The sequence below is a fragment of the Streptomyces sp. NPDC037100 genome, assembly GCF_055606225.1.
The window spans coordinates 57,188-282,759 of the sequence record NZ_JBVJSX010000011.1; the positions used below are offsets into that span (position 1 = coordinate 57,188).

Sequence of the window (225,572 nt, forward strand, 5' to 3'; positions counted from 1 at the left end):
CGTAGCCCCCGCGCGCATCGCGTGCGGGGGCTTCGTGCTGGGCGCGGGCCCCTCCGGGCTTCCCTTCGAACCGGCTTTCGAAGGGGCGAAATTCAGCCACGTGTAGACGTCACAGAGTGGGCACACATTACTCGCGCGTAATGTTTGCACTGTGAACGCACGGGAGTTGGGTCCGATTTGATCGTGGACGGTCAAAATGCGGGGGCGTGCGAAGCGCTGTCTACGCGCGTCTAGAACTCACCCTTGTGTGCTCCCCGCCGTCCTCGGAATAGTGGGCGCTCGTCAACGAAGCCTTCCGGCTCGTGAGGTCCCCACAACCTCTCGTGCCGACCCCCCACAGGAGGACGAAAGTTGAAGCACCGACGCATACCCAAGCGGCGTGCAGCCGTGGCAGGTGCGGGCATCACCGCGCTGGTCGCCGCGGGAGTGACGTTCCAGACCGCGAACGCCAGTGAGACCCCTGAGGCCTCCGCACCCCGGACCCTGTCGGTCACCGCGGCCGGAAAGCTCGCCTCCTCGCTGACCGAGGATCTGGGCGGCGACGCGGCCGGGACGTACTACGACACCAAGAGCAAGAGCCTCGTGGTGAACGTGCTCGACGAGAGTGCCGCGCATGCCGTCGAGAAGGCCGGCGCCAAGGCGAGAGTCGTGGCGAACTCCCTCGCCGAACTCAAGAGCGCCCGCAGCACGCTGAAGCAGGACGCGACGATCCCCGGTACCGCCTGGGTCACCGACCCGACGACGAACAAGGTCGTCGTGACCGCCGACCGCACGGTCTCCAAGGCCGAGTGGGCGACGCTGACGAAGGTCGTGGACGGGCTCGGGGCGAAGGCCGAACTCAAGCGGTCCAAGGGGGAGTACAAGCCCTTCATCGCCGGTGGCGACGCGATCACCGGGGGCAGCGGGCGCTGCTCGCTCGGCTTCAACGTGGTCAAGGGCGGCGAACCGTTCTTCCTGACCGCCGGTCACTGCACCGAGGGCATCTCCACCTGGTCGGACTCCAGCGGCAAGGAGCTCGGCACCAACGCGGACTCCAGCTTCCCGGACAACGACTACGGGCTGGTCAAGTACACCGCAGAGGTTGACCACCCGAGTGAGGTGAACCTGTACAACGGGTCCACCCAGAAGATCTCGGGCGCCGCTGAGGCGACTGTCGGCATGGCGGTCACCCGGAGCGGGTCGACCACGCAGGTGCACGACGGCAAGGTCACGGGGCTGGACGCCACCGTGAACTACGGCAACGGCGACATCGTGAACGGGCTGATCCAGACCGACGTGTGCGCGGAGCCGGGTGACAGTGGCGGGTCGCTGTTCTCGGGTGACAAGGCGGTCGGGCTCACGTCCGGCGGCAGCGGTGACTGCACCTCGGGCGGGGAGACGTTCTTCCAGCCGGTGACCGAGGCGCTGTCGGCGACCGGGACGCAGATCGGCTGATACGTGAGCGTGTGAAGTCCCGCCCCTTGTGCGAGGGGCGGGACTTTCGCCTGTCGTTTCGTCGTGTGCGGCTTCCGTTCGGCGTCGCGTGCCGTTTCGTCGTGTGCGGCTTCTACTGTGCTGCCTTCGCGCGCTTTCGTACTGCCGCCGCCGCCATGGTGATCGCGGTTCCCGCCACTGCCCACGCCGCCAGTACGAGGAGGGGGCCGGTCATCGCGTGGTTGTCGAAGTAGGCGATGGAGCGCGTCGACCAGGTGCCGGCGCCGGGCGGCAGGGCCGGGCCGATCGCCTTCCAGAAGGCGGGGAGGAGGGGCGGGGGCAGGGCGCCGCCCGCGCTGGGGTTGCCGAGGACGACCACCAGCAGGATGACCAGGCCGATGCCGATCGTGCCGAAGACGCCCTGGAGGGCGAGGGTGGCCGCGCCCACGGCGAAGATGATCAGGGCGCCCAGACCCCAGAGGGCCGCGGCGCTGCCCGGCAGGGCGTCCAGGATCGGGCCGGTGATGAGGGCTCCGCCGAGACCGCCGATGATCGCGACCAGGGCCATGACCGCAAGGCGGATCGCGGCGCGGGTGGGGTTGGAGGGTTTGGCCCCGGCGCTGATGGCGAGGGCCGCGGCGCCCAGGTAGCCGCCGACGCACCAGCCGATCACCAGGTAGAAGGACGAGAGCCCGTTGGGGTCGTGGGGCGCGGACGGGATCACGTCGATGGTCCGGAGGGTGCGCCGCTCGGACTTCTCCAGGGTGGTGACGAGGGCCGTCAGCGTGGTGGAGAGGACCCTGCCGCCGCCGGAGGCGACCAGGAGGGTGTCGGTGCCGCCCCGGGGGTCGATGATCAGGGCCGCGTCGATGTCGCGGTGGGCGAGCTGGGTACGGGCCGCTGCCGCGTTCGGCAGTGCGCGGGGGTCCAGGGGGGAGCCGGGGAGCTGTTCCAGTCGGCCGACCGCCTGGCCGGCTGCGGCCTGCGGGGCGACCACGCCGAAGGGCACGTCCTTGGGCTTCGGGTCGTGCAGTGCTCCCACGTACGAGGCGATGAACAGCAGCTGGAGCGCGATCACGCCGACGATGAGCAGGGTGGCCCGCGGCGTGACGGCGTCTCGCACCTCGGCGAGGAACGAGCTGTGCGGCATGCCTCCACGGTCGGGGGGTTCGGGGTGTTTCCGCAGGTGGGGCGGGGCCGAACGGATGTCGCACATACATTCGAGGATGGGGGTATGGTGGGGGTGAGGTAGCTGGGAACAGATGTTCGAGAGCTGGTGTGGCTCACGAGTGCGGGAGGTGCGTGTGCCGGGGTTCACGCATCTGCACACCGTCTCCGGATTCTCGTTGCGTTATGGAGCCTCGCACCCGGAGCGGCTGGCCGAGTGTGCCTCCGAGCGGGGCATGGACGCCCTCGCGCTGACCGATCGCGACACGCTTGCCGGCGCGGTCCGGTTCTCGAAGGCCTGCGGGAAGGCAGGGGTCCGGCCGCTGTTCGGGGTCGATCTGGCGGTGGGGAGTGCGGAGCCCGGGGCCGAGTGGCGGGGGCGGCGCCGGACCCCGGTGCGGGGCGGTGCCTTTGTCGATGAGTCGGCCCCTCGCGTGACCTTTCTCGCCCGGGACGGTGCCCGAGGGTGGGGGGAGCTGTGCCGGCTCGTCTCGGCTGCCCATGAGGGGGAGGGGACGCCCCTGCTGCCCTGGGAGCGCAATCATGCCCAGGGTGTGACCGTGCTGCTCGGGCCCGCGTCGGACGTCGGGCGTGCCCTGGCCGCGGGGCGGCCCGACCGTGCGGCGCGGCTGCTCGCGCCCTGGCGGGACGCCTACGGAGACGACTTGCGGCTGGAGGCCGTCTGGCACGGCCGGAAGGGCACCGGCCCCGGGTCGCTGCGGCTGGCCGCCCGTACCGTCGGGTTCGCCGCCGAGCAGCGGATCCGGCCCGTACTCACCAACGCCGTACGGTACGCCGACCCGGGTCTCGGGCCGGTCGCCGACGTGCTGGACGCCGCCCGGCGCCTGGTGCCCGTCGACCCGGCCAAGGGGCTGGACTCCGGCGAGGCCTGGCTCAAGGGCGCCGGGGACATGGCCGGGGTGGCGGAGCGGATCATGGAGGCCGCGGGGTTCCGGCGGGAGACCGCTCACCGGCTGGTGGAGCAGACGCAGGCCACGGCCACCGAGTGCCTGGTCGATCCCGAGGGCGATCTCGGGATCGGTACCGTCCACTTTCCCGAGCCGCATCTGGTCGGCGCCGGGCGCCGCACCGCCCAGCGGACGCTGGCCTCGCGGGCGGCGGCCGGGATGGTGCTGCGCGGGTACGACCGGCGGCGGGAGTACTGGGAGCGGATGCACCACGAGCTGGACATCATCGCGCACCACGGCTTCGCCTCCTACTTCCTGACCGTCGCCCAGGTCGTGGACGACGTGCGGAAGATGGGTGTCCGGGTCGCCGCCCGGGGGTCCGGGGCCGGGTCGCTCGTCAATCACCTGCTCGGTATCGCGCACGCCGATCCGATCGAGCACCGGCTGCTGATGGAGCGGTTCCTGTCGAAGGAGCGGGTCGTGCTGCCCGACATCGACATCGACGTGGAGTCCGCGCGCCGGCTGGAGGTCTACCGCGCGATCATCGACCGGTTCGGCACCGAGCGGGTCGCGACGGTCGCGATGCCGGAGACGTACCGCGTACGGCACGCCATCCGCGATGTGGGTGCCGCCCTGTCCATGGACCCGGCCGAGATCGACCGGGTCGCCAAGTCCTTTCCCCATATCCGCGCGCGGGACGCCCGCGCCGCGCTGGAGGAGCTGCCCGAGCTGCGGGCCCTGGCGGGGGAGAAGGAGAAGTACGGGAGGATGTGGGAACTGGTCGAGGCGCTGGACGCCCTGCCGCGCGGGGTGGCCATGCATCCGTGCGGGGTGCTGCTGTCGGACGCCTCGCTGCTCGCGCGTACGCCGGTCATGCCGACCAGCGGCGAGGGCTTTCCGATGTCGCAGTTCGACAAGGACGACGTCGAGGACCTCGGGCTGCTGAAGCTGGACGTGCTGGGCGTGCGGATGCAGTCGGCCATGGCGCACGCGGTGGAGGAAGTGGAGCGGGCGACGGGGGACAGAATCGATCTGGACGGGCTGGCGCCGGGGGACCCGGAGACGTACCGGCTGATCCAGTCCACCGAGACCCTCGGGTGCTTCCAGATCGAGTCGCCCGGGCAGCGGGATCTGGTCGGGCGGCTCCAGCCGGCCGGCTTCCACGACCTCGTCGTCGACATCTCGCTGTTCCGGCCCGGGCCGGTCGCCGCCGACATGGTGCGGCCGTTCATCGAGGCGCGGCACGGGCGGGCGCCGATCCGGTATCCGCACCCGGACCTGGAGGAGCCGCTGAGGGAGACCTACGGGGTCGTCGTCTTCCACGAGCAGATCATCGACATCGTCGACATCATGACCGGCTGCGGGCGCGGCGAGGCCGACCGGGTGCGGCGTGGGCTGTCGGACGCGGAGTCGCAGGCGCGGATCAAGGTGTGGTTCGCCCAGCACGCGGCGGCGAACGGCTATGACGCGGAAACGATTCGGCGGACCTGGGAGATCGTCGAGGCCTTCGGGTCGTACGGCTTCTGCAAGGCGCACGCGGTCGCCTTCGCCGTGCCGACCTACCAGTCGGCGTGGCTGAAAACGCATCATCCGGCTGCTTTTTACGCCGGGCTGCTCACGCACGATCCCGGGATGTATCCGAAGCGGCTGCTGCTGGCGGACGCGCGGCGCCGGGGAGTGCCCGTGCTGCCGTTGGATGTGAACGCGTCGGGAGTCGCACACCGTATCGAACTGGTGTCCGGTAAGTGGGGGCTGCGGCTGGCTCTCTCCGATGTGCACGGCATCAGCGAGGCCGAGGCGGCGCGGATCGCCGAGGGCCGGCCGTACGCCTCGCTGGTCGACTTCTGGGAGCGGGGCCGGCCCAGCCGTCCGGTGGCCCAGCGGCTTGCACAGGTGGGAGCACTGGACGCGTTCGGAGCCAACCGCCGTGATCTGCAACTGCATCTGACCGAGCTGCACCGGGGTGCCCGGGGCTCTGGCGGAGGCCAGTTGCCGTTGGCCGGGGGGCGGAAGACCGCACCGGCCGGGCTGCCCGACCTCACCCCCTCGGAGCGGCTCAGCGCCGAGCTCGGCGTGCTGTCCATGGACGCCTCACGCAATCTGATGGACGATCACCGGCAGTTCCTCGACGAGCTCGGCGTGGTGTCGGCGCGGCGGCTGCGCGAGGCACGGCACGGGGAGACCGTGCTGGTCGCGGGCGCCAAGGCGGCCACGCAGACGCCGCCGATCCGGTCCGGCAAGCGCGTCATCTTCTCCACCCTGGACGACGGCACCGGCCTGGTAGACCTCGCCTTCTTCGACGACTCCCACGACGCCTGCGCCCACACCGTCTTCCACTCCTGGCTGCTGCTGGTGCGCGGGGTGGTGCAGCGTCGAGGTCCGCGCAGCCTCAGCGTGGTGGGAGCCACCGCCTGGAACCTCGCGGACCTGCTGGAAGTGCGCCGGGAGGAGGGGCTGGAGGGGGTCGCGGCCCGGCTGGCCGGCCCCGGCCCCGGCGGGTCCGGCGAAGGCGGTACCGGCGAGGAGGATTCCGGCGGCGACGGTTCCGGCGGCGACGGTGAGGGCGCCGCGCGGCGGCGGCTCGCCGGGTCGGACGGCGTGCCCGCGCCGACCGGTTCCGCGGCCAGGGATCCGATGGAGCAGCGGAAGATCCGTATGTCCACGGGGTACGAGATGCACCCCTGGGCCGATCTGCGTCCGGCGGGCGAAGAGCCCGCGAACACAAGGAAGTTGTGGCACCAGAGTCCGGGGAGTGCGGGATGACCATCCTCTGCGTACGTTTCCAGCCGCCTCCGACGAGTGAGGCGGATCTGCCCCATCTGCTCGGGATGCTCGAGGAGTTCACCCCTGTCGTCCAGGCCCTGCCACCGGACGGGGCGCTGGCCGACCTGCGCGGCGCCGAGCGGTACTTCGGGCGGGACGCCGTCGAACTGGCCTCGGTGATCCGGGTGCGGTCGCTCGCCCTCCACGGCGTCGACTGCGTGATCGGAGCCGGACCCGGGCCGATGCTGGCCCGGATGGCGCTGCGTGAGGCCGCGCCCGGGGTGACGTGTGCGGTGCCCGACGAGCCGGACGCCATCGCGGAGTTCCTCGCGGACAAGCCCGTCGCCGCGCTGCCCGGTGTGGGCGCCGCGACCGCCCGCACGCTGGGCGACTACGGGCTCGACACCCTCGGCCGGGTCGCCGCCGCACCGCTGTCCACGCTGCAGCGGCTGATCGGTGCGAAGGCCGGCCGCGAGCTGCGCGAGCGGGCGAACGGCCTCGACCGTGGCCGGGTCGTACCGAACGCCGTCTCCCGGTCCCTGGCGACGGAACGCCCCTTCGGGCGCGACGAACTGGACCCGGACCGGCACCGCCGGGCGCTGCTGTCGGCCGCCGAGGAGATCGGCGCCCGGCTGCGCGCCCTGGAGAAGGTCTGCCGCACGCTCACCCTCACCGTGCGCTACGCCGACCGGTCCGCCACGACCCGCAGCCGCACCCTGACCGAACCGACCGCGCACTCCCCGGAGCTGACCAGGGCCGCCTACGGGATGTACGAGGCGCTCGGGCTGCAGCGGGCCCGGGTGCGGGCGATCGCCCTGCGTGCCGAGGGGCTCGACCCCGCCGACCAGGCCTCCCACCAGCTGACCTTCGACCCGGTGGACGAGAAGGTCCGCCGTATCGAGGAGGTCGCGGACCTGGCGCGGGCGAAGTTCGGGCCGCGGGCGGTGATGCCCGGGGGACTAGGGGGTGTCCGCCGCGGGGGACGGGCGGCGTAGACCCTTCCGTATGACGTCGGCCTTCCGTGTGACGTCAGTTCGCCCAGGGCGGCACGATGCGGGTGCCGTCGGCCAGCCGTGCCTCCAGGCCGATGGAGGTGGTGACCCAGGAGTACGCGGTCCGGTCGGTCGGGTTCTCGACGGTCAGGGTGGCGCCGGGGTTGACGATCACCGTGTCGCCCGCGGCGATCCGCTCGGTGCGGCCGTCGAGGGTGATCAGCAGTTCGCCGTCGAGCAGATGGAAGATCTCCTCCCGGCTGACCGTGTGCGTGGGTGCCTTGAGACCGGCCGGGATCTCACCGCGCCAGGCGCACAGCTCTTTGCTGCCGCTGCCCGGGGTGGCGTACGAGACGAAACGGGCGCCGTGGATCTCGTGGATGACGGCTTCGGATGATCGGACGAAGGGCATGAGGCCTCCAGTTGGTCAAGCTGCTTGACTATATGGTCAAGCAGCTTGACCAATGCGTCAAGGGTGTTTCAATGCATGCGTGCAGAACTCCGAGGCCATGGCCCTGTCCGCCGCCCTGCTCGCCGTCGCCGGCGGGCTCACGCAACGCATCAATGAGGGCGTGCTCGCCCGCGGCTTCGAGGGAGTGCGGCCCGCGCACGGCTTCGCCTTCGCCCGGCTCGCCCCGGACGGCGCGACGGTCACCGACCTCGCCGCGCACCTCGGGGTGACCAAGCAGGCCGCGAGCCAGCTCGTCGACGAGCTGGCTCGCAAGGGGTACGCCGAACGGCGGCCGCATCCCGAGGACGCGCGGGCGCGCCTGGTCGTGCTGACCGAGCGGGGGTGGGGGTGTACGCGCGCCGCGGAGGAGGCGGCCGCGGAGGCCGTTCGGGAGTGGGGGGACCTGCTGGGGGAGCGGGAGGTGCGGTCGCTGGGGCGGCAGTTGCTGCGGATCGCTCCGCAGGGGCCCATCAGGCCCGCCTGGTGAGGGGGTTTCAGTCGGGGCCGGGCGTGCCGGTTATCGCTGCAAGTTTTTACTGACGCGTAACTTCCCACTTTGACTACTCGCCCGTAACTTGACGAGTGAACAGCATCCTCGTGATCCGGATCACAGGGCCCAGTGCCGTCGCACCCCCCTTGACCCGCAAGGAGATCACCTGATGCTGCCCTGGAAACGAGTGCTCAGACCCCTGGCCGCGCTGCTGCTGACCGCCGCGGCCGTCACCGTCCCCGCCACCGCCGCCGAGGCCGCCGGCACCCCGAGCTCCGGCTGGAACGACTACTCCTGCAAGCCGTCCGCCGCCCACCCCCGCCCCGTCGTTCTCGTCCACGGCACCCTCGGGAACTCCGTCGACAACTGGCTGGGCCTCGCCCCCTATCTGAAGGTCCGCGGCTACTGCGTCTTCTCCCTCGACTACGGCCAGTTGGAGGGAGTCCCCTTCTTCCACGGCCTCGGGTCCGTCGAGAAGTCCGCCGGGCAGCTGAAGGACTTCGTGGACAAGGTGCTCGCGGCCACCGGAGCCGCCGAGACCGACGTGGTCGGGCACTCGCAGGGCGGCATGATGCCTCGCTACTACCTGAAGTTCCTCGGCGGAGCCGCCGAGGTGAACGCCCTGGTCGGCATCGCGCCCAGCAACCACGGCACCGACCTGAACGGCTTCACCCGCCTGCTGCCGTACTTCCCGGGCGCGGCGGACCTGCTGTCGAAGAACACCCCCGCCCTCGCCGACCAGGTCACCGGCTCCGCCTTCCTCGCCAAGCTCAACGCGGGCGGCGACACCGTGCCCGGCGTGCGCTACACCGTCATCGCCACCCGGTACGACGAGGTGGTCACGCCGTGGCGCAGCCAGTACCTGAGCGGACCGGACGTGCGCAACGTCCTGCTCCAGGACCTGTGCCCCGTCGACCTGTCCGAGCATGTTGCCGTCGGCCTGCTCGACCGGGTCGTCTTCCACGAGGTGGCCAACGCCCTCGATCCGGGCCGGGCCACCCCCACCACCTGCGCATCGGCCTTCGAATGACACGTGTCACTCGTTGACACGTGTCAGAGAAACGTTTCGAGGCCTGTCCGGCCTGAGCCGCCGGACAGGCCCCGGGTCGTGGGGCGGTGGGGGTCAGCGGCCGTGCCGGCCGCCGCTCACCGTCCGGCGCCGGGCCGAGAGGAACAGGGCCGAGGTGCCCAGTGCCAGCGCCGCCGCACCACCGATCGCGACGTACGGGGTGGTGCTGTCACCGCCGGTCTCGGCGAGGTTCTCCGTGGCTCCGGCCGCCTTCGGCCGGTTGGGCGCGGGCGCCGCCGCCTTCGGGCGGTCCGGCGTGCTCTCCATCGGGGCCGCGGCCGGCTCAGCCGAGGTGCCGGCATCGTCGTCGCCGTGCCCGTGGTGCTCGATGGTCGACTTGTCGTTGCCGTCCTCGATCTGCTTCTCGCTGGGAGCGGAGGCGGACGGGGCCGCGCCGCCCGCCGCGCCGCCACTGCCGCCGAAGCTGACGTCCGAACAGGAGTAGAACGCCTCCGGGCTGTCCGACCGCTGCCAGACCGCGTACAGCAGGTGCTTGCCGGAGCGCTGGGGCAGCTTGCCGGAGAACGTGTAGAAACCGCCGGTGGCGACCGGGTCGGTGGACGTCGCGACCGGGTTCGCGAGGTCCAGGTCCTTCCAGGCGAGCGGCTTGGCCGGGTCGTAGCCGGGCTTGGTGAGGTACACCTTGAACGTGCCCTTGTGCGGCGCCGTCACGCGGTACTTGAACGTGTGCGAGCCGCTGCGGACGGCGGTCGCGGGCCAGTCGGCGCGGGGGAGGTCGAGCCCCTTGAACTCCGCGTTGTTCGCGCTGCAGAGCTTGCCGTCCGGTATGAGCTGCTGATGCCGGCCGCCCGCGTCTCCGATGCGGATGCCGTTCCAGTCGTAGAGGGCCTGGGTGCCGCCCGCCGCGACCGCCGCCTTGCACGCGGCCGACTTCGGGCTCTCGGGGCCCTCGGCGTAGCACTGCGAGACCCGGCTGACCGGGTCGCCCATCGAACCGTGCGCGGCGGCCGGTGCGGCGGTCAGCGCGGTCAGGGCGAGCGGGAGGCTGCCGAGGGCGGCGACGGAGGCGACCTTGCGGCGTGCGGGCATGCGGGAACTCCTCGAAACGGTGCATGGGGCAGGTCCGGGCCGACGTGGGCCGGAATCCCGTGGGGTGCTCCGAAGCTAGCCCCTGAAAACCGTGAAATCGCCTGCTGAGGGCGGGTGGAGGAGATCCTTATGGCCCGCTTAAGGGAGTGTTCGGACTGGCATCAGGTAGGTACCGTCGCGGAATGGCAGACGAGGAGATCCGACCGGCCCGTGCCACCGACGTCGCGGTCGTCGCCGAGGTGGTCGACGCGGCCTTCCGCCCCTACATCGAGCGCATCGGGCTGGTGCCCCAGCCCATGCAGGAGGACCACGCGGCGAACGTGGCCACCGGCAAGGTGTTCGTGACGGGCGATCCGGTGACCGGGCTCGTCGTGGTCGAGGCGTTCGACGACCACCTCTTCCTCGACACCATCGCCGTCCACCCCACCGCGCACGGCAGAGGGGTGGGGCGGCGACTGCTCCGGTTCGTGGACGCACACGCGCGTACCCTCGGCCTGCCCGAGGTCAGGCTCTACACGAACGCGCTGATGTGGGAGAACCAGCGGATCTATCCGAAGTACGGCTACGAAGTCGTGGGGCGCCGCGTGGACGGCCCCTACGACCGCGTCCACTACCGCAAGCGGCTGTTCTGAGGCGTGCGTCTCACGACCGGCACCGGCCGCTCAGGCGTCCGGCCACCAGGTGCGTGCGATGTCCTTGCGGACCTCCGGGCGCCCGGCGGGACGCTCGTCGGCCTCCTCGCGGACCCGGCGGACGTCCGACTTCTTCAGGGGCTTCTGCACGGTCACACGGCGCATGGCTGCCTCCTTGAGGGGCTACCGGGTTCCGCGTTCTCACGGAGGTAGACCTTTCGGGGGAGGGTTACTCATCGCTCCTGGTCTGTCAGTGGCGGCAGTCACGATTCGATTGTCAGTGGCGGGTGTCACTCTGGGGCCCATGACGAACGTGGACTGGGACGCCGAGGCCGCCTCCTTCGACGAGGAGCCGGACCACGGCCTGCGCGACCCCGAGGTGCGCCGTGCCTGGGCCGGCCGGCTGCGCGAGTGGCTGCCGGGGCGCGCGGGCGACGTACTCGACCTCGGCTGCGGCACCGGCAGCCTGTCACTCCTCGCATCCGAACAGGGGCACCGCGTGACGGGCGTGGACCTTTCCCTGGCGATGGTGACGCTCGCCCGGGAAAAACTCGCCGGGCGCGACGCCGCGTTCCTCGTCGGTGACGCCGCGGCACCGCCGGTCGGGGAGCAGCGCTTCGACGCCGTGCTCGTGCGGCACGTCCTGTGGGCCCTGCCCGACCCCGCCCGCGCCCTCAGGCACTGGCGCGGGCTGCTGCGGCCGGGTGGGCGACTGGTGCTGGTCGAGGGCGTGTGGGGGAGCGTCGAGCCGGTCGGCATACCCGCCGAGCGGCTCACCGGCCTGCTCGCCCCGATCGCCGGACGGGTGAGCGTGCAGCGGCTCTCGGACGATCCGCTGCTGTGGGGCGGCCCGGTGGCGGACGAGCGGTACGCGGTGGTCGCGGTGACCGGCGACTCAGGCCAGGAGGGCCGCGAAGCCGCCGCCGCGGGCCAGTGACTCCAGTTCGTCGAGCGCGGCCAGCGCGGCGGACGCCGCCTCCGGGTCCGACTCGCCGAGGCCGCTCTCGGCGAACTCGTCCTCGTCCAGGCGCCGTACGTCCGTGCCGTCCGCGGAGCGCCACAGGTCGAGGTCGAGATCCTCCACCACCAGCTCCGGACCGGAGCGCCGGGCGGGACGGGTGACGTCGCAGTACCAGCCCTTCAGCGCGCCCGTGGCGGAGCGGACCTCCTTCACCGCGTACCACCGGTCGCGCCAGTAGTACTCCGTGAAGACGTCCCCGGGCTCGAAGCGGACGAAGCCGAAGTCGCGGACGCCGGAGCCCGCCCACGCGGCGCGGACCGCCACGCGCGTGCCGTCGTCCGCCAGCAGCTCGCCGCTGTAACGGATCTTCGTGCGACCCGCCTTGACGAGCACGACGTCCAGTTGCGGGGACCGGTCAGCCGAGTTCGCGGACATAACGCACTTCCTTCGCGCAGATCTCGTAGCCGAACCACTTGTTGATGGCGATCATCGGCTCGTTCCCCGTGTCGTTGCCGGTGAACGCCTCCGTGCACCCCGCCGCGCGGGCGCGATGCAGCGAGTCGTTCTTGGCGAGCTTCGCCAGGCCCCGGCCGCGGAACTCCCGGGCGGTGCCGGTCATCGCGGTGGCATAGCGGGAGTCGCCGTCCGTGTGGGCCACGCTGAAGGCGGCGGGTCGGCCGTCGACGAGCGCGACGGTGGTCAGGTCGCGGTTCAGCAGAGGGTGCTTCCAGTGTTCCTCGAGCCAGGCCTCGTAGTCCGTGAACTCCACATCGATGTCGCTCGGTTCGTCGGACGACGTCTCCGCGTCCAGTTCGAACACCGGGCGCGGGTCGTCCGCGAAGTCGGCGGCCGTGCGCAGCTCGACGCCGGACGGTGGCTCCTGCCGGGGCGGGAGCGTGCCACCGGCCAGGTCCAGGCGCAGGAAGAAGGCGGAGCGGCTGGCCCGGAAGCCGTGCCGCTCGGCGAAGGCGCGGTTGTCCGGCTCGTCCAGGACCCAGGCGAACAGCTTCGTGACGCCCAGGCGTCCCAGGCGCTCCTCCGCCGTACGCAGCAGCAGCGAACCGGCGCCGCGGTTCCTGCGGTCGGGGCGTACATAGATGTTGGCCGAGCCCTGGCCGGGTTCCGGGCTGTCGTGGGCGACGCTGACCTGGGCGGTGCCGATGATCTCGCCGTCCTCCTCGGCGATGAGCTGCCCGAAACGGGCGTCCGGGTGGACGTGCGTCAGGGTGTGCACCACCGACTCGGGGGTGGACAACATGTAGGGCAGGGCGAGGCGGCGCGTGTCGGAGAATCCCTCGGCATCGGCTCGGACGTCGGGACGCAGGTCGCGCACGATCACGGTCATGAGGGCGCACGCTACGCGTGGAGCCGTCCGGGGTGCCTCTCATTTTCCGCCGGGTGCGCGACAATCGGCCTGTGACCTTGAAGATCGACATCGACGACAGCGCCCCGCCCTACGAGCAGGTGCGGGCGCGGATCTCCGAGCAGGCGCGGTCCGGTGCGCTGCCCGTGGGCTACCGGCTGCCGACCGTGCGGGGGCTGGCCGAGTCGCTGGGCCTCGCCGCGAACACGGTCGCCAAGGCGTACCGGGCGCTGGAGGCGGACGGGGTGATCGAGACGCGGGGCCGCAACGGCACGTTCGTCGCCGCGGCCGGATCGGCCGCGGATCGCGAGCTGGCCTCGGCCGCACAGGCCTATGTGGAGCGGGCCAGGCGACTCGGGCTGGGCGAGGAGGTCGCGCTCGCCGCGGTCCGGGACGCCCTGCGGGCGGCTTCTTCGGGCAGCGCACCTGGAGCCTGATTCGCACGTGCTGGGCGAGGAGGTCGCGCTCGCCGCGGTCCGGGACGCCCTGCGGGCGGCTTCTTCGGGCAGCGCACCTGGAGCCTGATCCGCACGACAGGCCGGTCCCGGGTGCGCGGCGAGGGCTGCGTGAGTCCGTCGTCACGCTCGCGCCCCGCGAGTACCTAGCGGGTGTCCTGACCCGACGGCTGCGTCAGTCGCTCCGGGGTCCGTGTGATGTCCAGCCCCGCCGACCTTCCCGCCCGTGCGAACGCCATCGCGTCCTCCACCGCCGCGCCGCCCGGGTCGTTGTTGAAGTACGCGTAGACGTCCTCGCCGTCGGTCCAGGTCGTGGCGATGCGGTCGAGCCAGGTGGCCAGCGAGCGCCGGCCGTAGCGCGGCCAGGGCTTGGCGCGGCCCTGGTGGAAGCGGACGTAACCCCAGTCGGTGGTGCGCCACAGCGGCGTCGCCGGGCGGGCCAGCATGTCGGCCCAGCACAGGGCGGCGCGCCGGGACGTAAGGACGCGGCGGACCTCCGGCGTCCACCAGGAGTCGTGACGCGGCTCGACCGCGACCCGGGTCGAGGCCGGGAAGCAGGCCAGGCACGCGTCCAGCAGGCCCGGGTCGGCGCGCAGCGTGGGCGGGAGCTGAAGCAGGACCGGGCCGAGGCGGTCGCCGAGGCCCGCCGCGTGACTCATCAGCCGGTGCACCGGCTCCTCGGGCTCCTTGAGCCGCTTGATGTGGGTCAGATAGCGACTCGCCTTGACCGCGACGACGAAGTCACCGGGCACCCGCCGCCGCCAGTCCTCGAACGTCTCCCGGGACGGCAGCCGGTAGAAGGCGTTGTTGATCTCGACGGTGGCGAAGTGCCCCGTGTACTCCTCCAGCCAGAGCCGCATCGGCAGCCCGGACGGATACAGGAGGCCCCGCCAGTCCTTGTACTGCCACCCGGACGTGCCGACGAACAGGGTCATATCCCTATCAAAGCACCAGGTGTCTTCGAGGGCGGCAGAGGCGGCCCGGTCCTCCAGGCCCTAGGTATCGGTGCGCGTGTGGAAGCGGTAGAACAGCAGCAGGAAGACGGCTGCCGTGACCAGCACCGACGTGATGACCACGGGACGGACGTCGTCGCCGGTCTGGCTGTAGAGGAAGCCCAGTGCGGCGCCGGCGAACGCGGCCCGGAGCAGGGCGTGCAGGGCGTGCAGGTCGCGTCGGAGGCGCCGGGTCGCCTGGACCACGGCGATGCAGAGGGCCATGAAGGCGAGTGCGCTCCACACACCCGACGCCACGTCCGGCCCGGTGATCGGACCGCCGTGACGCCGGTTCACCGCGACCCAGTTGCCGTAGACGACACCGAGCACGACGGGCGGGACCCATCGCGCGACGCGGTGGGCGGGTTCGCTGAACACGGTGGGCGCCGGGTGCGCCATCAGAGCCTCCCTGGTCCATGCGGAGCTCGGCGTCGCTCCGCCGCACACCTTGGCACGCCTGGTTAACAGGCAGGTGAGAGGCGGTTGTGACCGGAACCGGCGGGTGGTCCCGCTACAGGTACAGCCCCGCCTCCACGCCCCCGCGCGGCTCCGGCAGGGCCGTCGGGGACGTGCCCCGGCGCAGCGCGTACAGCTCCGCCAGCGTCGCGCCCTCGCGGCCGATGCCGTCCTCCTGGCCCAGCCAGTTCACCGCCTCCGACCGGGTCAGCGGGCCGACCTCGATCCGGGCGAGGCAGCGGCCGGGGCGGACCACGGCCGGGTGCAGGCGCTCCAGGTCCTCGTTGGTCGTGACACCCACCAGGACGTTGCGGCCCTGGCCGAGCAGGCCGTCCGTCAGGTTCAGCAGCCTCGACAGGGCCTGGCCCGCCGTGTGCTTGGCCTCGCCGCGGATCAGCTCGTCGCAGTCCTCCAGGAGCAGCAGCCGCCAGCGGCCCTTGCCCGTCGCGTCCTCCTCGCCGATGGCGATGTCCATGAGATAGCCGACGTCGGAGAAGAGCCGCTCGGGGTCCAGGACGCAGTCCACCTGGCACCAGTCGCGCCAGGACCGGGCCAGGGTGCGCAGCGCCGAGGTCTTGCCGGTTCCCGGCGGGCCGTGCAGCAGGAGCAGCCGGCCCGCGATGTCCTCGGGGGTCGTCTTCATCAGGCGGTCCATGGCGTCCGCCACCGGTGCGGTGTAGTTGGGCCGGACCTCGTCCCAGGTGCCCGCGGCGATCTGGCGGGTGGTGCGGTGCGGGCCCCGGCGCGGGGAGACGTACCAGAAGCCCATCGTGACGTTCTCCGGCTGCGGTTCGGGTTCGTCCGCGGCGCCGTCCGTGGCCTGGTCGAGGATCTTCTTCGCGAGCTCCTCACCGGTCGCCGTCACCGTGACGTCGGCGCCCCGGTTCCAGCGGGAGACCAGCAGCGTCCAGCCGTCGCCCTCGGCGAGGGTCGCGCTGCGGTCGTCGTCCCGGGCCACGCGCAGCACCCGGGCACCCGGTGGCATCAGTGTCGCCCCGGACCGCACGCGGTCGATGTTCACGGCGTGGGAGTACGGCTGCTCACCCGTCGCGAAGCGGCCGAGGAACAGCGCGTCGACGACGTCGGACGGGGAGTCGGAGTCGTCGACGTTGAGCCGGATCGGCAGCGCCTCGTGCGGGTTTCCAGACATGCCGCCATGATCCGGCACGGGGCCGCCGCGTGCACCCGGTTTCCGCGTGCACGCGGCATGTCGGCCCTGTGCGGGTCAGGCCCCGGCGCCGCAGACCAGCCGGCGCGCCCGCCGGGCCCTGCGGACCACGGCGTACCCCTTGGTCAGGGCACGGTCCGCGGCGAACGTACGGGCGATCGCGCGCCCTTCGATCATCCGCTCGAACTCCTCGATGCCCGTGCTGCGGCGCACCGTCACCCGCCGCAGCGCGTACGGCCCCTGCGCGCGCCGCGCGAGGCCGTTGCCGACGGCGAGGGCCTGGTCCCAGCCCGTCTCGCGCACCGCCTGCCGGACCCGGCGGCTGGAGTAGCCGTAGGGATAGGCGAACGAGGCGGGTGCGGAACCCAGTTGGTCCGAGACGATCTCCTTGCAGTGGATCAGCTCGAACCGCAGGGTGGCGTCGGAGACCTGGTCGAGCTGCGGGTGGCTGTGGCTGTGCCCGCCGATCTCGACACCGGTGGCCGCGAGTTCGCGGACCTGGTCCCAGTCCAGCATGGTGTCCAGGCCGCCGCCGGTGTCGTACGGCCCCCTGAGCCACCCGGTCGAGACGAACAGGGTGGCCGGGAAGCCGTGCTTGGCCAGGGCGGGGAGGGCGTGCCGGTGCACGCCCTCGTAGCCGTCGTCGAAGGTGATGAGGATCGGCCGCTCGGGCAGCGCGCGGCCGGAGCGCCAGCACTGCGCCAGTCCGGCCGTGGTGAGCGGACTGAGCCCCCGGTCGGCGAGCACCGCCATCTGCTCGGCGAACGCCTCCGGGGTCACGGACAGGGCGCGCGTCTCCTCGTTCGGGTCGGTCGCGACCGCGTGGTACATGAGGATCGGGACGCGGGCGTCACTCACGGGCCGTCACCTTCACCTCGGGCACCTGGAACGTGGTCCCGCCCCGGCGTGCCCGGACGCCGCCGACGACGTAACCGCCCGCCGCCGTCAGCACCCCGGCCACGATCGCGCCGGCTCGTCCCGCACCGCCCGACCGGGCCAGCAGGGCGTCCCGCAGGCCCCGGGCCACCCCGGCGGGCAGGACCCGCGTGGCGTACCGGCGCTCCGACTCCAGGCCCTTCTCCGCCCCGACGCTCCGCGCCACCAGGGCCTTGGACAGGCCTTCGGCGTAGGCGCGGCTGCGGAAGTAGCGGAAGTGCTCGCGGACCTCGGGCACCCGGTGGTGGATCACCGCCCGGTCGTCGATCAGCAGGACCGCGTCGGGCCGGGCCCGGGACAGACGGATGCACAGTTCCGTCTCCTCGCAGCCCAGCGGGCGTTTGTCGCCGTCCCTGCCGATTCCGGTGGCGAAACCGCCCGCCGCGTCGAAGGCGCTGCGCCGGAACGAGGCGTTGCCGCCGAGCACGTTGCGCACCCGCACCCGGCCGCGCGGCAGACCTCGGTAGGTGCAGCCCACCACCCAGTCGAACTCCTCCGGGAACCAGTCGGGCCGCCGCCCGGACGCCCAGACCGGCTCCGTGCGCCCGCCGACCGCCATCACCCGCGGGTCGGTGTACGCCTCGGCGAAGTGCCGCAGCCAGTGGCGCTCGGCGACGGCGTCGTCGTCGAGGAAGGCCACGACCTCGCCCCGGGCCGCGGCGATGCCGGTGTTGCGGCCGGCGGACAGGCCGCGGGGGCCCGCGTTGGCGAGCACCCGCACCACAGCACCGTCGGAGGTCTCCTTGTACTCCTTGGCCAGACGCTCCCGGAGCGTCTCGTTGTGATCGACGACCAGCAGCGTCTCCAGGGCCGGCCGTGACTGCGCGCGGACCGAGGAGACCGCAGCGAGGATGTCCTCCCAGCGGTCCTCGGTGTACGCGCAGATCACGACGGAGATGCCGGGACCGCTCAAGACACCTCTCCCCGCATCGCGGCCGGCATCGACGACCGGGGCGAACGGCGGCGCAGCGCACGTCGGTTGGAGCGCTCCCGCAGGATCACCTTCAGCACGCGCAGTCCGTCGCGCACGGCCCGCAGATTGCTCACGCCGTGGATGCGCAGGTACTCGTGGCTCGGGATCTCCTGCACCTTGAGCCCGGCCTTGACGACCCGGATGTTCATCAGGGTCTCGACCTCGAAGCCGGTGCAGTCGAGGTCGATCTTGTCGAGGCAGTGCCGCCAGAACGCGTTGTAGCCGTAGCACAGGTCGGTGTAGCGGGCGCCGAACTTGCGGTTGACGGCCGTGCACAGCGCCCAGTTGCCCATCTTGCGGATGAAGGTCATGTCGTCGGTGCCGCCGCCGTTGGCGAAGCGGGAGCCCTTGGCGAAGTCCGCGCCGGAGACCAGGGCGGAGACGTAGCTGAGGATCTCCCCGCCGTCCGCCGAGCCGTCCGCGTCGACCATCACGATGATGTCGCCGGTGCAGGCCTGGAACCCGGTGATCAGGGCGTCGCCCTTGCCCTTGCCGCGCTGCTCGACGACCTTCACCTCGGGCCACAGCTCGCGGGCCACCTCGACGGTGTTGTCGGTGGAGTTGCCGTCGACCAGGACCACTTCGTGTATCCAGTCGGGCAGGGTCTTGAAGACGTACGGAAGGTTCTCCGCCTCGTTCATGGCCGGGATCACCACGCTCACCGGCGGCGCGATGGCCAGGTGCGAGGAGACGGGCCGGTACTTGGAGGCGGTCGGCGGACGCTGCTGCGTCACGGCCGGCTGCAGAACTGAGCTCATGAGTCTGGTCCCTCTCGTCCGGTGGACCGCCCCCCCAGGGCAGTCCGGATCCAGTCCGGTTCGAAAGGGGGGTTCTCACCCGAGGCACGCCGAGATGGCGAGGCATGCCGGGATGAAGCTCCGGCACGCCGGGTGAGCTGGCAAAGCTGGCCGGCCGCAAGAACGGCAGCCGACCGCGCGGCACGGCCCGGAGACCCTTGCGGTCACCGAGCACGGCACCCCCCTACCGCGCCCCGCGCCGGTTCGTCGCGGTCCTTGAGCCCTCCCCTAGAGCCGCGTACTGACGGACCGATGCGGGTGAGATGTATGACGGTATTGACGATTGAACCCGTATGGCAAGACCTGGAACGGCCTCTCACGTTTTTGTTGGTTTGGTCGTTGCGAGGGACCGTTCCTGCGGCGCAAGTTGCACGTTCCCGTCTCATAAACATGCGTTCCCCGGAGGCGATCAGGGCCTCCGGGGAACGTGTGTTCAAGTGCGGGTGCGGGTGCGGGTGCGGACGTCGGTCACGGGACGATCTGCAGCAGGCGGTTCGGCGAACCGGATCCCGCGCTGGTGACCTTTCCGGTGACGGCGCCGTTCACCAGGGCCGTCGCGACCTGGGCCGGGGTCGACGAGGTGTGGCCCGCCAGGTAGACCGCCGCCGCGCCAGCGACGTGCGGGGTCGCCATCGAGGTGCCGGAGATGGTGTTGGTCGCGGTGTCACTGGTGTGCCAGCCGGCCGTGATCGACGAGCCGGGCGCGAAGATGTCCAGCGCGGAGCCGTAGTTGGAGTAGCTCGCCTTGGCGTCCGTGCTGGTGGTGGCTCCGACCGTGATCGCCTCGGCGACCCGGGCCGGGGAGGACGAGGAGGCGGAGGTGCTGCTGTTGCCCGCGGCGACGGCGTATGTGACGCCGCCGGCTATGGAGTTGCGGACCGCCGTGTCCAGGGTCGCGGAGGCGCCGCCGCCGAGCGACATGTTGGCGACCGAGGGGCCCGAGTGGTTCTTCGTCACCCAGTCGATGCCGGCGATCACGCCGGCCGTGGTGCCGGAGCCGCTGTTGTTCAGCACGCGCACACCCACGATCTTCGCCTTCTTGGCCACGCCGTAGGTGGATCCGGCGATCGTGGTGGCCACATGGGTGCCGTGGCCGTTGCCGTCGGAGGCGTTGTTGTCGCCGTCGACGGCGTCGTAGCCGTGGGAGGCACGGCCGCTGATCTGCTGGTGGGTGATGCGCACACCGGTGTCGATCACATAGACCGTCACGCCGCTGCCCGCGCTGTCCGGGTAGGTGTAGGTGCCGGACAGCGGCAGCGAGGCCTGGTCGATGCGGTCCAGGCCCCACGGGGCGTTGGTCTGGGTGGCGGCGAGCGTGACGCGCTGGTTCTGCTCGACGGAGGCCACCGCGGGGTCGGCGGCGAGCCGCCGGGCCTCGGTGGCGGAGAGGGTGGCGGACCAGCCGTTCAGCGCCTTGCCGAACGTCTTGTCGACCGAGCCGCCGTACTCCTTCACCAGGTCCTTGCCCGCGGCCGAGGACGCCTTCAGGCCCGCGCTCTTCTTGAGCGTGACGAGGTAGCTGTCCTTGATCGCGGTCGGGGAGCCCGCGGCGAGCACCCGGCCCTCGGCGGGTGCGGCCTGGGCGGGAAGGGTGGTGAGCCCACCCACGAGGGCGGCGGTCGCCAGTGAGGTGAGTGCGGCGAACCCGAGTCTCTTGCTACGCAGTTGTGCCATTACGAGGGATTCCTCCTCTAGGCGGCGCGCGCCTGGGTGGGACGCGCGTCATGTGGGGGGTGTGCGCGTGTTCGCGCACACGGGCCGGGGAGCGTCGCGTTCCGCTCCCGGCCGGAGTAAAGCGTCGACCAACTACCGGCGTAGAACAAGAGAGTTGAGCATCAGTCAACAAATCTGTCATGAGCACGTAACAAGAGAGGGTCGACGTGTGACGCGAGCCGTGGTGAATGCGCCAAACATCCGGGGAGAGGCCGAAAAGGCTTGGCATGGACACTTCCTGTCAACACGCGTAGCTGCTACGACGGTTATGGCAGAGATCCTGCTAAAGGGAGGTTCCATGAGACGTTCCCGACTTGTCGTCCTCGTGAGCTCGCTCCTCCTCGCCGTCGGCACAGCCCTCACCGGGGCGGCGACGGCGCAGGCGTCCTCACTCGACGCCGCCGGCGGCTATGTGGCCCTCGGTGACTCCTACTCCTCCGGGGTCGGAGCCGGCAGCTACATCGGCTCCAGCGGCGAATGCAAACGCAGCACCAAGGCCTACCCCTACCTCTGGGCGGCCGCCCACTCACCCTCGAGCTTCGACTTCACCGCCTGCTCGGGCGCCCGAACGGGTGACGTTCTGGCGAGTCAGCTCACTCCGCTCAGCGCCTCCACCGCCCTCGTCTCGATCAGCGTCGGGGGCAACGACGCCGGCTTCGCCGACGTCATGACGACCTGTGTGACCCAGTCCGACAGCGCCTGCGTCTCCCGCATCAACACCGCCCGGGCGTACGTCGACTCCACGCTGCCCGGCAAGCTCGACAGCGTGTACTCGGCGATCAGCTCCAAGGCACCCGCCGCCCGGGTCGTCGTCCTCGGCTACCCCCGCTTCTACAAGCTCGGCACCACCTGTCTCGGTCTGTCCGAGACCAAGCGCAAGGCCATCAACGACGCCTCCGACCACCTCAACACCGCCGTCGCCAAGCGCGCCGCGGACCACGGCTTCGCCTTCGGCGACGTCCGCGCCACCTTCACCGGCCACGAGATCTGCTCCGGCGACTCCTGGCTGCACAGCGTCAGCTGGCTCAACATCGGCGACTCGTACCACCCGAAGGCTCCCGGCCAGTCGGGCGGTTACCTGCCCGTGCTCAACAGCAACGACTGACCGATCAGCCCGAGTCCGAGCCCGAGTCCGAGCCCGATCCCGGGTTCGAGTCCGATCCCGGGTTCGAACCCGTTTGCGCGTCCGGATCCGTGTCGGAAGGAGAAGGGGAGGCCCCGCCCGTCGGGGTCTCCGTCTCGCACGTCACCGAGAACGGCACCGACTCGGACGTCTCCCGCACCGGCTCCCGCACTTCGACGCTGATCTCGTTCTCGAACGTCCCGGTCTCCTCCCGCGTCGTCACCCGCACCGTGTCCCGCTTCGAACGGCCGCCGCCCTCCGTGAACGACAGCGTCTTCCAGCCCCCGTCGAGCACCTGGCCGTCCTGCGTCACCCAGCGGTAGCTGACCTCGGCCGGGAGCCGCCCCACCGTGAGCGTCGCCGTGAACTCGGGCGCCTGGGCGTTCGGCGGCGGACACGGGCCCGAGTAGTCCGTGCGCCGGCCCTCCAGGGCGACCCGCACCGACTGCGGGGGCGGACTGCTCTCCCTCGTCCTGCTCGGCGTCGGCGACGGGCTGGACTTCTCGGTCGCGGTGTTGCGCGGCGGGCTCTTGGTCGCGGTGGGCGTATTGTCCCCGGCCCCCTGGTCGTTGCCGCCGGAACCGTCCCCGTCGTTGAGCAGCGCGTACGTCAGCCCGCCCACGGCGAGGGCCAGTGCGATGACGCCCGCGACCAGCACCCGGCCGGCCCGGCGGTCCCGGTCCTGGCCGGTGGCCGTCGTGGTGGTGCCCGCACCGGATGCCGCAGCCTGCCCCGGGTAGGGCATCGGCGGCGTCGGCGCGGGCTCGGGGTGGCCCACGACCGTCGGCGGGAACGGAACCGCCCGCGTGGTGTCCGCACGCGGCGAACCACCCGCGGCGACGACCCGCAGATCCTCCTCGGCCCGCTCGGGCGGCAGCCGCTGTTCGGGATCCTTGCGCAGCAGCCCCTCGATCACCGGGGCCAGCGGACCGGCCCGGTACGGCGGCGGCAGCTCCTCGTCGACGATCGCCCGCAGCGTGCTCAGCGGGGTGTCGTGACGGAAGGGGGAGTGACCCTCGACCGCCGCGTACAGCAGCACGCCGAGCGACCACAGGTCGGACTCAGGGCCCGGCGTACGGCCGAGCGCCCGCTCCGGGGCGAGGAACTCGGGCGAGCCGATGACCTCGCCGGTCATGGTCAGTGCCGAGCTGCCCTCGACCATGGCGATCCCGAAGTCGGTGAGCACGATCCGGCCGTCGTTCGAGATCAGCACGTTGGCCGGCTTCACGTCGCGGTGCAGCACCCCGGCCTCGTGCGCGGACCGCAGCGCGGCCAGCACCTCGGCGCCGATGTGCGCGGCACGCTGGGGCGTCATCGGGCCCTCGGCGTCCAGGACCTCGGCGAGGGAGAGGCCGCGGACCAGTTCCATGACGATCCACGGGCGGCCGTCGTCCGTCGCCACGTCATACACCGTCACCACGTTGCGGTTGGCGACCCGGGCCGCCGCCCACGCCTCCCGCTCCAGCCGCGCGTACATCCGCTGTACGTCGTCGCCCGCCAGTCCGGACGGGGCACGGACCTCCTTGACGGCGACCTCGCGGTGCAGCACCTCGTCGCGGGCGCGCCACACCGTCCCCATGCCGCCCTCGCCGAGCGGTGCGAGGAGCCGGTAGCGGCCCGCGATCACACGTTCATGGCCCGGTTCTTCGAACACGGCGCCCCCATTCGCAGCCGGGCGAAATCTCCATGGGGTGTGTCTTCCCCACGCGGTCTGATTTCCTCACGACGTCCGCTTTTCTCCGGACATCCGATGCCTCACGAACGTAACTCAGCCGAGTGCGGATGCCGCCCCCTTGAACACCAGTCCGGCCCCGAGGACCAGCACGGCGAAGGCCGAACCGAGCGGGGCGGTCCGGCGCACCAGGGCCGCCATCGGGCCCGTCGACCAGCGCGGGCGCCGGTCCAGGAGCCGGGTCATGCCGCTGCCCGCCTTGACGACCGCGTACCCGGCGGCCGTGAGGGTGAGGGCCAGCCCGACGCCGTAGGCGACGACGAGCAGCAGGCCGAACCAGGCCTGCCCGAGCGCGGCGGCGCCGACCAGCACCACGACGGCGGACGGGCTGGGCACGAGGCCGCCCGCGAAGCCCATGAGGATCGTGCCGCGGAGGGTGGGGGCGACGGGGTGGGAGTGGGTGAAGCCGCCGTGGGTGTGCTCGACCGTGTGGGGGTGGGAGTGAGGGTGGGCGTGATCGTGCGGGTGGTCGTGGTCGTGGTCGTGGTCGTGGTGGTGATCCTTGTGGTCGTGCGCGTGACCGTGGTGGTCGCCGTCGTGGTCGTGGGTGTGGCTTCCGTGGTCGTGATGGCCGTGATGATGGGCGTGCGGGGGGTGGGTGTGCGCGCGGTTGCGCAGGGCGCGGCGGACCAGGCTCGCGCCCGCCAGGGTCACCAGCAGGCCGCTGGCGACACCGAGCCAGGCGATCACGGAGGGCGCCGCCGCCGAACCGGCCGTCACCAGCAGGCCCAGGGCGACCACGCCGAGGGTGTGCGTGACGGTCACCGAGGCTGCCATGGGCAGGACGTCCCTCATCCGGGCCTGACCGCCCCGGGCCGCAGCCGTCGCGGCCATGATGGTCTTGCCGTGGCCCGGGGCGAGCGCGTGCATCGCACCGAGGACGACGGCGATGAGGAGGGCCAGCGCGGCGAAGCCGGCGGTGAGGTCCTGCCGGGCCACCAGGTCGTCCAGGGCACGTGTCCAGCGGTCGGCGCCGCGCGGGAGCACGGATGCCGCGGGCGCGTCCGACTCCTCGTCCGCCAGGGCGGCGCCGCCGGGGCGCACCCGCAGGGCGGCCGACGCGGTGTCGGCCGGGGAGGACAGCAACTCCTCCGGGTAGCTGGTGAGTTCGTCCGAGATCGACTTCTCCGGCACGTCCGACGCGGCGAGCGTCATACGGTCGCCCCGTGCCGTGATCTCCCGCCAGCCCGGGCCGCTGGAGGCACCCGCGCCGCGGAAGCCGAGGGACACGGTCTTCCCGCCCGACGGGAGGGGCGCGGTCAGCTCGCACTCCACCCGGAGGGTGTCGAGTCCCGCCTGCCCGGGCCGGACGCGCGCGTTGCTGCGCTCGGCCGTGAGGGCCACCCCGCGGCCGTCGACGGTCGCGCGGCTGTCCTCGGCGGCCGTGGCGCACCGCTGGCGGGCCCACATGGCGATGCCCAGCCGCTCGATGTCCGGCCCCGCCTGGGTCGCCGGGATCTCCGCGAGGTCCTCCACGTGGTGGACGCGCAGTTCACCTGGGGCGGCGACCAGGCCGTCGTAGCGGTTGACGGTGAAGTTGCCCAGCGGGTGGGCGCTCGCCGTGGCGGCGGGCAGCAGGGTGAGCGCGCAGGCGGCCGTGAGGACGGCGGCACCGGACGCGAACAGCCGGCGCAGGGTCACCGGTTCCCCTCCAGGTCCTCGAGTGCGGTACGGGCCTCGCGCACGCCGAGCGGCGAGAAGCCGGGGTTCAGGTCCAGCGCGGCCTTCAGATGCGTGCGGGCCTCGCGGTCGTCGCCGGTGGCGCGCTCGATGACACCGCGGTGATAGAGGAAGACGGCGTTGCGGTAGCCGGTGGCGGTGGCCCGGCGGGCGTACGGCAGGGCCTCCTCGTCGCGGCCGTTGACGTGCAGGGCCCAGGCGAGGGCGTCGGCGGTGTGCACGCTGTGCCGGCGCTCCCATTCGGCGCGGGCGGCGCGCAGGGCCTCCTTCTTGTCGCCGTGGTCGGCGGCGGCCATGGCCGTGTCGAGGTCGGCGTTGACCCCGCCCGCGCGGGCGAGGGCCGTCCAGGCGTCGACGAGGGCGTACTGGTCGCCGGCCTTCGCCCGGTCGCCGTCGGCGCCGCGGTCCTCGTACAGCTCGCCGAGGGCGACGAGCGGGCCGGGCAGCGGGAAGCGGGCGACGACCTGCTCCAGCCCCTTGACGGCGGCCGCCCGGTCGCCGCTCGCGGCCTGGGCGCGGGCGCGGCCCTCCAGGGCGGGCAGGTACGCGTCGTCGGCGGCGAGGGCACGGGCGTAGTGGCCGAGGGCTGTCTTGTACTCGCCCTGGTTCCAGGCGAGCTGCCCGAGGGCAGTGGCGACGTAGGCGACGTCGGCGGGCGCGTGGGCCGAGCCCAGGGCGCGCTCCAGTACCTCACGCGCCGTGCGGACGTCGCCGCGCAGCTCGTGCACGTACGCGTACCGCGTGAAGACCGGGATGCCGGGGCGCCTGTCGTCGGCGGTGTCGGCGGCCTTCGCGGCGTCGTCGTACCGTCCGAGTTCGACGAGGGCGTCGATACGGGTGCACAGGGCGCGTTCGTTGTAGGGGTTCTGCTTCAGCGCCCGGCCGGCGTAGGTCAGGGCGCCGGGGAAGTCGTGCCGGGCGGCGGCGAGGGCGGCGTGGCCCGCCAGGGCCTGGTCGTTGCCCGGTTCCAGTTCGAGGGACCGCTTCAGGGCGCGCTCGGCCTGCGGATACCGGGAGGGGTCGCCGTTCGTGCGGGCCTGCTCGACGTAGGCGACCCCGAGGGTGGCCCAACTGCCGAAGTCCCTCGGCTGGGCCCGCAGGTGCTTCTGCAGGGACGCGATCCCCGCGTCGAGATCCCCGCGCGCGAGGTCGCCGGGCGACAACGCCCCGGCCGCCGACACGGCGTCGACACCGGTCCCACGGTCCTGCACACCCCCGAACGTGATGGCCCCGCCGGTCACCGCGACCGCCAGCAGCACCGCACACCCCGCAACGTGCAGACCCCGCCACCGCCGTCCCCCGTCGGCGGCCCGCCGCATCGCGGCGACCCGCTGACCGGCGTCGTCCCCGCCGGTCGGAGGGTGGGTGTGCGCCTGGTGCTCGGTGCCGGCCTCCGGGCCGGAGTGGCCCTCGGCGGGGTGAACCCCGACCGTGCCGCTGCCGCTGCCGCTGCCGCTGCCGTCGCCGCTGCCGTCGCCGGCGAGCGCCGAGAGGCCGGCCCGGTCTCCGCCGCAGGACCCGGCCGGATCCCCGGCGTCGCTGGTTTCCGTGCGGGTGGGGATTGTTCGGGTCCCAGCGTCGCGGGTGGGGATTGTTCGGGTCCCAGCGTCGCTGGTTTCCGTGCGGGTGGGGATCGTTCGGGTGCGGGTGTCGCGGGTGGGGATTGTTCGGGTCCCAGCGTCGCTGGTTTCCGTGCGGGTGGGGATCGTTCGGGTGCGGGTGTCGCTGGTTTCCGTGGGGGTGGGGTCCGTTCGGGTCCCGGCTTCGCCGGTTTCCGTGCCCGCGGTGGGCGGCCGGTCCTGGCCGGCCTCGGCCGCCTCGCCCCGTGCCCCGGTCGTCTCCGTCCCGGCAGCCGCACCACCCTCCCGATCCCCGGTGATCTCGGGCTCCGGTGCCGTCGACGGCGCGCGGTCGTCCTCGCGCCCCTCCGGTGTGCTGTCGGTCGTACGCGGAGGCATGACCTCTCCTCGGTCGGGTGTGCTGGTGCGGAAGTCGGCGGCGCGGCCCGCGCCGTGGGGGATGTGGAACGGGCCGCGCCGGTCGGTGGGAGCGGAGCGGGTCAGTACGCCCGGTTCCGCATGCGGCGCCACCACATCAGGGCCGCGCCGATCAGGACGATGCCGCCCGCCCCGGCCCCCGCGGAGGCGGCCATCAGACCCATGTCGTCCGAACCCTGCGCGCCGGCCGGCTGGAGCGCGTCGCCCAGCTGGCTGCGGACGTCGTTGCCGCCGTCCACGCCCTTGGCGAGCGGGCCGCGCGAACCCTCCGTCGGCAGAGCCACGTACGGGAAGGCCTTCTCGAACTTCTTGTCGTTCTTGTCGACCGCGTCACCGAGGTCGTTCTTCGCACCGAGCAGCTCACCCTCGACGACCTGGAGCGACGCGTCGATCACGTCGTCGGTGAGGCGACGGCCGTTCGGGAAGCCCGCGTTGTCACCGTCCAGGACGCCGAGCCGCTTGGGCTTGGCGGCCGGCTTGATGGACGTGTTGAGCCGCAGCTGCTCCGACGGCGTCACGTGCGGCGGCTGGTTGAGGTCCTTGACGCCCTTGAGGAAGACGTCGACCAGGTCGTTGCGCGGCTCGGCGGGTGCCGGGATCTTGTAGATCGCCTCGATGAGCTTCGGCAGCTCCGGGTTGGTGACGTTCTTCAGGAACTGGGCGTCGTCCCGCGGCGTGGACGCGTTGAACGTGTCCTTGTCCTTGATCGGGTTGACGACCTCGTTGACCAGCGGGTTGCCCAGGCGCGAGACCTGCGAGAAGTAGCCCTTGGCGTTCTTGCGCTGCGTCGTCGACCAGATGCCGACGACCGGCTGCTCGTGCGACTCGGTGATGAAGCTGTTCGGGACCTGCAGGGCGATCGAGTTGACGTTGTAGCCCTTGAGGGTGTCGTTGCCGACCTCGGAGAGGTTCCCGCCGTACAGCAGGTCGAAGACGCGCAGGTCCAGGAAGAACGGGTCGTCGGCCTGCCCGGCGAACGTCTGGGCGCCACCGGCGAGTTTGTGGACGGCCTGCTTGCGCAGGGTGTTGTAGTCCGGCATCGACGCCTTGCCGACATTGGACGGAGCCACCGGCACGTCGTCGGCGACCTTGGTCTTCGACACGGCCTTCAGGCGCTTCAGCTTGATCAGCTCGAGGTCGTACGTCTGTGTGATGTTGAGGTCGGGGTCGTCGAGGCTCTCGACCGGGCCCGTGTTGTACAGGAACGTCTTGTCGTTCTTCACATGAGTCTTGAACGTGTACCGGAAGAGCAGGTCCTCCTGCGCGTCACCGTTGCTGTCGATGCGCAGGTCGTACTGGGCGTCCTCGGCGAACGGGAAGAAGTTGGGCCCGCCGGCCGGTTCCTCGAAGGGAATCCAGTTCGCGACGATGGTCGTCGTGTCCGGCTTGTCCGGGCTGACGAACGCGTACACGTCGGTGTTGTCGTACTGCGGGGTCCCCGAGATCAGCGGGGCCTCGCGGTGGCTGGAGGCAGAGGCCTCCTCGGGTGCCAGCGCGGTCACACCGGCGGCTGCGAGCCCGCCGGCGGCCAGCGCGCCACAGATCACGGTCGCGATGCTCGCGCGTCCCGCACCGGTCCTGGAGATAGGTGTCATGCCGTCCGTCCTCCGTGCCAACTTGCCTGACACACGCCATTCGGAGCGGTCGGCGAAGCGGATTGGTCGAATCTCAAACGTTCTTACGGAGCATCGGGAAAGTTGTTTCATCGCCGGGCGACCCGCGTTTTCGGCACGCTGATCCGTAACCCCGTCCGGAGGTGTGTGTGTTGCGAGTGCCTCGTGTGAGAGGACAGGCCCGGTGCGGCCTCGGAGAGGGGGACCGAGTGGAGGCGGACGAGCTGCTGCTGCTCGTGGCAGGTGGGGACCAGAAGGCCTTCGAGGACCTGTACGGACTGGTGTCCGGCCCGGTGTTCGGGCTCGTACGGCGTGTGGTGCGGGACCCCGCCCAGTCGGAGGAGGTGGCTCAGGAAGTGCTGCTCGAACTGTGGCGGTCCGCGGCGAGGTTCGACCCGGACCGGGGCAGCGCCATGTCGTGGATCCTCACCCTCGCCCACCGCCGCGCCGTCGACCGGGTCCGCAGTGCCCGGGCGGCCGGGGAACGCGAGCAGCGCGAGGCGCTGCGCGCGAACCAGCCCGCCTTCGACCAGGTCACCGAGGAGGTCGAGGCCGGACTCGAACGGGAATGGGTGCGCCGCTGCCTCGACCGGCTCACCGTCCTGCAGCGCCAGTCGGTCACCCTCGCCTACTACGAGGGCTACACGTACCGTGAGGTGGCCGAGCAGCTCTCCCTGCCGCTGGGCACCGTCAAGACCCGGATGCGGGACGGACTGACCCGTATGCGCGAGTGCCTGGGAGGTGTGGCATGAGCCTCTTCCGCCGCGAGGACCTGCACTCGCTCGCCGCGCCCTACGCGCTCGACGCCCTGGAGCCCCCGGAGCGGGTCCGCTTCCAGAAGCATCTCAGGGAGTGCGAACGCTGCGCCGCCGAGGTGCGCGCCCTGACCGAGGACGCCGTGCGGCTCGCCTGGTCCACGACCGCCCCGCCCCCCGCCGCGATGCGTGACCGGGTCATGCTGGCCGTGCGGACCACTCCGCAGGACCCGGCACCGCAGGGGACGGCGGCGCGCGAGCCGGCACGGGCGCGGGCGACGCAGCTGCCCCCGCACGTGTGGGGCGCCCAGCCGCCGCCGCGACAGCGGCAACGGCGCCGGATCCCGCTGTTCGTGCCCTTCGCGACGGTCACCGCCGCCGCGGCCCTCGTCGTCGCCTCGCTGTTCGCCGTGCAGGCGAACCGGACCCAGGACCGGCTGACCGCCGAGCAAGATCGGTCACGTGAGATCGCCCACGTTCTGGCGGCTCCGGACGCCCGTGCGGGCAGAGGCCGGGACGTGCGGGGCCGCACCCTCGGAGTGATCGCTTCCGCCACGGAGGGGAGTGCGGTGGTCACCCTCGGCGGATACGGCGCCCCCTCGGGCGGCCGCGTGCACCAGTTGTGGCTCATGCGCCCGGGCACGCCCCCACGCTCCCTCGGCCTCTTCGACGGCGACACGCCCCTGGTCGCAACGGGTTTGGGCACCTCCGCGACGTCACTGGCCGTGACCGTCGAGCCCGCCGGGGGGTCGCCGCAGCCCACTACCCAGCCGATCGTCCAACTCGCCCTGAAATCTGTTGGATTCGGAGAGTAATCGGAGATACATCGTCAACCCCCTTACGGGGAAGGTGAATCCTGTGACCGCGATACACGAGTGCCCGGACGGGGCGATAGGGTTAACCTGCCCGGGCCGGGTGGACTCGTACGGGTGGGGAGTGACATGGAACAGATAACAGTGCGCAGCAGGGCCAGGGTCCCTGCGATCACCTGCGGGAGCAGCGCGACCAGTTCGCGCCTCGACCGCCACCTCTCGGTGCTGGGCGGCCCCGCCGTCCCTCAACGGGAGACGGTCGAGGCGACCTCGCTGATGCGGGAACTGACCGCGCGTCAGCCGCACGACCGCAGTGGCAGGGGTGCGCGCGTGCGTCGCGTCTCGCTCTTCGCGCCGCTGCGCCGACTGCGCCGCTCCCTGTTCGGCAGCAGGTAGGGGTCCGCGCTCGGGCGGTCACACCGTCTCCGGCGCCGGCGCTGCGACACCCGTCGTCCGTCATCCCCGCGGCACGCAGCGGCGCCAGGTGTGGTCCCGAGCGCGGCACGCCCCCTGTCGGTGCCTCATCCCCGCCCGGCAGTGACCGGGGGCGACGTCCGCGGCGACCGCCGCCCGGTCACTGCTCCCCGTGCGCGTACCGGCGCACGGCCGGCGGCACGAACACCCCGAGCAGTACGACGCACCACAGGACGGACCCCGCGACGGGATGGGCCACCGGCCAGGCCGCCCCCTCGGGTACGGGCGCGTTGCCGAAGAGGTCCCGCAGGGCCGTCGCCACCGCGCTGATCGGATTCCACTCGGCGACCGTCCGCAGCCAGCCCGGCAGTCCGCTGGTCGGGATGTACGCGCTGGACAGCAGCGGCAGCAGGAATGTCGCCCCGCCCAGCTGACCGGCCGCCTCCTCGTTGCGGGTGAGCAGGCCGAGGTAGATCCCCGCCCAGGTGCAGGCGAAGCGGAACAGCATCAGCAGCGCGAGCGCCCCCATCGCTTCGAGCAGGCTCCCCTCGACACGCCAGCCGACCGCGAGGCCCACCAGAAGGAACGGCACCGTCCCGAGGGCGGTGGCCACCAGATCCGCGGCTGCCTGCCCCAGCGGTACGGCCGCCCGGCTCATCGGAAGCGTACGGAAGCGGTTCGTCACGCCCCGGTGCGTGTCCTGGGCCGCCTGGAACATGCCGGCCATGATCCCGCCCGAGGCGGTCGCCACCAGCAGGCCCGGCACGAGGAACGACCGGTAGGTCTCGCCCGGAACCGCCAGCGCGCTGCCGAAGACGTAGCCGAAGAACAGCAGCATGCTGATCGGCATGGTCTGGGTGAGGATCAGCAGGCCCGGGTTGTTCCGCAGTCGCAGCAGCTGGCGGCCCAGCATCGCGGTCCCGTCGTACGCCAGCATGCTCATGCGGCACGCTCCTTCTCGTCGGTCGTCTCGGTCGTCTCGGTCGCCTCGGTCGTCCTGGGCGGCGCAGTCTCCGTCAGGCGCAGGAACACGTCGTCGAGGGTCGGCGGGCGCAGGCTCACGTCGAGCAGCGGCACGCCCGCCGTGTCCAGGGCGCGCACCAGCAGCGGGATCGTGAGTGTCGGGTCCTTGCTGACCGCGCCGACGGCGTTGCGCTCGTGGTCGAACGACGGCTGCGCGCCCGTCAGCCGGTCGAGGACGGCCGCCGCCCTCGCAAGGGTGTCCGCATCCGGCACGACGACCTCGGCGTGCGCCCCGACCAGCGACTTGAGCTGTGCCGGAGACCCGGTGTGCGTGACCCGGCCCCGGTCCACCAGGGCGATGTCGTCGGCCAGTTGGTCGGCCTCCTCCAGGTACTGCGTGGTGAGCAGCACCGTCGTGCCCTCGGCGGCCAGGTCGCGCACCACGTCCCGGATGAGGGTGCGGCTGACCGGGTCGAGGCCGGTGGTCGGCTCGTCCAGGAACAGCACGTCGGGGCGGCGGATCAGGCTCGCCGCGAGGTCCAGGCGGCGGCGCATGCCACCGGAGTAGGTGGACGCGGGGCGGTCGGCGGCCTCGGTCAGACCGAAGCGGTCGAGGAGCACCGCGGTCCGTCCCGCCGGTCCGCGCACCCGGTACAGCCGGCCGAACAGCTGAAGGTTCTGGCGTCCGGTGAGGTCCCCGTCGATCGAGGTGTCCTGCCCGGTGACGCTGATCCTGTTGCGCACGGCGGCGGCCTCGCGGACGAGGTCGTGTCCCGCGACCCGGGCGGAGCCGGCGTCCGGCCGCAGCAGCGTGGTCAACAGCCGTACCGCCGTCGTCTTCCCCGCCCCGTTCGGCCCGAGGATCCCGCAGACCGTTCCCTCGGGGACCGCGAGGTCCAGCCCGCGCAGGGCGCGGACCTCCCCGAATCGCTTCTCCAGACCTTCACTAAGTACAGCGTACGTAGAAGTCATGGTAGGACCATAGCGCACTACGTACGCTGTACGTAACTAGGATGGTGGCCGAGGTGATGATCGATGGCGGGCCGAGCGGCCGTACCCGAAGTGATCTGGGCGCGCCCCGAGCGCACCGGCCGTGGGCCGAAACCGGCGTTCACCCGCGCCGACATCGCGGCGGCCGCCGTGCGGATCGCCGACGCGGAGGGGCTGGACGGGGTCACCATGCGGCATGTCGCCGCGGAACTGGGCTGCGGCACGATGTCGCTGTACAACTACGTCCCCCGCAAGGAGGACTTGTACGAGCTGATGATCGACGCCATCGGTGCCGAGCACGAGATGTTCGAGCCCACGGGCGACTGGCGCGCCGACATGCTGCGCAACGCCGAGGAGACGCGCGCCATCATGCACCGCCACACCTGGGTGCCGCGCCTGATGCCGGGGGTCTTCGGCTTCAGCCCCAACACCCTGCGCTACCTGGAGCACTGCCTGGCCTGCCTCGAACCGCTCGACGTGCCGGCCGGTACGAAGACGGAGCTGGTCGCGCTGCTCAACGGCGTCGTGACGACGTACACCGGGAACGACATCGCGACCGCCGAACGCACCCGGTCCATGCCGTGGACGGCCGAGGAGGAGAACGCCGTCCGCATGGCCTACCTGGGCAGCCAGATCGCCACCGGCGCGTATCCGCGGCTGACCGCGGCCTTCACGGAGCAGAGCGGGCCGGTCGATCTGGAGGCGGTGTTCCGGCGGGCCCTCGAACGCGTCCTGGACGCCTTCGACCCGGAGCTGCGCTGAGGGGTGTCCCCCGGGGCGGTGCTAGAGCAGCGCCAGTTGCCCCTCGGGACCCTCCTCGGGCCCCTCCAGCACCGACGCCGGGCGGCGGGCCCCGCTCGGCACCGGCAGGACGCCCGCCTCGCGCAACTCCGTCGCCGTGACCGGGTCGCGGACCTCCGGTCCCTCCAGCGGGCGCAGCTCGGCCAGCAGCGCGAGGACGGTGATCAGCTCCAGCAGCTCCGACGTCCAGGTCTGGGGCCAGGTGGCGGGACGGATCGCCGCCAGCGTGCCCGGCTCGGGGGCGGCGACGCGGGTGGCGAACCACTCCTGCAGGACGCGCACCCCGCCCACCTCGAAGTCCCAGGCCTCCGGAGGGACCGGGGAGATACGGCCCTCGTCCAGGAACAAGGCCTCCTCGTCCCGGTCGTAGCGCAGCGCCACCGGCCGGGAGGGCAGCGGGGCACGCACGTAGGGGCGGCGGCCGCCGGGGAGCTTCGGGCGATCGCCGTCGCGGCGCATCAGCCACAGCAGCCGGTGACCCAGCTCGAGGCCCCGCTCCCACGCGCCGGCGTCCCCGGTGAGCGGAACGGTGAGATCCGGGCGGGCCGTGGCCGTGATCCAGGCGAGTACGTCCAGCGGCGTCGGGGTGCCGCCCAGGCGGGTGCCGAGGTAATCCAGCAGGCCCGGGGCCAGATTGGGCTCGCGGCCGCCCGGGCGCCGGAAGAGCGGACGGATCCGGCCGGGGCGCACCAGCGGGAGCAGCGAGGTGGCGAGCAGGGGCGGGTCGGCCTCGGGCGTCTCCAGCACGAAGACCTGCGGCTCGTCCGCCACCCGCCACAGCTCGGGGCGGGCCGCGTCGATCAGCCGCTGGTCGGGGATGAGCCACTGCTCGTCGTAGGGCGCGAGCAGGACGCGCACCGGCTCCGGGCAGGGCCCCGAGGCGCGCACCAGTTTCTCGGTGCCGCTGCCGGCCAGGCCGGGCAACTGGCCGACCGCCGTGTGCAGCGTGCGCGAGCGGGTCGGCTCGAACAGGGCCTCGCGGTCCGGCCCCTCGGCCTTCACCAAGGCGTCCCAGCGGGCCTTCAGGGACGCCGTGTCCGGCGCCGCCGGCCAGCCCCGGCCGAGCCGCGGCGGTGCGACGGACCACGGCATGAGGTCCGCCAGCAGCGGAGCGTCGTCGTGCGTCACGCAGGGCATCGTACGACGTGTCCCGCGCCCCGAAGGAGCGCGGGGAACGGCGCGGCCGGCCCCCGCCGGCGCGCGGACGGACGGGGCGCTTCCAGTGGAGCGCTCACGTGGCGTCCAGGGTCACCGTGAAGGAGAAACGATCCCCGCGGTAGTGGATGACGGCCACGTCCAGGGGCCGCCCGGCGGCGTCGTAGGTCACTCCGGTGTAGTGCAGGATCGGGCTCAGCAGGGGGACTTGGAGCAGTTTCGAGGTCTCCGGGTCGGCCAGCCGCGCCTCCACCGTGTCCGTGATGCGGCTGATGTCCGCCCCCACCACGTCCCGCAGCACCTTGGTCATGGGCCACCGGACGAGGTCGTCCAGGTCGATCCGCGCGGCCAGTTCGGGGCGGACGTAGTTGCGGGCGTGATTCGTCGGCTCGCCGGTCTTCTCGTCGCTGCGCAGGCGGTGGTACGTCGACACCTCCCGCACATCCGGGAAGAACTCGGCGAGTTCGCCCGGCACGGGCGCGCTGCCGTGGTCCAGCAGTTCGGACGTCATGCCGGACTGCTGGGCCACGATCGCGTCCACCGAGCCGAGCAGGCGCACCGGGGAACCCCGGCGCGCGTGCGGCTCGATGAACGTGCCCCGCCGGCGGTGGCGCGTGATCAGTCCCTCGTCCTCCAGCTCCTTCAGCGCCTGCCGCATGGTCAGCACGCTCACGCCGTAGTGCCCGGCCAGCTGCTCCTCGGTGGGCAGCCGCAGAGGGTCCTGCGGCGAGCGGCCGAGGATCGAGGCGCGCAGCGACTGCGACACCTGGTACCAGAGCGGCAGCTTGCGGTTCAGGACGATCGAGTCCGGGGCGAAGGAGGTCACGAGCCATCCGTACCGGTAAGAAATGATCAGTGCAAGGGGGCTTCTGACGGATCTCCGCAGGGTCGGAAGTGCCGCTCCAGGCCCTGCCAGACGTCGTCGTAGCGCTGCTGGAGGTGCTCCGCGCGGGCCGCGTGCGGGGTGAGGGTGAGCGGCCAGCGCGTCTCGAACATGAACGCCAGGCCGTCGTCGATCTTCTGCGGCTTCAGCTCGGCGGCGCTCGCCCGGTCGAAGGTCTCCCGGTCCGGGCCGTGCGCCGACATCATGTTGTGCAGCGACCCGCCGCCCGGCACGAAGCCCTCCGCCTTCGCGTCGTACGCACCCTCGATGAGGCCCATGTACTCGCTCATCACGTTCCGGTGGAAGTACGGCGGCCGGAACGTGTCCTCGCCCACCAGCCAGCGCGGCGCGAACACCACGAAGTCGACACCGGCCAGGCCCGGGGTGTCCGACGGGGACGTGAGCACCGTGAAGATCGACGGGTCCGGGTGGTCGTAGGTGAGGGTGCCGAGCACATTGAAGCGGCGCAGGTCGTAGACGTACGGCACGTGGTTGCCGTGCCAGGCGACGACGTCGAGGGGGGAGTGGTCGTAGGTGGCGGTCCACAGGTTGCCGCAGAACTTGTTCACCACCTCCACCGGGCCCTCGACGTCCTCGTAGGCGGCGACGGGTGCGCGGAAGTCCCGGGGGTTGGCGAGCCCGTTGGCGCCGATCGGCCCCAGGTCGGGGAGGCGGAAGGGCGCGCCGTAGTTCTCGCACACATAGCCGCGGGAGGCCGGGCTCGGCCCGCCGTCGGACGCCGTGTCCAAGAGCTCCACACGGAAGCGGACCCCACGCGGGATGAGCGCGACATGTCCCGGCTCCACATGGAGCAGACCGAACTCGGTGTGCAGCAGCAGCCCGCCGCGCTCCGGGACGATCAGCAGTTCGCCGTCGGCGTCGCTGAACACCCGGTCCATCGAGGCGTTGGCGGTGTAGAGGTGCACGGCGACGCCGGTGCGCTGGGTGGCGTCGCCGTTGCCGCCCAGGGTCCACAGGCCCGCCAGGAAGTCGGTCTCGGGCGCCGGGTCGGGCAGCGGGTTCCAGCGCAGCCGGTTGGGATCGGGCACGGTCTGGGTGAAGGGGGCGGTGCGGACCGTCCCGTTGTGGGTCCGGGTGAACGCCGGGTGCGCGGCCGACGGGCGGATCCGGTACAGCCACGAGCGGCGGTTGTGGGCCCGCGGCTCGGTGAACGCCGTACCGCTCAGCTGCTCCGCGTACAGTCCGAGCGGGGCTCGCTGGGGCGAGTTGCGGCCCTCGGGCAGTGCGCCCGGGACGGCCTCCGAGCTGTGCTCGTTGCCGAAGCCGGAGAGGTAGGCCAGCCCTTCGGCGGTCTTCCGCGCTCCCCCGTGCTCGAACGCGCTCGCGCGGGTGGTGCCCCCATCGCCCATGATCGCTGCTCCCTTGCGGTCTGATTCCTATGCCACACCGTAGGATTGCGGTTTCCCCGACGCAAGAGGGGCGCGCGCCCTCCTCTTCGCGGATGACCGGAACCCGACTTGAGAATGATCCGCAGGGGCGGACGTGTGTTCTACGCTCCCGAACATGTCGTGGACACGGAGACTTTGCGCCGCGCTCGCGGGCTGTGTCCTCCTCCTGGCCGGGTCCGCGGGCTGCGGCACCGGTGACGCCCGGGAGGGCGGTGTGTCGTCCGCACCGATCGGCCAGATCCTGGAGGGCCGGGACCAGGACGGGCAGCCCCTGCGTGAAGTGGCACCCGAGGGCGCCCCCGACGTGGGGGTCGAGGTGCAGCCCGACGCGGCCGGCGGCTGGGACGTACGCCTCACCGTGCGCAACTTCCGCTTCTCACCGGCCGGTGCGGCAGCCCGTGCGGTGGCCGGGCGCGGTCTCGCGCACCTCTTCGTCGACGGCCGCCCCGTGACCCGGCTGCGCACCTCCACCTACCGGCTGGACGCCCGCCTCGTGCCGCGCGGCACGCACCACGTCACGGCTCGTCTCCACGCCGACGACGGCACCGTGTGGGCGGTGGACGGCAAGCCCGTGGAGAGCACGGCAGACATCACCGCGTCGGAGCCGGGCCCGGGGGTGACGCCGGATGCCGCCTCCCGGCGCAAGGCCCGGACCCCGGGCGCGGACGCCGGGGGCCGAGGTGCACCGGACCTCGGGCGGGGTGCCTCCGAGGTCCAAGGTGCACCGGACCGAGGCCGGGGTGCATCCGAGGTCCAAGGTGTACCGGACCGAGGCCGGGGTGCGTCCGGGGACCGAGGTTCACCGGATCGCGGTCGAGGGGCATCATGAAGCCCGTGCCCCACGCGACATCGCTCCGACGTGCGCCCGTGCAGCGGCGCAGTGCCGAACGCCTGACCAGGATCCTCGACTCCTGCGCCGACCTCCTCGACGAGGTGGGCTACGACGCCCTGAGCACCCGTGCCGTCGCCCAGCGGGCCTCGGTCCCGATCGGCTCGGTCTACCGCTTCTTCGGCAACAAGCGCCAGATGGTCGATGCCCTCGCCCAGCGCAACCTCGAGCGGTACTCCGAGCGCGTCACGCAGCGTCTGCGGGACGCCGGCGAGGACGGGGACTGGCGCACGGCCATGGACGTCGTGCTCGACGAGTACCTGGACATGAAGCGCACCGCGCCCGGCTTCTCCCTCGTCGACTTCGGCAACCAGATCCCGGTCGGCGCCCGCCAGGCCGAACCCAACCACCGCGTCGCCGACCGCCTCACCGAACTCCTCTCCGGCTATCTCGACCGCGAACCCGACGACGATCTGCGGCGCGTCTTCCTCATAGCGGTCGAGACCGCGGACACCCTCGTGCACCTGGCGTTCCGGGTCGCACCGGAGGGGGACCAGCGGATCATCGGCGAGGCACGGGAGATGCTGCGGGCCTATCTCGCCCGGGTGCTGGACTGAAGCCGGTCCCGCCAGGACCTCCCCGCCGTTCATACCGGTCGGTATGCTCGGGCGCGTCAGTGCGTCACCGTAGCCGCCGCCCCGGGAGGACCCGTGTCCCGCACCGCCCTGCGTATCTGCCCCCTGTGCGAGGCCACCTGCGGCCTGACCCTCACCATCGAGGGCACGCGCGTCACCCACGCCCGAGGTGACCGCGACGACGTGTTCAGCCGGGGCTTCATCTGCCCCAAGGGCGCCTCCTTCGGGGCGGTCGACTCCGACCCCGACCGGCTGCGCACGCCGCTCGTGCGTCGGGACGGGGAACTGCGCGAGGCCACCTGGGAGGAGGCCTTCGACGCCGTCGCGGCGGGTGTCCGGCCCGTCGTGGAGCGACACGGCCCGCACTCCGTCGGGGTCGTGCTCGGCAACCCCAACGTGCACACCATGGCCGGCGCCCTCTACCCGGCCGTCCTGCTCGCCGGGCTCGGCACCCACAGCGTCTTCACCGCCTCCACGGTCGACCAGATGCCCAAGCACGTCTCCAGCGGCCTCCTCTTCGGCGACGCGAACGCCATCCCGGTGCCCGACCTCGACCACACCGACCATCTGCTCCTGATCGGCGCCAACCCGCTGGAGTCCAACGGCAGTCTGTGCACCGCCGCCGACTTCCCGGGCAAACTCAAGGCGCTCAAGGCCCGGGGCGGCACCCTCGTCGTGATCGACCCGCGGCGCACCCGCACCGCCAAGCTCGCCGACCTTCACGTCGCCGTCCGGCCCGGCACCGACGCGCTGCTGCTGGCGGCGATGGCACGGGTGCTCTTCGACGAGGGTCTCGTCGACCCGACGCCGCACGTGCAGGGCATCGAGGAACTGGCCCGCGAACTGGCGGAGTTCACCCCCGAAGCCGTCGCCGAGGCCTGTGACGTCGAGGCCGGCGTCATCCGCACACTCGCCCGCGACCTGGCCGCCGCCCCCACCGCCGCCGTCTACGGCCGCATCGGCAGCTGCACCGTCCCGCACGGCACCCTCGCCAGCTGGCTCGTCGACGTCCTGAACATCCTCACCGGCAATCTCGACCGGCCCGGCGGCGCGCTCTTCCCGCAGGCCGCCACCGACAAGACCCCGCGCCCCGCCGGACCCGGCCGCGGCTTCGCCCTAGGACGCTGGCACTCCCGGGTGAGCCGCCACCCCGAGGCGAAGGCCGAGCTCCCCCTGTCGGCCCTCGCGGAGGAGATCGACACCGCCACCGAGGAGGGCGAGCCGGTGCGCGCGCTGATCTCCGTGGCCGCCAACCCCGTGCTGTCCGCGCCCGACGGCGACCGGCTCGACAAGGCGCTCGACTCGCTCGACTTCATGGTCAGCGTCGACCCGTACCTCAACGAGACCTCGCGCCACGCCGATGTGATCCTGCCCCCGCCCCCGCCCTCCCAGAGCCCCCACCACGACTTCGCCTTCAACACCCTCGCCGTGCGCAACCAGGTCCGCTACACCCGCCCGGCGGTCCCCCTGGAGCCCGGCCGCATGGCCGAGACGGAGATCCTGGCCCGGCTGATCCTGGCCGTGACCGGTATGCACGGGGCTGATCCCGCCGCGGTCGACCAGATGGTCATCGACCAGACCCTCGGCAAGGCGGTCCAGGAACCGCACTCGCCCGTATACGGCAGCGACCCGCGCGAGCTCGCCGGCCGGCTCACCGGCGACACCGGCCCGGAGCGCCGGCTCGACATGATGCTGCGCCTCGGCCCCTACGGCGACGGCTTCGGCGCCCGGCCGGACGGACTCAGCCTGGAGAAGCTGCTCGCGCACCCGCACGGCATCGACCTCGGCCCGCTGCGCCCCCGTCTGCCGCAGCCCCTGAAGACCCGCAGCGGCCAGGTGGAGCTGCTCCCCGGCCCGATCGTGGGCGACCTGCCCCGGCTGCGCGCCGCCCTGGCCGAACGCCCCGAAGGACTCGTCCTGGTCGGCCGGCGCCATCTGCGTTCGAACAACAGCTGGATGCACAACGTGCCCTCCCTCACCGGCGGCTCCAACCGCTGCACCCTGCACCTCCACCCCGAGGACGCCGAGCGGCTGGGCGTCCAGGACGGGGCCGCCGTGCGCGTGAAGGGCGCCGGGGGAGAGGTCGTCGCACCCGCCGAGGTCACGGACAGCGTCCGCCGGGGCGTGGTGAGCCTGCCGCACGGCTGGGGTCACGACCGTCCCGGCACCCGCCTCGGCCACGCCTCCAAGGACCCCGGCGTCAACGTCAACCAGCTCCTCGACGGCCGCCTTCTGGACCCGCTGTCGGGCAACGCGGTCCTCAACGGCGTGCCCGTCGAGGTCACCCCCGAGAGCCCCGCCGAATGTGCTCCGGTGACCGAAAAGCTCACCGCTCTGACCTGAGCAAAGCTGTGACCAGCAGTTTTGCGCTTATTGCTCGCACGTCAACGTCTTGTTAACGCTGCTTGACGGGACCTAACGTCTCGGGAACCGCCGGCCCTGGTGGGATGTTCAAGGGCGAACGTTAGGTATCCACTCATGCTGACCATCCTCGGCTTCGCCATGATCGCGACCTTCCTGGTCCTGATCATGATGAAGAAGATGTCGCCGATCGCGGCGCTCGTGCTGATTCCCGCGCTCTTCTGCGTGTTCGTCGGCAAGGGCCCCAAGCTCGGTGACTACGTCCTCGACGGCGTGACCGACCTCGCCCCCACCGCGGCGATGCTCATGTTCGCGATCGTCTACTTCGGCGTGATGATCGACGTCGGTCTCTTCGACCCGATCGTCCGCGGAATCCTCAAATTCTGTAAAGCCGACCCGATGCGGATCGTCGTCGGCACCGCCGTGCTCGCCGCCATCGTGTCGCTGGACGGCGACGGCTCGACCACCTTCATGATCACCGTCTCGGCGATGTACCCGCTGTACAAGCGCCTGAAGATGAGCCTGGTCGTGATGACCGGTGTCGCCGCGATGGCCAACGGCGTGATGAACACCCTCCCCTGGGGCGGCCCGACCGCCCGCGCCGCGACCGCGCTGAAGGTCGACGCCAGTGACATCTTCGTCCCGATGATCCCGGCGCTCCTGGTCGGCCTGCTCTTCGTCTTCATCCTGTCCTACGTGCTCGGCGTGCGTGAGCGCCGGCGGCTCGGCGTGCTGACGCTGGACGAGGTGCTGGAGGAGGAGAAGGAGGCCGAGACGGTCCTCGTCGGCTCCGGTGCCTCCGGCGACGGCAAGGTCTCGATGCGCAAGGTCGGCACGGGCGCCGCGGGCTCCGGCACGGACGCCCCCGCGGGCGCCACGGGCTCCGGCACGGACGCCCCCGCGGGCGCCACGGGCTCCGCCGCCTCCGGTGACGACGGCGCCTTCCAGGGCCTCGACCCGAACCGGCCCACTCTGCGCCCCAAGCTGTACTGGTTCAACGCGCTGCTCACGGTCGGCCTGCTCACCGCCATGATCATGGAGTGGCTGCCGATCCCGGTGCTGTTCCTGATCGGTGCCGCGCTCGTCCTCTCCGTGAACTTCCCGCACATCCCCGACCAGAAGGCCCGCCTGGCCGCCCACGCCGACAACGTCCTGAACGTCTCCGGCATGGTCTTCGCCGCCGCCGTCTTCACCGGCGTCCTGCAGGGCACCGGCATGGTCGACCACATGGCCAAGTGGATGGTGGACGTCATCCCCGGCAGCATGGGCCCGCACATGGCCCTCGTCACCGGCATCCTGAGCCTGCCGCTCACCTACTTCATGTCGAACGACGGCTTCTACTTCGGTGTCCTGCCCGTCCTCGCCGAGGCGGGTGCCGCGCACGGGGTCAGCCCGCTGGAGATGGCCCGCGCCTCGCTGGTCGGCCAGCCGCTGCACATGTCCAGCCCGCTCGTCCCGGCCGTCTACGTCCTGGTCGGCATGGCCAAGGTCGAGTTCGGCGACCACACCAGGTTCGTCGTGAAGTGGGCCGCCCTCACCTGCCTGGTCATCCTCGGCGCGGGCATGCTGTTCGGGATCATCTGAACCACCACATGGAGGACGTCAACGTGAGGCCCGGTGGGAACCGCGGCTGGCTGCTCCGCCTCGTCATCGCCTTCGCCTTCGCGCAGGGGGCGGTGTCGATGGCCCGGCCCGCCGTCTCCTACCGGGCCCTCGCGTTGGGCGCGGACGAGCGCGCTGTCGGTGTCATCGCCGGTGTGTACGCGCTGCTGCCCCTGTTCGCCGCCGTGCCCCTGGGCCGCCGCACGGACCACGGCCGCTGCGCGCCCCTGCTGCCGGTCGGCGTGGTGCTCATAGCCGGCGGCTGCGCCCTCAGCGGCGTGGCGGGCTCCCTGTGGACGATGGCCTTGTGGAGCGGGGTGATGGGCCTCGGGCACCTGTGCTTCGTCATCGGCTCCCAGTCCCTGGTCGCCCGCCAGTCCGCGCCGCACGAACAGGACCGCAACTTCGGCCACTTCACCATCGGCGCCGCCCTCGGCCAGCTGGTCGGCCCGGTCGCCGCGGGCGCGCTGATCGGCGGTGAGGACATGGCGGGCAGCAGCGCGCTCGCCCTGATCGTGGCGGGCGCGACCGCGGCGGTCGCGTTCACCTCGCTGTGGCGCATCGAACATCGCCGTACGGCGTCCCCGTCCGGCGCGGACAAGGGGGCCCGGGTCCCGGTCCGCGGCATCCTGCGCACCCGTGGGGTGCCTGCGGGCATTCTCATCAGCCTGGCCGTGCTGTCCGCGACCGACATCCTGACCGCCTACCTGCCGGTGGTCGGCGAGCACCGGGGCATCGCGCCGTCCGTGATCGGCATCCTGCTGAGTCTGCGCGCCGCGGCGACGATCGCCTGCCGCCTGGTGCTGACGCCCCTGCTGCGGCTCCTCGGCCGGCCCCTGCTGCTGACGCTCACCTGTCTGCTGGCGGCCCTGCTGTGCGCGGGCATCGCCGTGCCGGTGCCGGTGTGGGCGCTCGGGCTGCTGCTGGTCGCGCTCGGCTTCTGCCTCGGGGTCGGTCAGCCGCTGTCCATGACGACGGTCGTCCAGGCGGCCCCCGACGACGCCCGTTCCACGGCCCTGGCCCTGCGCCTGACCGGCAACCGGCTCGGCCAGGTCGCCGCGCCCGCCGCGGCCGGGCTGATCGCCGGAGTCGCGGGTGTGGCGGCGCCGTTCGTGATGCTCGGGGTGCTGTTGCTGCTGTCCGCCGGGGTCGCCGTGCGGTCGCCGCGGGAGCCGGATGAGCGGGGTGAAGCGCCGGACGGGGCCGATGAGCCGGAGAAGTCGGGTGGTGAGGGCCGTGGGGGGCGGAGGTCTCTCGGGCGCGGGGCGACGCTGCGCCGGAAGAGCGATATCTGACGCGTCGTAGGGCGGTGCTGCGGCCTTTTCGGCGGTGAGGTGACAGAGAGTCAGGTGACGAGGCGTTTGTATGTAAATCATCTGACTTGGAGGCATGTTCATGCCCGTCGTACCCCTCGCGCGCCGCGCCGGCACCCGCACCGCCGTCATCGCCGCCCTCACCCTCGCAGGGACCACCCTGAGCGGGATGTCCGCCGTCGCCGCTCCCATCCCGGGGGACAACGGAGACGTCAAGATCCACGCCAGCACGACGGCCGCGGTCAATCAGCGCAACGACCCGAAGGTCTGCGACTTCTACCTCGCCGCGTTCAACTTCGACGCGGGTGAGCAGATCAACTGGACCATCCAGACCCAGCCCGAGGTCCCGGGCGGCGCCACGCGCACGGGCAGCTTCGTCGCCGACCCGACCGGCATGGGCCGCACCGAGGCCGTCGATCTGCCCAACGGGCAGTACAAGCTGACGTGGCTCACCGACCAGGCCCACGGCGCCGGCAAGTTCAAGGTGTTCAAGGTCGACTGCCCCACCTCCAAGCCGACGACGCCGGTCGGCGGCCCGCCCGCGGGCGGTGGCGGCATCGCCCGCGGAGAGGCCTTCACGCCGGTCACCGGCGCGGCCGCGGTCGGCCTGGCCGCCGTCGCCGGGACGGTCTGGTTCCGGCTCCGTCGCCGCTCCGATGGCGCCGCGTAGGCCGGGTTCCGCGGATGGTTCCGCCCGGCCGGGCCGGGACGGGGGCGCGCTCGGGTCCGACACCGGGGCGGTGAGGCGGCGGGGAGGCGGTTCCGGTTCCGGCGCCGCCTCGGCGGTTCGGCGTGGGGCTGGTTCCGGTTCCGGCGATGTGCCGTGGGTTCGGCGTGGGGCCGGTTCCGGTTCCGGCGCCGTGCCGTCGGGGCGGCGTAGGGGCGGCACCGGGTCCGGAGCGGCTCCAGGGGGCCGGCGCGGCACCACAGGCCCCGGAGCCCGGCCCGGCTCAGGGCCTGCCGACGCTCCGGTCGTTCGGCGCAGGGGCGAGGCGGGCCCCGGTCGAGTGCCGTCGGGGCGGCGCGGGACCGGCCATGACGATGTCCGAGAGCTTCGGCGCGGGGCCGGACGTGCTGCGGTCCCGGTGGTCCGGCGTGCTTCCGGCTCGGGCAGCGGCGCCGTCCCGGCGAGGCGGTACGCGGCACCCGGCGGCGTGCCCGGGGGGTGGCCCGGGCGCTCGCGCAGGCCCTGGTACCGGACACGTGCCTACCGGCTGACGCGGACGATCGTGATGGCCGTCTCGCTGCTGGTGGTGGCCGGGGTCTGCTGGGACCGGGGGGAAGAGCCCGGCGCGACGACGGTCACGGCCGCGCCGCCGGACTTCACCACGGCCGCCCACCCGGCCGGCCCCGGCACGGCCGACCGGCCGTCGGGCACGGGCAGGGGTACTGGCACAGGCACAGGCCCGGGCACGAGTGACCGCCCGGCCGGCGCCGACAAGGGCACGGCCGCCCTGCCGGGTCCCACCCCCACGGGCAACGCCGCCCTGCCGGGCACCTCCGGCACGGGCAAGACCGCCGCGCCCGGCGCCCCCGGAGCCGCTGCCCTCCCGGCCGGCCCCGCCAACCTCGACCCCGGTCCCCGCACCGGCCCGGCCGAGGCTCCCGCATCCGCCAGGACACCGGCTCGCACCCCCGGCTCCCGCACGCCGGGCCCCACCCCCTCCGGAGTCCGCAGCCCCGGCCCCGCCACCCCCGGGAGCCGCGCCCCAGGGGCCGGTGCCCCAGGGCTCCGCGGAGCCAAGCCCGCCACGCCCCCCGGCCGACCCGCGGGCACCACCCAGCGTCGCGCTCCCGAGCCCGCCGCACCCGCCCTCCGGAAGCCCCACCCGCCGGCAGGCCTGCACCCCCTGCCCCGTTCCCGGGCCACTCGTCTCCTCATCCCCTACCTCGGCCTCGACGCCCCGGTCATGGACCTGGGCCTCGACCGCGACCGTCGCCTCACCGCCCCGCCGGACGACGACCCCAAGCTCGTCGGCTGGTACCGGCCCGGCGCCTCGCCCGGCGAGCGGGGCACCGCCGTGGCCGTCGGGCATCTGGACACCGACAGCGGCCCCGCCGTCTTCGCGGGGCTGGCCGAGCTGAAGCGGGGCCGGATCATCAAGGCCCGGCGCGCCGATGGGCGGACGGCCGTCTACACGGTCGACAGGATCAAGTCGTACGAGAAGGCGCACTTCCCGAGCCAGGAGGTGTACGGCGCCCGGGGCCGCCCCGAGCTGCGGCTGATCACCTGCGGCGGCAGTTACGACCGCAGGAAGGGCTACTCCGGGAACCTGGTCGTCTTCGCCCATCTCACCGGCATCCGCTGATCCGGTCCGGTCCGGCTGACGGCCGGGCCGGGCCGCCCGCCTTCTCACCAGATGGACCGAAGCCCCCGATCTCGCCCGATGTCTTCCCCCGACCGCGTACATTCCGTTAACTTCCGTGACTCACAGCCCCGTACGACCCGCACGGGGCTTCCGACCGCGGAGCACCATCGCCCTGATGACCTCTCGGGGGCCCCTCATGACACGCGCCATCTCCCTGCACGACGTGAGCAAGGCCTACCCGCGGGGTCCCCGTGTGGTGGACCGGCTGACGCTGGACATCGCGCCCGGCGAGTTCCTCGTGCTGCTCGGCCCGTCCGGCTGCGGCAAGTCGACCGTGCTCCGAATGATCGCCGGGCTGGAGGAGATCGACGAGGGCCGGCTGCTGCTCGACGGCCAGTACGCCAACGACCTGCCGCCGTCCGGCCGGGACATGGCGATGGTCTTCCAGAACTTCGCCCTCTACCCGAACATGACCTCCCGCGACAACATCTGCTTCCCGCTGCGCATCGAGTCCCCGGGTGCGGACCATCGCCCCCGGGTGGACGCCACCGCCCGCATGCTGGGCATCGAGGACCTCCTGGACCGTCTGCCCGGGCAGCTGTCCGGCGGTGAGCGCCAGCGGGTCGCGATGGGCCGGGCCATCTCCCGCCACCCCTCCGCCTTCCTGATGGACGAGCCGCTGTCCAACCTCGACGCCAAGCTCCGCACCCGTCTGCGGGCCGAGATCTCCCGGCTCACCCAGGAGCTGGGCGTCACCACGATCTACGTCACCCACGACCAGGCCGAGGCCATGTCGCTCGGCGACCGGGTCGCGGTGCTGCGCGGCGGTGTGCTGCAGCAGGTCGACAGCCCCCGCGTGGTCTACGCGCTGCCCGGCAACGTCTTCGTCGCCGCGTTCATCGGCACCCCGCGCATCAACCTGCTGCGCGGCCTGGTGCGCGCCCCGCTCGACGGGGCGATGACCATCAGCCTGGGCAAGCAGTTCCTGCGCCTGCCGGAGCCGCTCTCCCTCGACCACCAACTCTTGCGCGTCCAGCAGGGCCGCGAGGTCATCGTCGGCCTGCGCTCGGAGGCCGTCCGGATCGCCAACCACAGCGCTGCCCGCCCCGGCGAGGTGCCGATCACCGGCCTGGTCGAGCACGTGGAGTTCCAGGGGCACGAGATCCTCGTCCACTTCGACACCGGCTCCAGCCCGGCCGTCGTCCCCGAACTGGAGGCCGCGCGCCCCCGCCCCGGCCGCCCCGCCCGGCGGCGCCGCGACGGCTCGGTCCTCACGCGGCTGCGGGAGCGGTCCGGAGCCGGACGGGCCGGACCCGTGATCGCCCTGGACCGTCCCGAGGACGCACAGCGGACCGTGACCGCCGACGCCCGCCTGCCCGGGGACCTGATCGTCCGTACCACCCCGGACCTGGCGCTGCGTCACGGCATGCAGGTGCCGCTCCTCGTGGACCTCGCCCACCTCTTCGTCTTCGACCGGCACGGCGACCGCATCTGCCCGCATCCGGCGCGGCTGCCCGACCTGGGGGAGTGAGGAGCCGCACCTTCGGGCGGGACCCGCGCCGTGCTGTGATGGCCCTGCGGCATCCGGGTCCCGGCACCCCGGGACGTCTGGCGCGAGAAAACTATCGCCGCTAGTTTATGTGTCGGACGACGACGCCCCGCCCCGGAGGAAGCGCGATGAAGGCACACGACGGCATGTACATCGACGGCGCCTGGCGCCCCGCCGCCGGCCAGGACGTGATCGAGGTCGTGAACCCCGTCGACGGGCAGGTCATCGGCACCGTCCCCGCGGGCACCGCCGAGGACGTCGACACCGCCGTACGGGCCGCCCGCGCCGCTCTCCCCGGCTGGGCGGCCACCCCGCCGGCCGAGCGGGCGGTGCGGCTCTCCGCCCTCCGGGACGTGCTCGTGGCCCGCGCCGACGAGATCGCCGAGACGGTCACGGCCGAACTCGGCTCGCCCCTGAAGTTCTCGCAGGCCGTCCACGCGGGCGTGCCGATCGCGGTGGCGGGCTCGTACGCGGAGCTGGCGGCGACGTACGCCTTCGAGGAGAGGACCGGCAACTCGGTCGTGCACCACGAGCCGGTCGGTGTCGTGGCCGCGATCACGCCCTGGAACTACCCCCTGCACCAGATCGTCGCCAAGGTCGCCCCGGCCCTCGCGGCGGGTTGCACCGTCGTGGTGAAGCCCGCCGAGGACACCCCGCTGGTGGCCCGGCTCTTCGCCGACGCCGTGCACGAGGCGGGCATCCCGGCGGGCGTCTTCAACCTGGTCACCGGCCTCGGCCCGGTCGCCGGCCAGGCCCTCGCCGAGCATCCCGGTGTCGACCTGGTGTCCTTCACCGGCTCCACCGCCGTCGGCCGGCAGATCGCCGCGATCGCCGCCGGGCAGGTCAAGAAGGTCGCCCTCGAACTGGGCGGCAAGTCGGCCAACGTCATCCTCCCGAGCGCCGACCTGGCCAAGGCGGTCAACGTCGGGGTCGCCAACGTCATGTCCAACTCCGGCCAGACGTGCAGCGCCTGGACGCGGATGCTGGTCCACCGCGACCAGTACGACGAGGCGGTCGAGCTCGCCGCCGCTGCCGCCGCCAAGTACGGCGACCGCATCGGCCCGGTCGTCAACGCCAAGCAGCAGGACCGGGTACGCGGTTACATCGAGAAGGGCGTCGCGGAGGGCGCCCGCCTGGTCGCCGGCGGCCCCGAAGCCCCGCGCGAGGAGGGCTACTTCGTCAGCCCGACCGTCTTCGCCGACGTCACCGAGGACATGACCGTCGCACAGGAGGAGATCTTCGGCCCGGTCCTGTCGATCCTGAGGTACGAGGACGAGGAGGACGCCCTGCGGATCGCCAACGGCACCGTGTACGGCTTGGCCGGCGCCGTCTGGGCCGGTGACGAGGCCGAGGCGGTGGCCTTCGCGCGCCGGATGGAGACCGGCCAGGTCGACATCAACGGCGGCCGCTTCAACCCCCTCGCCCCCTTCGGCGGCTACAAGCAGTCCGGCGTGGGCCGCGAACTCGGCGTGCACGGCCTGGCCGAGTACCTCCAGACCAAGTCCCTTCAGTTCTAGCCCAGGGGAGTCCCTTCCGTCATGGCTGTCCGCGCCGCCGTCCTGCCCGCCGTCGGCTCCCCGCTGGAGATCACCGGCATCGACCTGCCCGACCCCGGCCCCGGCCAGGTCCGGGTCCGGCTCGCCGCCGCCGGGGTCTGCCACTCCGACCTGTCCCTCGCCGACGGCACCATGCGCGTGCCCGTCCCGGCCGTCCTCGGGCACGAGGGCGCCGGCACGGTCGTCGCCGTCGGCGAGGGGGTCGGCCATGTCTCGCCCGGCGACGGTGTCGTCCTCAACTGGGCCCCGTCCTGCGGCGCCTGTCACGCCTGCTCGCTCGGCGAGGTGTGGCTGTGCGCCAACGCCCTCAGCGGCGCGGCCGACGTCTACGCCCGCACCACCGAGGGCACCGACCTCCACCCCGGCCTGAACGTCGCCGCGTTCGCCGAGGAGACGGTCGTCTCCGCGTCCTGCGTCCTGCCGGTCCCGGACGGCGTCCCGCTGACCGACGCGGCCCTCCTCGGCTGCGCCGTCCTCACCGGCTACGGCGCCGTCCACCACGCGGCCCGGGTCCGGCCGGGCGAGACGGTCGCGGTGTTCGGCGTCGGGGGAGTGGGGCTCGCCGCCCTCCAGGCGGCCCGGATCGCGGGCGCGTCGAAGATCGTCGCGGTGGACGTGTCCGCCGAGAAGGAGGAGCTGGCCCGGACGGCCGGTGCCACCGACTACGTCGTCGCCTCCGACACCACCGCCCGCGAGATCCGCGGCCTCACCGGCAAGCAGGGCGTCGACGTCGCCGTGGAGTGCGCGGGCCGCGCGGTCAGCATCCGCACGGCCTGGGACTCCACCCGCCGCGGCGGCCGCACCACGGTCGTCGGCATCGGCGGCAAGGACCAGCAGGTCACCTTCAACGCCCTGGAGATCTTCCACTGGGGCCGCACCCTCTCCGGCTGCGTCTACGGCAACTCCGACCCGGCCAAAGACCTCCCGGTCCTGGCCGAGCACATCCGGGCGGGCCGCCTCGACCTGAGCGCGCTGGTCACGGAACGCATCTCCCTGGACGGCATCCCGTCGGCCTTCGAGAACATGCTGGCGGGCAAGGGCGGCCGGGCCCTGGTCGTCTTCTAGCCCCGGCTCTCCGCTGCCCCGGCCTCCTCGCGAGGCCGGGGCCTTCGGCGTGCCCGGGCCCGCGATCGATGCCAAGTGCAGGTAAAAGTCCTGGTGCACGACCCGTTGACGTCCATACCGTCCGGTCAGTACGTTCCCCGGAACTCGAGCCACCCCCCGTTCCGTCCCCCGCACCCCCCGGAGTGTGCACCACATGGACACGGCACCTTCCGCTCAGCCCGTCACCACCACGCCCGCCGTCGGCAACCGACGCCGGGTGGCCACCGCGGCGGCGCTCGCCTCGGCCGTCGAGTGGTACGACTACTTCGTCTTCGGCATCGCCGCCGCCCTCGTGCTCGGCGATCTCTACTTCCCCGCCGGCAGCGCCACGGCGGGCGTTCTCGCCTCGTTCGCGACCTTCGCCGTCGGCTTCCTCGCCCGGCCCATCGGCGGCGTCGTCGCCGGCCACCTCGGCGACAAGCGGGGCCGCAAGCCGATGCTGGTCCTCGCCCTCGCCCTGATGGGCGTGTCCACGACCGCCATCGGCCTGCTGCCGACGTACGAGACGATCGGCGTGGCCGCCCCGATCCTGCTCGTCCTGTTCCGGGTCGCGCAGGGCGTCGCCGTCGGCGCCCAGTGGGGCGGCGCGATGCTCCTGGCCACCGAGTACGCCCCGGAGGGCAAGCGCGGTGTCTACGGCAGTGTCGTCCAGCTCGGCGTCCCCATCGGCGTGGTCACCGCCAACACCGTCTTCCTGCTGGCCGGCGCGCTCACCAGCGACTCGGCGTTCGCGGCCTGGGGCTGGCGGGTGCCGTTCCTGGTCGGCCTGCTGGTCCTCGCCCTGGCCTGGTACATCCACACACGCGTCGAGGAGACCCCGGCGTTCCGGGAGGCCGAACGGGCGCTCGCCGAGAAGGAGAAGTCCGAGCAGAGCTCGCCGCTGCGCACGATCCTGCGCGGTCACCTGGGCACGGTGTTCCTGGCCGGCGGCTCCTTCGCCGTGAACACCGCCACCTTCTACATCCTCATCACGGGCGTCCTGGACTACACGACCCGGGAACTGGACATGAAGAAGGGCCCGGTGCTCATGGTCTCGCTCTGTGTCAGCCTCACCCAGCTCGTGCTGATCCCGGCCGCCGCAGCCCTCTCCGACCGCGTGGGCCGCATCCGCATCTACGCCTTCGGAGCGGTCGGCATCGCCCTGTGGGCAGTGCCGCTCTTCCTGCTGATCGACACCGGCTCGCTGCTGTGGCTCGCGGTCGGCACGTTCGTCGCGAGCTGTTTCCTGAGCATCATGTACGGCCCCCAGGCCGCCCTGTTCGCGGAGCTGTTCACGCCCGAGATGCGCTACACCGGCGCCTCCCTCGGCTACCAGATCGCGGCCGTGGCGGGCGGCGGGCTCGCGCCCTTCGTGATGGTGCTGCTGCTGGAGGCGACCGGCACCTCGATGGCCGTGTCCGGCTACATCGTCGTGCTCTCGGTGATCGCCCTGGTGTCGATCAAGATCCTCGCGGACCGGGCGCGCGCGGCCGAAGCGCAGGCCGCGCCGGAGACGAAGGCCCAGCCGGAGACGCAGGCCGAGTCAGCGGGCTGAGTCCGGGGCCTCCTCGGGCAGTGGCTCCGGAACCGCTCCCGGGACCACTGTCCGGGCCGCCGCACGCGACCGCGACCGGGACACCGCCACGCCCGCCAGGCACAGCACACCGCCGACCAGCGTGAGCAGCCCCGGCACCTCCCCGAGGAACAGCCAGGACATCAGCACGACCAGTGCGGGTGCCGCGTACGTCGTCGCGCCCATCCGGCTCGCGGTCGTCCGGGACAGGGCGTACGCCCAGGTCGTGAAGGCGAGGGCGGTCGGGAAGACGCCCAGATAGACCATGTTGAGCGTCGCGGCGGCGGGCGCCGCGGCGGCCTCGTGCACGAGCTGCCCGGCGAACGGCAGGCACAGCACCGCGCCGACCAGGCACCCGAACGTCGTCACCTGCAACGGGCTCGCCGTGCCCAGCGCCGGCTTCTGCGCCACGACGCCGGCTGCGTACGTGATCGCCGCCAGCAGGCACAGCACCACCCCGAGCACCGAGGAACCACCCTCGCCCGACATCGACAGGCCCACCGTCACGGCACCGGCGAACGACACGGCCATCCCGGCCAGCAGCCGCGGCGGCATCGGGTCACCGAGCAGCCGGGCACCGAGCAGCGCGATGAGGATCGGCCCGGTGTTCACGACCAGGGCGGCCGTTCCCGCGTCGACCTGCTGCTCGCCCCAGTTCAGGACGACCATGTAGCAGCCGAACCACAGCACGCCCGATATCGCGATCCCGCGCCAGGCGGAGCGCGGCGGCAGCCCCTCCCGCCGCAGCAGGCAGATCACTCCCAGCGTCAGCGCCCCGGCCAGCAACCGCCCGAGCGCAAGGGCGCCCGGTGAATAGGCGTCACCCGCGCTGCGGATCGAGACGAAGGCCGAGGCCCACAGCACGACGGTCACCGCGGCCGCACCGGCGGCCGGCAGCTCCGCGCGGCGGGCGGGGAGGGGGGAGTCGATCATCGTGCCTCCGAGGCTAGGGGGAGCGGAAGGGCGAACGCTCGCGGTTTTCGGGCCGGGTGTTCAGGGCTGTCCGGCGGGGGGGTGTCGGCAGGTCCGGGCCGGCTTCGGGGCTCAGCGCAGCGCCGTCGCCGCCACGCCCAGCAGGTCGAAGAGGGCCCGTTCGCCGGCCGCCGTCACCTTCACGGCCCGCTCGGAGCCGATGCGCACGCACCACCCCGCGTCCAGGGCGTGCCGGCACAGCGCCGCGCCCGCGACGCCCGCGAGGTGAGGACGGCGTTCGGTCCAGTCGAGACAGGCCCGGGCCAGAGGACGCCGGCTCCGCCGCTCCAGGCCGATCCCGGCCGAGGCGAACCACGCCAGCCCCGCGTCGGTGAGCGCGAACCCCGTTTCCTGCTCCAGCAGGCCGCGCGCCGTCAGCGCGTCGGTGACCGCGATGCCGAGCCGCCCGGCGAGATGGTCGTAGCAGGTACGGCCCCGGGCCATCGCCGAGCCGGCGCTGGACTCCCGCAGATTCCGCGGCCGTACGGCCGTGCCCGGCGAGACCTGGGCGGCCAGGTCCTCCACCAGCTGGGCGACCCGCGCGTCGGCCAGCCGGACGTACCGGTGCCGGCCCTGCCGCTCCTCGGCGAGCAGTCCGCCCGCGACGAGCCGGCCCAGGTGCTCGCTCAGCGTCGACGCGGCCACGCCCGCGTGCCGTGCCAGCTCGCTCGCGGTCCAGGCCCGTCCGTCGAGCAGCGCCAGCAGGCACGCGGCCCGGGTCTCGTCCGCGAACAGCGCGGCGAGCCGGGCCAGGGCCGTCGCCTGCGGGTCCCTCGTGGTCATGCCCCCAGCATGGAACACGGACAGTTCGGCCGGCGCCGAAGTGTCCGTGGCGTGGCCCTACGCCGTGCGCCGCACCTGCTCGTACTGCTGCGCCAGCCCGTCCAGCAGGGCCGTCAGACCGGTCTCGAAGGCCCTCTCGTCGATCTTCTCCTGCTGTTCGGCCAGGAGGTGGGCCTGCTGGAGATGGGGGTAGTCGGCGGGGTCGTAGGCGCTCGCGTCGTCCACGAAGCCCCCGGCGAAGGAGCCGAGGGCGGAGCCCATCACGAAGTACCGCATCAGCGCGCCGATGGAGGTGGCCTGTGCCGGCGGCCAGCCCGCGGCGACCATGGCGCCGTAGACGGCGTCCGCGAGGCGCAGTCCGGCGGGGCGGCGGCCCGGGCCGCGGGCCAGCACCGGGACGATGTTCGGGTGGTCGCGCAGCGCGGCCCGGTAGGAGAGGGCCCAGTCGTGCAGTGCGGTCCGCCAGTCCCGGCCGTCCTGGAACATCGACAGGTCCACCTGGCCGCTCACCGAGTCGGCGACCGCCTCCAGGATCTCGTCCTTGGTGCGGAAGTGGTTGTACAGCGAGGGCCCGCTGACGCCCAGTTCGGCGGCGAGCCGCCGTGTGGAGACGGCGGCCAGCCCTTCCGCGTCCACGAGCGCACGGGCCGTCTCGATGATCCGGTCGGTGCTGAGCAGGGGCTTGCGCGGTCGGGCCATGGCGCACATAGTAGGGCTGCACCGAGAAACTAGCAGTGCTAATTTAAATCTACACTTACGGCCTTCAGTGGAGTGACCTGTGGTGAACCTGGAGCTCAGCGAGGAGCAGAGCGCCGTCCGGCAGCTCGCGCGGGAGTTCGTGGAGCGCGAGATCACCCCGTACGTCGTCGCCTGGGACCGTGCCGAGGAGGTCGACCGGGCAATCGTCAAGAAGCTGGGCGAGGTCGGCTTCCTGGGTCTGACGATCGACGAGGAGTACGGCGGCTCCGGCGGTGACCACCTCGCGTACTGCCTGGTCACGGAGGAGCTGGGCCGGGGCGACTCGTCCGTGCGCGGCATCGTCTCCGTCTCCCTCGGACTCGTCGCCAAGACCGTCGCCGCCTTCGGGAGCGAAGAGCAGAAGCGGCGCTGGCTGCCCGGACTGACCTCCGGCGCGGCGGTCGGCTGCTTCGGCCTCACCGAACCGGGCACGGGTTCGGACGCGGGCAACCTCACGACCCGGGCGGTGCGGGACGGCGACGACTACGTCCTCAACGGCACCAAGATGTTCATCACCAACGGCACCTGGGCCGACGTCGTCCTGCTCTTCGCCCGCTCCACGGACGCCCCCGGCCACAAGGGCGTCTCCGCCTTCCTCGTCCCCACCGACACGCCCGGCCTGACCCGCCGCAGCATCCACGGCAAGCTCGGGCTGCGCGGCCAGGCCACGGCCGAACTCGTCCTGGAGGACGTGCGCGTACCCGTCTCCGCCCTGCTGGGGGAGGAGGGCAGGGGCTTCTCGATCGCCATGTCGGCCCTCGCCAAGGGCCGGATGTCGGTCGCCGCGGGCTGCGTGGGCATAGCCCAGGCCGCCCTGGACGCGGCCGTGCGGTACGCGGGGGAGCGCGAGCAGTTCGGCAGGACCATCGCCCACCACCAGCTCGTCCAGGAGTTGCTCAGCGACATCGCCCTGGACGTCGACGCGGCCCGGCTGCTGACCTGGCGGGTCGCCGACCTGATCGACCGGGGGCGGCCGTTCGCCGTGGAGTCGTCCAAGGCCAAGCTGTTCGCCTCGGAGGCCGCCGTCCGCGCCGCGAACAACGCGCTCCAGGTCTTCGGCGGCTACGGCTACATCGACGAGTACCCGGTGGGCAAGCTGCTGCGGGACGCCCGGGTGATGACCCTCTACGAGGGCACGAGCCAGATACAGAAGCTGGTCATCGGACGGGCGCTGACGGGCGTCTCGGCGTTCTGAGCATGTCGAGGCGGGCTGGGGCTGCCGTTCGACCCGCTCGCGGCCAGTGGCAGAGTGAGCCGGATGATCGGACGCCTGTACGCCGTTGTCATCGACTGTCCCGACCCGGATGAACTCGCCGGTTTCTACGAGAAGCTGCTGTCGCTCTCACGGCAGGCGGACACCGGCGACTTCGTCGTGCTCCAGGACACGGCGGGCGCCCCGGTGGTCGCCTTCCAGCGGGTGGACGGCTTTCGCGCGCCTCGGTGGACGGATTCCGCGCGGCCTCAGCAAATGCACCTCGACGTGATGGTCACGGACCTCGATACCGCTGAGGCCCAGGTGCTCGCCCTCGGCGCGACGCTGCTGGATGGCTCGGACAAGCCGATCGGTTACCGCGTCTACCAGGACCCCGTCGGCCATCCCTTCTGCCTGATCACTCCCGAGGGAGCCTGACCCTTGTGTCTGCGGGGCATCCTCCACACGCACGTAGCCCATGCCCCCGGATCGGTGGCCGCCCTCTGGTGCGCGGGCGTGGTCGACCAGCAGGGAAGGCTTGGCGTGCCGTCCGCGGAAGGGGGGCATGGCTTCCCTCCTCGTCCCGAGGAAGCAGTTGTGGCTGTGCGCCCTGTGCTGTGGAGCCCCAGCCGCTGGCCCTACCGGTCGGCTCCGGGGTCCGATGAGGCGCAGGGCGACCCGTCCCTTGCCGGGCACGCGGGCGGCGGAGACGGGTGGGCGCGCTCATATTGCTCGTGCCAGGCAGTCATCGCGAAGATCAGGGCTATCGCCGCGATGAGCAGTTGGACGGCTCCTGCGTAGGGGTGTGCCGAGCGCAGGAAGACCACGGCGACCAAGAGCACGCCCAGTGCGAACCCGCCGAGCCAGAGGACCGGTGTCCAATCCATCGTGGGTGCCACAGTCTGCTCATCCGCGCGGCCCCATCCCCGGATGCCCAACATCAGCCCCAGCAGGACGGCGACCGGGACTTCGATGAGCAGCACGATCAGACTGATGCAGCCACCCGCGAACCCGTCGCCTCGCGAAACTGAAGGCTCGCCGGGCCGGCAATCCGTCGTCGGCGGGTGCGGATTCGGCTCGAAGCTCATGGCCATACGTTCGAAGGCCATGCCGTTCGCTGCACTGCGGTTCACCGGGTCGCAACCGAGTCGTGTCCGAGCCGAACACCACCTGCTGTCACAAGCTGAGTATGCGTCTGAGTACCTCGGCGGATGTGGCGCGGGCCACGTCCGCCGATGCTTTCCCCCATGAGTGACACACCGGGCAAACAGCAGAACACGGCCGCCTTCTACGGCCAGGCCGTCGCCTCCTTCGCCGTCGCCATGGCGGCCACGGCCATCGGCATCTACCAGTTGAGCGCCGACGCCTGGGTGCGGGCCTTCCTCGCCATCGCCGTCCTGTACCTGGTCACGTCATCCTTCACCCTGGCCAAGGTGATCCGGGACCGGCAGGAGGGGGCGGCTCCCTCGTACACCCCCTTCGAAAAGCGCTGAGCGGCCACACTAAGCGCTCGCTCACCTTCGGCGGTATGGTGTTGCTCCTGCCAGTGGAGAGGGGCGAGCGATGAGTACGGCCAAGGAGACGGCCGGCGGCGAGGCGCAGGCGTGGGGCGAGGTCACGCCCGACGCGGCGCGGCGGCTGCTGGTCGCCGCGGTGGAGGCCTTCGCCGAGCGTGGCTACCACGCCACGACGACCCGGGACATCGCGGGCCGCGCCGGGATGAGCCCGGCCGCGCTCTACATCCACTACAAGACCAAGGAAGAACTGCTGCACCGCATCAGCAGGATCGGGCACGAGAAGGCCCTGGAGATCCTGCGGGTGGCGTCCCGGCGGGAGGGCACCCCCACCGAGCGGCTCGCCGACGCGGTCAGCTCCTTCGTGCGCTGGCACGCCGGCGGCCGTACCACCGCCCGCGTCGTGCAGTACGAACTCGACTCGCTGGGGCCCGACGCCCGCGCCGAGATCCTCGCGCTGCGCCGCAAGGTCGACGGCGAGGTGCGCGGGATCATCGAGGAGGGCGTGCGGTCGGGCGAGTTCGACGTCATCGACGTGCACGGCACGACACTGGCCGTGCTGTCCCTCTGCATCGACGTGGCGCGGTGGTTCAGCGTCGGCGGGCCCCGGACGCCGGAGGAGGTCGGCGAGTTGTACGCCGACCTCGTGCTGCGGATGGTCGGAGCCCAGGGCCCGACGGCCTGAGGGTCGCCTTGCCCCGGTCTCAGAAGTAGTAGCGCGCCACCGACTCGGCGACGCAGACCGGCTTGTCGCCGCCCTCGCGCTCCACGCTGAAGGCGACGGCCACCTGGACGCCGCCGGGTACCTCGTCGACGGCACTGATCGTCGCGGTGGCGCGCAGCCGGGAGCCCACGGGGACCGGGGCGGGGAAACGCACCTTGTTCGTGCCGTAGTTGACGCCCATCTTCACGCCCTCGACGGCGATCAGCTGCGGCCCGAAGAGGGGCAGCAGGGACAGGGTCAGGTAGCCGTGCGCGATGGTGGTGCCGAACGGGCCCGCGGCGGCCTTCTCCGCGTCGACGTGGATCCACTGGTGGTCACCGGTGGCCTCCGCGAAGAGGTCGATCCGCTTCTGGTCGATGTCGAGCCAGTCGGTGTACCCCAGTTGTTCGCCCACCGCCGACTTCAGGTCGTCGACGGACGTGAAGATCCTCGGCTCTGCCATGTCTTCCAGGCCTCTCATGTGCGGGGAGTCTGCGCGCTCATATATCTAAGCGACTGCTTAGCATGGTCGGCCGCGGTGACTGTGTCAACGGACTCGGTAGGGTTCGCGGGGTGCACCGGATTCCAGAGAAGATCCACGAGCTCACGGTCGGCCAGCTCGCCGCGCGCAGCGGCGCCGCCGTCTCCGCCCTGCACTTCTACGAGTCCAAGGGCCTGATCAGCAGCCGCCGGACCGCGGGCAACCAGCGCCGCTACTCCCGCGACACGCTGCGCCGGGTCGCGTTCATCAGGGCCGCGCAGCGGGTCGGCATCCCCCTGGCCACGATCCGCGAGGCGCTCGCGGAGCTCCCCGAGGAGCGCACGCCCACCCGGGAGGACTGGGCCCACCTGTCCGAGACCTGGCGCACCGAACTGGAAGAGCGCATCAAGCAGCTGAACCGCCTGCGGGATCACCTCGCCGACTGCATCGGCTGCGGCTGCCTCTCCCTCGACACCTGCGTCCTGTCCAACCCGGACGACGCCTTCGGCGAACGGCTCACGGGGTCCCGCCTGATGGTCGACCGGGGCGGTCGGGGATAGCCGCTGTCCCGGCTTGCCCCGTGCCCCGTCAGGCGGACTTGCCCAGTGTCCCGTCAGGCGGAAGGGCGCCCTGCGGCGTGAGGGAGTCGCTGCTCATGTGCCGGGCCGACACGCGCGGTTCGACCCCCGGCTCGGTCCCTTGCCCCGTCCGGTCGGAGGCGGGCCCTGCGGCGTGAGGGAGCCGCTGCTCATGTGCCGGGCCGACACCCCCGCTTCGGCCCCCGGCTCGCCCCGTACTCCGTCAGTCCGGCCGCGATCAACTGCCCGTTGGACCGGGCTCGTCGGCCGTCCGGCAGGACGAGGACGTCCTCCAGCCCGACCCGCGTGGCCAGGCCCAGCCGGCCCGCGAGGCGCAGCACCGGCCAGGCGCCCCCGTCCTCGCCGTGCAACAGGACCGGGCGTCCGTGCGCGGCACCGAGGGCGGACAGCAGCGCCCGTGCGGCGCAGACGGCGCCCGGCGGGTCCGTCTCCGTCACCTCCGCCAGAACCCTCAGCACCCTCGGCCCGAGCGGCGAGGCGGCGAACCGCTCCGCCCCGTCGGTCCCGGACCAGATCCCGGCCTCCACGCCCACCCCGAGCTCCATGAGCAGTGCGGCCGTCTCCTCCGCCCCCGGCTCGTGCCAGTTGACCGAGGCGTGGTCGGGCAGCACGGTCCAGCCGCGTATGCGCTCCAGCCGGGCGGCGGGGTCGGGCTCCGCCCACGCGCCCGTGGTCACACCGACCGGCACCGGCACCCGCGCCCGGATCGCCGACAGCGTCGTGGCGAGCACCCGCGGCGACAGCGTGTCCCGCCCGCAGGGCGTCTTGGGATGGACGTGGAGGTCCGTCGCCCCGGCGGCCACGGCCCCGGCGGCCGAGTCGGCCATCGACTCGGGTGTCAGCGGCACGGCCGCACCGTCAGCGGCCGTCCGCGAACCGTTCAGGCACACCTGCATCATGCCGTCGATGGTGCCAGTCACCACCGACAGTGGGGGTGCGGCATCCCCGGCGCACCCCCCGCGCACCCGCATCCGTCAAGCCGGCACCAACAACCTCGTCCGCCTGGCGCAGGCCAGGGCCTCGGGCGTGAGCACGGGACGCGGCACCAGGATTCCGCAGTCCGCGCAGACCGGACCGGACGAGGGTTCGTGGTCCAGGTCGTACCTCCAGAAGAGCTGCTCGCCGCCGCACACCGGGCACGCCGAGCCCGGCTCGCGCTCCAGCGCGGCGATCAGCCGGCGCAGCACCTCGGCCAGCGGTTCACGGGGATGGACCGCCGGGTCGTCGCACCACGCCACGCCGAAACCGCCCCAGGTCAGCCGGTGCCAGTCGTCCACACTGCCCGGCCTGCGCAGTCCGTCGTGCTTCTCCTTCCTGCGGCGCTCGGCGAACTCGACCTCGTAGGCCAGCCAGACCGCCCGCGCCTCCTCCAGCTCGTCCAGTGCGGCCACGAGCCGCACCGGATCGGGGGAGCGGTCTTCCGGACCGAACCCCGCCCGGGAGCAGAGATGGTCCCAGGTCGCCCTGTGCCCGTAAGGGGCGAACCTCTCAAGGCACTTACGCAGCGAATAGCGCCGCAGGGCCAGATCGCACCGCGGATCGCGGACCTGTCTCGCCAGACTCCGGAAACCGGCCATCGTCCTGCACCTCCGTCACACCTGCACCTGTAATCCGGTCACTTCGGCGTCGTCGTACGGACGTCGCCGAATAGACGTATCGACAAGCGAATCGGCTCCATCCGATTTCAAATGGCCTCCATAAGCGGCCCGAAGAGGCTCGCCAGTCGACTGCCGTGATCCATGTGTCTGTTGTGCTGACTTCGAAAAGTGACGCTTGTTCATCTTCAAGCCGGGGGATACCGGCGGTAACATCCGGCCCACCCCCGTCGGGAGGAGCCCCCATGCCACGGCGTGCCCCACGCACCGTTCTCGACAGAATGAGAACTCCCAGCGGAATCCCCGGGTTCCTGAAGACAGCATCGGTATGCACCCTGATCGCAGGTCTCTTGTCGCCGCTTGCCCCGGCTGCCGCATCGGAAACAGTGACCGCGCAGGCCATCGCCGCGGCGAACGACCACTGCGGCAACCAGTGTTCGGACATCCTCCCGCCCGGCCAGAACGGCAACGCCACCCTCGCCCAGATCCTCCTCAACCAGGCCTTCGGCACCCGGCCCGAGCACGCCGAGGACCAGATGGGCCCTTACGCCAACCTCGCCAAGGGCTACCCGTCCCTCACCAACGACAAGATCAACACCTTCTTCAACGACGCCTCCTTCGGGGTCCCCGCCGACCAGGTCGCCTCCACCGTCCGACCCGCCGGACGCAGTGACGTGACGATCGTCCGGGACAAGAAGACCGGTGTGCCGCACATCACCGGTACCACCCGATACGGCACGGAGTTCGGCGCCGGATATGCGGCAGCCCAGGACCGGCTGTGGCTGATGGACGTCTTCCGGCACGTCGGTCGCGGTCAGCTGACCTCCTTCGCGGGCGGTGCGCCCTCCAATCAGGGCCTGGAACAGCAGTTCTGGCGGCACGCCCCGTACAGCGAGGCCGATCTGCAGGCGCAGATCGACAACGCCGTCGCCACCAACGGCGAGCGCGGGCGACAGGCCCTCGCCGACGTCAAGGCCTACATCGACGGCATCAACTCCTACATCGACGCCTCCGACAGCGGGCGCACCTTCCCCGGTGAGTACGTACTCACCGGGCACAAGGACTCAGTCACCAATGCCGGCACGATCGAGCACTTCAAGATCACCGACCTGGTCGCGCTGGCCTCCGTCATCGGCGCGCTGTTCGGCTCGGGCGGAGGCGGCGAGGTGAACAACGCCCTCTCGCTCATGGCCGCCCAGGAGAAGTACGGCGTCACCGAGGGCACCAAGGTCTGGGAGTCCTTCCGGATGCGCAACGACCCGGAGGCCGTCCTCACCCAGCACGACGGCAGCTTCCCCTACGGCACCAAGCCGGCCGACCCGCAGGGCGCCGCCCTGCCCGACGCCGGCTCGGTGGAGCCCGAGCCGCTCGTGTACGACCGCACCGGCAGCGCCGCGACGGCCGCCGCGACCGGCGCGTCCGGCACAGCGGCGAAGGACGCCCGGTCGTCCGCCAGGCGCGGCATGTCCAACGCCCTCGTGGTCAGCGGCAAGCACACGGCCAGTGGCCACCCCGTCGCCGTGTTCGGCCCGCAGACCGGCTACTTCGCCCCCCAGCTCCTCCTGCTCCAGGAGATCCAGGGCCCGGGCATCAGCGCCCGCGGCGCCTCCTTCGCCGGCCTGAGCATGTACGTCGAACTCGGCCGCGGCCAGGACTACGCCTGGAGCGCCACGACCTCCGGCCAGGACATCATCGACTCCTACGCGGTCGAGCTGTGCCAGGACGACTACCACTACCTGTACCGCGGCACCTGCACGCCGATGGAGAAGATCGAGCAGAAGAACGCCTGGAAGCCCACGGTCGCCGACGGCACCGCGGCCGGCTCGTACACCATGCGTGTCTGGCGCACGAAGTACGGACCCGTCGAGTACCGCGCGACGGTCGGCGGCAAGAAGGTCGCCTACACCACGCTGCGCTCGTCCTTCCTGCACGAGGCCGACTCCATCATCGGCTTCCAGATGCTGAACGACCCGGACCACGTCAAGGGCCCGGACTCCTTCCAGAAGGCCGTCCAGCACATCAACTACACCTTCAACTGGTTCTACGCCGACTCCGCGCACACCGCGTACTACAACAGCGGCGACAACCCGGTGCGCGCGGCCGGCGTCGACTCCGAGTTCCCGGCGTGGGCCCGGCCGGCCTACGAGTGGCGCGGCTGGGACCCGGCGACCAACACGGCCGACTACACCCCGCCGGCCGCCCACCCGAACTCCGTCGATCAGGACTACTACGTCTCCTGGAACAACAAGCAGGCCAGGGACTACACGACCGCGCCCTGGGGCAACGGCTCGGTGCACCGCGGCAACCTCCTGGAGGACCGGGTGAAGAGGCTGGTCCAGCAGGGCGGGGTGACCCGTGCGACCCTGGTGAAGGCCATGGCCGACGCCGGACTGGCCGACCTCCGGGCCGAGAACGTCCTGCCCGAGCTCCTGAAGGTCGTCACGAGCTCACCCGTCACCGACCCGGCCGCCGCGGCCGCCGTGAGCAAACTCCAGGCCTGGGCCGCCGCGGGCGGCAAGCGCACGGAGACCGCGGCCGGCTCCAAGAAGTACGCCGACGCCGACGCGATCCGCATCCTGGACGCCTGGTGGCCGCTCCTGGTCAAGGCCGAGTTCGAACCGGGCCTCGGCAGTGAGCTGTACGAAGCCGTCACGGCCAACCTCCCCGTCGACGAGTCCCCTTCGGCGGCACACGGCCCGACCGGCTCGCACGCGGGGAGCTCCTTCCAGTACGGCTGGTGGAGCTACGTCGACAAGGACGTCCGCGCGGTGCTCGGTGAGCAGGTGAAGGGGCCGCTCGCGAGGAAGTACTGCGGCGGCGGCAGCCTCGGTGCCTGCCGCGACACCCTCGTCAGCACCCTGAAGGAGGCGGCAGGCAGGACCGCGGCCCAGGTCTACCCCGGCGACGACGTGTGCTCGGCCGGCGACCAGTGGTGCGCCGACTCGATCAGCCACCGCACCCTCGGCGGCATCAAGCACGGCAAGATCAGCTGGCAGAACCGGCCGACCTACCAGCAGGTCGTGGAGTTCACCTCACACCGGTGAGGCACCGTCCTGGCAGCGGGTCAGCGAACGCGGCCCGCCGCCAGGACCAGCCGGGCCAGCTCCGCGTGCAGGATGTCACTGTGCGCACCGGCCGGCGGCCCACCCCGTCTGACCACGGCCGCCGCGTCGACGTTCACGCACCCCGTGGCCGGCAGCCGCGACTCCAGGGCTTCGGCGAGGGTGTACGCGCGCGTGCCCGGCACCGCCTGCACCCCGTCGTGACCCATCGCGCCCCACTTGGCGCCCAGGGCCCGCCCCAGGGCCGACTCGGCGGCCGACCGGCTGTCGCCCGCCATCCGCGAGGCCAGCGGGTACATCGTGCCCAGGGCCGCGTCATGCCGGGAGTGGCAGCACACCAAGGGCCCGTCGACACGGTTCTGCTGCCCTTGGAGCACCCCTCCGGCCCGGGCGTCGTGCGGCAGCCGGGCCGCGAACGCGTAGTGCGAGAAAGCCCCTTGGAGCAGCGTCACCGACTTCACCGTGCGCACGCCCTCGGGAAGTCCCCGCAGCGCGAACGACACCAGCCGCGCGCCGAAGCTGTGCCCGACCAGGTGCACCCGCACATGCGGGGCGGCCTTCGCGAGCTGCCCGACGACCCGGCCGAGCCCCCGCTCACCGACGGTCCCCGCGCGCCGCTTCATCGCGTAGTACGTCGCCTGCCGCAGCAGTTCGTGCGCACCGTCCCAGGGGTTGGGGAACCTGAACCCCCGCGGTGACCCGGACGCCTCGAACTCCGTCAGCGCCCGTGCGAACTCCTCGCAGGCCGCCGCCGAGGATCCGGCGAACATCTCCGGCTCGCTCTGCGGCACGCCCTCCGCGACCGTGTCCGCCGCGAACAGCGCCTGCGGCCCCGGCGCCACCACCTCCACCAGCGTCCGCACCAGCCGCCCGAACTCCTCCAGTTCGGCCTCCTCCGGCGGCTGCTGCTCCAGCAGCCGGGCGATCTGGTCGACCAGGATCGCCCGGCCCGGGAAGGTCTCCAGCAGCGCGTGCCGGGTGTCCTTGTCCAGCACCGGGCGCCCCGGCGGATCGGCCGCCACGGCCCGCGGGAAGTCCGGGATCGGCTCGTCGGCGAACCGCATCGCCGGCCACAGCACCCCGACGTACCCGATCCGCGCCGCCGGGGCCAGCCGCGGTACGGGCGCGAAGAAGCGGTCGCACAGGCGGGTCGCCCCGGAGCGGTCGTTGTTCCAGCCGTGCGCGAAGACGATCAGATCGCGCACGCCCCGCTCGGTCACCCCGGCGAGGAGCCGGTCGCGAAGGCGGCTCTCCGGGTCCCCGTCCGCGTCGAAGACCAGCTCCCAATAAGGAGCCACACTCATCGCCGGATCCGCCATGACAGGCCCCCTAGCCCCCGGTGACGCCACGATGTGGCGCATCGTCCCGCCAACGGGGGAGCTTGGCCATACGTCACGGGCGCATTCGGGCTCAGCGGTAGAGCAGGTACTTGCGCCGCGTCCTGCGGAAGGCCGCCAGGTCCTCCTGCCACCCGGCCACCACTTCGTCGGTGTGCGCACCCGCGTCGATCATCGTCCGCACCCGCGCGGAGCCGGTGAGCTTGTCGATCCAGTGGTCCGGGCGCCAGGCGAAACCGCTCCAGACCTGCTTGGCGGTGACGAGCAGGGCGATCCCCGTGCGGACCGGATCGAAGGCGGCCCGGTCGTGCACATGGACCTGCACACCGCCGATCGTCTTCCCCTGGAACTTCGAGAAGGTGGGCGCGAAGTACGCCTCCCTGAACCGCACGCCGGGCAGGGCGAGTTCGTTCGCCGCTGCCGCCCAGCGCCGGTCGACGCCCTCCGCGCCCAGCAGCTCGAACGGCCGGGTCGTGCCCCGGCCCTCCGACAGGTTGGTGCCCTCGAACAGGCATGTTCCCGAGTACACCAGGGCCGTCTCCGGCGTCGGCATGTTCGGACTGGGCGGCACCCAGGGCAGCCCGGAGGCGTCGTAGAACTCCGAGCGCTTCCAGCCCGACATCGTCACGGTCCGAAGCGGCACGGGCTCGGTCAGGAACTCCTCGTTGAACAGCCGCGCCAGTTCGGCGACGGTCATCCCGTGGGCCTGGGCGATGGGCTGCCGCCCGACGAACGTGGCGAATTCCCTGTGCAGCACCGGTCCCGACGCGGCCCGCCCCGTCACCGGGTTCGGCCGGTCCAGCACCACGAACCGCTTTCCGGCGAGCTGGGCGGCCTCCATGCAGTCGTAGAGGGTCCAGATGTACGTGTAGAAGCGGGCGCCGACGTCCTGGATGTCGAAGACGACCGTGTCGACGCCGGACGCGGTGAAGACGTCGGCGAGGGGCCGGCCGCTCTTGAGATAGGTGTCGTAGACGGGCAGGCCGGTCGCCGGGTCGTCGTAGCGGCCCTCGGAGCCGCCGGCCTGGGCGGTGCCGCGAAAGCCGTGCTCCGGGCCGAACACGGCCGTGAGATCGATCCGGTCGTCGGCGTGCATGACGTCGACGATGTGGCGGGCGTCGCCGGTGATGCCGGTGGGATTGGTGACGATGCCGACCTGCTGGCCGTCGAGCAGGGTGTAGCCGTCGTGGGCGAGCCGTTCGAAGCCGGTGCGCAGTCGCCCGCGGCGCCGGGCGGCGGACGCGGTGGATGTGGCTGATACGGCAGCCGCCGTGGCGGTGGTGATGACGGCTCGTCTGGAAGGGCGCATGCGGTGACCTCCTTGAGCGGGGACGGTCGGCATGGGCACGGTATGCGCTCCCGCGGGCCGTGGGGAGGCCGTGGGCTGCCCGTGGCTTGTCGCGCAGTGCCCCGCGCCTCTTTCAGTGGCGTTTCCGGCAGCCCTTCCCTGCTACATACCGACCGGTTAGTATGACGCCATTGCAGAGCCGCGACGACAGGAGACCGATGGTGGGAGCCTTTCAAGACGCCGGAGTGGTTGTCACGGGGGCCGGCGGCGGAATCGGGGCAGCGCTGGCCCGGCGGTTCGCCTCCGAAGGAGCCCGGGTCGTCGTCAACGACCTGGACGCCGAGCGGGCCGAGCGGATCGCGGACGAAGTCGGTGGCATCGCCGTGCCCGGTGACGCCTCCGCGATCGTCGGGGACGCCCGGGACGCACTCGGCGGCACCGTCGACGTCTACTGCGCCAACGCCGGTGTCGCCTTCGAGGGCGGGGCCGCCGACGGGCCGCTGGACGAGATGGCCTGGGCCGCCTCCTGGGACGTGAACGTGATGGCGCACGTCCGCGCCGCTCACGCGCTGCTGCCCGGCTGGCTGGCGCGCGGCAGCGGACGGTTCGTCTCCACCGTGTCCGCCGCCGGGCTGCTCACCATGATCGGGGCCGCACCCTACGCCGTCACCAAGCACGGCGCCCTCGCCTTCGCCGAGTGGCTGTCGCTGACGTACCGGCACCAGGGTGTGAAGGTCCACGCCATCTGCCCCCAAGGCGTGCGCACCGACATGCTCGCCGCCACGGGCAGTGCGGGCGACCTCGTGCTCCAGCCGACCGCGATCGAGCCGGAAACCGTGGCGGACGCGCTGCTGAAGGGCATCGAGGAGGACAGGTTCCTGATCCTGCCGCACCCTGAGGTCGCCGCCTACCATCAGGCCCGAGCCGGCGACCCCGACCGGTGGCTGTCCGGCATGAACCGCATCCAGCAGCAGTGGGAGGAGGCCCGGTGACCGGCTCGCGTTACGCCGCCAAGCCCTGGCTCGCCCTGCTCAGCGACGCCCAGAAGGGCGCGATCAGCCCCGCGGACTCCCTCGTGCACGCCCTGCGCCGGGCCGTGGCCGAGACACCCGGGAGCGACTTCCTGGCCTACTTCGACGGCCGGCTGACCTACCGGGAGGTCGACGAGCTCAGCGACTCCGTCGCCGGGCACCTCGCGGCGCGCGGTCTGCGGCGCGGCGACCGGGTCGCGGTGCTGCTGCAGAACTCCCCGCACTTTGTGCTCGCCCTGCTGGGCGCGTGGAAGGCGGGCGCGGTCGTCGTGCCGGTCAACCCGATGTACAAGTCGGGTGAGGTGGCGCATGTCCTGCGGGACGGCGAGGTCGCCGCGCTGATCTGTTCGGACCGGGCCTGGGAGTCGTATCTGCGCGAGACGGCGTCGGACTCGCCCGTGCGGATCGTGCTCACCGGATGCGAGCTGGACTTCCAGAGCCGCGGCGACGCGCGCGTGCTGACCTTCGAGCGCCTGCCGCAGGCCCCGGACGCCGACGACCTGGTGACCGTGGCGCGGGCCGGCCACAAGGCGCCCGAGGATCGTGATCCCGGCCCCTCGGACATCGCGCTGATCAGCTACACCTCGGGAACGAGCGGCACACCCAAGGGCGCCACCAACACGCACGGCAACATCATGTACAACGCGGAGCGGCAGCGCACCGGCCTCGGACTGCCGGAGCGGCCCGTCTACTTCGCGCTGGCGCCGCTGTTCCACATCACCGGCATGGTGTGCCAGTTCGGTGCCTGTCTGACCAGCGGCGGCACGCTCGTGCTGGCCTACCGCTTCGAGTCGGGCGTGGTGCTGGACGCCTTCGCCGAGCACCGTCCGCATTACACCGTGGGGCCGTCCACGGCTTTCATGGCGCTGGCCGCCCACCCCTCCGTCACCCCCGACCACTTCTCCTCCTTCCGGGTGATCTCCTCCGGCGGTGCCCCGCTGCCGCCCGCGCTGGTCGAGAAGTTCCGGGCCGGGTTCGGGCCGTACATTCGCAACGGCTACGGGCTGACCGAGTGCACCGCGCCCTGCGCCTCGGTGCCGCCCGGCCTGGAGGCGCCCGTCGACCCGGTGTCCGGGACCCTCGCCGTCGGACTGCCCGGCCCCGACACGGTCGTGCGGATCGTCGACGACGCCGGCGAGGAGGTGCCCTTCGGTGAGCAGGGCGAGATCGTCGTCAGCGGCCCGCAGGTCGTGCCCGGCTACTGGCGCCGCCCCGACGCCACCGCCGCCACGTTCCCCGGCGCCGAACTGCGCACGGGCGACATCGGCTTCATGGACGAACAGGGCTGGCTCTACGTCGTCGACCGCAAGAAGGACATGATCAACGCGTCCGGCTTCAAGGTGTGGCCGCGCGAGGTCGAGGACGTCCTCTACACACACCCGGCGGTGCGCGAGGCCGCCGTCGTCGGGGTGCCCGACGGGTATCGCGGGGAGACCGTCAAGGCCTACATCAGCCTGCGGCCGGACGCCGACACGGACCCGGATGCACTCGCCGCCTACTGCAAGGAGAGACTGGCCGCCTACAAATATCCGCGCCAGGTGGAGATCCTGCCGGACTTGCCGAAGACGGCCAGTGGGAAGATCCTCCGGCGGGAACTGCGTTCCCGTACGCAAGGCAACTGACAGCAGAACGGAAAGGCAGGTGGCGGCAGTGCCCAGGACCACGGACTCGGACGGCACGCCCGTGCCTCAGCGGCTCCTGGCCGCCGCCACCCGGCTCTTCGCCGAGCAGGGCTACGACCGCACCTCGGTGCAGGAGATCGTCGAGGCGGCCGGCGTCACCAAGGGAGCCCTGTACCACTACTTCGGCTCCAAGGACGACCTGCTGCACGAGGTGTACGCGCGCGTGCTGCGCATCCAGCAGGAGCGGCTGGACGCCGTGGCCGGCGCCGACGAGCCGGTCGAGAAGCGGCTGCGGGCCGCAGCCGCGGACGTCGTGGTGACGACCATCGAGAACCTCGACGACGCGATGATCTTCTGGCGCTCGATGCACCACCTCAGCCCCGAGAAGAACAAGCAGGTCCGCTCCGAGCGGCGCCGCTACCACGAGCGCTTCCGCGCGCTCGTCGAGGAGGGCCAGAAGTCCGGCGTCTTCTCCGTGGCGACCCCGGCGGACCTGGTGGTCGACTACCACTTCGGCTCGGTCCACCATCTGTCCACGTGGTACCGCCCCGACGGTCCCCTCACGCCCCAGCAGGTCGCCGACCACCTGGCCGATCTGCTGCTGCGCGCCCTGCGCCCGTAGCAGCCGCCCCGCCTCCCGTTCAGGAGCGGCCGCGGCGGCTCTCCGCGGGCTCGGCCTGCTGGGGGGTCGTCAGGTACTCGTAGGTGCCGGTGAGTTCGAGCAGGCGCCGCAGCGCCGGGCCGACATTGTCGAGGTGGAAGGCGATGCCGTCCCGGCAGGCGGAGCGGTGGACCTGCAGCAGGGTCGACAGCCCCGTGGAGTCGACCAGCCCCAGCTCCCGGCAGTCCAGGTGCAGCTCCCCGACCTCCCCGCCGTCGTCGAGAGCCGTCCGCACCCGCTGGAGCAGCTCCGTGCAGGAGTCGTGGTCCAGATCGCCGGTGAGAGCCAGCCGCACGGTGTGCCGGCCGGTGCCGAAAGAGGGGGTCACGAGTTCGTCCAGCGTCTCGGGGTCAGGGGCGGGGGGCGAGCGCGCTGCGCCCGGCGTCGAGCAGCCGGCAGGCGCGGGGGAAGTCGTGCAGCTGCTCCTGGAGCAGGTCCAGGCACGCCGTCAGCGAGCGCGCCGGGACGTCGCGGGCGCTGAGCACCTCGGCGGTCCAGACCAGGAAGCCGCCGAAGACGTCGTCGGCGTCCACGTACAGGGCGGCCGTCAGGAAGCTGACGATGTGGGCGATGTCCTCGGCGGTGCGCTCACGCTGCTCGTCGCTGTAGTCCCGCATCGCGGGGAAGCGCTGTTCGAGGGACCGGAAGGTGTCGCGCACCAGGCGGCTGGAGGACTTCGCGACCAGTGTGTACTCCTGGTCGCGCAGATGCGGCAGGTCATCGGTCGCCTGGTGGACGGGCGTCGGCCGGCTCAGGGGCCCGGCCGCGAGCCGGTCCGCGGCCGCACGTGCGTCGGGTGCCCAGGCGTCGGCTCCCAGCAGACGGGCGTAGCGGCCGTCGGCACCGAAGGCGGGGCCACCGGCCATGACCGGCGAGCCGGCCGCCTGGACGGCGGTGATGGCGCTGTGCGCAAGAGGCAGCCGGGTGGGCAGCGAGCCCGACAGGCACACCGCGTCCGGGCCGGTGCGGTGGATGTGACTGATCAGGTGGGCGGTGGGGACCTGCGCCCCGAGGTAGTCCACGTGCCAGCCGCGCAGCCGCAGCGTCTCGGACACCAGGCGCGCGGGCAGGGCGTGCCACTCCTGGTCCACGCAGGCCACCGTGACGCGGCCCCGGCTGTTCGCCGGACGCCGGGCCGGCAGGACGGCGATGACACGGTCGTTGATGGCGGTGGCGGCATGCTCGTCGGCCACGCTCATACGGTTGGCCGCCCATTCGACGCCGACCTTGTGTTGGACGGCGCCGATGACGTCCAGCAGCACCGACTCGGGCTCCAGCCCGTCGGCCAGGGCGTCGGTGACGACGTCGACGGCCGCGTACTCGTCCGCCGCCCGGGCGGCGGCCCACAGCTTGTCCGCCCACGGAGCGGATCCGCCGCCGGGCGGTGAGGAGAGACGGCCGCCCACACCGTGGCGACCCGGTCTGCCACCGTGTTCGGCGATGTGCCCGGTCATGCGGTGTACCTGCCCCGGGTCGCCCCGTCCACCGCGCTGAGGTGGGCACCGCGTGGCGCGGTGATGGCCAGGACGGCGATGTCGTCGTGGCGTCCGTCGCCGATCCACTGCGAGGTGACCATCTGCACGCGCTCCACGACCGCCTCCGCGGGCATGCCGGCGCATTCGGCCGCGGCGCGCCTGAGGCGCTGGTCGCCGAACATGGTGTCGCCCAGCGGACCGCCCCTGGCCTCGGTGACGCCGTCGGTGAACAGCAGGCAGGTTTCCCCCGGCGCGAGGCGGACCCGCGCGGTGCGGGAGGTGATGGTCGGCAGGACGCCGATCAGGGTGCCGCCCGTGTCGGCCTCCTCCACGGTGCCGTCCCGCCGGATGATCAGCGGCGCGGGATGCCCGGCCGACGTGAGCCGCAGCACCACCTCGCGCTCCTCCCGGCGGACCGAGGCCATCACCAGGGTGGCGAAACGGGTGTGGTGGCTGGTCCGCATGGCGTTGTTCACCAGACGCAGCATCCGGGCGTGGTCGTCGGCCATGGGCAGCAGAGCGTGCAGGGCGTTGCGGATCTTGCCGGTGAGCACCGCGGCTTCCAGCCCCTTGCCGGCCACGTCGCCCAGCACCACGAGGGTCTCGGGGGAGTCCTCGGCGGGCGGGTGGACGTCGTAGAAGTCGCCGCCGATGCGCTCCGTGTCCTTGCTGGCCCGGTAGCCGCCCGCGAACTCCACGCCCTCCGTCTGCCGCAGGGTGGGCGGCAGGAGTTCCCGCAGGAGGGTGTCGGAGATCGAGTTCTGTTCCGCGTAGAGGCGGGCGGCCGACATCGCCGCGCCGGCCCGGGCGGCGAACAGCCCGGCCAGCGACTCCTCCGCCTCGGTGAACGCGGTCTGTTGCGCCCGGCGCAGCAGGACCAGCGCCCCGGCCGGTACGCCGAGTCCCGGAAGCGGTGTGATCACCAGTGAGCCGACCTCGCCGAACCCCGGCGGGATCAGCCAGTCCGGGGCCGTCGCGGGGTCGATCCACCGCGAGGGAACCGGAGGGAAGCCCCGCAGCGCCTCGGCGAGGCCCGGCACGGTGTCCGGCGCCTCGGACACCGTGCTGCGGATGAGCTCGCCCCGGTGGTCACAGGAGACCACCGGCAGTGTCGTGGCGGCGGTGGGCGCGATGACCAGGGCGGCATCGGCCAGGTGTTCGGTGGCGAGGCGGGCCGTCACCTCCATGCACCGTTCGAGGTTCAGCGAGGCCAGCAGGGCGGTCGAGGCCTCCGTCAGGAACCGCGTGCGTGCGCGCTCGGCCGCCAGCTCTCCCACCGCCGAGCGGTAGGCGGTCTCGTCCATCAGCCACCAGGCCGTGCCGCCGCCCGCCAGGCGGGACGGATGCGCCGAGAAGACCCGGTCGCCCACCTCACCGCCGACGGGGGCCCGCCCGGTGCGGTCGGCGGTGACGAGCCAGGCCGGGGAGGACAGGGGCTGCCCGACGCGGGCGGCGGGCAGCAGAGCACGGGCCGCGTCGTTGAGTTCCGCGATGTGCCCCTCAGCGTCCAGGACCACCACCGGGCAGGGGGCGGAGGCGGCGCTCACCGTGCTCACCGCGCCGGTGCGGGGCCTGGCCGGGGAAGAAGTCATGTACGGGGTCCCTACGCGTGACCCACACCTCACTCTGCGAAGACGGACGAGGACTGTCTCGGTGCACCGTCCCGCAGTCCGGTGTGTGGTGCAACCACCGGCCTCGCCCAGGATGCGGCGAAGGGCGAGCGCGGGGCGGGAAACCGCGCGAAACGTCCGCCCTACCCAAACGGCCGTTCACGAGACCGTGCGAAGTTTCACACCTCGACCACAACCGGCATGGCCCTCCGCCCGTGAGGAGCGAGCGGTGCGGCGGGGGCGGGCCCCGCCGCCCGCAGCGTCACACGTACCGCTTCAGCTCCCGCCGCGCCAGTGACCGCTGGTGCACCTCGTCCGGCCCGTCCGCGATCATCAGCGTCCGCGCCCCCGCGTACAGCTCCGCCAGCGGGAAGTCCTGGCTCACCCCGCCGGCACCGTGCAGCTGGATCGCCCGGTCGAGGATGTCCACCACCGCCCGCGGCGTGGCGATCTTGATGGACTGGATCTCGGTGTGCGCACCGCGATTGCCCACCGTGTCCATCAGCCACGCGGTCTTCAGCACCAGCAGCCGCAGCTGCTCCACCGTCACCCGCGCGTCCGCGATCCAGTTGTGGACCACGCCCTGCTGAGCCAGCGACTTCCCGAACGCGGTCCGGGACACGGCCCGGCGGCACATCAGCTCGATGGCCCGCTCCGCCATGCCGATCAGCCGCATGCAGTGGTGGATCCGCCCCGGCCCGAGCCGCGCCTGCGCGATGGCGAAACCGCCGCCCTCCTCACCGATCAGGTTCGACACCGGCACGCGCGCCCGGTCGAAGATCACCTCGGCGTGACCGCCGTGGTAGTGGTCCTCGTACCCGAACACCTGCATGGCCCGCTTGATGGTGACGCCCGGGGTGTCGCGCGGCACCAGCACCATCGACTGCTGGCGGCGGATGTCCTCCCCGTCCGGGTCGGTCTTGCCCATCACGATGAAGATCTTGCAGTCGGGGTGCATCGCCCCGGAGATGTACCACTTGCGCCCGGTGATGACGTACTCGTCGCCGTCGCGCTCGATGTGCGTGGTGATGTTGGTGGCGTCCGAGGAGGCCACGTCCGGCTCGGTCATCGCGAACGCCGAGCGGATCTCGCCGGCCAGCAGCGGCTCCAGCCACTGCTTCTGCTGCTGCTCGTCACCGAACTGGGTGAGCACCTCCATGTTCCCGGTGTCGGGCGCCGCGCAGTTCGTCACCGTCGGCGCCAGTTGCGGGGAGCGGCCCATGATCTCGGCGAGCGGCGCGTACTGGAGGTTGGTGAGCCCGGCCCCGTACTCGGAGTCCGGCAGGAAGAGGTTCCACAGGCCCTGCCTGCGGGCCTCGGCCTTCAGCTCCTCCACCACCGGCACGGTCTCCCACGGGGAGGCGAGCCGCTCGCGCTGCTCGTGGGCGACCGCCTCGGCGGGATAGACGTACTCGTCCATGAAGGCGAGGAGCTTGGCGCGCAGCTCTTCGGTGCGCGCGTCATAAGCGAAGTCCATGTGGATCAGCCCTCCTGGAGGCCTTCGTGGAGCGTGGTCAGTCCGTGCCGGACGAAGACGGGGACGAGGTCGCCGATGCGGTCGAAACCGCGCCCGACCGTCTGGCCCAGCGTGTAGCGGTAGTGGATGCCCTCGAGGATCACGGCGAGCTTGAACCAGGCGAAGGCCGTGTACCAGGAGACCGCGGAGACGTCGCGCCCCGAGCGCGCGGCGTACCGCTCGATCAGTTCCGACGGCGCCGGGTGCCCGGGCGCCTCGGCCGTCGTGGAGACGGGGGACTCGGGCATGCCGAGCGGCATGCTGTACATGACCAGCAGGCCGAGGTCGGTGAGCGGGTCGCCCAGCGTCGACATCTCCCAGTCGAGGATCGCCCTGATCTGGTCGTCCTCGCCGATCAGCACGTTGTCGAGCCGGTAGTCGCCGTGCACGACGGCCGGGGCGGGGGAGTGGGGCAGCTCGCGCCCGAGGGCGGCGTGCAGCTCGTCGATGCCGTCCAGGTCCCGGTTGCGCGACGCGTCCAGCTGCTTGCCCCAGCGCCGCAGCTGCCGGTCCAGGAAGCCCTCGGGCCGGCCGAAGTCCGCCAGACCCACCTCGCCCGGGTCGACGGCGTGCAGCTCCACCAGCGTGTCGACCAGGTTCAGCACCGCACCCCGGGTCCGCTCCGGCCCGAGCGGGACGAGCTGGTCGGCGGTGCGGTACGGGGTGCCGTCGACGAACTCCATGACGTAGAACGGCGACCCGAGCACCTCCTCGTCCTCGCACAGCAGCACCGGCCGCGGAACCGGCACGGCGGTCGGGTGCAGCGCGCTGATCACCCGGTGCTCGCGCTTCATGTCGTGCGCGGTGGCCAGGACGTGGCCGAGCGGGGGCCGTCTCACGACCCAGCGGGACGCGCCGTCGGAGACCGCGTAGGTGAGGTTCGACCGTCCGCCCTCGATCAGCCGGCCGGACAGCGGACCGGTCACCAGGCCGGGCCGCTCGCGGTCGAGCAGGTCGCGCAACCGTTCGAGATCCAGTCCGGGCGGATGGTCGGGGCTCATGCGTCGCTCCTAGCGGGCAGGTGAACAGTTCCCGACTCATGATGCCGACCGGTCGGTATGTCGTCCAGAGCGGGACCGAAACGTGATCGGAGCCACGATAGGCCGACGGCTCCCCCCGTGCGGCGGCCGGGGAGGTCTCAGCCGGTTCGTTCAGGCCATCCGGCTTGCGTGCCGCCCGGCGAGCCCGGAAGGTCGGAGCCATGAAGGCCATCAGCTACTCACGGTACGGCGGTCCCGAGGTGCTGGCGTTCGGGGAGGTGCGCGATCCCAAGGTCGGCCCGGACGCGGTGCTGGTCAAGGTGCGGGCGGCGTCCGTGAACCCCGTCGACTGGAAGGCCCGCGAGGGATATCTCGACGGGCTCCTCGCCCCGGTCTTCCCGGTGGTGCCCGGCTGGGACGTCTCGGGCGTCGTCGTGCGGCCGGGTGTGGCCGTCTCGGAGTTCGGCGTCGGGGACGAGGTCATCGGGTACGTGCGCGAGGACTTCCTCTCCCGCGGCACCTTCGCCGAGTACGTGGCCGCGCCCCTGCGTGCCCTCGCGCGCAAGCCGCGCAACCTCTCCTTCGAGGAGGCCGCCGGGCTGCCGCTGGTCGGGCTCACCGCCTACCAGGTGCTGGTCAAGGTGCTCCAGGTGAAGCGGGGCGAGACGGTGCTCGTGCATGCCGCGGCCGGCGGCGTCGGCTCGATCGCCGTCCAGCTCGGCGTCCACCTCGGCGCCCGGGTGATCGGTACGGCGAGCGAGTCCAACCACGACTTCGTGCGGGGCCTGGGCGGGGAGCCGGTGGCGTACGGCGAGGGCCTGGGCGAGCGGGTGCGCGGACTGGCCCCGGAGGGCGTGGACGCGGCGTTCGACACCGTCGGCGGCGACGCCCTGAAGGTGTCGGCGAACCTGCTGGCGCCCGAGGGCCGCCTGGTGTCGATCGCCGACAACGACGTGGTGACCTACGGCGGCCGCTACTACTTCGTCCGCCCCGACGCCCAGGATCTCCAGCGTGTGGCCGACCTGGCCGAGCAGGGCGTCGTCAGCGTTCACGTCGACGAGACGTTCCCCCTGGAGCGGGCCGCCGATGCGCACCGGCTGAACCAGGAGGGCCGCACCCGCGGCAAGATCGTCGTGACGGTGGACTGGGAGAGCGAGGAGGAGTGAGGGCCTGAACCTCGGGGTGCTTCACAGGACGAGGGCCGCGCCGCACACCGCCATCGCCACCGTGCACAGCACCGCGGCCGTCGCGTGCCGGGGCGCGAACGCCGCGGGGTTCGCGGCGGTCGCGAGAGCGCGGATACGCCGGTGGGCGACGTTGAGCAGGCCCAGCCAGAGCACACAGCACACGGCGCAGGCGACGATCCCGCCCGCGGAGGCCCCGCCGTGCAGCACCGTCTTCACCGCGAGCACGGCGACCACGGTGCCCGACAGCGTCGTGCGCCGCCACGCGAGCCGGGTCCGCTCGGGCTGCAGTCCGGGATCACGGTCGGGGTCCCGCTGCCGGGCGGCCGGCGCGCTCACCCTTCCCACCCCACCAGCACCACCACGACCATGGCGACGGCGACGACCGCGACGACCAGGCTCAGCAGCGCCGGGAACCGGGACACCGGCAGATCCTCACCCCGGCGCATGGCCCGCTCGCAGCGCACCCAGTGGTTGACCGCCCGCAGGGAGCACAGCACCCCGGCGGCCAGCAACGCGAGCGCCAGCCCGACCCGCCATCCCCAGCGCAGGTCGGGCAGGAACTGGTCCACGGCGAAACCGCCGCCGATCAGTGCGAGTGCGGTGCGCAGCCAGGCGAGGAAGGTGCGTTCGTTCGCCAGCGAGAACCGGTAGTCGGGTGTCTCGCCGTCCTCCCTGACCTCCGCGGGCGCGAACCACAACCGGACGTTCCGTACGAACTCGATCACGTGCGCGACCCTACCCGGGAGCCCCGGCCGGCCCGCTCGAGCCGGCCGACCGGAACGCCTTGAGCCGCTCGTACGCCGCGAGCCCGTCCGGCACCCACTCCCAGTCGGCCAGGCGCCGCTCGACCTCGGCCTCGGGCAGGAAGTCGTGCCAGGCCACCTCCTCGACCTGCGGCTGCACGGGGAGCTCGCAGCGGACCTCGTAGACCGCCGACCACCAGGTCCGGCCGGAGCCGTTGTCGTACAGGAACGTGAAGAGGTGCCGGGGCTGCGGCAGGCCCGTCACGCCGAGTTCCTCCTCGGCCTCCCGCAGGGCCGCCGCGTCGTAGGACTCGCCGGCGCCGACGACTCCGCCGACGAACATGTCGTGCAGGGAGGGGAAGACCAGCTTGGCCGGGGTGCGCCGGTGCACGAAGATCCGGCCCTCGGCGTCCCGGGCCTGGACGAAGACGCAACGGTGGCGCAGACCCAGGGCGTAGGCCTCGCCGCGCGGGGACTGTCCGATGACCTGGTCGTTCTCGTCGACGATGTCGAGGATCTCGTCAGCAGCGCTCATGCCCTCATCCAAGCAGGGCGTCGAAGGCCGGCGGGGCAAGGGCCCTCAGGGTGAGGCCGGGCTCACCGCCGGTGTGTTCACACGGGCCCGTTCCGGTGCCCCGTGCGGCATCGCCGGATGCATGCCCAGCAGCACGATCCCGGCGACGACGGCCAGCAGGCCCCCGGCCTCCCAGCTCAGGGCCACCGCGTCGGTGCGCAGCCGGTCGCCCAGGAAGCCGACGCCGCAGACGATTCCGGCGAGCGGCTGGGCCGCGGTCAGGGCGGGCAGCGACGTGCGCAGGGACGCGGTCTCGAACGCGCTCTGCACGAGGACCAGCCCCGTGACCCCGAGCGCGAGCACCGCGTACGGCTCCCAGCCGGTGAGCAACTGCGCGAAGCCGCCGTCGGAGACCTTCTGTCCGCTGACCCTGGTCAGCGCGTCCTGCACGCCGTACAGCAGCCCGGCGGCCAGGGCCAGCAGCGCCGGACCCGAGCTCAGCCGGGACCGCTTGCCGCGCGTCGTGAGCAGCAGGGCGAGCCCGATCATGATTCCGATGATCAGCCACTGCCGCACCGGATCGGCGGTCGCCGCCCCGCCCTCCGGCCGGCCCGCAACGATGAACGCGGTCACGCCGCCGGCCAGCAGGAAGAGGCCCGTCCACCCCTGGCGGCCCAGCGGCTGCCGGCTCTGCTTGCGGGAGAGCGCCAGCGCGAAGAGCAGGTTCGTCGCCAGCAGCGGTTCCACCAGTGACAGCTCGCCCTGCCCCAGTGCGGCGGCGCCCAGGCCCATGCCGACCACCATCAGCGCGATGCCGCCGAGCCAGCGGGGCACCTTCATGAGGTCGAGCAGCAGCCGGAAGGAGAGGAAATCGCTCAGCGGGGCCCGCTGGGCCGCGTTCTGCTGGAGGACGAAGCCGAAGCCGAGACAGCAGGCGGCACCCAGGGCGAGCGCCAGGACAAGAACCGACACGCGGTGTACCTCGATCGTCAGGTCGGGTCACGGTTGCGTAGGGGCCGACTGTACCGGCCGACTCCACCCGGCGCGCCCGTACGTCATGCCATCGTCGGGGGCGGCGACAGCCCACGCTATGACGTACGTCACAAAGGACGTAACGGGAAAAACGGATGCGGGTCACCCATGCCCCTCCGCCCTCTCGGATCGCAAAATCCTCACAAGTAACGGCAGTTGACGCGTGTAACGCCCCGGCGGCCCTTGACGACGACCATTGGCTCGGGGTTTGCTGTGCGTGATCAGTCCATGGCGATGCGCACATGCGCGCCCCCTTTGCCGCCGTGAGCCGAAACACCAGAAGAGCGCGTGAGGAAGTTCCGCGGTGTCCCCACCCCCGCCTCCCCTCGGCCGTGGCCGCAGACGTGCGGCGCAGGCCTTCGACGAGGCCCTCGACGACGCCGATCTCGTGGGCGCGCGCGCCGCACTGGCGCAGGGCCGCTGGCAGAACGCCCGTTCCCTGCTGGTGCACACCGGGGACGACTGGGACCGGCGCGGCCACCGCGTCACCGTTCTCGCCCGGGAGTCCTCCTGCGCCGCGTGGGCCCGGGAGTGGCTGCTCGCCGAGCCCGAGTCCGCCGACGCCACCGTGCTGCTCGCCCTCGCCCAGGTCCGGCGCGCGCTGCACGGCAAGGGTGAACCCGACCGCGCCCGTGAGGCGTGCCGGGCCGCCGCGGCCCGGGCCCCCGCCGACCCCACCCCCTGGCTGGGCCTGCTGATGCTGGAGTGCGCGGTCGGGAGCGACGAGGACGCCGTCCGCAGCTTCGAGGCGGTCCGGGGCCGGTACACCGACCACCACCACGCCCACCATCTGATGGTCGCCCGGCTCGCATCCCGCCGCACCGAGGCCGGCCCGGACCCGCTGCACGAGGTCTACGACTTCGCCAACTGGGCCGCCGAACAGGCACCCGCCGATTCCCCGCTCGCGATCCTGCCGGTCATCGCGCACGCCGAGCGCTACCGGGTGCTGGCCGGCGCCGGACACGAACCCGCCGACCCGGCCGCCTCCGGCCACTGGACGGGCCGCCGCGCCCGGCAGGTCATGAAGGCGGCCTTCGACTGGTGGCTGGAGTGGGAGCTGGAGGGGCACCCGCGGCGGCTGATCGACCTGAACTTCCTCGCCCACGCCAAGTTCTGCGAGGGACGGGGGGCCGAGGCCGCCGCCCTCTTCCACCGGATCGGCCGGCACGCCACACCGGCTCCCTGGTCGTACCCCGACCGCGACCCCCACACCGCTTTCGCCGCCGCCCGCGCCGCCGCGCTCGGCACGGCCTGACCCCCCTGACCCGACAAGTGAGGACGCTCCCCCGATGACCACCGACAGTTCGAGAACGAGCCCCTCCGCCCCCGGCGGCATCAGTACGTTCAAGGGGCAGGAGCGTGCCCTGCGGGCCGACCGGCTCGGCACCGGGGGACTGCTGCTCTCCGTCCTCGCGGCGACCGCCCCGCTCATGGTCGTCGCGGGTGTCATGCCCACCACATTCGCGGTGATGGGCATCGTCGGCCAGCCGCTGCTCTTCGTCGTCCTCGGCGTCGTCCTGATCCTGTTCAGCGTCGGATACGCCGAGATGAGCCGCCACGTCCACAACGCGGGCGCCTTCTACGCCTATATCCGCCGGGGTCTCGGCGCCACCGCCGGCGCCGGCGCCGCCCTGGTGGCCCTCGTCGCCTACAACGCGCTCCAAGTCGGCATCTACGGCATCTTCGGCTTCGAGGTCTCCGGGCTCCTCGCCACCTACGCCGACGTGCAGATCGCCTGGTGGATACCGGCGCTCGTGGCCGCGCTCGCCGTCGGGCTGCTGGGCTGGCTCAAGATCGACGTCAACGCCCGAGTGCTCGGCGTGCTGCTGGTCATCGAGGTGCTCCTGGTCGTCGTCTTCGACGTGGCCGCCCTCGCCGACCCCGGGAAGGAGGGCCTGTCGCTGCACGCCTTCAACCCCGACACCCTCACCGGCGCCGGTGTCGGCACCGCCCTGTGCTTCTGCATCGCCGCGTTCCTCGGCTTCGAGCAGGCACCGGTCTACGCCGAGGAGACCAGCCGCCCGCACGTCCTGGTGCCGCGCGTGATGTTCCTCGCCGTCGGCGGGGTCGCCGTCTTCTTCGCCCTCAGCAGCTGGGCCCTCACCGTCGCCACCGGCCCCGCCGCCATCGTCGGCACAGCCCAGAAGCAGAGCGCCGGGCTGCTGTTCTTCCTCACCGAGTCCCGCCTCGGCGGCACCTTCACGGACGTCCTGCACGTCCTGTTCGTCACCGGCATGTTCGCCGCGCTGCTCAGCTTCCACAACGTCGTCGCCCGCTACGCCTTCGCCATGGGCCGCGAGGGCCTGCTGCCCGCCGCCTTCGGCCGCACCAGCGGCAACAGCGGCGCCCCCGGCACCGGCTCGCTGCTCCAGACCGTCGTGGCCGTGGTGGTCGTGGCCGCCTTCGCGATCGCCGACGACAAGCCGGCCGGCGACCCGACCGCACCCGTCCTGCAGCTTTTCACCTGGTTCGGCAACATCGGCGCCCTCGGCGTGATCGTGCTGATGGCGGCAGCGTCCCTGTCGGTCGTCGTCTTCTTCGTCCGCCGCGGCGCCGCCGGTGCCCAGGCCTGGCGGCTGGCCACGTCCGCGCTGGCGGGCATCGCCCTGCTGGTGATCGCCGGCTACACGGTGAAGGACTTCGAGGTGCTGGTCGGCGCCGGACCCGACTCCTCGCTGAGCTGGGTGCTGCCCGGCATCATCGGCCTGGCCGCGCTGGTCGGCGTGGCCCTCGGCCTGGTGCTGCGCGCCCGCGCCCCCGAGAAGCACGCCCGGATCGGCCTCGGCAACGAGGCGTTCCAGCTCGACAAGGCGGCCTCCGCCTGAGGCGGCTTCCGTAAGAAGTGGTTACGGAAGTCTGACGCGCACCCGCGATCCCTGTCGTACGGGGGCCGCGGGTGTTCGAATGAGTACGTGAACGAGGACGTATCCAAGGGTGTGAACGACGAACACCCCGAAGAGCGGGGCACCCCGATCGGCCGCCGCGTCTTCCTCGGCACCCTCGCCCTGGGCGCCGTCGGCGTGGTCGCCGCGCCTCCGCTGCAACGCGGCCTGGAGGGCTTCCTCGGCGGCGCGGCCGACAAGGACCCCACCGGACTGACCGGCCTGCTCCCCAACGGAGGCGGCTTCCGCTACTACTCGGTCGCCTCGTCCGTCCCGCGCAAGAACGCGGACAGCTACCGCCTCACCGTGAACGGCCTGGTCGACCGCCCCGCGACCTACACCCTCGACGATCTGAGGGCCCTGCCCCAGACCCGCATGGTCCGCGACGTCCAGTGCGTCACGGGCTGGCGCGTCCCCGACACCCCCTTCGAAGGCGTCCGCCTCTCCCGGCTCCTGGACGCCGCCCGGGTACGCCCCACGGCCAAGGCCCTCCGCTTCACCTGCTTCGACGGCACGTACACCGAGAGCCTCACCCTCGACCAGGCCCGCCGCGCGGACGTCCTGGTCGCCCTGCGCATGCAGGACAAGGACCTCGGCCACTCGCACGGCGGCCCGGTCCGCCTCTACGTGGCGCCCATGTACTTCTACAAGTCCGCCAAGTGGCTCTCCGGCATCACCGTCACCGACGAGGTCCGGCCGGGCTACTGGGAGGAGCGCGGCTACGACGTCGACGCCTGGGTGGGCCGCTCGAACGGACGGGACGATGACCCTACGAGCTGACACGCCGCCGGCCATGGCCGAAGTGCGCCGCTTCACCCCACTGCAACGCTGGATCCACCGCACCACCGCCGCGCTGATGGGCGTCTGCGTCGTCACGGCGGCCTGCCTCTACATCCCCCAGCTCGCCGAACTCGTCGGCCGCCGCGCCCTGGTCGTCACCCTGCACCAGTGGTCGGGCCTCGCCCTGCCCGTCCCCGCCCTGGCCGGCCTCGCCTCCCGGGCGTTCCGCGCCGACCTCGGCCGCCTCAACCGCTTCGGCCCGCACGACCGCACCTGGCTGCGCGCTGCCCTGCACCGCGACAAACGCCACGCGTCCCGCCCCGCGGCCAAGTTCAACGCCGGACAGAAGCTCTACACCGCCTGGATCGCCGGCGCCACACTGGTCATGCTCGCCACGGGCCTGATGATGTGGTTCACCCACCTCACCCCCCTGCTCTGGCGCACCAGCGCCACCTTCGTCCACGACTGGCTGGCCCTCACCATCGGCATCGTCCTGGCCGGCCACATCGGCATGGCTCTGGCGGACCCCGAGTCCAGGAGGGGCATGCGCACAGGCAAGGTGAGCAGAGAGTGGGCGAAGCGAGAGCACCCCCTATGGCGCCCCTAGTTCCCGTGCCCCAGGGCCGCGGGGAACTGCGCGATCAGCCGCGACGCACCTGCACTTGTGAGGCGCCCTCGGTCGCTGGCCGCCTCAGGGGCGCGGGGAACTGCGCGATCAGCCGCGACGCACCTGCACTTGTGAGGCGCTCTCGGTCGCTGGCCGCCTCAGGGGCGCGGGGAACTGCGCGATCAGCCGCGACGCACCTGCACTTGTGAGGCGCTCTCGGTCGCTGGCCGCCTCAGGGGCGCGGGGAACTGCGCGATCAGCCGCGACGCACCTGCACTTGTGAGGCGCCCTCGGTCGCTGGCCGCCTCAGGGGCGCGGGGAACTGCGCGATCAACCGCAACGCACCTGCACCCGCCCGACGACGGAATCCGTCAGGACGAAGGCGCGAAATCCAACAGCACCTTGCAGGACCGACTCCGATCAGCGGCCAGGGCGAAAGCCGACTCGGCCTCCCCCACGGGAACCACCGCACTGATCAGCCCGTCGAACGCCGGCTCGCCGGCCAGCAGCGCCAACGCATCATCGAACTCACCGTCGAAGCGAAACGCCCCCCGCAGCTCGATCTCACGGCTCACCACCAGGTTCCCGGCGAACGGACTGTGCCCCGCCGGCAACATCCCCAGCTGCACGACGACCCCACCCCGCCGCACCCGCCGCAGACACGCGTCCAGCCCCGAGGCCACCCCGGACGCCTCGACGGCCACATCGACCTCGTCCGGCCACCGAGGGTCATCAGGATCATCGGCCCGTACGGCGCTCCCGGCCCCGGCGATCCGCCCGAACTCCAACGCCTCGGGCAGCAGATCCGAGACCGTGACGTGCGCGGCCCCGGCCGCCTTCGCCGCCGCGACCACCAGACACCCGATGGGCCCGGCGCCCGTCACCAGCACATGCCGCCCCGCCACCTCCCCGGCCCGCCGCACCGCGTGCAGTGCGACCGCCAAGGGCTCGGCCAGCGCCGCCCGCCGCGGCTCCAGCCCGTCCGGCAGCGCCCGCACCTGCCCGGACGGCACGACCACCCGGTCCGCGAAACCGCCCTGCACATGCGGAAACCGCGCCGCACTCCCGAGATACCGGGTGTCCCGGCAGACATTGCGCCGCCCGCCCCCGCACTCCGGACACCTCCCGCACGGGGTCGCCGGATGCACGGCGACCGCAGTACCCGGAGCCGGACCCGCAGCACCGGGGCCGTATTCCACAACCGTCCCCACGACCTCGTGCCCGAGCACCATCGGCTCCCTCAGCCGGAAGTCACCGACTCCGCCGTGCCGCCAGTAGTGCAGATCGGACCCGCACACCCCGCCGTACCGCACGGCGATCAGCGCCTGCCCCGGCCCGGGCTCAGGCACCGGCAGCTCCGCCACCCGCAGATCGCCCTGACCGTAAATCACACAACCCCGCATCGAAGCCTCCCGGCAGGTCACAGCACGCTCGTCATACCGCCGTCGACATACAGCACCTGCCCGCTGACGAAGTCCGCCGCGGGGGAGGCCAGGAACAGCACCCCGCCTACCAGGTCCTGCGTACGCCCCCAGCGCCCGGCGGGGGTGCGCCGCCGCACCCAGGAGCTGAACTCCTCGTCCTCCACCAGCGGCCGGGTCAGCTCGGTCTCGATGTAGCCCGGGCCCAGGCCGTTGACCTGCACCCCGTACGGCCCCCAGTCCGCGCACATGCCCTTGGTGAGCATCTTCAGCGCGCCCTTGGTGGCGGCGTACGGCGCGATCCCGGGCCGTACCACCTCGCTCTGCAGCGAGCAGATGTTGATGATCTTCCCGTGGCCGCGTTCCGTCATCCGGCGCGCCGCCTCACGGCCGACCAGGAAGGCACTGGTCAGGTTGGTGTCCAGGATGCGGTGCCAGTCGGACTCGCCGAACTCCAGCAGCGGGGCCCGCAGTTGCATGCCCGCGTTGTTGACGAGGATGTCGAGCGGGCCCACCCGCTCCTCGACCTCGGCGACCCCCGAGGCCACCGATGATCCGTCGGTCACGTCGAACGCGGCCGTGTGCACCCGGCCGCCGGGCAGCCCGGCGGCGGCCTCGGCGAGCCGGTCCTTGTCACGTCCGTTCAGCACGACCGTGCAGCCGGCCTCCGCCAGACCGCGCGCGAGCGCGAGTCCGATGCCCCGGCTGGAGCCGGTGACCAGGGCCGTACGGCCGCGGATGTCGAAGAGGGGGTGAGCCGTCATCGCCGCACTCCTAGATCACGAGGGACAACAGCAGGACCAGACCGCCGGCGACCACCGAGATGATCGTCTCCATCACGGACCACGTCTTGATGTTCTGGCCGACACTCAGCCCGAAGTACTCCTTCACCATCCAGAACCCGGCGTCGTTGACGTGGCTGAAGAAGAGCGAGCCGGCGCCGATGGCGAGGACGAGCAGGGCGGCGTGCGTGGTCGACATGTCGGCCGCGAGCGGGGCGACCAGACCGGCCGCCGAGACCGTGGCCACCGTCGCCGAACCCGTCGCCAGACGGATCACCACCGCGATCAGCCAGGCCAGCAGCAGCGCGGGGATGGCCCAGTCCTTGGAGACGTCCAACACCATCTGTCCCACACCGGTGTCGATCAGCGTCTGCTTGAAGCCGCCGCCCGCGCCGACGATCAGCAGGATGCCCGCGATCGGCATGAGGCTCTTCTCGACCAGCGGCGAGATCCGCTCCTTGGAGAACCCGGCTGGCCGCAGCAGCGTGAAGATGCCGACCAGCACCGAGGCGAGCAGGGCGATCATGGGGGCGCCGATGACGTCGAAGACGCGCTGCACCGGGTTCTCGGGGTCGTCCACGACGATGTCGACCAGCGCCTTGGCGAGCATGAGGATCACCGGAAGCAGCACGGTGAAGAGCGTGGCACCGAAGCCGGGGCGCTTGTCGAGCTCTTCGGAGGGGCGCTGCGGGATCATCTTCTCGGGGGCCGGGACGTCGACCCAGCGGGCCGCGTACTTCGAGAACACCGGGCCGGCGATGATCACGGTGGGTATGGCGACGAGGACACCGAGCGCCAGCGTCACACCGAGGTCGGCGCCGACGGCGTCGATCGCGACCAGCGGACCGGGGTGCGGCGGCACCAGGCCGTGCATCACGGACAGGCCCGCGAGCGCCGGGATGCCGATGCGCATCAGCGAGTAGTTGCCGCGCTTGGCCACCATCAGCACGACCGGGATCAGCAGGACGATGCCGACCTCGAAGAACAGCGGCAGTCCGATCACGGAGGCGATCAGCACCATCGCCCACGGCATCGACCGCCCGCCGGCCTTCTCCAGGATGGTGTCGACGATCTGGTCGGCGCCTCCGGAGTCGGCGAGCATCTTGCCGAGGATCGCCCCGAGGGCGATCAGCACACCGACGCCGGCGACCGTGGTGCCGAGGCCGGTGCTGAAGCTGATGAGCACTTTGTCCAGCGGCGCCCCGGCGATCGCGCCGAGCGCCAGCGACCCGAGGGTCAGGGACAGGAAGGCGTGCAGCTTGAACCTGGTGATGAGCAGGACGATGACGGCGATGCCCGCCAGGACGGCGATGCCCAGCTGAGCGTGGCCGGCCGAGGTGATCGGCTCGGGTGCGTCCGCTGCCAGCATCTCGACGCTGAGTCTGGTCACGGGGTGGGTTCCCTTGCGTTGGGGGAGTAGGGGAGGGAGGAGCGGCCGCCAGGGGTTACTGGACGGGGTCGGGGAGGTCCTCCAGGGCGAGCGCCGCCCGCCGGGTGATCTCCTTGGGACTGCCCGAGACGTTCACCTCGACCCCCGCCTCGTCCGCCTCCAGGGGCTGGAGCGTGGCGAACTGGGAGTCGAGGAGCGCCGTGGGCATGAAGTGCCCCTGCCGGTGCGACATCCGGTCCTCGATCAGCGCGCGGTCACCGGCGAGGTGCACGAAGACCACGCCGGGTGCGGCGGCCCGCAGCCGGTCGCGGTACGACCGCTTCAGTGCCGAGCAGCTGACCACCCCGCCGAGCCCGGCCCGCCCGTGCGCCCACGCGCCGATGGCGTCGAGCCACGGCAGGCGGTCCTCGTCGGTGAGCGGGGTACCGGCCGACATCTTGGCGATGTTGGCCTGGGGGTGGAAGTCGTCGCCCTCGGCATAGGGAACGCCGATCCGGGCCGCGAGCAGGGGACCGATGGTGGTCTTGCCTGTGCCCGCTACGCCCATGACCACGACGACGTGGGGGGTGTTCATCGCTGCCTCACTGTCTGCTGTCCGAGGTCGACACGTGATGTCGACGCAACTGAAACCCATTAGGTACGACGAATTCAAGAGCCCGTCATCAATAAGTCTGACTTTTTGTCTCCGTGATCTACCCCGTACGCTGAGTGCATGAGCACACCGGGCCGGGGGCTGCACGGCCATGTACTGGACACCCTCGGCCCCGAGATCACGGCGGGCGAGTATCCGCCGGGCAGTGTCCTGCGCACCGACGAGCTCGCCCAGCGTTTCGACGTGTCGCGCTCCGTGATGCGCGAGGCGGTCCGCGTCCTGGAGTCCATGTACCTGGTCGAGTCACGCCGCCGCGTCGGCGTGACGGTCCGCCCGAAGTCCGAGTGGAACGTCTACGACCCGCAGGTCATCCGCTGGCGCCTGGCCGGTGCGGACCGGCCCCGGCAGCTGCGGTCCCTCACGGTGCTGCGCTCGGCGATCGAACCGGTCGCGGCCGGCCTCGCCGCCCGGCACGCCACGGCGGAGCAGTGCGCCGAACTCACCGAATGCGCCCTCGGTATGGTCGCCCACTCACGCGGCCACAAACTGGAGGGCTACCTCCTGCACGACGTCGCCTTCCACCGCGTCGTCCTGGAGGCTTCCGGCAACGAGATGTTCGCCCGCCTCGGCGACGTCGTCGCCGAGGTCCTGACCGGCCGCACCCAGCACGACGTGATGTTCGAGGACCCCGACCCGGCCGCCGTCACCCTGCACGTCCAGGTCGCCGAGGCGGTCCGCGCGGGAGACGCCGCCCGCGCGGAGGAACTGACCCGCGAGATCACCGTCGGCGCCCTCCAGGAACTCGACATCCTGGCGCCGTAGCCCCGGCGCCGCCGGGAACTCCCCGCCGTGCCTCCGTTGCCCCCGCTGCGCCTGGGCTCCCCGTCGTCCCGCCGTTGCCGCCGCTACGCCGGAAACTCCCCGTCGACGTACACCCAGGCCCCGTCGACCCGCTCGAACCGGCTCCGCTCGTGCAGCGCCCCGCCCCGGTACGACGCCCGGAACTCCACGGTCCCGGTGGAGTGGAACGCCGAGCCGCCGCTCGCGCCCAGGATCTCCAGCCCGGTCCACCGCATCCCCGGATCCAGCTCCAGCTGTCCCGGCCGCGTCCGCGGATGCCAGGTGCGCAGCAGATACCCGGCGTCGCCCCGCACGAAGGCGCAGTACCGCGACCGCATCAACGCCTCGGCGGTCGGCGCTGCGGCGGACCCCGAGTGGTAACGGCCGCAGCACGCCTCGTACGCCTCGGGGAGCCCGCACGGGCAGGAACGCCTGGTCATGGTCACCTCTCCGCGGAAACGCCCGAGGGCCGTGACCTCGCGGTCACGGCCCTCAGTTTCATGTGTCCGAGGGGGGACTTGAACCCCCACGCCCGATAAAGGGCACTAGCACCTCAAGCTAGCGCGTCTGCCATTCCGCCACCCGGACAAGGTGTCTGTCGCGTGGGTTCTCCCCGCGGCGACGACGTAAACATTACCAGGCTTTCAGGGGTGGCCGATCACCCCCCGTCCGCACCCCGGTGAGGCGTGAACGGCGTGTGACGGGCCGGGAGCGCTCTTGGGGTGCGGGCCGGGGAGAGAGAGGATGAGGGGGGACCCACCAGCAGTGACACCGGGAGGAAGCACGTGAGCGAGACGGACACGGCCAGGAGCGTCACCGGCGAGGACGAGGTCGTGGACCTCTGCCGCGAGCTGATCCAGATCGACACCAGCAACTACGGCGACCACTCGGGTCCGGGCGAGCGCAAGGCGGCCGAGTACGTCGCCGAGAAGCTCGCCGAGGTCGGGCTCGAACCGCAGATCTTCGAGTCCCACCCGGGCCGCGCCTCCACGGTGGCCCGGATCGAGGGCGAGGACCCCTCCCGGCCCGCGCTCCTCATCCACGGCCACACCGACGTCGTACCGGCCAACGCCGACGACTGGACCCACCACCCCTTCTCCGGCGAGGTCGCCGACGGCTGCGTGTGGGGCCGCGGGGCCGTCGACATGAAGGATATGGACGCGATGACCCTCGCGGTCGTCCGCGACCGGCTGCGCAGCGGGCGCAAGCCCCCGCGCGACATCGTCCTCGCGTTCCTCGCCGACGAGGAGGCGGGCGGCACCTACGGCGCCAAGCACCTCGTGCGCAACCACCCCGACCTCTTCGAGGGCGTCACCGAGGCGATCAGCGAGGTGGGCGGTTTCTCGTTCACCGTCAGCGAGCAGCGGCGGCTCTACATGATCCAGACGGCCGAGAAGGGCATGCACTGGATGAAGCTCACCGTGGCCGGCACCGCCGGGCACGGATCGATGATCCACCGGGACAACGCGATCACCGAGCTGTCGGAGGCCGTCGCGCGGCTCGGGCGGCACAACTTCCCGGTGCGCGTCACCAAGACCACCCGCGCCTTCCTCGACGAGCTCGGCGACGCGCTCGGCACCGAGCTCGACCCGGAGGACATGGAGTCGACCCTCGTCAGGCTCGGCGGCATCGCCAAGTTCATCGGCGCGACCCTGAGCAACACGGCCAACCCCACGCAGCTCGGTGCCGGTTACAAGGTCAACGTCATCCCGGGCGAGGCGACCGCCCACGTCGACGGACGGTTCCTGCCCGGCCACGAGGAGGAGTTCCTCGCCGACCTCGACCGGATCCTCGGCCCGAACGTGCGCCGCGAGGACGTCCACGCCGACAAGGCCGTCGAGACCACCTTCGACGGGGCGCTCGTGGGGGCGATGCAGTCCGCGCTGCTGGCCGAGGACCCGACCGCCAAGGCGATCCCCTACATGCTCTCCGGCGGGACGGACGCCAAGTCCTTCGACGACCTGGGCATCCGGGGCTTCGGCTTCGTGCCGCTGAAGCTGCCGCCGGAGCTGGACTTCGCCGGAATGTTCCACGGCGTGGACGAGCGGGTGCCGGTGGAGGGCCTGCAGTTCGGCGTGCGGGTGCTCGACCGATTCATCGACTTGTCCTGAACCACCGCTGCGAAACGCCGGTATTCGGTCGCACGTACGGAATGGACTGGGAAGAGTGAATGCGACCATAAGCTCGTAGCCTCATTACTCCCTCCTCGTTACAGGTAATGCGATCGCAAGATGGGTCGCTTTGCCAACTAGGAGGAATAATGATCAAGAAGGTCGTCGCTGCTGCGGCTGCCACCGGTGGGCTGGTTCTCGCGGGCGCGGGCCTTGCCGTCGCCGACTCGGGTGCTCAGGGTGCCGCCGTGCACTCCCCGGGCGTCCTGTCCGGCAACGTTGTCCAGGTGCCCGTTCACGTCCCGGTGAACGTCTGCGGCAACACGGTCTCCGTGATCGGCCTGCTGAACCCCGCCTTCGGCAACACCTGCATCAACAAGTGATGCTTCCCCCTCGCTGAGGGGAGTCCAAAGCCATCGGTCCCGGAGCGCATGCCATGCGCTCCGGGACCGAACGCTTCTTTCGGGGAATTCGAGAAGAATTCGAGACAGGGTCGAAGGCAGGTATTCAGTAAATGCGACAGGTCACCCGCAAGGGTCTGATGACCGTGGCGGCCGCGACCGGCGTGATCGCCGCCGCGGGCGGCTCCGCGCACGCCGACTCGGGCGCTCAGGGTTCGGCGTCGGGCTCGCCCGGTGTGCTCTCCGGGAACTCGGTGCAGGCGCCGGTGTACGCGCCGGTCAACGTGTGCGGGAACACGGTCAACGTCGTCGGTGTGCTCAACCCGTCGGTGGGCAACTCGTGCGCCAACAAGGGCGGTGGATCGCCGTCGGGTGCACACGGCGGTCACGGCGGTCACGGTGGCTCCCACGCGAGCGGGCACGCCACCGACTCGCCCGGCGTGGGTTCGGGCAACCACGTCCAGGCGCCGGTCCACGTGCCGGTGAACGTCTGCGGCAACAGCGTCGATGTCATCGGCGTCGCCAACCCCACCATGGGCAACGACTGCTCGAACGGTGGCGGCGGCCACGACGCCCCGGGCCGGCCGGGCAACCCCGGCAATCCGGGGAACCCCGGTAACCCCGGTAACCCCGGTAACCCCGGTAACCCCGGTAACCCCGGTAACCCGGGCGAACCCGGTAACCCTGGGAACCCCGGCAATCCGGGGAACCCCGGCAGCCCTGGGAACCCGGGGGAACCCGGTCATCCTGGGGACCCCGGCCACCCTGGTGAGCCCGGTCACCCCGGCACTCCCGCCACCCCGCCCTCCACGAGCGGCGAGACCCCGGGCGGCTCCTCGCACGGCAACAAGCCGGGCGGCCGGTTCGTCACCCAGCCCCACGGCGAGTCGCAGCTCGCCAGCACCGGCAGCGACCTGCCGCTCGGCCTGGTCCTGCCGGCCGGCGCGGGCGCGCTGCTCGCGGGCGCGGTCCTCTACCGCAAGGCGCGCGCCTCGGCCTGACACCCCCGCGAACGAACGGGCCCCGCAGACGCGGGGCCCGTTCCGTCATGTGCTTTCTTCCCGTGCCCCGTCCTCGCTCACCACGTGGCCCGCACCTGGCGGATGATCCGCCGGCGCAACCGCACCTTGCGGCTGCCGTCGCGCAGCAGGCTCAGACGGTGCAACTCCCAGTGTCCGTACTCCGCGTGGTCCGTCAGCAGACGTGCCGCTTCCTTGCGGGAGACCCCGCGCGGCACGTACACGTCGACAAATTCGTATTCCGGCATCGCATCTATTGTGCGGGCTGGGCCCCGGTACGGATAGCGTCTGCACTATGTCTGATGCTGCGCAGCCCACCGCTGCCGAGGTACGCGCCGCCGCCGAGGCGGTCAAGACCGCGCTCGACCGCCACCTGGCCGCGGTCGAACGCAGGTCGGGGGAGGACGACCCGGCCGTGTTCGAGGCGTTCAACCAGCTGGCCGCGGCCGCAGAGGTGTACGACGAACTGCTCTACGACCGCTACGACGAGGTCACGCCCTTCGAGATCCCCGGTGCGGAGGACGCGCTGCCCCCGTACACGGGCCCCGAGGAACCCAACGCGCTGAGCGTACTGATCCGTCGTGACTACGCCGTCTCCGAACCACAGCGCCTGCTGGCGCAGGCAGGGCGGATCGAGGCCGCGGAGGGCGATGACGGTTCCCCGGCCTCCGGGACGGTGCACGGCGCGCTCGGGCTGCTGTTCGGCGAGTTCGAGCCCGACGAGATCGCCTCCCGGCACAAGGAGTTCGGGCTGGAGGAGGGCGACTCCACGCTCTGGGTGACGGCGGCGGACGAGCCGGCCGATCCCGGCGAGTGGCTGGAGGCGCCCTTCGAGCAGGTCGACCCGCAGCAGGTGGTCTGCCGCTTCGACGTCAGTGCCGTCTTCGACGACGAGATCGACGACGTCGACGATGACGAGGACGGCGACGGTCTGGAGGACGAGCTCGGCGGCGACCTGGACGAGGACGAGGACCTGGAGCCGCTGGACGCGGACCGCCGCTGAGCGCGCACGTCGGCGACCACGGGGGTGGTGGTCAGGGGCCCGGGCCCCTGGCCACCACCCCCGTCACACGTCGCTGACCTGCGGCGCGAGCAGCACCGGAAGCCGGGTCGTGCGCGGCTTCGCCGGAACCTCGGCCACGGCACGGGGCAGTGCCTGCTCCACCCCGTGCACCACGGACAGATGCCGGTCGGCCCGCCCGAACGCCGTGTACACCCACGGCCGGCTGAGTGCCTGCGCCGCATCGCCGGGCAGCACCACGACCACCGCGGGCCACCGGCTACCCACAGCCTGGTGCACGGTCAGCGCCCACCCGTGCCGCACCGACTGCTCCACCCGCTCCTTCGGGACGACGACGGTCTCGCCCTCGCACGACAGGTGCAGCCCCTCGGCGTCCGCCGTCACCACCCGGCCCGGCAGCGCACGCCCCGGCACGGGGGAGTGGACGATCCGGTCACCGGGGTCGAAGCCGCCGAAGCGGCCCGGGCCCGGATTGAGCCGCTCCTTCAGCGCGGCGTTGAGCACCCGCGTCCCGACGGCCCCGCCGTGCCCGGGGGTGATCACCTGGGTCTCCTCCGCCGGCACACCGATCGCCCGCGGCACCGAGTCCACGACGAGCTGCACCGCCCGGTGCACGGCCTCGCCCGCGTCCCGCACGGGCACGATCACGAGCTCCTTGCCGGGAGCCTCGACCTTGTTCAGCTCGCCGATGCCGACACCGGAGAGCAACTCGCCGAGCGGCCCGGGATCCGGCCGTCGCGAGGCCACCTGGGGGCAGATCCGCGCCGCGAGCAGGTCCGCGAACACCCGGCCCGGACCCACGGACCACAGCACCGCCGGATCCCCCGCCAGGACCAGCCGTGCACCGTCCGGCATCGACTCGGTCAGCAGAGCCGCCGTCTCGACATCCAGCTGAGGCGCGTCGAGCACGACGAGCAGATCGAGATCGAAGGCCCCGTCCGCGTCCCGGCCGGGCCCTTCAAGGCCGGCGAGCAGTCCGGAGACGGTGGCGACGGGGAGGCCGAGGTCCGAGGGACCGTCAGCCCGGGGGAGGCCGAGGTCCGAGGGAGCGTCAGCCGCGGGGCGGCCGATGTCCGAGGGAGTGTCAGCCTCGGGGCGGCCGATGTCCGAGGGAGTGTCAGCCTCGGGGCGGCCGATGTCCGAGGGAGTGTCAGCCGTGGGGCGGCCGGGCGCGTCCCCGGCGGCCGCGCCCGGGTGCCGGGAGGCCTCGGCCGCTTCGCCGGCCGGAGCGCCGGCCCTCCGCAGCAGAGCCGCGAAACGGTCGCGGCCGACAGGGCCGTGCGTGGCCGCCCAGGCCCGCAGTCCGAGAGACCGCGCGGCCTTCAACAGGGCCGCAGGCTCGGCCAGGGACGCCTCCCCGCCGGTGTGCAGCACCAGGCCCTGGCCGGCCACCGCGCGGATCAGCTCCGCGGTGGACCCCTCGGCCGCGGCGGCGGCCCGCTCCCAGTCCGCAGCCGAACCGTCCTGCTTGGGTGCGGAGTTGACCAGCCGGGCCAGGCCGTCGGCCAGGCTTTCCTCCGCCATCGCGTACCGCTCCAGCCCGACCAGGACACGGACCGGACGCTCCTGGTCCTCCTCCGCGCCGTCCTCGTCGGTCCGGGCCGGAGTACCGGACTCCTCCAGGGCGTCCTGGAAGGCCAGAGCCTCGCCCTCCGCGATCGCGCCCTGCACGGCGCCGTCGGGGTCCGGCACACCCCGCTGAGCCAGGGCGGCGAGGAGCGCGGGCATCTCCAGGGCGGTGTGCCCGGCCAGCGCCGCCTGTTCCAGGAGCCAGCCGGTGAGGGCCCGGCCACGCCGCTCGTCGTCCGGGCCGCACTCGGCGCCGAGCAGGGCCCGCGCGAAACCGTCGGCCTGCTCGGGACGCACGCCGGAGATGCGCAGCAACTGCCAAGGGTCGGCGCGCAGTCGGTCGTCCGCACCCTCGCCGAGTGCCGCGGCGACCTGCGGTGCGAGCGCCTGCGGCGCGCCGCCCTCGCCGAGCACCTGCCGGACGGCCTGAACCGCCTCCGGCGCGGGAGCCGCCGACGCGGCGACGGGTTCGGGAGCCACCGGCCGCGGCCGCCGTTCCGGCTCGGGAGCGGGACGCCGGGGAGCGGGCCGGGATTCTTCGAACACCGCGGTCACAGGCTTCTCGCCGCTCTCGACGGCTCGTACGGCTGCGAGCAGATCGGCGGCCTTGCCGCTCAGCTTGGTGCCGCTCTCGATCGGCGCCTTCTTCTCGGCCTTGCGCTGCTCGATGCGCTCCCGCTCGACCTGCTGGGCCCGAAGCTCGGCCTCCGCCTCGGACACCTGCCCGGCGCCCGCGTCACCGCTCCCGGTCTCGTCCTGCCCGGCGCCCGCGTCACCGCTCCCGGTCTCGGCCTGCCCCGCGCCCCCGGTGTCGGACCCGGCGCCCGCGTCACCGCTCCCGGTCTCGGCCTGCCCCGCGCCCCCGGTGTCGGACCCGGCGCCCGCGTCACCGCTCCCGGTCTCGTCCTGCCCGGCGCCCGCGTCACCGCTCTCGGCCTCGGCCTGCCCCGCGCCCCCGGTGTCGGACCCGGCGCCCGCGTCACCGCTCCCGGCCTCGGCCTGCCCGGCGCCCGCGTCACCGCTCCCGGTCTCGTCCTGCCCGGCGCCCGCGTCACCGCTCTCGGCCTCGTCCTGCCCCGCGCCCCCGGTGTCGGACCCGGCGCCCGCGTCACCGCTCCCGGTCTCGTCCTGCCCGGCGCCCGCGTCACCGCTCCCGGCCTCGGCCTGCCCCGCGCCCCCGGTGTCGGACCCGGCGCCCGCGTCACCGCTCTCGGCCTCGGCCTGCCCCGCGCCCCCGTCACCGTCTCCTGTGTCGGCCCCGGGGCCCCCGTCGCCGCTCTCCGCCTCGGACATCTCCCCTGCGCCCGCGTCGTCGCCCGCGGTGTCGGGCGCGTGCCCGGCACCGGTCTCTTCGGCACTGCCACCCCCGTCGGCCGGTGTGACCTCGGCGCCCGGCGTCCCCGGCTCGGCGTTCTCCGTGGTCTCGGGCTCCGTGCTCACAGCGTGCTCCAGTCGTGATCGGGATAGCGGTGCACGGGCACCGACACATCGTCGAGCGCCCGGCAGATCTCGTCAGGAAGACTAAGGGTCTCCACTGACAATGCCGCCGTGAGCTGCTGCGCGTTGCGCGCGCCGACGATCGGGGCGGCCACGCCGGGCCGGTCGCGCACCCACGCCAGGGCGACCTGGAGCGGCGTCACCGCCAGCCCGTCGGCCGCGGTCGCCACGGCGTCCACGATGCGGCTCGCCGTGTCGTCGAGGTACGGCGCGACGAAGGGCGCGAGGTGCTCCGAGGCGCCACGCGAGTCCGGCGGCATCGTGTCGCCCCGGTACTTGCCCGTCAGCACGCCGCGACCGAGCGGCGAGGAGGGCAGCAGTCCTATGCCCAGGTCCAGCGCGGCCGGCAGCACCTCCCGTTCCACTCCGCGCTGGAGCAGGGAGTACTCCAGCTGTGTACCGGCCAGGCGGGTCCGGGTGCCGGGGGCGGCCAACTGCCAGGTCGCGGCCTTGGCCAGCTGCCAGCCGCAGAAGTTGGAGACGGCGGCATACCGGGCACGCCCGCTGGAGACCGCCAGATCGAGGGCCTGGAGAGTCTCCTCCAGCGGGGTGTCCGGGTCGAAAGCGTGCACATGCCACAGGTCGACGTGGTCCGTGCCGAGCCGGGAGAGCGAGGCGTCCAGCGCGGAGAGCAGATGACCACGGGAGCCGTCGAAGCGGCGGTCGGGGTCCGGCACGCTGCCGGCCTTGGTCGAAATGACCAGGTCCCGGCGGGGCACCAGGCCTTCCATGAGCCTGCCGAGCAGGTACTCGGCCTCACCGTCCCCGTACACGTCCGCGGTGTCGACGAGGGTCCCGCCCGCTTCCCAGAACGTCTTCATCAGGTCCGCGGCGTCGTGCTCGTCGGTGTCCCGCCCCCAGGTCAGGGTGCCGAGCCCGATGCGGGACACACGAAGGCCGGTGCGGCCGAGATGCCTCTGCTCCATGAACGCCGAGATTACTGGCCAGGACCTGCGTGTGGGTGGCCGCGGTCGACGGATTTCCATGGGCGGCCGGTCGGTTGCCCCGAGCCGGCCGCAGCCCGTCGTCCTCGGTCAGCACGTGCCGTCCGACACCTGAAGCCCCTTGTTCGCGCCCGCCGTCCGGCTCACGACGGCCGGCACGCAGCCCGCCGCGTCGAGACGGTGGGAGTACGGGATCGCGACCGTGGTGTTGGACTTCGGGTCGGGGCCGGCCGGATGGTTCTCGCTGCCGGGGCGGGACCAGGTCACGTTGTCGAAGACGTTGCCGCCGACCTGCCAGAAGCCGGCCTCGTCGGTGTAGAAGGTGCCGAGGACGTCCTTGGAGTCCTCGAAGTAGTTGTTGTCCACCTTGGCGCGGGCGCCGGCCCGGGAGTTGATGCCGGACTCGTTGAGACGCACGTAGTGGTTGTTGTAGAGGTGCGCGATGCCGCCGCGCAGCAGGGGAGCGCGCGAGTCGATGTTCTCGTACCGGTTGTGGTGGTACGTGATGTAGCCGTTCGAGCGGTCGCTCTCGCTGTTCCCGACCAGGCCGCCCCGGCCGGAGTTGCTCAGGACGCTGTAGGACAGGGTCACGTACTGGGTGTTGTCCTTGAGGTCGAACAGGCCGTCGAAGCCCTCCGCCTCGCCGCCCGACGCCTCCAGGGTCGTGTGATCGATCCAGACGTTGCGCACGTTGCGCTCGATGCCGATGGCGTCTCCGCCGTTGGACGTGGGGGAGCCCGACTTCTTGACGTTCCGGACGGTCACGTTCTGGACGATGATGTTCGTCGATTCGCGGATGTGGATGCCCACTTGGTCGAAGAGGGCGCCGCCGCCGACTCCGACGAGGGTCACGTTGCTGACCTTCTTGAGCTCGATGACGCCGTCCGCGGTGTCGCAACTGCCTCCCGACACCTTCTTGGTGTTGGCGTGGTTGATGGTCCCGGCGACCTCGATGGTGATCGGGGTGCTCGTGCTCGCGCGGCCGCACAGCGCCTGGTGGATCGCCGTTCCCGTGGTCGCCCGGACCGTCCGGCCTCCGGCGCCGCCGGTGGTCCCGCCGTTCTGGGCCGCGTAGCCGGTGGCGCTGCCGGTCGCGGCCGAGGCCTCGGGCATCGACACGAGTGTGCCCGTCGCCGCCGCCAGGGCCAGTGTGGCCAGTGCCGCCGGGAGTCTCAGGGGGAGTGCTCGCTTCATCCTTGCCTCTCCGTCCGTCATCGGAAGGTGGGGGTGTGGAAAGCGCTTTCCACAGTGCAAGGTACGGACTTGCTGTGGACGCGTCAACGATCGCGACCATGATTCCTGTTCACGCATATGGACAACGGTCGGGTGTGGCCGTGTACCCCGCCCCGGCCCGCGCGCTAAGGTGCCCGCACAGGAACGTTACTGATCAGTAAGGGGATGTGGCATGCAGCTCGGTATCAACCTCGGCTACTGGGGTGCCGGAATGGACGCGGACAATCTGGCCGTCGCCCAGGAAGCCGACCGGCTCGGGTACGCCGTCTGCTGGGCCGCCGAGGCCTACGGCTCCGACGCCGCCACCGTACTGAGCTGGGTCGCCGCACAGACCGAGCGCATCGACGTGGGCTCCGCCATCTTCCAGATCCCGGCCCGCCAGCCCGCGATGACGGCCATGACCGCCGCCACCCTCGACTCCCTCTCCGGCGGCCGTTTCCGCCTCGGCCTCGGCGTCTCCGGCCCGCAGGTTTCCGAGGGCTGGTACGGCGTCAAGTTCGACAAGCCGCTCGCCCGCACCCGCGAGTACGTCGAGATCGTCCGCAAGGCCATGACCCGCGAGCGGCTGTCCTACGAGGGACAGCACTGGACGCTGCCCCTGCCCGGCGGCCCGGGCAAGCCGATCAAGCTGACCGTGCACCCGCAGCGCGAGCACATCCCGCTGTACATCGCCGCGATCGGCCCCAAGAACCTCGAGCAGACCGGCGAGATCGCCGACGGCGCGCTGCTGATCTTCCCGTCCGCCGAGCACCTCGAGGACACCACGATCACGCACCTGCGCGCCGGGCGCGAGAAGGCCGGCAAGACGCTCGACGGGTTCGACGTCTGCCCGACCCTGCCGCTCGCCGTCGGCGACGACAAGGACGTGGCCGCGCTGGCCGACACCTTCCGCCCCTACACCGCGCTGTACGTCGGCGGCATGGGCAGCCCCAAGCAGAACTTCTACAACCAGCTCGCCCAGCGCATGGGCTACGAGCGGGAAGCCGCCGAGATCCAGAGCAAGTACCTCTCCGGCGACAAGCAGGGCGCCGCGGCCGCCGTGCCCCACGACCTGATCGACAAGACGACCCTGCTCGGTTCCGTCGACCGGATCGCGGACCGGATGAAGGCCTACGCCGCGGCCGGGGTCACCACCCTGTCCCTCGCACCGGCGGGCTTCACGCTCGACGAGCGGCTCGCGTCCCTGAGGGCCGGCACGGAGGCCCTGGAGCGCGCCGGACTCGCCTAGGGGGCGCCCGCAGCAGAGCGCAGTGGGAAGTTTCAGCGGCCGTGGTGGGGGCTCGGAGGTCTTCCCCGCCACGGCCGTCACGCGGAACAACGCGCCGGGGCCGCCCGCGGTTACGGCACCGCGGCCTCTTCTCCGGCCCCGCCGTCGCGGCCCCGGCGTCCTCCATTCGGCGGAGTTGTCCCTCACACCTGTTGCAGCGCCCTCCACCCCGCACTTGACTCGTTCTTCGCGGAACCCTGCGGAATGTCGCAGTACGCCCACGCGCGCGGGAGAGGTGCCCACGATGCTTTCGGCCAAGAGCCTGTTCCAGGAGATCCTCGACAACGACGAGTCCTTCGCCCTGTTCTGCTCCATCGCCGCGAGCGGCGAGTCCCAGGGCGGCTGGGAGAACGCCCGTATCGCCGCACTCGTACCCGAGGCCGAGCGAGAACTCGCCCCCAAGATCAGCCGGCACGGTGCCGACGAGGACAAGCACGGCCGGATCTTCAACGCCCTCATGAAGAAGCGCGGCCTCGACCCCGTCCCGGTCCCGCCGGAGACCGACTACACCATGCTCCTGGAGAAGAACGGCATCGGCCTCGCCCACGAGCAGCTGAAGCGCGACGAACGGCTCACGGTCCGGGAGCTCGTCACCTACCTCTCGCACAGCAGGGTCACCGAGCAGCGTGCCTCGGAGCAGATGGACCTGCTCCGCAAGCACTTCGCCGACCACCCCTACATCGGCCGCGCGGTCAAGCAGATCTCCAACGACGAGGACAACCACCTCGCCTACTGCCACGAGGAACTGCTGCGCTTCGCCTACGCGGGCCACGGCCGGCTCATCCAGCGCACCCTGCGCGAGTGCGCGCTCGCCGAGATCCGGATCTACCGCGACGTCAGCCTCGCCGTGATGGCGCACATGGGCCGCATCCTCGGCTGGTCCAAGGCCAAGTCGGCGGTGCTCGTCGCGGGCATCCACGCGATGTACGCGTATGAACGCATGGGCGGCTGGCGCCGGATGGTGTCACTGACGCCGCCCGAGCGCCGCAACGCCCTCGGCGGCCCCGCGACCCCGGAACCCGAGTTCGTCTGAGCCGGCCCGCCCTACAGCCAGCCCCGGCGCTTGAACAGCCGGAAGACCATGACCTCCAGCACGGCCATGAGCGCGATCAGCGCCGGATAGGACCAGACCCAGCGCAGCTCCGGCATGTGCTCGAAGTTCATGCCGTAGACCCCCGCGAGCATCGTGGGGATCGCGGCCATGGCCGCCCACGCGGAGATCTTCCGCATGTCGTCGTTCTGCCGGACGCTCATCTGCGCGAGATGCGCCGAGAGGATGTCCGACACCAGCCGGTCCAGGTTCTCCACGGACTCGTTCACGCGGGTGAGGTGGTCGCTGACGTCTCGGAAGAACGGCCGGGCCCGGTCGTCCACGAACGGCACGGCCACACCGGTCGACGCCGTGCCCGCCAGTCGGCTCATCGGCGGGGCCAGCGGCCCGGTCGCCCGGCGGAACTCCAGGACCTGCCGCTTGAAGTCGTAGATCCGCGACGCCGTGTTCCGTGAGCCCCCGCCGTCCGGCGAGAAGACCTCCGCCTCCAGCCCTTCCAGGTCGGTCTGCAGCTCGGTCGCCACGTCCAGGTAGTGGTCGACGGTGGCGTCGGCGACCGCGTACAGCACCGCCGTGGGGCCCTTGACCAGCAGCTCCGGCTCCAGCTCCAGGCGGTGGCGTACGGCCTTGAGCGGAGAGCCCTCGCCGTGCCGGACGGTCACCACGAACGAGTCGCCCAGGAAGATCATGATCTCGCCGGAGGAGACGGTGTCGCTCTGCGGCTCGTACGCCACCGGCTTGAGCACCACGAAGAGCGAGTCGTCGTACACCTCCAGCTTGGGCCGCTGATGGGCCTTGAGGGCGTCCTCGACGGCCAGCGGGTGCAGCCCGAACTCCCGGGTCACATGGTCGAACTCGTCCTCGGTCGGCTCGTGCAGCCCGATCCACACGAAGCCGCCCGCCGTGCGGGCGTCACCCAGGGCGTCGGAGAGGTCCTCGGGACCTTCCGTCCGTTGTCCGTCGCGGTAGATGGCACAGTCGACGATCACGAAGCGAGTCTCCCGTCACTCGAACGACACCACAGGCGCGCGTGCGCCTACGCTGGAGCGCATGCCCACGCTGATCCTGGTCAGGCACGGACGCTCCACCGCAAACACCGAGGGACTGCTCGCCGGCTGGACGCCCGGTGTCGCCCTCGACGAGCGCGGCGCCGCGCAGGCCGCCGCGCTGCCCGGGCGGCTGGCCGAACTGGCCCTCGCCGAAATCGTCACCAGTCCGCTCCAGCGCTGCCAGGAGACGATCCAGCCCCTTCTCGACGCCCGGCCGCAGCTGAGCCCGCACACCGACGAACGCATCGGCGAGTGTCACTACGGCGACTGGTCCGGGCGCAAGCTCGCCGAGCTCAAGGACGAGCCCCTGATGGACATCGTGCAGGCGCACCCCTCCGCGGCGGCCTTCCCCGGCGGGGAGTCCATGCGGTCCATGCAGACGCGTGCAGCCGAGGCCGTACGCGAGTGGAACGCGCGCGTGGAGCGCGACCACGGCGCCGACGCCGTCTACCTCATGTGCTCGCACGGCGACATCATCAAGTCGCTCGTCGCGGACGCACTCGGGCTTCACCTGGACCTCTTCCAGCGGATTTCCGTAGAACCGTGTTCCATCACCGCGATCCGCTACACACGACTGCGGCCGTTTCTCGTACGGCTCGGCGACACCGGTGACTTCACGTCCCTCGTGCCGCGCGAGGAAGCGCCGGGCGGCGAGGCCGAAGTCGGGGGTGGTGCGGGCGCACCGTGATCGTTCACCGCAGTAGGGTGAAGCGGTCGCAGCAGTGCCGTGGTCACACGGTTCCCACGATTCCAATGGAGACAGGACGTGTCCCGTCAGGTGTTCCTCTACGACCATCCGGAGCGCTTCGTGGCCGGTACGGTCGGACTGCCCGGGCGCCGTTCGTTCTTCCTCCAGGCCTCCGCCGGCTCCCGGGTGACCAGCGTGGCCCTGGAGAAGACCCAGGTCGCCGCCCTCGCCGAGCGCATGGACGAACTGCTCGACGAGGTGGTACGCCGTAGCGGCGGCAGCGCCCACGTCCCCGCCGTCGCCCCCTCGGACACCGACACCGCCCCGCTGGACACCCCCATCGAGGAGGAGTTCCGGGTCGGCACCATGGCGCTCGCCTGGGACGGCGACGAGCAGCTCATGATCGTCGAGGCGCAGGCGCTCGTGGAGCTCGACGCGGAATCCGAGGAGGACCTCGCCGAGGCCGAGGAGCGGCTGCTCCAGGACGAGGAGAACGGACCGCCGATGCTGCGGGTCCGGCTCACCGGCTCGCAGGCCAGGGCCTTCGCCAAGCGCGCTCTCGACGTCGTCAACGCCGGACGGCCGCCGTGCCCGCTGTGCAGCCTCCCGCTCGACCCGGAAGGACACGTATGTCCGCGCCAGAACGGATACCGCCGCGGAGCGTGACGCCTCCCGCGAACGCCGCCGAGCTGCTCGCCCGGGGCGAACTGACCGTCCGCGGACGCATCCGCGAGGCCTCCAACGCGGCCCTGTACTGCACGGTGTCCTACGACGGGGAGGACGCGGCCTGCGTCTACAAGCCGGTCGCGGGAGAGCGGCCCCTGTGGGACTTCCCCGACGGGACGCTGGCCCAGCGCGAGGTCGCCGCGTACGAGGTCTCCGAGGCGACCGGCTGGAGCCTCGTACCGCCCACCGTGCTGCGCGAGGGGCCTTACGGCGAGGGCATGTGCCAGCTCTGGGTCGAGGTGACGCCCGAGGCGGAACTGCTCGCCCTGGTCGACGGCGAGGAACCCGAGCCGGGCTGGAAGGCGATCGGGTTCGCCGAGGTCGGCGAGGGGCGCACCGCACTGCTCGTGCACGCCGACGACGAACGGCTGCGGCGGCTCGCGGTCCTGGACGCGGTCATCAACAACGCCGACCGCAAGGGTGGTCACCTGCTGCCCACCGGTGAGGGACGGCTGTACGGCATCGACCACGGGGTCACGTTCAACGCCGAGAACAAACTGCGGACCCTGCTGTGGGGCTGGGCGGGGGAGGCCCTCACCGAGGAGGCCGTCGACGTCCTCGAAGGACTCAGGAAGGGTCTGGCCGAGGGCGGTCCGCTCGCCGCGCGGCTCGAACCGCTGATCACCCGCGCCGAGATCGACGCCACCCGCGCACGGGTCGGAGCCCTGCTCGCCTCGGGGACCCACCCGGAGCCGAGCGGTGAGTGGCCGGCGATTCCCTGGCCACCCGTGTAGCGGCACAGGCACCCGGAACACCGCAAGAGCGCCTTCTCGGCCGTGTGGCCCGCTCCCATTCGTATATGGAACTTCAGTCCGGTTAGGCTCATGGCATGCATGCCTGGCCCGCTTCCGAGGTCCCCGCCCTGCCTGGTCAGGGCCGCGACCTGAGGATCCACGACACCGCGACCGGCGGTCTGGTCACCCTCGACCCCGGTCCCGTCGCCCGTATCTACGTCTGTGGCATCACCCCGTACGACGCCACTCACCTGGGACACGCGGCGACCTACAACGCGTTCGACCTCGTGCAGCGCGTGTGGCTCGACACCAAGCGCCAGGTTCACTACGTCCAGAACGTCACCGACGTCGACGATCCGCTCCTGGAGCGGGCGCAGCGCGACGGCATCGACTGGGCCGCCCTCGCCGAGAAGGAGACGGCCCTCTTCCGCGAGGACATGACAGCCCTGCGGATGCTGCCGCCGCGGCAGTACATAGGCGCCGTCGAGGCCATACCGGGGATCGTCCCGCTCGTCGAGCGGCTCCGGGACGCCGGCGCGGCCTACGAACTGGAGGGGGACGTCTACTTCTCCGTCGAGTCCGACCCGCACTTCGGCAAGGTCTCGAACCTCGACGCCGAGGCGATGCGGCTGCTGTCCGCCGAGCGCGGCGGCGACCCGGACCGTCCGGGCAAGAAGAACCCCCTCGACCCGATGCTGTGGATGGCGGCCCGCGAGGGCGAGCCCAGCTGGGACGGCGGATCGCTCGGGCGCGGACGGCCCGGCTGGCACATCGAGTGCGTGGCCATCGCCCTCGACCACCTCGGCATGGGCTTCGACATCCAGGGCGGCGGCTCCGACCTCGCCTTCCCGCACCACGAGATGGGCGCCTCGCACGCCCAGGCCCTCACCGGCGAGTTCCCCATGGCCAAGGCGTACGTACACGCCGGCATGGTCGCCCTGGACGGCGAGAAGATGTCCAAGTCCAAGGGCAACCTGGTCTTCGTCTCCAGGCTCCGGCACGACGGCGTCGACCCGGCCGCCATCCGGCTCACGCTGCTCGCCCACCACTACCGCGCCGACTGGGAGTACACCGACCAGGTCCTCCAGGACGCCGTCGCACGGCTCGGCCGCTGGCGGGCCGCCGTGTCCCGGCCCGACGGACCGCCGGCGGAGGCGCTCGTCGACGAGATCCGCGAGGCCCTCGCGAACGACCTGGACGCCCCCGCCGCGCTCGCCGCGGTCGACCGCTGGGTCGCGCTCCAGGAGCGGAGCGGCGGCACGGACATCGGCGCGCCCGGGGTGGCCTCCCGGTCGGTGGACGCGCTGCTGGGCGTAGCGCTGTAGCGCTGTCGCCGCCGAAACGGACAACAGGGGCGTCTCCCGGCCGGGAGACGCCCCTCTGACATGCGTGCGGTGCGGTACCTCAGTCCTCCGACGACTCGTCGTCGTCCGTGCCCGGCTTCGGCGGCTTGGGCGGGCGGGTGCGGCCGCTGGGGTTGTCCCGGAGGTACGACGTGCTGTCGCTGCCGTCCGCCGTGGCGTGACCGCCGGCCCCGGGCGGTCCGCCGCGGTCGTGACGCCGCAGATAGCGTTCGAACTCCCGGGCGATGGCCTCCCCGGAGGCCTCCGGCAGCTCGGCGGTGTCCCGGGCCTCCTCCAGCGACTGGACGTACTCGGCGACCTCGCTGTCCTCGGCGGCCAGCTGGTCCACGCCGACCTGCCAGGCGCGCGCGTCCTCGGGCAGCTCGCCCAGCGGGATGCGCACGTCGATCAGGTCCTCCAGGCGGTTCAGCAGCGCCAGGGTGGCCTTGGGGTTCGGCGGCTGCGACACGTAGTGCGGCACCGCGGCCCACAGCGAGACGGCCGGGACACCCGCGTGCGTGCAGGCCTCCTGGAGGACGCCGACGATGCCCGTGGGGCCCTCGTACTTGGTCTCCTCCAGGTCCATGCGGCGGGCCAGGTCCGGGTCGGACGTCGTGCCGCTGATCGGAACCGGACGGGTGTGCGGGGTGTCGCCGAGCAGAGCGCCCAGGACGACCACCAGTTCCACCCCCAGTTCGTGCGCGAAGCCCAGCAGTTCGTTGCAGAACGAGCGCCACCGCATGGACGGTTCGATGCCCCGGACGAGGACGAGATCGCGTGGCTTCTCACCACCGACCCGGACCACCGACAGCCTGGTCGTGGGCCAGGTGATCTTGCGGACGCCCGATTCCATGAACACCGTGGGGCGGTTGACCTGGAAGTCGTAGTAGTCCTCGGCGTCCAGCGCCGCGAACACCTCGCCCTTCCATTCCCGGTTCAGATGCGCGACCGCGGTGGAGGCGGCGTCGCCGGCATCGTTCCAGCCCTCGAACGCGGCCACCATGACCGGGTCGATCAGCTCGGGAACCCCCTCGAGCTCGATCACCCAGCGCCTCCTTCCGACGTGCCCTCGCTTGACCACCCAACCTTACGGCGTGCCGCGGGGGCGCCCGCAGCCCCCTTGCAGGGGGAGTGCCCCCATCACTGCCCCGTGATCCACCCCTGAACACCCCGGATGCGTCCGAGCAGTCCGTGAGGCCCCTGTCACAGCGTGGAGCGCAGCCACTGCTCCACACTGGCGATGTGGACGGTCGCCCACGACCGCGCCGCCTCGGGGTCCCGGTCGCGCAGGGCGGCCAGGATCGCGCGATGCTCACGCAGGGTGCGGGCGACGGCGTCCTCCTGGGTGAGGCCGCGCCAGATCCGGGCCCGGGTCGTGGGGCCTGACAGACCGTCGAGCAGCGAGCACAGCACGGAGTTGCCCGAGCTCTGCACGATGCCCCGGTGGAACTCCAGGTCGCAGGCGACGAGATCCTCCACGGACGGGGTGTCGCCGAGCCTGTCCAGCTGGGCGCCGAGCGCGTCCAGTTGCTGCTCGCTGATCCGCAGCGCCGCCATGGCGGTCGCCGCCGGCTCCAGGATGCGGCGTACGGCCAGGAACTCCAGGACCGTGTCGTCGCGGTGGAAGTCGACGACGAAGCTCATCGCCTCGAGCAGGAGTTGGGGATCGAGGCTGGTGACGTACGTGCCGTCGCCCTGCCGCACGTCGAGGATCCGGATCAGCGACAGGGCGCGCACGGCCTCCCGCAGGGAGTTGCGCGACAGCCCGAGGTCGGCGGCGAGTTCGCTCTCCTTGGGCAGCCGGTCGCCCGGGCGCAGCGCGCCGGAGACGATCATCCCCTTGATCTTCTCGATCGCCTCGTCGGTGACTGCCATGGCGGCCTCCCTCTGTGCTTAAGACCTCCGACGTATCAGGTCATTATGGGGGTACGGGAACGCGGCAGGGGCGGCTCCGTCGGCGTGGAGCCGCCCCTGCCGGGATGGGGTCCCCCCGTACCCCTGCCTACTTCTTGTCGAGCAGGTCCTGCACCTTGGCGCGGACGTCGTCCGTGGCGAGGCCGCGGATCGTCAGCGTCGTGCGGCGGCGCAGCACGTCGTCCTGCGTCTCGGCCCACTCGTGGTCGCGGGCCCAGACGACCTGCGCCCAGATCTCCGGGGCGTCGGGGTGGACGCGCTCGGCGAGCTCGGGGCTCTCGTTGGCCAGGCGGGCGATGTCGAAGGCCAGCGAGCCGTAGTGCGTGGCCAGGTGCTTGGCCGTGTCCGCCGCCATGCGCGGGCCCGGTGCCGGCCGGTCGGTGAGCAGCCGGTGGGCGACCGCGCGCGGGTTGGCGATGCCGGGCAGCGGCAGCTTCTTCGGCAGCGCGCTGATCGGCTCGAAGTCGTCGCCGAGCGGGTGGCCCGGCAGCGCCTCCAGCTTCTTCATGATCGTCCGGCCGATGTGGCGGAAGGTGGTCCACTTGCCGCCCGCGACGGACAGCATGCCGCCCTTGCCCTCGGTGACGACCGTCTCGCGCTTGGCCTTGGAGGTGTCGCCGGGGCCGCCCGGCAGCACCCGCAGGCCCGCGAAGGCGTAGGTGATCAGGTCGCGGTCCAGCTGCTGGTCACGGACGGAGAAGGCGGCCTCGTCGAGGATCTGGGCTATGTCCTTCTCGGTGACCGAGACGTCCGCCGGGTCGCCCTCGAACTCCTCGTCGGTGGTGCCGAGCAGCAGCATGTCCTCCCAGGGGAGGGCGAAGGTGATGCGGTACTTGTCGATCGGGGTCGCGAGCGCGGCCTTCCAGGGGGAGGTGCGCTTGAGGACCAGGTGCGCGCCCTTCGACAGACGGATGGAGGGCGCCGCGTTCGGGTCCTCCATCTTGCGCAGGTGGTCGACCCAGGGGCCGGTCGCGTTCAGCACCAGCCGGGCGCTGACGCCGAACTCGTCGCCGGACAGCCGGTCCTTCAGTTCGGCGCCCGTGACCCGGCCCTGGGTGAAGCGCAGGCCCGTCACCTCGGCGTGGTTGAGGACGACCGCGCCCGCCTCGACGGCCCCGCGGACCGTCATCAGCGCCATGCGCGCGTCGTTCATCTGGTCGTCGCCGTAGACGGCCACGGCCTTGAGGTTGTCGGTGCGCAGCTCGGGCACGTCCTGCGCGGCCTTGGCCGGGGACAGCAGGTGCCCGACGCCGTCACCGAACGCGGAGAGCGCGGAGTAGGCGAAGACGCCCGCCCCGAGCTTCGCCGCGCCGTGCGGCCCGCCCTTGTACACGGGGAGGTAGAACGTGAGCGGGTTCGCCAGGTGGGGAGCCACCTGGCGGGAGACCGCACGGCGCTCGAAGTGGTTCTCCGCCACCAGCTTCACCGCGCCGGTCTGCAGGTAGCGCAAGCCCCCGTGGAGCAGCTTGGAGGAGGCGGAGGACGTGGCGCCGGCGAAGTCGCCGGCGTCCACGAGAGCCACCCTGAGGCCGGACTGCGCGGCGTGCCAGGCGGTGGAGATGCCCAGAATGCCGCCGCCGATCACGAGAAGGTCGTACGACGCCTTGGAGAGCTGCTCCCTGGTCTCGGCTCGGCTCGGGTTCGAGCCGGAGGCCGGGTGCGTCCCCAGGGCAGGCACGGACTGCAGGGTGGACTTGGTGGTCATGCTGTTTCTTACTCCTCGTCCTCGAGCCAGCCCATGGTCCGCTCGACGGCCTTGAGCCAGTTCTTGTACTCACGGGCGCGGGTCTCCGCGTCCATGCGGGGGGTCCACTCGGCGGCCCGGCGCCAGTTGGCGCGCAGGTCGTCGGTGCTGTTCCAGAAGCCGACGGCGAGACCGGCGGCGTAGGCGGCGCCGAGGCAGGTGGTCTCGGCGACCATCGGGCGCACCACGGGGGCGTCCACGAAGTCGGCGAGGGTCTGCATCAGCAGGTTGTTGGAGGTCATGCCGCCGTCGACCTTCAGGGCGGCCAGCTCCACGCCGGAGTCCTTCGTCATGGCGTCGGCGATCTCCCGCGTCTGCCAGGCGGTGGCCTCCAGGACGGCGCGCGCGAGGTGCGCCTTGGTGACGTACCGGGTCAGGCCGGCGATCACACCGCGGGCGTCGGAGCGCCAGTACGGGGCGAACAGGCCGGAGAAGGCCGGCACGAAGTAGGCACCGCCGTTGTCCTCGACCGACAGGGCGAGGGTCTCGATCTCGGCGGCGGTGGAGATGAGGCCCATCTGGTCGCGCATCCACTGCACCAGCGAGCCGGTGACGGCGATCGAGCCCTCCAGGGCGTAGACCGTCTTCTGGTCGCCGATCTTGTAGCCGACCGTGGTCAGCAGGCCGCTGTAGGAGTTGATGATCTTGTCACCGGTGTTCATCACCATGAAGGTGCCGGTGCCGTAGGTCGACTTGGTCTCGCCCTCGGCGAAACAGGTCTGGCCGAACAGGGCCGCCTGCTGGTCGCCGAGTGCCGAGGCGACCGGGATGCCGCCGAGCAGGTCGCCCAGCTTCCCGCCGGTGATCTCGCCGTAGACCTCGGCGGAGGAGCGGATCTCGGGCAGGATCTGCTGCGGGACGCCGATGGACTCGCAGATCTTGTCGTCCCACTGCATGGTGTGCAGGTTCATGAGCATCGTGCGCGAGGCGTTGGTGACGTCCGTGACGTGCTTGCCGCCGTCGGTACCACCGGTCAGGTTCCAGATGACCCAGGTGTCCATGGTGCCGAAGAGGATGTCGCCCGCCTCGGCGCGCTCCTTCAGGCCGTCGACGTTGTCGAGCAGCCAGCGGGCCTTGGGGCCGGCGAAGTAGGAGGCGAGCGGCAGGCCCGTCTCGCGGCGGAAGCGGTCCTGGCCGACGTTGCGGCCGAGCTCGCGGCAGAGGGCGTCGGTGCGGGTGTCCTGCCAGACGATGGCGTTGTGGACGGGCTCACCGGTGTTCTTGTCCCACAGCACGGTCGTCTCGCGCTGGTTGGTGATGCCGATGGCCTTGATGTCGTCGCGGGTGATGCCCGCCTTCTCGATGGCCCCGGCGACGACCTCCTGGACGTTCGTCCAGATCTCGGTGGCGTTGTGCTCGACCCAGCCCGGCTTCGGGAAGATCTGCTCGTGCTCCTTCTGGTCGACGGAGACGATCCGGCCGTCCCGGTCGAAGACGATGCAGCGGCTGGAGGTGGTGCCCTGGTCGATGGCGGCGATGAAGGGGCCGGCGGTGTGCGCGTCGGTCACTGTGTCTCCTGGTAATTCCGGGTTTATGGGGCTTTACGTACGGCGCGTGCTGGAAGTTTCCCGCAGAGGAGGAAATCGCTCCTAGGCGAACGCGACGTTGTAGATGCCTGCCGCGATGGCGCCGCCGATCAGCGGACCCACCACGGGGACCCAGGCGTAGCCCCAGTCGGAGCCGCCCTTGTTGGGCAGTGGCAGCAGGGCGTGCACGATGCGCGGACCGAGGTCACGGGCCGGGTTGATCGCGTACCCCGTCGGGCCGCCGAGGGACAGGCCGATCGAGACCACGACGAGCGCGGTGATCAGGGCGCCGAGGTTGCCCAGGCCGTTGCCCTTGTCGTTCAGGCCCTGGGTGAGCACGGCGAGCACGAGCACGATGGTGCCGATGACCTCCGTCGCGATGTTCTGCCAGGCGACCCGGACCTCGGGGCCGGTGGAGAAGACGCCCAGCACGGGGCCGGCGCCCTTCTCGCGGGCCTCGACGGCCTTGGCCGTGTCCTGCGCACCCGGACCGCCGACTATCTCGCGGTCGGTGAGGTGGGCGTGGAACTGACCGTAGTAAGCGATCCAGACCAGGGCCGCGCCGATCATGGCGCCGAGGACCTGTCCGGCCCAATAGACCGGGACGTTCTTCCAGTCGCCGTCCTTGATGGCGATGGCCAGCGTCACGGCCGGGTTCAGATGGGCGCCGGACAGCGGCGCCGAGGTGTAGACGGCCGTGAGCACCGCGAAGCCCCACCCGAAGGTGATGGCGAGCCAGCCGGCGTTGCGTGCCTTGGAGGCCTTCAGCGTGACGGCGGCACAGACGCCGCCGCCGAGGAGGATGAGTATGGCGGTACCGATGGTCTCGCCGATGAAGATGTCGGAGCTGGACACCCGCGACTCCTTTGTCTTACGTCCAGGGAAGTTCGATACCGGCCTGGCGTTGTCACTCTAGCGCGTATTGCCGGTAGCTGTTCGACAATGTCGACCGATGGACGGGAGTCTTGCTTCGGCGTTACGAGCACGTCAAGAGCTGTGTTGTCGAAAATACGATCGTTACTGATCGCTGCGGTCCCAGGGATCTTTGCCGCAGGTGAGCGCGGGCATGCCGAGGACCGGAACGCCGTACGGCGCCCCGGTCCGCTCGTGTGCTGTCAGAACCGCCCGGCGCCCAGGTCCCGGGAGACCGCGCGGGCGCAGTCCCGCACCGCCGCGATCAGCTCCGGCCGCAGCGCTCCCTCTTCGTCGGACCGGCACAGCCGTTCCACGGCGCCGGTGATGCCGACCGAGCCGACCGGCATGCGCCGCCGGTCGTGGATGGGGGCGGCGAGGGAGGCCACGCCCTCCCAGGTCTCCTCCACGTCCGCCGCGTACCCCCGCGCGCGGGTGACGTCGAGGATGTGCTCGAAGTCCTCCGGCTCGCACACGGTCCGGTCGGTGAACGCCTTGCGGTCGGCCTCCAGCGCCTCGCTGTGGGCCACCGGGTCGTAGGCGGACAGCACCTTGCCCAGGGCCGTGGAGTGCAGCGGCTGCATGGCGCCGATCTCCAGCACCTGCCGGCTGTCGTCGGGCCGGAAGACGTGGTGCACGATCAGCACGCCCTGCTGGTGCAGGACGCCCAGGTAGACGCTCTCGCCGCTGGAGCGGGCCAGGTCGTCGGTCCACACCAGGGCGCGCGCCCGCAGTTCGTGCACATCGAGGTAGGTGGTGCCCAGGCGCAGCAGCTCGGCGCCCAGCTGGTAGCGCCCGGAGACGTCGTCCTGCTCCACGAAGCCCTCCTGCTGGAGGGTGCGCAGGATGCCGTGGGCGGTGCCTTTGGCCAGGCCCAGCGACGAGGCGATGTCCGACAAGCCGAGCCGCCGCTCGCCGCCCGCGAGCAGCCGCAGCATCGCGGCCGCCCGTTCGAGCGACTGGATGTTCCGTGCCATCGCCGTACTGCCTCCGTCCCCTTCGACCGCCGACGAGCGTCACCACAGCCCTCGTTCGGCAATGTCGAACACTACCGGTCGATGCCGACCTCTCGCTAATGGCCGGCCGCCATTTGTTGCGCCGGGATGACCGACGTGTCACCCGGACGGCCGTTCCGATGCCACCGGAGTCCGCCCCGTGGACGCGCTGCCCATCCAAGCCCACTCCCGGTTACGCTGGCGCGGTGCGCCCTTCCCCGGATGCCCCGTGGCAGTCCGGGAAGCCGCAAAGCCGACAGCCGTCGCATCCGAGGGAGCCTCTTTCATGGCCGCGTTGCCGCCGACCCCTTCCACAGACAGCCGGGCCCGTGTGTCCGCGCTCCGAGACGCCCTGGCCACCCGAGTGGTCGTGGCCGACGGAGCCATGGGCACCATGCTCCAGGCGCAGGACCCCACGCTCGACGACTTCGAGAACCTCGAGGGCTGCAACGAGATCCTCAACCTGACGCGGCCGGACATCGTCCGTTCGGTTCACGCCGAGTACTTCGGCGCCGGTGTGGACTGCGTGGAGACCAACACCTTCGGCGCCAACCTCACCGCACTCGGCGAGTACGACATCCCCGAGCGCGTCACCGAGCTGTCCGAGGCCGGCGCCCGGATCGCCCGCGAGGTGGCCGACGAGTTCACCCGCAGCACCGGGCAGCAGCGCTGGGTGCTCGGCTCGATGGGACCCGGCACCAAGCTGCCCACCCTCGGCCACACCACCTTCGGCGCCATCCGGGACGCCTACCAGCAGAACGCCGAGGGCCTGCTCGCCGGCGGCGCGGACGCGCTGCTCGTGGAGACCACACAGGACCTCCTCCAGACCAAGGCCTCCGTCATCGCCGCCCGCCGGGCCATGGAGGCCACCGGACACGCCGTACCGCTGATCGTCTCGGTCACCGTCGAGACGACCGGGACCATGCTGCTCGGCTCCGAGATCGGCGCGGCCCTGACCGCGCTGGAGCCGCTCGGCATCGACATGATCGGCCTGAACTGCGCCACAGGCCCGGCCGAGATGAGCGAGCACCTGCGCTTCCTGTCCCGGCACTCGCGCATCCCGCTGTCCTGCATGCCCAACGCGGGCCTGCCGGTGCTGACCAAGGACGGCGCGCACTACCCGCTGACCGCGCCCGAGCTGGCCGAGGCCCAGGGCACCTTCGTCCGGGACTACGGTCTCTCCCTCGTCGGCGGCTGTTGCGGCACCACCCCCGAGCACCTGCGTCAGCTGGTCGAGCGCGTCCGGGACGTCGCCCCCACCGAGCGCAGCCCGCAGCCCGAGCCGGGCGCGGCCTCCCTGTACCAGTCCGTGCCGTTCCGGCAGGACACCTCCTACCTGGCCATCGGCGAGCGCACCAACGCCAACGGCTCGAAGAAGTTCCGCGAGGCCATGCTGGAGGGCCGCTGGGACGACTGCGTGGAGATGGCCCGCGACCAGATCCGCGAGGGCGCGCACATGCTCGACTTGTGCGTGGACTACGTCGGCCGCGACGGCGTCGCCGACATGGAGGAGCTGGCCGGCCGCTTCGCCACCGCCTCCACCCTGCCGATCGTGCTGGACTCCACCGAGGTCGACGTCATCCGGGCCGGCCTGGAGAAGCTCGGCGGCCGCGCGGTGATCAACTCGGTGAACTACGAGGACGGCGACGGCCCCGAGTCCCGCTTCGCCAAGGTCACCGCCCTCGCCCAGGAGCACGGCGCCGCCCTCATCGCGCTCACCATCGACGAGGAGGGCCAGGCCCGCACCGCCGAGAAGAAGGTCGAGATCGCCGAACGCCTCATCGACGACCTGACCGGCAACTGGGGCATCCACGAGGAGGACATCCTCGTCGACTGCCTGACCTTCACCATCTGCACCGGCCAGGAGGAGTCCCGCAAGGACGGCATCGCCACCATCGAGGGCATCCGCGAGCTCAAGCGGCGCCACCCGAAGGTGCAGACCACGCTCGGCCTGTCCAACATCTCCTTCGGCCTCAACCCGGCCGCCCGCATCCTGCTGAACTCCGTCTTCCTCGACGAGTGCGTCAAGGCCGGCCTGGACTCGGCGATCGTGCACGCGTCGAAGATCCTCCCGATCGCCCGCTTCAGCGAGGAGGAGGTCCAGACCGCCCTGGACCTCATCCACGACCGCCGCGCCGAGGGCTACGACCCGCTGCAGAAGCTCATGCAGCTGTTCGAGGGCGCCACCGCCAAGTCCCTCAAGGCCGGCAAGGCCGAGGAACTGGCCGCCCTGCCGCTGGACGAGCGCCTGAAGCGGCGCATCATCGACGGCGAGAAGAACGGCCTCGAGGCGGACCTCGACGCGGCCCTGAAGGAGCGGCCCGCGCTCGACATCGTCAACGAGACCCTGCTGGACGGCATGAAGGTCGTCGGCGAGCTGTTCGGCTCCGGCCAGATGCAGCTGCCGTTCGTCCTGCAGTCCGCCGAGGTCATGAAGACGGCCGTCGCCCACCTCGAACCGCACATGGAGAAGACCGACGAGGCCGGCAAGGGCACCATCGTCCTGGCCACCGTCCGCGGCGACGTGCACGACATCGGCAAGAACCTCGTCGACATCATCCTGTCCAACAACGGCTACAACGTCGTCAACCTCGGCATCAAGCAGCCGGTCTCCGCGATCCTGGAAGCCGCCGAGGAGCACAAGGCCGACGTCATCGGCATGTCCGGTCTCCTGGTGAAGTCCACCGTGATCATGAAGGAGAACCTGGAGGAGCTGAACCAGCGCGGCCTGGCCTCCGGCTACCCGGTCATCCTCGGCGGCGCCGCCCTCACCCGTGCCTACGTCGAGCAGGACCTGCACGAGATCTACGAGGGCGAGGTCCGCTACGCCCGCGACGCCTTCGAGGGCCTGCGCCTGATGGACGCCCTCATCGGCGTCAAGCGCGGCGTGCCCGGCGCGAAGCTCCCGGAGCTCAAGCAGCGCCGGGTCAGGGCCGCGGCCCCGGCCGTCGTCGAGGAGCGCCCCGAGGAGGGGCACGTCCGCTCCGACGTCGCCACCGACAACCCCGTGCCCACCCCGCCCTTCCGCGGCACCCGCGTGATCAAGGGCATCCAGCTCAAGGAGTACGCGAGCTGGCTCGACGAGGGCGCCCTCTTCAAGGGCCAGTGGGGCCTGAAGCAGGCCCGCACCGGCGAGGGCCCGTCCTACGAGGAGCTCGTCGAGAGCGAGGGCCGGCCCCGGCTGCGCGGCCTGCTGGACCGGCTCCAGACGGAGAACATGCTGGAGGCGGCCGTGGTCTACGGCTACTTCCCGTGCGTCTCCAAGGACGACGACCTGATCATCCTCGACGAGCAGGGCAACGAACGCACCCGCTTCACCTTCCCGCGCCAGCGCCGCGGCCGGCGCCTGTGCCTGGCCGACTTCTTCCGGCCGGAGGAGTCCGGCGAGACCGACGTCGTCGGCCTCCAGGTCGTCACCGTCGGCTCGCGCATCGGCGAGCAGACCGCGCGGCTCTTCGAGGCCAACGCCTACCGCGACTACCTCGAACTGCACGGGCTGTCCGTGCAGCTGGCCGAGGCGCTCGCCGAGTACTGGCACGCGCGCGTGCGCTCCGAACTCGGCTTCGCCGGCGAGGACCCGGACGAGATGCAGGGCATGTTCGAGCTGAAGTACCGGGGCGCCCGCTTCTCCCTCGGCTACGGCGCCTGCCCCAACCTGGAGGACCGCGCCAAGATCGCCGACCTGCTCGAACCGGAGCGCATCGGCGTCGAGCTGTCCGAGGAGTTCCAGCTGCACCCCGAGCAGTCCACGGACGCCATCGTGATCCACCACCCGGAGGCGAAGTACTTCAACGCCCGCTGAGCAGCCCCTTCCGGTGCACGTCACAGCGGCCCCCGGCGTATCCACGGTGTGCCCGGCGGCACAGCTGCTAAACGAGGCACTTCGCTCACGGACGACGTAGACTGGTCGGTCCACCGCAGGCCGGTTCCCTTCGTGGGAGCCGGCCTGACCGTCCCTCAAGGAGGTACGTGGATGACCAGTACGGTCCCCGCACTCGGCACCCGGTCAGCCGAAGGGTCGGCCCTGCAGGCCGTGCTCCTCGACATGGACGGCACGCTGGTGGACACGGAGGGCTTCTGGTGGGACGTCGAGGTCGAGGTCTTCGCCTCCCTCGGTCACACACTCGACGAGTCCTGGCGCCATGTCGTGGTCGGCGGCCCCATGACCCGCAGCGCCGGGTTCCTCATCGAGGCCACCGGCGCCGACATCCCCCTCGACGAGCTCACCGTGCTCCTGAACAACGGCTTCGAGGACCGCATCGACAGCGCCCTGCCGCTGATGCCGGGCGCCGGCCGGCTGCTCGCCGAGCTGTACGAGTACGAGATCCCCACAGCCCTCGTCTCCGCCTCGCACCGGCGCATCATCGACCGGGTCCTCACCTCGCTGGGCGCCCACCACTTCAGCCTGACCGTGGCCGGCGACGAGGTGCCGCGCACCAAGCCGCACCCCGATCCCTACCTGGCCGCCGCCGCCGGACTGGGCGCCCACCCGGCCCGGTGCGCCGTCATCGAGGACACCGCGACCGGGGTCGCCGCCGCCGAGGCCGCGGGCTGCCAGGTCGTGGCCGTGCCCTCCGTGGCCCCCATCGCCCCGGCCCTGCGCCGTACGGTCGTCACCTCCCTCGAAGAGGTCGACCTGACATTTCTGCACGGCTTGATGACGGAAATGCGCTAGACGTTCACCCAGCGTGCAGCGGTGTTAGGGCGGCAATTCCGAAGGCGAATTCGAAGCTCTCCGGACGATCGAATTCCCGTACCTTCGAACCCGTTTACGCGTGTGACGTTCCCCACGCATTCCGGGCTCGACAGCCGATCCGGCATGTGCTGCGCGCCCCCTCCAGGGGGTCGTCGGCGTGCCCTTGTGTCCCGATTGATGGAACGCTGCACCAAAGCTTCCACTGTCGGGTTTTCGGTCTGTCCGCGCCCGGTTCCACAGCGTGATGGGTGCTCAACTCCGGTGGCTGCGAACCCTCCTGCCGGCCCGGACTAACCTCGTCGCGAGAACATCGCCCCACCCCCGTGATCGGCTGCGCCACCCCTGCATGCCGGGTACACGGAGTCGACAGCTCTGGAGAAACTCGAGCATGAACCGCAAGACTTTGGTGCTGCCGGCCGTGATCGGCCTGCTCGCGCCGGTGCTCGCCGCCTGCGGAGGGTCCGACAGCGGGAGCGGCGACGGCGACGCGATCGTTGTCGGCACCACGGACCGGTTCACCGCCTCGAAGGACGCCCCGGCGCCCCTCGACCCGGCCTACGCCTACGACGTCGGCACCTGGAACATCCTGCGCCAGACCGTGCAGACCCTGATGATCCAGCCGCGCGGCGAGGGCGAGCCGGTACCGGAGGCCGCCGAACGGTGCGGCTTCACCGACACCGGCAACGAGCGCTACGCCTGCACCCTGCGCGACGGCCTGAAGTTCTCCAACGGCAACGCTGTCACCGCGGCCGACGTGAAGTACTCCATCGACCGCGCCCGCACCCTCAAGGCCGACAGCGGCGTGTTCGCGCTGCTGTCCACCATCGACACCGTCGAGACCCAGGGCGACCGCGAGGTCATCTTCCACCTCAAGACCGCCGACGCCACCTTCCCGTACAAGCTGTCGACCCCGGTCGCCGGCATCGTCGACCCCGACGACTACCCGAAGAACAAGCTGCGCGACGGCTTCGACCTGGCGGGCTCCGGTCCCTACACCCTCAAGGCCGACGTCGAGAACAACGAGCTGGTCAAGGCCGAGTTCACCAAGAACCCCGACTACAAGGGGACCATCGAGGTGAACAACGACAAGGTCGACATGATGTCCTTCAAGGACGCCGACGCCATGGGCAAGGCGCTGGACAAGGGCGACATCGACCTGATGACCCGCGCCATGTCGCCGGATCAGATCCGCAAGCTCTCGGGCGACGCCGACACCGACATCGACCTCGTCGAGATGCCCGGCCTGGAGATCCGCTACCTGGGCTTCAACACCGACGCCCCGACGGTGAAATCCAAGGCCGTACGCCAGGCGATGGCCCAGGTCGTCAACCGCGGCGCGCTGGTCGCCAAGGTCTACGGCTCCCAGGCCGAGCCGCTGTACTCGCTGGTCCCGGCCAGCGTCACCGGCCACTCCAACTCGTTCTTCAACAAGTACGGCGAGCCGAACGTCACCAAGGCCCGTGCCCTGCTCAACCAGGCGAACATCACCACCCCGGTGAAGCTGACGCTGCACTACACCACCGACCACTACGGCCCGGCCACCAAGGAGGAGTTCGAGGTCCTGCGCGACCAGCTGAACTCCAGCGGCCTGTTCGACGTCGGTATCAAGGGCACCCCCTGGGACACGTTCCGCCCGGCCGAGAAGAAGGGCGACTACGACGTCTACGGCATGGGCTGGTTCCCGGACTTCCCGGACGCCGACAACTTCCTCGCGCCGTTCCTCGACGCCGACAACACGCTCGGCTCGCCGTACGACAACAGGCAGATCCGCAACACCCTGATTCCGGAGTCCCGCCGTGAGGCGGACCGGCTGTCCGCCTCCAGCAGCCTGACGGACATTCAGGACATCGTCGCCGGCGACGTGCCGGTGCTGCCGCTGTGGCAGGGCAAGCAGTACGTCGCCGCCCGCGACGACGTCACGGGTACCGCATACGCGCTCAACTCCGCCTCGACGCTCCAGCTGTGGGAGCTCGGGCGCGGCGTGAGCGGCTGACCGGACCCACTGGATCTCCGGGGCCCCTGACCGCGGCCCCCGGGGAACCGTGCCCCGGAGCCAGGAACACGCTCCGGGAGTTCTCGAGAACCGACGACAAGGCACACACGTGAACCTACGCAACCAGTGGCCGGTCCTGCCCATCGTGGCGGGACTCGCCTCCGGACTGCTGACCGGCTGTGGCACGGAGAGCGGAGACTCCGCGGGGGACGGCTCCAACGTGGTGGTGGGGATGTCCGACGACGTCCTGGCCACGGACCCGGCCTCCGGCTACGACCCCGGCTCCTGGCTGTTGTTCAACAACGTCTTCCAGTCCCTGCTGAGCTTCCCCAAGGGCGCCACGGAACCCCAGCCCGAGGCCGCCGAGACCTGCGCCTTCAGCGACACGCAGACCCGGGTCTACAAGTGCACGCTGAAGGACGGCCTCAAGTTCAGCAACGGTGACGCACTCACCTCCGAGGACGTGAAGTTCTCCTTCGACCGCATGCTGAAGATCAACGACCCCGACGGGCCCGCGATCATGTTCCCCACGCTCGACAAGGTCGAGACCCCGGACGAGAAGACGGTCGTGTTCCAGCTGAACACCGCCGACGCCACCTTCCCCAGCAAGATCGCCTCCGGCGCCGGTTCCATCGTCGACCACAACGAGTACGACGCGGGCAAGCTCCGCAAGGACGGCCGGGCCGTCGGCTCCGGCCCGTACAAGCTCGACTCGTTCGACGACGGCCAGGCCGTCTTCTCCGTCAACGAGAACTACGAGGGCACCGCCAAGGTGAAGAACACCGGCGTGACGCTGAAGTTCTTCGACGGCGACCAGACCGCCCTGAAGCAGGCCATCCAGAACGAGGAGGTCGACATCGCCTACCGCGGCCTCACCGCGGGCGACGTCGCCGACATGGAGAAGGCCGACGACGGCACCGGCACCGAGGTCGTCGAGGGCAGCAGCGCCGAGGTCCAGCACCTGGTGTTCAACATGGACGACCCGGTCGCCGGAAAGCTCGGCGTCCGCAAGGCCATCGCCCACCTGCTCGACCGCGAAGCCCTCATCAAGGACGTCTACCAGGGCACCGCCACCCCGCTGTACTCGATCATCCCGGCCGGTATCGCGGGCCACAACACGGCCTTCTTCGACACCTACGGCGCCCGCCCCTCCAGGGCCAAGGCCCAGGCCGCGCTGCGCGAGGACGGCATCACCGACAAGGTGAAGCTCACCCTCTGGTCCACCCCCTCCCGCTACGGCCCCGCCACCGACCAGGAACTGAACGCCATCGCCGGCCAGCTCAACGCCAGCGGCCTGTTCGACGCGAGCGTCAAGTCCGTCCCCTTCGGCCAGTACGAGAAGGACATCGCCGCCGGAAAGTACGGCGTCTACGTGAAGGGCTGGGTGCCGGACTACCCGGACGCCGACAACTTCACGGCCCCCTTCTTCGGCGAGGGCAACGTGCTGAGCAACAACTACGACAACAGCACGATCACCGGCTCGCTCATCCCGCGCACCGCCGCCCTCACCGACCGCGCCTCCACGGACAAGGAGTTCGGGGAACTGCAGGACATCGTCGCCGACGAACTCCCCGTCCTGCCGGTGTGGCAGGCCAAGCAGTACGCGGTCGTCCGCGACGGCGTCTACGGCCTCGAGTACTGCCTCGACGCGTCGACGGTGTTCCGCTTCTGGGAGCTCAGCAAGGACGCCTGACGCACCGGCGTGAACAAGGGCGCCCCCCGCTCGGCGAGGGGCGCCCTCTCACGTATCCGCTCGCGGACCGCTACTGCGCGCCCGGCCGCACCAGCCCGCTCTCGTACGCGTACACCGCCGCCTGCACCCGGTCGCGCAGGCCCAGCTTCGTCAGCACATGCCCGACGTGCGTCTTGACGGTGGTCTCACTGACGAACAGGTCGGCGGCGATCTCCGCATTGGACAGCCCGCGCGCCACCAGCTTCAGCACCTCGACCTCGCGGTCGGTGAGCGTGTGCAGCGTGTCCGGCACCGGCTCGTCCCCCGACGGCAGATGCGTGGCGTACTTGTCGAGCAGCCGGCGCGTGATGCTCGGCGCGAGCATCGCCTCGCCCGCGGCCACGACCCGGATCGCCTGCACCAGCTCGTTGGCCGGCGCGTCCTTCAGCAGGAACCCGCTCGCACCGGCGCGCAGCGCCTCCACCACGTACTCGTCGAGGTCGAAGGTGGTCAGCACCAGCACCTTCGCCGGGCCGTCCCGCCCGGGCCCGGTGATCTGCCGGGTCGCCTCCACACCGTCCATCCGCGGCATGCGGATGTCCATCAGAACCACATCGGGCTGTAGCGCACGCACCTGGTCGAGTGCCTGCAGTCCGTCACCGGCCTCCCCGACGACCGCGATGTCCTGCTCGGCCTCCAGGATCATCCGGAAGCCGGTACGGAGCAGCGGCTGGTCGTCGACCAGTAGGACGCGGATGGCCACGTAAGTCTCCTTCGCTAGTCCGGCCCCATTCTGCCCTGCGCGGGCCCGCCGGACTCAGGCGCCCTCACCGGCGACGGGCTGCACCTCAAGCCCAGCCGCGCGCACCGGCAGCGGATACGGCGGGGGAGTGCCCCCGAACTCCGGGCAGTGCGCCTGGTGGTCGCACCAGCCGCACAACTTCGTGGGGCGCGGCCGCCAGTCGCCCGTCTCGGTGGCGAGCCGGATCGCCTCCCACAGCGCCAGCAGCTTGCGCTCCACCCGCTCCAGATCCGCGAGGACCGGGTCGTACGTCAGCACCTGACCGCTGCCCAGGTAGACCAGCTGGAGCCGCCGGGGGACCACGTTCTTCAACCGCCACACCACCAGGGCGTAGAACTTCATCTGGAACAGGGCGCCCTCGGAGTACTCCGGCCTGGGTGCCTTCCCCGTCTTGTAGTCGACGATCCGAACCTCGCCCGTGGGCGCCACGTCGACCCGGTCGATGATGCCGCGCAGCCGCAGCCCGGACTCCAGCTCGGCCTCGACGAACAGCTCCCGCTCGGCCGGCTCCAGACGGCTGGGGTCCTCCAGGGTGAACCAGCGCTCGACGAGCTGCTCGGCCTCGCCCAGCCAACGCGCCAGCCGCTCGCCCTGCGGATCGTCGGCGAACAGCTCCACGACCTCCGGCCGCGACTCGCGCAGCCGGTCCCACTGGCCGGGGACCAGCGACTTCGCCCGAGGCACCGTGCGCTCGGCCGCCGGGGCGTCGAAGAGCCGCTCAAGGACCGCGTGCACCAGAGTGCCCCGGGTCGCGGCCTCGCTCGGCCTCTCCGGCAGCCGGTCGATCACCCGGAAGCGGTAGAGCAGCGGGCACTGCATGAAGTCACTGGCGCGCGAGGGGGACAGCGAGGCGGGCGGGACGGCGGCGGACCCGGTCACCAGGGCGCTCACGGCGGCGGTCTCGGCCGCAGCCTCCGCCACCGGCCGCGCCTCGGCCTCCGGCGGTGCCCCTGCCGCCGTCTCCACTGCCGTCTCCGCGGGCCCGGCCGGGACCGGCGGAACCACTGCCGCGGCCGGGCTGCTGTCGGGCTGTGCCGCGCCCTCGGTGCTCGTCTCCATGCCCCAGACCTTACGGCCCGCCACTGACAGTGACCCGGCCGTGTTCCGTGGGGGAAGCCGGGAGAGGAGGTCGACGTACGGGAAACACAGGGGTGCCGGGGCGAAACGCACCACGACGGACGCATACCATCGACTCGAGACCCTCCCGTCCGGCAGGCGCGGGAGACGCTTCGATCGAGGGGACACCGGTGGACGAGAGCGGCGGGCGCGGGCGGCCGCGGTCCGGCAACGACGAGTCGGCCGAGCGCCACGCGGGGCGTCCGGGCCGGGCCACCGACCCGATCCCCACCGACGAACAGCCCACGGACGAGCGCCCCTTCACCCCTGAAGAGCCCACCCCGGCCCCTGAGCCGACCGGCCCGGCCACGCCCGCGGACACCCCGGCGCCCCCTTCGGACGCCGCGCGGGACGACTCGACGACGGACCGCCCGACGCGGGGTGACGAAACACCCGCCGAGCCCGACGCCAACCGTCCTCCGCAGGGCGCCCCGCACCCCGACCGCGCCCACGCCGAGAACCCGCACACGGCCCCGGCCCCCACCGACGCCGCCGTACCGCAGACGGCACCCGCCCGAGGCGAGCGCGACAGCGGCGACGCGCCGGAGGGCGACACCCACCCCGACCGCGCCCACGCCGGCGACCGGCACACGGCCCCGGCTCCCACCGATGCCGCCGTACCGCAGACGGCACCCGCCCGAGGCGAGCGCGACAGCGGCGACGCGCCGGAGGGCGACACCCACCCCGACCGCGCCCACGCCGGCGACCGGCACACGGCCCCGGCTCCCACCGATGCCGCCGTACCGCAGACGGCACCCGCCCGAGGCGAGCGCGACAGCGGCGACGCGCCGGAGGGCGACACCCACCCCGACCGCGCCCACGCCGGCGGCCCGCACTCGGCACCCGTCTCCGGCCGGCCCGAGGCGGACCGCCTGCACAAGACACACGCCCCGGCCCCCGGCTCCGGTGAACAAAACCGCCCGCAGCAGCCCTCGGCCCCCGCCCCGGGCACCGGCCACCCGAACCACCACCCCGCTTCGACCGCCCCCGCCCACGGCGACCGCCACCTCGCCCACTCCGCCGGCGGCAAGGGCCCCGCCCCCCAGCGGCCGGAGCCCCGGGGCGGGCTGCTCATGGGCCGGCCCTTCGGGGTGCCCGTGTACGTCGCGCCGAGCTGGTTCCTCGTCGCCGCGCTGATCACCTGGGTGTTCGGCGGCCAGCTGGAGCGCGTGCTGCCCGAGCTCGGCACCGCCCGCTACCTGGTCTCCCTCTTCTTCGCCGTCGCCTTCTACGCCTCCGTCCTCGTCCACGAACTGGCCCACACGGTCGCCGCCCTCCGCTTCAAACTCCCGGTCCGCCGCATCCGGCTCCAGTTCTTCGGCGGCGTCTCCGAAATCGAGAAGGAGGCCGAGACCCCCGGCCGGGAGTTCGTGCTCGCCTTCGTCGGGCCCCTGCTCTCCCTGGTCCTCGCCGGCGTCTTCTACGCCGCCCTGCTCGCCGTGGAACCCGGCACCGTCCCGGGCGTCCTGCTCGCCGGCCTGATGATCTCCAACCTCATCGTGGCCGCGTTCAACCTCCTGCCCGGCCTGCCCCTCGACGGCGGCCGCATGCTCCGGGCCGTGGTCTGGAAGATCACAGGCAAGCCGATGACGGGCACCATCGCCGCCGCCTGGGTAGGCCGCGCCCTCGCCGTCTGCGTCCTCATCGGGCTGCCGCTGCTCACCCAGTCCGGCGCCCTCGGCACCGACGCCGTCGACAACGTCGGCATGGACACCGTCCTCGACGCCCTGCTCGCCGCCATCCTCGCCGCGATCATCTGGACCGGCGCCGGCAACAGCCTGCGCATGGCCCGCCTGCGCGAGCACCTCCCCGAACTACGCGCCCGGGCCCTCACCCGCCGCGCGGTCCCCGTCGAGACCGACACCCCGCTCTCGGAGGCCCTGCGCCGCGCCAACGCCGCCGGAGCCCGAGCCCTGGTCGTCGTCGACGCCGACGGCCAGCCCCTCTCCCTCGTCCGCGAGGCCGCCATCGTCGGCGTGCCCGAGCACCGCCGCCCCTGGGTCGCCGTCAGCAGCCTCGCCCAGGACCTCACCGACGGCATGCGCGTCTCGGCGGAACTGTCGGGCGAGGAACTCCTGGACGCGCTCCGGGCCACCCCGGCGACCGAATACCTGGTCGTGGAGGAAACGGGCGAGATCTACGGCGTACTGTCGGCAGCCGACGTGGAACGGGCCTTCGTGAAGGCGATGGCCAGGCCCAGCTGAGTGGTCGGAGCCCCCTCCCGGGACCGGTAGGCTGGTCACATGTCCGAACCGACCGGTGCCGCCCGCAGGCGCGGGCCCTTCAAGGTCGGGGACCAGGTTCAGCTGACCGACCCCAAGGGCCGCCACTACACGTTCACGCTCGAGGCCGGGAAGAACTTCCACACCCACAAGGGTTCCTTCCCGCACGACGAACTGATCGGCGCTCCCGAGGGCAGCGTTGTCCGCACCACGGGGAACGTCGCCTACCTCGCGCTGCGCCCCCTGCTCCCCGACTACGTCCTGTCCATGCCCCGCGGCGCCGCCGTGGTCTACCCCAAGGACGCGGGGCAGATCCTCGCCTTCGCCGACATCTTCCCCGGCGCGCGCGTCGTGGAAGCGGGCGTCGGCTCCGGCTCGCTCAGCAGCTTCCTGCTGCGGGCCATCGGCGACCAGGGCATGCTGCACAGCTACGAGCGCCGCGCCGACTTCGCCGAGATCGCCCAGGCGAACGTGGAGCGCTACTTCGGCGGCCCGCACCCCGCCTGGCAGCTCACCGTCGGCGACCTCCAGGACAACCTGTCCGACGCCGACGTCGACCGCGTCATCCTCGACATGCTCGCCCCCTGGGAGTGCCTGGAGGCCGTCTCCAAGGCGCTCGTCCCCGGCGGCATCCTGTGCTGCTACGTGGCGACCACCACCCAGCTCGCCCGGACCGTCGAGTCCATCCGCGAGATCGGCTGCTTCAACGAGCCGACCTCCTGGGAGACGATGATCCGCAACTGGCACATCGAGGGCCTGGCCGTCCGCCCGGACCACCGCATGATCGGCCACACCGGCTTCCTGCTCACCGCCCGCCGCCTCGCCGACGGCGTCGAGCCGCCCATGCGCCGCCGCCGCCCCGCCAAGGGCGCCTACGGCGAGGACTACGCCGGACCCAACGCCGACGGCGGCACCGCCCGCTGAAGCAGCCCGTCACCGCGCCCAACGCAACGGCGCCGTGGCAGAGTTCCCGGGTCCCTACCGGAACTCCGCCACGGCGCCCTTTCGTTGCCGCCCCGGATGAACCCTCGTCCGACACCGTTGACACGCCGCACACGTCGTGACAGCCCGGAGGCCGCCACGGCAGGGACGTGTAAGCAGCGCTGCCCCAGGAGCCCGCTGACACAACGGCAGGAACCCCAACCCTTCCGACTTCCCCGGCACCAAACAGGCACACCCCGCCGTTCCCTCGGGCTGTGACGTATGGCACCATGCTGGCCACCCCACCGGCACAGCCTCAGGAGACCCTCCTAGTGCAGTCTTCCGCCGTCCCGGAGCTCGCCCACACCCACACCCGCCCCATCCACTGGCTCGCCACCGCGACGGCCGTCGCCGGCGTCGTGGCCTTCTCCTCGATCCTGCAGCCCGGCGCCGCGACAGCGGCCCAGCCGGCCACCCCCGAGACCAAGAGCGCTCCGGCGCCCCTGACTCCACCCGACCCGGCCGCGGTGGCGTTCCCGATCGAGTGCGGCCCGGTCAAGGCAGTGGTGAAGAAACGGGCTTCCGGCGACCTCGACGGCGACGGCCGGCCCGAGACGGTGGCCGTGGTCCACTGCGACTCCCCGATGGGCACCCCGCCGGACGGCGTGTACGTCCTGACGCGCGACGCCGACAGCGGCACACCACGCGTCGTGGCCACCCTCCTCGACCCCAAGGACGCCACCACCGTCACCGACTTCGCCGTACGCGACGGCGCCGTGACCGCCACACTCCTCGGCTACTCGTCGGCCGACGTGCCGCGTTGCTGCCCCGACATGAAGAGCGACGCGAAATGGCATTGGCAGGACGGCTCGTTCGTCCGCACGACACCGGCCGGAGCCCGCAGCGTGTGAGCCACATGCGACAGCGCGTGTGAGAAATCAGACAGTAGTGACGGAACGTAGAGAAGCAGTCACTCCGCGTCCGGACCGTACACCTCGGCCCTGTCCGAAACCCGACGCACGTGAATGCACGCGCCCGGACACTCCTTCGCGGAGTCGATCACGTCCGTGAGGAGCGGCAGCGGAACGGGCGTTGTCGCTCCCTTGTCCTGGAGCAACTCGTCGTCACCGCTCTTCACATAGGCCAGACCGTCGATGTCCAGCTCGAACACCTCGGGCGCGTACTGCGCGCAGATGCCGTCGCCGGTACACAGGTCCTGGTCGATCCAGACCTCCAGCTCCTCACCATCGGCCCCGGCCACCTGCTGCACGCTCATCTCTCCTGCCGTTTCTCCGCCCAGCCATGTCGGGAATCCGGCCAGCTCCGGCGGGTGTTGAACAGTTCGACCCTACCCCCGCCTGGGTTCCAATCATGTTCGATGGGTATTCCCCTGGCGTGAGGGAGAGCGCAAGGGTGAAGATCGGACACACCCCGACCGTCTTTGTGATCTAGGGGTTTCAATCGACACCCGCCCAGGTAGGGTCTGGAAGCGTCCAGCTCCCCTTGGAGGAGGTGAGGACCGTGGCAGCCCACGACGACGACATGAACCGCGGCATCCGCCCGGGACGCGGGTCCGACGACCCGGCCGGGCAGATCGCCTACCTTGAGCAGGAGATCGCCGTCCTGCGACGTAAGCTCGCCGACTCTCCGCGACACACGAGGATTCTCGAAGAGCGGATCGTCGAGCTGCAGACCAATCTGGCCGGCGTGTCCGCGCAGAACGAAAGACTCGCCAACACGCTCCGTGAGGCCCGGGACCAGATCGTGGCCCTCAAGGAGGAAGTCGACCGGCTCGCGCAGCCACCGGCCGGCTTCGGAGTCTTCCTGACGGCCAACGAGGACGGCACCGCCGACATCTTCACCGGCGGCCGCAAGCTCAGGGTGAACGTCAGCCCCAGCGTCGAGCTCGAGGAGCTCCGGCGCGGCCAGGAAGTAATGCTCAACGAAGCGCTCAACGTGGTCGAGGCCATGGAATTCGAGCGCGTCGGTGACATCGTCACCCTCAAGGAGATCCTCGAGGACGGCGAGCGGGCCCTCGTGCTCGGACACACCGACGAAGAGCGGGTGGTAAGGCTCGCCGAGCCGCTGCTGGACGTGAACATCCGGCCCGGTGACGCCCTGCTGCTCGAACCCCGCTCCGGCTACGTCTACGAGATCGTCCCGAAAAGCGAGGTCGAGGAACTCGTCCTCGAAGAGGTCCCCGACATCGGCTACGAGCAGATCGGCGGTCTCGGCGGCCAGATCGAGGCCATCCGCGACGCGGTCGAGCTGCCCTACCTCTACCCGGACCTGTTCAAGGAGCACGAACTGCGGCCGCCGAAGGGCGTCCTGCTGTACGGGCCCCCCGGATGCGGCAAGACGCTCATCGCCAAAGCCGTGGCCAACTCGCTGGCCAAGAAGGTCGCCGAGGTGACCGGCCAGGCCGCCGGCAAGAGCTTCTTCCTCAACATCAAGGGCCCCGAGCTCCTGAACAAGTACGTCGGTGAAACGGAGCGGCAGATCCGCCTCGTCTTCCAGCGGGCCCGAGAGAAGGCCAGCGAGGGCACGCCCGTCATCGTCTTCTTCGACGAGATGGAGTCCCTCTTCCGCACCCGCGGCTCCGGTGTCAGCTCGGACGTGGAGAACACCATCGTCCCGCAGCTCCTCGCCGAGATCGACGGTGTGGAGGGCCTGCAGAACGTGGTCGTGATCGGCGCCTCCAACCGTGAGGACATGATCGACCCCGCCATCCTGCGACCCGGCCGACTCGACGTGAAGATCAAGATCGAGCGTCCCGACGCCGAAGCGGCCAAGGACATCTTCGGCAAGTACCTCACAGAGCGCCTCCCGCTGCACGGCGACGACCTCGCCGAGCACAGCGGCTCCAAGGCCACCACGGTCCAGAGCATGATCCAGACCGCTGTGGAACACATGTACGCCGAGTCCGAGGAGAACCGCTTCCTGGAGGTCACTTACGCCAACGGTGACAAGGAAGTCCTCTACTTCAAGGACTTCAACTCCGGCGCCATGATCGAGAACATCGTGGGCCGCGCCAAGAAGATGGCGATCAAGGACTTCCTCGAGAAGAACCAGAAGGGCCTCCGCGTCTCCCACCTCCTCCAGGCCTGCGTGGACGAGTTCAAGGAGAACGAGGACCTGCCGAACACCACCAACCCGGACGACTGGGCGCGCATCTCCGGAAAGAAGGGCGAACGGATCGTGTACATCCGCACCCTCATCACCGGAAAGCAGGGCGCGGACACCGGACGCTCCATCGACACGGTGGCGAATACCGGTCAGTACCTGTAAAAGGCAGGGCGGCTGCGGGTGCCCTCGGCGGGTACCCGCAGCCGACTGTTTTTCCAGGCCACGGCTGGAGCAACGCAATGACGCAAATGATCTCCCCACCAGCGCAAAGGCGTTCTAGGCTCTTGCGTACCGCCGAGTCGCGCAGTGCGGGGACGGGCACCGCACACGCAACCGAGCGCCAGCGGTATCTGAGCGGCGCCCACGACCGAGGGTGCCGCCGGGCAAGGAGGGCCGCATGACCGTACGGCGAGTAATGGGCATCGAGACGGAGTACGGAATCTCCGTCCCCGGCCACCCCAACGCCAATGCCATGCTCACCTCGTCCCAGATCGTGAACGCCTACGCGGCGGCGATGCACCGGGCCCGCCGGGCTCGCTGGGACTTCGAGGAGGAGAACCCGCTGCGAGACGCGCGAGGCTTCGACCTCGCCCGCGAGGCCGCCGACTCCAGCCAGCTCACCGACGAGGACATCGGCCTGGCCAACGTGATCCTCACCAACGGTGCACGGCTCTACGTCGACCACGCACACCCCGAGTACAGCTCCCCAGAGGTGACCAACCCCCGGGACGCCGTCCTCTGGGACAAAGCCGGCGAGCGGATCATGGCCGAGGCCGCGGACCGGGCCGCGCAACTGCCCGGTGCCCAGCCGATCCACCTGTACAAGAACAACACCGACAACAAGGGCGCGTCCTACGGCACGCACGAGAACTACCTGATGAAGCGGGAAACCCCCTTCTCGGACATCGTGCGCCACCTGACGCCGTTCTTCGTCTCCCGTCAGGTCTTCGCCGGAGCCGGCCGCGTCGGCATCGGCCAGGACGGGCACGAGCACGGCTTCCAGCTGAGCCAGCGAGCCGACTACTTCGAGGTCGAGGTCGGCCTCGAGACGACGCTCAAGCGCCCGATCATCAACACCCGCGACGAGCCGCACGCGGACGCCGAGAAATACCGGCGCCTGCACGTGATCATCGGCGACGCGAACCTGTCGGAGATCTCGACCTACCTCAAGCTGGGCACGACCTCGCTGGTGCTGTCGATGATCGAGGACGGCTTCATCGCCGTCGACCTGGCCGTCGACCAGCCCGTCCGCACCCTCCACCAGGTCTCCCACGACCCGTCACTGAAGCGACTGGTCACCCTCCGCAGCGGCCGCACCCTGACGGCGGTACAGCTGCAGATGGAGTACTACGAGCTGGCGCGCAAGTACGTGGAGGAGCGGTTCGGGGCGGACGCCGACGACCAGACCAAGGACGTCCTGTCACGCTGGGAGGACACCCTCACCCGTCTGGAGCACGACCCGATGAGTCTGGCCGGAGAGCTGGACTGGGTCGCCAAGCGGGAGCTGATGGAGGGCTACCGGCGCCGGGACAACCTCGACTGGGACGCGGCGCGACTGCACCTGGTCGACCTCCAGTACGCCGACGTACGGCCCGAGAAGGGCCTGTACAACCGCCTGGTGGCCCGCGGGCGCATGAAGCGGCTGCTGACCGACGCGGACGTGGAACGGGCCCGTACGGTGCCGCCGGAAGACACCCGGGCCTACTTCCGCGGACGCTGCCTGGAGCAGTACGCGGACGACGTCGCGGCGGCCTCCTGGGACTCGGTGATCTTCGACCTGCCGGGCCGGGACTCGCTGCAACGGGTCCCAACCCTGGAACCGCTTCGCGGAACGCGTAATCACGTCAAGGAGCTCCTGGACCGCTGCCGCACCGCGGAAGACCTGGTCAGGGTCCTGTCGGGCGGGTGACCGCGCTGAGCGGGTACTCGTCGGGAACCGGCCGGACAGGGTGGAAAATCCCTGGTCCGGGAATCATCGAGGTGGTCCCCGTACGTTGGAGCAACTACGGGGCCATTGTCAGACCCGGCGAGTAGGGTCTGATCTTGACCGAGCAACTGTGTCGGGCGAACCGAGCGGGGTGAGGGATATGGCGACCAAGGACACCGGCGGCGGACAGCAGAAGGCCACCCGGTCCACTGAAGAGGTCGAGGAGCAGGCGGCGGAGACGCAGGCTTCCGAGGACCTCAAGGAGCGTCAGGAGAAGCTGAGCGACGACGTGGACTCCGTCTTGGACGAAATCGATGATGTGCTCGAAGAAAATGCCGAGGACTTCGTGCGCTCCTTCGTTCAAAAGGGTGGAGAGTGACTTTCCCCTTCGATCCGAAGGTTAGACGGGGGAGTTGGGGTTGCTCGAGAGTGAGAGCGTGAAGCGCTGCTCGCGGTGCAAGCAGCACAAGCCGCGAGCAGCCTTCGCGAGTAACAAGGCTATGAGGGACGGTCTCCAGGCGTACTGCCGCGAGTGCTCCGCGGCGTACTACCGGCAGCGCCAGGATGCCCGAGGCAGGAAGCCCCGCCCGAGGGTTGCCGCTCCGGAAGGGCACAAGTACTGCCAACGCTGCCGGGAGATCAAGCCGCACTCCGAGTGGGATCGCAACAGAACAGCTTCCGATGGCCTTTCGACAGCCTGCAAGGCATGCCGAGCAATCGAAGGGCGTGCGCGTCATCTGAAGCGCCACTACGGGCTGACCGAAGCTGAGCGCGACGAGATGATCGCCTCTCAAAGGGGCCTCTGCGTGATCTGCCTGAAAGCCCCGGCTGCCCATGTGGATCACTGCCACGAGACGGGTAAGGTCCGTGGCGTACTGTGCTTCAACTGCAATTCGGCCATCGGCAAGTTGGGAGACGATCCCGACGCCGTCCGCCGGGCCGCCGCTTACTTGGAAGGAATCGCGTGGAAGCCAACACTCGTAGCACCGGGCGTCTACCAGCTGCCTTCCTGACGCCAGGGTCTTCCTCCTTCATGGACTTCCTGTCGGAACACCAGCCGGAGATCCTTCCCGGAAACCGGCAGCTGCCTCCCACCCAGGGCGTGATCGAGGCACCGCACGGGACGACGATCGTCGCCGTGACGTTCCCCGGCGGTGTGGTCCTCGCCGGTGACCGGCGGGCCACCATGGGCAACGTCATCGCGCAGCGGGACATCGAGAAGGTCTTCCCGGCCGACGAGTACTCGGCGGTGGGCATCGCCGGTACGGCGGGCCTGGCCGTGGAGATGGTGAAGCTGTTCCAGCTGGAGCTGGAGCACTTCGAGAAGGTCGACGGTGCGCAGCTGTCCCTGGAGGGCAAGGCGAACCGGTTGTCGACGATGATCCGCTCCAATCTCGGCATGGCCATGCAGGGCCTGGCCGTGGTGCCGCTGTTCGCCGGGTACGACGTGGACCGCGGCAAGGGCCGCATCTTCTCCTACGACGTCACCGGCGGACGCTCCGAGGAGCACAACTACGCGGCCACCGGCTCCGGGTCGATCTTCGCTCGCGGTGCGATGAAGAAGCTCTTCCGGGACGACCTCAGCGAGGCCGAGGCCACCACGCTGGTGATCCAGGCGCTCTACGACGCGGCAGACGACGACTCGGCGACCGGTGGTCCCGATGTCGCCCGCCGGATCTATCCCATCGTCACCGTGATCACCGACGACGGCTTCCGCCGGCTCACCGAGAGCGAGGCGTCCGAGATCGCGCGCTCGATTCTGGAGCGGCGGCTGGAGCAGCCCGACGGGCCGCGGGCCGCGCTGCTGTAGCGGCGATCGTCTTCGTGAGGGTGGTCCAGTGAACCGACGGAATCTTCCAGAGAGGGACGGATAACCGGTGTCGACGCCGTTCTATGTCTCACCCCAGCAGGCGATGGCCGACCGGGCGGAGTACGCCCGGAAGGGCATCGCCCGTGGTCGCAGCCTGGTCGTGCTGCAGTTTGCCGACGGCATCGTGTTCGTCGGCGAGAACCCGTCCCGTGCGTTGCACAAGTTCAGCGAGATCTACGACCGGATCGGCTTCGCGGCCGCCGGCAAGTACAACGAGTACGAGAACTTGCGGATCGGCGGTGTGCGCTATGCCGACCTGCGGGGTTACACCTACGACCGGGACGATGTGACGGCCCGGGGCCTGGCGAACGTGTATGCGCAGACGTTGGGCACGATCTTTTCCAGCGCTGCCGAGAAGCCGTACGAGGTGGAGTTGGTCGTCGCCGAGGTGGGGGAGACTCCCGAGGGTGATCAGATCTACCGGCTGCCGCACGACGGTTCCATCGTGGATGAGCACGGCTCGGTCGCGGTGGGCGGTAACGCCGAGCAGATCAGCAGTTATCTGGATCAGCGTCACGAGGAGGGTATGACCCTCGCGGAGGCGCTGAAGCTGGCGGTGCAGGCGCTGTCCCGCGATACCAATGGCAGTGAGCGGGAGATCCCGGCGGAGCGGCTGGAGGTCGCTGTGCTGGATCGCACGCGTCCGCAGAAGCGCAAGTTCAAGCGGATCAGCGGGCGTCAGTTGTCGCGGCTCCTGGGTGCGGATGCGGACGCCGCGCAGGAGGCGTCGGAGGACGACGCCGAGTAGGGCCGGCGAGGTTGTCGCGCGCCCCGGTCGCTCTGCGGTCGGGGCGCGCGGTCGTCGCGCCGGTCAGCGGGCCCTGGCTGTGGAATCTCGCAGGATCAGCCGCACCGGGATGTCTCCGCTTTCGGGGGCGCGGCCGTCCAGTACGGCGAGCAATGCCCGCATGCCCCGCTCGCCGAACAGTTCCGCGTCCAGGTGGACTGTCGTCAGTTCCGGGTCCATGGCCGTGGCCAGGGCCAGGTCGTCGACGCCGGTGACCGACAGGTCGTCCGGAATGCGCAGTCCCAGGCGGCGGGCTGCCTTGTAGGTGCCGGCGGCGAGTTGGTCGTCGTCGCAGATCACGGCGGTGGGGCGGTCGCCGGGGGTGGAGAGGGCGGTTTGGGCGGCGGTCACGGCTTCCTCGATGGAGATCGGGGAGCGGGCTGTTCGCACCGTGGTGCCGGGCACCTCGTGCAGCCGTGCCGCCAGTTCTCGGGCGCGTACTTCGAAGGTCCAGGAGGGGACGTCCGCCGCCAGGTGGAGGAAGTGGCGGTGGCCCAGGGACAGGAGGTGCTCCGCGGCTTGGCGGATGCCGTCGGCGATGTCCAGGTTCACGGTTGCCGCGCCCAGGCTGCCCTGTGGGTCGCTGTCGAGCATGACCAGTGGCAGTGCTTCGCCGCGGATGGCGGTCAGTGCGTCGGCGGCCATGGACGAGGCGATGACGCCGTCGAGTGCGGCTTGTGCGGAGGCGAAGGGGTCGCGGGCGGGGCCGATGCCCTCGGGGGAGGGGTAGAGGACGACGCCGAAGCCGTGTTCGGCGGCGACGCGGGCGGCGCCTGTGTAGACGCCGGCGAAGAATTCCGTGGTGAGGGCGGGGACGACCAGGAGGACGGTGCGGGTGCGTCCCAGGCGCAGGTTGCGGGCGGCCAGGTTGGGGCGGTAGCCCAGGTCGCGGGCGGCCTCTCGGACGCGTTCTGCCGTGGCCTGGGAGACCCGGCCGCGCCATTTGTCGCCGAGGACCAGGGATACGGCTGCTTGGGAGACGCCGGCGGCTTGGGCGACGTCCCGGCTCGTGGGGCGGGTGCTGCCTCGTACCACCGTCGGCCTGCTCTTTCGTCTGGACTCGTGAACAGCGGACATGGTACGTATGGCATCTGACGTTATACGTAAAACCTAGGGGCGGGACATGGCCACGGGATACCTGGAGATCCTTCGGGCGCGACACGCCGCCCGGTTGCTCGTCGGCACGCTGGTGGGCAGGCTGCCCTGTGCCACGGCGCCCATCGCGATCGTTCTGTTCGTGCGGGCCGAGGGTGGTACGTACAGCCTGGCCGGTGCCCTGGCGGCCGTGTACGGCGTCGCCAACGCGGTCGGGCAGCCCGTGCTGGGCAGGATCGTGGACCTGTGCGGGCAGCCGCGCGTGCAGCTGCCGGCGGCCGTCCTCTCCGGGGTGGCGATGGCCGTCTTCGCTTTCGCGGGCATCGGGACGCTGCCGCTCGCCTACGCCGCCGTGGCCGGCGCCGGGCTCTTCACGCCGCCCCTGGAGGGCGGGCTGCGGGCGCTGTGGCCCTCCGTGCTGCGCAGGGAGGACCAGGTGCACACGGCGTACGCCATGGACGCCGTGGCCCAGGAGGTGATGTTCACTGTCGGGCCGTTGCTCGTGACGCTGTGCGTGTCGTTGTGGTCGGCCCAGGCCGCGCTGCTCCTGCTGAACGTCGTCGGGGTGCTGGGAGCGCTGTCCGTGGTGGTGTCGGAGCCTTCGCGCGCCTGGCGGTCGGCGCCGCGTGAGGCGCACTGGCTCGGTGCGTTGCGCTCGTCGGGGTTGCTGGCGCTGCTGACGGCGTTCCTGTTCATCGGGATGGCGCTCGGGTCCATCACGGTCGCCTCCGTGCCGTACGCGGACGGGCACGGCGGCGACGCCGTGTACGGGTGGTTGATGGCGGCTCTGGGATTCGGCGCGCTGGTCGGCGGCAGTGTGTACGGCGCCCGGCAGTGGGCCGGTGAGCCCGCGCGGCGACTGCGGGTGCTGGTGGCCCTTCTGGTGGTGTGTTACCTGCCGCTGATGTTGATGCCGGACGTGGTTGCCATGGTTGTGCTGACCGCGCTCGCCGGGGTCTTCCTCGCGCCCGCCATCGCCTGTGCGTTCGTTCTGGTGGACCGGCATGCCCCGCGTGGGACGGTCACCGAGGCGTTCTCCTGGCTGGTGACGACGTTCACCGTCGGCCATTCGGTCGGAACGGGCGTCGCTGGGCCGGTGGTCGAGCAGGGCGGGGCGCTGTGGGGCTTCGCCGTGCCGGGTGTGGCAGGTGGCGTGTCGCTGCTGGTTTTGACCGTCACAGGACGGGTAGTTGCAGCTCCCGGCCAGGGAGCGGTTGTTGCGGCCGGTTTGGAAAATGATCCGAACCGTGCCGTCGAACCCCGTTTCAGTTCAGGGGATCGGGCGTAATGTTCCCTCATGGACCGCCGCATTTTCGGGCTGGAGAACGAGTACGGCGTCACGTGCACGTTCAGGGGACAGCGCCGCCTGTCTCCTGACGAGGTGGCGCGGTACCTCTTCCGCCGTGTCGTGTCATGGGGCCGAAGCAGCAACGTCTTTCTGCGAAACGGCGCCCGCCTCTATCTCGACGTGGGATCGCATCCGGAATACGCGACACCGGAATGCGACAACGTGACCGAACTGGTCACCCACGACAAAGCGGGCGAGCGCATTCTCGAAGGACTCCTGGTGGACGCCGAACGACGCCTGCACGAGGAGGGAATCGCGGGCGACGTCTACCTCTTCAAGAACAACACCGACTCGGCGGGCAACTCCTACGGCTGCCATGAGAACTATCTGGTGGCCCGGCACGGGGAGTTCTCCCGGCTCGCGGACATTCTCATTCCGTTCCTGGTCACCCGCCAGCTGCTGTGCGGTGCGGGCAAGGTGCTGCAGACGCCGCGCGGCGCCGTGTACTGCGTCAGCCAGCGCGCCGAGCACATCTGGGAGGGCGTCTCCTCGGCGACGACTCGTTCCCGGCCCATCATCAACACGCGTGACGAGCCGCACGCGGACGCCGAGCGCTACCGTCGCCTGCACGTCATCGTGGGCGACTCCAACATGTCCGAGACGACCATGCTGCTCAAGGTGGGTGCCACCGACCTGGTGCTGCGCATGATCGAGGCGGGCACGGTGATGCGGGACCTCACTCTGGAGAACCCGATCCGGGCGATCCGCGAGGTCAGCCATGACATCACCGGCCGCCGCAAGGTGCGCCTGGCCAGTGGGCGCGAGGCCTCCGCCTTGGAGGTGCAGCGCGAGTACTACGAGAAGGCCCTGGACTTCTGCGAGCGCCGGGGTATCCGCACCGGCACGGTCGAGCAGGTCCTGGAGTTGTGGGGCCGCACACTGGACGCGATCGAGTCCGAGGACCTCGACCGTATCGGCACCGAGATCGACTGGGTCATGAAGTACAAGCTCATCGAGCGGTACCGCGCCAAGCACAACATGACCATGTCGCACCCGAGGGTCGCGCAGATAGACCTCGCCTACCACGACATCCACCGCCGTCGTGGCCTGTACTACCTGCTCGAGAAGAAGGGCCAGGCGGCCCGTATCTGCAACGACCTGAAGATCTTCGAGGGCAAGTCCGTCCCGCCGCAGACCACGCGCGCGCGGCTGCGCGGCGACTTCATCCGGCGGGCCCAGGAACAGCGCCGTGACTTCACGGTCGACTGGGTCCACCTCAAGCTCAACGACCAGGCGCAGCGGACCGTGCTGTGCAAGGACCCGTTCCGTTCCGTGGACGACCGGGTGGAAAAGCTGATCGCCGGAATGTGAGCCGGTTCCGGCCCGTCCGAGAAGCCGGTGCCCGAAGGTTTTCGTGCCTTCGGGTACCGGCATTTTTTCTGCCGGCTCCGCCCGTGCGGGAGCTGGTGGGCGGTGTCGTGTCGTGCGGTGTGGGGGGTGCGGAGCGGCTACGCCGTAGAGTGGCGGGCATTGCCCCCACCTCCGATCCCAGTTGGACTGATGAACTACAACACGAAACGACTCGTGGCCGCGCTGCTGGCCGTTCCCGCCCTGTTGTTCACCGCCGCGTGCGGATCGGACGACGGTAACAACGGCGATGCGGCGGGAGGCGTCGCCGAGGTCAAGGGGAAAGTCGGGGCGAAGCCCGAGATCTCCGTGCCCAAGGACGGCAAGCCGTCCGACGAGACCGTGGTCAAGACGCTCTCGGCGGGCACCGGAACCCCGATCAAGGGCTCGGACTTCGTCCGCCTGGACTGGACCGTCGAGAAGTGGGGCGGTGGCCAGGAGCTCGGTGGCACCTGGGCCGCGGGAGCGACGGGTGACAAGGCGCCCAGGCGGCAGTCCATCGAGCAGATCGGCAAGCCGAGTCAGCAGCTCCCCGAGAAGGTCCTCGACGCGGTGAAGGGCAAGAAGCCCGGCAGCCGTGTCCTGGTGCAGGGCACCGCGGGTGATCTGATCGGCCAGAGCCTGAACACGTCCTCCGGGATCTCCGCGAAGGACGTGCTGATCTGGGTGGTCGACCCGGTCGGTGCCGCGAGCGTCGACGTCAAGGCCGAGGCCAAGGGCGAGCAGGCGCCTTCCGAGCCGGGCATGCCCGAGGTGAAGTCCCCGTCGCAGAAGGCCGCGGTCATCACCGTCCCCAAGGGCGAGAAGGCTCCCAAGGACCTCAAGGAGCAGGTGCTGATCAAGGGTGACGGCAAGAAGGTCGAGGCCGGGCAGGGGCTCATCGCCCAGTACACCGGGGTCAAGTGGGAGGACGGCAAGAAGTTCGACTCCTCCTGGGACCACGGTGGCGCCACCGCCTTCCAGATCGGCAACGGCTCCGTGGTGGCAGGCTGGGACAAGGGCCTCGTCGGCAAGCACGTGGGCGACCGCGTTCTGCTGGTGATCCCGCCCTCGCTCGGCTACGGCGCCAGCCCGAACAGTGAGCTGTCCAAGAACACTCTGGTCTTCACGGTGGACATCCTCGGCACGGTCTGACCAGGCCGGTCTGTGAGACTGTTCCCGACGCAGGTCACGTAACAAGGAGAGATGAAGTGAGCATCGACAAGCCCGAGATCGACTTCCCGGGCGGCGAGCCCCCGGCGGACCTCGAGATCAAGGACATCTGGGAGGGCGACGGCCCGGTCGCGCAGGCCGGCCAGACCGTGACCGTGCACTACGTGGGTGTCTCCTTCAGCACGGGCGAGGAGTTCGACGCCAGCTGGAACCGCGGCACTCCGTTCCGCTTCCCGCTGGGTGGCGGCCGGGTCATCAAGGGCTGGGACCAGGGCGTGCAGGGCATGAAGGTCGGCGGCCGTCGCCAGCTGACCATCCCCGCCCACCTCGCCTACGGCAACCAGAGCCCGACCCCGGCCATCAAGCCCGGCGAGACGCTGATCTTCGTGGTCGACCTGCTCGGGGTCTGAGCAAGCTCCGACAGACTCGATCATGTGGGGCCCATGCCTGTTCGGGCATGGGCCCTCGGCTTTTGCCGTGCCACCGTGTGGCGGTACGGTCATCGCTCGTAAGCACCATAGGGAGGCGAAGCGCGTCGATGGCCATTGCCAAGGCGGAGCGGCTGATGAATCTGGCGCTGTGTCTGCTCGGGACGCGGCGCCCGCTCAGCAAGCGTGAGCTGCGTGACTCCATCGAGGCCTACGTCGAGGCCTTCGGGCCGGGCAACGGCGCGACCGGCTCCGATGATTCCTTCAACCGCATGTTCGAGCGTGACAAGGACGATCTGCGCGAGCTGGGGCTGGTCATCGAGACGGTCGAGAGCCTCGACGGCGAGATCGGCTACATGGCCCGTCGTGACAGCAACCGCCTCCCGCCCATCACCCTGGACGCCGAGGAGGCCGCCGCCCTCGGGCTGGCCGCCAAGGTGTGGCAGCAGGCCCGGCTCGCGGGAGCGGCCAGTGGCGCCCTGCAGAAGCTGCGCGCGGCCGGGCTCCCCGAGGACGTCGACCCCTACGGGTCGCACGGCGCGCTGGAGCCGCGCATCCCGGTGCACGAGGCCGCGTTCGAGCCGCTGATGCTGGCCTGCCGGGACCGCAGACCCGTCGCCTTCGACTACCGCAAGGCCACCGCCGCCCGCCCCGAGCAGCGGCACGTGGAGCCGTGGGCACTGGAGTGCTGGCGGGGCCACTGGTACCTGGCGGGCTGGGACCGCGACCGGGGCGCCGAGCGGGTCTTCCGGCTGTCCCGGATCACCGGCAAGGTCCGCTCGCGCGGCGGTCGCTACACCGCCGAGGTGCCGGACGTCGTCACCGTCCGGGAGACCGTCGCGAGCTGGGCCGGGGAGGTCGCCGACCGCTCCGCGCGGATCCGGCTGCGGGCGGGCGCGGGGTACCCCCTTCGGGCGAAGGCGACCTCCGTCCGGGAACTCGGCGGCGGCTGGGACGAGTTGGAGATTCCGTACGGCCACGGGCTGGACGCCTGGCTGGTGGAGTTCGGGCCGGACGTGGTCGTCCTGGAGCCCGCCGAGCTGCGGGCCGATGTGGTGGACCGGCTGCGGGCCGTGGCCAAGGGCTGAGGGGGAGCGGAAAGACAGTGGCAGGCAAACCGGTCAGGCCCGTGAACGCCATCGACCAGACCCGGCGGATGCTCTCGCTGGTGACGTATCTGAAGGAGCGTCCCGGAGCCCGGGTCGAGGACGTCGCGCGTGCCTTCGGCATCAGCGAGGACGAGCTGGTCTCCGACCTGGACGTGCTGCCCATGTGCGGCACCAGCTTCCGCGGCGGCGACCTGCTCGACATCGACACCGACGGCGAGCGCATCTGGTGGCACAACCCGGCAGCGCTCGCGGCGGAGGCCGCCGAGCCGCTCAGGCTCGCCGCGGACGAGGCCACGGCCCTGCTCGTCGCCGCCCGGGCGGTGTCCACGCTGCCCGGGCTGCGCGAGAGCGACCGGCAGGCGCTGCTGCGGGCGACGGCGAAGGTGGAGACCGCGGCCGGCGAGGCGGCGGGTGCCAGCTCGCGCCTGTCGGTGACCTTCGAGTCCGAGGGCGGGGTCTTCGCGGACGTCGACCGCGCGATCGCCGAGCGCCGCCGGCTGTGGATCCGCTACTACTCGCCCGCGCGCGATGAGGTCACCGAGCGGGAGATCGACCCCATCCGCCTGGTCAGCGTCGGGCACACCTATGTCGAGGCCTGGTGCCGCCGCTCCGAGGCGCGCCGCACCTTCCGGCTCGACCGGGTCGCCGAGATCAAGATCCTCGACGAGCCGTCGGCGCCGCCCGAGATCGAGCTGCGCGACCTCTCGGAGGCGCTGGTGCAGCCGGCGGCCGAGGACCCGGAGGTCGTGATCGAGGTCGGGCCCGGCGGCCGCTGGGTCGCGGAGTACTACCCGCACGACAGTGCGGATGAGCTCCCGGACGGTGGTCTGCGTATCACTCTGCGGACCCCCGACCCGGCGTCGCTCCGGCGCCTTGCACTGCGGCTCGGGCGGGACGGCCGGATCGTCTCGCCGCCGGAGCTCGCCGACAGTGCCCGGCAGGCGGCCCGGGAGGCGCTGGCGGCGTACGACGGTATCGAGGAGGCGCCGACGGCCGGTGTCGCCGAGGACGTGCGCGGACCGCACGTGGTGCGGACGGTTCCGGACGGGCCGGGCGTCGGACCGGAGTGAGTCACAGACGCCCTCCGGGGTCCACGGCCGGGCCGACGGCCGGACCGCGACACCGGTCGTGCACCGCGGAGGCGTACGACCCCAGGAAGAGGAGCGAGGGCTTGAGCGAGTCGGTGACGTCCGGTGGTGTCGGGGGCATGACGGTGGAGTCCGCGTTCGCCGGGATGAGAAGCGTGACCCCGGTCGTTTTCCGGGCGGGCTGCCCCGACTGCCGGGAGCACTGCGAGCTCGCCGCGGGCGCACTGCGCCTGGCCATCGGTGCCACGAGCCGCACCACCTTCTACTCCTTCACCTGCCCGCAGTGCGGCGCGTCCGTCCGCAAGCCCGCGGGGGAGCGGATCGTGGAACTGCTCACCGGCGGCGGTGTGCGGACCCTGCGGCTGCACTCCACCGTCTAGTGGGTCGGGGATTCCGGCCGTTGGGGAAGGTCTAGGCTCGGCGTCATGTTCTGGCCGATGTTCGCGGTTGCGGTGGGTTTTGTGGGTCTCGTCGTGCTGGGGGTGCTCGCCGTGCGGGTCTTCGTGGAGACACAGCGCCTGGGCAGGCAGGTCACGGACTCGGCGCGCCGTATCAGCCGGGCCGCCGAGGACCTGGAGCGGTCGGCGCAGAGCGCGGCCCGTTCCGTCGACGCTCTGTGAGGTGTCCGACGGACGGCCGTGAGTTGCGTTTCGGGACACTTCGCCCTGTCACGTCTGCGGTTCGTACAGGTACTCTGCTGGTCGCGGCCCGGTTAACGAGGCACTGGTCGCGGACGGGAGTGCGCGCAAGGGATGCAGAGGGATTGCCTCACGTTTACCCCCGAGCGTTACGATCGCTGCCAGCACGACCGTTCGGACAAGTGTCCGACCGGTCGGACAGCACCCCCACCACAGCCGCCTCGGTGAGAAGGTAAAGACTTATGTTCGGAAGGCTCGGAGCCCCCGAGATCATTCTCATCCTCGTCGTCATCATCCTGCTGTTCGGCGCGAAGAAGCTTCCGGACATGGCTCGGTCGCTCGGCAAGTCGGCCCGCATCCTCAAGAGCGAGGCCAAGGCGATGAAGGACGAGAACAAGTCGTCCACGACCCCGGCCGGCCCGCCCAACACCGACGAGCCCTCGCAGCGCACCATCCAGGCAGCGCCCGGTGATGTGACCAGCTCGCGCCCGGTCAACGAGCCCACGGACACGACCAAGCGCTGACGCAGGGCCGGTGACCTCCGGCCCGCCGCACGAGATGGGAACGTGGGTTGCTGAAGTCTGCCCGCAAGCAGGAGAGGGATCCCGAGGGGCGCATGCCCCTCGCGGAGCACCTTCGCGAGCTCCGCAACCGGCTCGCCAAGGCGATGCTGGCGATCGTCGTCGTCACGGTCGTCGCCGCCTTCTTCTACAACGACATCATCAACTTGATCACCAAGCCGATCCTCGACTCGGTCGGCTGTGACAAGACCTTCGAGGAACTGGCCAGGTCGCAGGCGGGCACGAAGCCCTGTGCGCAGATCACCATCAACGGCCTGCTCACCCCCTTCACGCTCGCGCTGAAGGTGTCCCTGATGGCCGGCGTCGTCCTCGCCTCGCCGATCTGGCTCTACCAGCTGTGGGCCTTCGTCGCGCCGGGCCTGCACCGGCACGAGAAGAAGTACGCCTACGCCTTCGTCGGCACCGGCGCCCCGTTGTTCATCGTCGGCGCCTACTTCGCGTACACGGTCCTTCCCACCACGGCGAAGGTGCTCCTGGAGTTCACCCCGGGCGGCACGTCCAACCTCCTGCCGCTGGACGACCTGCTCGACCTGGTCATGCGGATGGTGCTGGTCTTCGGCCTCTCCTTCGAGCTGCCCCTGCTGCTGGTCATGCTCAACCTCACCGGGGTGCTCACCGGTAAGCGCATGGTCGGCTGGTGGCGCGGCATGATCATGGGCATCACGGTCTTCGCGGCCATCGCCACGCCCAGCACCGACCCGCTGACCATGCTGGCGCTCGCGGCGCCCATCTGGATCCTGTACTTCGCTGCCGTCGCCTTCTCCCTGGTCAACGACCGCCGCAAGGCCCGCCGTGAGGCTTTCGGCCCCGCCGACGACGAGGCCTCCGAGCTGGATCTGACCCCCGAGGACATCGGCGAGATCGAGCCCGTGACGACCGGCCGCGCGGCGCTGCCCGAGCAGGCGAGCTCGGAGCGCACGGACCGGGTCAACGGTTATGACGACGTGACCTGAAGATCGGCGGGCAGCTCGTAGGGTCGGTCCCGTGACCAGCGAGATCACCCTCTTCGTCAACCCCACCGCGGGCCGCGGCCGGGGCGCCCGCGCGGCGCAGCCGGCCGCTTCCGCGTTGCGGGCGGCCGGCTTCTCGGTGCGGACCGTCCTCGGGGAGGACGCCGCGGACGCCCTCGTCCGCGCGCGTGCGGCCGTCGAGTCCGGCACGGGCGCGTTGATCGCCGTCGGCGGCGACGGGATGGCGGGCCTCGCACTCCGGGCGCTCGCGGGCACCCGCACCCCGCTCGGCCTGGTCGCGGTCGGCACCGGCAACGACTTCGCCCGCGCCCTCGGCCTGCCCGTCCGGGAGCCCGCCGCCGCGGGCCGCATGATCGCCGACGCCCTCAAGTGCGGCCGGATCCGCGACATCGACCTCGGGCAGGTCGGCGACCGCTGGTTCGGCACGGTCCTCGCCTCCGGCTTCGACTCCCGCGTCAACGACCGCGGCAACCGCATGCGATGGCCCACCGGCCGCCTGAAGTACGACCTGGCGATGATCGCCGAACTCGCCGAGTTCCGGCCCGTCCCGTACCGGATCCGGCTCGACGACGGCGAGGTCCGTGAGGTCGAGGCGACCCTCGTGGCAGTCGGCAACGGCTCCTCGTACGGCGGCGGCATGCGGATCTGCCCCGGTGCCGACCTGACCGACGGGCTGTTCGACGTGACGGTGGTCGGCGACTGCAGCCGCACGACGCTGCTGCGGGTGTTCCCTCGGGTGTACCGGGGGACGCACGTCGAGCATCCGAAGGTGACCGTGCTGCGGGCGGCGCGGGTCGAGATCGCCGCCGAGGGAATCACCGGCTACGCCGACGGGGAGCCGCTCGGCCCGCTGCCGTTGAGCGCTCGCTGCGTGCGCGGGGGCGTGCGGGTCGTCGGTCCCTGAGCTGCGCGGATCCGAGGTTTCACAGCAACGGATCCGGATAATGATCGTCCTGTTGTCAGTGCGGCCCGGTACGCTCGAAAGCACGATGACAGAGGACCTCTCCCCGGCCGAGCGGTACGCGGCAGCCCGCAAGCGCGCTGCCGAGCAGGCCACCGCGCTCGCCTCCTTCCGCGAGATGTACGACTTCGGCCTCGACCCCTTCCAGATCGAGTCCTGCCAGGCGCTCGAGGCCGGAAAGGGCGTGCTCGTCGCCGCGCCCACCGGCTCAGGCAAGACGATCGTCGGCGAGTTCGCCGTCCACCTTGCCCTCCAGCAGGGCAAGAAGTGCTTCTACACGACACCCATCAAGGCCCTGTCGAACCAGAAGTACGCCGACCTGTGCCGCCGCTACGGCACGGACAAGGTGGGCCTGCTCACCGGCGACAACAGCGTCAACTCCGACGCGCCGGTGGTGGTGATGACCACCGAGGTGCTGAGGAACATGCTGTACGCCGGTTCCCAGACGCTCCTCGGCCTCGGCTACGTGGTGATGGACGAGGTGCACTACCTCTCCGACCGGTTCCGCGGAGCCGTCTGGGAAGAAGTGATCATTCACCTCCCCGAGTCGGTCACGCTCGTCTCGCTCTCGGCGACCGTGTCCAACGCCGAGGAGTTCGGCGACTGGCTGGACACGGTCCGCGGCGACACCGAGGTGATCGTCTCCGAGCACCGGCCCGTCCCGCTGTTCCAGCACGTGCTGGCGGGGCGGCGGATGTACGACCTGTTCGAGGAGGGCGACGGCCACAGAAAGGCCGTCAACCCCGACCTCACGCGCATGGCGCGCATGGAGGCGAGCCGGCCGTCGTACCAGGACCGCAGGCGCGGCCGGTCCATGCGCGAGGCCGACCGTGAGCGCGAGCGCCGCCAGCGGTCCCGGATCTGGACGCCGAGCCGGCCCGAGGTCATCGAGCGGCTCGACGCCGAGGGGCTGTTGCCCGCCATCACCTTCATCTTCAGTCGCGCCGCCTGCGAGGCCGCCGTCCAGCAGTGCCTGTACGCGGGGCTCAGGCTCAACGACGACGAGGCGCGCGAGCGAGTCCGCACCCTGGTCGAGGAGCGCACGGCGTCCATCCCGACCGAGGACCTGCACGTCCTCGGCTACTACGAGTGGCTGGAAGGCCTGGAGCGCGGGATCGCGGCCCACCACGCGGGCATGCTGCCGACCTTCAAGGAGGTCGTCGAGGAGCTGTTCGTGCGCGGCCTGGTCAAGGCCGTGTTCGCGACCGAGACCCTCGCCCTCGGCATCAACATGCCCGCCCGCTCCGTGGTGCTGGAGAAGCTCGTCAAGTGGAACGGCGAGCAGCACGCGGACATCACCGCGGGCGAGTTCACCCAGCTGACGGGCCGGGCCGGGCGGCGCGGCATCGACGTGGAGGGCCACGCCGTGGTGCTCTGGCAACGCGGCATGAGCCCCGAGCACCTGGCGGGCCTGGCCGGCACGCGTACGTACCCGCTGCGCTCCAGCTTCAAGCCGTCGTACAACATGGCGGTCAACCTGGTCGAGCAGTTCGGGCGGCACCGTTCGCGCGAGCTGCTGGAGACGTCGTTCGCGCAGTTCCAGGCGGACAAGTCGGTGGTCGGCATCTCCCGGCAGGTGCAGCGCAACGAGGAGGGGCTGGAGGGCTACAAGGCCTCCATGACCTGTCACCTCGGCGACTTCGAGGAGTACGCGCGGCTCCGCCGCGAACTGAAGGACCGGGAGAACGAGATCGCCCGGCAGGGCGTGGCACAGCGGCGTGCGGAGGCCGCCGTCGCGCTGGAGAAGCTGAAGCCCGGTGACGTCATCCACGTCCCCACCGGCAAGTACGCGGGCCTGGCGCTGGTGCTGGACCCGGGCCTGCCGGCGGGCCGTTCGAACGGCCACCGCGGCTTCGAGCACCACGACGGGCCGCGCCCGCTGGTGCTGACAGCCGAGCGGCAGGTGAAGCGGCTGGCGTCGATGGACTTCCCGGTGCCGGTCGAGCCGCTGGAGCGGATGCGGATCCCGAAGTCCTTCAACCCCCGGTCCCCGCAGTCCCGTCGGGACCTCGCGTCCGCGCTGCGCACCAAGGCCGGGCACATCCCGGCCGAGCGGCACCGCAAGCGGCGCTCCCAGGCGGCCGACGACCGTGAGATCTCCCGGCTGCGGACCGCACTGCGCGCACACCCCTGCCACGGCTGCAACGACCGTGAGGACCACGCCCGTTGGGCCGAGCGGTACCACCGGCTGCTGCGCGACACCTCGCAGCTGGAGCGGCGGATCGAGGGCCGTACGAACACGATCGCCCGGACGTTCGACCGCATCGTGGCACTGCTGACCGAGCTGGACTATCTGCGCGCCGACGAGGTCACCGAACACGGCAGGCGGCTCGCGCGGCTGTACGGCGAGCTGGACCTGCTCGCCAGCGAGTGCCTGCGCGAGGGCGTCTGGGAGGGCCTCGGCCCGGCCGAACTGGCGGCCTGTGTCTCGGCGTTGGTGTTCGAGTCCCGTGTCGCGGACGACGCGATGGCGCCGAAGGTGCCGTCCGGGAAGGCCAAGGCTGCGCTGGGCGAGATGGTGCGGATCTGGGGGCGGCTGGACGCGCTGGAGGAGGAGTTCCGGATCACCCAGACCGAGGGGGTCGGACAGCGCGAGCCCGATCTCGGCTTCGCCTGGGCCGCCTACGAGTGGGCCTCCGGGAAGGGGCTCGACGAGGTGCTGCGCGAGGCGGAGATGCCGGCGGGGGACTTCGTGCGGTGGTGCAAGCAGGTCATCGACGTCCTGGGGCAGATCGCGGCGGCGGCTCCGCAGGGGTCTTCCGTGGTGAAGAACGCGCGTAAGGCCGTGGATCTGTTGCTGCGGGGAGTCGTCGCCTATTCGTCGGTGGGGTGATCGTTTGCTGCGCGGGTGCCGGCCGTAGGCCGTTGCCCGCGCAGTTCCCCGCGCCCCCAGGAAAGACGTCGTGCTGAGGCCCATTCACCCGTCACGGTGAGTGGGCTTTCGTATGCCTGTACGTCGTCACGCAACGCATTCGAACGATGTCGCAGCGTGTAAACGACCGAGCGTACTATCCCTTCGCGTCCGGTTTCCGGCAGTTGCTGAATATGACACAGCGATGATCCGGTCGGACTAAGCTCGCCCGCAGCGCACCGGCATGAGATGAATTCGTGCGCTTGTTCCCGAATGTGTGGAAGATCCCGAGTTCTTCATGACATACCCCCCTGAAAGTCCCCCCGAACCTCAGTCGACTCCTGTCAGAAGGCCCACATGGTGAGTGTTCAATCCCCGCCCGGTCGTCGTGAACTCCCCTACGCGCGCGTGCTGTTGCTTCCGGCCATAGTCATGGCCGCGGCGACCGGAGCCGCCGTCGCGCTGGTGACGGAGCCGGCCCGGGGCGCCGTCGGCTGGTGCGGCGGCATCGCCACCGCGCTGGTGCTCGCGACGGCGGCCGAGGCGGTGCGCCGCGGCCGTGCGCTGCGCAACCAGCGCGCCGAGCACGCCCGGTACAGCGCACATCTGGAACAGCGGATCGCCGCCCACGAGAACGAGCTGGTCCGCTTCTCGAGGGAGATCATCCCCGCGGCGCTCGACCTGCTGCGGACCGGAGAATCCCCCAGGGGGGTGATCCGCAAGCTCGGCCTCGTCGACCCGGCGTTCCGTGACCTCCCCGCCCCGCAGGCGGAGACGCTGCTGAGAGTGCTCAAGATCGTCGACTACGAAGTGACGATGCGCGACGCCGCCGCGCGCTCCTTCGTCAGTGTCGCCCGCCGCGTCCAGGCGATCATCCACCAGCAGGCCGAGGAACTCCGGGAGATGGAGGAGGACCACGGCCGTAACCCCGAGGTCTTCGACGACCTGCTGCGCATCGACCACGGCAACGCCCTGATCGGCCGCCTGGCCGACTCCGTCTCCGTCCTCGGAGGCGGTCGCCCCGGTCGCCAGTGGCCCGCGCCGGTGTCCCTGTACAGCACCCTGCGCGGCGCCATGTCCCGCATCCTCGAGTACCGCCGCATCCAGCTGTCCTCCATCGCCAAGATCAGCGTCAAGGGCATCTACGTCGAGCCGGTCATCCACGCCGCCGCCGAGCTCCTCGACAACGCCACGCGCTACTCGCCGCCCCAGACCAAGGTGCACGTCACCGCCACCGAGGTGCAGACGGGCGTCTGCATCGAGATCGAGGACGGCGGTGTCAACCTCAACGAGGAGGCACGCGCCCGGATCGAGGGCATGCTGGAGGCCGCCAAGGCGGGCGTCGACCTGCAGGACATCGGTGAGCACCCACGCCTCGGCCTGGCCGTCGTGGGCCGTCTGTGCACGGCGTACAACATGCAGGTCTCGCTGCGCGCCTCCGCGTACGGCGGCGTCCGCGCCATCCTCATCGTGCCGAGCGAGATGATCACCCACGAGCCCGGTGTCGGCCTCGCCCACGGCATCGGCGCCACCGGTATCCCCATGACGGTCGGCATCCCCGAGGGCCCCAAGCGCGCGCCCAAGAGGCGACGCCCCACCAGCCCGAAGATCCCCGCCACGGTCTCCCTGGAGGACGACGACGTCCCCGAGGTCACCGAGTGGACGGCGAACGGCCTGCCGCAGCGCCGCAGCAAGGTGAAGATGCCGCTCGCCGAGCGCCTCGCCCAGCAGGCCGCCAACGAGAAGGCCGACCGGGAGGCAGCCGAACGGGGCGAGTACAACCCCTGGGCGACACCGGAGCCCGAGCCCAAGTCATGGCACGACATGTCGTCCCCCGACGCCCCCGGCAAAGGCCTCGAAGCCTTCTGGGAGGGACTCAAGCAGGGCATCGAACCCGGCACCCACCCGACCGACTTCATCCGGAACCCGCACAAGTACCTGCACCTGATCAACGACCCGGCCCCCACCGAGGCCGATGACGAGGGGGACCTCAAGTGATTCAGCAGCGCGGCAACTTCGACTGGATGCTCAAGCAACTCGCCGACGGGGTGCCAGGCATCGAGATGATCGTGGTGCTCTCGGCCGACGGTCTGCGCATCGCCCGTTACGGCGGCGAGCCGGACGCGGCCGACCGGGTGGCCGCCGCCTGTGCCGGCCTGCAGTCCCTCGCGGGCAGCATCTGCCAGGAACTCACCGTGGGCGAAGGCGAGATGAAGCTCGTCATGATCGAGATCGACCGCGGCTACTTCTACCTGATGGACGCGGGCGCCAACGCCTTCCTCGCGGTGCTCTCCGACGTGCGGTGCGAACCCGGCCGGATGAGCGCCATGATGCGCGACCTGGTCGTGCGGATCGGTGGTCACCTCACCAGTCCGCCCCGGCGGAACGGGCAGATCGTATGACGCCTCCGCAACGCCAGAGGCGCGACCTCGTCCCGGAGCCGCCCACGCCACAGGCGGGCGAGGACAAACCCGGGAACCCCGAGCGGATGTACGTGGTGGCCGGCCCGGACGGTGAACGGGCCGAGCTCGACCTGGTGACGTTGATCGTGGCGCGTGCCACGGACCCGCCGCCCTCCGCCTCCCCCGAGCAGGCGGCGCTGCTCCGACTCTGCGCCGCCCCCCTGTCCGTGGCCGAGCTGTCGGCCTACCTCCGTCTGCCGTTCAGCGCGATGGGCGTACTGCTCACCGAGCTGCTGACGGCGGAACTGGTGCAGGCGCGCGCCCCGATCGTCCGCAAGGCGCGCTCCGACCGTTCCCTCCTCGAAGCGGTGATGAATGGACTTCAACGGCTCTGACACCATCCCGGGCCCCCGGGCCGAGGACCAGCTGCCCCACACGGCACAGGCCGCGGCCAAGATCGTGATCGTGGGTGGCTTCGGCGTCGGCAAGACGACCATGGTCGGCTCCGTCAGCGAGATCACACCGCTGACCACCGAGGAGACCATGACGCAGGCCGGCATCGGTGTCGACGACAACTTCGGCTCCGCGTCCAAGACGGCCACCACCGTCGCCATGGACTTCGGGCGGATCAGCATCACCGAGCAGCTCGTGCTGTACCTCTTCGGCACGCCCGGCCAGCAGCGCTTCTGGTTCCTGTGGAACGGGCTGTTCGAGGGTGCGCTCGGCGCGGTGGTGCTGGTCGACACCCGGCGGCTGGAGGTCAGCTTCGACGTCATGGGGCGCCTGGAGGAGCGCGGTGTGCCGTTCGTGGTCGCCGTCAACTCCTTCCCCGACGCCCCCCGTTACGCCATCGAGGAGCTGCGTGCCGCCCTCGACCTCACGCCGGACATCCCGATCATGGAGTGCGACGCGCGGCGCCGGGCCTCCAGCCGCGACGTGCTGATGACCCTCATGCGCTTCCTGCACTCGCTCGCCATGACCGGCTCCCGCGCCTGACCCGTGTCACCCATCCCCACACCTCCCCCCAGACACCTGGAACCACCTCAGTTTCGGAGCGATCACTGTGACGCCTGAATCCCACGCCCCGACCAGTACGGACGACCTCCCTCCCGGCCCGCCCCCCGGCTGCCCCGCGCACGGCCTCGGGCCCGGGGGACTGCACCGGCTGCACGAGGCGGAGGACCTGGGAGCGCTGTACGAGCAACTGCGGGACCAGCACGGTCCCGTGGCGCCCGTGCTGCTCCACGACGACGTGCCGATGTGGATCGTCCTCGGCCACGCCGAGAACCTGCACATGGTGCGCTCGCCCTCGCAGTTCTGCCGGGACAGCCGTATCTGGACTCCGCTCAGGGAGGGCCTCGTCAAGCCCGACCACCCGCTGATGCCGCACATCGCCTGGCAGCCCATCGCCTCGCACGCCGAGGGCGACGAGCACAAGCGGCTGCGCGGCGCGGTCATGGGCGCCATCTCCACCATCGACTTCCGCAGCCTGCGCCGCTACATCAACCGCAGCACCCAGGTGATCGTCAACCGGTTCTGCGAGGCGGGTGAGGCGGACCTCGTCAGCCAGTTCACCGAGCACCTGCCGATGGCGGTGATGTGCGAGATCCTCGGCATGCCGGACGAGTACAACGACCGGCTCGTCGAGGCCGCCCGCGACGCCCTCAAGGGCACCGACACCTCGCTCGCCAGCCACTCCTACGTCATGGACGCCCTGACCCGGCTCACCGCCACCCGCCGCGCCCGGCCGGAGGACGACCTCGCCAGCTACCTGATCACACACCCGGCCCGGCTGAGCGACGACGAGGTCAGGGAGCACCTGCGCCTGGTGCTCTTCGCCGCCTACGAGGCCACCACCAACCTGCTGTCCAACGTGTTGCTCACGGTGCTCATCGACCCGCGCTTCCGGGCCCAGCTCAACGGCGGCCAGATGACGGTGCCGGAGGCGGTGGAGCAGTCCCTGTGGAACGAGCCGCCGTTCAGCACGGTCTTCGCGTACTTCGCCAAGCAGGAGACCGAGCTGGGCGGGCAGCGCATCCGCCGGGGCGACGGGCTGCTCTTCGCGCCGCTGCCGGCCAACGTCGACCCGCGGGTGCGGCCGGACCTGAAGGCCAGCATGCAGGGTAACCGTTCCCACCTCGCCTTCGGCGGCGGCCCGCACGAGTGCCCCGGTCAGGACATCGGCCGCTCCATCGCCGACGTGGGTGTCGACGCGCTGCTGATGCGGCTGCCGGACGTGGAACTCGACTGTGCCGAGGAGGAGTTGAGCTGGACGGCGTCGATCGCCTCCCGGCACCTGGTGGAGCTGCCGGTGCAGTTCGCGCCCAGGCCGCCGCAGGACGTGCAGGAGGTGCCGAACCACAAGCCGGTCGCCGCGCAGCGCTCGGACTGGCAGATCGGCATCGCACAGCCCCCGGCCGCCGCACCGGCCGTGGCGCAGTCGCAGCCGGTCACAGCGCAGCCCCAGCCGGCCCAGGTCCAGCCCCAGCCGGTGCCCGTGCCTCCGCAGCCGGCCGGCACGGGAGCGCCCCGCCGCAGGGGCGTCTGGCAGCGGTTCCTGAGCTGGTGGCGCGGCTACTGACCGTCTGACGGGCCGTCGTGCGACCCGGCGGCCCACCAGTCGTACGACGCCCAGGCCGCGAGCGTGCGGCCGCTGCGGAACCGGTGCTCCTCGCCCGTGACCGGGTCGGTGAACTCCAGGGCCCGTGCCAGCAGTTGCAGCGGCCGGCGGAAGTCGCCGGCCGGTACGGGGGCGGTCACCTCCGGGTAGAGCGGGTCGCCGAGGATCGGCACGCCCAGCGCGGTCATGTGGACGCGCAGCTGGTGCGTCTGTCCGGTGGCGGGCGCGAGCCGGTACAGGCCGAGCCCACCGGGGCCGCTCTGCCCGCCGGGCCGGTCGCGATGCTCCACGAGCCCGACACGGCTCACGGCGTTGGGCTCGCCCGGGACCTCCCGGGCGGTGAGTACTCCGCGCTCTTTCACGATCCGGCTGCGAACGGTCCGGGGCAGGGCGAGGCCGGCGTCGAAGGGGGCGACGGCCTCGTACTCCTTGCGGACCCGGCGGTCACGGAACAGCGTCTGGTACGCGCCGCGTTCCTCGGGGCGCACGGTGAACAGCACGAGTCCCGCGGTGAGCCGGTCCAGCCGGTGCGCGGCGCTGAGCGCCGGGAGGTCCAGCTCGCGGCGGAGCCGGGCCAGTGCGGTCTCGGCGACGTGGCCGCCGCGCGGGGTGGTGGCGAGGAAGTGGGGCTTGTCGGCGACGACGATGTGCTCGTCCCGGTGCACGACCTCCACCGGGAAGGGCACCGGCACCTCGTCGGGCAGGTCCCGGTGGAACCACACGAACATCCCGGGCTCGAAGGGGGCGTCCGCCGTGACGGGCCGTCCGTCCGCCCCGACGATCCGGCCCGCGTCGAACATGCCGTCGACGACTCCGGCGCCCGCCCCGGAGAGCCGCTCCACCAGGTGCTCGCGCACGGTGCCCCAGGTCCCGCCGGCGGGCAGCCGCACCCGCACGGGGTCCACGCCCCGGCGCTGCGGCAGGGGAGAGGGCGGGATGCGGGTCTTGCGTCTCATCGCGGCCCAGCGTACGAGGCCGGTGCTGCGGGGCGGAAAACCGTTGAGACCTTCCGCGGGTGCTTGCCAGGATGCGGGCATGCCGTTTCTCATCAGCCCTGTCCTGGCCGCCGGGGCCCTCGCGGGCCGCCACCAACCGACTCTCCCCGCCGACGGGGGACTCGTCCTGCGCCCCTGGCGGGAGGAGGACGCGCCCGCGGTGTACGCGGTCTTCCAGGACCCGTTGATGCACCAGTGGCACGCCCGGTCCGCCGACTCCGTGGCGGAGGTGGGCGACTGGATCCGCACATGGCATCGGGCGTGGGAGGGGGAGCGGGAGGCGCACTGGGCTGTGACCGACGCGGAGTCCGGCGTGCTGCTGGGCCGGGTGGCGCTGCGCGAGCTCCGGCTCGACGACGGGACGGCGGAGGTGGCGTACTGGACCGTTCCGGAGGCCCGGGGCCGGGGCGTGGCCGCCCGCGCCACCAACGCGCTCACCCACTGGGCCTTCGACGAGACCGGCTTCCACCGCCTGGAGCTCCTGCACTCCGTGCGCAACGAGGCGTCCTGCCGCGTCGCCGCCAGGACCGGCTTCGGCCTGGAGGGCACCAAGCGCAGTGCGATCATGCAGCCGGACGGATGGCACGACATGCATCTGCACGCCCGGGTGCGGGGGGACTGAGGCGGCGTCCGCGCCCTTGCGACCTGGTGGGCCGAGCCGGCCTCAGGCCGCCGACACGTTCTCCTGCTCCGCCTCGACCCGGGCGTTCCACTCGCGCTTCGAGGCCTGCCAGCCGTCCTCGTTGTGGCCGCGGCGCCAGTAGCCGGAGATCGAGAGGTCCTCGCGCGGGATGTGGCGCTCGACGCGGAGCAGATGGCGCAGCTGCTTGACGAAGTGCGCCTCGCCGTGCACGAAGGCGTGCACACGGCCCTCGGGGAACTCCAGGTCCCGCACGGCGTCGACCAGAGCCTCGCCGCGGGGCCGGACCCCGCGGTGCAGCCAGACGACCTCCACGTCCGCATCGATCTTCTGCTCCTCCTCGGGGCCGGAGATCTCCACGAAGGCGTAGGCCCGGGCGCCGCGCGGCAGCGCCTCCAGGGCGCAGGCGATCGCGGGCAGCGCGCTCTCGTCCCCCACGAGCAGATGCCAGTCGGCGCCGAGGTCGGGTGTGTACGCCCCACCGGGTCCCATGAAGCGCACAGTCTCGCCCGGCCGGACCCGCACGGCCCACGGACCGGCCAGGCCCTCGTCACCGTGGATGACGAAGTCCAGCGTCAGTTCGCGGTGCTCGGCGTCCCAGTGGCGGACCGTGTAGGTCCGGGTCACCGGCCACTGCTCGCGCGGCAGCTCGGCACGCACGCGTTCCAGGTCGAAGGGTTCCGGATACGTGACGCCCACCGGCGGGAACAGCAGCTTCACGTAATGGTCGGTGCACGTGCCGGCCGCGAAGTCGGCGAGGCCCTCGCCGCCGAGCACCACGCGCTGCATGTGCGGGGTCAGCCGCTCGGTGCGGACGACCTGCGCGGAGTGGATTCTGCGCGGCTGGCGTCCCGGTCGCTCTGCCATGAGGGCCTCCCTCGTCTCACATAGTTAGGGTTACCTAAGTTAGCACCTTGTTCCCACTTCACACCTCTCGTGCAGGGACACGTCGTTCTCTTTGCGAATTTTTGTCCGATGGATCAGATCGCGAGCGTCGTCAGCAGTCGCTCCAGGGACCCGCCCAGTCCCCAGCGGGCCGCCAGCGCCTGAAGGGCCGCCGGATCGCGCGGTGCGCGCGGCAGCGCCGTGGTGACGTCCGGCAGGGGGACGTCACCCGCGACCCGGACCACCTTCGGAGCGACCGCGAGGTACGGACGCGCCTCGTCGAGCCGCCTGCGCTGCGTCGGCGTCAGCCTCGACCCCCGGTCCTCGATCGCCGCCATGATCCCGGCCAGGTCCCCGTACTCGGCCAGCAGCTTGGCGGCCGTCTTCTCACCGATGCCCGGCACGCCCGGCAGGCCGTCGCTGGGGTCGCCGCGCAGCAGGGCCAGATCCGCGTACCCGCTGCCGTCGACCCCATACTTCTCACGCAGCACCGCCTCATCGGTGTGCTGCAGCGTGCCCACGCCCTTCAGCGGGTACAGCACGCGCACCCCGCGTGCGTCGTCCACCAGCTGGTACAGGTCGCGGTCGCCCGTCACGATGTCGACCGGGCCCTTCGCCCGGGCGGTGAACGTGCCGATCACGTCGTCCGCCTCGTACCCGGCGACGCCCACGCGCGCGATGCCCACCGCGTCCAGCACCGCCTCGATCACCGGCACCTGCGGCGACAGTGTGTCGGGCACCTCCTCCTCGTCCGGGCCGACCGCGTGCTCCTCGGCGACGCGGTGGGCCTTGTAGGACGGGATCAGCTCCACCCGCCACTGCGGCCGCCAGTCGGCGTCCATGCACGCCACCAGGTGGTCCGGCCGGTGGTCCTTGACCAGGCGGTCGATGAAGTCGAGCAGTCCGCGCACGGCGTTCACCGGCGTGCCGTCCGGGGCCCGGACGGAGTCCGGGACGCCGAAGTAGGCGCGGAAGTACAGGGAAGCGGTGTCGAGGAGCATCAGTCGTCCGGTCACGCCCCGCATCATGCCGTACGTCACCGACAGACACTCGCCCCGAATGTGACGCGCCCCACTTGTGCGTTCGCCGGCTGGGAGGAGTCCTGGCCCGACGAACTCCCCGGCGGCATGCAGCCGCGCGTGGAAGAGGCCGTGGCGGACTGGCTCCAGAAGCACCCGGACATGGTGCGGAGGATGACTCCGCAGTAGGGTTCCGGGGTGGGACGCACGACACGCCGCGTCCCGCCCCGGCCCCGGTCCCACGAGCGGGATCCGGACAACCACAGAGCGCTACGTCACCCCCTGAACCCCCTTTCTCCGCCTGTTCCCCCAGCGGGCGGGCCACCTGCCCGTCCCCTTCGGCGGCGGATCGCCTGGCGTGAAGTGTGAGGTGCCGCGCTGTCCCGTATGACAGCGATGTGACGGCCGCCTGAAACGGTTTGCCGAACATGCGTAGGGTGCAGACAACTCAACAGAAGCAGTGCGCCGGGACACCGCCGCACGGGGAGCGGATCGACGGGCGAAGGAGGGAGCCGGAGCGATGGGCGACCACAAAGAGCAACCCCTTCGGGTGGGCGCGGCCGTGCGCCGGCGGCGCCGCGCCCTGGAGCTCACCCTCGCCGTCGTGGCCGCGCGCAGCGGCCTGTCGGTCCCGTTCCTGAGCCAGATCGAGAACGACCGGGCACGCCCCAGCACCAGCTCCCTGGAGAAGGTCGCCGACGCCCTGCGCACCACCGCCGTGGAGCTCCTCGCCGCGGCCGACCCCGCGTGCAGTGTGGACGTCGTCCGTGGCGACGGCACCGAGCCGCAGGCCCTGCCCCGTTCCCGCTCCCTGGTCCGCGGCCACCACCAGATGCACGCCTCCGAGTTCACCGGCGACCATGACGCCGGCCGTGAATTCCAGTACCGCAACGACCAGTTGATGTACGTCGCCGACGGCGCGGTGGAGATCGAGGCGGAGGGCCGCGCCTACCGCCTGGGCCGTGGCGACACGCTGTATCTGACCGGCGGGGTACGGCATCGCTGGCGGGCGGCGGAGTCGGACACCCGGGTGATCGTCGTCGCCGTGGCGGAGCACATCGAGGCGGTCCGGGACCGGCCACGCCGGTGAGGGTCGTCTCGCTGGTCCCCTCGCTGACCGAGGCCGTGGCCCGGTCCGCGCCGGGAACCCTGGCCGGCGCCACCGACTGGTGCACACACCCCCCGGACCTGGACGTCGTACGCGTCGGCGGCACCAAGAACCCGAAGACCGACCGGATCCTCTCCCTCGCGCCCGATCTGGTGATCGCCAACGAGGAGGAGAACCGCGCACCCGACCTGGCGGCTCTGCGCGCCGCGGGCGTCGAGGTCCTGGTGACGGAGATCCGCGACGTGCCGCAGGCCTTCCGGGAACTGGCCCGGGTGCTGGACGCGTGCCAGGTGGCGTCCCGCCCGCGCTGGCTGGACGACGCGGAGGAGACCTGGGCGGCCCTGCCGGAGCCCCGGACGCGGCTGACGGCCGTCGTTCCGATCTGGCGTCGCCCGTGGATGGTCCTCGGCCGTGACACCTTCGCGGGGGACGTCCTCGCCCGCCTCGGCGTGGACCACGTGCACGCGACGCACCCGGACCGCTACCCGCGCGTCCCGCTGGAGGAACTGCGCGCAGTGGCACCCGACGTGGTGGTGCTGCCGGACGAGCCGTACCGTTTCACCGCGCACGACGGCCCCGAGGCCTTCCCCGGCCTGCCCTGCGCGCTCGTCAGCGGACGGCACCTGACGTGGTACGGGCCGTCACTGGCCGAGGCGCCGCGGGTACTGGAGCGGGCGCTGGGAGCAGCTCGCCCCTGAGCAGCCCGCGCACGGTGCCCACGACGGCCGTGCCCCACGCCGCGACGAGTACCGCGTACAGCAGCGCCGCCGGACCCGCGTAGGCGACGAGCCCGGTGTGCCGGCCCAGCGCCTCGGTCGCCGTGACACAGGTCCCGACCGGGAAGGTGAACGACCACCAGGTCATCGAGAACCGCATCCCGTGCCGCCGGGCGCGCAGCACATGCGCGGCGGCCAGGCAGGCCCACAGCAGCGCGAACCCCATCACGGGCACGCCGTAGAGCACGGCGAGGACGCCGAATCCCTCGCTGTACGGCTCCGGTACGACCCCGGGCGCGACGTCCGCGAAGGCGCCGACGGCGGTGGTGGACTGCCCGAGCGGGCCGAGCACCAGGAACAGGGTCGGGGTGAGGGCGAGGGGCAGCGGCCCGCCGGTGAGCGTCCGGGCGAAGACCAGCGGCAGCATGACCAGGGTCGCGAGCAGACTGAGCCCGAACAGCGCGAAGCAGACGAGGAGCAGCGTCTCCCGGGCCTGACCGGGCGGCAGATGCGGCACCAGCTGCGGCCCGACGGCGGCCGACACCATGGGCGCGACGAGCGGCAGCAGCCAGACAGGCGTGGCCTGCCCCGGTTCGACCCGATGGCGTACGGCCATCAAGTACGGCACCGCGACAGCCGCGGCGAGACCGATCAGCGTGCCCGCGGTGAACAGCACCGAGTCGAGCGTGACGGCCGCCCGCAGGCCGATCCAGTCCCGGCCGACGGCGAGGGCACCGCCGCCTACGGCCAGCAGGGCCATGGCGAGGCAGCCGTAGAAGGGTGCCGTCGCCGGGTCGAGGAGGTGGGTGCGGGCTTGGTCCCGGTGCCGGGCCCAGTGCACGGCCCGGCCCGTGAGCAGGGCCAGGAGCAGCAGGAGGGAGAGGGCCCACACCCCGGTGAGCGCGCCGCGCAGCCCCGGGAGGTGTGGTGCGAGGGCGGCCCCGGCGGTGGCGACGACGGCGGTGCCCATCACGGTGGCGTACCAGTTGGGTCCGAGATGACGGACGGAGAGCGGGTACACGAGGGGCGGGACTGCGCTGACCATGACTCCACGATGGTTACGCGCACGGCGCACCACCAGGGACCATGCCTCTATGGCGACATAAGCTGGGTTTATGAGCAACGCGGATGAGCAGGCCGGGCCGGGAGTCACCGGGCCCCTGGCGCACCGGGTGCCGGATCTGGGCGCCCTGGAGCTGCTGCTGGCGGTGGCACGGCTCGGCAGCCTCGGTGGGGCGGCGCGGGAACTCGGCATCACGCAGCCCGCGGCCAGCAGCCGGATCCGGTCGATGGAGCGGCAGCTCGGCGTGGCGCTGGTCGACCGCTCGCCTCGCGGGTCCCGGCTCACGGACGCCGGGGCCCTGGTGACGGACTGGGCGCGGCGGATCGTGGAGGCGGCGGAGGCGTTCGACGTGGGGGCGCAGGCGCTGCGCGTCCGCCGCGACTCGCGGCTGCGGGTGGCCGCGAGTATGACGATCGCGGAGTATCTGCTGCCCGGCTGGCTGCTCGCGCTGCGCGCGCAGCGGCCCGACACGGCGGTGTCGCTGCACGCGGGGAACTCGACGGTGGTGGCGGAGCGACTGCTGTCGGACGAGGCGGATCTGGGGTTCGTGGAGGGGCTGTCGGTGCCGGCCGGACTCGACTGCACGGTGATCGCCCATGACCGGCTGATAGTGGTGACCGCGCCGGGGCACGCGTGGGCCCGGCGGCGGGGCGCCCTGCAGGCGTCGGAGCTGGCCGCGACGCCGCTGATCCTCCGCGAGAAGGGCTCGGGGACGCGGCAGGTCCTGGACGCGGCGCTGGGCGGGCTGGCGCGGCCGCTGATCGAGTTGTCCTCCACGACGGCGGTCAAGGCGGCGGCGGTGAGCGGTGCGGGCCCGGCGGTGCTGAGCGAACTGGCGGTGGGGGAGGAGCTGGCGATGCGACGACTGGTGCCGGTGCCGGTGGAGGGGGTCGCTCTGGCACGGGACCTGAGGGCGGTGTGGCCGACGGGGCATCGCCCCACCGGGCCGGCACGGGACCTGCTGTCGCTGACGCGGGGTTAGTCTCTCGCCCCCGCCGCCCTCACCCTGCCCGTCCCCGGGAGCGCTGCCCCTTCGACCCCGCCGAAGGCCGCGCCCCGGGCCCCCGCTTCGGCCTGAACGGCCTCGTCCTCGAACACCGGACGGGCTGGATCTGCCTCTGCGGTCCGCAAGCGCGAGCACCCGGGCCTCTTGGCCGACCGATTCGGGTCGTGGGTGGGCACAGGCCGGGGGTCCGGGGGCGGAGCCCCCTGGGGTTCAGCCCCGTCTTGCCGCCTCCACCAACGCCCCCATCACCCGCACGTCCTCTCCCATCTCCGGATGCCACTGCACCCCCAGCACCCAGGCGGCCGACGGCAGTTCCACCGCCTCCACCGTGCCGTCCGCCGCGTACGCCGACGGGACGAGGCCCTCGCCCAGACGATCCACGGCCTGATGGTGGTACGTCGGCACGAAGGTCTCCTCCGGCACCACCCCGGCGTACAGACTCCCCGGCACCGGCTTCACCGCATGCCCGCCGAAGACGCCCACGACCTCCGCGTGCCCCTCGATGTGCTGCAGCAGCGTCCCCCCGAGAGCGACGTTCAGCAGCTGCATGCCACGGCAGATCCCCAGCAGCGGCAGCCCCGCCGCCAGCGCGGCCTCGATCAGCGCCAGCTCCCACGCGTCCCGCTCAGGCGCCGGCGGGCCCGTCCGCGGCTCGCGCTCGGCCCCGTACCGCACCGGTTCCACATCCGGACCGCCCGCGATGACCAGCCCGTCCAGCCGGGCCACCGCAGCCGCGGCGTGCCGGGGGTCGTCCGGCGGCAGCATCGCGGCCAGGCCGCCCGCCCGCTGCACCAGCCGGGGGTAGCCGACCGGCAGCAGCGCGGCCTCCAGCTCCCACACGCCCCAGCGCGCACCGGACTCCAGGTAGGTGCTGACACCGATCAACGGCCTGGTCACGACAACTCCCTCACGCTCGGACGATTCAGTCCCTCGCCAACTCTGCCTCGGCGGCCGCCAGCGCCGCGAACTCCTCCTCCGGCGCCTTCGCCACCAGGTGCTTGCGGCTGTACAGGCCGAAGTAGGCGACGGCCACGGCGTACACCAGCAGGGCGATCAGCGCCGCCGTCACGTCCACCAGGAACGTCGCCACCAGCGCGGCGCACGCCAGCACCAGGGCGACCGACGACGTCAGCACCCCGCCCGGCGTGCGGTACGGCCGCTCCAGCTCCGGCTCCCTGCGGCGGAGCACGATGTGCGACAGGGACATCAGCGCATAGGAGATGGTCGCCCCGAAGACGGCGATGTTCAGCATCCGCGCGCCGTTGCCGGAGGCCGCCGCCAGCAGGAAACCGATCGTGCCGGGCACCAGCAGGCCCAGGTACGGCGCCTTGCGGCGGCTGGTGAGCGACAGGAACCGGGGCAGATATCCCGCTCGGGACAGGGCGAACAGCTGGCGCGAGCCCGCGTAGATCAGGGAGAAGAACGACGCCACCAGGCCCGCGAGGCCCGCGTAGTTCACGATGCGGCTGAGGGTCGTCGCCTCGCCGTTCGGCTGGAGCGCCTCGACCAGCGGGTTGCCCGCGCCCTGGATCGCGTCGGAGCCGCGTGCCCCGGCCGCCGCGAAGAACGTGACCACGGCCAGCACCACCAGGATGCCCATCGACCAGCGGATCGCCTTCGGCAGCGTCCGGGCCGGGTCCTTGGTCTCCTCGGCGGCCAGCGGCACGCCCTCGACACCGAGGAAGAACCACATGCCGAAGGGGAACGCGGCCCAGATGCCCAGCAGGCCGAACGGCAGCCAGGAGCTCGACCCCGCGGCGGACGCATCGACGGGGATGTCGTCCAGAGACGCGAAGGAGAAGTCGGGCAGCGCCGCCAGCGCGAACACGATCAGGGCCACCACGGCGATGCCGGTGACGACGAAGCTGAAGCGCAGCGCCTCGCCGACGCCCCACAGGTGGATACCGAGGAAGATCACGAAGCAGACCAGGTACACCGGCCAGCCGGACTCCAGGCCGAACAGCCCGAGCGACTCGACGTAGTCACCGATGAAGATGACGATGGCGGCGGGCGCGAGGACGTACTCGATCAGGATCGCCGTGCCGGTCAGGAAGCCGCCCCAGGGGCCGAGCGCCCGCCGGGCGAAGCCGTAGCCGCCGCCCGCCGTGGGCAGGATCGAGGACAGCTCGGCGAGGGCGAAGACCATGCACGCGTACATCGCGCCCATGAGCACCATGGCGATCGCCAGGCCCCCGAAGCCGCCCTCGGCCAGGCCGAAGTTCCAGCCCGAGTAGTCGCCGGAGACGACGTAGGCGACGCCGAGGCCGGTCAGCAGCACCCAGCCGGCGCTGCCGCGGCGCAGCGCTCTGCGCTCCAGATAGTCGTCGCCCTCCGGGGCGGCGGGTGTGACGGTGGGTTCCTGGGACATGGGCAGACTCCCGAAGGGACGGCGGCGGTCACGGGATCGAGCGGGTTCCGAGCCAATGGAATGGAGCCATACCTTTGCGGGCCGACCAGGGGATGGCAATACCCGTGCGTTAATCGCCCGTAAATCCTCACGGGTGACCACACCGCCCGGCTCAGCCGAGGAAGCCCCTCAGCAGCGCCGCCGTGCCCCCGCAGTGCTCGCGCATGATTTCCCGCGCCTGGTCGGCCTCGCCCTCGATCACCGCTTCCACCAGGGCGGTGTGCTGCCGCTGGGAGTGCTCCAGGTTGCGCACCAGCAGCGGGATGCAGTCGAGCAGGTCGTTGACCGTCGCACGGACGGCCGCGTACTGGGCGGTGAGCGTCGGGGAGCCGGACAGCTCGGCGAGCGTGAGGTGCAGCAGCGTGTCCAGGCGGCGGTACTCGGCGAGCGGCGCGTCGTGCGTGCGCGCCAGTGCCTCGCGGAGCCGGTCCGCCTGCTTCTCGTCCAGCCCGTGCGCCGCGCACAGTCCGGCCGCGCCCACCTCCAGCACCTCCCGGAAGCGCAGCACGTCCTCGATGTCGACCTCCGCGACCCGGCGCCGCAGCTCGTCCTCGCCGACGGCGTCGGCGCGCGGCAGCACGAACGTGCCGCCGTACCGGCCGCGCCGCGACTCGACCAGGCCCTGGTCCTGGAGCACCTTCAGCACCTCGCGCAGCGTCACCCGGCTGATCCCCAGCCGCTCCGCCAGCTCCCGTTCGGCCGGCAGCCGCTCGCCCCCCGGCACCAGACCCAGCCGCACGACCTGCAAAATCTGCTCCAGCGCCTCCTCGAAGCCGTTGCCCGCGCGCACCGGCCGCAGCACCGGCGTCAGCCCGTCCCGCACCTCGCCGCCCCCAGCTTCCTCCGGCATGTGGCCGTACCCCCTTCCCAAGCAATGGTTCTCGGCAATACCTTATGGCTCCCGGCGGATCCAAGGCAGCGGATCCAAGGAGCCTAGGAGGCCTTCCCGTGGCAGACCGCACACCCCCGCTGAGCGTCGAGGAGCTGCACACCCTCGTCGCCGGCGGTGAGATCGACACTGTCGTCCTGGCCTTCCCCGACATGCAAGGGCGGCTCCAGGGAAAGCGGTTCGCCGCACGTTTCTTCCTCGACGAGGTCCTGGCGCACGGCACCGAGGGCTGCAACTACCTGCTCGCCGTCGACACCGAGATGAACACCGTCGACGGCTACGCGATGTCCTCCTGGGACCGCGGCTACGGCGACTTCGCCATGCACCCGGACCTCACCACCCTGCGCCGCGTCCCCTGGAACGCGGGCACGGCCATGCTCCACGCCGACCTCGCCTGGAGCGACGGCTCCCCGGTCGTCGCGGCCCCGCGCCAGATCCTGCGCCGCCAGCTGGAGCGCCTGGCCGAACTCGGCTACACCGCCCAGGTCGGCACCGAGCTGGAGTTCATCGTCTTCAAGGACACCTACGAACAGGCCTGGGACGCCGGCTACAAGGGCCTGACCCCCGCCAACCAGTACAACATCGACTACTCCGTCCTCGGTACCGGCCGCATCGAGCCGCTGCTGCGCCGGATCCGCAACGAGATGGCCGGCGCCGGCCTCACCGTCGAGTCCGCCAAGGGCGAGTGCAACCCCGGCCAGCACGAGATCGCCTTCCGCTACGACGAGGCCCTGGTCACCTGCGACCAGCACTCCGTCTACAAGACCGGCGCCAAGGAGATCGCCGCCCAGGAGGGCATGTCGATCACCTTCATGGCCAAGTACAACGAGCGCGAGGGCAACTCCTGCCACATCCACCTCTCGCTCGCGGACGCGGACGGCACCAACGCCATGGCCGGCGACCTCGAAGGCGGCATGTCCGAGGTCATGCGCCACTTCCTCGCCGGCCAGCTCGCCGCCCTGCGCGACTTCTCCCTCCTCTACGCCCCCAACATCAACTCCTACAAGCGGTTCCAGCCCGGCTCCTTCGCCCCGACCGCCGTCGCCTGGGGCCAGGACAACCGCACCTGCGCGCTGCGCGTGGTCGGCCACGGCCGCTCGCTGCGCTTCGAGAACCGCCTGCCTGGCGGCGACGTCAACCCCTACCTCGCCGTCGCCGGACTGGTCGCGGCCGGACTGCACGGCATCGAACAGAAGCTGGAGCTGCCCGAACCCTGCCCCGGCAACGCCTACGCCGCCGACCTGGACCACGTCCCCACCACCCTGCGCGAGGCCGCCGAGCTCTGGGAGAACAGCCCCATCGCCAAGGCCGCCTTCGGCGACGAGGTCGTCGCGCACTACCGCAACATGGCGCGCGTCGAACTGGACGCCTACGACGCCGCGGTGACCGACTGGGAGCTGCGCCGCTCCTTCGAACGCATGTGAGGTCCTTCGTGTCTTCCGAGCACCTTCTGGAAGTACTGAACCCCGCCACCGAGGAGGTCGTCGCCGCCGTCGCCGGGGCGAGCCCGGCCGACGTCGACGCGGCCGTCACCCACGCCGCCAGGGCACAGCGGATCTGGGCCGCCCTGGCCCCCGCGGACCGCGCCCGGCTGTTGCGCCGCTTCGCGGCCACCGTCGACCAGCACCTGGAAGAGCTGGCCCGCCTGGAGGTCCGGGAGGCCGGCCACCTCATCGGCAACGCCCGCTGGGAGGCCGGCAACGTCCGGGACCTGCTGGACTACGCGGCCGGGGGAGTGGAGCGGCTCACCGGCCGGCAGATCCCGGTGCCCGGCGGCCTGAACGTCACGATCCTCGAACCGCTCGGCGTCGTCGGCGTGATCGCGCCCTGGAACTTCCCCATGCCGATCGCCGCCTGGGGCACCGCACCCGCCCTCGCGGCCGGCAACGCCGTCCTCCTCAAGCCCGCCGAGACCACCCCGCTCACCGCGCTGCGCCTGGCCGAACTCGCCCTGGAGGCCGGGCTCCCGGAGCATCTCTTCCAGGTCCTGCCGGGACGCGGCGACATCACGGGCGACGCCCTGGTGCGCCACCCCGGAGTCGCCAAGATCGTCTTCACCGGCTCCACCCGGACCGGGACCCGCGTCGCGGCCCTCGGCGCCGAACAGGCCAAGCCCGTCACCCTCGAACTCGGCGGCAAGAGCCCCAACATCGTCTTCGCCGACGCCGACCTGAAGACCGCAGTCGACCCCTTCTCCTTCCTCGACAACTCCGGCCAGGACTGCTGCGCCCGCACCCGCGTCCTGGTCCAGGAGTCCGTCTACGACGAGGTTCGCGAACTGCTCGCCGACGCCCTGTCCGCCGTGGTGGTGGGCGACCCGGCCGACGAGAAGACCCAGATGGGCCCGCTGATCTCCCGGCAGCAGCTCGACCGGGTCCGCAGCTTCGTGCCCGACACCGCCCCGGCCCTGCGCGGCAGCGCACCCGAGGGCCCGGGCTTCTGGTACCCGCCGACCGTCCTGACCGGCGAGAGCCCGGACTCGGCGGCGGCCCGCGAGGAGATCTTCGGCCCCGTCGCAGTCCTCCTGCCCTTCACCGACGAGCAGGACGCGATCCGGCTGGCCAACGACACCCCCTACGGCCTCTCCGGCTCCATCTGGACCCGGGACGTCGGCCGAGCCCTGCGCGTCTCCCAGGGCGTCCGCGCCGGCAACCTGTCCGTCAACTCCCACGCCAGCGTCCGCTACTGGACCCCGTTCGGCGGCTACAAGCAGTCCGGGGTAGGCCGCGAGCTCGGCCCCGACGCCCTGGCCGCCTTCACCGAAACCAAGAACGTCTTCATCAGCACGGAGGGCCCCGCACAGTGACTGCCCAGGACAACATCTGCCGCCGCCTGGTCGGCCGTACCGCCGTCGTCACCGGAGCCGGCAGCGGCATCGGCCTCGCCGCCGCCCGCCGCCTCGCCTCCGAGGGAGCGCACGTCGTCTGCGGCGACGTCGACGAGGTCCGCGGCAAGGCCGCCGCCGAGGAGACCGGCGGCATCTTCGTGAAGGTGGACGTCACCGACCCCGAGCAGGTGGAGGCCCTCTTCAAGACGGCCCACGACACTTACGGCAGCGTCGACATCGCCTTCAACAACGCCGGCATCTCCCCGCCCGACGACGACTCCATCCTGGAGACCGGCCTGGAGGCCTGGAAGCGCGTCCAGGAGGTCAACCTCACCTCCGTCTACCTGTGCTGCAAGGCAGCCATCCCCTACATGCAGCGCCAGGGCCGGGGCTCGATCATCAACACCGCCTCCTTCGTCGCCAGGATGGGCGCGGCCACGTCCCAGATCTCGTACACGGCCTCCAAGGGCGGCGTTCTCGCCATGTCCCGTGAGCTGGGCGTGCAGTTCGCCCGGGAGGGGATCCGCGTGAACGCCCTGTGCCCCGGCCCGGTCAACACCCCGCTCCTGCAGGAGCTGTTCGCCAAGGACCCGGAGCGCGCCGCGCGCCGCCTGGTGCACATCCCGCTGGGCCGGTTCGCCGAGGCCGAGGAGATCGCCGCCGCGGTCGCCTTCCTGGCCAGCGACGACTCCTCCTTCGTGAACGCCACCGACTTCCTGGTCGACGGCGGGATCGCCGGGGCGTACGTCACACCCCTGTAGGCGCGTGTCCGGAGCGGCCGGGTCGCGCCCTACAGTGCCGGGATGAGCATGACGCCGCCGCCCGGCTGGTATCCCGACCCGCACGCCCCGCACCAGCAGCGCTGGTGGGACGGCACGGCCTGGACCGAGCACCGCCGTGCGCCCGAGGCTCCCGCCGCCCCGCCGCCGGGCGACGGCCAGGGCCGGACGAAGGTGGTCGCCCTGACCGCCGTCGGAGCCGTCCTGCTCGCGGCGATCGTCACCGGAGCCGTCGCCCTCGGCGGGGGCGACGGCTCCGGCACGGAGACCAGGACGTCGCCCTCGTCCCCACCCCGTGCCACGGCCGACCCGCCGGAGCCCACCCGCGAGGCGTCCCCGTCGGAGCCGGCCGCCGACGACCCCGAGCTCGTCGAGGATCAGCTCAACGGCATCACGTTCCCGCTGCTCGACGGCTGGGTCCGCCCGCAGTACGTCGCCCAGGACGACGTCGTCATGACGACCGACGGCACCTACGACTGCCCCGGCGGCGTGGGCCTGTGCCGCCACGGCATGGTCTTCTCCCGCACGGTGACCGAGAACGACGAGAAGTCCCCCAGGATCCTGGCCGAGGCGGACATCCCCGAGGCGGCGGACGAGGCCTACGATCGCGACACGCTCGGCCGCGAGCTCCACGGCGGCATGGAGTCGCACCAGCTCGTGAAATCCGGGCCCGTCGCGGTGGCGGGCCGCGCCGGGTACCTCGTGCGCTGGCGCGTCAAGACCGCCAAGGGGCCCGGCGGCTACGTCCAGTCGCTGGTCTTCCCCTCCAGCGTCGGCACCGAGTCGCCGGTCCTCGTCCGGTACGTCTTCGACGCCGGCGAGGCCGGCCCGCCGCTCGCCGACATGGACCGCATCACCAAGGGCATCCGCCCCTTCGGCGACGCGGACACCGGCGGCGGCGTGGGCAGCAGCATCGGCCCGGCCGGCTGACGCCTACAGGAACGTGTGGCCCTCGCCGCGATAGGTCGGCACCGTCGCGGTCACCGTCTCGCCCTCGATCAGGTGCAGCCGGTCGAACCGCTCGCACAGCTCACCCGCCTTCGCGTGCCGGAACCACACCTTGTCGCCGATCAGCAGATCGTCGGCGGGCGAGCCGAGCAGCGGCGTCTGCACCTCACCGGCGCCCTCCTGCGGGTCGTAGCGCAGCCCCTCGGGCAGATACGGCACCGGCGACCGGTCGGCACCGGCCGCACCCGAGGCGGGATACCCACCGCCCAGGACCGTCACGACGCCCACGCCGGGCCGCCGTACGACGGGCTGGGCGAAGAGGGCAGACGGACGGCCGCTGAACGACGTGTAGTTGTCGAACAAGCGCGGCACGTACAGTCCCGAGCCGGCGGCGATCTCGGTCACCGCGTCCTCGGCCGCGGTGTGCTGCACCGAGCCGGTGCCGCCGCCGTTGACGAACTCCAGACCCGGCACGACGGCCCGCACCGCGCGCACCACCTCCGCACGCCGTTCGGCGAGTTCGCGCTTGGCGGCGGCCTGCATCAGCCGGATCGCACGGGACCGCAGCGGACGCCCGGCCAGCGAGTCGCCGACTCCGGCGACATGCCCCTCGTAGGCCATGATCCCCACGACCTCGAAGCCGGGCCGCCGGGCCACCGCCCGCGCCACCTCGGCGACCTCGGCGGGGGAGTGCAGCGGCGAACGCCGGGCCCCGACCCGCACCCGCCCGCCGAGCAGCTTCAGGGAGGTGTCCAACTCCAGGCACACCCGCACCACTTCACGCCCGCCACCCCGCGAGGCGTCGATCAGATCCAGCTGGGCGACGTCGTCCACCATGACGGTCACGGCGGCGGCCAGCTTGGGATCACCGGCCAGTTCGGCGTACCCGGCACGGTCGGCGGACGGGTACGCGAGCAGCACGTCGTCGAACCCCGAGCGGGCCAGCCACAGCGACTCGGCGAGGGTGAACGACATGATCCCCGCGAAGCCGTCGCGGGCCAGGACGCGCTCCAGCAGCGCCCGGCAGCGCACGGACTTGCTGGCTACCCGGACGGGCTTGCCCCCGGCGCGGCGCACCAGGTCGGCGGCGTTGGCGTCGAAGGCTTCGAGGTCCACGATCGCGAGAGGGGCGTCGAGATGGGCGGTGGCCCGGTCGTAACGGGCCCGGTCGGAGGCGCGCGCAGTCATGAACGCAGCCTGCCAGACCCGATTACCGCAGGGTAGGGGGACGTTCCGGGCAGATGCCTCGCCCTGGTGGACTGGTTCCCGTTCGCCCAGGAACAAGCCGTAGAGTGACGCGCACGTACGGCGGATGACGCCGGCCGGGGATCCGCGCCGGGATGACACTCCCTCCGTACGGGTAGATGTGCCCGGGACGACTGTGTGCCGGGCACCGGGCAGGACGACACCGGCCCGCGGGAGACGAGCGGCCCGGGCATGCGGAAACGGGGGGGCATGAGCACGGAAGCGCAACGCGCCTCTTTCCCCCCACGCCCCACAACCCCACCCCGCCCGTCACACCCCCCGGCCGCGCCGGAGGACTCGGCGACGGACTCGCCGAAGGATCCGCCGAAGGGCGAGCGGGAGGCCCCGGGCAGGTTCTCCGATCCCGCCACGGGGACGGAAGCGACCTCTTCCGGGGGCGGGGCAGGGGCGAAACCGTCCGACGGCGGCCGCCCGCGCTTCCCACGCCTCGGCACCCCGGTCTTCGGTGCCACCACACTCCAGCGCACCGGGTCGGCCTCACCGCCCCCGCCCCGCGCCTCCACACGCTTCCCGGACCAGCCGCCGAGCGTCGGCCGCGAGGAACGCCCCGAATCCCGAGCACCTCAGCCGCCGTCGCGGCCGCGTCACCTCCCCACGCCGGACTCCTCCCACCGGGCAGCAGGTTCGGGCGTTCAGGACGGGATGTCGTCGCGGTCTTCCGGTCGGGCTGGGGGTTCGGGCGTTCAGGACGGGATGTCGTCGCGGTCTTCCGGTCGGGCTGGGGGTTCGGGCGTTCAGGACGGGATGTCGTCGCGGTCTTCCGGTCGGGCTGGGGGTCCGGGTGTTCAGGACGGGACCTCGTCCCAGTCCTCCGGCCGGCCCTTCCGCCTCTCCGCGCCCGGCCGTCCGGACGTTGCTGCCGGCGCGCCCCAGGAGACGACCGGCCGGCCGTTCCGCCTGCCCCCGCCCCGTCGGCCCGACGCCTCCGGCGACCACGCGTCCGAGACGACCGCACGCCTGCGCCCCGTCCCCGCGGACACCGCACCGGACGAGCCCGCCGCACCCTTCGGCCGTCCTGCCGCACAGAGGACGACGGCAGCCCGCCCCGGATCCGCCGCGCGCCCCACCACCCCGCCGCGCCCCAGCACCCCGCCGCGCCCCGCACACGAGCCGCCGGCACCGGCCGGATCCGGCACCGGTGCCACCGCCGGGCGGGACCTGCGCGTGCCCCCGGCGCCCACCCAGCGGCCCGCCCACTCCGAACCACCACGCCACAACCCCACCCCCGTCTCTCCCGACCCCGCGCTTTCCTGGAGTGCCACGCGCCCGGTGGTGTCCTTCGGTGAGCCCGAGGGCTACGACGGCGACGCACGGCCCCGGCCGCTCGGCCGGCGCGGAGCGTCCCGGGCCGCCGCGGCCGCCGCCTGCCTCGTGCTCGGACTGGGCCTCATCTCGGGAGCGGTCACCGGCAGCTGGCTCGTCGGGGGCTCCGGCGACGAGGGCTCACCCAACTCCTTCGCCGCGGCCCAGAATCTCTGGCACAGCGTCCCGGTCGACCAGCTCTTCCCGCCCACCGTGCAGGGCCGGGGCGCCGGCCCCGGCGGAGCCGACCGCACCTGGACCCGGATCGCCGTCGCCCCGGACAGCGGATGCAAGGACGCCTTCGATCCGCTGCTGCGCAAGGCCCTCGCCCCCGTCGGCTGCGAGCGCCTGCTGCGCGCCACCTACACCGACGCGACCGAGAGCTACGTGACCACCGTCGGCCTGCTCTTCACCACAGCCGACGCCCCCGGCATGACCGCCCTCGCGAACCGTTTCCGCAAGGAACGTCTGGACCGCCGCGGCGACCTGATGCCCCTGCCGTACGCCGCGCAGGGCACGCCCGCCGCCGGCTTCGGCGCCCGGCAGCGTGCCTCCTGGACCGTCTCCGTGCTCACCGAGGCCCCCGTCGTCGTCTACGCCGTCTCCGGCTGGGCCGACGGCCGTACCGTCGACGACCCGCAGCCCGCAGGGGACGCCATGGAGGCCGACGCCACCACCGCCGCCGCCCAGGCCGGCCTCGGCAACGAGGCGCAGGGTCTCGCCGACCGCGTCGAACGCAACCTCCGCAGAGACGTCCGCTCGGCCTCGGAGCAGCCGTCGTGACCGCCGCCCACACCCCGGCCCGGACACACCCGCGCAGGCCGTCCCGTAAGGCCGCCGCCCTCGGCGCCCTGCTCACCGTCGGTCTCGTCCTCCTCCCCGCCGCCACCGCCCACGCCGACGGCATCCGCGCCCAGCAGTGGGCCCTGGAGGCCATGCACACCGAAGAGGCCTGGCAGACCACGAAGGGCCGGGGCATCACCGTCGCCGTCCTGGACACCGGCGTCGAGGCCGACCACCCCGACCTGGTCGGCAACGTCCTGCCCGGCAAGGACCTGGTCCGCTTCGGCGCCGAGCCCGGCGACCGCGCCTGGGCCCGGCACGGCACCGCCATGGCCGGGATCATCGCCGGCCACGGGCACGGCCCCGGCGACGCCGACGGCGTCATCGGCATCGCCCCCGAGGCGAAGATCCTCCCCGTCCGCGTGATCCTGGAGGACGGCGACCCCTCGCGGGCCAAGGCCCGCAGCACCCGCGGCAACGCCCTCGCCGAGGGCATCCGCTGGGCCGCCGACCACGGCGCCGACGTCATCAACCTCTCCCTCGGCGACGACTCCGCCTCCGCGCACCCCGAACCCGCCGAGGACCAGGCCATCCAGTACGCCCTGGGCAAAGGCGTGGTCGTCGTCGCCTCCGCGGGCAACGGCGGCGAGAAGGGCGACCACATCTCCTACCCGGCCGCCTACCCGGGCGTCATCGCCGTTACCGCCGTCGACCGCGCCGGAACCCGGGCTTCGTTCTCCACCCGCCGCTGGTACGCCACCGTCAGCGCCCCGGGCGTCGACGTCGTCATCGCCGACCCCGACCACAAGTACTACGAGGGCTGGGGCACCAGCGCCGCCGCCGCCTTCGTCTCCGGCGCCGCCGCCCTGGTCAAGGCGGCCCACCCCGGCCTGACCCCGGCCCAGATCAAGTCGCTCCTGGAGGACACCGCCCGCAACGCGCCGGCCGACGGCCGTGACGACTCCCGGGGTTACGGCTTCATCGACCCGGCGGCCGCCATCAAGGCGGCCGGCCGGCTCAAGCCCGAGGACCTGCAGTCCGCGTCCCACGGGGCGAAGTACTTCGGCAGCGGACCGGACGACGACGCCTCCGGCGACGGCACCGCCGCCTGGGCCGCGCCCCTCGCGGGCGGCGCCGGCGGCGTCCTGCTGGTCGTGGCGGTCGTGCTGTGGCGCGGCAGCCGTTCGAGCCGCGAGGACTTCTGAGCCGCTGCCGGGAGCGCGGAACCCGGCGGATAGGGTCGACGCGTGGCGAACAAGAACATCCCGGACTCCGGCTTCTCCGACGACGACGGCTCCGCCGACCCCCGGCTGAGCGCGGCACTCGCCGCCTGGGCCGAGGACCGGAGCGCGGTGGGGCCGGTCCTCGCCGCCCTCAAGGGCGCCCGGCTGCTCGTGCCCGTCGTGGCGGTCCTCGGCGAGGTCGAGGAGGACGAGAACGGGCTGCGCCGCGAGAAGACCAGCGACATGGCCGTCCCCACCCTCAAGGCCGGCAACCGCACCGCCCTGCCCGCCTTCACCTCCACGGACTCCCTCGCCCGCTGGGACCCGCAGGCCCGCCCCGTCGCCGTACCGCTGCACCAGGCCCTGCAGGCCGCCGCGCACGAGAAGGCGGACACGGTCGTGCTCGACATGGCCGGACCGGTGCCCTTCGAGCTGACCGGCCCCGCCCTGCTCGCTCTCGCCGAGGGCCGCGCGAGCACCGACCCGCTCGCCGACCCGGCCGTCGTCGCGGCCGTACGGGACGCCGTCGCCGCCGAGCCCGCCGTCGTGCGCGCCCACCTCGGCCCCGGGCAGGCCGACGGCACCCTCGCCCTGGTCCTCGACCCCTCCGTTGTCCCGGCCGAAGCCGCCCGGGCGGTCGCCCAGCGGCTCGCGGCCGACGAAACACTGAGGGCCCGCCTGGTGCGCGGCCTCGACCTGGCGCTGCTGCCGGCCGAGGCGGCGCCACCCGGCGAGCCTCTCTTCGTACGCTGAGGTCCCGGCTAGCCGTAGACCGGGCCGGTGTACTTCTCGCCCGGCCCCTGGCCCGGCTCGTCCGGCACGAGCGAGGCCTCGCGGAACGCCAGCTGCAGCGACTTCAGCCCGTCCCGCAGGGGGGCCGCGTGGAAGGAGCTGATCTCGGTCGCCGTCGCGTCCAGCAGACCGGCCAGGGCGTGCACCAGCTTGCGGGCCTCGTCCAGGTCCTTGTGCTTCTCGCCCTCCTCGGTCAGACCGAGCTTCACGGCGGCGGCGCTCATCAGGTTGACGGCGACCGTCACGATCACCTCGACCGCGGGGACCTCGGCGATGTCACGGGCCATGGCGTCGAAGTCGGGGGACTCAGGAGGGGTCTCACTCATGCCCCACACGATAGGCGCAGTGGGCGCTCGGCCCCCACGTGACCCCGGCACGCCCCAATTGGCCGTTCCTGGCCCTTGCTGGTAACCTCGTGTAACGACCGGTCGGACACGTGTGCCTCACAGCTCGCGAGACCGACCCACAAGTGGAGGCTTTCGAACTCCCACCCGATCACCCTCAGGGCGGCGGGTCACCGGTCAGGCGGTCCCGTCCCAGCGGCGGCGATCCGTCCGAAAGCGCGCCCCGCGGCCCCCCGCGGCGGTGCTCCGGTAGTTCGAGGAGCCCCGCCTGGGATCGTCCGGGGCATTTTTATTGCTTCGGCGCGGTTAGGTCTATCGATAAAAGACGTTACGCGGCCGTCCGCCAGACCGTCGCGTGGTGCTACCGAGGAGGATCCATCAGCGCCGAGCCCCGCATCAACGACCGGATTCGCGTTCCCGAGGTGCGACTTGTCGGTCCCAGTGGCGAGCAGGTGGGCATCGTCCCCCTGGCCAAGGCACTGGAGCTTGCGCAGGAGTACGACCTGGACCTGGTCGAGGTCGCGGCGAACGCCCGTCCGCCCGTGTGCAAGCTCATGGACTACGGGAAGTTCAAGTACGAGTCGGCCATGAAGGCCCGTGAGGCGCGCAAGAACCAGGCGCACACGGTCATCAAGGAGATGAAGCTTCGGCCGAAGATCGACCCGCACGACTATGACACCAAGAAGGGTCACGTCGTTCGGTTCCTCAAGCAGGGCGACAAGGTCAAGATCACGATCATGTTCCGTGGCCGTGAGCAGTCCCGGCCCGAGCTGGGCTACCGGCTGCTGCAGCGTCTCGCGGAGGACGTGGCCGACCTCGGGTTCGTGGAGTCGAACCCGAAGCAGGACGGCCGCAACATGATCATGGTCCTCGGTCCGCACAAGAAGAAGACCGAGGCGATGGCCGAGGCCCGCCAGGCGCAGGAAGCCCGCAAGGCAGAAGCGAAGGCCAACCCCGGCAAGTCGCAGAACGCCGCGGAGACCGAGGCGCCGGCTGAGGAGCCCGCCGAGGCGTGACTCCCGGGACGCCAGTCCCAGGAAGCAACCGAAACAAGACGACGCTCCACCGTGCCCGGTTTCACGACCGGGCACCGGAGCGCCACCGACGAGGAGAGAACGGCGCTATGCCGAAGAACAAGTCGCACAGCGGTGCCAGCAAGCGCTTCAAGATCACCGGCTCCGGCAAGGTGCTCCGTGAGCGTGCCGGCAAGCGCCACCTGCTCGAGCACAAGTCGTCCCGCGTGACGCGTCGCCTCACCGGCAACGCCGAGATGGCCCCGGGCGACGCCGCGAAGATCAAGAAGCTTCTCGGCAAGTGACGTCCGGGCGCGCGAGCGCCGGACGTACGTCAGACCGGGACCCAATCGATTTCGGGTCGTGTGAGCACCCCCACGACCCCGCTACAAGGAGTTAACAAGTGGCACGCGTCAAGCGGGCAGTCAACGCCCACAAGAAGCGCCGGGCGATCCTCGAGCAGGCCTCCGGCTACCGCGGTCAGCGCTCGCGCCTGTACCGCAAGGCCAAGGAGCAGGTCACCCACTCGCTGGTCTACAACTACAACGACCGCAAGAAGCGCAAGGGCGACTTCCGTCAGCTGTGGATCCAGCGCATCAACGCCGCTGCCCGCGCCAACGGCATGACCTACAACCGCTTCATCCAGGGTCTGAAGGCCGCGAACGTCGAGGTCGACCGCAAGATCCTGGCCGAGCTGGCCGTCAACGACGCCGGTGCGTTCGCCGCGCTCGTCGAGGTCGCCCAGAAGGCGCTGCCGAGCGACGTGAACGCGCCGAAGGCTGCGTGACACCGGCTCGAGCCGATGTGACTGAAGGACCCGCAGGCCGGACGGTCTGCGGGTCCTGCTGTGCAGCTACCGAGAAAGCGAACCGGATGCCTCCCGCCACCCCCGAGCTCATCTCCCCCCGCTCTCCCCGCGTCCTGGCCGCGCGGCGGCTGGCCAAGCGGAACTTCCGGGGGAAGGACCGGCTGTTCCTCGCGGAGGGACCGCAGGCCGTGCGGGAAGCCGCCGGGCACCGGGCCGGGGACGCGGCCACACTCGTGGAGCTGTTCGCCACGCTCGAGGCCGCCGAGCGTTACGCCGACATCGTCGGGGCGGCCCGGGACGCCGGAGCCCGGGTGCACCTCGCCGCCGAGCAGGTCATCGCCGACATCTCCACCACCGTCACCCCGCAGGGGCTCGTCGGTGTCTGCCGGTTCCTGGACACGCCTTTCGAGGAGGTCCTCGCGGCCCGGCCCCGGCTCGTCGCACTCCTCGCCAACGTCCGCGACCCCGGCAACGCCGGGACCGTGCTGCGCTGCGCCGACGCCGCCGGCGCCGAGGCCGTCGTGCTGACCGACGCCTCCGTCGACGTGTACAACCCCAAGGCCGTCCGCGCCTCCGTCGGCTCCCTGTTCCACCTGCCCGTCGCCGTCGGCGTACCCGTGGAGCAGGCCGTCGACGCGCTGCGGAACGCCGGCGTCCGGGTCCTGGCCGCCGACGGGGCGGGCGACCGCGACCTCGACGAGGAGCTCGACAAGGGCACCATGGGCGGGCCCACCGCCTGGGTCTTCGGCAACGAGGCCTGGGGCCTGCCGGAGGAGACCCGCGCTCTCACGGACGCCGTCGTGCGCGTTCCGATCCACGGGAAGGCCGAGAGCCTGAACCTCGCCACCGCCGCCGCCGTATGTCTCTATGCGTCGGCGCGTGCACAGCGCGCCTCCGGAGGGTGCCGATCCGTCACCGGGAACTAGTAGGGTGACCAGCTCAGGGACCCCTCTGCGAGCCTTGGAGGTGGGGTACGGGGATGACCGTCGGCACGAGCAGCGCACCGGGAGCCCAGGACGCCGGGAGCCCGCCCGCCGCCTCCCGGCCATCCGGTGACCACGCCGGCCTCGGCATCGACCCCGACCAGCTGCCCGACGGGCTCGTCGTCGCCGACGAGCAGGGCCGTGTCATCTGCTTCAACGCGGCCGCCGAGCGCATCACCGCCGTCCGCGCCCGGGACGCCCTCGGGCAGCGCCTGGAGAAGGCCCTGCCGTTAGAGGACCTGGAGGGCCGGCGCTGGTGGCAGCTGACCGATCCGTACGGCGGCCTCGCCATCCGCGTCGGACAGCCCGAGCGCAACCTGCTCCTGCCCGGCGGCCGTGAGGTGCTGGTCTCCGCCCGCTACGTCCGCACCCGGCCGACCGGACCCGTCCGGCGCCTGGTCGTCACCTTGCGCGACACCGAGGCCCGCCGCCGTACCGAGCGCAGCCACGCCGAGCTGATCGCCACCGTCGCCCACGAGCTGCGCTCCCCGCTGACCTCGGTCAAGGGCTTCACCGCCACGCTGCTCGCCAAGTGGGAACGCTTCACCGACGACCAGAAGCGCCTGATGCTGGAGACCGTCGACGCCGACGCCGACCGGGTCACCCGGCTCATCGCCGAGCTGCTCGACATCTCCCGCATCGACTCCGGCCGCCTGGAGGTGCGCCGCCAGCCCGTCGACATCGGCGCCGCCGTCGGACGGCACATCCAGGCCTACGTCGCCGCCGGGCAGCCCGCCGACCGGTTCCTGCTGCGCGTCCAGCAGCCGCTGCCCGACCTGTGGGCCGACCCCGACAAGATCGACCAGGTGCTCAGCAACCTGCTCGAAAATGCCGTGCGGCACGGCGAGGGAACTGTCACGATCGACGTCACGGCCACGGCGTCCCTCCGCGAGGGCGAGTACGCCGAGACCGCAGCCACGTCGGTCACGGTGAGCGACGAGGGGCCCGGCATCCCGGAGGAGTCCATGAACCGCGTCTTTACCCGCTTCTGGCGGGGCAGCAAGCGCGGTGGGACGGGCCTCGGGCTCTACATCGTCAAGGGCATCGTCGAGGCCCACGGCGGCACCATCACGGTCGGCCGGGCCCCCGGCGCCGGCGCCGAGTTCCGATTTACGTTGCCCGTGAGCGCTCCGGCCTATCTCGCCTGAGCCCCGCGGGCGCATTCGCATACCTCCACCCCGTTAGACTCGGCCATTGGCACCTTTGTGTCCCATCAGGCGGCCGTCCGAGTCGGTGACGGGGACCTTCAGCCAGCCAATCGGAAGCACGGGAAGAGATGTCGGCACCGAATAAGTCGTACGACCCTGTCGAGGTCGAGACGTTGAAACCGGAAGAGATCGAGCGCATGCGGGACGAGGCGCTCGCCGCCTTCGCCGCCGCGGACTCCCTCGACGCGCTCCACGAGGCCAAGGTCGCCCAGACGGGTCCCACCTCGCCGCTGGCCCTCGCCAACCGCGAGATCGGCGCCCTGCCCCCGCACGCCAAGGCCGAGGCCGGCAAGCGCGTCGGCCAGGCCCGCGGCGCCGTGAACAAGGCCCTCGCCGCCCGCCAGGTGGAGCTCGAGGCCGAGCGGGACGCGCGCGTGCTCGTCGAGGAGGCGGTGGACGTCACGCTGCCGTACGACCGCGTACCGGCCGGCGCCCGGCACCCGCTCACCACCATGATGGAGCGGGTCGCGGACGTCTTCGTGGCCATGGGCTACGAGGTCGCCGAAGGGCCGGAGGCCGAGGCGGAGTGGTTCAACTTCGACGCCCTGAACTTCCTGCCCGACCACCCGGCCCGGCAGATGCAGGACACCTTCTTCGTCCAGGGCCCGAAGGGCACCGACGAGTCCGGGTCCGGCGTCGTCCTGCGCACCCACACCTCCCCGGTGCAGGCCCGCGCGCTGCTCGACCGTGAGCTGCCGGTCTACATCGTCTGCCCCGGCCGGGTGTTCCGCACCGACGAGCTGGACGCCACGCACACACCCGTCTTCCACCAGATCGAGCTGCTCGCGGTGGACGAGGGCCTGACGATGGCGGACCTCAAGGGCACCCTGGACCACATGGTCCAGGCCCTGTTCGGCGCGGACATGAAGACCCGGCTGCGGCCGAACTACTTCCCGTTCACCGAGCCCAGCGCCGAGATGGACATGCTCTGCTACGTCTGCAAGGGCGAGTCCATCGGCAACCCCGACCGCCCCTGCCGCACCTGCTCCTCCGAGGGCTGGATCGAGCTCGGCGGCTGCGGCATGGTCAATCCGCGGGTGCTCACCGCCTGCGGCGTCGACCCCGAGAAGTACAGCGGGTTCGCCTTCGGGTTCGGCATCGAGCGGATGCTGATGTTCCGCCACAACGTCGAAGACATGCGAGACATGGTCGAGGGTGACGTCCGGTTCACCCGGCCGTTCGGGATGGAGATCTGATGCGGGTCCCGCTTTCTTGGCTGCGGGAGTACGTCGACCTGCCGGAGACGGAGACCGGTCGTGACGTGCAGGCCAAGCTCATTTCGGCCGGTCTGGAGGTCGAGACCGTCGAGCAGCTCGGCGCCGACCTCAAGGGCCCGCTGGTCGTCGGCCAGGTGGCGACGATCGAGGAGCTGACGGAGTTCAAGAAGCCGATCCGCTTCTGCACGGTCGACGTCGGGCAGGCCAACGGCACCGGCGAGCCGCAGGAGATCGTCTGCGGCGCCCGCAACTTCGCCGTGGGCGACAAGGTCGTCGTGGCCCTGCCCGGCGCGGTCCTGCCCGGTGACTTCCAGATCGCCGAGCGCAAGACCTACGGCAAGATGTCCCGCGGCATGATCTGCTCCAGCGACGAGCTGAACATGGGCGACGACGGCACCAAGGGCATCATCGTCCTGCCGCCGGAGACCGAGATCGGCAAGGACGCCGTCGAGCTGCTGGAACTGGTCGACGAGGTCCTCGACATCGCGGTCACGCCCGACCGCGGCTACTGCCTGTCGCTGCGCGGCGTGGCGCGTGAGACCGCCATCGCCTACGGCCTGCCGCTGCGCGACCCGGCACTGATCGACGTGCCCGCCCCGAACGCCTACGGCTACCCGGTGCAGATCTCGGACCCCACCGGCTGCGACCGCTTCACCGCCCGCACGGTGACCGGCCTGAGCGCCGAGGCCCGCTCCCCGATCTGGCTCCAGCGCCGGCTGCAGAAGGTCGGCATGCGCCCGATCTCGCTCGCCGTCGACGTCACCAACTACGTGATGATGGAGCTCGGCCAGCCGCTGCACGCCTACGACCGCGGCCTGGTCCAGGGCACGATCGGGGTCCGCCGGGCCGAGGCGGGCGAGAAGCTCACCACCCTCGACGGCGTCGAGCGCACGCTGGACGCCGAGGACCTGGTGATCACCGACGACCGCGGCCCGATCGGGCTCGCCGGCGTCATGGGCGGCGCCGACACGGAGATCGCCGACCACGACGACGTGGAGAACGCCACCGCCGGCGTCGTCATCGAGGCCGCCCACTTCGACGCGGTGTCGATCGCGCGGACGGCCCGCCGGCACAAGCTGTCCTCCGAGGCGTCCCGGCGCTTCGAGCGCGGCGTCGACCCGCAGGCCGCGGCGGCCGCCGCGCAGCGCACCGTCGACCTGCTGGTGCTGCTCGCGGGCGGCACCGCCGAGGCCGGCGTCACCGAGGTCCTCGCCCCGTCCGCGCCGCGCACCATCACCGTCCCGGCCGACCACCCGGACAAGGTCGCGGGTGTCGCCTACGGCCGCGAGACCGTCGTACGCCGCCTCCAGGAGGTCGGCTGCGACGTGTACGGGCAGGACGAGCTGGTCGTCACCGTGCCGTCCTGGCGGCCCGACCTCACCGACCCGAACGACCTGGCCGAAGAGGTCATCCGGCTGGAGGGCTACGAGAACCTGCCCTCCACGCTGCCCAAGCCGCCGGCGGGCCTCGGCCTGACGGACCGGCAGCGGCTGCACCGCCGCGTCGGCCGCGCCCTGGCGGGTGCGGGCTACGTCGAGGCGCTGAACTACCCGTTCATCGGCGAGCAGGTCTTCGACCAGCTCGGCCTCGAGGCGGACGACCCGGCCCGCCGCGTCGTGAAGCTCAGCAACCCGCTGAGCGACGAGGAGCCCGCGCTGCGCACCTCGCTGCTGCCGGGTCTCCTCGCCGCCCTGCGCCGCAACGACGGCCGGGGCTCGCACGACCTCGCGCTGTTCGAGTCCGGTCTGGTCTTCCGGCCGCGCGAGGAGCAGCGGATCGCGGCCGTGCTGCCCGTCGACCGCCGCCCGACCGACGAGGAGCTCGCCGAGCTGAACGCGGCGCTGCCCGAGCAGCCGCGGCTCGTGGCCGTGGTCCTCGCCGGTGCGCGCGAGCAGGCCGGCTGGTGGGGCAAGGGCCGTCCGGCCGACTGGGCCGACGCGGTCGAGGCCGCCCGGTCCGTCGCGCGGGAGGCCGGAGCCGAGCTCGTCATCCGCAAGGGGCAGTACGGCCCGTGGCACCCGGGGCGGTGCGCCGAGCTGGCGGTCACCGTGGACGGTGCCGAGCGGATCGTGGGGCACGCGGGCGAGCTGCATCCGCGGGTCGTGAAGGCTCTCGGTCTTCCGGCGCGCACCTGTGCGATGGAGATCGACCTGGACGCGGTGGAGACCGCCGGTGACGCCACGGCTGCGGCGCCCCGGATCTCCACGTTCCCCGTCGCCACGCAGGATGTCGCCCTGGTCGTCGACGCGTTCGTGCCGGCCGTGGACGTCGAGGCGGCGCTGCGGGAGGGGGCCGGGGAACTGCTGGAGTCCATCCGGCTGTTCGACGTGTACGAGAACGCCGAGCAGCTGGGCGAGGGGCGGAAGTCGCTGGCGTACGCGCTGCGGTTCCGCGCCGCCGACCGGACCCTCACCGTGGACGAGGCGTCCGCGGCCCGGGATGCGGCGGTGGCCCTCGCGGGCGAGCGTGTGGGTGCGGAGCTGCGGAGTTAGCGCCGTGGGGGGCTGAGCCTCGTCGCCGGCCGCGGCTTCGTCGTGGCTCGTCGCGCAGCTCCCCGCGCCCCCGGGAACGGGTCGGGTCACCTCACTCGTTCGAGTGGTAAAGGTGGGTGATCTGCCCCTTTCCCGGTGTGCTGTCGACAGAATCGGACCGGCCTTCTCGGGCCGGTCCGATTCTGTGTGTCAGGGCCTATTGGGGGGCCATCGGCATGATCCGCATCAGGGGTCGGGTGCGCAGCCTCGGTCTGTCCACGGTGTGGGGCGCGGCGGCCGTCACCTACAAGCTGGCCTGTCCGCTCGCCCAGGAGACCGATCTTCAGGCGCGGATCGTCACCAGTGTGGTGTTCTTCGCGGTCGGGACCGGCCTGATCCTGCAGGTGCGGAACGCGCTGATGCGTGAACTGCGGCAGATGCGCCGGGTCGCGGGTGCCGCGCAGCGCGCGCTGCTGCGGCCGTTGCCCTCGCGGGTCGACGGGCTGGACGTGGCGGCCGTCCAGGTGTCGGCGGAGCCTGGCGCCGCGGTCGGAGGCGACCTGTACGAGGTCGTCGCCACCGAGCACGGCGTCCGGGCCGTGATGGGTGACGTACGCGGGCACGGGATCGGCGCGCTCGGAACCGTCGCCGCCGTGCTCGGCTGTTTCCGCGAGGCGGCGCACGACGAGGAGGACCTCGGCGGGGTGCTGCGCCGGCTGGAACGGGCCCTGGACCGCCATCTGCGCCAGGAGCATCCCGCGAGCGCCGCCGAGGAGTTCGTGACGCTGCTGCTCGTGGAGATCCGGCCCGACGGGGAGATGCTCGCCCTGAACTGCGGGCACCCGTGGCCGTACCGGTTGAGCGGTGGCCAGGTCGAGCAACTGGCTCCCGGCGATCCGCACCCGCCCCTGGGGTTGTTTCCCCTGCCGGCCGTACTGCCGACCGTGGAACTCGGATACCTCGAGCCCGAGGACGCCGTGTTCCTCTTCACGGACGGCGCCCAGGACGCGCGGGACGCCCGTGGCCGGTTCTTCCCGCTGACGGCCGTTCTGGCGGGCGTCGCGGGGGAGGGCCCGCTCACTTCGCAGAGCGTCGTCGGCCGAATCTCCACGGCCCTTCTGCACCACACCCGGGGCACTCCGCCGGACGACATCGCCCTGCTGATCCTCACCAACGACCGGCACACGTCCCTCAGGGCCGCGGGGAACTGCGCGAACGAGCAGGACGCCCCCGTAGCCGACGGCACACCCCTCACACAACGGCGATGACTCGCCTTGCTCGGCCGGCGGAGCCGTCCGCCCCGCCACGGAGTGTCGGGCAGGCGGCCGGGCGGACGGCGGTAGCGGGCCGCCGCACTGTACGAGGGGGAGCCGGCGGCCCGGCCGGCCTCTTTCGAGGCAGTTCAGTCAACCGGCCCGCAACTCTGAGCGACAGCGCGCACACCCTGCGGATTCGAGCACTCCGTTCACACCCCGTGTGAAGGCGGAACCACTACTCTGTCCGCACCGAGCCACCGGGGGGCCCACATGCAGCCCAACACTCTGCTCGACGCGATCCTGGACGAAGCCGGGATCTCGCACGCGGGGCTGGCCGCACACGTCAACCAGGCGGGACGGGCCCGTGGCCTGTCCCTGAGGTACGAACACACCGCCGTCGCCCGGTGGTTGAAGGGGCAGCGCCCCCGGGGCCAAGTGCCCGACCTGATCTGCGAAGTGCTGGCCGCCCGGCTGCAACGGCACGTCACCCTCGACGACATCGGCCTCGGCGTGCCCGGCGAGCCGTCCGCCCCGCACACCGGCACGCTGTCCGGCTTCGTCGAACGGGCCACCGCGCTGTGGCGCTCCGACCAGCAGCAACGCCCGCACATACTGGGCGCGCCCGCCCTCACCGGAACGCCCGCGGTGATGCCGGTGTGGGAGTGGGAGAACCCGCCCGAGGACGTGGACGTCTCGCGGGGCGGCAGACACCGGGTCACCGCGGGCGACCTGGAGATGCTGCGGGCCGCCCGTGCGCACTACGAGCAGATGTACCGCAAGGCCGGGGGCATCGCCACCCGGGCCCGGATCGTCGGCTTCCTCAACGCCGAGGCCGCCCCGCTGCTGCGCGGCAGCTACACCGACGAGACCGGCCGCCAACTGCACCGGGCCACCGGCGGTTTGGTGGCGGTCGCCGGCATCTGCGCCTACGACTCCGACGCGCACGGGCTGGCCCAGCGCTACTTCCACCAGGCGCTGCGGCTGGCGAAGGCCAGCGGCGACCGGGGGCTCGGGGCGTACGTCATCGCCCTGCTGGTCAACCAGTCGCTGTTCATGCGGGAGTACCGGCAGGCCGTCGCCTTCGCGGAGGCCGCGCTGCGGGCCGCCGGCAAGCACATCACCCCGGCGCTCGCCTCCGACCTGTACGCGATGCAGGCCAAGGCGTACGCACATCTCGGCGACGGCACGAGCGCCCTGTCCCGCATCCGGCGGGCCGAGCAGGCGGCCGAGCGCATCCGGCGCGGCTACGAGCCGGACGAGACCGGCTATGTCCAGCCCGGGCTCGTGAACGTCCAGGTGGCCGAGGCACTGCTGAGCCTGGGCGAGATCGCGGCCGCCGGGGAGCATGCCGCGGCCGCCGTGGACAACCCGGCGCACGACCGCGGCCGGGTGCACCGGCTGGCCATGCTCAGCACCATCGAGCTGCGGCAGGGCAACGCCGACAAGGCGGTGGCCATCGCCGTGCAGATGGCCGAGCAGGCCCGGGGCATGGAGTCCCAGCGGCTGCGCGACCGGCTGCGCGCGGTGCGGGAGCATCTGGTGCGCAGTGGCTGCGCGGGCACGGCCGAGGCCGCCGAACTCATCGACGGAGCACTGCGCGTACCGTTGTAGATCCGGGCCAGGGTGCCCGTATCGCTCCGAGGCGCTTCCCGTGCGCCTGCTGCCCATCCGTCCCTGCTGCGATATTGCCACTTACTCGACGGAAGGTGGCAGAACCGTGCAGTGGACGAAACACAACGAGCAAACTGTGTACTCAAACCGCTGGTTCAGCGTCAATCTCGCGGATGTCGAACTGCCGGACGGCAGGCATCTGGACCACTTCCTCATACGGCTGCGTCCCGTTGCGGTGGCCACGGTCGTGAACGAGGCCAACGAGGTGCTGCTCCTTTGGCGGCACCGCTTCATCACCGACAGCTGGGGGTGGGAACTCGCGGCGGGAGTGGTCGAGGACGGTGAGGACATCGTCCGTGCGGCCGCCAGGGAACTGGAGGAGGAGACCGGCTGGCGGCCGGGACCCCTGCACCACCTCATGAGCGTGGAGCCGTCCAACGGGCTCACCGACGCCCGGCACCACGTGTACTGGGCCGACGAGGGCGAGTACGTCGGGCATCCCGTGGACGACTTCGAGTCGGACCGCCGGGAATGGGTGCCCCTCAAGCTCGTCCCCGACATGGTCGCCCGCGGCGAGGTCCCGGCCGCCAACATGGCGGCCGCGTTACTCCTGTTGCACCATCTCAGGCTCGGTCAGGACACGCTGCCCTGAGCTATCGTCCCAGCGCCTGCCAGATCGTCACGACGAGGGCACCCACGGCGGTGAGGGCGGCGACCGCGGGCAGCGGCCAGCGCGCGTGTTCCAGCGAGTTGATCCGGGTGTTGAGCTCGTCGAGTTCCTTGGCGGTCTCCTCGGTGCGATGGCTGAGCAGAGCCAGCCCGCCCTCGACGCGGGCGTAGGCCACGTCGAGGCGGCGCCGTAACTCTGCGAGTTCTCCATGGACGACGGGATGCTCGGGATCGGCGGTCACGAGTCCGCTCCTTTCCGTAGTCGTTTCACATCCCTGCATGCGCATGAGGAGTCAACTCGCCTGGTGGGCGCCTGGGGAGAGTGTGCGTAGGGCATATGCGAGCCCGGCGCGCACACGGTGTGTGAATGCCGCGGACCCGGCACCAACTCCGGTGCCGGGTCTGCTGCTTGGCCGAAATCTGACCGTCCGTAATCGGCCGCAGGGGGTACCCGGGACGCCATGACGAAGTGGCGGAGGAACGCGGCCTGCACGCTGGCGCTCTACGCGCTGGTGGTCGTGATGCTCCGCTTCTCCTCCGGGGCAGGGTGGGGCAGGGCGCTGCTGATCGCGCTCGTGGTCACGCCAGTCGCCTTCTGGATGGGCTGGTTGCACCGGCGCATGAACGAGCAGGCGCAGGAATGGGGACGCCGCCGTGCCCGGCCGTGGCCGGAGGAGCGGCGGCGTTGAGATGGCTGTGCCAGCCGGACGGTCAGGCGTACGTGTAGAAGCCCGAGCCCGTCTTGCGGCCCAGCCGGCCCGCGTCGACCATGCGCTGCAGGAGCGGGGGAGCGGCGTACAGCGGCTCCTTGTACTCCTCGTACATGGACTGCGCGACCGAGGCGACCGTGTCCAGGCCGATCAGGTCGGACAGCTTCAGGGGGCCCATCGGGTGGGCGCAGCCCATCTCCATGCCGTTGTCGATGTCCTCGCGGCTGGCGATGCCCGTCTCGAACATCCGGATCGCGGAGAGCAGGTACGGGATCAGCAGCGCGTTGACCACGAAGCCGGAGCGGTCCTGGGCGCGGATCGCGTGCTTGCCGAGCAGCTTCTCGGTGAAGAGCTGTGCGCGGCTGAGCGTGCCCTCGGACGTGGTGAGCGCCGGGATCAGCTCGACGAGCTTCTGCACCGGGGCCGGGTTGAAGAAGTGAATGCCGATGACCTGGTCGGGGCGCGAGGTCGCGACCGCCAGCTTCACCAGCGGGATCGAGGAGGTGTTGGACGCCAGGATCGCGTCCGGCCGGGTCACGACCTGGTCGAGCACCTGGAAGATCTCGGTCTTGACCTGCTCGTTCTCGACGACGGCCTCGATCACCAGGTCACGGTCGGCGAACTCGCCGAGGTCCGTGGTGAAGCTCAGGCGGGCCAGCGTGGCCTCCTTCTCCTCCTCGGTGATCTTGCCGCGCTCGGCTGCCTTGGCCAGGGAGGTGAACAGCCGGGTACGGCCGATCTCCAGGGCTTCGCCGGTGGTCTCGGCGACCATGACGTCCAGGCCGGCCCGGGCGCACACCTCGGCGATGCCCGCACCCATCTGACCGCAGCCCACGACTCCGACGCGTGCAATGTCTCCCGCTGGGATGTCCGTCACATCGTCCCTTTCGCTGCTGATCTACGTCCGGGCAGGCCGGCCGGGTCCCGGCGCCTGCTCCGTTCGTGCACGTTACTCCGAAGTATCGATGATCGATCGCGGGGGGCGGGTCCGCATCGGGCATGCTGGCCCCGGAGCGATCCGCGACCGGGCGGGTCCGCGGCTTTTAGGGGCATGCGGATGGGACGAGTCTCACGCAGGGCGTTCGCTGTCGCGGCGCTGTCGGCTTTCACGATGATGCCTCAGGCGTCGGCGGCGAGCGGGCGCCGGGGCGGGGCGCCCGGCTCCGAGATGCGGGGCGTCTGGATCGCGTCCGTGGCCAACCGTGACTGGCCGTCCAAGCCGGGGCTGACCGCCTCGCGGCAGCGCGCCGAACTGCTCACCCATCTCGACACGGCGGTCCGCAACCGGCTCAACACCGTGTTCTTCCAGGTCCGGCCCACTGCGGACGCCCTGTGGCCCTCGCCGTACGAGCCGTGGTCGCAGTACCTCACCGGCACCCAGGGCAAGGACCCCGGCTGGGATCCGCTGGGCACGGCCGTCCAGGAGGCACATGCGCGGGGTCTTCGGCTGCACGCGTGGTTCAACCCGTACCGGATCGCCGCCCACGCCGACCCGGCCCGGCTCGCCGCCTCCCACCCCGCGCGCAAGAACCCGGACTGGGTGGTGACGTACGGCGGGAAGCTCTTCTACAACCCGGGGCTGCCCGAGGTCCGCGCCTTCGTGGAGGACGCGATGCTGGACGCGGTGGCGAAGTACCCCGTGGACGGCGTCCACTTCGACGACTACTTCTACCCCTACCCCGTGGCGGGGCAGAGCTTCGACGACGACGACGCCTACGACGAGCACGGCGACGGCTTCCCGGACCGGGCCGCCTGGCGGCGGGACAACATCGACCGGCTGGTGCGCGAGACCGCGGACCGGGTGAAGGAGGTCCGGCCGGGCGCCCGCTTCGGCATCAGCCCGTTCGGCGTGTGGCGCAACGCCTCGACGGACCCGGCCGGTTCGGACACCCGGGCCGGTGTGGAGACCTACGACGACCTGCACGCGGACACCCGGAAGTGGGTGCGCGAGGGCTGGGTCGACTACATCGTGCCTCAGCTGTACTGGAACATCGGCTTCGCCGCCGCCGACTACGCGAAGCTGGTGCCCTGGTGGGCGAAGGTCGCGCGCGACAGTCCGACGCAGCTGTACGTGGGGGAGGCGCTGTACAAGGCCGGCGACCCGGCGCAGCCCGAGGCGTGGCAGGAGACGGCTGAACTGTCCCGGCATCTGACACTGGCCGGGAAGCATCCGCAGGTGCGCGGACACGTCTATTTCGCCGCCCGGGACGTGGCGGCCGACCGGATCGGGGCGATGGCGCGGGTGGTCACCGACCACTACGGGCAGCCGGCGCCGCCCCCGCGCTGAATTGCCCAGCGCAGGTCTCCCCGCGCTGAACTGCCCAGCGCAGGTCTCCCCGCGCTGAACTGCCCAGCCAGGTCGCCCAGTGCAGGTCGCCCAGTGCAGGTCGCCCGGCGCAGGTCGCCCAGCGCTGAGTCGCCCCCTACGGACAGCCGGCGTCGCACCCGCGCCGCGTCACGGCCCGGTCGTGGTCTCCCTGTGCCGGATCTCCGTGTCGGGTCCCGGGGAGCACACGCCCTCGTGCCCGTCCTCGAACCGGACGCGGTACGGGGGGTTGCCCTCCTGGCCGAGCACTTCGACGATCTCGCCGATCTTGTCGTGCTGACCGACCACCCTGCCGTGCTGGACAAGCTGGTCACCCACGGTTGCGCGCATCTGGGGCCTCCTCGGCGATGTGCGGAGCAGCGGTCCGTGGCCTTGAGTCTACGGCGGGGTGCGCCCCTCGGCAGGGGCCGTGCACGCTCCCCGCTCAGCCGCGTGATCGCTGTGTGACGGCGATGCAGACCAGCACCGCCGCGGCCGTCAGCGGGGCGGCGACCGTGAGGTGTTCGCCCAGCAGCAGCACCGACCACACCAGTGTGAGCAGCGGCTGGGCGAGCTGCAACTGGCTGGCCTTGGGGATGCCGATGGCGGCCATGCCGCGGTACCAGACGACCAGCCCGACGAACTGCGAGCCCGCCGCGACCCACAGCAGGCCGGTGACGCTGTGCGTGGTCAGCTGCACGGGTTCGTGTGCCAGGGCGACGGAGGCGACCGGCACGGTCAGGGGCAGGCACAGCACCAGCGCCCAGCCGATCACCTGCCAGCCCGGCATGACCCGGGCCAGCCGGCCGCCCTCGGTGTAGCCGGCCGCGCAGACCAGCAGCGCGGCGAACAGGTACAGGTCGGCGGCGGTCAGGGCGCCGCCGCTCTGCTGCACGGTGAAGGCCAGCACCGCCGCCGCTCCCGCGAGGGCGGCGATCCAGAAGGTGCGCGAGGGCCGGGTGCCGACGCGCAGGGCCGAGAAGAGCGCCGTGGTGAGGGGGAGCAGGCCGACCACGACGGCTGCGTGCGCGGTGGTGGAGGTCTCCAGCGCCAGCGTGGTCAGCAGCGGGAAGCCGAGGACGACGCCGGCTCCGACGACCGCGAGGCCCGGCCAGTGCCGGCGGGCGGGCAACGGCACCCGCAGCGCCAGGAGAGCCGAGCCCGCGATCACCGCGGCCAGCACGCTCCGCACCGCGACCAGCGACCAGGGCCCGAACCCCTCCAGTCCCCAGGCGGTCGCGGGGAACGTGAGGGAGAAGGCGAGGACGCCGAGGGCCGCCTGGAGTGTGCCGAAGCCGTGACTCTGCCGGCCCGGGGTGGCGACTGCTATCGCGGGTGGCGCAGTAGCGCTACTCTGTGCTCTCATGCGTGAGCGTAGCAGCGTGGGTGAACTGGCGGAACAGCTGCGACGGGAGCTCGACCGCTACTCACCTGGTGGAAAGCTGCCGTCGAGCCGGGCTCTGGTCGAGCGCTTCCGGGTGAGTCCGGTGACGGTGTCGCGGGCCCTGGCGCAGCTCGCCGCGGAGGGGTTGGTGGTCACCCGGCCCGGCGCGGGCGCGTTCCGTGCGCAGTCCAGGACGGCACCGGCACCCGCCGGTGACACCTCCTGGCAGGAGGTCGCACTCAGCGCGGACGGGGCCGCGGACCTCGTGCCCCGTTCCGTGGACGCCTCCGGTGTGCTGGTGTCGCTGGCCGCGCCGCCGCCCGGCGTGATCGAGTTCAACGGCGGCTATCTGCACCCGTCCCTGCAGCCCGAGCGGGCGATGGCCGCCGCCCTCTCGCGCGCCGGGCGCCGTCCCGGTGCCTGGGGCCGGCCGCCCATGGAGGGGCTGCCGGAGCTGCGCGAGTGGTTCGCGCGGAGCATCGGCGGCCCGGTCACGGCCGCCGAGGTGCTGGTCACCGCCGGCGGGCAGTCCGCGCTCACCACCGCCCTGCGTGCCCTCGCCCCGCCCGGCGCACCCGTCCTGGTCGAGTCGCCCACCTACCCCGGCATGCTCGCCATCGCCCGCGCCGCCGGCCTGCGCCCGGTGCCCGTCCCGGTGGACGCCGACGGCGTGCGGCCTTCGCTGCTCGCGGACGCGTTCCGGGCCACCGGCGCCCCGGTCTTCGTCTGCCAGCCGCTCTTCCAGAACCCCACCGGCTCCGTGCTCGCGCCCGAGCGGCGCTCGGAGGTGCTGCGCATCGCCCGGGAGGCGGGCGCGTTCGTCGTCGAGGACGACTTCGTGCGGCGGCTCGTGCACGAGGACGCGGGGCCGCTGCCCCGCCCGCTGGCCGCCGACGATCCCGACGGCGTCGTCGTCCACGTCTCCTCGCTGACCAAGGCGACCTCGCCGAGCTTCCGGGTGAGTGCCCTGGCCGCCCGCGGTCCGGTCCTGGAACGGCTGCGGGCGATCCAGGTCGTCGACACGTTCTTCGTGCCGCGCCCCCTCCAGGAGGCCGCCCTCGAGCTCGTCGGCTCGCCGGCCTGGCCGCGTCATCTGCGGGCCGTCTCCGCGGAGCTGAAGGCCCGCCGGGACGCGATGACCGGCGCCCTCGCCCTGCGTCTGCCGGAGCTCGCCCTGCCGCACGTCCCGTCCGGCGGCTACCACCTGTGGCCACGCCTGCCCGACGGCACGGACGAGTCGGCCCTGACCTCCGCGGCCCTGCGCGCCGGCGTCGCTCTCGCGCCAGGCCGCCCGTACTTCAGCGCCGAACCCCCTGCCGCGCACGTCCGGCTGAGCTTCGCGGCGGTCGCCGGGACCGGGGAGATCGCGGAGGGTGTACGGCGGCTGCGGACGGCCTGTGACGAGGTGCTGGGACAACCGCTCGACGCACCTTCGGGCGGCCTGCGAGCATCGCGGACATGAACGGCACGCCGAGCCTGCCCGAGGGCTACGAGATCTCCACCGACCCCGCCCGCGTCGACCGCGAGCGCGTGCACCACTGGTTGTCCACCGACGCCTACTGGGCGCTGGGGCGCCCCCGGGCGACGCAGGACCGGGCGATCGAGCAGTCGCTCAACTTCGGGGTCTTCGACACGGTGTCGGGGGAGCAGGTCGCGTATGCCCGGGTGATCACCGACCGGGCGACGTTCGGATGGCTGTGCGATGTGTACGTCGATCCGTCGGTGCGCGGCAAGGGCGTCGGAAGCGCGCTCGTGGCCGCCGTGCGGGAAGAGCTGCGATCGTTCGGCGTGCGGCGGGTGCTGCTCGCCACGCACGACGCGCACGGGGTGTACGCGAAGCTCGGATTCGCCCCGCTGGAGCGGCCCGAGCAGTGGATGGCGCTCATCTTCGCCCAGTGAGGGCCGGGACACCCTGGGTAACTCGTAGGTAACAGCTCTTGACCTGCGTACTTGCTGCGCCCACGATCGCCGCATGCCACTTCGGGTCACCTTCGTCGCCGCCGCGCGCAGCTCCCCGCTGCTCGCCGAGCGTTTCGAGGACGACCGGCCGCTGGACCAGGCCGGCTGGGGCGAGGTGGAGCGCGCCGCCCGGGAACTGCTGCCGCTCGCCGCGGCCGAACTGCGCTACTGCTCGCCGACTCCGCGCAGCCGCGCGACGGGGGAGGGGCTCGGATACGCGCCGCTGGTGCAGCTCGGCCTGCGCGACTGCGACATGGGCCGGTGGCGGGGGCTGACCCTGGGCGAGGCGATGGCCCGGGAGCCGGATGCCGTGGATGCCTGGCTCGCCGACCCCCGCGCCACACCGCACGGGGGTGAGTCGCTGGTCGACTTCATCACCCGCGTCGGCGGCTGGCTCGACACCCGGCCCGTCGAGGACGGCTGCCGGGTCGTGGCGGTGGCCGAGCCCTCCGTGATCCGGGCGGCCCTGGTGTATGCCCTGAAGGCGCCGCCGTCGACGTACTGGAACCTCGACGTCCGCCCGCTGTCGACGACCGCCGTGACGGGCCGGGCGGGCCGCTGGAACCTGCGCTTCGACGGCGGGGCGCCGGCTCAGCCCTCGCGCGCGTAGTCGGTCCGCAGGACCAAGTCCTTGGCGGGGCCGCGGACGCGCCACACCGTCCGCCAGTGGTCGCTGTCACGGACGGCGAACTCGCCTCGGTAGAGGTCCGCCGCACAGGGATGGTCGGCGACATGCCGGCCGGACGTCAGGTCCAGGTCGTGGAACGGCCGCCCGTCGGCGAACCGCACCTCCGCCGTGCCGCCCGGGCCGGACAGGAACCGCAGGGTCCGCTCGGCGGGCCGGGCGACGCCCTGCCAGACGAACGTGCCGGACTCGTGGTGCAGCAGCCCGCCGGTCTCCCGTGCACCGAGGCCGGTGGCCCCGTCGGGCAGCGGGCCGAACTCGGTCACACCGGTGAACTCGCCTTCCGCGCCGCTCGCGAGATCCCGCACCGACCGTGACACCCGCCAGCGCCCGGCCAGATATGCCAGCGCGTCCGGCACTGGCCAGAACTCGCCCATCCTGCCCCGCTCTCCGTCCCAGCCGTTCCTGCGTGACCCATTGACGCGCATCCGCCCCCTCCCTATCTTGCCGTTCGAAGTGCTGACCAATGTCTGATATTTCGAACACTCCTCTACCAGAGAGCCGCGGAGTATCCATGCCACGCACCGCCGCCCGCACCCGATGGAGACTGGGTCTCACGGCCACCGCCCTCCTGACGGCAGCAGCCCTCGTACCGGCCCCCGCGCAGGCCGGGGACGCCACCGACTACGCGATCACCGTCGACCCGTCCGCCCAGGGCGCGAAGATCGACGACACGATGTACGGCGTCTTCTTCGAGGACATCAACCGGGCCGCCGACGGCGGTCTGTACGCCGAGCTCGTGCAGAACCGATCCTTCGAGTACTCCACCGCCGACAACGGCTCCTACACGCCCCTGACCTCCTGGTCGGTGGGCGGCACGGCCCAGGTCGTCAACGACGCCGGGCGGCTCAATGAACGCAACCGCAACTACCTCTCCCTGGGCGCCGGTTCGTCCGTCTCGAACGCCGGTTACAACACCGGCATCCGAGTCGAGCAGGGCAAGCGCTACGACTTCTCCGTGTGGGCCCGCGCCGAGAGCGGCAGCACGCTCACCGTCTCCCTGAAGGACGCCGCCGGCAGCCTGGCCACCGCCCGCCAGGTCGCCGTGAAGGGCGGCTGGGCCAAGTACAAGGCCACGTTCACGGCGTCCCGCACCAGCAACCGCGGCCGTCTCGCCGTGGCCTCCACGAACGCCGCCGCGCTCGACGAGGTGTCGCTGTTCCCGCGCGAGACGTACAAGAACCAGCCCAACGGCCTGCGCAAGGACCTCGCCGAGAAGATCGCCGCCCTCAAGCCGGGCTTCGTGCGCTTCCCCGGCGGCTGCCTGGTCAACACAGGCTCCATGGAGGACTACAGCGCGGCCTCCAACTGGCAGCGCAAGCGCAGCTACCAGTGGAAGGACACCGTAGGCCCGGTCGAGGAGCGCGCCACCAACGCAAACTTCTGGGGCTACAACCAGAGCTACGGCCTCGGCTACTACGAGTACTTCCGCTTCTCCGAGGACATCGGCGCCATGCCGCTGCCCGTCGTCCCCGCCCTGGTCACCGGCTGCGGCCAGAACAAGGCCACCGACAACGAGGCGCTGCTGAAGCGACACATCCAGGACACCCTCGACCTCATCGAGTTCGCCAACGGCCCGGCGACCTCGACGTGGGGCAAGGTCCGCGCGCGCATGGGCCACCCCAAGCCCTTCCACCTGACCCACATCGGGGTCGGCAACGAGGAGAACCTCCCGAAGGAGTTCTTCGCCCGCTTCGAACAGTTCCGGACCGCCATCAAGGCGAAGTACCCGGACATCACCGTCATCTCCAACTCGGGCCCGGACGACGCCGGCACGACCTTCGACACCGCCTGGCAGCTCAACCGCGAGGGCAAGGTCGACATGGTCGACGAGCACTACTACAACAGCCCGAACTGGTTCCTGCAGAACAACGACCGCTACGACTCCTACGACAGGAACGGCCCCAAGGTCTTCCTCGGCGAGTACGCCTCCCAGGGCAACGCCTGGAAGAACGGCCTCTCCGAAGCCGCCTTCATGACCGGCCTGGAGCGCAACGCGGACGTCGTCAAGCTCGCCTCGTACGCCCCGCTGCTCGCCAACGAGGACTACGTCCAGTGGCGGCCGGACATGATCTGGTTCAATAACCGGGCCTCCTGGAACTCGGCCAACTACGAGGTCCAGAAGCTCTTCATGAACAACGTCGGCGACCGCGTGGTCCCCTCCAGGGCCACCGGGACCCCGGACGTCAGCGGTCCCATCACCGGCGCCGTCGGCCTGTCGACGTGGGCGACCAGCGCCGCGTACGACGACGTGAAGGTCACCTCCGCCGACGGCTCGGCCCTGTTCGGCGACGACTTCTCCGGTGACGCCTCGAAGTGGAAGCACGACGGCACCGGCAGCTGGAGCATCCAGGACGGGGCCTACGTCCAGACCGACACCGCCGCCGAGAACACCATGGTCACGGCGGGCGACCCGGCCTGGAAGGACTACGACCTGCATGTGAAGGCCATCAAGAAGTCCGGCAAGGAGGGCTTCCTCGTCGCCTTCGGCGTCAAGGACACCGGCAACTACTACTGGTGGAATCTGGGCGGCTGGAACAACACCCAGTCCGCGATCGAGCAGGCCGTGGGCGGCGGCAAGGGCACCCTGATGACGAAGCCCGGGTCGATCGAGACCGGCCGTGCCTACGACATCGACATCAAGGTGCGCGGCCGTCAGGTCACCCTCTTCCTCGACGGCAAGGAGTGGGGCAGCTTCAGGGACGACAAGCCGGCCGAGCCGTTCCGCCAGGTCGTCACCCGGGACGCGAAGACCGGGGACCTGATCGTCAAGGTCGTCAACGCACAGGCGGCCGAGGCCCGCACGGCCGTCGACCTGGGCGGCGCGAAGGTCGCGTCAACCGCCCGCGTCACCACGCTGGCCGCCGACGAGGACGCCGTGAACACCGAGACGGACACCCCGGTCACGCCGGTGACGTCAACATTTCGCGGTGTGGCGAAGAAGTTCACCTACACCTTCCCCGCCCACTCCGTGACGTTCCTGCGGATCAAGCAGAGCTGACATCCTGCCGCACGGCCGCCGCCCCCCGGGCGGTGGGCCGCGCGGCGCCGTCACCGCGTGCGTGTCACCCGCCGGACTTCCACCCCGGGACCGTGGGCAGGACCTTCTCCGCGACACGCAGCAGCACCGCGTCGTCCGGTACCACTCCGTCCGCGCGCCACAGGGTGACGTCGAGGGAGCCGCCCCGGTCCTTCGCGTCCTGCGCCACGGTCACGGCCCGGGCCGGAACGCCGGGGCCGCTCTCGGCGTCCTCGCCGTCGAGGCGGAAGCTGATGCTGATGGTGCGGGTCGAGTAGAGCACGCCCGGCCGGCCCAGTATCTTCTGCCGGACGGCGTCCACCCCGAGCTGCGCCTCCGAGCCGGCTACCGGCAGGTCGTCGTAGGTCGCCGAGAGCGTCACGGTGTACGTCTCGAACTCGACCTGCGCCTGCGGGGTGGCGATCTTCCCGATGGAGCTGTCGCTGCCGGAGGCCGTCTTCGAGATCTCCGTCGGCGTGCCCAGCAGTGCGGCCAGGTCTGACCGGTTCAGCGCCTCGCACAACTGCGCACCGGAGAGGTGCTTGCCCTTCGTGGCCGGCGTCTCGCCCTCGGAGCAGGTGGCCGGCTTCGGCTCGCTCTCCGCGGACGACGTTCTCGCGAGCCCCCAGAAGCCCGCGCCGAGCGCCCCCACCAGCACCACTGCCGCGAGCGCCTGCCCCCACGCGTTCGGACTCTTCATGGGCGCGTCGATCTGCCCCGTCATGTTCCCCCACCCACCGTGATCCCCTGAAATGTGCCCGCGGACCTTACCCTGTGGTCATGGTCAGGACAAAGCCGGTTTTCCCGGGACGCCGGCGCGACGGCCGAGCCGCCCCTGTATGGGATTGCATAAACGTGCAATGAAACGTATAGTCATGCCCTCTAGGAGGAGGTTCCATGGCGGTACGTGCGGCAGTGGCCGGAGCGAGTGGGTACGCGGGCGGAGAACTGCTGCGTCTGCTCCTGGCGCACCCCGAGGTCGAGATCGGCGCCCTGACCGGCAACTCGAACGCGGGACAGAGGCTCGGTGCGCTCCAGCCCCACCTGCTGCCCCTGGCCGACCGAGTGCTCCAGGAGACCACCCCTGAGGTCCTCGCCGGCCACGACGTGGTCTTCCTGGCGCTGCCGCACGGGCAGTCCGCCGCCGTCGCCGAGCAGCTCGGCCCGGACGTGCTCGTCGTCGACATGGGCGCCGACTTCCGCCTGACGGACGCCGCCGCCTGGGAGCGGTTCTACGGCTCACCGCACGCCGGAACCTGGCCCTACGGCCTTCCCGAACTGCCGGGCGCCCGCGCTGCGCTGGAGGGGTCCAAGCGCATCGCGGTGCCCGGTTGCTACCCGACCGCCGTCTCCCTGGCCCTGTTCCCGGCGTACGCGGCCGGCCTGGCGGAGCCCGAGGCCGTGATCGTCGCCGCGTCCGGCACCTCCGGCGCGGGCAAGGCGCCCAAGCCGCACCTGCTGGGCAGCGAGGTCATGGGCTCGATGTCGCCGTACGGCGTCGGCGGCGTGCACCGGCACACCCCCGAGATCACCCAGAACCTCAGCGCGGCCGCCGGCGCGCCGGTCTCCGTGTCCTTCACCCCGACCCTCGCGCCGATGCCGCGCGGCATCCTCGCCACGTGCAGCGCCAAGGCCGCCGACGGCCTCACGGGCGAGTCCCTGCGCGCCGCCTACGAGAAGGCCTTCGCCGACGAACCGTTCGTGCACCTGCTGCCCGAGGGACAGTGGCCCGCCACGGCGTCCGTCCACGGTTCGAACGCCGTTCAGGTGCAGGTCGCGTACGACGCGGCCGCGGGCCGGATCATCGTGATCAGCGCCATCGACAACCTCACCAAGGGCACCGCGGGCGGTGCCGTCCAGAGCATGAACATCGCCCTGGGGCTCGACGAGACCACCGGGCTGACGACGATCGGAGTTGCGCCGTGAGTGTGACGGCAGCAAAGGGATTCACGGCGGCGGGCATCGCCGCCGGGATCAAGGAGAACGGCAACCCCGACCTGGCCCTCGTGGTCAACACCGGCCCCCGCCGCGCCGCCGCCGGCGTCTTCACCTCCAACCGTGTGAAGGCCGCGCCGGTCCTGTGGTCCGAGCAGGTGCTGAAGAGCGGTCAGGTGTCCGCCGTCGTCCTCAACTCCGGTGGCGCCAACGCCTGTACGGGGCCCAAGGGCTTCCAGGACACCCACGCGACGGCCGAGAAGGTCGCCGAGGTCCTCGGGCGGGGCGCCGTCGAGGTGGCCGTCTGCTCGACCGGTCTCATCGGCGTGCTGCTGCCGATGGACAAGCTGCTGCCGGGCGTCGAGACGGCCGCCGCTCAGCTCTCCGAGCACGGCGGTGAGAAGGCCGCCATCGCCATCAAGACCACCGACACCGTCCACAAGACGTCCGTCGTCACCAAGGACGGCTGGACCGTCGGCGGCATGGCCAAGGGCGCGGGCATGCTCGCCCCCGGCCTCGCCACCATGCTCGTCGTCCTCACCACCGACGCGGACCTGGAGAACGACGTCCTGGACAAGGCGCTGCGGGCGGCCACCCGTACGACCTTCGACCGGGTCGACTCCGACGGCTGCATGTCCACCAACGACACCGTGCTGCTGCTCGCCTCCGGGTCGGCCGAAGTCACCCCCGGGTACGAGGAGTTCGCCGAGGCCGTACGGCAGGTCTGCGACGACCTCGGACAGCAGCTCATCCGGGACGCCGAGGGCGCCAGCAAGGACATCAAGGTCGAGGTGATCAACGCCGCGACCGAGGACGACGCCGTCGAGGTGGGCCGTTCCATCGCCCGCAACAACCTCCTCAAGTGCGCCCTCCACGGCGAGGACCCCAACTGGGGCCGGGTGCTCTCCGCCATCGGCACCACGCAGGCCGCCTTCGAGCCCGACCGGCTGAACGTCGCCATCAACGGTGTCTGGGTCTGCAAGAACGGCGGGGTCGGCGAGGACCGCGACAAGGTCGACATGCGCTACCGCGAGGTGCACATCGTCGCCGACCTCGCCGCCGGGTCCGAGACCGCCACCATCTGGACCAACGACCTCACCGCCGACTACGTCCACGAGAACAGCGCGTACTCGTCATGAGCAGTGGAGCGACACGCAAGCACACCGCGCTGCCCAAGGCGCAGATCCTCATCGAGGCCCTGCCCTGGCTGGTCCGGCACAACGGCAAGACGGTCGTCATCAAGTTCGGCGGCAACGCCATGATCGACGAGGACCTCAAGGCCGCCTTCGCCCAGGACGTGGTGTTCCTGCACCACGCCGGTCTCAAGCCCGTCGTCGTGCACGGCGGCGGACCGCAGATCAGCGCCGCCCTCGACCAGCACGGCATCGTCAGCGAGTTCAAGGCGGGCCTCAGGGTGACCACCGAGGAGGCCATGGACGTCGTCCGCATGGTGCTGGCCGGTCAGGTGCAGCGCGAACTGGTCGGGCTGCTCAACCAGCACGGGCCGCTCGCCGTCGGCCTGACCGGCGAGGACGCGCACACCATCACCGCCACCAAGCACCAGCCCGAGATCGACGGCGAACTGGTCGACATCGGGCGGGTGGGTGAGATCACCGCGATCGACACGGGCGCGATCGAGGCCCTGCTCGCCGACGGCCGCATCCCGGTCGTCTCCTCGATCGCCCGCTCCCAGGACGACGGACATGTCTACAACGTCAATGCTGATACGGCGGCTGCGGCACTCGCTGCTGCACTGGACGCCGAAACCCTCATGGTCCTCACGGACGTCGAGGGCCTCTACGAGGACTGGCCGCACAGCGACGAGGTGATCAGCCGCCTCACCGCGACCGAGCTGGAGCGGCTGCTGCCGGACCTGTCGTCCGGCATGGTGCCGAAGATGGAGGGCTGCCTGCACGCCGTACGGGGCGGCGTCACCACCGCCCGCGTCATCGACGGCCGGGTCCAGCACTCGATCCTGCTGGAGATCTTCACCGACGAGGGCATCGGCACGATGGTCGTGCCCGACGAGCAAGAGGGGGAAGCCGTATGACCGCCCATCAGGAGTACGCCGAGCGGTGGCAGGGCGCGCTCATGAACAACTACGGCACCCCGCTGCTGCCCCTGGAGCGCGGCGCGGGCACCAAGGTGTGGGACGCCGACGGCAACGAGTACCTCGACTTCGTCGGCGGTATCGCCACCAACGCCCTCGGCCACGCCCACCCGGCGATCGTCGAGGCCGTCAGCCGGCAGGTCGGCTCCCTCGGCCACATCTCCAACTTCTTCATGGCCGAGCCGACCGTCGCCCTCGCCGAGCGGCTGCTCAACCTGTTCGGCCGGGACGGCAAGGTCTTCTTCTGCAACTCCGGCGCCGAGGCCAACGAGGCAGCCTTCAAGATCGGCCGGCTGACCGGGCGGACCCACGTCGTCGCCACCGAGGGCGCCTTCCACGGGCGGACCATGGGCGCCCTGGCGCTCACCGGCCAGGCCGGCAAGCGCGAGCCCTTCCTGCCGCTGCCCGGCGACGTCACGCACGTGCCGTTCGGTGACGCGCAGGCCCTGGCCGCCGCCGTCACCGAGGAGACCGCGCTCGTCATCATCGAGCCGATCCAGGGCGAGCTCGGCGTCGTCGTCCCGCCCGCCGGCTATCTCAAGGCGGCCCGGGCCATCACCGCCGCCACCGGGGCGCTCCTCGTCCTCGACGAGGTGCAGACCGGCATCGGCCGGACCGGGCACTGGTTCGAGTACCAGGCCCACGAGGGCGTCCTGCCCGACGTCGTCACCCTCGCCAAGCAGCTGGGCGGCGGCCTGCCCCTCGGCGCGACCGTCGCCTTCGGGCGCGCGGCCGACCTGCTCCAGCCCGGCCAGCACGGCACGACCTTCGGCGGCAATCCGGTCGCCTGCGCCGCCGGGCTCGCCGTCCTCGACACCATCGAGAACGAGGGGTTGCTGCAGAACGTCAAGCGGCAGAGCGAGAGGTTGCGGGACGGAATCGAGGGCCTCGGCCATCAGTTGATCGATTTCGTCCGGGGTACGGGACTCCTCCTGGGTATCGTGCTGACCGAGCCGCTCGCGCCCCAGGTGCGCCAGGCGGCTCAGGAGGCCGGATTCCTGGTGAACGTGCCCGCCCCCGACGTCGTCCGGCTGATGCCGCCGCTGAACCTGCGCGACGACGAGGTGGACGCGTTCCTCGGGGCGCTGCCCGGCATCCTCCAGGCAGCAAGCGGGGACGGACGATCCGGGGAATGAGACGACGATGAGCCAGGCGCAGGACCACGAGCAGCCGGGGGCGAACGGGCCCGCCGTGCCGCAGACCCGAACCGCCCGCCACCGCCGGATCGTGGACATCCTCAACCGGCAGCCGGTCCGGTCGCAGAGCCAGCTGGCGAAGCTGCTCGCCGACGACGGGCTGAGCGTCACGCAGGCCACGCTCAGCCGGGACCTGGACGAGCTGAACGCGGTGAAGATCCGCAACTCCGACGGCGACCTGATCTACGCGGTGCCCAGCGAAGGCGGGTTCCGTACGCCCCGGGCGCCGCTGGGCGGGTCGGCGAAGGAGGAGCGGATGCGGCGGCTCTCACAGGAGCTGCTGATCTCCGCGGAGGCTTCGGCGAATCTCGTGGTTCTGCGGACCCCTCCGGGGGCCGCGCAGTTCCTGGCCTCGGCCATCGATCAGGCCGAGCTGCACGACATTCTGGGGACGATCGCCGGTGACGACACGTTGCTGCTGATCAGTCGGGAGCCTGCGGGTGGGCAGGCGCTGGCCGATCATTTGCTGAGGTTGGCGCAGAACGGGCACTGAACGCCGCGGGGGTGACGGTGGTGGGTGCGTGCGGGTGGTGTGTGGCCGGTCGCGCAGTTCCCCGCGCCCCTGAGGGCCGTGGCGGTGTGTGTGGGTGTGTGCGGGTGGTGCGTGGCTGGTCGCGCTGTTCCCCGCGCCCCTGAGGGCCGTGGAGGTGTGTGTGGGTGTGTGCGGGTGGTGTGGGGCCGGTCGCGCAGTTCCCCGCGACCCTGGGTCGGTCCACTTGAGCTGCGGGTAGTCGTGCCTCCCCCGGTGTCTTAAGGGCCTGGGGGGCGCCCCCATGGGCGGCACCCCGCTGCGCCGGGCTGCGGACTCGGCCGGCCCCGGCCACGACTCACCCCAGCCTCGCGGCCAACCCCCCGGTGCACCGCACCTCATCCCCGGCCGTGATCAGCAGCGCCTCCACCCCGGGCAGGGACTCCAGCCATGCCAGGCCTTCCCGCGAGCCCATCGCGAACGCGGCCGTCGCCCAGCAGTCCACCCACGTCAGCCGGGGGCCGACCACCGTCACGGCGACCAGGTCGGTCACGGCGGAACGGCCCGTACGGGGGTCCACGATGTGGTCTCCCCGCTCCGCCGTACCGGACGTGGCCACGGACAGCTCCGCCACCCCGGCCGCCGAGACGACCGCCGCGAGACCCCCCGGCCGCAACGGGTCGGACACGCCCACGCGCCACGGCCGCTGCCCGCCCGGTGTCCCGAGCAACTGCACGTCGCCGCCGCCGTTCAGGTTCACCCCGCACACCCCGGGCACGTCCGCCAGCAGCCGCGCCGCCCGCTCGACCGCCCAGCCCTTCACGATGCCGGTCGGATCGAGGCGCCCCTGGTACGTCGTGCTGAACCAGCCGTCGCTCAGCCGCTCGGCCTCAGCGGCCAGTTCCAGCACCTCGGCGACTTCGGGAGCGCACTGCGCGACGGTCACCTCGCCGCGCTGCAGGCGCGAGATCTGGCTGTCCTCGCGGTACGTGCTGAACACCTCGTCGACCCGGTGCAACCCGGCGACGGCCTCGTCCAGGGCCGCGCGCACGGCGGCCGGTTCCCCGCCGCGGACGTCGAAGGAGAAGACGGTCCCCATCGTCTCCTCGGCATGACGTACCGCGGCGGGAGCCTGTGCGGGGTCGGCCACCGTGTCAGCCACCGGCCTGGTCCAGCGCGGACTGCAGGGACTTCTTGTAGCCGGCGCTGGTGTAGGTGGCGCCGGACACGGCGTCGATGTCCGCGGTTCCGGCCGCCACGGCCGCCTGGTTGAGGCGGGGGACGGAGGAGGAGGTGATCTGGTCGCTGCGGCCGCCCTTGGGGGCCTGGATCGCCTCGGCCTTGGTGATCTTCCCGCCGGCGACGGTCACCCGGACCTGCACCGGCCCGTACTGCGTCTGCGCCACGCTGCCGGTCAGCGTCTGCGTCTTCGCCTGGCCGCCTCCCGAACCCGCGGCCTGCGAGGAGCCGCCCTGGGCCGGCGCCTTGTCGAGCGCCGACTGGAGCGACTTCTTGTAGCCGGCGCTGGTGTAGGTGGCCCCGGACACGGCGTCGATGTCCGCGGTTCCGGCCGCCACGGCCGCCTGGTTGAGGCGGGGGACGGAGGAGGAGGTGATCTGGTCGCTGCGGCCGCCCTTGGGGGCCTGGATCGCCTCGGCCTTGGTGATCTTCCCGCCGGCGACGGTCACCCGGACCTGCACCGGTCCGTACTGCGTCTGCGCCACATCGCCGGTCAGCGTCTGCGCGCCGCCCGAACCCTGCTGCGCTCCGGCCGACGCCTTCGCCTTGTCCAGGGCCGACTGGAGCGACTTCTTGTAGCCGGCGCTGGTGTACGTCGCCCCGGACACCGCGTCGATCTCCGCGCTCTGCGCCGCCACCACGGCCTGGTTCAGGCGCGGCACCGAGCTCGCCGTGATCTGGTCGCTGCGGCCGCCCTTGGGGGCCTGGACCGCCTCCGCCTGGGTGATCTTGCCGTTGCTCATGGTCAGGCGGACCTGCACCGCGCCGTACTGCGTCTGCGCCGCGTCACCGGTGACAGCGCCGTTCACGCCGCCCTGCGGTGCCTGCCCGGCCGCCGCGGGCGGTGCCTGCCCCGCCGCCTGGGCGGACCCCGGGTCGGAGGCCGGCTTCAGGGACAGCAGCAGCACGATCCCGGAGACGGTGGCTGCGCCGGCGAGCACGGCACGCCGGACGGGGTGAGACTTCCTCATCGTTTCCCAAACTCCTGAAGGGCCGTTGGTATCCCGTCGCTCACATCTCGAACGACTCGTGATGGATGCGGCGGGCGGGTACTCCCGCTCCGCGCAGTGCCTCGTAGACCGACTGCGCGAAACCGGGCGGCCCGCACATGAAGACGTCGTGGTCGTCGATGTCCGGGATCTTCCGCTGGAGGGACTCCGCGGAGATGTCCGGGCGTTCCCCCTCCGGGCTGTTGACCGCGTACATCAGCCGGGCGCCGCGTTCGTCGGCGATCTTGGCGAGTTCGCCCCAGAGCGCCAGGTCCTGGGTGGTGTTGGCCCGGTAGAGAAGGGTGATGTCGCCGGACGCGCCCGGCAGCGTCTCGAACAGCGCCCGCATCGGCGTGATGCCGACACCACCCGCGACGAGCAGGACCTTGCCGCGGCTGCGGCGCTGCGCGGTCATCGCACCGTACGGGCCCTCGGCCCACACCTTGGTGCCGGGCTCGAGATCCCGCAGCCGGGAGGTGTGGTCACCGATCGCCTTGACCGTGATGCGCAGCATGTCCGGGCGGGGGGCCGCCGACAGCGAGTACGGGTGCGAACTGAAGCGCATGCCCGGCGCCTTGAACCGCCAGCGGAAGAAGTGCCCGGCCTCCGCGCCCATCCGGTGCAGCTTGCGTCCGCTGATCAGCACGGACACGATCCCCGGCGTCTCCTCGATGACGGCCGCGACGCGCATGCGGTGCCGCAGGTTCAGCCGGATCGGGGTGAGGATCCGGTACCAGACGACCAGCGCGGTCACCACGCCGTACAGCCCGTACCAGAAGGTCTTCGCGGCCGGCTCGACGGCGAACTCGTTGCCGGTCGTGATCTGGTGCCAGAACGTCATGTACACCGAGGCGTAGGTGAGCAGGTGCACGTGGTACCAGGTGTCGTAGCCGATCAGACGGCGCACTCCGCCGATCGACAGGATCCCGATGAGGAACAGCAGGCCCGTGCCGATGGCGGCCTTGCCCATGTCCGGCAGCTGGTTGATGGAGTCCGTCGTCTGCTGGACGATGTCGCCGAGCCCCTTGCCCGCCTGGAGCGCGTAGCCCCACATGGTGAGGAAGACGTGGGCCAGCACCAGACAGAGCGTGTAACGGCCGGTCATGGCGTGCCAGCGGGCGACCCGGTCGGTGCCCACCCGGCGCTCCAGCGCGGGCACCCGCGCCATCTGGAGCACCACCAGCGCCATGAGGTAACCGGCGAGCAGACCGGTGATCCGGCCCGCGGCCAGGATCTTGCTCGCGTTGTCGGCGAGGGACGGTGTGTTGTCCCACCACAGCCACAGCACGGCCGCCGCACCGGCCCACAGGGCGATCAGCAGCGGAACGGCCGGGGAGCGGCGCGGGCGGATGCGGCGCATCGTCTGGCGGCGGGCGGCACGTCCGCCTGCGAGCGTGGTGGTCACGGTTCCTCCGTGGGGACTTGACCCTTGGCCCACAGATACGGACCGCGACACGGGAGTGTTCAGTCGTGCACCGAGTCGGGTGCGGACAGGAGTGACCGCTGGTCATGCTCACGCGGGCTCCCCCCTCTCACAGGCGGGTGACGGCCGTGCTCCCGCTCTGCGTGCCGACGGCGATGTGCGGCCGCCGCGCGGGGTCGGCCCACACGAGGATCCGCCGCATCGCCTTCTTGGACACGGAGACACAACCGGCCGTCGCGCCCCGGCCGTTGACATGGAGGAAGATGCCCGCACCGCGCCCCCGCACGGGCCGCTCGTAGTTGAAGCCGATGACGAGCGCGTGCGCGTACTGCACGGTGTAGGTGATCAGGTGCTCGGACTCGGCGGCCCGGCAGTCGGCCGCACGCGGCTCGCTCCAGCGGTTGTAGGACCGGGAGTCGTTGTCCTGGCACCACCAGGAATCCTGGTGCACCCGGCGGTAGGTGTACGCCGTCCGGCGCGGCGCGGCCTTGATGCCGAAGGCGTACGGCAGGCCGTAGATGCCGGTGGGCGTGGTGTTCGTGCCCTGCTTGCGAGTGGCGCCCGCGGTGAGTCCGTTCGCTCCGAAGCGGGCGGGTGCGGAGCCCCTCTTGACCCAGCGCCCGTCCTCGCGGTCCCACCAGGTGACCGTGCCCGTCGTCGAGGCCCGTTTCGGGGCCACCGCGGTGATCAGCTGGGTGCCGCCGCCGGTGTCCGCCATCCGGGCCGGCAGCGGCGGCAAGGGGGCGGCCGGCCCGGCGCCGAGCACGACCAGGGAGGAGACGGCGAGGGCGACGGCACCGGGGCGCATGCCTCAGACGGTAGAGGGCGGCAGCGGCAACGGCAGCCCGGGTAGTCCGTCCAGGCTGGTGGCGATGTGCTCCTTCTTGCTGAAGTACGCGCTGAGCGAGGCGTCGTCCTCCCGGGCGAACCGCTTGCCGTGCAGGTCCCGGTCCTCCTCGTACGCCATGAAGGGGACCCCGTAACCGCAGGTGTCGCGCACGAGCTCGGCGGTGACGACGATGACCGCGCGCAGGCCGTGCCGCGCCGGGTCGATGTCCGGGAAGTGCGTGAGCAGTTGCCCGAAGCGGGGATCGTCACGGAAGACCGGCTCACCCCTGCCGTGCACGCGGACGATGTTCGGCGGGCCCTGGAAGGCGCACCACATCAGGGTGATCCGCCCGTTCTCCCGCAGGTGGGCGATGGTCTCGGCGTTGGAACCGGCGAAGTCGAGGTAGGCCACCGTGAGCTCGTCGAGCACCGCGAAGGAGCCTGTGAGGCCCTTGGGGGAGAGGTTGACCGTGCCGTCGGCGGCCAGGGGCGCGGTGGCGGTGAAGAAGACCGGCTGTGCCTCGATGAACGTGCGGAGCCGACCGTCTATGCGCTCGTAAGTCTTTCCCATGTCGAACGATTATGGCCGTAGATCGTTCGACTGTCTAAGGAATTGCGGGGTCCGGTCACCTCTGCCGGACCCCGCGTGCGGACGTCTGCCGCGGCCGCCCCGGCCGGCGCTCCCACGGGGCGGCCACAGCGCCTGTCACCTCACTTGTTGAGCGTGCAGGCGGCCAGGGAGTCCAGTCCCTGGGGCTTCGCGGCGGTCCGGCCGATGGCGGTGGCGATGCGGTTGACGGTCGAGACGCGCTTGTCCTTGAGGGGGCCGAGGATGGCGTTCTGGACGAAGTTGGGGCCGCCCTGTCCGACGGTGTTCACCAGGCGGGTGTTGGCTTCCCGGATCTGGGTGTCGAGGAGGGTGAGGTTGCGGTCGACCTCGGCCTTGGCGGAGGCGGGGACCGCGGGGAGCTTGGAGCGGACGTCGGGGCAGGTGATCGTGCCGGCGGCGGCGTTCCCTGCATTCCCTGCGTTGCCGGCGTTACCTGCGTTGCCGGTGTTGCCGCCCGCCTGCGGCTTGCCGGCCGCCCCGCCGCCCGCGTTGGTGCCCGCGGCGTTCAGCGTGCAGGCGGCCAGGGAGTCCAGCCCCTGGGGCTTCGCGGCGGTCCGGCCGATGGCGGTGGCGATGCGGTTGACGGTCGAGACGCGCTTGTCCTTGAGGGGGCCGAGGATGGCGTTCTGGACGAAGTTGGGGCCGCCCTGTCCGACGGTGTCGACCAGGCGCTTGTTGGCTTCCTGGATCTGGGTGTTGAGCAGGGTGAGGTTGCGGTCGACCTCGGCCTTGGCGGAGGCGGGGACCGCGGGGAGCTTGGAGCGGACGTCCGGGCACGTGATGGTGCCGGGACCGGCCAGCGTCCGGGCGTTCTTGGCGCCGCTGTCGGGCGTCTCCCCGGCGAGGGCGAAGCCGGCGATCACCGTGCCGGACAGCGCCACCGCGGCGGCGCCGCCGATGAACGTGACGCGACGCTTGTTGTACTTCGGAAGAGCCCTGGACATGCGGATGCCTCACTAGGGGGTCGTGGTGTCGTCGGTGTCGTAACGCGGCGCCTGCGTTCGGCGAGAGATACGGGTAAGCGGTTTCCCGTGTTCAAAGGATCTTCAAATTCCCTCCGCGTGACCGGAAGACGCCCGTCGACCCCACTGAATTGACGCATCATGCAGCGGTCTGCATACTCATGCATGATGGTGAGGCACATCCACACCCCGTGAGGAGCGCGCAGGTGAGCAGCAACAGCGGTGACGTCCGGCTCTGGGGCGGCCGTTTCGCCGATGGTCCCGCCGAGGCCCTGGCGAAGCTGTCCGCGTCCGTCCACTTCGACTGGCGGCTCGCGCCGTACGACATCGCCGGTTCGCGTGCCCACGCGCGCGTGCTGCACAAGGCGGGCCTGCTCACGGAGGACGAGCTGACCCGCATGATCGCCGGGCTGGACCAGCTCGAGGCGGACGTCGCCGACGGTTCCTTCGTGGGCACGATCGCCGACGAGGACGTGCACACCGCCCTGGAGCGCGGCCTGCTGGAGCGCCTCGGCCCCGACCTCGGCGGCAAGCTGCGCGCCGGCCGCTCCCGCAACGACCAGGTCGCGACCCTCTTCCGCATGTACCTGCGGGACCACGCCCGGATCCTGGGCGGCCTGATCGCCGAGCTCCAGGACGCGTTGATCGGCCTCGCCGAGGCCCACCCGGACGTGGCGATGCCCGGCCGCACGCACCTCCAGCACGCCCAGCCCGTCCTGTTCGCCCACCACGTCCTGGCCCACGTCCAGTCCCTCTCCCGGGACGCGGAGCGGCTGCGTCAGTGGGACGCCCGCACGGCCGTCTCGCCGTACGGCTCGGGCGCCCTGGCCGGCTCCTCCCTCGGGCTGGACCCGGAGGCGGTGGCCAAGGACCTCGGCTTCGAGCACGGTTCGGCCGGCAACTCCATCGACGGCACGGCCTCCCGGGACTTCGTCGCCGAGTTCGCCTTCATCACGGCGATGATCGGCGTCAACCTCTCCCGGATCGCCGAGGAGGTCATCATCTGGAACACGAAGGAGTTCTCCTTCGTGACCCTGCACGACGCGTTCTCGACGGGCTCGTCGATCATGCCGCAGAAGAAGAACCCGGACATCGCCGAGCTGGCCCGCGGCAAGTCGGGCCGCCTGATCGGCAACCTTACGGGCCTGATGGCCACGCTGAAGGCCCTCCCGCTCGCGTACAACCGCGACCTCCAGGAGGACAAGGAGCCGGTCTTCGACTCCATCGACCAGCTGGAGGTCCTGCTCCCGGCCTTCACCGGCATGATGGCCACCCTCACCGTCCACCGCGATCGCATGGAGGAACTGGCCCCGGCCGGCTTCTCCCTCGCCACGGACATCGCCGAGTGGCTGGTGAAGCAGGGCGTGCCGTTCCGCGTGGCCCACGAGGTGGCGGGCGAGTGCGTGAAGGTCGCCGAGTCCGAGAACAAGGAACTGGACGCCCTGACCGACGAACAGTTCGCCAAGATCTCCGCCCACCTCACTCCCGAGGTGCGCACGGTCCTGAACGTTCCCGGCGCCCTCGCCTCCCGCAACGGCAGGGGCGGCACGGCCCCGAGCGCGGTCGCCGTCCAGCTGGCAGAAGTGAAGGCCGACGTGGCGGCCCAGCACGAGTGGGCGGTGGCCAAGAAGCAGGCCTGAGGCTCGACCTCAGGGGCGCGGGGACTGCGCGGACCGGCGCACGCGGCCCGTACTCGCCGAAACACCGCAACGGTCGAGCTCAGAGACGAAGGTCATCGCGGGTTACGTTGGTCGTCAGCCGCCGACCGAACGGAGCCAGCGATGCCCTTCGCCCGTCTCGCGAACGCCACGACCCCCACCTGCCACATCGGCCTCGGCCTCGCCGCCGTGGGACGCCCCGGCTACATCAACCTCGGCCGGGACGAGGACCTCGGAGACGACCGCAGTGTCGAGACGCTCCGCAACCGCACCCACGAACTCCTCGACGCCGCCTACGCCCAGGGCGTCCGCTACTTCGACGCGGCCCGCTCCTACGGCCGCTCCGAGGAGTTCCTCGCCGACTGGCTGAAGGACAGGCCCGGCCTCGACGACATCGTCGTAGGCAGCAAGTGGGGCTACACCTACACCGCCGACTGGTCCACCGACGCCGAGAAGCACGAGGTCAAGGACCACACCCTCGCCACCTACGAACGGCAGCGCGCGGAGAGCGACGCCCTGCTCGGCGACCGGCTCGACCTCTACCAGATCCACTCGGTGACCCCGGACAGCCCGGCCCTGACCGACAAGGAACTGCACGCGAGGCTCGCCGAAGCCGCCGCGCAGGGCCTCACCGTCGGCTTCTCCACCAGCGGCCCCACCCAGGCCGACGCGATCCGCGCGGCCCTCGCCGTGACGGTCGACGGCGAACCCCTCTTCCGTACCGTGCAGTCCACGTACAACGCGCTGGAGACCTCCGCCGCCCCCGCCCTCGCCGAGGCCCACGACGCCGGACTCACCGTGATCGTCAAGGAGGGCATGGCCAACGGCAGGCTCGCCGGACCGCACGCCCCCGACGCTCTGCGGGAAGTCGCCGACCAGGCCGGGCTGGGCTGCGACGCCGTCGCCCTGGCCGTCATCCTCAGGCAGCCCTGGGCCGGTGTCGTCCTGTCCGGTGCCGCCACCACCAACCAGCTCGCCTCGAACCTGCACGCGGCGGTCGTCGACCTCGACGACGACCAGCTCACCCGCCTCGCCACGCTGGTGGAGGAGCCGCACACGTACTGGGAGAGGCGCGCGCAGCTGCCCTGGCACTGATCACCCCATCAGCTGCACCAGCACGACAGCCGTGAGTCACGCATGCCCTGAGTGAGACATCTGTGTCTCATATGGTTTATGTTTGTCTCATGGCTGTCGATCCTGAGCACGTGCTGCGCGCCGCCGCGGCCCTGCTGACCCGCAAATCCACCGCGACCATGGACGAGGTCGCCAAAGCCGCCGGCATCAGCAGGGCCACACTGCACCGCCACTTCGCGGGACGGGACGCCCTCGTCCGCGCGCTGGAGTCGCTGGGCATCGCGGAGTGCGAGGCCGCGCTGGACGCCGCCCGGCTCGACGAGGGCACGGCGAGCGAGGCCGTACGCCGACTGGTCGCGGCCATCGAGCCCGCCGCCGGGCTGCTCGCGTTCCTCTACTCCGAGAACCAGCTCTTCGAGGGCGAGGAGCTGAACGCGGGCTGGACCCGGATAGACGACCGGATCTCCGCCCTGTTCCGGCGCGGCCAGCTCGGCGGTGAATTCCGCATCGACCTCACGCCCGCCTGGCTCACCGAGGCGCTGTACGGCCTGATGGCCTCCGGCGCCTGGATGGTGCACAGCGGCAAGGGCGCCCCCAAGGACTTCCAGCACATGATCGTCGAGCTGTTGCTCGGCGGCGCACTCAGAAGAGAGGAATCATGACCAGCACCCTGCAGTCGGCGAAGACCACCGAGGCGGTGGAGCGCCCGGGCCGCTGGCTCGCGCTCGGTGTCCTCGTGCTCGCCGTGCTGCTGGTGGCCGTCGACGCGACCGTCCTCGGTCTCGCGACCCCCTACATCAGCGAGGACCTGAAGCCATCCGGCACCCAGCTGCTGTGGATCGGCGACGTCTACTCGTTCGTCATCGCCGGTCTGCTCGTCTCCATGGGCAGCCTCGGCGACCGGATCGGCCGCAAGCGGATCCTGCTGATCGGTGCCACGGCGTTCGGCGCGATATCCGTGTTCAACGCCTACGCCACGACACCCGAGATGATGATCGTCGCCCGGGCGCTGCTCGGCGTCGCCGGCGCGACCCTGATGCCGGCCACGCTCGCCCTGATCCGCAACCTCTTCCACGACCCGCGCGAGCGCAGCCTCGCCGTCGGCATCTGGGGCGCCACCGCCTCTGCCGGTACGGCCGTCGGTCCGATCGTCGGCGGGTTCCTGCTGGAGCACTTCTGGTGGGGCTCGGTCTTCCTGATCAACCTGCCCGTGATGGCCGTCCTGGTCCTCGTCGGGATCAAGCTGCTGCCCGAGTCGCGCACCGCCGACCCCGGTCCCTGGGACCTGGCCAGTGTCGTGCTGTCGCTGGTCGGCATGATCGGCGTGGTGTACGCGATCAAGGAGGCCGCCACCCACGGTTTCGGGTGGAGCACCCTGGCCGCGGGGCTGCTGGGCGCGGCCGCCCTGTACGGATTCGTCCGCCGTCAGCTCAGGCTGCCGATGCCGCTGCTGGACATGCGGTTGTTCCGTCACCGCGGCTTCAGCGGGGCGGTGCTCGCCGATCTGCTGACCATTCTCGGCCTGTCCGGGCTGGTGTTCTTCCTGTCCCAGTACCTGCAACTCGTCCAGGGCAGGCGGCCGTTCGAGGCCGGGCTGGCCGAGCTGCCCGCGGCCGTGGGTGCGGTGGTGGCCGGACTGGTGGCGGGGCGTGCGGCCCGGCGTTTCTCGGTGCGGGCCGTCGTCTCCGGGGGGCTCGCGGCGATCGGCCTCGCGCTGGCCGTGCTCACGGTGCTCGACCAGTCCACCGGCTACCCGCTGCTCGGGATCGCGCTGCTGGTGGTCGGCGTCGGCGCCGGCTTCTCGTTCACCGTGACCGCCGATGTGATCCTCTCCAGCGTGCCCAAGGAGCACGCGGGCTCCGCGTCCGCCGTGTCGGAGACGGCGTACGAACTCGGTGCCGCGCTCGGTATCGCCGCGCTGGGCTCCATCGTGACCGGCGTCTACCGCGGCTTCACAGGCCCCGCGGGCACACCGGCCGCGGCCCACGAGTCGCTGGGCGGCGCCGCTGAGGCGGCGGCGCACATGCCCGCCCACAGCGCCGCCACGATGCTGGACGCGGCCCGCACGTCCTTCGTCGACGGCCTGGCCCTGGCAGCGGGCGCGGGCGCGGCGGTCCTGCTGGCAGCGGCGGTGGCGGCGTGGTTCCTGCTGCGGGGCCAGAAGCTGGAAGGCGGCACAACGGAACCCGCGTGAGGTCCACGCCCTCGGGGGCGCGGGGAACTGCGCGAGGGCGGTCACGGGGCTGCATGCACCTCATGCCGTGGGGTTCATGCCCTTGGGGGCGCGGGGAACTGCGCGAGGGCGGTCACGGGGCTGCATGCACCTCATGCCGTGGGGTTCATGCCCTTGGGGGCGCGGGGAACTACGCGAGGGCGGTCACGGGGCTGCATGCACCTCATGCCGTGGGGTTCATGCCCTCGGGGGCGCGGGGAACTGCGCGACCAGCCCCCACAACCCGCAGCCGCCCACGGCCCACGGCCCGGCAGCCCGAGCCCGCCCGCGCCCCGGAAAACCTACGCCGCTTCCTTCGCCTTGCTCGCGTACATGTCCACGTACTCCTGCCCGGACAGCCGCATGACCTCGGCCATCACCGAGTCGGTCACGGCCCGCAGCACGTAGCGGTCCCGGTCCATCCCCTCGTACCGGGAGAACTCCATCGCCTCACCGAACCGCACCGTGACCTTTCCGGGACGGGGCAGGCCGGCCCCACCCGGCTGCAACTTGTCCGTGCCGATCATGGCGAAGGGCACCACGGGCGCCCCCGTCATCAGGGTCAGCCGCGCGATCCCCGTCCGCCCCCGGTACAGCCGGCCGTCGGGCGACCGCGTCCCCTCCGGGTAGATGCCGAACATGCGGCCTTCCTCCAGCACGCGCCGCCCGGTCATCAGCGCGGCGACACCGCCCCGGCCACCGTCCCGGTCCACCGGGATCATGCCGACGCCGGTGAAGAACCAGGCCATCAGCCGGCCCTTGAGCCCCTTGCCGGTGACGTACTCGTCCTTGCCGATGAAGACGACCTGACGGTCGCAGACCAGCGGCAGGATCATCGAGTCGATGAACGTCAGGTGGTTGCCGGCCAGGATGACCGGGCCATCACCGGGAATGTGCTCCGCACCCTCCACCTGTGGGCGGAACATCAGGCGCATGATCGGGCCGAGCACTGCCTTGATGAGCACGAAGCGGGACAACGGACCCTCCGGTGTCAAGGGGTTCTGTATGAGTCTGTGCAGGTGAGGACGATACTCGTGGCCCCGGCCATCGCGCACATCGGGCACGGCGACTTCACCGAGGCCTTACGCACTGTTGACGCGCGTTTACCTGCGGTGGCGCACCGCCGACGCCGCGAAACGCGGCCGACATGCTGTGACGCACGTCGCCCCGGGGGCCCACCGCACGCGTTCCCAGAACGGCTGGGTCGAATCGAACAGACACGACGAACCGTCAACTCGTCCTCCTCACCAGCCACTACGACATCCGACATCGCCCGCGTGTTCCGCCCGGGGTCTCCCACTCGTCATGTACGCGCCCCTACGATCGGCGCGCACGGACGAGCCGAACCGGCAGAGAGGGCGCTCATGGGAACGCGGGAGTCGAACGAAGAAACGAGTAGCACCGGGCGGCGGGCCCTGCTCGGCGCAGCGGTGCTCGGCGCCGGCGGAGCGGTCCTGGGCATGGCCGGCACGGCGCGCGCCGACAGCGCCCGGCACGGCGGCGGACACGGCGGAGTCAAGAGCCTGCCCAAGCCGACGATCATCGGCCACCGCGGCGCCAGCGGCTACCGCCCCGAGCACACCTTCGGTTCGTACCAGCTGGCCCTCGACCTGGGTGCCGACATCGTCGAGGCGGGAGACCTGGTCCCGACCAGGGACGGGCACCTGGTCTGCCGTCACGAGCCGGAGATCGGCGGCACCACGGACGTCGCGGACCACCCCGAGTTCGCCGGCCGCAAGAAGACCAAGCTGCTCGACGGCGTCTCCACCACCGGCTGGTTCACCGAGGACTTCACGCTCGCCGAGCTGAAGACGCTGCGCGCGGTCGAGCGCATCCCGGCCAATCGCCCGCACAACACGCTCTACAACGGCCGCTGGGAGATCCCCACCTTCGAAGAGGTCCTCAGGTGGCAGGACGAGCAGACCCGCAAGCGCGGCAAGCAGGTGTGGATCTACCCCGAGCTCAAGCACCCCACCTACTTCCGCAAGCAGGGCCTGCCCCTGGAGGAGCGGGTCGCCAAGCTGCTGGGCAAGTACCGCAAGGACCGGCGCACCTCCCCGGTCATCCTCCAGTCCTTCGAGCCGACCAGCATCCAGCGCCTGCACAAGCTCGTCGACAACCCGCTGGTCGTCCTGCTGTCCTCGGCGGGCTCCCGACCCTGGGACTTCGTCGAGACCGGCGACCCGCGCACGGTCGCCGACCTGGTCAAGCCGGCCGGCCTCAGGGAGATCGCCTCCTACGCGCAGGGCATCGGCCCGACCCTGGACCTGGTCGTCCCGCGTGACGCCCAGGGCAGGCTCACCAAGCCGACACCGCTCGTCTCCGACGCGCACAGGGTGGGCCTGGTCCTGCACCCCTACACCATGCGCAACGAGAACCCCTTCCTGCCCGCCGACTTCCGCAAGGGATCGGACCCGGACGCCTACGGCGATGTCTTCGGTGCCTACAAGGCGTACTTCGCGACGGGCATCGACGGCGTCTTCACCGACCAGCCCGACACGGGGCTGCTGGCCCGCGAGGACTTCACCGGCTGAGCCGCGTCAACATCCGGGCTCACACCCCCCGGTCGAGTGAGCTTCGGCCGCCCGGGCAACCCGTCACCCGGGCGGTCGCGTCGCTCCGCATATGACGCACGACCTGGTCACCGCCCTGCACCCGCTGCTCGCCGCCGAGGCCTCCGCCGAGGCATATGCCGCCGGAGCCGAGCCGGGTGACCTGGAGCAGGCGGTCTGGCTCCGTCTGCTGGAGCGGCTCGACGCCGAAGGGCCGCCGCCCGACCCCGAGCAGTGGCTGCGCCGCGCCGTCCGTTCCGAGGTGCGTCGCACCCGTCGAACGAGCCGCCTCGAACGGCCGTACACCGGTGAACCGGTCGACGAGGGGGACCGCGACCCCGAACAGCTCGCCCTCACCGCGGCCCGTGGCCGGGCGCTGCGCGAGGCCGTGCGCCGCCTCCCGGGCCGCTGCCCCCGGCTGATGGAGGCCCTGCTCTCACCGGAGGACCTGACATACCGGGAAATCGCAGGGGAGTTGGGTATCTCACAGGGGAGTCTTGGCCCGGAACGTTCCAGATGCCTGGGATGTCTCAGGAGATTACTGGCGCCGGAGGTTGCGGCCCGCTGAGGACGGGGATAGGAGTGGGGACGACAGGTGATCAGATGAGCGGGAGGCGTGCGCACATGGGCATGAGCGTGACCATCTCTGCGGCGACCGAGCAGGACGCGGAGCAGATCTTCAGGCTGCAGTACCTGTGCTTCCAGCCGGAGGCGGCGCTGTACGGGAACTACCGCATCGACCCGCTCGTCCAAACCCTCGACTCGGTCCGCGAGGAGGTCACCCGCGACTGCGTCTTCGTGGCCCGGCTCGGCGATGAGGTCGTCGGCTCGGTCCGGGGCTCGGTCACCGAGGACGGCGCCGCCGCGATCGGCAAGCTCTGTGTCCACCCCCGTCTCCAGGGCCACGGCATCGGCGCCCGCCTCCTCAAGGCGGCCGAATCGGTCCTCGCCGGACACCACGGCGCCACCCGCTTCCGCCTCCACACCGGCCACCGCAGCGAGGGCAAGCTCCGCCTCTACCGCAAGGTCGGCTACGAAACGGTGGGCACGTCCCAGGGCGCGGACGGCATCCCGATGATCGTCCTGGAGAAACCGGCGAGCACGTACGCCGCGACGGCGTGAGGAGAGGCCCTCTTTCTCGGGGGCGCGGGTAACCGCGCGACGAGCCGCACACGGCCCGCGGCCGCCTGACCAACCTCAGGCGGCACCCTTCCGAGGCGCACCTCCGCACACGGCCCGCGGCCGCCTGACCAACCTCAGGCGGCACCCTCCCGAGGTGCACCTCCGCACACGGCCCGCGGCCGCCCGACCAACCTCAGGCGGCACCCTCCCGAGGCGCACCCTTCCGCAACCAGTAAATGGCGGACAGCGGCAAGAGCACGGGAATGAAGAGGTATCCCACCCCGAAGTCGGACCACACGGTCGCGTCCGGGAAGGCCGACGGCTCGACCAACGTCCAGGTCCCCACCGTCAGCACCCCCACCAACTCGGCGGCACAGCACGCCAGCGCGGCCTTCCGCGCCGTCTCCCCACCCCGCACCAGCGAGTACGTGATGAAGCCGTACACGACACCGGCCACGGCCGACAGCGAGTAGGCCAACGGCGCCCGGTCGAACTCCGTCGCGATCTGGAACGCGGACCGCGACACCGCCCCCACGACCATCACGCCGTACAGCCACACCAGCAGCGTGCCCGGCCCGCTGATCAGCCGGCGCCGGCTCACCTCAGCCTCCCCAGATGTCATAGAGACGCACCTCCAGCACCGCCAGCACCACACCGCCGGCGGCCACCGTCACCGAACCCCACCGGGTCCGCTCGGCCAGCGACATGAACCCCGCCGCCGGGACACACGCGAACGCCCCCAGCAGATACGCCACGAAGATCGTCGTACCCTGCTCCGGCTTCTCGCCCTGCGCGAGCAGCACGATCCCCACGACCAGCTGGACCAGCGACAGCAGCGTGACCACGGCCATCCCGATGAAGTGCCAGTCCTTCGTCGGCTGATCGCGGTAGGCCGCCCAACCGCACCAGGCGGCGAGCAACAGCGCGGCGACTCCGGTCACCAGCGTCAGGGCATTCAGCATGCAGCGACCTTATTACGGCCGAAAAGGCCCCCTGCTTCCGGCCCTGGCCTGCACCGTAGGGTCGAGGGCATGACGATCCACGCGCAGGCCCTGCTGTTCGACAACGACGGAACCCTCGTCTCCTCCCTCGCCTCGGTGGACCGCTGCTGGACGCAATGGGCCGGGGAGCACGGGATCACGGCCGAGGAGTTCGCGCGCATCGAACTGCACGGCCGGCCGGCCGTCGAGATAGCCGCCGATCTGCTGCCCGCCGAGGCCGTGCCGGCCGCCGTCGCGCGGATCGAGGACCTGGAGGTGGAGGACGTGCCCAACGACGGGGTGCACCTGCTGCCGGGCACCCGGGCCTTCCTCGACGTGCTGCCCGCCGAGCGCTGGGCCGTCGTCACCTCGGCCACCCGGCGGCTCGCCGAGGCCCGGCTCGACGCCGTCGGCATCCTGCCCAAGACACTCGTCGCCGCCGACGACATCACCCGCGGCAAGCCCGATCCCGAGCCCTACCTGCTCGCCGCCCGCGCGCTCGGCGTCGACCCGGCGCACTGCGTCGTCTTCGAGGACGCCCCGGCGGGCCTGACGGCCGGCCGCGCCGCGGGAATGACCACCGTGGCGTTGACCACAACCCATCAGGCCCACGAACTCCACGCCGATCTCGTCGTCGAGAATCTGTCGGCCCTGTCCGCGCTGGTCACCGAGCAGGGCGTGGAGATCTCCGTACGCGGCTGACGACCACGGACTCTGTCCACGGCTGTCCAGCATCCGGACAGCGGAGGGTCGGTCAGGACCGTACGCGTGTTTTACTGACGACATGACCACGACGAGCGACCGCATCCCCGCGACCGAGGCGACCATGACGCCCGGTGCTCGTTGTATGTGTCGAATGTGCGCCTTCTAGAGGGCCCCTGCACCACCCCTGAGCTCGCGCCCCGAAGCGAGACGCGGCTTGTCCGCACGCCCTGAGCGTCGCGTGACCCGAAGCCGCCCCGCGCACATGTTCTCCCCGGTTCCACTTCCCAGCGAGAACCGTGTCGCGTCCCTGACCGAATGCACCTGTGCCCGGGCACCCCCACGCCCGCGCACTCGACAGTGACGGAATCCCAGTGATCACCACCTCGGGCCTGACCAAGGTCTACCGTGCACGCGGCCGTGAGGTCACCGCCCTGGACGGCGTCGACCTGCACGTCCGCGAGGGCGAGGTGTACGGCGTCATCGGCCAGTCCGGCGCCGGCAAGTCCTCGCTCATCCGCTGCGTCAACCTGCTGGAACGTCCCACCGCCGGCACCGTGACCGTCGCCGGGCAGGACCTGACCGCCCTGGCGGGCCGCGGCCCGCGCGCCGGGAGGGAACTGCGTCAGGCGCGCAGCCGTATCGGCATGGTCTTCCAGCACTTCAACCTGCTGTCCTCGCGGACCGTCCAGGACAACGTCGAGCTGCCGCTGGAGATCCTCGGGAAGTCCGGGCAGGAACGCTCCCGCAAGGCGCTGGAGCTGCTCGACCTGGTCGGTCTCGCCGACAAGGCGAAGTCCTACCCGGCGCAGCTCTCCGGCGGCCAGAAGCAGCGGGTCGGCATCGCCCGCGCCCTGGCCGGCGACCCGAAGGTACTGCTGTCCGACGAGGCCACCAGCGCCCTCGACCCGGAGACCACCCGCTCGATCCTGGCGCTGCTGCGCGACCTGAACCGGCAGCTCGGCCTGACCGTCCTGCTCATCACCCACGAGATGGACGTCGTGAAGTCGGTCTGCGACTCGGCCGCCCTCATGGAGAACGGGCGCATCGTCGAGTCCGGCACCGTCAGCGAACTCCTCGCGACCCCCGGCTCGGAACTCGCCTCGGCCCTGTTCCCGCTCGGCGGTGAGGCCTCCGGCGAGGACCGCACCGTCGTCGACGTCACCTTCCAGGGGGAGAGCGCCACCCAGCCCGTCATCTCGCAGCTCGCCCGCACCTACAACATCGACATATCGATCCTCGGCGCCGCCATCGACACCGTCGGCGGCCTCCAGGTCGGCCGGATGCGCATCGAACTGCCCGGCCGCTACGAGGACAACGTCGTGCCCATCGGCTTCCTGCGGGAAAAGGGCCTCCAGATCGACCTCCTGGGCCACGACTTTGAACCGGTGAAGGAAGGTGCCAAGTGACCTGGTCCGAGATGCAGCCCCTGCTGGAGCAGGCGTGTTGGGACACGCTCTACATGGTCGGCTGGTCCACGCTCATCGCCGTCGCCGGCGGACTGCCGCTCGGCATCCTGCTGGTCCTCACCGACCGCGGGGGCCTCCTGCAGAACCTCGCCGCCAACAAGGTCATCGGGCAGATCGTGAACATCGCCCGCTCCCTGCCGTTCATCATCCTCATGGTCGCGCTGATGGGCTTCACCCGCTCGATCACCGGTACGACCATCGGCGTCGAGGCCGCCATCGTGCCGCTCGCCGTCGGTGCCATCCCGTTCTTCGCGCGCCTGGTCGAGACGGCCGTCCGCGAAGTGGACCACGGGCTCGTCGAGGCCGTGCAGGCGATGGGTGGCAACACCTGGACCATCGTCCGCAAGGTCCTCGTCCCCGAGTCCCTGCCGTCGCTGATCTCCAGCACCACCACCACGATCGTCGCCCTCATCGGCTACTCGGCCATGGCGGGCACCGTCGGCGCCGGCGGCCTCGGCGACATCGCCATCCGCTACGGCTACCAGCGCTTCGAGACCCAGCTGATGTGGATCACCGTCGCGATCCTCGCCGTCGTCATCTCGGTCATCCAGTTCGCCGGCGACTACGCGGCCCGCTCGCTGCACCGCCGCGGCGCCCATTCGGGGCCCGCTCCCAAGCTGCGGCTGCTCAAAGCCGCTTCCTGAACTCCCCGTCCGCCCACCCGTCGCCCGACCACCACCCCGCAACGACGGCGCTTCGCGCCGCCACCCCCTGATTCCAGGGGGCGCACCACTCGCAAGGTCATGAGGAAAGGCACTTTTCGTGCGTAACACCGCCAGGATCACCACCGCCGCACTCGCCGCCGGAGCCCTCACCCTCGGGCTCAGCGCCTGCGGCGCCGACAGCTCGGACACCGACGGACCCCTGATCGTCGCCGCCAGCCCCGTCCCGCACGCCGAGATCCTCAACTTCGTCAAGGACAACCTGGCGAAGAAGGAGGGCCTCGACCTGCAGGTCAAGGAGTTCACCGACTACGTCACGCCGAACACGGCGACGCAGGACGGCTCCGTCGGCGCCAACTACTTCCAGAACAAGCCCTACCTCGACGACTTCAACAAGAAGAACGGCACCGACATCGTGCCCGTCGTCACGGTCCACCTGGAGCCGCTCGGCCTCTACTCCCACAAGGTCAAGAAGGCCGACGACCTGAAGAGCGGTGCGACCGTCGCCATCCCCAACGACACGGTCAACGAGGCCCGCGCCCTCAAGCTCCTCGCCGCCAACGGGCTCATCACCCTCAAGGCCGGCGTCGGCAACGAGGCGACCCCCTCCGACATCACCAAGAACCCCAAGAACTTCAAGTTCAAGGAGCTGGAGGCGGCCCAGACCCCCCGCTCCCTCGACGACGTGGACGCCGCCGTGGTCAACGGCAACTACGCCATCGAATCCGACCTCAAGCCCTCCAAGGACGCCCTCGTCCTGGAGTCCCCGAAGAACAACCCCTACGGCAACTTCCTCGCCGTGAAGAAGGGCAACGAGGACGACCCGCGCGTGAAGAAGCTCGCCAAGCTCCTCACCTCTGACGAGGTCAAGAAGTTCATCCAGGACAAGTACGCCGGCTCCGTGCTCGCCTCCTTCTGAGCCCACGTCCGGCACCCCGCGCACGGGGCCCTTCCCCCCATCCGGTGGGAAGGGCCCCGTGGTGCGGATCAGTGCTTTCATGCTGCATGCTGGGCAGTTCAGCATGCCCTGAAGGTTCACCGAAGGTTACGGAGCGGCGCATGACGAGCACCTTCCCCAACATCTCCATCAGCACGGAGCGGTTGGTGCTGCGTCCCCTCGACGAAGACGACGTCGCCTCCCTGGCCGCGATGATGAACGACGAACAGGTGGCGGCCTGGATCTCCGTCCCCCAGCCCTTCACCGAAAGCGGCGCCCGCACCTGGATCACCGAGTACGCCCCCACCCAGCGCACCGAGGGACACGGAATCGACTTCGCCGTCACCGAGTTCCTCACCCAGCGCCTGGTCGGCGTCATCCAGCTCGGCAAGACCAACTGGCACGTGCGCTCCGCCGAACTGTCGTACATCATCGCCCCCTGGGCACGCGGTGAGGGCTACGCCTCCGAGGCCGCCCTGGCCACCGCCCAGTGGCTCTTCGGGGACCAGAAGTTCGAGCGCATCGAACTGCGCACGGCGGCCGACAACACCGCCTCCCAGCAGGTCGCCCAGAAGATCGGCTGTATCAGCGAGGGCGTGCTGCGCAACGCCTGTATAGCCCGGGCCCGTGCCGAGGACGGCACATGGACCGACGTACGCACCGACTTCATCGTCTGGAGCCTGCTCCCCGAGGATCTCGAGGGTGTCGGCGACCAGCTCCGCGACGGCTTCACGTCCTTCGGCGACTGGAACTGACCGGAACCACCCGGCGGACGCCGGCGACGACGGCACCGGCCCTCCTCCCTTCCCCTCCACCGGGTACCCTCACGGAACCCGCCCCCGGGCTGCTCCCCACCACGCCACGCAGACGACCTGCGAGAACCCCTGGAGACTGACGACGATGGCCGACCGCGTCACGGTGATCGGCTGGGACGGTTCGCCGCTGACCGCCGCGGCGAGCGCCGCCCTGGGCGCCGCCACGCTGGTGGCCGGCGCCGCCCACCACCTGGCGCTCCCCGAGGTACCCGCCGGCGCCGAGCGCATCCGCCTCGGCAGTGTCGCCCTCGCCGCCCGCCGCATCGCCGCCCACCGCGGCACGGCCGTGGTCCTCGCCGACGGCGACCCGGGCTTCTTCGGCGTCGTACGCACCCTGCGGGCCCCCGAGTTCGGCCTCGAGGTGGAGGTCGTCCCCGCCGTCTCCTCCGTCGCCGCCGCCTTCGCCCGCGCCGGCATGCCCTGGGACGACGCACAGGTGGTCGTCGCACACCCCCGCACCCTGCGCCGCGCGGTCAACGTATGCCGCGCCCACACCAAGGTCGCGGTCCTCACCTCACCCGGCGCCGGCCCCGCCGAACTCGGCCTGCTCCTCGAAGGAGTCCACCGCTCCTTCGTCATCTGCGAGGAACTCGGCACCGCCCGCGAACGCGTCTCCGTCGTCACCTCCGACAAAGCCGCCGACCACACCTGGCGCGACCCCAACGTCGTCATCGTCCTCGGCGGCCCCGCCCGGCCGGACACGGCGGGGGAGACCGGCGGCTGGATCTCCGGCCGCGACCCGTCCGCCGGGCCGCGCGGCTGGACCCTGCCCGCCGACGCCTACGGTTCGGGCCTCGGCGAGGGTGAGAACCAGTTGCTGCGCGCCTCCCAACTCGCCCGTCTCGGGCCCCGCGTCGGCGACCTCGTGTGGGACATCGGCTGCGGCAGCGGCGCCTTCGCCGTCGAGGCGGCCCGGGCCGGCGCCGCCGTACTCGCCGTCGACAGCGACCTGAACGCCTGCGCCCGCACCGACGCCGCCGGCCGCCGCCTCGGCGTTCAGCTCCAGATCGTGCACGGCACCGCCCCGCACATCCTGGAGAACCTCCCCGAACCGGATGTCGTCCGCGTCGGCGGCGGGGGAGCGGCCGTCGTCTCGGCGGTCGCCGACCGCCGCCCGCAGCGCATCGTCACGCACGCCGCCACCCGCGACGCCGCCGAACTGATCGGCCGCGACCTGACCGAGCACGGCTACGCCGTCGAGTGCGCCCTCCTCCAGTCCGTCGAACTCGACACCAGGGCCTGGACGGAGAAGGAGCGGAGCGTCGCGTTCCTGCTCAGCGGCGTCCTGCCGAAGCGCGGCGCCTGACCCCGCGACCGTCCCCGTGATCGGTTTGTCGTACTGCGCGCGGTAGGCTGGCCGATCGCTGCACCGCACAAGGACGCCCGGCGCTTCGTCGGCCAATGTCCGGAAAACCCGCCCGTTTTGGGGTGTGTGTGGTACGGCAGAAGCGGAGGACGCGCAACGTGGCGCAGTCCACAGCGGAACCGTCGCGGATCAAGCTGCCGTGGGGGTGGTTCGGCCGCGACAATGCCAGTGAATGGCTTTGTCGCCTTTTCCGGGCGGACCGTTCGTGCCGCTGGGGACGCACGCTCGTTCTTCACTGCGGGGCGGTCGGTGCGCCGTTCCGGGCGAGCTGGTCGTAGGAGCACTAACCGATGGGCGAGGGGTACGCATGACCGACACCGGCCAGGTCCCGGGCGAGGGACTGCCGGAGAGCGCAGGCATGGTGGAGCAGCCGGACGCCCACGCGCCCGGTGCGTACCCCTACCTCTCCGAGACCACCGCCGAGGACGAAGACCTGCTGCTGTTGCCGGGCGCCCAGGGCGCCTGGGGCAACGAGGTCCCGCCGCCCGCGCCGGAGCCGGTCCAGGAGGCCGTGCACCAGCCCGGTCCGCACGAGATCTCCGGCCGCGACAGCGGCTCGGTGGACCTCGGCGGCGTCCGCCTGCCCGACCCGCCGCCGATCCCGCCCATCACCCCGCGCCGGCCCCTGCACCTCGGCCCGCCGCTGCCCGACAGCTCGGCGAGCCCCGTCCGCTCCCTCGCCGACCGCGGCCCCGCCGACGCGCCGGTACGCCAGCCGTCACCGCCCTCGGCGGGTCCCGAGTACCTCGACGGCTCCCGTACCCCCGAGGCGCCGACGCAGCCCGCCACGCCCTGGGGCGTACCGGCACCGCACCCGGCCCAGGTGAGCGCCGGGGCGGGACCTGCGGAAACGGTTGTTCCGGCAGCGGAACCGACGGACACGGCCCAGGCGGTCGCGACTCAGGTGCCGACGGAGACGAACCACACGACACCGTCGGCTCCGGCCGCACCCGCGCAGCCCGTTCACGCCGAGCAGCCCGCGGGCATGCCCTTGGCGACCGCCGAGCCCGAGCAGGTCGTCTCCGAGGCCGACGCGGCTGCTGCCGGTGACCCCGTGGTTCCCGGTGTGGGCCCGGCGGAGGGTCAGCCGGCTGCGGCCGAGGCCGGTCAGGCTCCTGTGGGTGTCCCTTTCGGTGTGAGTGTCCCGGCTCATGAGGGTGTCGGCCCGGACGGGGCCCAAGGCGTCGCCCCGGAGCAGGTCGTGGCCGCGCAGGGGGCAGACCCCGCGGTCCTGGACGTGGACGCGGCAGTGGGCCGAGTGGCTGCCGCCCAGGCCGGCCTCGGCGCTGCCGACGGTTCGCCCGGTGCGGCCGGGGCTCAGGTGGCAGAGGCTCAGGTGGCCGAGGCCGGGCACGCGACTCCCGAGCCGGCAGCGGCCGCCGCTGGCGACCCCGCCGGAGCCGGCGCCGGCCCCGACGCGGGCCAGGAGGCTGCCGCCGACGCGGGGGGCGTGGCAGCTGCGGAAGCGATCGCGCCGTCGGCATCGGAGCCGGGACCGGTCGTGAACGGCCCTGCGCAGAACGGTGAACCTGGCGGTGAGTCTCCTGAGGCTCCCGGGCCGGACGCCTCCGGCGAACAGACCCCGACGCCCGCTGCCGGGCAGCCCGTGGCACCGGCCCCTGCCCCGCCGGCCGATCAGGGCCAGGTCCCGCAGGCCGGCCAGGCTCCGCAGGCCGATCAGTCTCCGCAGGCCGGCCAGGTCCCGCAGGCCGGCCAGGCTCCGCAGGCCGATCAGGCTCCGCAGGCGGACCAGGTCCCGCATGCGGACCAGGTCCCGCAGGCCGACCAGGGCCAGGTCCCGCAGGCCGGCCAGGTCCCGGAAGCGGTCCCGTTCCCGGATGCAGCCGCTGCCCCCGAGCACGCGGCCGTCACCCCGCCCGAGCCCACCGGCGGAGAGGTCCCCGCCCAGGTGCCGGACGAGGCAACCCCAGACGCTGCCGCGCCCGCGCCCGACGCAGCGGCCCCCGCCCCGGAGACCGTTGCGCAGACGCCGACTCCGGGTGTCGCTCCCGAGGCCGCCCCATCAGGCCCGGGCGAGGCCGCCGCGCCGAGTGCGGGCGCCACCGCCTCCGAGACCGTTCTGCCGGGATCGGAGGCCAAGACCGAAGATGCTGGGCCGCAGCCGCAGCCGCAGCCGCAGCCGCAGCCACAGCAGGTAGTTGACGCCGCGCCGGCCGCGCAGGAACCCGAGGCGGCGGCTCCGCAGCCCACCCCTCCCGGCCTTGCCCCCGAGGCACCCGGCCAGATCGCCGCTGCCCAGACCCCTGAGCAGGTCGGCCCGGAGGAGACCGCTCCGTCCGCCGGGAGCGCCACCACCCCCGGCCCCGCCCCGATCGCCGAAGGTGGCGCTGCCCCGGCAGCGGAAGATGTCGTCACCCCGGCCCCGGAACCGGCAGCCCTGGCCGCCGAGCCTGCCGAGGCACCCGCCCCCGCCCCCGCCCCCGAGCCGGGCGCCACCCCGGAGGTGACCGCCCCGGCCCAGCCCCCCGCGGCAGCGGCACCCACCGAGGCCCCCGCACCCGCTCAGGCACCCGAGGCACCCGTGCCTGCCGCCACCGCCGCGGCAGCCCCCACCTCCGACGCGACAGACCCGGCCCAGGCCCCCGAGGCGGTCACGGCCGCCCCCACCACCGAGACCGTCGAGCCCGACCCCGCCTCCGACGCTCCCGCATCCACCGAGGACGTCACCGTGGTACTCCCCGCCCCGGCCGTGGACGAGCAGCCCGGACAGCCGGTACAGGGCCCGCAGCGGTCGCAGCCGGCGACGCCCGAGGCGCCGGAGCCCCCCGCACCCGCCGTCATCGTCCCGGCACCCCGCGACGGCGACGCCGAACTCGCACAGAACGCCGACGACCTGGACACCCGGGCCGCCGAACAGGAAGACCTCGCCGACCAGGAACGCCGAGAAGAGAGCGCGGCCGCAGTGGCAGAAGCCCGTCAGTCCACCGGCCCCGCGGCCCCCGGCTACGACCCCGCCGAGCGCGAGGCCGTCCTCAAGGTCATGCGTGAACGCCGTGACATCCGCAACGGCTTCCGCAGCGACCCGATCCCGCACGAGGTGCTGCTGCGCGTCCTGGAGGCCGCCCACCACGCGCCCTCCGTCGGCCACTCGCAGCCCTGGGACTTCGTCGTCATCCGCTCCGCCGACACCCGGCGCGCGATGCACGAGCTGGCCATGCGCCAGCGCGACGCCTACGCGAAGTCCCTTCCCAAGGGCCGGGCGAAGCAGTTCAAGGAACTGAAGATCGAGGCCATCCTCGACACGCCGGTGAACATCGTGGTCACCGCCGACCCGACCCGCGGCGGCCGCCACACCCTCGGCCGCCACACCCAGCCCCAGATGGCCCCGTACTCGGCCGCCCTGGCCGTGGAGAACCTCTGGCTCGCCGCCCGCGCCGAAGGCCTCGGCGTCGGCTGGGTCAGCTTCTTCGACGAGCGCGAGATGGTCCGCGCCCTCGGCCTGCCCGAGCACCTGGAGATCATCGCCTACCTGTGCGTCGGCTACGTCGACGAGTTCCCGGACGAGCCCGAGCTGTTGCAGGCCGGCTGGTCCAAGCGCCGCCCGCTGTCGTGGGTCGTGCACGAAGAGACATACGGCCGCCGTGCCCTGCCCGGAGAGGAACCCCACGACCTGCTCGCCGAGACCGTCGCGCAGATCCGCCCGCTGGACGCCAAGGCGCTCGGCGAGGCGTGGGAGCGCCAGAAGCGAATGACCAAGCCGGCCGGAGCGCTGGGCATGCTGGAGATCATCTCCGCACAGCTGTCCGGCCTGTCCCGCCAGTGCCCGCCGCCCATCCCGGAGCCCGCGGCCGTCGCGATCTTCGCGGGCGACCACGGTGTGCACGCCCAGGGCGTCACCCCCTGGCCGCAAGAGGTCACGGCCCAGATGGTGGCCAACTTCCTGGGCGGCGGCGCCGTCTGCAACGCCTTCGCCACCCAGGTCGGTGCCGAGGTCTGCATCGTGGACGTGGGCGTCGCCGCCGACCTCCCGGCCACCCCGGGCCTGCTGCCCCGCAAGATCCGCGGCGGTACGTCCGACCTGACGACCGGCCCCGCCATGACCCGCGAGGAGGCCAGGCAGGCCATCGAGGTCGGCATCGAGACCGCCCGGGATCTGGTCGCCGCCGGGAACAAGGCCCTGCTGACCGGCGAGATGGGCATCGCGAACACCACCGCGTCGGCCGCCCTGATCTCTGTCTTCACGGGTGCGGACCCGGCGGAGGTCACCGGCCGGGGCACGGGAATCAACGACGAGACCCTCGCCCGCAAGACCGAGGTCGTCCGCCGGGCCCTGGAGCTCCACCAGCCGGACCCGGCCGACCCGATCGGCGTGCTCGCCGCGATCGGCGGCTTCGAGCACGCCGCCATCGTCGGCCTGCTCCTCGGAGGCGCATCCCTGCGCACGCCGGTCATCCTGGACGGCGTCAGCGCCGGCGCCGCCGCCCTGGTCGCCCGCGCGATCGCCCCGGAGGTCCTGGCCGCGTGCATCGCGGGCCACCGCAGCGCCGAGCCGGGCCATGTCGCCGCCCTCAACAAGCTGGGCCTGCGCCCCCTGGTCGACCTCGACCTCCGGCTCGGCGAGGGCACCGGCGCCCTGCTCGCCCTGCCGCTGGTCCAGAGCACGGCCCGGGCGATGCACGAGGTGGCGACGTTCGATTCTGCAGGCGTGACGGAGAAGTAGGGCTCCACG

Annotated in this window: 208 protein-coding genes, 1 tRNA gene and 2 pseudogenes; 126 read left to right on the top strand and 85 right to left on the bottom strand. The window is 71.6% G+C overall.

Going from position 1 to position 225,572, the window contains the following annotated elements; translation table 11 throughout:
* Positions 1-351 precede the first annotated feature (351 nt).
* Entirely contained in the window at positions 352-1,434 is a 1,083-nt protein-coding gene (locus ACZ7EG_RS30595; RefSeq protein WP_471085861.1) for a S1 family peptidase, read from the top strand.
* Between the two features lie 112 nt (positions 1,435-1,546).
* Here ACZ7EG_RS30595 and ACZ7EG_RS30600 read toward each other — a convergent pair whose 3' ends face one another.
* Positions 1,547-2,563: an ABC-2 transporter permease gene (locus tag ACZ7EG_RS30600; protein ID WP_471085864.1), complete on the bottom strand. Its 1,017-nt coding sequence runs from the start codon at positions 2,561-2,563 to the stop codon at positions 1,547-1,549.
* A 154-nt stretch (positions 2,564-2,717) separates the two neighbouring features.
* Here ACZ7EG_RS30600 and ACZ7EG_RS30605 point away from each other — a divergent pair, with 154 nt between their 5' ends.
* Both ACZ7EG_RS30605 and ACZ7EG_RS30610 read left to right on the top strand, forming a co-directional pair.
* Positions 2,718-6,251: a DNA polymerase III subunit alpha gene (locus tag ACZ7EG_RS30605; RefSeq protein WP_471085867.1), complete on the top strand. Its 3,534-nt coding sequence runs from the start codon at positions 2,718-2,720 to the stop codon at positions 6,249-6,251.
* A complete protein-coding gene (locus ACZ7EG_RS30610) occupies positions 6,248-7,246 on the top strand; it encodes a DNA polymerase Y family protein (protein WP_471085870.1) in 999 nt (332 codons plus the stop codon). Before ACZ7EG_RS30605 ends, ACZ7EG_RS30610 begins: the two co-directional genes overlap by 4 nt.
* A 34-nt stretch (positions 7,247-7,280) precedes the next feature.
* Here ACZ7EG_RS30610 and ACZ7EG_RS30615 read toward each other — a convergent pair whose 3' ends face one another.
* A complete protein-coding gene (locus tag ACZ7EG_RS30615; RefSeq protein ID WP_471085873.1) occupies positions 7,281-7,655 on the bottom strand; it encodes a cupin domain-containing protein in 375 nt (124 codons plus the stop codon).
* A 79-nt stretch (positions 7,656-7,734) separates the two neighbouring features.
* Here ACZ7EG_RS30615 and ACZ7EG_RS30620 point away from each other — a divergent pair, with 79 nt between their 5' ends.
* Both ACZ7EG_RS30620 and ACZ7EG_RS30625 read left to right on the top strand, forming a co-directional pair.
* Entirely contained in the window at positions 7,735-8,181 is a 447-nt protein-coding gene (locus ACZ7EG_RS30620) for a MarR family winged helix-turn-helix transcriptional regulator (RefSeq protein ID WP_471085876.1), read from the top strand.
* Positions 8,182-8,353: 172 nt separating this feature from the next.
* Positions 8,354-9,214 carry an esterase/lipase family protein gene (locus tag ACZ7EG_RS30625; protein WP_471085879.1) on the top strand — a complete coding sequence of 287 codons (861 nt, stop codon included), beginning with the start codon at positions 8,354-8,356 and terminating at the stop codon, positions 9,212-9,214.
* Between the two features lie 93 nt (positions 9,215-9,307).
* Here ACZ7EG_RS30625 and ACZ7EG_RS30630 read toward each other — a convergent pair whose 3' ends face one another.
* Complete coding sequence (locus ACZ7EG_RS30630) at positions 9,308-10,303, bottom strand: lytic polysaccharide monooxygenase auxiliary activity family 9 protein (RefSeq protein ID WP_471085882.1); 996 nt, start codon at positions 10,301-10,303, stop codon at positions 9,308-9,310.
* 182 nt (positions 10,304-10,485) lie between these two features.
* Here ACZ7EG_RS30630 and ACZ7EG_RS30635 point away from each other — a divergent pair, with 182 nt between their 5' ends.
* Entirely contained in the window at positions 10,486-10,935 is a 450-nt protein-coding gene (locus tag ACZ7EG_RS30635) for a GNAT family N-acetyltransferase (RefSeq protein ID WP_471085885.1), read from the top strand.
* Between the two features lie 30 nt (positions 10,936-10,965).
* Here ACZ7EG_RS30635 and ACZ7EG_RS30640 read toward each other — a convergent pair whose 3' ends face one another.
* Entirely contained in the window at positions 10,966-11,100 is a 135-nt protein-coding gene (locus ACZ7EG_RS30640) for a hypothetical protein (protein WP_104778565.1), read from the bottom strand.
* 139 nt (positions 11,101-11,239) lie between these two features.
* Between ACZ7EG_RS30640 and ACZ7EG_RS30645 the strand changes: the two genes are divergently transcribed.
* Entirely contained in the window at positions 11,240-11,872 is a 633-nt protein-coding gene (locus ACZ7EG_RS30645) for a class I SAM-dependent methyltransferase (protein ID WP_471085888.1), read from the top strand.
* On the opposite strand, the gene ACZ7EG_RS30650 is transcribed toward ACZ7EG_RS30645, so the two are convergent.
* Both ACZ7EG_RS30650 and ACZ7EG_RS30655 read right to left on the bottom strand, forming a co-directional pair.
* Positions 11,831-12,331 carry a ribonuclease FAU-1 family protein gene (locus tag ACZ7EG_RS30650; protein WP_471085891.1) on the bottom strand — a complete coding sequence of 167 codons (501 nt, stop codon included), beginning with the start codon at positions 12,329-12,331 and terminating at the stop codon, positions 11,831-11,833. The genes ACZ7EG_RS30645 and ACZ7EG_RS30650 overlap by 42 nt on opposite strands.
* Complete coding sequence (locus ACZ7EG_RS30655; protein WP_471085894.1) at positions 12,312-13,241, bottom strand: GNAT family N-acetyltransferase; 930 nt, start codon at positions 13,239-13,241, stop codon at positions 12,312-12,314. The genes ACZ7EG_RS30650 and ACZ7EG_RS30655 overlap by 20 nt, the downstream gene beginning before the upstream one ends.
* A 71-nt stretch (positions 13,242-13,312) precedes the next feature.
* Between ACZ7EG_RS30655 and ACZ7EG_RS30660 the strand changes: the two genes are divergently transcribed.
* A complete protein-coding gene (locus tag ACZ7EG_RS30660) occupies positions 13,313-13,696 on the top strand; it encodes a GntR family transcriptional regulator (protein ID WP_471085897.1) in 384 nt (127 codons plus the stop codon).
* Between the two features lie 164 nt (positions 13,697-13,860).
* Here ACZ7EG_RS30660 and ACZ7EG_RS30665 read toward each other — a convergent pair whose 3' ends face one another.
* The 7 genes from ACZ7EG_RS30665 to ACZ7EG_RS30695 form a co-directional block, all read right to left on the bottom strand.
* The gene (locus tag ACZ7EG_RS30665; RefSeq protein WP_471085900.1) at positions 13,861-14,649 is read right to left on the bottom strand and encodes a DUF72 domain-containing protein; all 789 of its coding nucleotides are present in this window, start codon (positions 14,647-14,649) and stop codon (positions 13,861-13,863) included.
* Between the two features lie 60 nt (positions 14,650-14,709).
* Positions 14,710-15,105 (bottom strand): hypothetical protein, encoded by a 396-nt coding sequence (locus ACZ7EG_RS30670; RefSeq protein WP_471085903.1) that lies wholly within the window; start codon positions 15,103-15,105, stop codon positions 14,710-14,712.
* Between the two features lie 112 nt (positions 15,106-15,217).
* A complete protein-coding gene (locus tag ACZ7EG_RS30675; protein WP_471085906.1) occupies positions 15,218-16,312 on the bottom strand; it encodes a DUF5925 domain-containing protein in 1,095 nt (364 codons plus the stop codon).
* Positions 16,313-16,387: 75 nt separating this feature from the next.
* Entirely contained in the window at positions 16,388-17,188 is an 801-nt protein-coding gene (locus ACZ7EG_RS30680) for a polysaccharide deacetylase family protein (RefSeq protein ID WP_471085908.1), read from the bottom strand.
* Positions 17,181-18,179: a glycosyltransferase family 2 protein gene (locus tag ACZ7EG_RS30685; protein WP_471085911.1), complete on the bottom strand. Its 999-nt coding sequence runs from the start codon at positions 18,177-18,179 to the stop codon at positions 17,181-17,183. Before ACZ7EG_RS30685 ends, ACZ7EG_RS30680 begins: the two co-directional genes overlap by 8 nt.
* Positions 18,176-18,997, bottom strand: coding sequence for a glycosyltransferase family 2 protein (locus ACZ7EG_RS30690; RefSeq protein ID WP_471085914.1), 822 nt, complete (start codon positions 18,995-18,997; stop codon positions 18,176-18,178). Before ACZ7EG_RS30690 ends, ACZ7EG_RS30685 begins: the two co-directional genes overlap by 4 nt.
* A gap of 507 nt (positions 18,998-19,504) precedes the next feature.
* Positions 19,505-20,710, bottom strand: coding sequence for a S8 family peptidase (locus tag ACZ7EG_RS30695; RefSeq protein WP_471085917.1), 1,206 nt, complete (start codon positions 20,708-20,710; stop codon positions 19,505-19,507).
* Between the two features lie 337 nt (positions 20,711-21,047).
* Between ACZ7EG_RS30695 and ACZ7EG_RS30700 the strand changes: the two genes are divergently transcribed.
* The gene (locus tag ACZ7EG_RS30700) at positions 21,048-21,854 is read left to right on the top strand and encodes an SGNH/GDSL hydrolase family protein (protein ID WP_471085920.1); all 807 of its coding nucleotides are present in this window, start codon (positions 21,048-21,050) and stop codon (positions 21,852-21,854) included.
* A gap of 4 nt (positions 21,855-21,858) precedes the next feature.
* Here the strand turns inward: ACZ7EG_RS30700 and ACZ7EG_RS30705 are convergent, their stop codons facing one another.
* From ACZ7EG_RS30705 to ACZ7EG_RS30720, 4 genes are all read right to left on the bottom strand, one after another.
* Complete coding sequence (locus tag ACZ7EG_RS30705) at positions 21,859-23,499, bottom strand: serine/threonine-protein kinase (RefSeq protein WP_471086483.1); 1,641 nt, start codon at positions 23,497-23,499, stop codon at positions 21,859-21,861.
* 141 nt (positions 23,500-23,640) lie between these two features.
* A complete protein-coding gene (locus ACZ7EG_RS30710) occupies positions 23,641-25,245 on the bottom strand; it encodes a HoxN/HupN/NixA family nickel/cobalt transporter (protein ID WP_471085923.1) in 1,605 nt (534 codons plus the stop codon).
* Positions 25,242-27,242, bottom strand: a complete 2,001-nt coding sequence (locus ACZ7EG_RS30715) for a tetratricopeptide repeat protein (protein ID WP_471085926.1) — start codon at positions 27,240-27,242, stop codon at positions 25,242-25,244. The genes ACZ7EG_RS30710 and ACZ7EG_RS30715 overlap by 4 nt, the downstream gene beginning before the upstream one ends.
* 101 nt (positions 27,243-27,343) lie before the next feature.
* Positions 27,344-28,876, bottom strand: coding sequence for a DUF4331 domain-containing protein (locus ACZ7EG_RS30720; protein ID WP_471085928.1), 1,533 nt, complete (start codon positions 28,874-28,876; stop codon positions 27,344-27,346).
* 227 nt (positions 28,877-29,103) lie between these two features.
* On the opposite strand from ACZ7EG_RS30720, the gene ACZ7EG_RS30725 reads away from it, so the two are divergent.
* From ACZ7EG_RS30725 to ACZ7EG_RS30735, 3 genes are all read left to right on the top strand, one after another.
* Positions 29,104-29,646, top strand: a complete 543-nt coding sequence (locus ACZ7EG_RS30725; RefSeq protein WP_053672350.1) for a sigma-70 family RNA polymerase sigma factor — start codon at positions 29,104-29,106, stop codon at positions 29,644-29,646.
* On the top strand, positions 29,643-30,464 hold the full coding sequence (locus tag ACZ7EG_RS30730; protein WP_471085931.1) for an anti-sigma factor: 822 nt from the start codon (positions 29,643-29,645) through the stop codon (positions 30,462-30,464). The genes ACZ7EG_RS30725 and ACZ7EG_RS30730 overlap by 4 nt, the downstream gene beginning before the upstream one ends.
* A 126-nt stretch (positions 30,465-30,590) precedes the next feature.
* On the top strand, positions 30,591-30,857 hold the full coding sequence (locus ACZ7EG_RS30735) for a hypothetical protein (RefSeq protein ID WP_033312817.1): 267 nt from the start codon (positions 30,591-30,593) through the stop codon (positions 30,855-30,857).
* A gap of 178 nt (positions 30,858-31,035) precedes the next feature.
* Here ACZ7EG_RS30735 and ACZ7EG_RS30740 read toward each other — a convergent pair whose 3' ends face one another.
* On the bottom strand, positions 31,036-31,818 hold the full coding sequence (locus tag ACZ7EG_RS30740) for an ABC transporter permease (protein WP_471085935.1): 783 nt from the start codon (positions 31,816-31,818) through the stop codon (positions 31,036-31,038).
* Positions 31,815-32,810 (bottom strand): ATP-binding cassette domain-containing protein, encoded by a 996-nt coding sequence (locus ACZ7EG_RS30745; RefSeq protein ID WP_471085938.1) that lies wholly within the window; start codon positions 32,808-32,810, stop codon positions 31,815-31,817. The genes ACZ7EG_RS30740 and ACZ7EG_RS30745 overlap by 4 nt, the downstream gene beginning before the upstream one ends.
* A gap of 63 nt (positions 32,811-32,873) precedes the next feature.
* On the opposite strand from ACZ7EG_RS30745, the gene ACZ7EG_RS30750 reads away from it, so the two are divergent.
* Positions 32,874-33,590, top strand: coding sequence for a TetR/AcrR family transcriptional regulator (locus ACZ7EG_RS30750; RefSeq protein ID WP_389969062.1), 717 nt, complete (start codon positions 32,874-32,876; stop codon positions 33,588-33,590).
* 21 nt (positions 33,591-33,611) lie between these two features.
* On the opposite strand, the gene ACZ7EG_RS30755 is transcribed toward ACZ7EG_RS30750, so the two are convergent.
* The 3 genes from ACZ7EG_RS30755 to hmgA all read right to left on the bottom strand — a co-directional run bounded on the left by ACZ7EG_RS30755 (position 33,612) and on the right by hmgA (position 37,037).
* Positions 33,612-34,766, bottom strand: a complete 1,155-nt coding sequence (locus ACZ7EG_RS30755) for a type ISP restriction/modification enzyme (protein WP_471085941.1) — start codon at positions 34,764-34,766, stop codon at positions 33,612-33,614.
* Positions 34,767-34,860: 94 nt separating this feature from the next.
* Positions 34,861-35,610 (bottom strand): GntR family transcriptional regulator, encoded by a 750-nt coding sequence (locus ACZ7EG_RS30760; RefSeq protein WP_471085944.1) that lies wholly within the window; start codon positions 35,608-35,610, stop codon positions 34,861-34,863.
* Positions 35,611-35,636: 26 nt separating this feature from the next.
* Positions 35,637-37,037: a homogentisate 1,2-dioxygenase gene (gene hmgA / locus ACZ7EG_RS30765; RefSeq protein WP_471085947.1), complete on the bottom strand. Its 1,401-nt coding sequence runs from the start codon at positions 37,035-37,037 to the stop codon at positions 35,637-35,639.
* 154 nt (positions 37,038-37,191) lie between these two features.
* Here hmgA and ACZ7EG_RS30770 point away from each other — a divergent pair, with 154 nt between their 5' ends.
* The 11 genes from ACZ7EG_RS30770 (at position 37,192) to ACZ7EG_RS30820 (ending at position 51,868) form a co-directional block, all read left to right on the top strand.
* A complete protein-coding gene (locus ACZ7EG_RS30770; RefSeq protein ID WP_471085950.1) occupies positions 37,192-37,905 on the top strand; it encodes a hypothetical protein in 714 nt (237 codons plus the stop codon).
* Positions 37,902-38,522 carry a TetR/AcrR family transcriptional regulator gene (locus ACZ7EG_RS30775; protein WP_471085953.1) on the top strand — a complete coding sequence of 207 codons (621 nt, stop codon included), beginning with the start codon at positions 37,902-37,904 and terminating at the stop codon, positions 38,520-38,522. The genes ACZ7EG_RS30770 and ACZ7EG_RS30775 overlap by 4 nt, the downstream gene beginning before the upstream one ends.
* Before the next feature lie 93 nt (positions 38,523-38,615).
* Positions 38,616-40,883: a molybdopterin oxidoreductase family protein gene (locus tag ACZ7EG_RS30780; protein ID WP_471085956.1), complete on the top strand. Its 2,268-nt coding sequence runs from the start codon at positions 38,616-38,618 to the stop codon at positions 40,881-40,883.
* Positions 40,884-41,018: 135 nt separating this feature from the next.
* On the top strand, positions 41,019-42,485 hold the full coding sequence (locus ACZ7EG_RS30785) for a CitMHS family transporter (protein WP_471085959.1): 1,467 nt from the start codon (positions 41,019-41,021) through the stop codon (positions 42,483-42,485).
* 23 nt (positions 42,486-42,508) lie between these two features.
* Entirely contained in the window at positions 42,509-43,798 is a 1,290-nt protein-coding gene (locus ACZ7EG_RS30790) for an MFS transporter (protein ID WP_471085962.1), read from the top strand.
* Positions 43,799-43,898: 100 nt separating this feature from the next.
* Positions 43,899-44,486 carry a hypothetical protein gene (locus ACZ7EG_RS30795; protein WP_471085965.1) on the top strand — a complete coding sequence of 196 codons (588 nt, stop codon included), beginning with the start codon at positions 43,899-43,901 and terminating at the stop codon, positions 44,484-44,486.
* 562 nt (positions 44,487-45,048) lie between these two features.
* A complete protein-coding gene (locus ACZ7EG_RS30800; RefSeq protein ID WP_471085968.1) occupies positions 45,049-46,125 on the top strand; it encodes a class F sortase in 1,077 nt (358 codons plus the stop codon).
* Between the two features lie 196 nt (positions 46,126-46,321).
* Positions 46,322-47,656, top strand: coding sequence for an ABC transporter ATP-binding protein (locus tag ACZ7EG_RS30805; RefSeq protein WP_471085971.1), 1,335 nt, complete (start codon positions 46,322-46,324; stop codon positions 47,654-47,656).
* 146 nt (positions 47,657-47,802) lie between these two features.
* Positions 47,803-49,191: an aldehyde dehydrogenase family protein gene (locus ACZ7EG_RS30810; RefSeq protein WP_471085974.1), complete on the top strand. Its 1,389-nt coding sequence runs from the start codon at positions 47,803-47,805 to the stop codon at positions 49,189-49,191.
* A gap of 21 nt (positions 49,192-49,212) precedes the next feature.
* Complete coding sequence (locus tag ACZ7EG_RS30815; RefSeq protein WP_471085977.1) at positions 49,213-50,295, top strand: Zn-dependent alcohol dehydrogenase; 1,083 nt, start codon at positions 49,213-49,215, stop codon at positions 50,293-50,295.
* Between the two features lie 193 nt (positions 50,296-50,488).
* Entirely contained in the window at positions 50,489-51,868 is a 1,380-nt protein-coding gene (locus tag ACZ7EG_RS30820) for an MFS transporter (protein WP_471085980.1), read from the top strand.
* On the opposite strand, the gene ACZ7EG_RS30825 is transcribed toward ACZ7EG_RS30820, so the two are convergent.
* The 3 genes from ACZ7EG_RS30825 to ACZ7EG_RS30835 all read right to left on the bottom strand — a co-directional run bounded on the left by ACZ7EG_RS30825 (position 51,857) and on the right by ACZ7EG_RS30835 (position 54,340).
* Positions 51,857-52,819: a DMT family transporter gene (locus ACZ7EG_RS30825; RefSeq protein ID WP_471085983.1), complete on the bottom strand. Its 963-nt coding sequence runs from the start codon at positions 52,817-52,819 to the stop codon at positions 51,857-51,859. The two genes, ACZ7EG_RS30820 and ACZ7EG_RS30825, sit on opposite strands and share 12 nt — an antisense overlap.
* A gap of 111 nt (positions 52,820-52,930) precedes the next feature.
* A complete protein-coding gene (locus ACZ7EG_RS30830) occupies positions 52,931-53,641 on the bottom strand; it encodes an ArsR/SmtB family transcription factor (protein ID WP_471085986.1) in 711 nt (236 codons plus the stop codon).
* A gap of 57 nt (positions 53,642-53,698) precedes the next feature.
* Positions 53,699-54,340 carry a TetR/AcrR family transcriptional regulator gene (locus tag ACZ7EG_RS30835; RefSeq protein ID WP_471085989.1) on the bottom strand — a complete coding sequence of 214 codons (642 nt, stop codon included), beginning with the start codon at positions 54,338-54,340 and terminating at the stop codon, positions 53,699-53,701.
* Positions 54,341-54,422: 82 nt separating this feature from the next.
* Between ACZ7EG_RS30835 and ACZ7EG_RS30840 the strand changes: the two genes are divergently transcribed.
* Positions 54,423-55,574 carry an acyl-CoA dehydrogenase family protein gene (locus ACZ7EG_RS30840; protein ID WP_471086485.1) on the top strand — a complete coding sequence of 384 codons (1,152 nt, stop codon included), beginning with the start codon at positions 54,423-54,425 and terminating at the stop codon, positions 55,572-55,574.
* A 63-nt stretch (positions 55,575-55,637) separates the two neighbouring features.
* Complete coding sequence (locus ACZ7EG_RS30845) at positions 55,638-56,009, top strand: VOC family protein (RefSeq protein ID WP_471085992.1); 372 nt, start codon at positions 55,638-55,640, stop codon at positions 56,007-56,009.
* Positions 56,010-56,209: 200 nt separating this feature from the next.
* Here the strand turns inward: ACZ7EG_RS30845 and ACZ7EG_RS30850 are convergent, their stop codons facing one another.
* Entirely contained in the window at positions 56,210-56,680 is a 471-nt protein-coding gene (locus tag ACZ7EG_RS30850; protein ID WP_471085995.1) for a DUF6234 family protein, read from the bottom strand.
* Positions 56,681-56,818: 138 nt separating this feature from the next.
* Here ACZ7EG_RS30850 and ACZ7EG_RS30855 point away from each other — a divergent pair, with 138 nt between their 5' ends.
* On the top strand, positions 56,819-57,064 hold the full coding sequence (locus ACZ7EG_RS30855) for a YiaA/YiaB family inner membrane protein (RefSeq protein WP_104778598.1): 246 nt from the start codon (positions 56,819-56,821) through the stop codon (positions 57,062-57,064).
* A gap of 70 nt (positions 57,065-57,134) precedes the next feature.
* Positions 57,135-57,770: a TetR/AcrR family transcriptional regulator gene (locus ACZ7EG_RS30860; protein WP_471085999.1), complete on the top strand. Its 636-nt coding sequence runs from the start codon at positions 57,135-57,137 to the stop codon at positions 57,768-57,770.
* Between the two features lie 19 nt (positions 57,771-57,789).
* Here ACZ7EG_RS30860 and ACZ7EG_RS30865 read toward each other — a convergent pair whose 3' ends face one another.
* Positions 57,790-58,251, bottom strand: coding sequence for a MaoC family dehydratase (locus ACZ7EG_RS30865; protein WP_471086487.1), 462 nt, complete (start codon positions 58,249-58,251; stop codon positions 57,790-57,792).
* Between the two features lie 110 nt (positions 58,252-58,361).
* Here ACZ7EG_RS30865 and soxR point away from each other — a divergent pair, with 110 nt between their 5' ends.
* Positions 58,362-58,829 (top strand): redox-sensitive transcriptional activator SoxR, encoded by a 468-nt coding sequence (gene soxR / locus ACZ7EG_RS30870; protein ID WP_471086002.1) that lies wholly within the window; start codon positions 58,362-58,364, stop codon positions 58,827-58,829.
* A 188-nt stretch (positions 58,830-59,017) separates the two neighbouring features.
* Here the strand turns inward: soxR and ACZ7EG_RS30875 are convergent, their stop codons facing one another.
* A complete protein-coding gene (locus ACZ7EG_RS30875; RefSeq protein WP_471086490.1) occupies positions 59,018-59,767 on the bottom strand; it encodes a 3-keto-5-aminohexanoate cleavage protein in 750 nt (249 codons plus the stop codon).
* A 75-nt stretch (positions 59,768-59,842) separates the two neighbouring features.
* Positions 59,843-60,445, bottom strand: a complete 603-nt coding sequence (locus tag ACZ7EG_RS30880; protein WP_471086005.1) for a hypothetical protein — start codon at positions 60,443-60,445, stop codon at positions 59,843-59,845.
* Between the two features lie 263 nt (positions 60,446-60,708).
* Here ACZ7EG_RS30880 and ACZ7EG_RS30885 point away from each other — a divergent pair, with 263 nt between their 5' ends.
* Positions 60,709-63,507, top strand: coding sequence for a penicillin acylase family protein (locus ACZ7EG_RS30885; protein ID WP_471086008.1), 2,799 nt, complete (start codon positions 60,709-60,711; stop codon positions 63,505-63,507).
* A 20-nt stretch (positions 63,508-63,527) separates the two neighbouring features.
* Here ACZ7EG_RS30885 and ACZ7EG_RS30890 read toward each other — a convergent pair whose 3' ends face one another.
* Both ACZ7EG_RS30890 and ACZ7EG_RS30895 read right to left on the bottom strand, forming a co-directional pair.
* On the bottom strand, positions 63,528-64,844 hold the full coding sequence (locus tag ACZ7EG_RS30890) for a serine-threonine protein kinase (protein WP_471086011.1): 1,317 nt from the start codon (positions 64,842-64,844) through the stop codon (positions 63,528-63,530).
* Between the two features lie 91 nt (positions 64,845-64,935).
* Positions 64,936-66,171, bottom strand: a complete 1,236-nt coding sequence (locus tag ACZ7EG_RS30895; protein ID WP_471086013.1) for an exo-beta-N-acetylmuramidase NamZ family protein — start codon at positions 66,169-66,171, stop codon at positions 64,936-64,938.
* A 197-nt stretch (positions 66,172-66,368) separates the two neighbouring features.
* On the opposite strand from ACZ7EG_RS30895, the gene ACZ7EG_RS30900 reads away from it, so the two are divergent.
* The 3 genes from ACZ7EG_RS30900 to ACZ7EG_RS30910 are packed head-to-tail and all read left to right on the top strand — an operon-like array spanning position 66,369 to position 69,425.
* Positions 66,369-67,142, top strand: coding sequence for an SDR family oxidoreductase (locus tag ACZ7EG_RS30900; RefSeq protein ID WP_471086016.1), 774 nt, complete (start codon positions 66,369-66,371; stop codon positions 67,140-67,142).
* Positions 67,139-68,803 (top strand): class I adenylate-forming enzyme family protein, encoded by a 1,665-nt coding sequence (locus ACZ7EG_RS30905; RefSeq protein ID WP_471086019.1) that lies wholly within the window; start codon positions 67,139-67,141, stop codon positions 68,801-68,803. The genes ACZ7EG_RS30900 and ACZ7EG_RS30905 overlap by 4 nt, the downstream gene beginning before the upstream one ends.
* A gap of 28 nt (positions 68,804-68,831) precedes the next feature.
* Positions 68,832-69,425 (top strand): TetR/AcrR family transcriptional regulator, encoded by a 594-nt coding sequence (locus tag ACZ7EG_RS30910; protein WP_471086022.1) that lies wholly within the window; start codon positions 68,832-68,834, stop codon positions 69,423-69,425.
* Positions 69,426-69,444: 19 nt separating this feature from the next.
* On the opposite strand, the gene ACZ7EG_RS30915 is transcribed toward ACZ7EG_RS30910, so the two are convergent.
* The 5 genes from ACZ7EG_RS30915 to ACZ7EG_RS30935 form a co-directional block, all read right to left on the bottom strand.
* A complete protein-coding gene (locus tag ACZ7EG_RS30915) occupies positions 69,445-69,792 on the bottom strand; it encodes an STAS domain-containing protein (RefSeq protein ID WP_471086025.1) in 348 nt (115 codons plus the stop codon).
* A gap of 22 nt (positions 69,793-69,814) precedes the next feature.
* The gene (locus tag ACZ7EG_RS30920; protein ID WP_471086028.1) at positions 69,815-70,918 is read right to left on the bottom strand and encodes a cobalamin B12-binding domain-containing protein; all 1,104 of its coding nucleotides are present in this window, start codon (positions 70,916-70,918) and stop codon (positions 69,815-69,817) included.
* The gene (locus ACZ7EG_RS30925; protein ID WP_471086031.1) at positions 70,915-72,531 is read right to left on the bottom strand and encodes a PP2C family protein-serine/threonine phosphatase; all 1,617 of its coding nucleotides are present in this window, start codon (positions 72,529-72,531) and stop codon (positions 70,915-70,917) included. The genes ACZ7EG_RS30920 and ACZ7EG_RS30925 overlap by 4 nt, the downstream gene beginning before the upstream one ends.
* Before the next feature lie 280 nt (positions 72,532-72,811).
* Positions 72,812-74,026: an acyl-CoA dehydrogenase gene (locus tag ACZ7EG_RS30930; RefSeq protein WP_031107879.1), complete on the bottom strand. Its 1,215-nt coding sequence runs from the start codon at positions 74,024-74,026 to the stop codon at positions 72,812-72,814.
* Between the two features lie 5 nt (positions 74,027-74,031).
* The gene (locus ACZ7EG_RS30935; RefSeq protein WP_471086034.1) at positions 74,032-75,066 is read right to left on the bottom strand and encodes a phosphotransferase family protein; all 1,035 of its coding nucleotides are present in this window, start codon (positions 75,064-75,066) and stop codon (positions 74,032-74,034) included.
* A gap of 200 nt (positions 75,067-75,266) precedes the next feature.
* Between ACZ7EG_RS30935 and ACZ7EG_RS30940 the strand changes: the two genes are divergently transcribed.
* Positions 75,267-76,211: an NADP-dependent oxidoreductase gene (locus ACZ7EG_RS30940; protein ID WP_471086037.1), complete on the top strand. Its 945-nt coding sequence runs from the start codon at positions 75,267-75,269 to the stop codon at positions 76,209-76,211.
* A 21-nt stretch (positions 76,212-76,232) separates the two neighbouring features.
* Here the strand turns inward: ACZ7EG_RS30940 and ACZ7EG_RS30945 are convergent, their stop codons facing one another.
* The 4 genes from ACZ7EG_RS30945 to ACZ7EG_RS30960 are packed head-to-tail and all read right to left on the bottom strand — an operon-like array spanning position 76,233 to position 78,461.
* Positions 76,233-76,568: a DUF202 domain-containing protein gene (locus ACZ7EG_RS30945; protein ID WP_471086039.1), complete on the bottom strand. Its 336-nt coding sequence runs from the start codon at positions 76,566-76,568 to the stop codon at positions 76,233-76,235.
* Positions 76,565-76,957, bottom strand: coding sequence for a YidH family protein (locus tag ACZ7EG_RS30950; RefSeq protein WP_104778612.1), 393 nt, complete (start codon positions 76,955-76,957; stop codon positions 76,565-76,567). Before ACZ7EG_RS30950 ends, ACZ7EG_RS30945 begins: the two co-directional genes overlap by 4 nt.
* 10 nt (positions 76,958-76,967) lie before the next feature.
* Positions 76,968-77,510, bottom strand: a complete 543-nt coding sequence (locus ACZ7EG_RS30955; protein ID WP_471086042.1) for an NUDIX hydrolase — start codon at positions 77,508-77,510, stop codon at positions 76,968-76,970.
* Positions 77,511-77,555: 45 nt separating this feature from the next.
* Positions 77,556-78,461 (bottom strand): DMT family transporter, encoded by a 906-nt coding sequence (locus ACZ7EG_RS30960; protein ID WP_471086045.1) that lies wholly within the window; start codon positions 78,459-78,461, stop codon positions 77,556-77,558.
* A gap of 364 nt (positions 78,462-78,825) precedes the next feature.
* On the opposite strand from ACZ7EG_RS30960, the gene ACZ7EG_RS30965 reads away from it, so the two are divergent.
* From ACZ7EG_RS30965 to ACZ7EG_RS30980, 4 genes are all read left to right on the top strand, one after another.
* On the top strand, positions 78,826-79,776 hold the full coding sequence (locus ACZ7EG_RS30965) for a hypothetical protein (protein WP_471086048.1): 951 nt from the start codon (positions 78,826-78,828) through the stop codon (positions 79,774-79,776).
* A gap of 34 nt (positions 79,777-79,810) precedes the next feature.
* Positions 79,811-81,346, top strand: coding sequence for an APC family permease (locus tag ACZ7EG_RS30970; RefSeq protein WP_471086051.1), 1,536 nt, complete (start codon positions 79,811-79,813; stop codon positions 81,344-81,346).
* Positions 81,347-81,457: 111 nt separating this feature from the next.
* A complete protein-coding gene (locus ACZ7EG_RS30975; protein ID WP_471086495.1) occupies positions 81,458-82,183 on the top strand; it encodes a molybdopterin-dependent oxidoreductase in 726 nt (241 codons plus the stop codon).
* A complete protein-coding gene (locus ACZ7EG_RS30980; protein WP_471086054.1) occupies positions 82,167-82,790 on the top strand; it encodes a cytochrome b/b6 domain-containing protein in 624 nt (207 codons plus the stop codon). The genes ACZ7EG_RS30975 and ACZ7EG_RS30980 overlap by 17 nt, the downstream gene beginning before the upstream one ends.
* Positions 82,791-83,161: 371 nt before the next feature.
* Here ACZ7EG_RS30980 and ACZ7EG_RS30985 read toward each other — a convergent pair whose 3' ends face one another.
* Genes ACZ7EG_RS30985 through ACZ7EG_RS31000 form a run of 4 tightly spaced genes read right to left on the bottom strand, consistent with a single transcriptional unit; the run spans position 83,162 to position 86,957 of the window.
* Positions 83,162-84,193: an L-idonate 5-dehydrogenase gene (locus ACZ7EG_RS30985; RefSeq protein ID WP_471086057.1), complete on the bottom strand. Its 1,032-nt coding sequence runs from the start codon at positions 84,191-84,193 to the stop codon at positions 83,162-83,164.
* A 17-nt stretch (positions 84,194-84,210) separates the two neighbouring features.
* Positions 84,211-84,975 (bottom strand): SDR family oxidoreductase, encoded by a 765-nt coding sequence (locus tag ACZ7EG_RS30990; RefSeq protein WP_471086060.1) that lies wholly within the window; start codon positions 84,973-84,975, stop codon positions 84,211-84,213.
* A gap of 10 nt (positions 84,976-84,985) precedes the next feature.
* Positions 84,986-86,383, bottom strand: coding sequence for a GntP family permease (locus ACZ7EG_RS30995; RefSeq protein ID WP_471086063.1), 1,398 nt, complete (start codon positions 86,381-86,383; stop codon positions 84,986-84,988).
* 55 nt (positions 86,384-86,438) lie between these two features.
* Positions 86,439-86,957: a gluconokinase gene (locus tag ACZ7EG_RS31000; RefSeq protein WP_471086066.1), complete on the bottom strand. Its 519-nt coding sequence runs from the start codon at positions 86,955-86,957 to the stop codon at positions 86,439-86,441.
* A gap of 138 nt (positions 86,958-87,095) precedes the next feature.
* Here ACZ7EG_RS31000 and ACZ7EG_RS31005 point away from each other — a divergent pair, with 138 nt between their 5' ends.
* Complete coding sequence (locus tag ACZ7EG_RS31005; protein WP_471086068.1) at positions 87,096-87,797, top strand: FadR/GntR family transcriptional regulator; 702 nt, start codon at positions 87,096-87,098, stop codon at positions 87,795-87,797.
* Between the two features lie 83 nt (positions 87,798-87,880).
* On the opposite strand, the gene ACZ7EG_RS31010 is transcribed toward ACZ7EG_RS31005, so the two are convergent.
* Positions 87,881-88,255 carry a YchJ family protein gene (locus ACZ7EG_RS31010; RefSeq protein WP_471086070.1) on the bottom strand — a complete coding sequence of 125 codons (375 nt, stop codon included), beginning with the start codon at positions 88,253-88,255 and terminating at the stop codon, positions 87,881-87,883.
* Positions 88,256-88,318: 63 nt separating this feature from the next.
* Positions 88,319-88,403 (bottom strand) — tRNA-Leu (locus tag ACZ7EG_RS31015).
* Positions 88,404-88,600: 197 nt separating this feature from the next.
* Here ACZ7EG_RS31015 and ACZ7EG_RS31020 point away from each other — a divergent pair.
* From ACZ7EG_RS31020 to ACZ7EG_RS31030, 3 genes are all read left to right on the top strand, one after another.
* Entirely contained in the window at positions 88,601-89,926 is a 1,326-nt protein-coding gene (locus ACZ7EG_RS31020) for a M20/M25/M40 family metallo-hydrolase (RefSeq protein ID WP_471086073.1), read from the top strand.
* 149 nt (positions 89,927-90,075) lie between these two features.
* The gene (gene chpH, locus ACZ7EG_RS31025) at positions 90,076-90,309 is read left to right on the top strand and encodes a chaplin ChpH (protein ID WP_030608446.1); all 234 of its coding nucleotides are present in this window, start codon (positions 90,076-90,078) and stop codon (positions 90,307-90,309) included.
* Between the two features lie 131 nt (positions 90,310-90,440).
* Positions 90,441-91,328, top strand: coding sequence for a chaplin (locus tag ACZ7EG_RS31030; protein ID WP_471086076.1), 888 nt, complete (start codon positions 90,441-90,443; stop codon positions 91,326-91,328).
* Positions 91,329-91,405: 77 nt separating this feature from the next.
* Here ACZ7EG_RS31030 and ACZ7EG_RS31035 read toward each other — a convergent pair whose 3' ends face one another.
* Positions 91,406-91,594, bottom strand: a complete 189-nt coding sequence (locus ACZ7EG_RS31035) for a DUF5703 family protein (RefSeq protein WP_471086078.1) — start codon at positions 91,592-91,594, stop codon at positions 91,406-91,408.
* 47 nt (positions 91,595-91,641) lie between these two features.
* On the opposite strand from ACZ7EG_RS31035, the gene ACZ7EG_RS31040 reads away from it, so the two are divergent.
* The gene (locus tag ACZ7EG_RS31040) at positions 91,642-92,349 is read left to right on the top strand and encodes a hypothetical protein (protein ID WP_471086082.1); all 708 of its coding nucleotides are present in this window, start codon (positions 91,642-91,644) and stop codon (positions 92,347-92,349) included.
* 63 nt (positions 92,350-92,412) lie between these two features.
* Here ACZ7EG_RS31040 and ACZ7EG_RS31045 read toward each other — a convergent pair whose 3' ends face one another.
* The 3 genes and pseudogenes from ACZ7EG_RS31045 to ACZ7EG_RS31055 form a co-directional block, all read right to left on the bottom strand.
* Entirely contained in the window at positions 92,413-95,376 is a 2,964-nt protein-coding gene (locus tag ACZ7EG_RS31045) for a helix-hairpin-helix domain-containing protein (protein ID WP_471086085.1), read from the bottom strand.
* Entirely contained in the window at positions 95,373-96,359 is a 987-nt protein-coding gene (locus tag ACZ7EG_RS31050; protein ID WP_471086089.1) for an aldo/keto reductase, read from the bottom strand. Before ACZ7EG_RS31050 ends, ACZ7EG_RS31045 begins: the two co-directional genes overlap by 4 nt.
* A gap of 111 nt (positions 96,360-96,470) precedes the next feature.
* Positions 96,471-97,571 (bottom strand): annotated as a pseudogene (locus ACZ7EG_RS31055) (pectate lyase family protein); the annotation flags it as partial.
* A gap of 211 nt (positions 97,572-97,782) precedes the next feature.
* On the opposite strand from ACZ7EG_RS31055, the gene ACZ7EG_RS31060 reads away from it, so the two are divergent.
* Together ACZ7EG_RS31060 and ACZ7EG_RS31065 are read left to right on the top strand one after the other, a co-directional pair.
* Entirely contained in the window at positions 97,783-98,838 is a 1,056-nt protein-coding gene (locus tag ACZ7EG_RS31060; protein ID WP_363120351.1) for an LLM class F420-dependent oxidoreductase, read from the top strand.
* A gap of 283 nt (positions 98,839-99,121) precedes the next feature.
* Positions 99,122-99,910, top strand: coding sequence for a ferritin-like domain-containing protein (locus tag ACZ7EG_RS31065; RefSeq protein WP_471086092.1), 789 nt, complete (start codon positions 99,122-99,124; stop codon positions 99,908-99,910).
* Positions 99,911-99,921: 11 nt separating this feature from the next.
* On the opposite strand, the gene ACZ7EG_RS31070 is transcribed toward ACZ7EG_RS31065, so the two are convergent.
* Complete coding sequence (locus ACZ7EG_RS31070) at positions 99,922-100,917, bottom strand: magnesium and cobalt transport protein CorA (protein WP_471086095.1); 996 nt, start codon at positions 100,915-100,917, stop codon at positions 99,922-99,924.
* A 61-nt stretch (positions 100,918-100,978) separates the two neighbouring features.
* Between ACZ7EG_RS31070 and ACZ7EG_RS31075 the strand changes: the two genes are divergently transcribed.
* From ACZ7EG_RS31075 to mshC, 4 genes are all read left to right on the top strand, one after another.
* Entirely contained in the window at positions 100,979-101,665 is a 687-nt protein-coding gene (locus ACZ7EG_RS31075; RefSeq protein ID WP_471086098.1) for a histidine phosphatase family protein, read from the top strand.
* 78 nt (positions 101,666-101,743) lie between these two features.
* Entirely contained in the window at positions 101,744-102,331 is a 588-nt protein-coding gene (locus tag ACZ7EG_RS31080) for a DUF3090 domain-containing protein (RefSeq protein ID WP_471086101.1), read from the top strand.
* Entirely contained in the window at positions 102,295-103,125 is an 831-nt protein-coding gene (locus ACZ7EG_RS31085) for an SCO1664 family protein (RefSeq protein ID WP_471086104.1), read from the top strand. The genes ACZ7EG_RS31080 and ACZ7EG_RS31085 overlap by 37 nt, the downstream gene beginning before the upstream one ends.
* Positions 103,126-103,220: 95 nt before the next feature.
* Positions 103,221-104,450 carry a cysteine--1-D-myo-inosityl 2-amino-2-deoxy-alpha-D-glucopyranoside ligase gene (mshC, locus tag ACZ7EG_RS31090; RefSeq protein WP_471086107.1) on the top strand — a complete coding sequence of 410 codons (1,230 nt, stop codon included), beginning with the start codon at positions 103,221-103,223 and terminating at the stop codon, positions 104,448-104,450.
* Between the two features lie 79 nt (positions 104,451-104,529).
* On the opposite strand, the gene ACZ7EG_RS31095 is transcribed toward mshC, so the two are convergent.
* The 6 genes from ACZ7EG_RS31095 to ACZ7EG_RS31120 all read right to left on the bottom strand — a co-directional run bounded on the left by ACZ7EG_RS31095 (position 104,530) and on the right by ACZ7EG_RS31120 (position 111,541).
* On the bottom strand, positions 104,530-105,513 hold the full coding sequence (locus ACZ7EG_RS31095; protein WP_471086110.1) for a PAC2 family protein: 984 nt from the start codon (positions 105,511-105,513) through the stop codon (positions 104,530-104,532).
* Positions 105,514-105,671: 158 nt separating this feature from the next.
* Positions 105,672-106,343, bottom strand: coding sequence for a FadR/GntR family transcriptional regulator (locus tag ACZ7EG_RS31100; RefSeq protein WP_471086112.1), 672 nt, complete (start codon positions 106,341-106,343; stop codon positions 105,672-105,674).
* A 127-nt stretch (positions 106,344-106,470) separates the two neighbouring features.
* Positions 106,471-108,087, bottom strand: coding sequence for a glycerol-3-phosphate dehydrogenase/oxidase (locus ACZ7EG_RS31105; RefSeq protein WP_471086115.1), 1,617 nt, complete (start codon positions 108,085-108,087; stop codon positions 106,471-106,473).
* Between the two features lie 8 nt (positions 108,088-108,095).
* Positions 108,096-109,634: a glycerol kinase GlpK gene (glpK, locus tag ACZ7EG_RS31110; protein ID WP_389968953.1), complete on the bottom strand. Its 1,539-nt coding sequence runs from the start codon at positions 109,632-109,634 to the stop codon at positions 108,096-108,098.
* 81 nt (positions 109,635-109,715) lie between these two features.
* Complete coding sequence (locus tag ACZ7EG_RS31115; protein WP_031103756.1) at positions 109,716-110,507, bottom strand: MIP/aquaporin family protein; 792 nt, start codon at positions 110,505-110,507, stop codon at positions 109,716-109,718.
* Between the two features lie 260 nt (positions 110,508-110,767).
* Positions 110,768-111,541 (bottom strand): IclR family transcriptional regulator, encoded by a 774-nt coding sequence (locus ACZ7EG_RS31120; protein WP_471086118.1) that lies wholly within the window; start codon positions 111,539-111,541, stop codon positions 110,768-110,770.
* A gap of 304 nt (positions 111,542-111,845) precedes the next feature.
* Between ACZ7EG_RS31120 and metH the strand changes: the two genes are divergently transcribed.
* The 4 genes from metH (at position 111,846) to ACZ7EG_RS31140 (ending at position 119,941) form a co-directional block, all read left to right on the top strand.
* The gene (gene metH / locus ACZ7EG_RS31125; RefSeq protein WP_471086121.1) at positions 111,846-115,361 is read left to right on the top strand and encodes a methionine synthase; all 3,516 of its coding nucleotides are present in this window, start codon (positions 111,846-111,848) and stop codon (positions 115,359-115,361) included.
* 171 nt (positions 115,362-115,532) lie between these two features.
* A complete protein-coding gene (locus ACZ7EG_RS31130; RefSeq protein WP_471086124.1) occupies positions 115,533-116,234 on the top strand; it encodes an HAD family hydrolase in 702 nt (233 codons plus the stop codon).
* Positions 116,235-116,643: 409 nt separating this feature from the next.
* A complete protein-coding gene (locus ACZ7EG_RS31135; RefSeq protein WP_471086127.1) occupies positions 116,644-118,248 on the top strand; it encodes an ABC transporter substrate-binding protein in 1,605 nt (534 codons plus the stop codon).
* A 109-nt stretch (positions 118,249-118,357) separates the two neighbouring features.
* Positions 118,358-119,941: an ABC transporter substrate-binding protein gene (locus tag ACZ7EG_RS31140; protein ID WP_471086130.1), complete on the top strand. Its 1,584-nt coding sequence runs from the start codon at positions 118,358-118,360 to the stop codon at positions 119,939-119,941.
* Between the two features lie 70 nt (positions 119,942-120,011).
* Here the strand turns inward: ACZ7EG_RS31140 and ACZ7EG_RS31145 are convergent, their stop codons facing one another.
* Together ACZ7EG_RS31145 and ACZ7EG_RS31150 are read right to left on the bottom strand one after the other, a co-directional pair.
* Positions 120,012-120,683 (bottom strand): response regulator, encoded by a 672-nt coding sequence (locus tag ACZ7EG_RS31145; RefSeq protein ID WP_020141342.1) that lies wholly within the window; start codon positions 120,681-120,683, stop codon positions 120,012-120,014.
* 14 nt (positions 120,684-120,697) lie between these two features.
* Positions 120,698-121,781, bottom strand: a pseudogene (locus tag ACZ7EG_RS31150) (RecB family exonuclease).
* Between the two features lie 188 nt (positions 121,782-121,969).
* Between ACZ7EG_RS31150 and ACZ7EG_RS31155 the strand changes: the two are divergent.
* From ACZ7EG_RS31155 to ACZ7EG_RS31165, 3 genes are all read left to right on the top strand, one after another.
* Positions 121,970-124,042 (top strand): site-2 protease family protein, encoded by a 2,073-nt coding sequence (locus tag ACZ7EG_RS31155; protein ID WP_471086133.1) that lies wholly within the window; start codon positions 121,970-121,972, stop codon positions 124,040-124,042.
* A 39-nt stretch (positions 124,043-124,081) separates the two neighbouring features.
* Positions 124,082-124,984, top strand: coding sequence for a tRNA (adenine-N1)-methyltransferase (locus tag ACZ7EG_RS31160; protein ID WP_031141913.1), 903 nt, complete (start codon positions 124,082-124,084; stop codon positions 124,982-124,984).
* Positions 124,985-125,313: 329 nt separating this feature from the next.
* The gene (locus tag ACZ7EG_RS31165; protein ID WP_471086137.1) at positions 125,314-125,892 is read left to right on the top strand and encodes a hypothetical protein; all 579 of its coding nucleotides are present in this window, start codon (positions 125,314-125,316) and stop codon (positions 125,890-125,892) included.
* 59 nt (positions 125,893-125,951) lie between these two features.
* Here ACZ7EG_RS31165 and ACZ7EG_RS31170 read toward each other — a convergent pair whose 3' ends face one another.
* Positions 125,952-126,257 carry a ferredoxin gene (locus tag ACZ7EG_RS31170; protein ID WP_471086139.1) on the bottom strand — a complete coding sequence of 102 codons (306 nt, stop codon included), beginning with the start codon at positions 126,255-126,257 and terminating at the stop codon, positions 125,952-125,954.
* Between the two features lie 245 nt (positions 126,258-126,502).
* Here ACZ7EG_RS31170 and arc point away from each other — a divergent pair, with 245 nt between their 5' ends.
* From arc to prcA, 6 genes are all read left to right on the top strand, one after another.
* A complete protein-coding gene (gene arc, locus ACZ7EG_RS31175) occupies positions 126,503-128,269 on the top strand; it encodes a proteasome ATPase (protein ID WP_471086142.1) in 1,767 nt (588 codons plus the stop codon).
* 235 nt (positions 128,270-128,504) lie between these two features.
* Positions 128,505-130,016 (top strand): depupylase/deamidase Dop, encoded by a 1,512-nt coding sequence (gene dop, locus ACZ7EG_RS31180; RefSeq protein ID WP_471086145.1) that lies wholly within the window; start codon positions 128,505-128,507, stop codon positions 130,014-130,016.
* A 178-nt stretch (positions 130,017-130,194) separates the two neighbouring features.
* Positions 130,195-130,413 (top strand): ubiquitin-like protein Pup, encoded by a 219-nt coding sequence (locus ACZ7EG_RS31185; RefSeq protein WP_030955201.1) that lies wholly within the window; start codon positions 130,195-130,197, stop codon positions 130,411-130,413.
* Positions 130,414-130,813: 400 nt separating this feature from the next.
* Complete coding sequence (locus ACZ7EG_RS31190; protein WP_388387642.1) at positions 130,814-131,047, top strand: endonuclease VII domain-containing protein; 234 nt, start codon at positions 130,814-130,816, stop codon at positions 131,045-131,047.
* Positions 130,999-131,844, top strand: a complete 846-nt coding sequence (prcB, locus tag ACZ7EG_RS31195) for a proteasome subunit beta (RefSeq protein WP_471086148.1) — start codon at positions 130,999-131,001, stop codon at positions 131,842-131,844. Before ACZ7EG_RS31190 ends, prcB begins: the two co-directional genes overlap by 49 nt.
* Before the next feature lie 67 nt (positions 131,845-131,911).
* A complete protein-coding gene (prcA, locus tag ACZ7EG_RS31200; RefSeq protein ID WP_471086151.1) occupies positions 131,912-132,652 on the top strand; it encodes a proteasome subunit alpha in 741 nt (246 codons plus the stop codon).
* Positions 132,653-132,715: 63 nt separating this feature from the next.
* Here prcA and ACZ7EG_RS31205 read toward each other — a convergent pair whose 3' ends face one another.
* Entirely contained in the window at positions 132,716-133,768 is a 1,053-nt protein-coding gene (locus ACZ7EG_RS31205; protein ID WP_471086154.1) for a LacI family DNA-binding transcriptional regulator, read from the bottom strand.
* 46 nt (positions 133,769-133,814) lie between these two features.
* On the opposite strand from ACZ7EG_RS31205, the gene ACZ7EG_RS31210 reads away from it, so the two are divergent.
* The 17 genes from ACZ7EG_RS31210 (at position 133,815) to ACZ7EG_RS31290 (ending at position 151,243) form a co-directional block, all read left to right on the top strand.
* Complete coding sequence (locus tag ACZ7EG_RS31210) at positions 133,815-135,074, top strand: MFS transporter (protein ID WP_471086157.1); 1,260 nt, start codon at positions 133,815-133,817, stop codon at positions 135,072-135,074.
* Positions 135,075-135,083: 9 nt separating this feature from the next.
* Positions 135,084-136,445, top strand: coding sequence for a Pup--protein ligase (gene pafA, locus ACZ7EG_RS31215; protein WP_104778656.1), 1,362 nt, complete (start codon positions 135,084-135,086; stop codon positions 136,443-136,445).
* A gap of 189 nt (positions 136,446-136,634) precedes the next feature.
* The gene (locus ACZ7EG_RS31220) at positions 136,635-137,615 is read left to right on the top strand and encodes an FKBP-type peptidyl-prolyl cis-trans isomerase (protein WP_471086160.1); all 981 of its coding nucleotides are present in this window, start codon (positions 136,635-136,637) and stop codon (positions 137,613-137,615) included.
* 56 nt (positions 137,616-137,671) lie between these two features.
* Positions 137,672-138,043 carry an FKBP-type peptidyl-prolyl cis-trans isomerase gene (locus ACZ7EG_RS31225; protein ID WP_030243994.1) on the top strand — a complete coding sequence of 124 codons (372 nt, stop codon included), beginning with the start codon at positions 137,672-137,674 and terminating at the stop codon, positions 138,041-138,043.
* Between the two features lie 128 nt (positions 138,044-138,171).
* On the top strand, positions 138,172-139,149 hold the full coding sequence (locus ACZ7EG_RS31230; RefSeq protein ID WP_471086163.1) for a helix-turn-helix transcriptional regulator: 978 nt from the start codon (positions 138,172-138,174) through the stop codon (positions 139,147-139,149).
* Between the two features lie 17 nt (positions 139,150-139,166).
* Positions 139,167-140,240: a helix-turn-helix transcriptional regulator gene (locus tag ACZ7EG_RS31235; RefSeq protein ID WP_471086165.1), complete on the top strand. Its 1,074-nt coding sequence runs from the start codon at positions 139,167-139,169 to the stop codon at positions 140,238-140,240.
* Between the two features lie 101 nt (positions 140,241-140,341).
* Positions 140,342-140,638, top strand: coding sequence for a hypothetical protein (locus tag ACZ7EG_RS31240; RefSeq protein WP_471086168.1), 297 nt, complete (start codon positions 140,342-140,344; stop codon positions 140,636-140,638).
* 45 nt (positions 140,639-140,683) lie between these two features.
* Positions 140,684-140,878: a hypothetical protein gene (locus tag ACZ7EG_RS31245; protein WP_362048050.1), complete on the top strand. Its 195-nt coding sequence runs from the start codon at positions 140,684-140,686 to the stop codon at positions 140,876-140,878.
* 260 nt (positions 140,879-141,138) lie between these two features.
* Complete coding sequence (tatA, locus tag ACZ7EG_RS31250) at positions 141,139-141,420, top strand: Sec-independent protein translocase subunit TatA (RefSeq protein WP_333934557.1); 282 nt, start codon at positions 141,139-141,141, stop codon at positions 141,418-141,420.
* A gap of 47 nt (positions 141,421-141,467) precedes the next feature.
* Positions 141,468-142,430, top strand: coding sequence for a twin-arginine translocase subunit TatC (gene tatC, locus ACZ7EG_RS31255; RefSeq protein ID WP_471086171.1), 963 nt, complete (start codon positions 141,468-141,470; stop codon positions 142,428-142,430).
* A 31-nt stretch (positions 142,431-142,461) separates the two neighbouring features.
* Positions 142,462-143,352 carry a diacylglycerol kinase gene (locus ACZ7EG_RS31260; RefSeq protein WP_471086174.1) on the top strand — a complete coding sequence of 297 codons (891 nt, stop codon included), beginning with the start codon at positions 142,462-142,464 and terminating at the stop codon, positions 143,350-143,352.
* Between the two features lie 40 nt (positions 143,353-143,392).
* Positions 143,393-146,242 carry a DEAD/DEAH box helicase gene (locus ACZ7EG_RS31265; RefSeq protein WP_471086176.1) on the top strand — a complete coding sequence of 950 codons (2,850 nt, stop codon included), beginning with the start codon at positions 143,393-143,395 and terminating at the stop codon, positions 146,240-146,242.
* A 375-nt stretch (positions 146,243-146,617) separates the two neighbouring features.
* Positions 146,618-148,258, top strand: a complete 1,641-nt coding sequence (locus ACZ7EG_RS31270) for a sensor histidine kinase (protein WP_471086179.1) — start codon at positions 146,618-146,620, stop codon at positions 148,256-148,258.
* On the top strand, positions 148,255-148,662 hold the full coding sequence (locus ACZ7EG_RS31275) for a roadblock/LC7 domain-containing protein (protein ID WP_471086181.1): 408 nt from the start codon (positions 148,255-148,257) through the stop codon (positions 148,660-148,662). The genes ACZ7EG_RS31270 and ACZ7EG_RS31275 overlap by 4 nt, the downstream gene beginning before the upstream one ends.
* A complete protein-coding gene (locus ACZ7EG_RS31280) occupies positions 148,659-149,057 on the top strand; it encodes a DUF742 domain-containing protein (protein WP_471086184.1) in 399 nt (132 codons plus the stop codon). Before ACZ7EG_RS31275 ends, ACZ7EG_RS31280 begins: the two co-directional genes overlap by 4 nt.
* A complete protein-coding gene (locus ACZ7EG_RS31285) occupies positions 149,038-149,658 on the top strand; it encodes a GTP-binding protein (RefSeq protein WP_234848474.1) in 621 nt (206 codons plus the stop codon). Before ACZ7EG_RS31280 ends, ACZ7EG_RS31285 begins: the two co-directional genes overlap by 20 nt.
* A 67-nt stretch (positions 149,659-149,725) precedes the next feature.
* On the top strand, positions 149,726-151,243 hold the full coding sequence (locus ACZ7EG_RS31290; protein ID WP_471086187.1) for a cytochrome P450: 1,518 nt from the start codon (positions 149,726-149,728) through the stop codon (positions 151,241-151,243).
* Here ACZ7EG_RS31290 and ACZ7EG_RS31295 read toward each other — a convergent pair.
* On the bottom strand, positions 151,237-152,238 hold the full coding sequence (locus tag ACZ7EG_RS31295) for a pseudouridine synthase (RefSeq protein WP_471086190.1): 1,002 nt from the start codon (positions 152,236-152,238) through the stop codon (positions 151,237-151,239). The genes ACZ7EG_RS31290 and ACZ7EG_RS31295 overlap by 7 nt on opposite strands.
* A gap of 79 nt (positions 152,239-152,317) precedes the next feature.
* On the opposite strand from ACZ7EG_RS31295, the gene ACZ7EG_RS31300 reads away from it, so the two are divergent.
* Positions 152,318-152,899 (top strand): GNAT family N-acetyltransferase, encoded by a 582-nt coding sequence (locus ACZ7EG_RS31300; protein WP_471086193.1) that lies wholly within the window; start codon positions 152,318-152,320, stop codon positions 152,897-152,899.
* Between the two features lie 42 nt (positions 152,900-152,941).
* Here the strand turns inward: ACZ7EG_RS31300 and ACZ7EG_RS31305 are convergent, their stop codons facing one another.
* The gene (locus tag ACZ7EG_RS31305; RefSeq protein WP_471086197.1) at positions 152,942-153,784 is read right to left on the bottom strand and encodes a siderophore-interacting protein; all 843 of its coding nucleotides are present in this window, start codon (positions 153,782-153,784) and stop codon (positions 152,942-152,944) included.
* Between the two features lie 113 nt (positions 153,785-153,897).
* Complete coding sequence (locus tag ACZ7EG_RS31310; protein ID WP_471086498.1) at positions 153,898-154,827, bottom strand: 5'-3' exonuclease; 930 nt, start codon at positions 154,825-154,827, stop codon at positions 153,898-153,900.
* 36 nt (positions 154,828-154,863) lie between these two features.
* Between ACZ7EG_RS31310 and ACZ7EG_RS31315 the strand changes: the two genes are divergently transcribed.
* From ACZ7EG_RS31315 to ACZ7EG_RS31325, 3 genes are all read left to right on the top strand, one after another.
* The gene (locus ACZ7EG_RS31315; protein ID WP_471086200.1) at positions 154,864-155,010 is read left to right on the top strand and encodes a hypothetical protein; all 147 of its coding nucleotides are present in this window, start codon (positions 154,864-154,866) and stop codon (positions 155,008-155,010) included.
* 331 nt (positions 155,011-155,341) lie between these two features.
* Positions 155,342-155,911 (top strand): helix-turn-helix domain-containing protein, encoded by a 570-nt coding sequence (locus tag ACZ7EG_RS31320; RefSeq protein WP_471086202.1) that lies wholly within the window; start codon positions 155,342-155,344, stop codon positions 155,909-155,911.
* The gene (locus ACZ7EG_RS31325; RefSeq protein ID WP_471086205.1) at positions 155,908-156,627 is read left to right on the top strand and encodes a helical backbone metal receptor; all 720 of its coding nucleotides are present in this window, start codon (positions 155,908-155,910) and stop codon (positions 156,625-156,627) included. Before ACZ7EG_RS31320 ends, ACZ7EG_RS31325 begins: the two co-directional genes overlap by 4 nt.
* On the opposite strand, the gene ACZ7EG_RS31330 is transcribed toward ACZ7EG_RS31325, so the two are convergent.
* Positions 156,539-157,690 (bottom strand): TDT family transporter, encoded by a 1,152-nt coding sequence (locus ACZ7EG_RS31330; RefSeq protein WP_471086208.1) that lies wholly within the window; start codon positions 157,688-157,690, stop codon positions 156,539-156,541. The two genes, ACZ7EG_RS31325 and ACZ7EG_RS31330, sit on opposite strands and share 89 nt — an antisense overlap.
* A gap of 70 nt (positions 157,691-157,760) precedes the next feature.
* On the opposite strand from ACZ7EG_RS31330, the gene ACZ7EG_RS31335 reads away from it, so the two are divergent.
* Positions 157,761-158,690 carry a LysR family transcriptional regulator gene (locus tag ACZ7EG_RS31335; protein ID WP_471086211.1) on the top strand — a complete coding sequence of 310 codons (930 nt, stop codon included), beginning with the start codon at positions 157,761-157,763 and terminating at the stop codon, positions 158,688-158,690.
* Positions 158,691-158,924: 234 nt separating this feature from the next.
* On the opposite strand, the gene ACZ7EG_RS31340 is transcribed toward ACZ7EG_RS31335, so the two are convergent.
* From ACZ7EG_RS31340 to ACZ7EG_RS31350, 3 genes are all read right to left on the bottom strand, one after another.
* Positions 158,925-159,599, bottom strand: coding sequence for a gamma-glutamyl-gamma-aminobutyrate hydrolase family protein (locus tag ACZ7EG_RS31340; RefSeq protein ID WP_471086501.1), 675 nt, complete (start codon positions 159,597-159,599; stop codon positions 158,925-158,927).
* A 37-nt stretch (positions 159,600-159,636) separates the two neighbouring features.
* Entirely contained in the window at positions 159,637-161,082 is a 1,446-nt protein-coding gene (gene eat / locus ACZ7EG_RS31345; protein WP_471086214.1) for an ethanolamine permease, read from the bottom strand.
* A 151-nt stretch (positions 161,083-161,233) separates the two neighbouring features.
* Positions 161,234-161,971: a FadR/GntR family transcriptional regulator gene (locus ACZ7EG_RS31350; RefSeq protein ID WP_471086218.1), complete on the bottom strand. Its 738-nt coding sequence runs from the start codon at positions 161,969-161,971 to the stop codon at positions 161,234-161,236.
* Between the two features lie 98 nt (positions 161,972-162,069).
* Between ACZ7EG_RS31350 and ACZ7EG_RS31355 the strand changes: the two genes are divergently transcribed.
* The 4 genes from ACZ7EG_RS31355 to ACZ7EG_RS31370 are packed head-to-tail and all read left to right on the top strand — an operon-like array spanning position 162,070 to position 166,546.
* Complete coding sequence (locus ACZ7EG_RS31355) at positions 162,070-163,434, top strand: glutamine synthetase family protein (protein ID WP_471086221.1); 1,365 nt, start codon at positions 162,070-162,072, stop codon at positions 163,432-163,434.
* Positions 163,435-163,442: 8 nt separating this feature from the next.
* Positions 163,443-164,816 carry an aldehyde dehydrogenase family protein gene (locus ACZ7EG_RS31360; protein ID WP_471086224.1) on the top strand — a complete coding sequence of 458 codons (1,374 nt, stop codon included), beginning with the start codon at positions 163,443-163,445 and terminating at the stop codon, positions 164,814-164,816.
* Complete coding sequence (locus tag ACZ7EG_RS31365) at positions 164,813-165,598, top strand: 3-oxoacyl-ACP reductase (protein ID WP_471086227.1); 786 nt, start codon at positions 164,813-164,815, stop codon at positions 165,596-165,598. The genes ACZ7EG_RS31360 and ACZ7EG_RS31365 overlap by 4 nt, the downstream gene beginning before the upstream one ends.
* Positions 165,599-165,646: 48 nt before the next feature.
* The gene (locus tag ACZ7EG_RS31370; protein WP_471086504.1) at positions 165,647-166,546 is read left to right on the top strand and encodes a DUF2510 domain-containing protein; all 900 of its coding nucleotides are present in this window, start codon (positions 165,647-165,649) and stop codon (positions 166,544-166,546) included.
* Between the two features lie 3 nt (positions 166,547-166,549).
* Here ACZ7EG_RS31370 and ACZ7EG_RS31375 read toward each other — a convergent pair whose 3' ends face one another.
* Positions 166,550-167,752 (bottom strand): amino acid deaminase/aldolase, encoded by a 1,203-nt coding sequence (locus tag ACZ7EG_RS31375; RefSeq protein WP_471086230.1) that lies wholly within the window; start codon positions 167,750-167,752, stop codon positions 166,550-166,552.
* A gap of 1,242 nt (positions 167,753-168,994) precedes the next feature.
* On the opposite strand from ACZ7EG_RS31375, the gene ACZ7EG_RS31380 reads away from it, so the two are divergent.
* The 3 genes from ACZ7EG_RS31380 to ACZ7EG_RS31390 are packed head-to-tail and all read left to right on the top strand — an operon-like array spanning position 168,995 to position 171,891.
* Positions 168,995-169,915, top strand: a complete 921-nt coding sequence (locus ACZ7EG_RS31380) for a hypothetical protein (RefSeq protein ID WP_471086233.1) — start codon at positions 168,995-168,997, stop codon at positions 169,913-169,915.
* Complete coding sequence (mycP, locus tag ACZ7EG_RS31385; protein ID WP_471086236.1) at positions 169,912-171,120, top strand: type VII secretion-associated serine protease mycosin; 1,209 nt, start codon at positions 169,912-169,914, stop codon at positions 171,118-171,120. The genes ACZ7EG_RS31380 and mycP overlap by 4 nt, the downstream gene beginning before the upstream one ends.
* Positions 171,121-171,162: 42 nt before the next feature.
* Positions 171,163-171,891: an SseB family protein gene (locus ACZ7EG_RS31390; protein ID WP_471086239.1), complete on the top strand. Its 729-nt coding sequence runs from the start codon at positions 171,163-171,165 to the stop codon at positions 171,889-171,891.
* An 8-nt stretch (positions 171,892-171,899) separates the two neighbouring features.
* On the opposite strand, the gene ACZ7EG_RS31395 is transcribed toward ACZ7EG_RS31390, so the two are convergent.
* On the bottom strand, positions 171,900-172,256 hold the full coding sequence (locus ACZ7EG_RS31395; RefSeq protein ID WP_062925865.1) for a DUF1844 domain-containing protein: 357 nt from the start codon (positions 172,254-172,256) through the stop codon (positions 171,900-171,902).
* 395 nt (positions 172,257-172,651) lie between these two features.
* Here ACZ7EG_RS31395 and infC point away from each other — a divergent pair, with 395 nt between their 5' ends.
* The 10 genes from infC to ACZ7EG_RS31445 all read left to right on the top strand — a co-directional run bounded on the left by infC (position 172,652) and on the right by ACZ7EG_RS31445 (position 183,493).
* Positions 172,652-173,290, top strand: coding sequence for a translation initiation factor IF-3 (infC, locus tag ACZ7EG_RS31400; RefSeq protein WP_386634973.1), 639 nt, complete (start codon positions 172,652-172,654; stop codon positions 173,288-173,290).
* A gap of 107 nt (positions 173,291-173,397) precedes the next feature.
* A complete protein-coding gene (rpmI, locus tag ACZ7EG_RS31405) occupies positions 173,398-173,592 on the top strand; it encodes a 50S ribosomal protein L35 (RefSeq protein ID WP_003977225.1) in 195 nt (64 codons plus the stop codon).
* A gap of 98 nt (positions 173,593-173,690) precedes the next feature.
* Positions 173,691-174,074, top strand: coding sequence for a 50S ribosomal protein L20 (rplT, locus tag ACZ7EG_RS31410; RefSeq protein ID WP_003989074.1), 384 nt, complete (start codon positions 173,691-173,693; stop codon positions 174,072-174,074).
* An 86-nt stretch (positions 174,075-174,160) separates the two neighbouring features.
* Positions 174,161-175,021 (top strand): TrmH family RNA methyltransferase, encoded by an 861-nt coding sequence (locus ACZ7EG_RS31415; protein WP_471086243.1) that lies wholly within the window; start codon positions 174,161-174,163, stop codon positions 175,019-175,021.
* Between the two features lie 53 nt (positions 175,022-175,074).
* Positions 175,075-176,226 carry a sensor histidine kinase gene (locus tag ACZ7EG_RS31420; RefSeq protein ID WP_471086246.1) on the top strand — a complete coding sequence of 384 codons (1,152 nt, stop codon included), beginning with the start codon at positions 175,075-175,077 and terminating at the stop codon, positions 176,224-176,226.
* Positions 176,227-176,354: 128 nt separating this feature from the next.
* A complete protein-coding gene (pheS, locus tag ACZ7EG_RS31425) occupies positions 176,355-177,482 on the top strand; it encodes a phenylalanine--tRNA ligase subunit alpha (protein ID WP_471086249.1) in 1,128 nt (375 codons plus the stop codon).
* The gene (gene pheT / locus ACZ7EG_RS31430; RefSeq protein ID WP_471086252.1) at positions 177,482-179,995 is read left to right on the top strand and encodes a phenylalanine--tRNA ligase subunit beta; all 2,514 of its coding nucleotides are present in this window, start codon (positions 177,482-177,484) and stop codon (positions 179,993-179,995) included. The genes pheS and pheT overlap by 1 nt, the downstream gene beginning before the upstream one ends.
* 215 nt (positions 179,996-180,210) lie before the next feature.
* The gene (locus ACZ7EG_RS31435) at positions 180,211-181,242 is read left to right on the top strand and encodes a PP2C family protein-serine/threonine phosphatase (RefSeq protein ID WP_471086255.1); all 1,032 of its coding nucleotides are present in this window, start codon (positions 180,211-180,213) and stop codon (positions 181,240-181,242) included.
* A 258-nt stretch (positions 181,243-181,500) separates the two neighbouring features.
* Positions 181,501-182,841 carry a transcriptional regulator gene (locus ACZ7EG_RS31440; RefSeq protein WP_402707485.1) on the top strand — a complete coding sequence of 447 codons (1,341 nt, stop codon included), beginning with the start codon at positions 181,501-181,503 and terminating at the stop codon, positions 182,839-182,841.
* Between the two features lie 106 nt (positions 182,842-182,947).
* Positions 182,948-183,493, top strand: coding sequence for an NUDIX hydrolase (locus ACZ7EG_RS31445; protein WP_031142043.1), 546 nt, complete (start codon positions 182,948-182,950; stop codon positions 183,491-183,493).
* Between the two features lies 1 nt (position 183,494).
* Here ACZ7EG_RS31445 and ACZ7EG_RS31450 read toward each other — a convergent pair whose 3' ends face one another.
* Positions 183,495-183,752, bottom strand: coding sequence for a hypothetical protein (locus ACZ7EG_RS31450; RefSeq protein ID WP_234847293.1), 258 nt, complete (start codon positions 183,750-183,752; stop codon positions 183,495-183,497).
* Between the two features lie 219 nt (positions 183,753-183,971).
* Between ACZ7EG_RS31450 and ACZ7EG_RS31455 the strand changes: the two genes are divergently transcribed.
* Positions 183,972-184,199 carry a hypothetical protein gene (locus ACZ7EG_RS31455; protein ID WP_471086260.1) on the top strand — a complete coding sequence of 76 codons (228 nt, stop codon included), beginning with the start codon at positions 183,972-183,974 and terminating at the stop codon, positions 184,197-184,199.
* A 22-nt stretch (positions 184,200-184,221) separates the two neighbouring features.
* Here the strand turns inward: ACZ7EG_RS31455 and ACZ7EG_RS31460 are convergent, their stop codons facing one another.
* Entirely contained in the window at positions 184,222-185,097 is an 876-nt protein-coding gene (locus ACZ7EG_RS31460) for a 3-hydroxybutyryl-CoA dehydrogenase (RefSeq protein ID WP_471086263.1), read from the bottom strand.
* A gap of 180 nt (positions 185,098-185,277) precedes the next feature.
* Here ACZ7EG_RS31460 and ACZ7EG_RS31465 point away from each other — a divergent pair, with 180 nt between their 5' ends.
* Entirely contained in the window at positions 185,278-186,507 is a 1,230-nt protein-coding gene (locus ACZ7EG_RS31465; protein ID WP_471086266.1) for a glycoside hydrolase family 10-like protein, read from the top strand.
* Between the two features lie 168 nt (positions 186,508-186,675).
* Here the strand turns inward: ACZ7EG_RS31465 and ACZ7EG_RS31470 are convergent, their stop codons facing one another.
* Both ACZ7EG_RS31470 and ACZ7EG_RS31475 read right to left on the bottom strand, forming a co-directional pair.
* Positions 186,676-186,876: a DUF1918 domain-containing protein gene (locus tag ACZ7EG_RS31470; protein ID WP_053668217.1), complete on the bottom strand. Its 201-nt coding sequence runs from the start codon at positions 186,874-186,876 to the stop codon at positions 186,676-186,678.
* Positions 186,877-186,970: 94 nt separating this feature from the next.
* Positions 186,971-187,891 (bottom strand): DMT family transporter, encoded by a 921-nt coding sequence (locus tag ACZ7EG_RS31475; protein WP_471086269.1) that lies wholly within the window; start codon positions 187,889-187,891, stop codon positions 186,971-186,973.
* Between ACZ7EG_RS31475 and ACZ7EG_RS31480 the strand changes: the two genes are divergently transcribed.
* From ACZ7EG_RS31480 to ACZ7EG_RS31490, 3 genes are all read left to right on the top strand, one after another.
* Positions 187,890-189,371, top strand: a complete 1,482-nt coding sequence (locus tag ACZ7EG_RS31480) for an aminotransferase-like domain-containing protein (RefSeq protein ID WP_471086272.1) — start codon at positions 187,890-187,892, stop codon at positions 189,369-189,371. The two genes, ACZ7EG_RS31475 and ACZ7EG_RS31480, sit on opposite strands and share 2 nt — an antisense overlap.
* Positions 189,368-189,808, top strand: a complete 441-nt coding sequence (locus ACZ7EG_RS31485) for a GNAT family N-acetyltransferase (RefSeq protein ID WP_471086275.1) — start codon at positions 189,368-189,370, stop codon at positions 189,806-189,808. Before ACZ7EG_RS31480 ends, ACZ7EG_RS31485 begins: the two co-directional genes overlap by 4 nt.
* A 73-nt stretch (positions 189,809-189,881) precedes the next feature.
* Complete coding sequence (locus ACZ7EG_RS31490) at positions 189,882-190,478, top strand: histidine phosphatase family protein (protein ID WP_471086278.1); 597 nt, start codon at positions 189,882-189,884, stop codon at positions 190,476-190,478.
* On the opposite strand, the gene ACZ7EG_RS31495 is transcribed toward ACZ7EG_RS31490, so the two are convergent.
* The gene (locus ACZ7EG_RS31495; protein WP_471086507.1) at positions 190,460-190,930 is read right to left on the bottom strand and encodes a DUF6314 family protein; all 471 of its coding nucleotides are present in this window, start codon (positions 190,928-190,930) and stop codon (positions 190,460-190,462) included. The two genes, ACZ7EG_RS31490 and ACZ7EG_RS31495, sit on opposite strands and share 19 nt — an antisense overlap.
* A 137-nt stretch (positions 190,931-191,067) precedes the next feature.
* Here ACZ7EG_RS31495 and ACZ7EG_RS31500 point away from each other — a divergent pair, with 137 nt between their 5' ends.
* Positions 191,068-193,554 carry an alpha-L-arabinofuranosidase C-terminal domain-containing protein gene (locus ACZ7EG_RS31500; protein ID WP_471086280.1) on the top strand — a complete coding sequence of 829 codons (2,487 nt, stop codon included), beginning with the start codon at positions 191,068-191,070 and terminating at the stop codon, positions 193,552-193,554.
* Positions 193,555-193,618: 64 nt separating this feature from the next.
* Here the strand turns inward: ACZ7EG_RS31500 and ACZ7EG_RS31505 are convergent, their stop codons facing one another.
* Positions 193,619-194,296, bottom strand: a complete 678-nt coding sequence (locus ACZ7EG_RS31505; RefSeq protein WP_471086283.1) for a DUF6215 domain-containing protein — start codon at positions 194,294-194,296, stop codon at positions 193,619-193,621.
* A gap of 173 nt (positions 194,297-194,469) precedes the next feature.
* Here ACZ7EG_RS31505 and argC point away from each other — a divergent pair, with 173 nt between their 5' ends.
* Genes argC through ACZ7EG_RS31530 form a run of 5 tightly spaced genes read left to right on the top strand, consistent with a single transcriptional unit; the run spans position 194,470 to position 199,306 of the window.
* Positions 194,470-195,498: an N-acetyl-gamma-glutamyl-phosphate reductase gene (argC, locus tag ACZ7EG_RS31510; RefSeq protein ID WP_471086286.1), complete on the top strand. Its 1,029-nt coding sequence runs from the start codon at positions 194,470-194,472 to the stop codon at positions 195,496-195,498.
* A complete protein-coding gene (gene argJ, locus ACZ7EG_RS31515) occupies positions 195,495-196,646 on the top strand; it encodes a bifunctional glutamate N-acetyltransferase/amino-acid acetyltransferase ArgJ (RefSeq protein WP_471086289.1) in 1,152 nt (383 codons plus the stop codon). The genes argC and argJ overlap by 4 nt, the downstream gene beginning before the upstream one ends.
* Entirely contained in the window at positions 196,643-197,557 is a 915-nt protein-coding gene (argB, locus tag ACZ7EG_RS31520; protein WP_471086292.1) for an acetylglutamate kinase, read from the top strand. Before argJ ends, argB begins: the two co-directional genes overlap by 4 nt.
* Positions 197,554-198,753 (top strand): acetylornithine transaminase, encoded by a 1,200-nt coding sequence (locus ACZ7EG_RS31525; protein ID WP_471086295.1) that lies wholly within the window; start codon positions 197,554-197,556, stop codon positions 198,751-198,753. Before argB ends, ACZ7EG_RS31525 begins: the two co-directional genes overlap by 4 nt.
* Positions 198,754-198,760: 7 nt before the next feature.
* Positions 198,761-199,306, top strand: coding sequence for an arginine repressor (locus tag ACZ7EG_RS31530; protein ID WP_359152930.1), 546 nt, complete (start codon positions 198,761-198,763; stop codon positions 199,304-199,306).
* Positions 199,307-199,640: 334 nt separating this feature from the next.
* Here ACZ7EG_RS31530 and ACZ7EG_RS31535 read toward each other — a convergent pair whose 3' ends face one another.
* The 6 genes from ACZ7EG_RS31535 to ACZ7EG_RS31560 form a co-directional block, all read right to left on the bottom strand.
* Positions 199,641-200,444: an FAD:protein FMN transferase gene (locus ACZ7EG_RS31535; RefSeq protein WP_471086299.1), complete on the bottom strand. Its 804-nt coding sequence runs from the start codon at positions 200,442-200,444 to the stop codon at positions 199,641-199,643.
* Entirely contained in the window at positions 200,437-201,492 is a 1,056-nt protein-coding gene (locus ACZ7EG_RS31540) for an FMN-binding protein (protein WP_471086302.1), read from the bottom strand. The genes ACZ7EG_RS31535 and ACZ7EG_RS31540 overlap by 8 nt, the downstream gene beginning before the upstream one ends.
* Positions 201,493-201,532: 40 nt before the next feature.
* A complete protein-coding gene (locus ACZ7EG_RS31545) occupies positions 201,533-202,915 on the bottom strand; it encodes a ferredoxin reductase family protein (RefSeq protein WP_471086305.1) in 1,383 nt (460 codons plus the stop codon).
* A gap of 127 nt (positions 202,916-203,042) precedes the next feature.
* Positions 203,043-203,741, bottom strand: coding sequence for a L,D-transpeptidase family protein (locus ACZ7EG_RS31550; RefSeq protein ID WP_471086308.1), 699 nt, complete (start codon positions 203,739-203,741; stop codon positions 203,043-203,045).
* 3 nt (positions 203,742-203,744) lie between these two features.
* Complete coding sequence (locus tag ACZ7EG_RS31555) at positions 203,745-204,332, bottom strand: pyridoxamine 5'-phosphate oxidase family protein (RefSeq protein ID WP_471086311.1); 588 nt, start codon at positions 204,330-204,332, stop codon at positions 203,745-203,747.
* A 140-nt stretch (positions 204,333-204,472) separates the two neighbouring features.
* Entirely contained in the window at positions 204,473-205,315 is an 843-nt protein-coding gene (locus ACZ7EG_RS31560) for a hypothetical protein (RefSeq protein ID WP_471086314.1), read from the bottom strand.
* A gap of 224 nt (positions 205,316-205,539) precedes the next feature.
* Here ACZ7EG_RS31560 and argH point away from each other — a divergent pair, with 224 nt between their 5' ends.
* The 4 genes from argH to ACZ7EG_RS31580 all read left to right on the top strand — a co-directional run bounded on the left by argH (position 205,540) and on the right by ACZ7EG_RS31580 (position 210,259).
* On the top strand, positions 205,540-206,973 hold the full coding sequence (gene argH, locus ACZ7EG_RS31565) for an argininosuccinate lyase (RefSeq protein ID WP_471086317.1): 1,434 nt from the start codon (positions 205,540-205,542) through the stop codon (positions 206,971-206,973).
* 141 nt (positions 206,974-207,114) lie between these two features.
* On the top strand, positions 207,115-208,086 hold the full coding sequence (locus ACZ7EG_RS31570; RefSeq protein ID WP_471086320.1) for an aldo/keto reductase: 972 nt from the start codon (positions 207,115-207,117) through the stop codon (positions 208,084-208,086).
* Between the two features lie 89 nt (positions 208,087-208,175).
* A complete protein-coding gene (locus ACZ7EG_RS31575) occupies positions 208,176-208,727 on the top strand; it encodes a TetR/AcrR family transcriptional regulator (RefSeq protein ID WP_471086323.1) in 552 nt (183 codons plus the stop codon).
* Positions 208,724-210,259, top strand: a complete 1,536-nt coding sequence (locus ACZ7EG_RS31580; protein ID WP_471086326.1) for an MFS transporter — start codon at positions 208,724-208,726, stop codon at positions 210,257-210,259. Before ACZ7EG_RS31575 ends, ACZ7EG_RS31580 begins: the two co-directional genes overlap by 4 nt.
* A gap of 320 nt (positions 210,260-210,579) precedes the next feature.
* Here ACZ7EG_RS31580 and ACZ7EG_RS31585 read toward each other — a convergent pair whose 3' ends face one another.
* Positions 210,580-211,254 carry a lysophospholipid acyltransferase family protein gene (locus ACZ7EG_RS31585; protein WP_344454500.1) on the bottom strand — a complete coding sequence of 225 codons (675 nt, stop codon included), beginning with the start codon at positions 211,252-211,254 and terminating at the stop codon, positions 210,580-210,582.
* Positions 211,255-211,641: 387 nt separating this feature from the next.
* Here ACZ7EG_RS31585 and ACZ7EG_RS31590 point away from each other — a divergent pair, with 387 nt between their 5' ends.
* The 3 genes from ACZ7EG_RS31590 to ACZ7EG_RS31600 all read left to right on the top strand — a co-directional run bounded on the left by ACZ7EG_RS31590 (position 211,642) and on the right by ACZ7EG_RS31600 (position 213,951).
* Complete coding sequence (locus tag ACZ7EG_RS31590) at positions 211,642-212,811, top strand: glycerophosphodiester phosphodiesterase (protein WP_471086329.1); 1,170 nt, start codon at positions 211,642-211,644, stop codon at positions 212,809-212,811.
* A gap of 91 nt (positions 212,812-212,902) precedes the next feature.
* The gene (locus tag ACZ7EG_RS31595) at positions 212,903-213,397 is read left to right on the top strand and encodes an RNA polymerase sigma factor (protein WP_471086332.1); all 495 of its coding nucleotides are present in this window, start codon (positions 212,903-212,905) and stop codon (positions 213,395-213,397) included.
* Between the two features lie 56 nt (positions 213,398-213,453).
* Positions 213,454-213,951, top strand: coding sequence for a GNAT family N-acetyltransferase (locus ACZ7EG_RS31600; RefSeq protein ID WP_471086510.1), 498 nt, complete (start codon positions 213,454-213,456; stop codon positions 213,949-213,951).
* A gap of 193 nt (positions 213,952-214,144) precedes the next feature.
* Here ACZ7EG_RS31600 and ACZ7EG_RS31605 read toward each other — a convergent pair whose 3' ends face one another.
* Positions 214,145-214,573 carry a hypothetical protein gene (locus tag ACZ7EG_RS31605; RefSeq protein ID WP_471086335.1) on the bottom strand — a complete coding sequence of 143 codons (429 nt, stop codon included), beginning with the start codon at positions 214,571-214,573 and terminating at the stop codon, positions 214,145-214,147.
* Complete coding sequence (locus ACZ7EG_RS31610) at positions 214,554-214,913, bottom strand: hypothetical protein (RefSeq protein ID WP_053668244.1); 360 nt, start codon at positions 214,911-214,913, stop codon at positions 214,554-214,556. The genes ACZ7EG_RS31605 and ACZ7EG_RS31610 overlap by 20 nt, the downstream gene beginning before the upstream one ends.
* 69 nt (positions 214,914-214,982) lie before the next feature.
* Here ACZ7EG_RS31610 and ACZ7EG_RS31615 point away from each other — a divergent pair, with 69 nt between their 5' ends.
* From ACZ7EG_RS31615 to cobT, 7 genes are all read left to right on the top strand, one after another.
* Positions 214,983-215,633: an HAD family hydrolase gene (locus ACZ7EG_RS31615; RefSeq protein ID WP_471086338.1), complete on the top strand. Its 651-nt coding sequence runs from the start codon at positions 214,983-214,985 to the stop codon at positions 215,631-215,633.
* Between the two features lie 374 nt (positions 215,634-216,007).
* A complete protein-coding gene (locus tag ACZ7EG_RS31620) occupies positions 216,008-217,042 on the top strand; it encodes a methionine ABC transporter ATP-binding protein (protein ID WP_471086341.1) in 1,035 nt (344 codons plus the stop codon).
* Positions 217,039-217,746, top strand: a complete 708-nt coding sequence (locus ACZ7EG_RS31625) for a methionine ABC transporter permease (protein WP_402707539.1) — start codon at positions 217,039-217,041, stop codon at positions 217,744-217,746. The genes ACZ7EG_RS31620 and ACZ7EG_RS31625 overlap by 4 nt, the downstream gene beginning before the upstream one ends.
* Positions 217,747-217,864: 118 nt before the next feature.
* Complete coding sequence (locus ACZ7EG_RS31630; RefSeq protein WP_471086345.1) at positions 217,865-218,683, top strand: MetQ/NlpA family ABC transporter substrate-binding protein; 819 nt, start codon at positions 217,865-217,867, stop codon at positions 218,681-218,683.
* 140 nt (positions 218,684-218,823) lie between these two features.
* Positions 218,824-219,456 (top strand): GNAT family N-acetyltransferase, encoded by a 633-nt coding sequence (locus ACZ7EG_RS31635; RefSeq protein WP_471086348.1) that lies wholly within the window; start codon positions 218,824-218,826, stop codon positions 219,454-219,456.
* A gap of 145 nt (positions 219,457-219,601) precedes the next feature.
* Positions 219,602-220,822 (top strand): precorrin-6y C5,15-methyltransferase (decarboxylating) subunit CbiE, encoded by a 1,221-nt coding sequence (cbiE, locus tag ACZ7EG_RS31640; protein ID WP_471086351.1) that lies wholly within the window; start codon positions 219,602-219,604, stop codon positions 220,820-220,822.
* A 367-nt stretch (positions 220,823-221,189) separates the two neighbouring features.
* A complete protein-coding gene (gene cobT, locus ACZ7EG_RS31645) occupies positions 221,190-225,563 on the top strand; it encodes a nicotinate-nucleotide--dimethylbenzimidazole phosphoribosyltransferase (protein ID WP_471086354.1) in 4,374 nt (1,457 codons plus the stop codon).
* Positions 225,564-225,572: the final 9 nt, after the last annotated feature.

What these genes read in the sequence shown, in the direction of transcription:
- ACZ7EG_RS30970 (WP_471086051.1), top strand. Translation starts at nt 79,811, where the DNA reads ATGACCACCGACAGTTCGAGAACGAGCCCCTCCGCCCCCGGCGGCATC.
- ACZ7EG_RS31440 (WP_402707485.1), top strand. Translation starts at nt 181,501, where the DNA reads ATGCAGCCCAACACTCTGCTCGACGCGATCCTGGACGAAGCCGGGATC.
- ACZ7EG_RS30815 (WP_471085977.1), top strand. Translation starts at nt 49,213, where the DNA reads ATGGCTGTCCGCGCCGCCGTCCTGCCCGCCGTCGGCTCCCCGCTGGAG.
- ACZ7EG_RS30900 (WP_471086016.1), top strand. Translation starts at nt 66,369, where the DNA reads ATGGTGGGAGCCTTTCAAGACGCCGGAGTGGTTGTCACGGGGGCCGGC.
- ACZ7EG_RS31205 (WP_471086154.1), bottom strand. Translation starts at nt 133,768, where the DNA reads ATGTCCGCTGTTCACGAGTCCAGACGAAAGAGCAGGCCGACGGTGGTA.
- ACZ7EG_RS30745 (WP_471085938.1), bottom strand. Translation starts at nt 32,810, where the DNA reads ATGACTTCTACGTACGCTGTACTTAGTGAAGGTCTGGAGAAGCGATTC.
- ACZ7EG_RS31600 (WP_471086510.1), top strand. Translation starts at nt 213,454, where the DNA reads ATGGGCATGAGCGTGACCATCTCTGCGGCGACCGAGCAGGACGCGGAG.
- ACZ7EG_RS31525 (WP_471086295.1), top strand. Translation starts at nt 197,554, where the DNA reads ATGACCGCCCATCAGGAGTACGCCGAGCGGTGGCAGGGCGCGCTCATG.
- ACZ7EG_RS31085 (WP_471086104.1), top strand. Translation starts at nt 102,295, where the DNA reads ATGTCCGCGCCAGAACGGATACCGCCGCGGAGCGTGACGCCTCCCGCG.
- ACZ7EG_RS31470 (WP_053668217.1), bottom strand. Translation starts at nt 186,876, where the DNA reads ATGCGCGCAACCGTGGGTGACCAGCTTGTCCAGCACGGCAGGGTGGTC.
- ACZ7EG_RS30845 (WP_471085992.1), top strand. Translation starts at nt 55,638, where the DNA reads ATGATCGGACGCCTGTACGCCGTTGTCATCGACTGTCCCGACCCGGAT.
- ACZ7EG_RS30670 (WP_471085903.1), bottom strand. Translation starts at nt 15,105, where the DNA reads ATGGCGCACCCGGCGCCCACCGTGTTCAGCGAACCCGCCCACCGCGTC.
- ACZ7EG_RS30700 (WP_471085920.1), top strand. Translation starts at nt 21,048, where the DNA reads ATGAGACGTTCCCGACTTGTCGTCCTCGTGAGCTCGCTCCTCCTCGCC.
- ACZ7EG_RS31415 (WP_471086243.1), top strand. Translation starts at nt 174,161, where the DNA reads ATGCCTCCCGCCACCCCCGAGCTCATCTCCCCCCGCTCTCCCCGCGTC.
- pheT (WP_471086252.1), top strand. Translation starts at nt 177,482, where the DNA reads ATGCGGGTCCCGCTTTCTTGGCTGCGGGAGTACGTCGACCTGCCGGAG.
- ACZ7EG_RS31030 (WP_471086076.1), top strand. Translation starts at nt 90,441, where the DNA reads ATGCGACAGGTCACCCGCAAGGGTCTGATGACCGTGGCGGCCGCGACC.
- ACZ7EG_RS31245 (WP_362048050.1), top strand. Translation starts at nt 140,684, where the DNA reads ATGTTCTGGCCGATGTTCGCGGTTGCGGTGGGTTTTGTGGGTCTCGTC.
- ACZ7EG_RS30800 (WP_471085968.1), top strand. Translation starts at nt 45,049, where the DNA reads ATGGCCGTCTCGCTGCTGGTGGTGGCCGGGGTCTGCTGGGACCGGGGG.
- ACZ7EG_RS30600 (WP_471085864.1), bottom strand. Translation starts at nt 2,563, where the DNA reads ATGCCGCACAGCTCGTTCCTCGCCGAGGTGCGAGACGCCGTCACGCCG.
- cobT (WP_471086354.1), top strand. Translation starts at nt 221,190, where the DNA reads ATGACCGACACCGGCCAGGTCCCGGGCGAGGGACTGCCGGAGAGCGCA.
- ACZ7EG_RS31105 (WP_471086115.1), bottom strand. Translation starts at nt 108,087, where the DNA reads ATGACCACCAAGTCCACCCTGCAGTCCGTGCCTGCCCTGGGGACGCAC.
- ACZ7EG_RS31320 (WP_471086202.1), top strand. Translation starts at nt 155,342, where the DNA reads ATGGGCGACCACAAAGAGCAACCCCTTCGGGTGGGCGCGGCCGTGCGC.
- ACZ7EG_RS30610 (WP_471085870.1), top strand. Translation starts at nt 6,248, where the DNA reads ATGACCATCCTCTGCGTACGTTTCCAGCCGCCTCCGACGAGTGAGGCG.
- ACZ7EG_RS30740 (WP_471085935.1), bottom strand. Translation starts at nt 31,818, where the DNA reads ATGAGCATGCTGGCGTACGACGGGACCGCGATGCTGGGCCGCCAGCTG.
- ACZ7EG_RS30650 (WP_471085891.1), bottom strand. Translation starts at nt 12,331, where the DNA reads ATGTCCGCGAACTCGGCTGACCGGTCCCCGCAACTGGACGTCGTGCTC.
- ACZ7EG_RS30985 (WP_471086057.1), bottom strand. Translation starts at nt 84,193, where the DNA reads ATGCGGGGTTGTGTGATTTACGGTCAGGGCGATCTGCGGGTGGCGGAG.
- ACZ7EG_RS31265 (WP_471086176.1), top strand. Translation starts at nt 143,393, where the DNA reads ATGATCGTCCTGTTGTCAGTGCGGCCCGGTACGCTCGAAAGCACGATG.
- ACZ7EG_RS30805 (WP_471085971.1), top strand. Translation starts at nt 46,322, where the DNA reads ATGACACGCGCCATCTCCCTGCACGACGTGAGCAAGGCCTACCCGCGG.
- ACZ7EG_RS31130 (WP_471086124.1), top strand. Translation starts at nt 115,533, where the DNA reads ATGACCAGTACGGTCCCCGCACTCGGCACCCGGTCAGCCGAAGGGTCG.
- ACZ7EG_RS31270 (WP_471086179.1), top strand. Translation starts at nt 146,618, where the DNA reads ATGGTGAGTGTTCAATCCCCGCCCGGTCGTCGTGAACTCCCCTACGCG.
- hmgA (WP_471085947.1), bottom strand. Translation starts at nt 37,037, where the DNA reads ATGGGCGATGGGGGCACCACCCGCGCGAGCGCGTTCGAGCACGGGGGA.
- ACZ7EG_RS31555 (WP_471086311.1), bottom strand. Translation starts at nt 204,332, where the DNA reads ATGGGAAAGACTTACGAGCGCATAGACGGTCGGCTCCGCACGTTCATC.
- ACZ7EG_RS30830 (WP_471085986.1), bottom strand. Translation starts at nt 53,641, where the DNA reads ATGACCACGAGGGACCCGCAGGCGACGGCCCTGGCCCGGCTCGCCGCG.
- ACZ7EG_RS30855 (WP_104778598.1), top strand. Translation starts at nt 56,819, where the DNA reads ATGAGTGACACACCGGGCAAACAGCAGAACACGGCCGCCTTCTACGGC.
- ACZ7EG_RS31350 (WP_471086218.1), bottom strand. Translation starts at nt 161,971, where the DNA reads ATGCCGGAGGAAGCTGGGGGCGGCGAGGTGCGGGACGGGCTGACGCCG.
- ACZ7EG_RS30645 (WP_471085888.1), top strand. Translation starts at nt 11,240, where the DNA reads ATGACGAACGTGGACTGGGACGCCGAGGCCGCCTCCTTCGACGAGGAG.
- ACZ7EG_RS30930 (WP_031107879.1), bottom strand. Translation starts at nt 74,026, where the DNA reads ATGGACTTCGCTTATGACGCGCGCACCGAAGAGCTGCGCGCCAAGCTC.
- metH (WP_471086121.1), top strand. Translation starts at nt 111,846, where the DNA reads ATGGCCGCGTTGCCGCCGACCCCTTCCACAGACAGCCGGGCCCGTGTG.
- ACZ7EG_RS31210 (WP_471086157.1), top strand. Translation starts at nt 133,815, where the DNA reads ATGGCCACGGGATACCTGGAGATCCTTCGGGCGCGACACGCCGCCCGG.
- ACZ7EG_RS30820 (WP_471085980.1), top strand. Translation starts at nt 50,489, where the DNA reads ATGGACACGGCACCTTCCGCTCAGCCCGTCACCACCACGCCCGCCGTC.
- pheS (WP_471086249.1), top strand. Translation starts at nt 176,355, where the DNA reads ATGTCGGCACCGAATAAGTCGTACGACCCTGTCGAGGTCGAGACGTTG.
- ACZ7EG_RS31160 (WP_031141913.1), top strand. Translation starts at nt 124,082, where the DNA reads ATGTCCGAACCGACCGGTGCCGCCCGCAGGCGCGGGCCCTTCAAGGTC.
- ACZ7EG_RS31485 (WP_471086275.1), top strand. Translation starts at nt 189,368, where the DNA reads ATGAACGGCACGCCGAGCCTGCCCGAGGGCTACGAGATCTCCACCGAC.
- ACZ7EG_RS31120 (WP_471086118.1), bottom strand. Translation starts at nt 111,541, where the DNA reads ATGGCACGGAACATCCAGTCGCTCGAACGGGCGGCCGCGATGCTGCGG.
- ACZ7EG_RS31065 (WP_471086092.1), top strand. Translation starts at nt 99,122, where the DNA reads ATGCTTTCGGCCAAGAGCCTGTTCCAGGAGATCCTCGACAACGACGAG.
- ACZ7EG_RS31285 (WP_234848474.1), top strand. Translation starts at nt 149,038, where the DNA reads ATGGACTTCAACGGCTCTGACACCATCCCGGGCCCCCGGGCCGAGGAC.
- ACZ7EG_RS30690 (WP_471085914.1), bottom strand. Translation starts at nt 18,997, where the DNA reads ATGAGCTCAGTTCTGCAGCCGGCCGTGACGCAGCAGCGTCCGCCGACC.
- ACZ7EG_RS31575 (WP_471086323.1), top strand. Translation starts at nt 208,176, where the DNA reads ATGGCTGTCGATCCTGAGCACGTGCTGCGCGCCGCCGCGGCCCTGCTG.
- ACZ7EG_RS31220 (WP_471086160.1), top strand. Translation starts at nt 136,635, where the DNA reads ATGAACTACAACACGAAACGACTCGTGGCCGCGCTGCTGGCCGTTCCC.
- ACZ7EG_RS31635 (WP_471086348.1), top strand. Translation starts at nt 218,824, where the DNA reads ATGACGAGCACCTTCCCCAACATCTCCATCAGCACGGAGCGGTTGGTG.
- ACZ7EG_RS31590 (WP_471086329.1), top strand. Translation starts at nt 211,642, where the DNA reads ATGGGAACGCGGGAGTCGAACGAAGAAACGAGTAGCACCGGGCGGCGG.
- ACZ7EG_RS31005 (WP_471086068.1), top strand. Translation starts at nt 87,096, where the DNA reads ATGAGCACACCGGGCCGGGGGCTGCACGGCCATGTACTGGACACCCTC.
- ACZ7EG_RS30770 (WP_471085950.1), top strand. Translation starts at nt 37,192, where the DNA reads ATGTCGTGGACACGGAGACTTTGCGCCGCGCTCGCGGGCTGTGTCCTC.
- ACZ7EG_RS31000 (WP_471086066.1), bottom strand. Translation starts at nt 86,957, where the DNA reads ATGAACACCCCCCACGTCGTCGTGGTCATGGGCGTAGCGGGCACAGGC.
- ACZ7EG_RS30785 (WP_471085959.1), top strand. Translation starts at nt 41,019, where the DNA reads ATGCTGACCATCCTCGGCTTCGCCATGATCGCGACCTTCCTGGTCCTG.
- ACZ7EG_RS31395 (WP_062925865.1), bottom strand. Translation starts at nt 172,256, where the DNA reads ATGAGTGAGACCCCTCCTGAGTCCCCCGACTTCGACGCCATGGCCCGT.
- ACZ7EG_RS31335 (WP_471086211.1), top strand. Translation starts at nt 157,761, where the DNA reads ATGAGCAACGCGGATGAGCAGGCCGGGCCGGGAGTCACCGGGCCCCTG.
- rpmI (WP_003977225.1), top strand. Translation starts at nt 173,398, where the DNA reads ATGCCGAAGAACAAGTCGCACAGCGGTGCCAGCAAGCGCTTCAAGATC.
- dop (WP_471086145.1), top strand. Translation starts at nt 128,505, where the DNA reads ATGACCGTACGGCGAGTAATGGGCATCGAGACGGAGTACGGAATCTCC.
- mshC (WP_471086107.1), top strand. Translation starts at nt 103,221, where the DNA reads ATGCATGCCTGGCCCGCTTCCGAGGTCCCCGCCCTGCCTGGTCAGGGC.
- ACZ7EG_RS31280 (WP_471086184.1), top strand. Translation starts at nt 148,659, where the DNA reads ATGACGCCTCCGCAACGCCAGAGGCGCGACCTCGTCCCGGAGCCGCCC.
- ACZ7EG_RS31610 (WP_053668244.1), bottom strand. Translation starts at nt 214,913, where the DNA reads ATGCTGAATGCCCTGACGCTGGTGACCGGAGTCGCCGCGCTGTTGCTC.
- ACZ7EG_RS31480 (WP_471086272.1), top strand. Translation starts at nt 187,890, where the DNA reads ATGCGTGAGCGTAGCAGCGTGGGTGAACTGGCGGAACAGCTGCGACGG.
- ACZ7EG_RS30940 (WP_471086037.1), top strand. Translation starts at nt 75,267, where the DNA reads ATGAAGGCCATCAGCTACTCACGGTACGGCGGTCCCGAGGTGCTGGCG.
- ACZ7EG_RS31040 (WP_471086082.1), top strand. Translation starts at nt 91,642, where the DNA reads ATGTCTGATGCTGCGCAGCCCACCGCTGCCGAGGTACGCGCCGCCGCC.
- argB (WP_471086292.1), top strand. Translation starts at nt 196,643, where the DNA reads ATGAGCAGTGGAGCGACACGCAAGCACACCGCGCTGCCCAAGGCGCAG.
- ACZ7EG_RS30810 (WP_471085974.1), top strand. Translation starts at nt 47,803, where the DNA reads ATGAAGGCACACGACGGCATGTACATCGACGGCGCCTGGCGCCCCGCC.
- ACZ7EG_RS30635 (WP_471085885.1), top strand. Translation starts at nt 10,486, where the DNA reads ATGGCAGACGAGGAGATCCGACCGGCCCGTGCCACCGACGTCGCGGTC.
- ACZ7EG_RS30885 (WP_471086008.1), top strand. Translation starts at nt 60,709, where the DNA reads ATGCCACGGCGTGCCCCACGCACCGTTCTCGACAGAATGAGAACTCCC.
- ACZ7EG_RS30720 (WP_471085928.1), bottom strand. Translation starts at nt 28,876, where the DNA reads ATGACACCTATCTCCAGGACCGGTGCGGGACGCGCGAGCATCGCGACC.
- ACZ7EG_RS31060 (WP_363120351.1), top strand. Translation starts at nt 97,783, where the DNA reads ATGCAGCTCGGTATCAACCTCGGCTACTGGGGTGCCGGAATGGACGCG.
- ACZ7EG_RS30835 (WP_471085989.1), bottom strand. Translation starts at nt 54,340, where the DNA reads ATGGCCCGACCGCGCAAGCCCCTGCTCAGCACCGACCGGATCATCGAG.
- ACZ7EG_RS30865 (WP_471086487.1), bottom strand. Translation starts at nt 58,251, where the DNA reads ATGGCAGAGCCGAGGATCTTCACGTCCGTCGACGACCTGAAGTCGGCG.
- ACZ7EG_RS31230 (WP_471086163.1), top strand. Translation starts at nt 138,172, where the DNA reads ATGGCCATTGCCAAGGCGGAGCGGCTGATGAATCTGGCGCTGTGTCTG.
- ACZ7EG_RS30795 (WP_471085965.1), top strand. Translation starts at nt 43,899, where the DNA reads ATGCCCGTCGTACCCCTCGCGCGCCGCGCCGGCACCCGCACCGCCGTC.
- ACZ7EG_RS30990 (WP_471086060.1), bottom strand. Translation starts at nt 84,975, where the DNA reads ATGACGGCTCACCCCCTCTTCGACATCCGCGGCCGTACGGCCCTGGTC.
- ACZ7EG_RS31505 (WP_471086283.1), bottom strand. Translation starts at nt 194,296, where the DNA reads ATGACGGGGCAGATCGACGCGCCCATGAAGAGTCCGAACGCGTGGGGG.
- ACZ7EG_RS30730 (WP_471085931.1), top strand. Translation starts at nt 29,643, where the DNA reads ATGAGCCTCTTCCGCCGCGAGGACCTGCACTCGCTCGCCGCGCCCTAC.
- ACZ7EG_RS30890 (WP_471086011.1), bottom strand. Translation starts at nt 64,844, where the DNA reads ATGGCGGATCCGGCGATGAGTGTGGCTCCTTATTGGGAGCTGGTCTTC.
- eat (WP_471086214.1), bottom strand. Translation starts at nt 161,082, where the DNA reads ATGTCCCAGGAACCCACCGTCACACCCGCCGCCCCGGAGGGCGACGAC.
- ACZ7EG_RS30825 (WP_471085983.1), bottom strand. Translation starts at nt 52,819, where the DNA reads ATGATCGACTCCCCCCTCCCCGCCCGCCGCGCGGAGCTGCCGGCCGCC.
- ACZ7EG_RS31490 (WP_471086278.1), top strand. Translation starts at nt 189,882, where the DNA reads ATGCCACTTCGGGTCACCTTCGTCGCCGCCGCGCGCAGCTCCCCGCTG.
- ACZ7EG_RS31580 (WP_471086326.1), top strand. Translation starts at nt 208,724, where the DNA reads ATGACCAGCACCCTGCAGTCGGCGAAGACCACCGAGGCGGTGGAGCGC.
- ACZ7EG_RS30775 (WP_471085953.1), top strand. Translation starts at nt 37,902, where the DNA reads ATGAAGCCCGTGCCCCACGCGACATCGCTCCGACGTGCGCCCGTGCAG.
- ACZ7EG_RS31475 (WP_471086269.1), bottom strand. Translation starts at nt 187,891, where the DNA reads ATGAGAGCACAGAGTAGCGCTACTGCGCCACCCGCGATAGCAGTCGCC.
- ACZ7EG_RS30850 (WP_471085995.1), bottom strand. Translation starts at nt 56,680, where the DNA reads ATGGCCTTCGAACGTATGGCCATGAGCTTCGAGCCGAATCCGCACCCG.
- ACZ7EG_RS30615 (WP_471085873.1), bottom strand. Translation starts at nt 7,655, where the DNA reads ATGCCCTTCGTCCGATCATCCGAAGCCGTCATCCACGAGATCCACGGC.
- ACZ7EG_RS31435 (WP_471086255.1), top strand. Translation starts at nt 180,211, where the DNA reads ATGATCCGCATCAGGGGTCGGGTGCGCAGCCTCGGTCTGTCCACGGTG.
- ACZ7EG_RS31540 (WP_471086302.1), bottom strand. Translation starts at nt 201,492, where the DNA reads ATGAGGAAGTCTCACCCCGTCCGGCGTGCCGTGCTCGCCGGCGCAGCC.
- ACZ7EG_RS30695 (WP_471085917.1), bottom strand. Translation starts at nt 20,710, where the DNA reads ATGGCACAACTGCGTAGCAAGAGACTCGGGTTCGCCGCACTCACCTCA.
- ACZ7EG_RS31455 (WP_471086260.1), top strand. Translation starts at nt 183,972, where the DNA reads ATGACGAAGTGGCGGAGGAACGCGGCCTGCACGCTGGCGCTCTACGCG.
- ACZ7EG_RS30980 (WP_471086054.1), top strand. Translation starts at nt 82,167, where the DNA reads ATGACCCTACGAGCTGACACGCCGCCGGCCATGGCCGAAGTGCGCCGC.
- ACZ7EG_RS31550 (WP_471086308.1), bottom strand. Translation starts at nt 203,741, where the DNA reads ATGCGCCCCGGTGCCGTCGCCCTCGCCGTCTCCTCCCTGGTCGTGCTC.
- ACZ7EG_RS30735 (WP_033312817.1), top strand. Translation starts at nt 30,591, where the DNA reads ATGGAACAGATAACAGTGCGCAGCAGGGCCAGGGTCCCTGCGATCACC.
- tatA (WP_333934557.1), top strand. Translation starts at nt 141,139, where the DNA reads ATGTTCGGAAGGCTCGGAGCCCCCGAGATCATTCTCATCCTCGTCGTC.
- ACZ7EG_RS30755 (WP_471085941.1), bottom strand. Translation starts at nt 34,766, where the DNA reads ATGCCCTGCGTGACGCACGACGACGCTCCGCTGCTGGCGGACCTCATG.
- ACZ7EG_RS30880 (WP_471086005.1), bottom strand. Translation starts at nt 60,445, where the DNA reads ATGGCCGGTTTCCGGAGTCTGGCGAGACAGGTCCGCGATCCGCGGTGC.
- ACZ7EG_RS30675 (WP_471085906.1), bottom strand. Translation starts at nt 16,312, where the DNA reads ATGTCTGGAAACCCGCACGAGGCGCTGCCGATCCGGCTCAACGTCGAC.
- ACZ7EG_RS31135 (WP_471086127.1), top strand. Translation starts at nt 116,644, where the DNA reads ATGAACCGCAAGACTTTGGTGCTGCCGGCCGTGATCGGCCTGCTCGCG.
- ACZ7EG_RS31185 (WP_030955201.1), top strand. Translation starts at nt 130,195, where the DNA reads ATGGCGACCAAGGACACCGGCGGCGGACAGCAGAAGGCCACCCGGTCC.
- ACZ7EG_RS31330 (WP_471086208.1), bottom strand. Translation starts at nt 157,690, where the DNA reads ATGGTCAGCGCAGTCCCGCCCCTCGTGTACCCGCTCTCCGTCCGTCAT.
- ACZ7EG_RS31615 (WP_471086338.1), top strand. Translation starts at nt 214,983, where the DNA reads ATGACGATCCACGCGCAGGCCCTGCTGTTCGACAACGACGGAACCCTC.
- argC (WP_471086286.1), top strand. Translation starts at nt 194,470, where the DNA reads ATGGCGGTACGTGCGGCAGTGGCCGGAGCGAGTGGGTACGCGGGCGGA.
- ACZ7EG_RS31375 (WP_471086230.1), bottom strand. Translation starts at nt 167,752, where the DNA reads ATGACTGCGCGCGCCTCCGACCGGGCCCGTTACGACCGGGCCACCGCC.
- pafA (WP_104778656.1), top strand. Translation starts at nt 135,084, where the DNA reads ATGGACCGCCGCATTTTCGGGCTGGAGAACGAGTACGGCGTCACGTGC.
- ACZ7EG_RS31595 (WP_471086332.1), top strand. Translation starts at nt 212,903, where the DNA reads ATGACGCACGACCTGGTCACCGCCCTGCACCCGCTGCTCGCCGCCGAG.
- ACZ7EG_RS31420 (WP_471086246.1), top strand. Translation starts at nt 175,075, where the DNA reads ATGACCGTCGGCACGAGCAGCGCACCGGGAGCCCAGGACGCCGGGAGC.
- ACZ7EG_RS31305 (WP_471086197.1), bottom strand. Translation starts at nt 153,784, where the DNA reads ATGGCAGAGCGACCGGGACGCCAGCCGCGCAGAATCCACTCCGCGCAG.
- ACZ7EG_RS30875 (WP_471086490.1), bottom strand. Translation starts at nt 59,767, where the DNA reads ATGATGCAGGTGTGCCTGAACGGTTCGCGGACGGCCGCTGACGGTGCG.
- ACZ7EG_RS30750 (WP_389969062.1), top strand. Translation starts at nt 32,874, where the DNA reads ATGGCGGGCCGAGCGGCCGTACCCGAAGTGATCTGGGCGCGCCCCGAG.
- ACZ7EG_RS31570 (WP_471086320.1), top strand. Translation starts at nt 207,115, where the DNA reads ATGCCCTTCGCCCGTCTCGCGAACGCCACGACCCCCACCTGCCACATC.
- ACZ7EG_RS31500 (WP_471086280.1), top strand. Translation starts at nt 191,068, where the DNA reads ATGCCACGCACCGCCGCCCGCACCCGATGGAGACTGGGTCTCACGGCC.
- ACZ7EG_RS31295 (WP_471086190.1), bottom strand. Translation starts at nt 152,238, where the DNA reads ATGAGACGCAAGACCCGCATCCCGCCCTCTCCCCTGCCGCAGCGCCGG.
- ACZ7EG_RS30895 (WP_471086013.1), bottom strand. Translation starts at nt 66,171, where the DNA reads ATGCGCCCTTCCAGACGAGCCGTCATCACCACCGCCACGGCGGCTGCC.
- ACZ7EG_RS31190 (WP_388387642.1), top strand. Translation starts at nt 130,814, where the DNA reads ATGATCGCCTCTCAAAGGGGCCTCTGCGTGATCTGCCTGAAAGCCCCG.
- ACZ7EG_RS31310 (WP_471086498.1), bottom strand. Translation starts at nt 154,827, where the DNA reads ATGCGGGGCGTGACCGGACGACTGATGCTCCTCGACACCGCTTCCCTG.
- ACZ7EG_RS31495 (WP_471086507.1), bottom strand. Translation starts at nt 190,930, where the DNA reads ATGGGCGAGTTCTGGCCAGTGCCGGACGCGCTGGCATATCTGGCCGGG.
- ACZ7EG_RS31465 (WP_471086266.1), top strand. Translation starts at nt 185,278, where the DNA reads ATGGGACGAGTCTCACGCAGGGCGTTCGCTGTCGCGGCGCTGTCGGCT.
- cbiE (WP_471086351.1), top strand. Translation starts at nt 219,602, where the DNA reads ATGGCCGACCGCGTCACGGTGATCGGCTGGGACGGTTCGCCGCTGACC.
- ACZ7EG_RS30665 (WP_471085900.1), bottom strand. Translation starts at nt 14,649, where the DNA reads ATGACCCTGTTCGTCGGCACGTCCGGGTGGCAGTACAAGGACTGGCGG.
- ACZ7EG_RS31605 (WP_471086335.1), bottom strand. Translation starts at nt 214,573, where the DNA reads ATGACATCTGGGGAGGCTGAGGTGAGCCGGCGCCGGCTGATCAGCGGG.
- ACZ7EG_RS30655 (WP_471085894.1), bottom strand. Translation starts at nt 13,241, where the DNA reads ATGACCGTGATCGTGCGCGACCTGCGTCCCGACGTCCGAGCCGATGCC.
- ACZ7EG_RS31370 (WP_471086504.1), top strand. Translation starts at nt 165,647, where the DNA reads ATGACGCCGCCGCCCGGCTGGTATCCCGACCCGCACGCCCCGCACCAG.
- ACZ7EG_RS31300 (WP_471086193.1), top strand. Translation starts at nt 152,318, where the DNA reads ATGCCGTTTCTCATCAGCCCTGTCCTGGCCGCCGGGGCCCTCGCGGGC.
- ACZ7EG_RS30860 (WP_471085999.1), top strand. Translation starts at nt 57,135, where the DNA reads ATGAGTACGGCCAAGGAGACGGCCGGCGGCGAGGCGCAGGCGTGGGGC.
- ACZ7EG_RS30935 (WP_471086034.1), bottom strand. Translation starts at nt 75,066, where the DNA reads ATGAGCCCCGACCATCCGCCCGGACTGGATCTCGAACGGTTGCGCGAC.
- chpH (WP_030608446.1), top strand. Translation starts at nt 90,076, where the DNA reads ATGATCAAGAAGGTCGTCGCTGCTGCGGCTGCCACCGGTGGGCTGGTT.
- ACZ7EG_RS30625 (WP_471085879.1), top strand. Translation starts at nt 8,354, where the DNA reads ATGCTGCCCTGGAAACGAGTGCTCAGACCCCTGGCCGCGCTGCTGCTG.
- ACZ7EG_RS30640 (WP_104778565.1), bottom strand. Translation starts at nt 11,100, where the DNA reads ATGCGCCGTGTGACCGTGCAGAAGCCCCTGAAGAAGTCGGACGTCCGC.
- ACZ7EG_RS30955 (WP_471086042.1), bottom strand. Translation starts at nt 77,510, where the DNA reads ATGAGCGCTGCTGACGAGATCCTCGACATCGTCGACGAGAACGACCAG.
- ACZ7EG_RS31010 (WP_471086070.1), bottom strand. Translation starts at nt 88,255, where the DNA reads ATGACCAGGCGTTCCTGCCCGTGCGGGCTCCCCGAGGCGTACGAGGCG.
- ACZ7EG_RS31170 (WP_471086139.1), bottom strand. Translation starts at nt 126,257, where the DNA reads ATGAGCGTGCAGCAGGTGGCCGGGGCCGATGGTGAGGAGCTGGAGGTC.
- ACZ7EG_RS30925 (WP_471086031.1), bottom strand. Translation starts at nt 72,531, where the DNA reads ATGACTTCTTCCCCGGCCAGGCCCCGCACCGGCGCGGTGAGCACGGTG.
- ACZ7EG_RS31035 (WP_471086078.1), bottom strand. Translation starts at nt 91,594, where the DNA reads ATGCCGGAATACGAATTTGTCGACGTGTACGTGCCGCGCGGGGTCTCC.
- ACZ7EG_RS31560 (WP_471086314.1), bottom strand. Translation starts at nt 205,315, where the DNA reads ATGTCCAGGGCTCTTCCGAAGTACAACAAGCGTCGCGTCACGTTCATC.
- ACZ7EG_RS30715 (WP_471085926.1), bottom strand. Translation starts at nt 27,242, where the DNA reads ATGCCTCCGCGTACGACCGACAGCACACCGGAGGGGCGCGAGGACGAC.
- ACZ7EG_RS30920 (WP_471086028.1), bottom strand. Translation starts at nt 70,918, where the DNA reads ATGACCGGGCACATCGCCGAACACGGTGGCAGACCGGGTCGCCACGGT.
- ACZ7EG_RS30630 (WP_471085882.1), bottom strand. Translation starts at nt 10,303, where the DNA reads ATGCCCGCACGCCGCAAGGTCGCCTCCGTCGCCGCCCTCGGCAGCCTC.
- ACZ7EG_RS31075 (WP_471086098.1), top strand. Translation starts at nt 100,979, where the DNA reads ATGCCCACGCTGATCCTGGTCAGGCACGGACGCTCCACCGCAAACACC.
- ACZ7EG_RS31100 (WP_471086112.1), bottom strand. Translation starts at nt 106,343, where the DNA reads ATGGCAGTCACCGACGAGGCGATCGAGAAGATCAAGGGGATGATCGTC.
- ACZ7EG_RS31530 (WP_359152930.1), top strand. Translation starts at nt 198,761, where the DNA reads ATGAGCCAGGCGCAGGACCACGAGCAGCCGGGGGCGAACGGGCCCGCC.
- ACZ7EG_RS31050 (WP_471086089.1), bottom strand. Translation starts at nt 96,359, where the DNA reads ATGGAGCAGAGGCATCTCGGCCGCACCGGCCTTCGTGTGTCCCGCATC.